Origin of the sequence: Dyella sp. GSA-30, assembly GCF_027924605.1 — a bacterium.
GTDB lineage: Bacteria > Pseudomonadota > Gammaproteobacteria > Xanthomonadales > Rhodanobacteraceae > GSA-30.
In genome coordinates, this window is the sequence record NZ_AP027042.1 from 918,971 (window position 1) to 1,149,656 (window position 230,686).

A 230,686-nucleotide genomic window follows, 5' to 3' on the forward strand; every position below is an offset into this window, starting at 1 on the left:
TATTCGCTCAGGGACGCACGCCCGTCTTTGGACGCTTCTCGCTCGGCGTTGGCGACCCGAACTCACCCGATGGCGTGCCGGGCTTCCACGCCATCGCATTGAGCTTTCAACAGGCCAATGGCGAGATCTGGCGCACCGCGATGGACGACACGCCGATTTTCCCGATCGCTACACCGCAGTCGTTTGTCGATTTTCAGCTGGCCACCGCACCGGACAAGGCCACCGGCAAGCCCGACCCGGCACGCGTGCAGGCCTATATGGCGGCCCATCCGGAAACGCGTGCTTTCGTGAAGTGGCTGCACGACGCGCCGTTCGCGGCGAGTTTCGCGGCCAGTACGTATTACTCGATCAACGCGTTTCGTTTCACCAATAGCGAAGGGCAGACACGCGCCGTGCGCTGGTCGCTCAAGCCCGAGGCGCCGTTTGTCGAGATCGACAAGGCCAAGCTGGCCGACCTCAACAAGATGCAGCCCAACTTTCTGTTCGACGATGCGATTCAACGCCTGAGCCAACAACCGCTGCGCTGGGAACTCATCGTGACGCTTGCCCAACCGGGCGATCCGACCAACGACGCGACCAAGCCATGGCCTGCCGATCGCGAACAGGTCGATGTGGGCACGCTGGTGCTCGACCGCGCGTCGCTCGAAGACAACGGGCCGTGCCGCGATGTCACTTTCGATCCGCTGATCCTCCCGGCTGGCATATCCGCGTCCGATGACCCAGTGCTTGCCGCACGTTCGGCTGCCTATGCACGTTCGTTCACCCGCCGTGCCGGTGAACAGCCCACACCGCCGAGCGCCTTGTCCAAAGACGCGGCCGCACGTTCTGTTCTGGAAGGAGCGCGCTGATGAACACGCCGATCCGTTTCTCGCTTGCCCTGCGCGCCCTGCACTGGCTGATGGCGCTGATGATCCTGGCCATGCTGTTTATCGGCGTCGGCATGATGTCGACCGCCTCCGATGCGCGGCGTTGGCTGTATGAGCTGCACAAGCCGTTGGGCATTCTGATTCTCGTGTTGGCTGCGATCCGTCTGATCGTTCGACTGGTCACCAAGGCGCCGCCTCTACCCGCGGATCTGCCGGCCATTCAGAAGCTCGCCGCGCATGCGTCGCATGTGCTGCTTTATGTGCTGATGTTCGCGCTGCCGCTGATCGGGTGGGCGATGTTGTCGGCCGGCGGCTATCCGATCAGCCTGTTCGGCTCGATCCACCTGCCTCCGATCGTGTCGCAGAGCGCGCCGTTGTATGCGCTACTGCATGCCGTGCACGTGACCTTGGCACTGTCGTTGTTCGGGGTGGTGCTTGCTCATCTGGGAGCGGCTTTGTTGCATGGGCTGATACGCCGGGATGGCGTATTTTCCGCTATGGGCTCGTGGAAGCGGGGGAGATTTTGAGGACTTCTCGACATTATCTACAATTGCTATTAAATAAACGCCCATATCAATGAGCGTTATATTGCATGGCGCGGCGGATTGCTTTATGTAACCACCAAGCTCTTTTGCATAGGCGTCTTTTCGGAGCGAATGTTTCGAGTTTCCCTATCGTATTAAGCAACCGATTCAACACCCGCTCCGACGATTGATGGCTGCGCGACACGGACGGGATTGCAGTACCGAGTGCTTCTTTTCAAATAGAGGGCGAGGTCATGCAAGTCAAAAAAGGGTTTCGTTGCTGCCTGCATGAACGCCCAGGGATGGGCGGCCTTATTGCTGCCGATGCGCTCGACCGAAAATTCCTTGCTCTCGCGTCGCAGCGACTACGACCGATATGTCTCGGATTGCTTGCGGCCGGAATGGGCATGGCCGGCCGGACAGTCGATGCCCAGACGATCAACCTGACGAGTGGCAGCCCAAGGTATGTGCTGACGGGTAACCAGACGGTCTCGGCCGTCACGGTCGGCAACAACGTCAATGGCGTGATTTCCGGGCCCGGCTACACGTTGACGTACACGGGCGCGACAACGGGTTTCATCTTGGGCGGTACATCGGCAACCTCGCGTATGCAGCTCGATATGACCGGGTTGACGAACTTTGTTTTCAACAACCCCACGCAAACGTTCATCGTGAGCGGGCGCAGCAATACCGGAGCCGGCAGTGGAACGCTCTTTCTTGCGCAGGGCAGTAATGCCATTACAACGTCATCATTCAGCGTAGGCAGTGTAGCAAACGGCGCAGGCGGTGCGTTCCAGAATCTCGGTACCGTACGCCTCGGCAAAAGCAACAGCATCAACGCCGACACAATCAATGTGGGTACGGCATCCAGAACCGGTGGCACGCTATCGTTTCAGAGCAGCACCGGGGATGCGACATTGGCATTGCGCGGTGTCGATGGAGCCAGCCCTGTCGCCAACTGGAATATCGGTATCAACGGTACCGGCAACGCGAACACTTCAGGCACCGTCGATCTCAGTGGAGGGACGCTGGATGCGAAAGTGACCAACCTGACGATCGGCGAATCGAGAAGCGGCTCATTTTCAGGTGTTGGCGCCTTGACGCTGGACAAGGGCACGCTGGACGCAACCTCGATCGTGCTCGGATTGCGCGATGGCACAGCCGGAACCGGCTCGGCGTCGGGCACCCTGACTATCAACAATGCGGCCGTCACCACACAGACCCTCACACTCGGCAGCGACGCACGCGCGGCCGGCACGGCGACGGCGACGCTGAATCTAAATGGCGGCGCGCTGCTGGCGCAGACGATCCAACCGGGTGCCGGTGGCGGAACGCGCAACTTCAACTGGAACGGCGGAACTCTCGGTAACTATGCAGAGGGTTCCGATATGACGGTGTCGATACCCACCATCACGTTGGTCGGCAGCGGCAATCAGATCTTTGATGTCGAGGGCGGTGACGCGACCGCCACGGTGAGCTCGGTATTGAGCGGCGCCGGAGGATTTACCAAGACTGGCGCCGGCACGCTAGCCCTGACCGGCGCCAGCACGTACGCAGGCGGTACGACGGTTACCGGTGGCTTGATCAATTTCGCGACGCTCGACAACCTCGGTGCGGGCAACATCACGCTCGATGGGGGTGGGTTGCAATGGGCAGCGGGCAGCACGGTCGATGTTTCCTCGCGATTGAATCCTTTGGGAGCGGGCGGCGCGACATTGGATACTCAGCGCAATGACGTCACGCTTGCCAGTGTGCTGACCGGCCCCGGGCAGCTGATCAAGAACGGGCAAGGTGCATTGACGCTGACGGCCGGCAATACCTACGCGGGTGGCACCACCATCAACGCCGGTCAATTGCAGTTGGGCGATGGCGGAACATCCGGAAGCATTGTCGGTAATGTCGTAGACAATGCTTCGCTGCAGTTCAATCGCTCCGATGCCGTTACTTTCGATGGAACCATTTCAGGCAGCGGTAGCTTGTCTGTCGCAGGTTCGGGTGTCACCGTGTTGACGGGCGACAACACGTTCACCGGCGGAACCACGATTAAGCAAGGCTCCGGCGGGCTGCAGTTGGGTAACGGCGGCAGTACCGGCAGCGTGATCGGCACGATCCTCGATAACGGTTCGCTGAGTATCGATCGCGCCGATTCGCTGACCCTTTCCAGTACGATCTCCGGTAGTGGCTCGCTGGCGCAGACAGGCACGGGCACCACGATTCTCGCCGGCGACAATACCTATACGGGTGGCACCGCGATTAACGCAGGCGTGCTGCAACTGGGCCACGGCGGCACGACCGGCATCGTTATCGGCAATATCACGGACAACGGCACGCTGGCGTTCAACCGCTCCGATGACCTGACCTATTCGAACATCATCAGTGGTACCGGCGGCGTCGACCAACTCGGGCCGGGAACACTGCGTTTCAGCGGCGATCAGACGTATGCCGGGCCGACCAGGATATTGGCGGGGACCCTTGCAATCGACGGTTCGATTCAGTCGAACACGGTAACGGTGGCGCCGGGCGCGACCCTGTCGGGGTTTGGCGTGATCGGCGGCGATGTTCAGAACCAGGGCCGTGTGTGGCCTGGCAATCCCGTCATTGGCGACACTCAGTATGGCTCGTTGACGATACGCGGCAACTACGTCGGCCAGGGTGGTGTGCTTGAACTGAACACATATATGGGAGGCGACGATTCGCCCTCGGACCGATTGATCATTGACGGCGGTGCGGTGACTGGGTCGACGACGGTAATTGCGCACAACACGGCTGCGACGATAGGTGAGACCACCGGTAACGGTGTTCTGGTGGTATCGGCGATCAATGGTGCGACAACAACGACCGACGCGTTCAGGCTCGCCGGCGAGCTGCGTAGCGGCGCACTCGACTATCGCTTGTTCCGTGGTGGTGCCGATGGCAGCAATGTGGACAGCTGGTATCTACGCAACGAGTTCGTCGTTCCACCCGAGCCGCCGGGCCCTCCGGAGGAGGTGCTGCCCATCGATCCGCCGGTCGAACCCGTGTTGCCTCCCGGCGTGTATCCGATCATCGGCCCACAGATCGCCACCTACAGTTCCGTGATGCCGGTGGCGCGCGATCTGGCGCAATTCGAACTGGGGACATTGGACCAACGCATCGGAGACAGCGCGCTGATGGCATCGGAACATGCCGATAGCGATCACGGACCGTCCGTGTGGGCGCGCGTATTTGCCAACAGTTTCAACCACAGCTACCGGTCTTTTGCTGCGCCTCGGGCCGATGGCGACATGTATGGCATCCAGGTCGGTGCCGACCTGTGGCAGGGCGAATGGATATCGGGCCATGCCGATCGGATGGGAGCTTACCTGGCCTACGGTAGTGCCGGCGCGGATGTGCGTGGACTGGTGACCAATGACGAAGCCACCGGCTACGAGATGCAACAGACCGGCACATTGAGGCTCTACGCGACCTCGTTCGGCGCCTATTTCACCCATTACGGTCCAGGCGACTGGTATGTGGACGGCGTGGTGCAGGCGACGAGTTATCGCGGTCGTGCCAATACATCCAATACCAGCCTCGATACCGGGGGTACCGGTTTGCTCGGCTCACTGGAGGCGGGCTATCCGTTTCCGTGGGCCGCGCTCGGTCCAGGTTTCGTGCTCGAACCGCAGATTCAGGTGATCTGGCAAAAGAGCCGTTTCGGTTCTGGCGACGATGGCCTGGGCGAGGTCGCGCTGGGCAGCGCCTATGGCAATACGGGTCGCGTCGGGCTGCGTGGCAAGTGGTCATGGACCACCGCCAGCGGACAACGCTGGCAGCCCTATGTCGCGGTGAACTGGTGGCGCGACTGGGGCGCGCGGGCGACCACCGGCTACGACGATCTGGGCTCGGTGCCGGCGGTTGTTCAGGCGAGTCGTGTCGAATTGTCGGCAGGTGTCACCGCGCGTTTGACGGCGCGTCTGACCGCTTATGCATCAGGCGGCGGCCAGATGGCGGTGGGGCGCACGACGAATACAAAGCGGGACAGTCTGTATGCGAATGCGGGGCTGCGTTGGACCTGGTAGTGATGGCGACGCATCATTCCTCGCCTTGACTACTTCTTCTTTGCGCAATCGCAGCCAATATCCGGCGCCGGTCCACCCTCGGCGATAAACCGGTCGATGCGCTTCTCCAGCACAGGCAACGGCACCGACCCCAGCGCCAGCACCGTGTCGTGGAAATGCCGAATGTCGAACTTCGGCCCAAGATCCTGTTCGGCTTTCTTGCGCAACTCCAGCAATTTCAAGTAACCCAGCTCGTAACTCAACGCCTGTCCGGGCCAACTGATGTAGCGATCGACCTCGTTGGCGATCTCGCGATCGGACAAGGCGGTGTTCTGCGTCATGTAGTCGATCGCTTGCTGGCGCGTCCAGCCAAGGTGATGGATACCGGTATCCACCACCAGGCGGCATGCGCGCCACATCTGGTAAGTGAGATAGCCGAAGCGTTCGTAAGGCGTCTTGTAGATGCCCATCTCGTTGCCGAGATACTCCGAGTACAAACCCCAGCCTTCGCCGTAGGCGGAGATATAGCCATTGCGACGGAAGTCGGGTTGGTCGTGCTGCTCCTGGGCCAGCGCGAGTTGCAGCGAATGGCCTGGCATGGACTCGTGCAAGGTCAGTGCAGGCATGTTGTAGAGCGGGCGCGAGGGCAGGTCGTAAGTGTTGACCAGGTACGTGCTCGCGCCGCCGCGGCCGGAGGTGTAGTAGGGCGCGATATCGTCGGGAACCGGTACGATCGCGAAACGCTGGCGCGGCAGGCGACCGAAGTAGTGGCCCAGTTGCGCATCGACCTGCTTGGCCACCCAGGCGGTGCGCATCAGCAGCTCATCGGGCGTCTTGGCGTAGAACTGCGGATCGGTTCGAAGGAAATGCAGGAAGTCGGCAAAGCTGCCCTTGAAGCCCGTCTCCTGCATGGTCTTGACCATCTCGTCATGCAGCTTGGCGACCAGGTTCAAGCCCACTTCGTGCACCGCGCCAGGCGTGACGTCCAGCGTGGTGTATTCGATGATCTGCTGGCGATACCAGGCCTCGCCGTCCGGCACCTTTTCAGCCGCCAGCGTGGTGCGCGCCTTGGGCACGTACTCGTTGCGGAAGAAGCCGAGCAACTGCGCGTAGGCTGGAATGATCTTGTCGGCGATCAGCGCCCGCGCCTGCTTGCGCAGTTGTTCGGCATCGACGGGCTCGATGTTGTCCGGCAGCTTGAGGAAGGGCTTGTAGAAGCTGCTCTGGGTCGGATCCTTCAGTTCAGCCACCGCGGCGATCGACACGTCGCGACCGTTGAGCACTTCGCGCGGCACGCTGAAACCTCGCGCCAGCCCGTCGCGCATATTGTCGATCTCCTGCGAGAAGTACGCAGGCACCTGGCCGAGCCGATCGAGATAGCTGCGGTAATCCTTGAGGTTATGCAGGTTGTCGCTGTCGAGCTCGTAACCGACGTCGCTCCAGAACGCCGAGTCGCTGTTGAACGGCATCTGCCACTGCTTGAACTGCTGGGCAGCGAGCAGGTTCTGGATCTGTGCGCGATACACCGCGTAGTTGATCTGCTCTTCCGGCGACAGCTGCTTTACATCGATGCCGTCCAGCTGCTTGAGCACCTGCTGCCACTCGTTCTGTCGCTGCACCTGGCTGGCGGCATCGACGCGATCGAGCCGACCGTTGTTGACCTGCGTCTCGCCCGAGGTCTGTACGCCGGCCTGGCCGTTGCGCCATGCCCATTCCTGCGTATAGATCTGACGAAAGCGTGCATCGGTGTCATGCGTGGCATCGGCAAAGGCAGGTGCGGCGAGCGCCAGGGTGAGGGTGAGCCAAAGCGCGCTACGGTGCAGATTCTTCACGATACGGATTCCCCAGGGACGATGCGATCACCACGGTGCGATCACGACAATACGATCAATCATCGCATTATTCCCGGAACAATCCTCTCACTCCATCGCTGTGTATTCGTTCTGCACCGAACGCAGATACGCAGCAAGGTTGCGCCCGTCCTGTTCGACGAAGCGTTCGTCCAGATGGCGGCATTCGGCGATGCGGTCGGGGCGGAAATTACGGAAATCGCTGCGTAGCCGGCACCATGCGCCCAAGGTCCACGCGCCGCCCCAGAACGACAGGCAGAGCGGCTCGATCTCGCGCGAACTGCTGCGACCGCCTTCGTCGCGATACTCCAATTGCAGGACCTGCGAAGTGGCGATGGCCTGATGCAGGCGGTCGATCAGTCCGGCGAAATCCGACGCCTGCTTGCTACGCCAGACCGGCGCGTAGATACGCGTATGCGCGGCGCGCTCGCGCAACTCTGGCGGCAGCACGGCCTCGATTTTCAGCAGCGCGGCCTTGGCCCCTTCGGCCAGCCGTTCGCCGGCGAATGCGCGAACAAAGCGCGTACCGACCACCAGCGATTCGAGCTCGTCGGCGGTAAACATCAGCGGGGGGATGTCCGAGCCCTTGCGCAGCACGTAGCCGACGCCGGCCTCGCCTTCGATCGGCACGCCCGATAGCTGCAGGTCGGCCACGTCGCGGTAGACCGTACGCAGCGAGACGTCGAGCGTCTCGGCGAGCTGCCGCGCCGGCAAGGCGGTGCGGCGCCCGCGTAAGGCGTGAATGATAAGAAAGAGGCGGTCGGCGCGTCGCATGCACGCATCATGACCGATCCGCGGTCGCAGGGCTTGCGACACAGGTCATGGGTACGGGTCGGCCGCCTCGTCATGGCTACAGGTGCCTCGTCTCGGCCGGCGGGTTCTGCCAGTTGTCGTTGCGGCCGTCCGAATAGTGCACGGGCGAGGCTGCCAATTCGGCATCCGACGCATTGTCCAGCGAGGCGACGTGGATCGAGATGAAATCGCCGCCGAGAACCTCCAGATGCCCGCGGCCGAACGCATGTACGCCGCAGTGCTTGCAGAACAGGTGATGCATGCTCTGCGTATTGAACTGGTAATTGCTCAATGCTTCTTCGCCAGTCAGCATGCGAAACGCATCGGGCTTGACGATGGTGCCCCATTGCCTGGTCTTGCCGCAGTACGAGCAGTTGCATTTGCCGGTGCCTGCGGCCAGGTCGAGATCGGTTTCGAAACGGACCGCGCCGCAATGGCAGCTGCCTTGATAAGTCTTGATCATGGATTTCCCTTGGAGCGATGCCGAAACCATCCGGCGGTAAGTGCGAGCAGCAGCATGCGCCGCTGCGGTAGTCGTGTTTCGGATGTGGTGGTCGGCAGCCGGTATTGGCCTTCGACCATCATTCCGCGCAGCTGCATCGGCCGGTAGGCCGTCATCAACGCGCGTTGCCATGTCTTGCTCATGACGCCCTCCTTCAGGCGGCCGCCTGCCCGCTGCCCAACCACGGCGGCGGTACGGCAAGCTTGAACATGCGATACCAATGCTCGCGATCCATCGGGCTGTACAGATCCAGTGCCCGGATCACTTCGCGTCCGAATTCCACGCTACCCAGATGACTGGCGGTGATCACGCCGCCGTCGGCCACGGCCAGTGCGCGATCGTCGTAATCGCCGTGGCCGCGATACTGCGGCACGTGCATGGCGATCTGGCCCGGCCAACTGGCGGTGTGGCGACGCCCTTCGAGCAAGCCCACGCGCGCCAGTGCCAACACGGCGTTGTCGATAGCCGCCAGGGTCACGCCCTGCTCATGCATCCGGGCAATGGCCGCGAGTGCGTTCTCGCTCTGGCGCCGCTCCCACAGATGGCCACCAGGCAGGATCAGCAAGGCCGCGTCATCGGCATCGAGTTGTTCCAGGGTCAGCTCGGGCAACATGCGCAGCCCGCCCATCGACACCACCGGCTGCATCGAGAAACCGACGGTGCGCAACTGCCAATCGCCGGGGCGACGGATCTCGCACAGCGCCAGCGCGGCCTGCCAGTCCGCAAATCCTTCAAAAGCCAAGAAATAAACCGTGTCTCGCATGACCTCTCCCTCCGCTGATGTTGAGATCATGGAGGGGGGCTACTGCCAACGTGTTGTCAGTAGGGAATGTGGAATGTTCCGGCGAGCACCCGGCCCCCTCACCCCAACCCTCTCCCCCGGCGGAGCCAGGAGAGAGGGGGCTGACTGAGGCAGGTCTTCAATCGCGCGCGCTTTTGCTCCCTCTCCCCTGGCTTTGCCGGGGGAAGGGCTGGGGTGAGGGGGCGCTCCTGCGCTCTCGCATCAACTGGCAGCATTCAGCCCCACCAGCGACAATACGCATCCTTCTTCCATCGGGCCGACCATGAAGTCCATTTCCCTCATCCAGTTCCTGATCGAGGAACGCCGCGCCGGTCACATCAATAACGAGCTGTCGTTGCTGATCGAGGTGGTGGCGCGTGCCTGCAAGCGCATTGCGGTAGCGACGAACAAAGGCGCATTGGGCGGTGTACTGGGCAATGCCGGCAGCGACAACGTGCAGGGCGAGGCGCAGAAGAAGCTGGATGTGATCTCCAACGAGATCTTGCTCGAGGCCAATGCCTGGGGTGGCCACCTGGCCGCATGCGCTTCGGAGGAAATGGAGGATCCGCAGCAAATCCCGGACATGTACCCGAAGGGCAATCACCTGTTGCTGTTCGATCCGCTGGACGGTTCGTCGAACATCGACGTCAACATCTCCGTCGGAACGATTTTCTCCGTGCTGCGCTGCCCGGATGGCGTGACCGAGCCGAAGATGGAGCACTTCCTGCAGCCGGGGACGACCCAGCTGGCGGCGGGTTATGTGGTCTATGGCCCAGCGACCTTGCTGGTGCTGACCTTCGGGCACGGCACGCACGAGTTCACGCTGGATCGCGAAGTCGGCAGCTTCATCCTCAGCCGCCGCGATATCCGTATCCCGAACGAGACGGCCGAATTCGCCATCAACATGTCCAACCAGCGCCACTGGGAAGCGCCGATGCAGCGCTATATCGGCGAGCTGCTGGCCGGCAAGGACGGTCCACGCGGCAAGGATTTCAATATGCGCTGGGTGGCCTCGATGGTGGCCGACGTGCACCGTATCGTGACCCGCGGCGGCGTGTTCTTCTATCCGCTGGACGCCAAGATCATGTCCAAGGGCGGCAAGCTGCGCCTGATGTACGAGGCCAACCCGATGGCGTTTATCGTCGAGCAGGCCGGCGGTGCGGCGACCACCGGTCGCGAACGGATCATGGAGCTCCAGCCGCATGGCCTGCACCAGCGCGTGCCGGTATTCCTCGGCTCGAAGCAGGAAGTCGAGGTGGCCACGCACTATCACCAGCAGGCCGACGGCGCCAAGGCGTAATGACCGCCGATTTTATCGAGGTCTATGAAGACGCCCTCAGTGCCGCGCAATGCGCGGCACTGATCGACGCGTTCGAAGCCAGCGGGCAGGCGGTGGACGGACAGGTCGGTGGTGGTGTCTATCCGCAGCTCAAGCGTTCCAGCGATATCACGATCAGCGGCAAACCGGGCTGGCGCGATAACGAAGTCACGTTGAACCTCGCCATGTTGGCGGGACTCACCGCGTACCTGCGCCGCTATCCCTATACCTTGATTGCTCCCCTGATGCTGCAGGTACCGGGTTCGGACGGCCAGCTGCGCCGCCTGCAGGCCGATGACATCGCCAGCATGAGCGATGCCGAGCTGGGTGCGTTGGCACGGCAGGTCTTCATGCCGGGCGATATCAACCTGCAGCGTTACCGTGCCGACCAGGGCGGCTATCCGTACTGGCATTGCGAGTTGTTCCCGCGCCATGCCGACGCGCAGACGTTGCATCGGCACCTGTTGTGGACGATTTACCTCAACGACGCGTTCACCGAAGGCGAAACCGAGTTCCTGCACCAGGATCGCAAGGTGGCGCCGCGTCGCGGCAGCCTGCTGATCGCGCCGGCCGCATTTACCCACACGCATCGCGGTAACCGGCCACGCGGGGGCGACAAATACATCGCCACCAGCTGGATCCTGTTCAAGCGCGCCGAGCAGCTCTACAGCTCTTAACGGCCGGCAACGGGCGCGAATACGCCCGGGTTTTGCCATCTATGCGGAGCGGACCGGCCATTACAATGCCGCGCGCTTCCCCTTTTTCCATGAGTGATCCATGAGTCCTGCCGCTTGCGCACGTCGTTTGATGCCTTTGCTCGCCGTCGCGCTGATCGGCGGCTGCGGCGTGCTCGGCCATAAGAAGCCACCGCCGCCAACCACCGCAGCGGTGGTAACGCCGGTAAAGCTGCGTATCGGCCTGGCGCTGGGCGGCGGTGCCGCAAAAGGCTTTGCGCATATCGGCGTGATCAAGATGCTCGAAGCCAGCGGCATTCATCCGGACGTGGTATCGGGCACCAGCGCCGGTAGTGTGGTCGGTGCGTTGTACGCCAGCGGCATGGATGCATTCCAGCTACAGGAGCAGGCGTTTTCGCTGGACGAATCGAAGGTTCGCGACGTGCGTCTGTTCTCCGGTGGCCTGGTGCAGGGTCAGAAGCTGCAGGACTACGTCAACCAACTGGTCGACAACCGTCCGATGGACAAACTGAAACTGCCCTTCGCCGCGGTATCGACGGAACTGGACACCGGTCAGCGCGTGGTCTTCGTGCGCGGCAATACCGGCCAGGCGGTGCGTGCGTCCAGCAGCATCCCGGGCGTGTTCGAGCCGGCCGTGATCAACGGCAAACGCTATGTCGACGGCGGTGTTTCCAGCCCGGTACCGGTAGATGCGGCACGCCAGCTTGGCGCCGACATCGTGATCGCGGTGGATATCTCGACCAAGGCGGCGGACAACAAACCCGACGGCATGCTCGGCACCATCGGGCAGTCGATCAACATCATGGGCGAGAAGCTCGGTGCGCAGGAGCTGGCGCGCGCCGATGTAGTGATCCGGCCCAAGGTCGGCGGCATCGGTGCGACCGCTTTCGAGCAGAAAGACAGGGCGATCCTGGAAGGCGAGCGTGCCACCCTGGCGGCGATCCCGGCCATCCGCGCCAAGATCGCCGAGCGTGAGGCACTGCAGCATGCAGCGATGCCTGCAACCGCCAAGCCTTGAGTTTCAAGGATTTTTCAGCGGGCATTGCAGATCGTAACTTCCTGGACTTGGATCGAGCCAAACCAAGCTGCTAGCGTGTCGACTTTCGTCCGTCCCACGAGATTCGACCATGCCTCGATCCGCTCGCTTGCTACCGGCGCTGCTGGCCTTTTGTGTCACCAGCGCATTTGCCACGCCCGATGTTCCGGCTGCTGCCAACAACGGCACCGACCCACGCATCAACGACTTGCTGGTTGAGCTTGCCAAGTCGCAGCGCATCGACGAAAGCGAGCTTTCTCCCGATGGCCGCCTGCTGGCCTGGGTTCGCCACAAGGACAAGCACGCCCAGATCGAACTGGCGACGGCGAACGGTAGCGGCGTGCAGCAGATCGGGGTGGGCAACGCGGCGGACTGCAACGGCAGCGCCATTGCCTGGTCGCCGGATGCGCGCCAGTTGGCCTTCATCGCCGACTGCGTCAACAAGTCAACTGACGGCAAGCCCGCCAGCGGCAATGGTCCGAGCAAGCACGACAAAGGCGTCTATGTTGTCGATGCAAACAAAGCCGGCGAGAAGCCACGCCGGCTCGGCACGCTCAACGGTTACGCGCACGCTCTGACCTGGTCGCCGGACGGCAAGAAACTTTCGTTCCTCTACGTTGAAGGCTCGGACCGTCGCGCGAGCGCCACGGCGGCAGCGGATCCCTCGGTCGGCGAGATCGGCGTCGACAATATCGTCGAACAGCGCATCGCGACGCTGCCGGCCGACGGCGGCACGATAGAGCAAGTCACGCCCGTGTCGCTGCACGTCTATGAATACGCCTGGTCGCCCGACAGCAAACGCTTTACCTACACCGCTGCACCGCCGCCCGGCGACAACAACTGGTGGATCTCCAAGCTGTATGTGCAGAACGCGATCCCGGGTACCGCAAACACGGTCGTCGTCGACCCGGCCACCGTCAGCGGCCCGTTGCACGGCTTGCAGATGGCCGTGCCGCGCTTCTCGCCCGATGGCAACCGCATCGCTTTTATCGGTGGCCTGATGAGCGATCAGGGTGCGACCGGCGGCGATATCTACAGCGCCGCCGTAAGTGCCAACGCCACGCCGACCAATCTCACGACCGGCACGCACGTCACACCGGTATGGTTCAGCTGGTCCGGCGCGAATCAGTTGGTAGTGTCGCAGGTCAGCAACGGTCAGAGCGAGGTCGCCGAGTATGCGGTGGCAGGCAGCGCGGCCAAACCGACGCGCACGTTTTTCACCGTGCCCTCCAGTATCGGCAGCGGTGATCTGTCGATGTCGCTCTCGCTAAGCCGCGACAGCAAGCAGGTCGCCTTCGTGCAAAGCGATTACGCGCATCCGGCCGAAGTACACGCCGGCGCACTCGATACGCAGGCGCCGCCGGCCGTGACATCGATCAACGCCGCGCTCAAGCCGTCGTGGGGCAAGGCCGAATCGGTGGAATGGGATAACGAGGGTTTCCACGTACAGGGTTGGCTGCTGTATCCGGCCAACTATGACCCGTCCAAGTCGTATCCGATGATCGTCACCGTGCACGGTGGCCCGTCGAGTGCGGTGATCCCGCGTTGGCCGGGGGTTGGCTTTGGCGGCGCGCCGCTCTCCGCGCTGGGCTACTTTGTCTTCATGCCCAACCCGCGCGGCAGCTATGGCCAGGGCCAGGCCTTCACGCAGGCCAATCGCAAGGATTTCGGCTATGGCGACCTGCGCGACATCCTTGCCGGCGTCGATGCGATCGAAAAGAAGTTGCCGGTTGACGACAAGCGCCTGGGCCTGACCGGTTGGAGCTACGGCGGCTTCATGACGATGTTCTCGGTAACCCAGACGCAGCGCTTCCACGCTGCTGTGGCCGGCGCGGGCATCTCCAACTGGCAGAGCTACTACGGTCAGAATCTGATCGATCAGTGGATGACGCCGTTCTTCGGTGCCTCCGTCTATGACGATCCGAAGGTGTACGCAAAGAGCTCGGCGATCAATTTCATCAAGCAGGCGAAAACCCCGACCCTTATCGTGGTCGGCGAGCGTGATGCCGAATGCCCCGCACCGCAGTCGTTCGAGTTCTGGCATGCGCTGCGTGCGCAGAATGTGCCAACGTCGCTGGTGGTGTACCCGGGCGAGGGCCACGGTTTCGTCAACCCGGCCAACCAGCGCGACGTGTTGCAACGTGCGCTGAGCTGGTTTGGCAAGTATCTACCGCCGACCAACTAACGCTCCCGTGACTCCAAGCGAAGGCCGCTGATTCGTCAGCGGCCTTTTTTGTTGCATTTGCTACAGAAAATTTTGCGTTTCACGCAAGAGGTTACGTATACGCGCCTTGTTACAAACCGTTACATATAGCCGTCCATCATTTGGACGTCCAAATTCACGTGCGTGTTCACCGTTTCAGTTTGTTTCATCAAAACGCAGCGTTCAAATGCCGCCAAAGCACTAGACGATCTCGTTGATGCATGAGCATGATCGCCTGCCTTTGGCTGCAGGCCGAAGTACAACGGATATCCAATGCGACTTCCATAAAGCTGTCCGATGAGATGGCTGGAAGCATGCGCCCTGCAACAAGAGGCATCGCGAAACCACTGGAGTCGAAAAGAGACACAAACGTTGTTGTACGACGCAACATCACAGGGGGACTCGTTATTTCCTTTTGGCATTATCTTTGGGAGAGAGTCATGAAAAACGAGCTTGTGATCGGTGCATCGATTGCCGCTGCTTTAGCCGTACTGCCGAGTCTTGGCCTGGCCACTGACACGGCGACAGCCGCACTTGCGGGTATCAACACTAACGAAGCGCCGCGTGTCACCGCGACCATCGACAATCGCGCGTTGACGGCGGTAGCCAACACCCATCTTGGGCTGGTGGCAAAAACGAAGCCCACGGAGACCGTGGCCGATTCGCTGCCAATGAACCATATGCAACTAGTGCTCAAGCGCAGCGGGCTGCGTGCCAACGCATTGAGCAAATTGATTGCCGACCAGCACGATCCCTCGTCCGCGAAATTTCATCAATGGCTGACGCCGGCACAGTTCGGCCAGACCTTTGGCGTCAGCGATGCCGATATCGCTGCCGTATCGTCCTGGCTCAAATCGCAGGGCTTTACCGTCAACGGTGTCTACCCGAACAAGATGCAGATCGACTTCAGCGGCACGGCCGCCACGGTCAAGCAGGCCTTTCATACCCAAGAGAACCGCTACACCATCAACAATGCGGTGCACATCGCGAATGCCGGCGATATCAGCATCCCAACGGCATTGAATGACGTCATTGTCGGTGTCGCTGGCCTCAATGATATCCATCCCGATCCGCAGCACACGGCACCACAGGTGGCTCAGTTCAATCCGTCGACGCGGATGTTCGCGGTGCCGCAGCAGCCGGGCAAGACCAATTTCGCCAAGTCCTCACTCGCGAAGCTGGGCCCGGATGCCGTACCGTTCACTACCGGCGAACGTGGTTTCGCGCCCTACGATCTGGCCAAGATCTACGGTGTCGACAAACTGCAGAGCAGCGGCATTACCGGCAAGGGCATCACCATTGCGGTGGTCGATGTAGAGTCGATGGTGCCCGGCGATTGGACCAACTTCGTCAGCCAGTTCAATCTGGGCAGCTTCGGCGGAACGTTCTCACAGGTGCAGCCGCAAGCCGATGGCCTTACCAACTGCGTGGATCCGAATATCGCCAGTCCCAACTCCGACTTTACCGAAACGGTACTGGATGCGGAGTGGGCAACCGCGATGGCGCCGGGCGCAAACATCGTGGTGGCTACCTGCGATAGTGGCAACAGCAACAACTTCTTCGGTGGTGTGTTCACCGCGGCGACCAACCTGATCAACGGCACGAGCCGTCCGAACATCATCAGTGCCAGCTACGGCTTTGGCGAAGGTTCGACCGATGCGGCCAGCAAGAGCGCGATCGATCTGATGTGGGCGCAGGCCGATGCCGAAGGCATATCGGTGTTCGTCTCCAGCGGCGATTCCGGCGCCAACCCGAGCTTCAACGGTGGCGTGATCAACGGTGCGGGCATCGATGCCAACTCGCTCGGCACGTCGCCGAATGTCACGACGGTGGGCGGCACCGACACCGCCGACGTACTCGATGGCACGACCAAGAAATACTTCAGCTCGACGATCAATGATGTTTACGGATCGGCGCTTTCATATGTGCCGGAAATTCCGTGGAACCAGTCCTGCGGCAATGACGTGGCGGCCAAGTCGCTCGGCTTCGCCGACTCGATTGCCTTCTGTAAGGAGGCGGTCGTGTTCGATCCGCTCAGCCTCTACACCACCTCCGAAGGCGGCAGTGGCGGCCCATCCTCGGTGGACGCAAAGCCGGTGTGGCAGCGTCTGGTCAAGGGAACGGCAAAGGACCAATCGCGCGACGTGCCGGACGTGGCCTTGTTTGCCGGTTCGTACGGACAACACTCGGCCGTGATCCTGTGCACGGCGGCCGATCCGTGCGCACCCAACTTCACCACCCCCACCGTGCTCGAAGGCGGCACTTCGTTATCGGCACCGATGTTTGCCGGTATCCAGGCCTTGATGGACCAGGGCTTGTCCGAAGCGGGCCTGCCTGCCAATCAGGGCAATGCAGCACCGACCTTGTACGCACTCGCGGCCAAGGAATACGGCGGCCCGACCGGCACGGCGCCGGCCACGCTGGACGGTTGCAGTTCCGATAACGGCACCAAGGGTACGGCCAAGTGCGTCTTCCACAATGTGGTGCGCGGCGGTATCTCCACCCAGTGCTATCAGTTGAATGGCGCGGCCACCCCGACGCCGGATTGCTACTTCTACATCACCAATCCGGAGTTCCTGCTCGGTCCGGGCCAGCTCGGCCTGATGTCGACCGATCCGAGCAAGAAGTACAGCGCCAAGACCGAAGCCTTCGCCGCGCAGCCGGGTTGGAGCTTTGCCACCGGATTGGGTTCGGTGGACGCCAACAACCTGCTCAGCGCGTGGAAGTCGTTTGTTGGTGTGAAGTAAACGCCGTTGTGTCTCAGTCCTCGGCGGCGAAAGCCGCCGAGGATTTCACGCCAATAAACCGAAGGCAGCAAAATAGCTTCAGTATTCATCGTCATCCCGGCCAGCGGGGGATGACGGGTAGGAGATGCATGGTCGAGTTCCCGTAGAATCGAAGCCCTCATTCGACGTAATGAAAGGATCGAGTCGTGGAGGATCTACAGGCATTCGCCCAACAGGTTTTCGACGCCCAGCCGTTCAGCCGCTTTCTCGGCGCACAACTGACGCAGGCTGGACCCGGCACGGCAGAAATAAGTCTCCCGATCGTCGATCATCTCAAGCAGCAACACGGTTTCGTTCACGGCGGCGTCCTGAGCTATCTGGCGGATAACGCAATCACCTTCGCCGGTGGCCTGGCCTTTGGCGGCAACGCGCTGACCTCCGAGTTCAAGATCAACTATCTGAAGCCGGCCCTTGGCTCGGTGCTTGTCGCGCGTGCCCATGCCAAGGCCGTGGGCAAACGCCAGGCCGTATGCCAGTGCGACATATTCGCAGTTCGCGACGGTGAGGAGATCCTGTGCGCGATCGCGCAGGGCACCGTGGTGCCGGCGACAGTAAACCCTTAATCTTAAATACTTTCGTTTTGGCACAAGCCTGCCCATCCCCATGGCATCTGTCGCACCCGAATCTGCAGAAGCGATAACCATTCGTTGCGACGACGGCGTCGTGCTTGGTGGCCACTGGTGGCCGACCGCGACCGCAGTGCCTCTCGGACTGGTCGTCATCAATCCGGCGACTGGCGTGCTGGCTCGTTACTACCATTACTACGCGCGCTTTCTGACCGCGTCGGGTTTCGATGTCCTGACCTACGATTACCGCGGTATTGGCCTGTCGCGTCCCGAGCGACTGCGGGGCAGCGGTTATCGCTGGCGTGATTGGGGGCAACTCGACTTCGATGCGGCGATTCGCTTCGCCAATCAGCGGCGCAGGCAAGGGGCCTTGCTGGTTGTTGGTCACAGTGTCGGCGGTTTTCTTCCGGGCCTGGCGAAAAATGGCCACCTGGTCGAACGCATGCTGACCGTGGGTGCGCAGTATGCGTACTGGCCTGACTACGCAGCGAAGCAGCGAGCCAGGCTGTTCTTCAAATGGCACGTGGTCATGCCTGCGGTTACGGCATTGCTTGGTTATTTTCCGGGCCGCAAGTTCGGCTGGCTGGAAGATCTGCCCGCCGGCGTCGCCAACGAATGGAGCTTCAAAGGCGCGCGTACCGAACGCAGTTACCCCAAGGCCAGCCGGGCCGAGGTACTGGAACGCTTCGCTGCATTTCAGGCGCCCATTCTCGCCGTGGTCGTCAGCGACGATGAACTGGGCACCGTTTCGGCTGTGCGTCGCTCCCTGGGTTACTACGGAGCGGCAGCAAAGACCGAAGTGATGCTGTCGCCCCATGACCTGGGTCAGAAGAGCGTGGGTCACTTCGACCTGTTCCATGCACGGCACACGCAGGGCTTCTGGGCGGACACGCTGCATTGGCTGCGTGACGGGATCAATCCCTGGCCAGGCAAGCCATACGGCTAGCCCGCGGCGCGCTTACGCCATAAGCGCTAAGCACAGGCTTTCCGGAAAGTGGCAAACTCGCCCGAGCCGGACTGGCTCCGAGGGGTTATGGCCGCGATTGCGATCAGCTTGGGCGTCTTTGTGCTGGCCTGGGTCGGCCTGTGGCTGGGCGCGTGGTTGGCGCCACGGTTGCCGCGGGATCACCTGTCCAACGACGCGCGCAACTCGGCGCAGATCGGTATCGGCATGATGTCGACGCTAGCAGCACTGGTACTCGGTTTCATGATTACCTCGGCGCGATCCTCGTTCGATCGCGCAACCGATGATGTCGTCGCCGTATCGACGTCGATCGTGATGGTGGATCGTGCACTCTCGGGCTATGGCGAAGAGGCGCGTCCGGCACGCGATCAGCTGCGCGCCTTTCTGGATCGGGCGACAGGTCGTGTCGCGGGCGACGGCAATGTCAAAGAGGTCATCTTTCGTGTTCCGCTGACCAACCTCAGCTTGCTGACACAATTGCAGCAGTCGATCCTGGCGCTCAAGCCAGCCAATGACGCGCAACGCTGGTTTCAGGCACGCGCGTTGACGTTGAGCAGTGAACTGAGCCGTGAGCGTGTCGTTACCTCCGAACAGAGCGTGCAATCGGTACCCGTACTGTTGCTGGTGGTCGTCGCAGCCTGGGTCTTTCTGATCTTTGTCGGCCTCGGCGCGTTCACCGTACACAACCGTTCGGTGCGCGTCGTGCTCGTCTGTTCCGCATTGGCTTTTGCCGGCTCAGTGTTTTTGATACTGGAATTCGAAACGCCGTACTCGGGCATCATTCGGGTATCTGGCCAGCCTTTGTTAAATGCCGCCGAGGAGCTGGCGAGATAACGCGCCGTCCTGCAAGATAGCAGCGATAGCTTTGAGCAAAGGTTCGCTCGTGTCTGCCGATATCGCCCCGCTTATTTCCCCCGCGCAATTCGAGTTTTCCGCCGGTGGCCTATGGTTGTCGCACTGCAAGGATGGCCCGATGCCGCGCGTCGCGGCCAATGCGTTGATGGCCTTGCTGCAGACCGAGTTGCGGCCATGGGAGCTGCGCTGGCAGAGCGATTTCCTCGATGTGCAACAGAAGCTGCGCAACGCCGGCGCAGCCTTGCTTGGCGTGGCGGCCAAGGATGTGAGCCTGGTGACCTGCACTTCGACCGGACTGGAAGCCATTGCCTATGGCTTTCCCTGGAAGGCCGGTGACGAGGTCGTCATACCGGCGGGTGAGTTTCCGAGTAACCGCCTGCCCTGGCTGGCACTGAACCAACGCGGCGTGCGGTGCACCGAAGTCGACCTGTGGCCGAATCATCGCGTGCCCGATGCCACTATTGAGCCGGAGCATCTCCTGCTCGATGCGATCACGCCGAACACGCGTATCGTGGCGGTGTCATGGGTGCGCTTTCAGGACGGTATCCGCCTGGACCTGGCCAAACTCGGCCACGGTTGCCGCGCGCGCGGCGTGCACCTGGTGGTCGACGGCATTCAGGGGGCCGGTACGATGGTGCCCGATCTCAAGCACGCCAGCGCTTTTGCTACCGGTGGGCACAAGGGGCTGTTGGGCGGGCAGGGGCAGGGCCTGCTGTGGACCGATGCGAACTTTCGTCGGCAGCTTCTGCCGCTGGGCACCTGGCTATCGGCACCCGCCAGCTTTTCCCAGGGCGGCGTCCAGGCGACCCACGAAAACCTCTGGGCCGACGACGGGCGCTATCTCGAAGCGGGCAGCCCGACCATTCTCGGTTGCGGCGCGCTGGCGGCGTCGATCGATTTATTACTGGTCGCCGGCGGCGCGGCCGCCATTCGCGATCATGTCATCAAGCTGCAACTGCGCCTGCTCGACCGGCTCTTGCGATATCCCGCCTGGAGCAACGAAGCGACGCGCCTGAAGCGCCTGGTCGAGGCCCATCGTGTCGGCTCCGTACTTTCGTTTGCGCTGGAACAATCCACGATCGACGCCCTGCTGCAGCGTGGCGAAGCGCAAGGCATCAGCGCGAGCACGCGCGATGGTTATCTGCGCATCGCGTTGCACGGCTGGCACGCGTCGGGCGACATCGATCGGTGCGTCGATTGGCTCACTTCGGGCTGAACGAGCCTTCGGCCATGCTGGCCGTCTGACGCCTCGCGGTATATCGCGGTAGGCTTGCAGCTACCCATCCTGTGACCGAGCGGATCGAAGAACCCATGGTTAACCATCAAGTAGCTTTTCCTGATGATGAAAACGGCGACGTGTTGCGCCAGATGACCGAGCAGGGCGACAACCTGGAGACACCGCGCGAAATCGACTTCTCGGTCATCTTTCCCACCGAAGACGCTGCACTGAAGTTTGCGGTCCTGCTCTTGCGCAACGGCCAGAAAGTGTCGTTCTCCGAATACGAAGAACACGACGAACTGCCGTGGCAGGTCCAGGCCCATCCTTTCATGGTCCCCACCCACGAAAATATTTCCGGTTACGAGGCGTTGCTGGCGGAAGAGGCCGAAGCGTTTGCCGGGCAGAACGATGGCTGGGGATGTGAAATTCAGCAATGAGCGGAACGGCGGTGCGGCAACGTCCAACGAAGCTGCCCGTCGTATCCACAACTCACCCTCGCGCCATGGCGAAGCTCAAGCACGTCGGTCACGAAGTTTCCATGCATTTCTTCGTGCTTGAGCACCAGCGCCGGATAACTCCAGATGCACAGGCGGTTGTCTTCCCCACAGGTGACGAGCGAACCATCGCGCAGAAACCTGATTCGCCGGATGGCAGCATCGTGCGCCTTGAAGAATCCCACCTCCCTTGCGCCTCCCTGATCCATCCGCCAAAGCGTCAGGCCGCCTTTTGCATCGCCCGCCGCCAGGGAACAGGCATTCTCTTGACCGGTCCGACACGAAGCGATGCTCCGCAACGGATGCTTGCAGCGTAACGCGAGGAGACATTCGCGCGTAGCGAGGTCCCAGATTCGTACGCTGCCGTCTTCCGATGCCGTTGCCAACCGGTCATCACCGAGATCCACCATTGCCCAGACCCATCCCTCATGGCCTGTAAATTCCTGCAGGCACTTTCCCTCGTCAGACCATAGGCGGATGGTGTGATCGGCGGCGCCTGTAGCCAGGTTTTCCCCTGGCAAGCGAACCAGCGAAAGTACGGCCGCATCGTGTGCCGTGATGGACCGAATGCAACGCTGCGTCGTGATGTCCCAATAGCGAAGCGTGCGGTCGCGTGAAACCGAGGCGATGACGCCTGCGGCACATTCAGTCAGGCCGAGTACCGACTGGTCATGGCCGATGAGTGTGACACTCGGTTCGCCCTGCGGATGCCAGATACGTATCTTTCCATCGCGTCCTCCGCTCGCAACGCGGCCGTCGCTGAGTTCGGCAAGTGTCCAGATATAGCCCTGATGCAGCGAAGAAGTAGCGTGCTCTTGCACAGAACCGCGCTGAAACAGTAGATCGCTACGTAATACATACTTGGTGCCGGCGGTAACTTCTTCGCCTGCATGCCAGATGTCATGCTCGAAAAGAATCAGACTGCCCATTCGCGGTCGAATACGGGTGATGACGTTCGAAGCTTCTTCGCCGCCGGCTGGTCCTGCCGAATAGAACAAGGTGTCGCCGCCCTCGAAATCATCGCCATCGGTCAGGTAAATCATGAAGGTGAGCATGGAGCGACAATCGACTCCCCGGTGATGCACCCCATCCTGATGAATATGAAACTGCTGCCCGGGTCGATACCGGCAAAGGCGGAAACGCTCATTGATGCTTCTTGGCTTCCAGCCTGCGAGGACATCGTCCGGTAGCAGGCATTCCATGCCGGCAGGGACCAGATGGCCAAGGCGTTCCAGCAATCGCCTGGCAAGTTCCGGATCATTCGAGACTTGCCTGTCGTTGTTTCTATACGAGGGTGGGTAATCCAGCTCGGCGCTGCAGAAGCCCCGGTCCTCGGCGGCATCGATCAGCTCGCTGCATTCGGCGGGCGATAAAAAGCCTGGAATCAATACACAGCGCCCCAGGTCTGGCGGTAGCGGATGTTCGAGCATTCCGTGCCGGTTGCTACCCAAATCGAGGCCGTTTTTCTTATGACTCACTGCGACCATGACCTCACCATTTATTGGTTGATCAACCAAGTTATGACGGACGTTACTCGTTCCAGGGCTGGCAATCAACTATTTCTTGGGTGTATAACCAAATTATAAAAAAGGACCCGCCATGCCTCGCAAACCCAACACCGAGCTTCGCCGGCAGCAAATTGTCGATGGCTTGCTCAAGACCATCGCCACCCAGGGCTATGCAGGAGCTACCGTCCAGGCGATTGCAGCTGCCTCCGGGCTGGCGCCGGGGCTGATCCACTATCACTTCCACGACAAGCGCGAGATCCTGGTCGCGCTGGTAGACCAGCTGGCCGGCTATGCATCGCATCGATTCGAATCCCGCGCCAGCATGGCGACCACCGCCCAGGGGCGACTGCGCGCCTATATCGATGCGCGTCTGGCCTATGGCGCCGATGCCAATCCAGACGCGGTGGCGGCCTGGGTAATGATCGGTGCGGAAGCCATACGCGATCCCGACGTGCGCGAGATCTACCAACGCGCAGTAAGCCAGGAGATCGCGCTGGTCAAGAAACTGCTCAAGGCGCAGCTTGTCGATAGCGGCAAGCGCGTGCGCAAGCTCGATGCCTTTGCAGCCGGCCTGCTGGCTTTCGTGGAAGGTGTGTTTGTACTCGCCAGCAATGCCCGAACTATCGTGCCGACGGGCTTTGCGGCGGACATGGCGAATGAATGGGTTCAGCGGTATATCGCAGCGGAGCCGCCGGCCAATCAGCATGGCAAGCCTGATGGACCGGTTCCTTCTGTACGCAAGACGCGGGGGAGCGCGAAATGAACAAAGCCCTGGCGAAGGATATTGACCATCCGGCGCGTTTTGTCGCTACCGACTTCGCGGCTTGGTCCCGCGCCTGGGCCGGGCTCGGTGTCGCATTCGCGTCCAGGAACGTTTTCGACGAACTGCTAAGCAGCTATGGCGAGGCCCATCGCGCTTATCACACTCGTCAACATCTGGAGGATTGCCTCGTATCATTGGACGAGGTGCGTGAACAGTGCGACCACGCGGATGAAGTCGCCATGGCCCTGTGGTTTCACGATGCCATCTACAAGCCGCGTCGCAGCGACAACGAAGCGGCAAGTGCTGATTGGCTGACACGCGTAGCTCGCGATTCAGGCGTGGTGGAATCTTCAGTCACGCGAATGCATGCTCTGATCATGGCGACACGGCACACGGCGGCTATTGATGAGCATGATGCGAAAGTGCTTGTCGATATTGATCTGTCGATTCTTGGGGCGCCCGCCGAGCGATTCGACGCGTACGAGATGCAAGTGAGGCAAGAATACCGCTGGGTACCTGGCCCCATCTATCGAGCCAAGCGTGCCGACATCCTGCAAGGCTTCATGGATCGGCGCACTATCTACGAGACGCCGCACTTCCGCGCCCGGCTTGAGGAAGCGGCGCGAGAGAATATGCTTCGTTCGATCTCGTTGTTACGGCGTTAGTGGCTGCAGCTATAGATCGCGACATAACGCACGAGCGAGTCGGCGTGCTGGTCAACGCCCTCGGTCACCGGCATCGCCGTATGCGACACGATTTGTTTGAGCTTCGCATCGCCGGCACAGCCGCGTCGCGCTTCCTGTGCGCAAGGAGCATCTGTGGCATGGGTAAGCGTGCACTGGACCGTGACTTGATGCGCTTGGGTGCCGAGGGTCGGTGACTGCGTCGCCTGGGCGGATGCATAGCCCGAAAATCCCAGTACAACCGGCAAGACCAACGTCCATGGGTGACTCATCGTCCTCTCCTGTGACCGGAATAATCCGATGCGCGGGTTTATACCGCAGCCGGATGCTAGCGACGTTACATCGATCGCCGCCGGCTACAACGACCTGATCTGACGGCAATTTCTTTCGCTTCGACCATCTGGGACTACGTCCCTCACGCTCCCGGAGTTACTCTTATGGCCTGGCTGGCCAGTCGGCCAAAAACGGCCAGCCGCTCCCCCATGACACCCTGCAGAGTCCGCGCCATGAGCAATGAAACCGAGATCCCAGGCGTATCCGAGTACGAAGGTCCTGCCGGTGGCTGGGGTGCGCTGCGGGCCGTGGCCAAGGCCATCAGCGGCCAGCTCGCGGTGGGTCGGGAAGCCTTGGCGCTAAGGAAGATGAATCAGCCGGACGGGTTCGATTGCCCTGGCTGCGCCTGGCCCGACCCCAAGCACACCAGTTCTTTCGAGTTCTGCGAGAACGGCGCCAAGGCGGTGTCGTGGGAAGCCACGGCCAAGCGCGTCAAGCCGGAATTCTTTCAGGCCAACACGGTGACATCGTTGTGGCAGTTGAGCGATTACGCACTCGAAGGCCTTGGCCGCCTGACCCATCCGCTGGCCTACGACGCGGGTAGCGACACCTATGTGGCGATCGGCTGGGACGATGCGATGCAACGCATCGGCACTGCGCTACGTGCGCTGCCCGATCCGCGCATGGCCGAGTTCTATACCTCCGGCCGTACCTCGAACGAAGCGGCATTCCTGTATCAGGCGTTTGTGCGCGAGTACGGCTGCAACAACTTCCCCGATTGCTCGAACATGTGCCACGAGGCCACTAGCGTGGGCTTGCCCCAGTCGATCGGCGTCGGCAAGGGCACGGTCACGATCGAGGATTTCGATCATTGCGATGCGGTCTTTTGCATTGGCCACAATCCGGGCACCAACCATCCGCGCATGCTTGCGACCTTGCGCGAGGTCGCCAAGCGCAACGTTCCCATCGTCGCGATCAATCCGTTGCCCGAGCGTGGCCTGGAGCGATTCACCTCGCCGCAAAGCCCGGTCGAGATGATGACGGGCGGCGAGACGCCGTTGGCCACGACGTATTACCAGGTGAGCTGCGGCGGCGATCTGGCGTTTCTCAAGGGCATGATGAAATGGCTGCTGGACGCCGATGCGCAGGACATCGCCGGCGGTGGGCAGGGTCTGCTCGATCGTGCGTTCATTGCGGAGAACACGACCGGCTTCGAGGCGCTGGCCAGCGACCTCCGTGCCACGCAGTGGAGCGATATCGAAAGCAAGAGCGGGCTGTCCCGTGCCGATATCGAGCACGCCGGTTCGATCTACGCGCAGGCCAAGCGCGTCATCATCTGCTACGGCATGGGCATCACCCAGCATCGCCACGGCACGCAGAATGTGCAGCAGCTGGCGAACCTGCTGATGCTGCGAGGCAATCTCGGCCGCGAAGGCGCCGGCATCTGCCCGCTGCGCGGTCATTCCAATGTGCAGGGCGATCGCACGGTCGGCATTACCGAGAAACCCGATGCCGCGCTCATCAAAGGCATGAAGCTCGCGTTCGGTTTCGATACATCGCCGGAACACGGCCACGATGCCGTGGCTGCGGTCAAGGCGATTCGCGACGGTCAGTCCAGAGCGTTGATATGTCTGGGCGGTAACCTTGCGGTGGCGATGCCCGATCCCGACGCTACCTTCGATGCGATGCGCAAGCTCGACCTAGCCGTGCATATCGCCACCAAGCTCAATCGCTCGCATCTGATCCTGGCCAAGGAGTCGATCATCCTGCCGTGCCTGGGCCGCACTGAAATCGATATGCAGGCCGAAGGCGCGCAGTCGGTGACGGTGGAGGATTCCATGTCGATGGTCCACGCCTCGCGCGGCGGCCTCACACCGGCCTCGGAATATCTGCGTTCGGAGCCCTGGATCGTCGCCCAGATGGCCAAGGCGACTCTGCCCGACACACGGGTGGATTGGGATCACCTGATCGCCGATTACGATCGCATCCGTGACAAGATCGAAATCGTGTTTCCGGCCTTTGCCAATTTCAATCAGCGCGTACGCGAGCCGGGCGGCTTCCGTCTGTTTATCGCGGCATCCGAGCGCAAATGGAACACGCCGGACGGCAAGGCGCATTTCCTGGTGGCGCCGGGCATCGAGGAAGACGATGGCCTCGAAGATGGCACGCTGGTGCTGACCACGCTGCGCGCGCACGACCAGTACAACACCACCATTTACAGTCTCAACGATCGTTATCGCGGCATTACCGGTCGCCGCGATGTGATCTTCATGCATGCCGACGACCTCGCCGCGCGCGGCCTCAAACACGGCGATCGCATCGTCGTCGAAACCTCTGCAACCCGGGCCAAGCGTTCGGTGGTTGGCTTTACCGCCGTGTCCTATCCGATCGCCCGCGGCACGGTGGCGATGTATTACCCGGAAGGCAACTGCCTGGTAGGGCTGGACGACCATGACCCCCAATCGGGCACGCCGTCGTACAAGTCCGTTCCGGTGGTCATACGGGAGTGGCGAGAGGCGTCGTGAGGCCGTCAGCGAAAGGCGGGGGTCGCTACGCTCCGAGCGGAATAGCGACCCTGACTCTCAGTCCCTTGCCCAAAGGCGAATCGAGCAGCTCGATCGACGCACGGTGTAGCCAGGCGACGCGTTGCACGATGGACAGCCCCAGGCCATAGCCGTCGCCTCGGCTGGATGCTTCGCGATGAAAGCGCGCGAATACGGCATGGCGGCGTTCCGGCGGAATACCGGGGCCATCGTCGATCACCTCAAGTGTCGTTTCGTGCGCGTTCTGTTCGATCGCCAGTTGAACCTGTCCGCCACGCGGAACATGTCGAATCGCGTTTTCAAGGAGATTGCGCAGCAATGCTGCGAGCGCCGCATCGTAACCTTGCACCAGTACGGGAGACTGTCGTTGCGGCAGGCCCAGCGCGACGCCGCTGCCGGCGATGGAAGGGCCCAGTTCGGCAATGACGTCACTGGCAATTTCGAGCAAGTCGATCGTAGCGGGCTGGTTGGTCGCGACATTGGCTTCGAGCCTCGCCAGCGCAAGCAGTTGTTCGATACGTCGCGAGAGCAGGCGAACGCTGTTTTGCGCACCGGCAATGCTGTCGTAGATCTCGGCCAGGTCCGTCGTTGCCATCGCGCTTTCCAGATTGAGCGTGATGGACGCCGCGGGCGTGCGCAGTTCGTGCGCCACATCGGCGCTGAAGCGTCGCTCGCGTTCCAACGCGTTTTCCTGGCGTTCGATCTGCTCATTGAGCGCGGCAAGCACGGGTTGAAGTTCAAGCGGGGAATGATCGAGGGTGATCGGCTCGCGATTGCCCGGCTCACGTGCAGCCAGCGCCGATGCCAGGCCGGTCAAGGGCTGCAGGCCGCGCTTGACCGCCCAGCCGACCAGCAGTGCAAGCACCGGCAGGCCGAACAAGAAGGGCAGCCCGTGATCGAGCCACAGCGCGTGGACGATTTCCTCGCGTGTGTCGTAGCGATCCGCCACACGGATCACCATGTCATTGGGTTTATCGACAAAGGTAAAGACGCGCCAGATGTGATGGGCTTTTTTCAGGTCGAGAAATTCGGAACGATCCATCGCGGACGACGGCAAGGTCGAAAGATTGGCCGTTCCCAGGAGCAACTGTCCCCGCCCGTTGAAAACCTGAAAGCCGACTTCCGACTCGTCGGTACGCACTTCCCCCAAGCTGCGCAGCGTCGATTTCTTCTGCACCGGAACCAGCAGCGCCTCATTGCCGATCAAGGCGCGAACGCCGGTTCGCTGGACCAACGAGCCGATCGTATGCGCCGCCTGCGCCAGTCGCCCATCGGACAGCTCTTCCATTTCTGCCGTGGTACGGCGAAAGCTGTAGAGCGCGAGCGGAAGCAGCACGAGCACCAGCATGGTCACGATCAACCAGCGCAGCCGTCCACGCAGGCTGGGGTGCCTCATTGCGGTTCTCGTGGAATCATGTAGCCGAAGGCGCGTATGTTCTGGATCGTCTCGAAGCTCAGCTTGCGTCGTAGCGAATGAACGATGACGTCCAGGGCGCTATCACCGACAACCTTGTCGTTGCCGTAAAGCGAACTCTCCAGAAAATCCCGCCGCACCAGTCGGCCGGCACGTTCCATCAGTGCCTGCAGCAACGAGAACTCGCGCCGGGTCAGGTCGACACGCTGGCCACGAAAGGTGACCTCCAGCGTGGCGAGGTCGAGGCATAGCGAGCCCACCTCGATGCGGTTGTCGGCCAGGCCCTGCATGCGGCGGGTGAGCGAACGGATCCGCGCACCCAGTTCGTCCAGATGAAACGGCTTGGTGAGATAGTCGTCGGCGCCTGCGTCGAGCCCATGTACGCGTGCCTGGACGGCGTCGCGTGCGGTAAGGATCAGCACCGGCGTTCGGATACGGGCACGACGCGCCTCGACCAGCACATCCAGGCCATCCTTGCGGGGGAGGCCGAGATCGAGCAGTACAAGGTCGGCGGTTTCGTCGCGCATCGCGGCCACGGCGCCCTCGCCATCGAGCAACCATGTCACCGTATACGAGAGACGCTCAAGAGCCCGGCGTATCGCTGCGCCGAGCTCCTGGTCGTCTTCAATCAGAATGATGTGCACGTGTCACTCCGCCAATGGCTGTCGTTGCATCGTCGGCCGGGTGGGACGCGATGCCACGAGCGATTGTCTTACAGCTTTGTGACAGTCGCGGGTAAGCGCGCAGTTCGGATCCTCATCGGCATCCAATCTAAGGGGTCGAATGAGCGTCGCCGGTCAAACCGGCGGCACGCAGTTCCGCGGCGGCGGCCGCAAGATCATGCTGCATCGCCGGCGAGGTCAGCATCGCGCTGGCCAAGGCCTGGCCGAACATCCGCCCGGCATAGATGTCCTGCAATGTGTGCACGCCCTTGACCACGCGTCGCCAGCCGATGTCCCTGGCGTGCTGCATCAGGGCGTCGCCGTCCTGCGGAAACAACTGTGTCAGCAAGATGGCGTCGACCGTGGCGCGACTGGAATGCCCGCTGGGATAGCCGAAGCTTTTCTTCGAAGCATGCTCGGGATTCATCGCGCAGGCCGAAGCAGGCGGGCAAGGCCGCACGCGCCTCCAATGGTTCTTGGACGTGTCGACAGCTTCCTTGGTCTCGTGCTCGGCTTCCTTGAAAAGCGCCGCCACGTGCGGGAGCTTGTCGGCCTGGAATCCGGGGCCTACCACCGACGCGAACGCGAACGCATCGAACTTCTCTTCCTGTTCTGCCGCATCGAAATCGGCGCTGGAGCGCTGCGCGAAGGCGCGGTCGGTGGTGGCGCGATCGGCCTGGTCTTCCGCGCTGCCCGGTGCACTGGGCGGCGGAAGCATGGCGAGTACCGTATTGACCTGGCTGGCGCTCAGGTAAACCTCGGTCGGATGGGCATCGCGTGCATGAGTAACGGTGCAGGCGAGGGCGGCGATCAGAACGACCGCAAGACGGTTAGGGATCTGTTTCATGATTCGATTCCGGTTGCCTTGTCAGAGTGCCAGCGATACAGAGGCGAACCAGCTGCGGCCCGGCAACACGTAGTACGAGCCGGTGCTTCCGCTGACCGAGTTGATCACCAGGTTGTGCGCGTCGAACAGGTTGTCCACCTGCAGGCGAACCTTGTAGCTCTTGATCACCGAGCCGCTCAGGTTCTGGCCGTAACCCACGCTCATCGCTGCCTGCCAGAAGCCACCCGTCGAAATGGTCGAGGTGACCGACGATGCCTGATCGGGGTTGAAGCTCGAGTTGTAGCCCTTCTGGCTACCGGCATATTTGTCGAACAGCGACGCGAAGAAACCGTCGTTCTCGTACAGCACGCCGATGGCTGCCGTGCGGTCGGGCACATTGGGGATGTCCAGTCGCGAGCCCTTGAAGGTGGCGTCCTGCAACGACCCGTTGGCGAACACGCTGGTGCCGGCGCCGACGTAGTAGGTCATCTCCGCTTCGATGCCCTTGATATAGGCGCCCTTGGCGACGTAATAGACCGCATCGGTGGTGCCTGGGATCGTGGTCGAGAAAGCGTAGTTCTTGAAGTTGATGAAATAGACGTCGGCATCCGCATTGAAGCGATCGGTCTTGTAGACCGAGCCGAACTGGTAGTTCATCGTCTGCTCCGGATGCGCCTTGTTCAACGACGGATCCGGTACGTAGAACTCATTGAGATTGGGCGTCAGAAAGCCCTGCGCAGCCGTCGCATAGATGCTCCAGTCGTCGCGCAGCAGATAGTTGGCGGTCAGATAGCCGAGCGTCTTGTCCCAGGTCTGGCTGTAGCGCAACGGGACCTTGCTGGTCTGGTTGATCGGTGCCTCGATATCGCGGCTGATATCGAGGTATTTCACGCCGGGGGTGATGCTCAGCCCATTGATCGGGTGCCACTCGTACTCGGCATAGAGCTGCCCCGTGTGCAGCTGGTCCTTCATGATGTACTTGTACGGCCCGCTATACACACCCTTGGCATTGAAGCTGCCTTGCAGCGGCTGACCGGCCTTGACGTCGATGGCCTGATCACGGCCATAGTCGACGGCAACGCTGCTGCGCTGATTGTTGGTGTATTCGTACCAGCCGCCCGTGCGGAACTGGCCGTAGTCGTCGGCGTGCACCAGCGCGAAAGTGTCGCCCCAGGCACGGTAATTGTTGATCTTGATATAGCCGCCCATATTGGTCGGCGATGCCTTGGTGCCTACGTACGGGCTTTCGTGGCTGGTGTTGTCGTACGCGTAGGTATAGACCTTGTTGTCCAGCGACCAGGTCTCCGACAGTGCGCTGTGCACACCCAGGTACTCGAGATCGGTCTGCTTGGTCTGAAAGTTGTAGCAGGCGCAGTTGGTGCTGGTCGGATCGTTGTTGAGGCCGAAATTGCGTCCCAGCTGCGCGATCTGCTTCAGCGTCAGCGAACTCAGGTCGGGGTTGTTGAAACGGATGTAGTTGTAGTTGCTGAGAAACGTGATCTCGGTGCCGGTGCCGATCGGCTGTACATACTTGATGTAGCCGGTCTTGCGCGAAGTGTCGCCGTCGGTCTTGGCGGTGTCGGTGCTGATGTACTGGGCGCTGGCGATCAGCTTGCCGCCGCCCAGATCATCCAAGCGGCCCGTGTTGACTTCAAGATGCGTCAGCGAGGTGCCGTAGCTGCCGAAGCTCTGGGTGGGGATGAACGAGAACGAGTCCAGCGGATCCTTCGAACTGAGCGCCACGGTGCCGCCGAAGGTCGCCTCACCGATGGTGCTGGCGCTGCCGGGACCGCGATCGACGAGCACCTGGCCGATCATCTTGGCCGGGAAGTAGCTGCTGGTGTGATGGCTGAAATCGTTGGTATCGCCGAACGGAATGCCGTCGTAGGTGACGTTGTACTGGTTGTCGTTGAAACCGCGAAGGGTCATCTGCTTGGATTCGCCAAGGCCAGGTCCGGCCGGGCTGACATTGGTGACGCCCGGGGCGATCGCTGCGATCGTGGCGTAATCCGCCGTCGGCGCAACATGGTTGCTGATCCAGTCCAGCCCGATCACCGATTGCGGCTGGGTGATGGTCAGGTCGGCCTGGGTCGGTGCCTGGGTCAGCGCCGAATTGCTGACCGCACCCTGCACCTCGATCTCTTCCAGCTGCTTGGGCTGCTTGGTGGTCGCCGCAGCCGGCGCATTCGTCGCTGCCGTGGCCGCGTCGTCGGCGAAGGCGGGAGCGCTCAAGCAAAAGCCGGCCAGCATGGCCAGGGAGAGGGGGGCATGCCATTGCCGAATACCGCGAACTATTGGATGCAGAACAAGGGATTGCGCGCGAACGCGCGAGCGGCGGAAACGGCTTTGCATGGTGGCCTACACGGTGGGTGACGTAAGCCTGTTAGCGTGGGAGGCCCGTTTTACAGTTCTGTTGCACGAGGGTGATGTGGACCGGCGGTTTGCTTAGGCTTGTCTTAGGCGTCCTGTTCGCCCGACCCGTGGGGGCAGGTATGCTCAGGCGAAAACCTGGAAACGGACCTGTGCGCGAGCTATATCCCGAGATCGAACCCTACGCCACTCACCGGCTCGCTGTCGACGAGCTTCACGAGCTCCATATAGAGGAATGCGGCAACCCCGACGGATTGCCCGTGATCTTTCTCCACGGCGGTCCCGGCGTGGGATTGTCTCCTTACCATCGCCGCTTCTTCGATCCTGCGCGTTACCGCATCGTGCTGTTCGATCAACGCGGTGCCGGCAAGTCGACCCCACATGCGGAGCTGCGCAACAACACGACCTGGCATCTGGTTGCGGACATCGAACGCATCCGCGCGCATTTCGGTATCGAACGCTGGGTGGTCTTCGGCGGCTCGTGGGGTTCGACCCTGGCGCTGGCGTACGCGCAGAAGCATCCTGAGCCGGTGATCGGCCTGGTATTGCGCGGGATCTTTCTTGGCCGGCCGGGCGAGCTACGTTGGTTCAATGAACTCGACGGCGGTGCCTCGTGGATCTTTCCCGAGCGTTGGGCACATTACCTCGAACACATTCCGGTCCAGGAGCGCGGCGAGATGGTCGAGGCGTATTGGCGTCGACTCGATAGCCCCGACCACGCAGTACGCCTGGCGGCGGCCAAGGCCTGGAGTTATTGGGAAGGAGGCAGCACGAGTTTGCTGCATGATCCCAACGAGGCCGGCAACTTCGAAGATCCGCAGGTAGCGATAAGCGTCGCAAGGGCCGAGGCGCATTATTTCCGCCATGCGGTTTTTCTGAAACCCGATCAGCTTGTGCGCGACGTCGAACGTATCCGCCATATCCCGGCGACCATCGTCCAAGGACGCTACGACATCATTTGTCCGGTCAAGAGTGCCTATGATCTGGCCACTGCGTGGCCGGAAGCGGACTTTCACATTGTGATGGCGGGCCACAGCGCCGCCGACCCGGCGATTGTCGATGTGCTGGTCAGAGCCACCGATACCCTGGCCGATCGATATAGCTGACCGATATGCCCACCGTACCGGACGAGCGTCTTGCGATCATCTTCACGGCATCTGGATCATGTTAACCCGGTGCGAGACCTGAGGACCGCCTGGTTCTTGCCGCACTTGTCCATCCGATCCCAGGGACTTCATGTTGCGTTGCACGCGCGCTCTGACTGTCACGCTAGTCGCTTTGGCGATAGGCGCTTGCGCGTCACTCCCGACCGATAGCAAACACCCATCCAAGGCATTGCCGCCGGCCACGAAGACACCGACGGGTAGCTACATCCATGAGCAGGTCGACCAGCATCAGGATCTATCCGGATTTCGCCTGTTGACGCTCAATACGAATGCGCTGCTGAGCCGTATCGCACTGGCCGATCACGCGCAGCATTCGATCGACCTGCAGTACTACATTTTCGACAACGACGAGACGGGTCGGCTGGTGGCATTGCATCTCCTGCAAGCGGCCGATCGTGGCGTGCGTGTGCGCCTGCTACTGGACGATATCAATGTCAGCAACGAGGTCGATATGCTGGATGCGCTCGATGCGCATCCGAATATCGAGATACGGCTTTTCAATCCGTTCTCCACGCACAACCCTTCGTTCTTATCCAAGGCAATGCAATTCATGGTCGATGCGCACCGTCTGAATCGGCGCATGCACAACAAGTCGTTTATCGTGGACGGCAATGTGGCCGTGGTCGGTGGGCGCAATATCGGCAACGGCTATTTCGATGCCGGCGATAACACCAACTTTCGCGATCTCGACCTGATCGCCATTGGCCCGGTGGTCAAAGAAGCCTCGCGCACATTCGACGACTACTGGAACTGCGACGCGGCCTATCCACTCAAGGCCTTCCGTGGCAACCATGCCAATCACTACGATCTGGCGAAGCTGCGCACCGATCTTGCGCACGACGCGCGCAAATTCGCGCAATCGGATTACGCCCAGTCGACGCTGGATGAACTGCCCAATGGCCCCTCGGCGGACCATCCTGGTGCCTGGTTCTGGGGTACGGCCGTACTGGTCGCCGACCAGCCGGAAAAAATCGAAACCGATCATGACGAGCCGGCATTGCGCATCGGTCCACGGATCAAGGCCGTCACCGACAGTGCGCAGCAACAGGTGCTGTTGATATCGCCGTACTTTATTCCCGGCGACAACGGCGTGAACTACCTGGGCGATCTGGTTGCGCGAGGCGTGACCGTGAAGGTGCTGACCAATTCGCTCGCATCTACCGATGAGCCCGCCGTACACACAGGCTATTCGCACTATCGCGCGACGCTGCTGCACAAGGGCGTGCTGATCTATGAACTTCGGCCCGCGGCGGGGACGAGCCAAAAGGTGACGGCGCGCGGTACGTCCTCAGGCGTCAGCCTGCATGCGAAGGCCATCGTGGTGGACCGGCGGCAGGTCTTCGTCGGCTCGATGAACATGGACCAGCGCTCCAAGCTGTTGAATACGGAGATGGGAATTATCGTGGACTCACCGGCATTGGCCGAGGCGGTAGCCCAGTTCTTCGATTCCGCGGTACTGCCTGCCAATGCCTATCATGTCGTGCTGCGCAATCCGGATTCACTCCATAGCCATGCCTTGCAATGGCAGGCAAGCGATGGCGATAAGCCGTTGCGCTACAACCACGATCCGGACGCGGCCCTGCAACGCCGCCTTGAGGTAGCCTTGCTCCGGTTGCTGCCGATCGATGGCATGCTCTGAATCGCTGGACGAAAGGAAACACTTGATGCTCGCGCCCGTTACCGCCTCGATACGTCAGCATCGTGGGCTTGTTTGCACAGTCATGGCCATGTGGTTGCTATGGCTGGCCATGTTGACGCCGGCGATCGCCCAGCAGGACATCCCGCATCACGACATCGAACAGCAGAAGATCAACTATCTGATCGCTTCCGTGGAAGGGCTCAAAGACGTGTCCTTCATTCGCAATGGGTCCTCTTACAATGCCGAACAGGCGGCATCGCATATGCGCCTCAAGCTGCGCATGGCCGGAAGCCGGGTAAAGACCGCCGACGATTTCATTGTCTACTGCGCGACCGAATCTTCCGTCACCGGGATCAAATACACGATTCGCTTTCCGGATGGGCACACGATCGAATCGGCAACCTTCCTGCGTGACAAGCTGGCCAGCTTCAAGGCGTCGGACTGAGCTGGCCGGAGGGCGGGGCCTGGCTTGCGTGCGGCACACCACCCACGTTCGACGACACCAGCCCAGGGCTATATACGACGATCAGCAAGCTCAACGTAGAACGCGCTCGATTTACGATCCTGCCGCGCTGTTGCACACTGTCTCCGATGGGGCGTTCCTGGGGGATGGCATGAAGAAATCCAGACTTGAAGCATTCACCGATGGCGTGATCGCCGTCATCATCACCATCATGGTGCTGGAACTGAAGACACCGGCCGAGCCGACCTGGCCTGAGCTATTGAAGTCTTGGCCGGTCTTTCTGAGCTATATCCTCAGTTTTATCTACGTCGGTATCTACTGGAACAACCACCATCACATGTTGCAACTGGTGAAACGCATCAACGGCAAGGCGATGTGGGCCAACCTGTTTTTTCTGTTCAGCCTGTCGCTGCTTCCCTTTGCCACTGCATGGCTCAACGAGGCACACCCGCATCCGGCGCTGGTGCCCACGATCTTCTACGGCTTCATTCTTTTCCTGACCGCCGTATCGTGGGTGCCGCTGTCTCGTTCGTTGATCGAAGCCAATGGTGGCGCCGATTGCGAACTGGCCGAAGCACTCGGCTCGGACTGGAAAGGTAGATCATCGATCGTCATCTATGCGATCGCCATTGTGCTGGCGATCTACAACCCGATCATTTCCTGCGTGCTCTATGCGGTGGTTGCCGCGTTGTGGTTCATTCCCGATCGGCGCATCGAAAGCAGGTTGCTGGATAAGTAGACACCGCAAGAGCAAGGCCGTATGGCACGGCCTTGCTCGCTTGCTCAGCGCTCGTGTCGCTCGTGCGGCTGACCTCCGCCTGGATGACTCGGATGCGGTTGCGGCGCGCCATGAGGGGCACCGCCAGGCCGCGGTTCGCCTTGATGAGCCATGGCCGGTGGGCGCGCCTCTCCGAACGCCTGCGGCCTCGCATGCGGTGACATTTGTGGCTGGCCTGCGTGCGTGGCCTGCATGGCGTGAGCTTGCGTGTTGAAGCGATTCGCGCCGTTGTTCGGCATACCGGGCCGTTGACCGTTGGCGGGATGCGCGAAACCGGCCGAAGGCAATGCGTTGAGACGATTCGGCGCAGTCGCGGCATGGTTCTGCATCGCCATGGCGTGGGCTGCGCTCGCCTGTGGTGCACCGTGTGCAGCGACGACGTCGTGGCCGGCGAAAACACCTGGATGGGCCGTGGCCGCAATTGGCGGTGCGCCATGGTTGAACGATGCGCGCAGCGACTGGTTCTGGCTCGCCAGTTGGCGTTGTTGCATCTGCGCGGCGATCGGTGCGGTATGTTGCTCGTGCGCATAAGCCATTTCTTGCGATGACGGGCGCGTGCTGATGCCGCCATTGCCGCCGTTGTAGCTCACGCGATTGACCGTGACGTTGTTGATCACCGTCTTGTTGTAGACGTTGGTGATGTGCACGTTATTGATCTGGTTGACCGAGCGGTTGTAGTAAAAGCCGCCGTGCCCCCAGTAGCCACCGCCATAGCCGACGCCGGTGTAACCGAAGCCGTAATTGATGCCGCCGTAAAAACCTACGTGGCGGCCCCAGTAACCTGCATGAAAAATGTAGACGCCGCTGGACCAACCCCAATATCCCGGTGTCCACAGTGCACCGACATAGGGTGGCAATATCCAGGTGCCCGGCACCCAGAAGTAACCATCGTCGCCCCAGGCCCAGTAACCCGGCGTCCATATGTAGCCCGGCGCGGGAATCGCCGGCTGCACGTAGACGGGCAACACCGGTGGCGCGGTGGTGATCGTTACGCCAACGAACACGGCCGCTTCCGCCTTCGGCACGACAGAAACGCCGACGATGGCCAGGGCCAACGCAGCTGCGCCATGGCGAACCAGCAGCGTGCGACGAATGGACCGAATATTCCTCAATGCAAAGCTACGCATCGCAAGCCCTCCTGCAGTGAACGACAGGCAACTAAACGCCGCTCGCGATCGCAGGAACTACAGCGTGTGCTCGGCGAAGTTCGACCATGTTCAGCATGCGGAACAGCAATTCAGCCTCGTTGTCAGCTACACGACAGCGTAACCTCCGATCATCTCGCCGCGGGTTGACTCTGCCGCAACGCAGCACGACAATCCGCGCCACCGGACGCTACGTGCGACCGGTTTTCTGTCTGAACAAACCAAGGCATATGGACGTTTACCCTAGTCGCAACGTCGACATCCGCGAGCATCGGGTGCCGGCATTGCATAACAAGCTGATTGTCTGCGGCGACCGCCTGCGGTCGGCTGGCGCTTTCCTGGACTAGGGAAGACCGGCCCACTCCTGACGGTTGCCACAGGCGCCGTTACAAGGAGATGGGCTATGAAGCTCCTTCGCGAAATTCTTCTGCGCCTGCATGTGGCCGGCCCACGTTTGCTGGGCGTTCGACGTGCACGTTCCCAAGCGGTCTTGAAGGTAACGGTGCCCCAACCGTTGAGTGAGGTCGCGATAGCGCCCATCGCGCAGATCAGCCACACCCATTCCAAGCCGCTGCCCTACGCGGTCTCCACCGACGACCGTCGGCAAGCTGCATAGACGCCGCGCGCCGACTGCGCTGCTCGATGCTGCCCCCCGCCCGACCAAAGGAAACAAACGACCTTGGACCCAGACCCTAGCAGCGATCTTATTCCGATTCACCGACCGCACTGACGTTGTTTCCGAGCCATGCCCGGATGCGGCGACCGTTAGCGGTTTGACCGCGGGCGGGTGCGCTCACGGCTCTTGAGCCTCATGCCTCCCCTCTGCTCGCCTTCCCTGTAGCCGCCAGCTGCAGCGGGTGCGTTTGTGCCCGATCCCATCAGGGGAATAACCATGTTGTTTCGCTCAGAAAAAAAACTACTGCGCATTTATTTCATCGTGGCCTTGTCGTTGTCTGTCGCGGCGTGCTCGCACGACACATCCGGCCAGCAGGATCTCGCGCCTGCGGTCATAGCCGAACACGGGCAATGGCGCGTACCTGAAAAGTCTCCGCTGCGTACGCGGCTGAAAGTACAGAGCGTGGTGTTGCGCGACGTCAGCCAGCCGCTGATGGCGCCGGCCATGGTGGAGGCCGATCCGGCTCATACGGTCAATGTGCTTGCTCCGTTGACCGGGCGGGTTGCCGAACTGAAGGTTGCGCTGGGCGATCGTGTATCGCGCGGACAAGTGCTCGCGGTCCTTGTCTCTGGCGACTACGCACAGGCGACCTCCGATAGCACCAAGGCGACCGATGCGCTCGCCCTGGCCAGGAAAGCATTGGAGCGCGCCGAGGCGGTGAAAGAAGCGGGCGGCGCCGCTGAAAAAGACCTGGAAACGGCGCGCAGCGCGTTCGTGCAGGCGCAAGCGGAATACGCGCGCACGCAGACGCGACTGGCATCGCTTGGCGGTGTTTCTATCGGCAAGGGCGACATGCGTCGCATGCAGGTGCTGTCGCCCGCCGATGGCAGCATCACGACGTTGTCGACGGCAGCGGGCTCGTTCGCCAACGATCCGAATGCCGTACTGATGACCGTGACTGATCTGGATCATGTCTGGGTTACCGCGAACGTGGCCGAAAACGAAGCCAGGTTGATCGTGCCGAATCTGCACGCGGGCGTGACGCTGCCGGCATGGCCGGGTCGCGATTTCCACGGCACCGTACAGTCGGTGAGTGCTGTGCTCGATGCCGATTCGCGTCGCGTCAAGGCGCGCATTGTCGTGCCGAACGCGGACGGTGCGCTGAAGCCGAACATGTTCGCCACCGCCACCTTCCAGGTGCCGCAGCCGCAGGCCTTGCTGGTACCGCAGTCGGCCCTGCTGATGAACAACGACAGCGTCACCGTGCTGGTCGAAGTCTCGCCATGGGTATTCGTGCGCCGCGTGGTGGAGCTTGGCCAGGATATCGGCAACGAGGCACGCATCACCAAGGGACTGCAGCCGGGCGACCGTATCGTGGTCGCCGGTGGAGTGCTGATCAATGATTGAGAAGCTCATCAAATGGTGCTTGCACAATCGCACGTTGATGTTCGGTGTGGCGATCCTGGTTGTGATCTACGGCCATTACGCCTGGACGCAACTGGCGATCGAGGCTTATCCGGAACTTAGCGACGTGACCGCGCAGGTCACCACCCAGGTGCCCGGCCTGGCGGCCGAAGAAATCGAACAACAGATCACCACGCCGCTGGAACGCGCGCTCGCCGGCACGCCCGGTCTGGTCTCGATGCGTTCGAGCAGCACGTTCGGCTTGTCGTTGATCACCCTGGTTTTTCGCGATGGTGCGGAAGATTACTGGTCGCGCCAACGCGTCATGGAACGGTTGTCCAATGTCACCTTGCCTGCCGGTGTCACACCATCGCTCGATCCGGTGTCGGGCCCTGCCGGCGAGATCTATCGCTACACGCTCGAATCGGACAGCCAGAACCTGATGCAGCTATCCGAACTGCAGCGCTGGAAAGTGATTCCCGCCCTGCAGCAGGTGCCTGGCGTGGCGAACGTCGATAACTTCGGTGGCTTCACCAAGGAATTCCAGCTCGAAGTCGATCCGCAGAAGCTCTTGCAGTATGGCGTGGGCATGAACGATGTCATCACCGCCCTCAGCACCAACAACACCAATGCCGGCGGTGGCAGGGTGACGCGTGGCGAGCAATCCTATGTGATCCGCGGCGAAGGCTTGATGCGTTCGCTCAAGGATATGGGCGACATCGTCGTGACGCAGCACGATGGCAACCCGATCCGGGTAAGCGACCTGGGCAAGCTGCAGTACGGTCACCAGATTCGCGAAGGCATTCTGGGCAAGGACAACAACCCGGACACCATCGAAGGCATCGTCGACCTGCTCAAGTACGAAAATCCGTCCCTGGTGCTCAAGGACATTCACGCCAAGGTCGAGGAGCTGAACAAACAGCTGGCGCCTTTGAATGTGCGCATCGTGCCGTTCATCGATCGCGATGACCTGGTGCAGGCGACGGTAAGCAAGGTGTCGCATACCGTCATCGAAGGCGTGGTGCTGGTCTGCATCGTGCTGATTCTCTTTCTCGGCAGCCCGCGCAGCGCGATGGTTGCGGCGGTGACCATTCCGTTCGCGCTGGTTACCGTTTTTATTGTCATGCATTTCACCAAGATGCCGGCGAATCTCTTTTCGCTGGGTGCGATCGACTTTGGTGTCATCGTCGACGGCGCCATCGTGGTCACCGAGGCGATCCTGCGCAAGCGCGAAGCGCGGCCGCAATCGATGTTGCACGAGTCGGACATCATGGCGGCGACCAAGCCGGTGGCGCGGTCGATCTTCTTTGCCACGCTGATCATCGTGACGGCGTATGCGCCGCTGCTCGCGTTCGAACATGCCGAAGGCAAGCTGTTCTCGCCGATGGCCCATACGGTCGGCTACGCCCTGCTCGGTGCGTTGCTGTGTTCGCTGACCCTCGTACCCGCACTGGCTTTTCTGGCGCTGCGCAAGCCACGCAAGATGTTTCACAACAAGCCGCTGGAGCGTCTGCAATCGGGTTATCTCAAGTCGCTGGAACAATTGCTGCGCCGGCCGCGAATTTCGTACAGCATCGCAGGCGTTGCACTCATCGCGGTGGCCGTGCTTGGCGTGAGTATCGGACGTGAATTCCTGCCGGACCTGGATGAGGGTTCGTTGTGGGTGCAGGTACAGCTGCCGAACGGCCTGTCGCTGGAAAAAGCCAGCGAGATGGCGAGCGAGTACCGAAAAGTCGTGGGCGAATTTCCCGAGGTGAGTTACGTGGTCACCCAGCTCGGCCGCAACGATACCGGCAGCGATCCCTGGACACCCTCGCATATCGAATCGGGGGTGGGGCTCAAACCTTACGACGCCTGGCCATCGGGTGAAAACAAGGCCGATTTCGTGCGCCGCCTCAACCAGCGCCTGCAGCAGATTCCCGGCATCAGCGTCGGTATCAGCCAGCCGATCATCGATGGCGAGAACGACATGGTCGGTGGCGCGCATAGCCCGCTGGTGCTGCGTATCTATGGCGATGACTTCAAGGAACTCCGGCGGATCGGCAACGAGATCGTCGACGTGCTGCACGATACACGCGGCACCGCCGATGCATCGATCTTTCAGGAAGCGCCTATCCCACAGCTGACGGTCACGGTGAATCGCGAAGCCGCTGCACGGTATGGCATCAACGTGGCCGACATCAATACGCTGATCGAAACCGGCGTGGGCGGTGCACCCATTACGCAGGCCTATGTCGAAGACCGGGTCTACAACGTCACCGCGCGCGTACCGCATCAAGTGGCCGCCGATCCCGATGCATTGGGCCAGCTGGTGGTCACGGCACCTTCCGGCGCGCGCGTACCGTTGGCCATGCTCACCCGAATCTCGTTGCAGACGGGCGAAAGCACGATCGCGCACGAGCAGGGCCATCGCCAGTTGACCATTCGTATCGACAATCGTGGGCGCGCATTGTCCGACTATCTAGCCGACGCGCAGGACAAGATCGGCAAGACGGTCAAATTCGACGCGCAAAAATACCGGCTCGAATGGGCCGGTCAGTTCGAGAACCAGCAGCGTGCACAGGCGCGACTGGTGCTGGTGATGGGCCTTGTACTCGCGGTGATGACGGTGCTTCTGTTTGCCGAGTTCGGCAACTTGCGGCAGGCGCTGCTGGTGCTGGCGGCGGTGCCGCTGGCGACACTGGGCGGTCTGATCTCGCTGCATGTAAAGGGCGAGACACTCAACATCGCAACCGCGGTGGGGTTCATCGCCCTGTTCGGTGTAGCGGTGCAGAACGGCATCATCATGGTGGCGAACTTCAACCGCATGCGCCGCGACGGGCATGGCGTACGCGATGCCGTGTTGCTGGGCGCCAAGGAGCGCTTTCGCCCCGTCCTGATGACGGCGACCGTTGCCAGCGTGGGCATGCTGCCGGCGGCACTGGCCACCGGTATCGGTACCGATGTGCAGCGTGGCCTGGCGACGGTGGTCGTCGGTGGTCTCATCATCGCCACGCTGCTCACACTCTTCATTCTTCCCGCGTTCTATGACGTGCTCGAACGCACGGTCGAGCGTCGCCGACGCCATCCGAACCCGCCGAGGGAGATCTGATCATGCGTTCCTTGCAGACAACAATCATGTGGCTGCTATCGATCGGCGCAAGCAGCATGCTCGCCGGCTGCGCGGTGGGGCCTGACTATCATCGACCCGAGGCGCCCAAGGCGACAGACTATGCTCCTGCGCCGCAGGCAGATGCCACACCGGCCAAACCCGATAGCGGCGGTGACACCCAACGCCTGATCAAGTCGATGGATATACCCGGCCAGTGGTGGACCTTGTTCCGTTCCGCACCCCTGGACGCGCTTATCGACGATGCACTGAAACACAACCCCGACGTCGAAGCGGCGCACGCCGCGCTGCAGGTGGCATGGGAAAACGCTTATGCAGAGCGTGGCGCTTATTTCCCCACCGTCTCTGCTGGGGTCAATCCAACACGCCAGAAGAATGCCAGCGAAGTGGCCAGTGCCCTTTCGTCGAACGCCAATCTCTACACCCTCACTACGGCGCAGGTGAGTGTGTCCTATGCACCCGATCTTTGGGGTGGAACGCGGCGACAGGTCGAGTCGGCGGTCGCACAAGCCAACGCACAGCGCTTTGAACTGGAGGCGACCTATCTCACGCTTACATCGAATCTGGTCAACGCAGCGATCGAGGAAGCCTCGCTGCGCGCGCAGATCGATGCGACGCAGCAGATGATCGATGCGCAAACCAAGGTACTGGATACGTTGCGGCGTCAACAGGTGCTGGGTGACGTGGCTGAGGCATCGGTTGCGGCACAAGTTGCGGTATTGGAGCAAACGCGACAGGCGCTACCGCCGCTTCGAAAGCAGCTGGATCAACAGCGTGACCTGATCGCCGCGTTGAGCGGGCGCATGCCCGATCAGCCGGTCGAAGCGCAGTTCGACCTCGAAAGCCTGCACCTGCCGGCTGAGTTACCACTTAGCCTGCCGGCGGAGCTCGTCGAGCAGCGCCCGGACGTACGCGCCAGCGAGGAGCAACTGCATGCTGCCAGTGCGGCGATCGGTGTGGCGTTGGCCAACCGGCTGCCCAATGTACAGATCAGTGCCAGCCTGGGCAGCGCTTCGGAACAGACCAGCTCACTGTTCACGACAGGCACCGGATTCTGGAGCATCGGGGCCAATCTGACGCAGCCGTTGTTTGACGGTGGTTCCTTGAAACACAAGCAACGCGCGGCCGAGGCGAGTTACCGTCAGGCAGCGGCGCAGTATCGAAGCACGGTGATCTCCGCCGCGCAGAACGTCGCCGATGTGCTTCACGCGATCCAGGCGGATGGCGAAGCACTGGTCGCCGCGGAGCGTGCGGAGCGCGCCGCCATGCGGAGCTTGCAGATAGCCGGCAAGCAACAGGCGCTGGGCGACATCAGCGAGAGCAGCTTGCTTGTCGCCGAGCTGACCTGGCGGCAGGCGAGCCTGGCACTCATCCAGGCCAAGGCTGCGCGTTTCGCCGATACGGCGGCGTTGTTCCAGGCGCTGGGTGGCGGGTGGTGGAATCGCAAGGATGCCTAGCTTTCGGTGACCGGGATACGGCTCGCTGCCCCCTCACCCCAACCCTCTCCCCCGGCAAAGCCAGGGGAGAGGGAGCAAAAGCGCGCAGTGTTGAAGACTTGCCTCAATCAGCCCCCTCTTCCCTGGCTTTGCCGGGGGAGAGGGCTGGGGTGAGGGGGGCTCTTCAAGCCACCCCACAGCCACAAGCCATCGCGAAAACTTTCGCCGTAGCTCCGTGAAGATGTCCAACGGCCATGTGTTATATCTCCGCGACCATCGGGGGAGAGCGAAAGTGGCGATAGAGTGTGGCCGAGGCCCATGCGTGATTCACGCGGGTCGATAGAGCAGAGTGGTTCTCGTATGACTGGCTCCCGGTTCGCCCCCAGGTTGTTGCCGTACCGCCTGCGCCTGGCCATGGTCATGGCTTCGTCGCTGCTGGCCGGATGCGCCGTGGGGCCCGACTTCAAGCGGCCTGCCGCGCCGGAGGTCGATCGATACACGGCCCACCCCATCACCGAAACCGTCGCCAGTGCGAACGTGGCGGGCGGGGAGGCGCAGCGCTTCGCCAGCGGAGCGCAGATTCCCGGGGACTGGTGGACGCTGTTTCACTCTCAGCCGCTCAACGAGCTGATCGAGCAGTCGCTTGCCAACAATCACGACCTCAAAGCGGCACAGGCGGCGTTGTCGGCAGCGAGAGAAAATGTGCTGGCGCAACGCGGTACCTACTACCCGAGCGTGACGGCGAGTTTCTCGGCCACCCGCCAGAAGCAGGCCGGGACCATTGCGCCAACGCCCAGTTCGAATGCCTTTCAGTACAACCTGTTCACGCCGCAGGTCAGCGTTTCCTATGTGCCGGATATCTTCGGCCTGAATCGTCGAACGGTGGAGTCGGCGCAGGCGCAGGAGCAAGCGGTCCGGTTCCAGACGATCGCGACGCAGATCACCTTGAGCACGAACGTCGTAGCCGCAGCCGTGCAGCTCGCCGCCTTGCAGTCGCAAGTGGATGCGACGCGCGAGCTTATCGACCTCAATGCGCACATGGTGAAGATCCTGCGCGATCAAGTCGACAAGGGTTATGCGAGCGGGTTGGATCTGGCCGCACAGGAATCGCAGCTTGAGCAAACCCGTGCGATGCTGCCGCCCTTGCTCAAGCAGTTGGAGCAGCAGCGCGACTTGCTGGCCGTACTGGTCGGCCGCTTTCCGAGCCAGTCGGCGGATCTGTCCTTTGATCTTTCGAGCCTGAAGTTACCGCAGGAGCTTCCGCTGAGCCTGCCTTCGGAGATCGTTGCGCAGCGCCCGGATGTGTTGCAGGCCGAAGCCAATATGCATGCGGCCAGCGCGCAGATCGGTATCGCCATCGCCAATCGCCTGCCCAATATCGTGCTGAGCGCCAACGCCGGCAACACGGCCCTGGCCATGGACCAATTGTTCAACTCGGGCACGGGCTTCTGGGGCGTGGGTGCGGATATCACCGCGCCGATTTTCCAGGGTGGCACGCTATTGCATCAGGAACGCGCCGCCAAGGCGAACTATGTGGCCGCTGCCGAGCAGTATCGCAGCACCGTGATGACCGCGTTCCAGAATGTCGCCGACACCCTGGTGGCGCTCGACCAGGATGCCGCCGGTCTGAAAGCCGCCGCCGCCGCCGCGGATGCCGCCAAACGAACGCTGGATCTATCGCAGCGGCAATGGCAGGCCGGCTATGCGAACTATCTCTCGTTGTTGAGTGCGGAACAGTCCTATCAGCAAGCGCGGATCAGTCTGGTGCAAGCCCAGGCCAGTCGCTATGCCGACACCGCCGCGCTATTTCAAGCGCTTGGTGGCGGATGGTGGAATCGCGCGGATCTAGCCCAGGATAAAAATGGAAAATAAATCGCCCTACGGAGCGCCCTCGTTGAAACGTGGAAGACAACGCCTGCCGATTCCGGCCGCTGCCTTCGCGCTGCTTGTACTGGCGGTTGCCGGCTGCAGCGGCAAAAGCGATGACAGCGCATCGACTGCTTCGGTTACGGCGAGCAACGTGACACTGACACCGGATCAGCGCAAGAACGTCGGTCTGCACACCGTTGTGCGTTCGCGGTTCCAGCGAACGGTGGAAGCCACCGGCTCCGTGGATTTCGATAACGATCACGCCACGGCCGTGCTGGCGCCGATCTCCGGCCCGGTATCGCGGTTGTTGGTCGACATTGGCGACCATGTCAAGAAAGGCGATCCGCTGGCGATCGTGGATTCGCCGGATTTCGCTACCGCCATCAGCACGTATCGCAAGGCGTTGACCACGGCCCACACCGCGCGGCGGCTTGCCAATCTGGAAAAGGATCTGGTCGAGCACCAGGGCGTGGCCAAGCGCGAAGAGGACCAGGCCGAAACCGACGCTGCCAACGCCGACGCCGATCTCGAGGCTGCCCTGCAGGCACTGGTTTCGCTGCACGTCGATCCGCAGACGATCAAGGCGATCGAGCAAGGCCGGCCGATTTCGCACATCGATGGCGTCATCCGCTCGCCGATCGCTGGCACCGTCGTGGACAGGCAGATCGCGCCAGGGCAGCTTCTGCAGGCCGGCACCACGCCCGCCTTTACCGTGGCGGATCTGTCGCGTGTATGGGTGATGGCACAGGTTTCCGCCGCCGATCTTCCGTCGGTGGCCGTTGGCGACATGGCCGATGTCATGCCGGCCGCCGACTCAAAAGGCATCGCCGGCAAGGTCACCAATATCTCGTCGCTTGTGAATCCCGATACGCGCTTGGTGCCAGTACGTGTCGTTGTCGACAACCCGCAAAGCCTGCTGAAAAAGCAGATGTACGTCAGCGTGCGGATTCATTCGCAACAGGAGACGGAAGGTTTGTTGGTCCCGGTATCGGCCATTCTGCGCGACGAAGAGAACCTGCCGTTCGTGTATGTCGTCCAGCGCGACGGCAGCTTTGCGCGACGGTCGGTCAGTGTGGGCTATCGCGTCGGTGACCAGTTCGACATTCCTTCCGGCTTGCAGCCTGGGGAGCAGGTCGTGGTCGATGGCGGCATCTTTGTCCAGTTCATGCAGAACCAATGAGCGATCAGCAGCCATCCAACCTGCCGCCGTCGCGAACGGCGTCAGTCATGAACCGGATCGTCGCCGCGTCGCTGGCGCAACGATTTGTGGTCATCCTCATGATGCTGCTGTTGACGGGTGCCGGTGTGCGCTCGCTCCAGCGATTGCCGGTCGATGCCTACCCCGACCTGTCGCCACCCATCGTGGAAATCATCACGCAATGGCCGGGACATGCCGCCGAAGAAGTCGAGCGGCTGATCACGGTGCCGGTCGAGCGTGGGATGAACGGGGTGCCGAAAACCACCACGACGCGTTCCATTTCGCTCTACGGTTTGTCCGACGTCATTCTCACATTCCAGAATGGCACGGATAACAACTTCGCTCGCCAGGAAGTCTTCAACCGCCTGGGCGACCTGAGTTTGCCGAGCGGCGTAACGCCTTCCGTATCGCCGTTGTCCGCGCCATCGGGCCTGATCTATCGCTACGTACTGCAAAGCACCGATCGTTCGCCAATGGACCTCAAGACGCTCGAGGACTGGACGGTCGAGCCGCAGTATCGATCCGTTGCGGGCGTCGCCGACGACTCCGGATTCGGCGGCGGCACCATGCAGTACCAGGTGTTGCTCGACCAGACCAAGATCGCGGCGGTGGGACTATCCGCGGTCCAGGTCGAGGCCGCGTTGACGGCCAACAATGCCAACGCCGGTGGCGGCTTCTACTCGCAAGGTGGGCAGTTCTACTACGTGCGTGGCGCCGGTCGCATGGAAACGCTCGAAGATATCGGCAACGTGGTGGTGGCAGTGCACGACGGCGTGCCGGTGCTGGTGAAAGACGTTGGCCGCGTAACGATCGGCATCGCGCCTCGCCTCGGCGAGTTCGGCTACGAGAAGCAGGATGATGCGGTCGAAGGCGTGATCCTGTTGCGAACCGGCGAGAAAACCCAGGATGTCTTAAAGCGCGTCGAGGCAAAAACCCGCGAGCTTAATGACCAGATCCTGCCCAAGGACGTCAAGGTTGTACCGTTCTACGACCGCACCGATCTGATCACGCTGACTACCAGGATCGTCGAAGACAATCTGCTGCGCGGCATGTTGTTGGTCGTGGTGATTCTTATCTTTTTTCTCTACGATTTTCGCGCGGGCCTGATCGTCGCCACCACGATTCCGCTGGCGCTGCTTTTCGCCTTTATCTGTCTGGATCTACAGGGTGCTTCGGCCAACCTGCTATCCATTGGCGCGGTGGATTTCGGCATTCTTGTCGATGCCGCGGTCGTCATGGTGGAGAACATCTTCCGCCAGATCGCCGAGCGCAAAGGTACGCCGATCAACGTCAGGGAGATCATCCGCGACGCCGCCGCCGAAGTGGACCGACCGTTGTTCTATGCCGTGGCGGTCATCGTGGTCAGCTTCCTGCCGATCTATGTGTTGTCCGGGCCTTCCGGCACGTTGTTCAAGCCGATGGCGGACACGATGATTTTCGCGTTGGTCGGTTCGCTGGTGGTCACGTTGACCTTGCTGCCCGTGCTTTGCGCCGTATTCATGCGCAAGGGCGTCCGCGAACGGCGTAATCGCGTGTTCGAGGCGATCAAGTCGATCTATATCAAGGGCCTGGATTTCTGTCTGGCGCGCCCCTGGGGTACCGCGGCTGCCTCGGGCATCGTGCTGGTCGTCTCGTTGCTGCTCATCCCGCGCATTGGCGCCGAGTTCATGCCGCAACTGGACGAAGGTGCGTTGTGGGTGCGCGCGACGATGCCTTACACCATCTCGTTCGAAGAGGCGTCGAAGGTGACGCCAAAAGTGCGCGACATATTGCGCTCCTTTCCCGAAGTCACCACCGTCGCGTCGGAACTTGGCCGTCCGGATGACGGCACGGATGCGACCGGCTTTTTCAATGTCGAGTTCTATGTGGGCCTCAAGCCTTATTCGCAATGGACGGGCTCGTACCGCAACAAGGCCGCCTTGATCGAGGCCATCAACCATAAGCTGGAGGCTTTCCCTGGGATCATTTTCAACTACACCCAGCCGGCGGAAGATGCGGTGGACGAAGCGGAAACCGGTCTGAAAAGCGCACTGGCCGTCAAGGTTTTTGGTTCCAACCTCGATACGCTCGAGCAGAAAGGCAAGGCCATCAAACAGCTGCTGGAACACGTGCGCGGCATTCGCGACGTCACGCTGGTACGTGAGCTCGGGCAGCCCAGTCTTACCATCGACATTAATCGCGCCCAGATCGCTCGTTATGGCCTGAACGTCTCCGACATCAATGGCCTGATCCAGACGGCGATTGGCGGCGACGTGGCCACGCAAGTCGTGCAGGGCGAGAAGGAATTCGATCTTGTTGTGCGACTCGATGAGCCGTACCGCAACAACCCCGAAGAAATCCGGAACCTGCTGGTGACCACGCCAGCCGGGCAACAGATACCGCTCAAGGAATTTGCCAATATCCAGGTGACCAACGGCGCGTCATTTATCTATCGCCAGGACAACTCGCGTTACATCGGCGTGCAGTTCTCCGTTGAGGGTCGCGATCTTGCCGGTGCGGTGGAGGACGCCATCCAACAGGTGAACGCCAAGGTGAAGTTGCCGCAGGGCTACCGTCTGGACTGGGGTGGCGAATACACGGAATACACCGCATCGCGGGCGCAGCTGAATATCATTCTGCCACTGACACTCGGCTTGATCTTTTTGTTGCTGTTCACGCTCTACAGCAACTTCAAGTTTCCCTTCATTACCGTGCTTGGCGTGCTGCTGTCCGCGCCGGTGGGTGGCATCGTGGCACTGTGGATCACCGGTACGCCGTTCTCGGTGTCGTCCGGTGTCGGCTTCCTGGCCTTGTTTGGTGTCTCGGTACAGACCGCGGTCGTCTATATTTCCTACGTCAACGAACTTCGCCGCGGCGGCACCCCTCTCACTGACGCCATTCGCGAAGGCGCCATCTTGCGGTTGCGGCCGATCATGATGACGGCACTCGTCGCGGCGCTGGGTTTGCTGCCTGCGGCCCTGGCTACAGGCGTGGGTACGGATACCCAACGACCGTTCGCCCTGGTCATCGTCAGCGGCCTGTTCACGCGCCTCCTGATCAGCGTCTTTCTGATGCCGGTGCTTTACACGCTTGTTGCACGTCCTGATGATCGGTTGGAGGTGTGAGTCGGTTGCTGCGATCGGATGCCTGGCTGTCCTGGGAAGCTGCGGTCGCGACTGAGGCCGCGACCGCGCCACCACAACCGAGGTCGACAGACAGGCTTCAGCCGATCCGCATAGATAGTTCTACATCCTCGCCGAACGGTATGGACATATAGCCGTTGGCCGGCGAGCGTACGTAAGCCAGATAGTCAGGACTGTAATCGGCATTGTCGGCGACGATGAAGGCACCCGGCCTGAGGCGGCTCTCGACCAGGTGCAGAATCTCGGGATAGAGCGCTTTGGCGCCATCGAGCAGCAGCAGGTCGATCGTGTCGGGCAGATCGACGCGCAAGGTTTGCAGTGCATCGCCCTCCCGAATCTCCACCAGATCGATGAGACCGCCAGCCGTCAGATGTTCCCGGGCGCGCACCACTTTGGACGACTCGAACTCGCTGGTGATCAAGCGGCCACCGCCGTTATCCCGTAGAGCCGCGGCAAGGTGCAACGTCGAGATACCGAACGAGGTACCGAACTCGACGATCGTTCGCGCACCGCCACTGCGCGCCAGCATATAGAGCAGCACGCCGGTCTCTCGCGAAACAGCGAGAGGGAGGTCCTTGAGCTGACCGTAAAAGTCGATGTAATCGGTCTTGCTCCGCATCAGCCGCTGATGCTCGTCGGCAGAGAGGGCAGCCAGCGCCGGAATCGTTGCTGGTGATGCGGCATCGGCCTCCTTGAACAAGCGATCCAGCAATGGGGCCAGCGGGGTGGTAGCGAGAGTGGTCATGCAAATCTCCGTTTTGAGGTGCGTCCGTGAACGCGTCGGCATAGAATGCGACGAATTCGTCAGGTTCACTATTCGCATTGTCAGGCTGCCATGACCGATCGCCGAAACCCCCCGATTTCCCCACGAAAACAGCCAAAACAGGCTCGCTCGACCGGGCTTATCGCCATCATTCTGGAAGCGGCTGCTCAGGTTTTGGCGAAGGAAGGCGCGCAGCGCTTCACCACGGCGCGGGTGGCGGAGAAGGCCGGAGTGAGCGTCGGGTCGCTGTATCAGTATTTCCCGAACAAGGCGGCGATTCTCTTTCGATTGCAGAGCGACGAGTGGCGCCAGACGACTGGCTTGCTGCGCGACATCCTCGAGGACGTTCAGCGACCACCGTTGGATCGGCTGCGCATCCTCGTCCACGCCTTCATTCGTTCGGAATGCGAAGAGGCCGAGATGCGGGTAGCGCTAAACGACACCGCGCCGCTCTATCGCGATGCGCCGGAGGCGCAGGCGGCCAAAGCCTCCGGACAGCAAACCATCCAGGCCTTCATGCAAGAGGTATTGCCCGAAGCGTCGGAAGCTACTCGCATACTGGCGGGCGAGCTGATGACGACAACGCTCAGCACGGTGGGAAAGGATTTTTCGGAAAGCCCTCGAACCCCGATCGAGATCGAGGCTTATGCCGACGCCATGGCGGATATGTTTTGCGCGTACCTCGACCAGCTCAGGCGTAGCCCACCCAGCCCCGAAACGTAAAACCGGCATAGAACAGGCTGACATTCGAGAAGCCTGCTTCGCGCAGAATCGCTTCGTCCTGTTCCGGCGTGAGCAAGGTCAGCTGCGTGTCGATCGCCGCGCGTGCAGCCGCTGCCTTGTCGTGATCGATACCGGAGGACACCACGAAGGCGGCGTATCGCGACAGCCAAAGCGCTCGCTCGCCTTCCCCTTGCGGAATACTCAGGTGTGCGACCACGAAGGGCGCGCCAGGCTTCAAGCGGCGATGCACTTCGGCCACGGTTCGTCGTCGTTCTTCGAGCGTCAAGAAGTGCAAGGTCAGTAGACAGGTCGCCGCGTCGAACGGCCCGGTCGGAGCGTCATCGATATAGCCTTGATGCAACGTCGCTCGTGAGGCGAGTGGCCCCAGAACCTGTTCGGCGAGCTTCAGCATCTCGGGAGCAGGGTCGACACCGTCGAAGGTCCAGCCCGGTTGGGCCTGCGCGAAGGCTTTCAACTCCAGCCCGCCGCCGGCGCCCAGAACCAGTACCCGGCCGTCTTCCGGGACGCGCTCGGCAAGCAGCAGCGTCGTCATGCGTTGCATGCCTTCGTAGCCCGGCACGATGCGTGGGGGGCCTTCGGTGTAACGGGCTACGGCTTGCGAATCGGAGAACGGATCCATTCGGCTTGCTCAAGTCGGGGATCGAATAACTTTATCCGGAAACCGAGACGAGCAGCGAGTTGAGCATCGAGTCGAAGCGCAGAAAATTTTGACGATCCTTGCGGCTGCAGATGGCTCTTCACGCTCATATGTCGAGCGTGAAGAGTCTATCTACCCACGTGTGGCGTCGCTCAAGTGCCCGCAGGCACGCATTCCCAGGTAGCGTGACCATTGATCACGCCGACGAATTTTGCCACTTGCCCTGGTGGACATACCGGCGCGTTGGCAAGGCCATGCTGCTGCTCACCTGCATTGCCGATGTCGCCGGCATTCGCAGTGAGCGTCCCAGCGATCAGAACCAGTCCAGCGAAGACCATTTTCATAACGGTGTTCTCCCTTCTTGGCGGGCACAGTTTGATAGAGCAAAGCGGCCAGAGACGTGCCCGTAACTCCGGCATGCACAATGCCGACTGTCACCGTATAGTCCCTTCCAAATCGGCCCGCAACCGAATAACGCCGATGGGCTCTGGCGTTCAGATAATAATGCGACGCACGTATTCTTTTTGAGCACCCTTTCCACAAAGGATGCCTCGAATAACCTCGGTTTTTTCATATCGTCATCCAGGCGTAGGCTGGGGCCCAGTGACTTCGGCTGTTGGTTTTCGCGAGTAAAATTCATCGCTTTTACGAAAACCCAATAATGTCGCCACTGGGTTCCGGCCTACGCCGGAATGACGAGTAGGAGACCATTCGAAGTTCCTTGAAGGCAAGGTGTCGATCCCATGAACACCAGGGCCAGCGTTGTCGGCAGCAAAAAATATCGGCCTTTTTACACCGGTGCGATGCCAGCGTTTGCGACAATCCCATGTACTCTCCAATGCATGTGACCCCTTATCACCTGAGCAACGGTGATCCGGCAGTCAGCGTCGAACGTCGTGGCATTCCGGATCAATCATCATGCATGTCGTAAAAATCAACCCAGGCCGCGAAAAATCCGCGCTGCACCGACATCCCTGGTTATTTTCCGGAGCAATGAATCCGCCGGCAGGTACGCCAGGATCAGGCGAAACGGTCAGGGTGCTGGACACCAACGGTCGCTTTCTGGGCTGGGCGGCATGGAGCGGCGAATCGCAGATACGCCTGCGCTTCTGGAGTTTCGACGAGCGTGAAACCATCGATCGGGATTTTTTCCGGCGGCGCTTGAGTCGCGCGATCGAGCTACGCAGTGGCATGGACCATGCGAGTAACGCCATGCGCCTGGTGAACGGCGAGTCGGATGGGCTTCCCGGCCTGATCGTCGATCGCTATGGCGAGGTGTTGGTGATGCAATTGCTCGCCGCCGGTCCGGAATCCTGGCGCGATGTCCTTTGCGATGAGCTGCAGGCACTCACCGGCGTGCAAGCCATCTACGAGCGCTCCGATGCGGATGTACGAGAACTGGAAGGGTTGCCGCTACGCAGCGGCTTGTTGCGCGGCGAGCTGCCGGCGGTCACGGATATCATCGAACATGGCCTGCGCTATCGCGTCAATGTCGCGGCAGGCCAGAAGACGGGTTTTTATCTTGATCAGCGCGCCAATCGACACCGCATCGGCAGCCTGGCCAACGGCGCGGATGTGCTGAACTGCTTTTGCTACACGGGTGGTTTTTCCCTGGCCGCATTGCGTGGCGGCGCTCGGTCGGTGTTATCGGTGGACAGTTCCGGCGATGCTCTCGACGCCGCGCGCGTCAACCTGAGCTTGAATGATCTGCCCAGCGAACGCGCCACATGGATGGAGGCTGATGTCTTTCAATACTTGCGTCGGCTGCGCGATGAGGGCCGAAGCTACGACTTGATCGTACTGGACCCACCGAAATTTGCCCCGACGGCGCAGCATGTGGAACGCGCCTCACGTGCGTACAAGGACATCAACCTGTGGGCCATGAAATTGTTGCGCACAGGCGGCCACCTCGCCACCTTTACCTGCTCCGGCGGCATGACTGCCGAATTGTTTCAGAAGGTCGTGGCGGGTAGCGCCTGGGACGTGAGAGCCGATATGCGGTTGATCGAGCGATTTACGGCGGATATCGACCATCCCGTATCACTGAATTTTCCCGAAGGCGACTATTTGAAAGGGTTGCTCTTGCGGAAGGTCTAGGGATGTTTCCTGGGCGTAACGTGAAGCCGATAAGTTCCTGAGGCCAGTCATCAACACTATGCAACCTGCTCTCCCGATAAGTGTGTGCGAGGTCCAGACGCCCGACGGCATGGTGGCGTATGTGACCCTGGCTTTGCCGGGCGAAGCGATCAAGAGAGGCCTTGTCACGCAGGAGATCATTGGCCAGCTCTTCGATATGAATCGAGCAGGTGGGCCGTTCGATCCTGACAACTTTGCGCGTAACCGGGCCTTCGTAGACTTCATGCATGGCGTCATTCAGAAGCATGGTCCCGCCGTGCCGAACCTGGTTACTGCAGCAAAAGCCCAAGTGAATGGCTGGGTTCACATCATCGATGGAAGAACTCCCACGCCGCAGGGCCAGGTACCTGCGGAGGATGTCATTGGCGCGTTCCAGGTCAAGCAGGGGGAGATAGTTCCAGGCTCCTATCGGGCCAACCCGAATCATCGAATCCTGTCCCACCATGGATTCTTTCAGCTCGAGCCGATGCTGCAACAGCGATTGCTCGATGAGCTGACGGTTTACATCTGAGGATGTTCAGTTTGCTGCTGTCGACACGTTCGGCCCAGATACTGCTGTCCGATTTCGATTCAACGCGCGCTGTTCGCAGCTTGACGATGTAGCCGGCGCAAAGCCCCCAGCGATTCGACACCGCGTTTTTGCGCCGCAGCGTGACACCTTGCGCTTTCTGGGTCTAATTTGCCCCCAGGGGATTTAGATCGATCCAAGTTGGTGTGATTCAGATCACATCGCGACTGCGATGAGATTGACCGACTTGGACTGGGGGTGGGGAGAGCTTAGGACGTGCGCGTTAGTGCCGCCCTGGATGTCGCTGTTTCCCGCCGGGCAGGTCGAGAGAAATGGGGAGCCGTCACATGAAGCCAGAAGCCGCTCGCAATCCCGTCATGACAGGCGTTCGTGCAGCACGCATGCCCGCGTTCGCGGGAGTTGTTGCCAGCTCGCACCACACGTCTTTGCAGCGCCGTTCTCGCCCTTCGCAGTAGCGCGTCCCTGCGCGTTTAGCCGTTCAACGCTGACCGATCGTGGGCTCGTTGAATGCCAAAAATTTAGATCGATCCAAATTTGAGGGGGAGGAGAGCGTCTACCGCACAAATCGAGCATCTGCTGCATGTGATCAAACGGGGGATCACCGCGCCGACTCCGAAAAACTGGCGCGCACCAAAGTAGGGGATTCAAAAAAATGACTTACCTGCCACACGTGTTTACGCGCAAGCCGTTATATGTCGCGCTTGCCTTGGCGACCATCTCAGGGAGCTGCCTTGGAATACCCTCGATCGCCTTTGCGCAGACCTCCGCGCCCGCGGTGACCTCAACGACAACGCCGCCACAGGCGTCCGATAGCGCAACGGCGAAGAAGGACGACAAGGACAAGAAATCCGATAAGGAGAAAACCGGGAGCGCGGCCAATGCCACCACGCTCGATACGGTCGTCGTCACGAGCTTTCGCCAGTCGATCGACCAGAACATGCAGGACAAGCGCGATTCCAACTCGATCGTCGAGGTGATCAACGCGCAGAACATCGCGCAGTTTCCCGCCAAGAACATTGCCGACGCGCTTGCGCACGTGCCCGGTGTGGTCATCACACGCGAATCGGGCGAAGGCAAGACAGTCAGCATTCGCGGCCTCGCGCCCGAGCTCACGCTGACCGAATTGAACGGCAACTACGTGGCTTCGGCCGATACTTCGGCCGGCCTGACGCGCTCGTTCAACTACACCTTGATGCCGGCCAACATGTTCTCGGACATCAAGCTCTACAAGAGCCTTGAAGCACGCCTGGACGAAGGCGGCATCGGCGGCAACGTCGACCTGCACACGCGTCGCCCATTGGAGATGGCTGCCAACGACGGCTTTGTTTCCGTCAATGCGGCAGGCTCGGACAACAGCAGCAAGATCACGCCGCAGGGCTCGGCGCTGTGGTCGTGGAAGAACAAGGACCAGACCTTCGGCGTCCTCGTCGCGGGCTCGTATCTGAAGCGCCGGGATATCGACTACACGGCCAATGCGTCCAGCTGGCACTGGTGGGACAACAACTGTACCGATCCGACAACGTGTACTCACCAGCCGACCAACGTGCATGGGCAGCAGTACGGCCCCGACGTCGCACCCAACCTGGCTTTGTGGCCGGGAGGCGGTGTGGTCGATCAGTCCGGCAAAGGCTATTCGGGCTACTGGATGCCGCAGCAGTTCGCCACCAGCCGGAATCAGCTGGATCTGAAGTCCAAGGGTGCGCAGGCCACGTTGCAGTTCAAGCCCAGCGACCATTTCCTGTTGACGGGCAACTACTTCCGCTTCCAGCGGCAGCAGACCCAGATCACCAACACCCTGGAGGTTCCCGAGTGGGGACTGCCCAGCAACAACGACTTCACCGACCAGCAAGGCAGGTTGCTCGCTCCCAACGGTCTGACCTTCGATCCGTCGCACACCATCGTCACCGGCGCGAACTACGTCCTCCCGCCCGCCGGCCAGGGTTGTAACTCAACGACGAATCCCGTCACCGGTGCGCAACGACAGGCGGTGGACGTGTGCTCCACCGAAATTCCGTGGCTCAACGGCAACTACTCGGTCGAAAAGGCCACGTCGCAGACTCTCAACCTCGAAGGTGAGTGGGACAACGGCGGCAGCCTCAGCGGATCGTTCAACGTCGGCCGCACCTGGGCGACGGGCGGTCCGTCGATAGAGCTGGGCATGGCTGCCAAGCCGCGCAACTTCGTCAACGGCCAGTGGGTGGACGGTAGCAACGGGGCCGCGTGGACGCTGAACGGCACGCCGACCATCACCGCGTCGCCAAACGTGCTGCAGAACATGCTGGCCGGTCAGGGACAGGTGGATCTTGGTTCCACCGGCTCCAACATGGTCAATACCAGCACCTCGCAGAACTTCGCGCAGCTGGATTTCACCTGGGCCTTCGATAACAGTTGGATGCAATCGCTGCAGTTCGGCGTGAAGTACCGCGACAACCACGCCGAGCAGCAGAACAACGAGCTGCGCTGGTACTGCAAGGGCACCACGTTGCAGTTCCAGACCTGCGATCCGAATGCCGGCCAGCTGCCCGCGGGCTTCCTGCTGCCGAGCTCGCTCGATGGCCACACCGAGGCGTACAACGACAGCACCTTCCCGGCGATCAATTTCCCGGCGTACTACAACTATCTCAACTCCACCTACGACCGGGTGCTGTACAACCATCCCGAAGACAAATCGACGGTCCAGGAAAAGATCTCCGCCGCCTATGTCCAGGCGAACTTCGACACGGGCACGCTACGCGGCAACGTGGGCTTGCGTTTTGTCAGCACGAAGCAAGACCTCACCGTCGCCGATGAGATCACCACCAACAACGCGGTGTACTACCATGATGCGGGCGGCAACATCCTGATCTGTCCGACCACCGGCAAGAACATCGCTGGCGGCCCCTGCGCACCGGGTGACTTCCAATACCTGCCGCGCGAGCAATCGGTGATCCAGACATTCACCAATGCCTCCACCAGCAAGCGTTACAACAAGCTCCTGCCGAGCTTCAACGTTGCCTGGACGCTCCCGAACAACTTCGTGATACGCGCGGCCGGGTCGCAGGCGATGGCCCGCGCCAACTACACCGACCTGGCCCAGTTGGGCAGCCTCACCAACAACACGCAGGACTACTACAACGACCGCAAGCAGTTCGGCGCACCCCTGCCAGGCTGGTACGGCAGCGGCGCCAACGCGGACCTGAAGCCTTTCACCGCCACCCAGTTCGACCTGGCGGGCGAGTGGTACTACGCACCCGAATCGGTCGTCGGCGTGGATGTGTTCCAGAAGAAGGTGAAGAACTTCGTCGTTCCGGTCACCGTCGACAACATCAATGTCGACGTCGGCGGCACGCAGCAGAACTTCATGCAGTACAGCACCAACGCCAACGGCCGCTCCGGCACATCCAAGGGCGTAGAAATCTACACGCAGCACACCTTCCAGATGGGCTTTGGCTACATCGCCAACTACACGCTCAACAAGACCAGCGAAACGCCGGTCACGCTGGGGGATACGGCGGTCGGCAAATCGGAGCTGATCGGCAGCGCCAAGTTCGCGGCGAACCTTTCGTTGTTCTATGAAAAGAATGGTCTCCTGCTGCGCGCGACCAGCAACTGGACGGGTCGGACCATGCAAGGACTGTCGTCGGGTCTTCCGATCTATACGCAGCCCTACCACCAGCTCGACTTGAACGGTGATTACGAGTTCAACAAGCACCTGATGTTGACCGCGTCGGTCATCAACGTGACGAAGTCCACGCCGCGCGAGTATCTGGGTGGCGATACGACGGCACGCCTGTATCAACTCGAATACGCCGGGCGCCAGTACTACGTGGGTGTCACGTACAAGTTCGGAGAGGGCGATTGAACGAGGAAGCGTGGGGTCGGGCCAGACGCCTGACCCCACGATCGGGCTCTTTGCCTTTGCTGCCGCAGGGTAGCGAAGGCACGCTTGTTTCCGCACAGAGAACGCCATGAACTTATCTTTTGCACACGTCGGCCATCGTGCTTCATCGATCCTCAGCCGGCGCGCGGCGCTGTCCATCGTGCTGGCGATTGCCGCGCTGGGAAGCATCGGCGCAAGCGCCGCCCAGAACGGCAATGCACCGCGATCCGCCACACAGTCGGTCGATGAAGCCAATCCACTGGTCGGTACAGCACCGTTGGACCAACAAAAGCTGATCGGCAACGCACCGCCACCGGGCGAGCCGTTGTATTCGGGCATGACATCGCCGGGCGCGAGCCTGCCGCAAAGCGCGACCGAGGCGGCACCGGTCAACATCAATGCCGACCTCAGCTATCCCACGGGCGTGGCCGTAGCGTACGGCTATGCCCGACCGACCATGATCGGATTCACCGGCGGCGGCTCGACCTATGGTGCACGCGCCGCGCCGATGATCATGCCGGTCGTAGGCGACTGGACCATGCCGCCGGACTATGCGCAGTCGTACTACGACAAGGCAAGCGAGAAAGCGTCGCCCGGCTATTACGCGGTCGATCTGGCCACGTTCCACACCCGCGTCGAACTGACCGTGACGCAGTGGACCAGCCTGATGCGCTTCACCTTTCCGGCAAGCCATCGCTCGAACGTTGTCGTCAACCTGCGTCGCGCGGGCGGTAACGTGGAAGTGGTCGGCGATCGCACCATTCGCGGTGTTGCCACCATGGGCGGGCGCAAGGAGTACGACACGGACGGCCCATGGTTCGTTGCCGAGTTCTCGCGACCGTTCGCCAGCTTCGGCACCTTCCATGCCGAACAGGACGAGCGCAATCGAGGGCTCGGTAATGAGGACGTCCAGGCCGATCGGCGCACGGTATCGGGCAACTACGCGGGAGCCTATGTCACTTTCGACACGCAGGCGGGCGAGCAGGTGCTGGTACGGATCGCTCACGGCCACAGTGCCGAAGAAGCCGAGCAACGACTGCGCGCCGCGGGTTCTGATTGGAACTTTGAGCGCACGCACGATCAGGCGCGAACGGCATGGGCGAAGCTGTTCGATCGTGTCGAAGTCGAAGGAGGCACGCCCAAGCAGCGCACGCTGTTCTACTCGACGCTGTATCACGCTTTTGCCAGCCCACGATTGATTGCGCGCAAAGGCGATCGCTTCACCGGTACCGATGGCAAGGTTCAAATCGCCAGCTACGATCGCTATGGCCCCGTGCCTTTCTGGGATACCGGACGCAACCAGATCACGCTGCTGATGTTGCTGGAGCCGAAGGTCGTGCAGGACATCATGCGGTCCGAGCTGGATCGTGCGCGCGCAACCGGCTACATGAATACCTCGTTCCACGGCGACCATGCTGTCTTTCTTTACGACGGCGCGTGGCAGCGTGGCATTTCTTTCGATTACGCCGCTGTCTATGAGTACCTGCGCAAGAACGCGACCGATCCCAACGGGCCACGCGGCTATCTCGCCGAATACATGAAGAACGGTTGGATCGCCGACATCATTCCACCGGGAAATCCCAGTCCGCCGTACGCGGGGGGTAAGGCAGGCGCTGCCACCACGCTCGAATACGCATGGGACGATCACGCGCTCGCCGATGTCGCTCGTCGGCTTGGCAAGACCGAAGACGCCGCGATGTTTCTGCGTCGCGCCGCGAACTATCGCAACGTGTTCGACCCATCGACAGGCTTCATGCGTGGCCGCACCGACGATGGCAAATGGATTTCACCCTTCGATCCAGGCGAGCCCTACTACAACTTCATGATGAAAGAAGCCTCGGGCTGGTCCACGCTCTGGCTGGTGCCGCACGACGTGCAGGGCTTGATGGGATTGCTCGGCGGGCGCGATGCGTTCAACGCCAAGCTCGATGCCTTCTTCTCCACGCCCTACCAGGCTAAGGGCGTCTGCCGCGATTGCACCGGCCTGATTGGGCAATACGTGCAAGGCAACCAGCCGGACCAGCAAGCGGCCTACCTTTATGCATGGAGCGGACAGCCCTGGAAGACACAGGCGCTGACCCGCCGCATTCTCGACGACATGTACGGCAGCGATGCGACCGGTTACGGCTTCCCCGGCATGGACGATCAGGGTTCGACCTCGTCCTGGTATGTGCTGAGCGCGATGGGTTTCTATCCCGTCGATCCTGCCAGCCCTGATTACATTCTTGGCAGCCCGATCTTCGATCGCGTCCGCTTGCATATGGGTAACGGCAAGATCTTCGAGATCGTCGCGCGTAACAACTCGGCCCAGAACATGTATATCCAGTCCGCCACGCTCAACGGCAAGCCATGGAACAAACCGTGGTTCAGCCACGCCGACATCGCGAAGGGTGCCACCTTGGTGCTCACGATGGGGCCCGAGCCAAACAACGCATGGGGCGCTGATCCGCAGGATGCGCCGCGATCCATGTCGGAGAAACAGCCATGAATGCAATCAAGATCGGAATACGGCACGCGAGTGTGTGGATGGGCTTGGCCATGGCCACAAGTATTGCTTCGACGGCCATGGCCGCGTCGAATCAAGCGACTGTCTGGAATGGCAAAGCGGCGCCACTGGCGACACCGTGGACGGCTGAGGTGTCGCCCAGCAACGCGTTACCCGAGTACCCCCGTCCGCAGCTGGCGCGCCCCTCGCTTGAGCATCCGCAATGGATGAATCTCAACGGGCTGTGGCAATACGCATCGAGCGAGGGGCAGGGCACACCGCCGTTTGGCCAGACGCTGAAGGATCAGGTATTGGTGCCCTATCCGATCGAGTCAGTGCTTTCGGGCGTACAAAAGCATTCGGAATTCATGTTCTATCGGCGGGTGGCAGATATCCCGGCTGACTTCACCGCGCACGGGCAACATGTACGACTGAACTTCGGCGCGGTGGGGCAGGACGCCACGGTCTACGTCAACGGCAAGCAGGTAGCGCAGCATAAGGGCGGCTATACGTCCTTCAGTGCGGACATCACGCCGGCACTTCGCGCACAGGGCCCGCAGGAGATCATCGTTGCCGTGCATGCACCGGTGGACGGCGTCAACGTGATGGTCGGCAAGCAACGACTGAAACCTGACGGCATCTTCTACACCGCGGCTTCGGGCATCTGGCAGTCAGTGTGGCTGGAGCCGGTGCCGGCCACCAGCCTGGCGCAACTGAACTTCACACCGGTTCGCAGTCTGGATGCCTTCACCGTCACGTCGAAAGTGGACGGCCAGCATGGTGCAGCCAAGCTGCACGTTACCGCCTATGCGGATGGCAAGGTGGTGGGCGAGGCAAGTGGTTCAGCCGGGCAACCGTTACACCTGGCTATCGCGCATTCGCATCTATGGAGCCCTCAGGACCCTTTCCTGTACGCCTTCAAGACCACGCTCACGCAAGGTGATCAACGCGACGAAGTCACCAGCTATGCTGGCATGCGCAGCATTGCCATCGCGAAGGTAGGTGGGCGCAACCGCATCGTGTTGAACGGCAAACCGACCTTCCTGCTGGCCACGCTGGACCAGGGGTATTGGCCGGACGGTATCTACACCGCGCCCACCGATGCGGCACTCAAGTTCGATATACAGAAGACTAAAGACCTCGGCTTCAACACCATTCGCAAACATATCAAGGTGGAACCGGCGCGTTGGTATTACTGGGCCGACCGTATCGGCCTGATGGTATGGCAGGACATGCCGGCGTTGCCTACGGGAAGCAACGACAAGCTCAGTGATGCCGACAAGGCGACCTTTCGCGCCGACGTCTCGGCCATCGTCGATCAGCTCAAGGGCGAAACCTCGATCATCGGCTGGATTCCGTTCAACGAAGGTTGGGGCCAATGGAGCATTCCCGCTGCTGCCGAATTGGCCACACAGATCAAGCAACTCGACCCCTCGCGTCTGGTCGATGCACGCAGCGGCGCCAACTGCTGCGACACCAAGGGCGATCCGCATGCCGGCGATGTCTACGATGTGCATGAGTACCAGGGTCCCGGTCTACCCAGTCCGGATGCACAGCGTGCCGCCATCGACGGCGAACACGGCGGCCTGACCCTGGGCGTTCCCGACCATGTCTGGCCCAACACGCCGATCAATCCCTATGGGGCGGTGAAGGATCGCGACGCCTTGAACGCAGGCTACGTCGCCAACACCGCCGTGTTGCGCGACAAAGGCGTGGCCAAGGGTATGTCCGGCAGCGTCTACACCCAGATCACCGATGTCGAGGGCGAGCACAACGGCCTGTTCACCTACGACCGCAAGATCGAAAAGGTGGACGAAGCCAAGGTGCGTGCGATCAATGAGGCGACGATACGTGCTGGCGCGCAGCCGTGAGACCTGCGCGTGGCGGGGTGATGAGATGGCTGATCACCCGATAGCACTTCTGCTTGGGACTGCCCGCTCGTGAAGCGGGCAGTCTGGTTGTTAATCAAAGGCCGGCTTCCGTCCTCGAGTCCAGGATCGACAAGTGTTCGCTTCGACTTGAAAATGCGCGCTCATCGCTCAGTATTTGGGGGCTGGTTCCGTTTCGAAGACCAGCTTGGCGTATATAACAACCTTACAAGCCGACCACCAAAAAAATAAAACAAGACTTCGCAGGCTAGTGTGAATTTTTGCCAGGGACTGCGAGGTGTAGTGTGCCTATTGCGCCAGGCATCTTGCGCGGCAACTCTACGGGCCGTGATTGCGTGTGCACTCTCCGACGACGCTTTCTGCTTTTCGTTGCGTCTCTCCGCCAACCGGCGCTGTTGCCGAGTAACCGATTTAGGCATCTATTTTGCCCCGCAATACACGACCACTTTGAGGGTTTCCATCAACACAACAAACTATCAGGCTTCCACTAGCACTAAGGCAGCTTGAACTTGCGAGTGGCACGTGGCGGCCAGAGGGATGTGAATTGGGCGCCGCCTGCCACGCGGAAGGCGGCCGACATGCCGTTCAGAACGCCCAATCCTTCCACAACGTCTTTTGCGCGCCGAAAGGAATGTCGTGGGTCAGATGCGAGCATGAAAAGATTGATCTCTTTTGAACTGACATCGTAGCCCTCCAGTTCGACGGCGTCGCCCAATGCCTCCTTCAACTTGCCTTCAATCACCGTGAGAAAGGCTTCATCGGCCAGAGATTTGCGCCAGAACTTGATGATGAGCTGATAATCCATTCGGCGAGTGTAGCTCCAACCAACCTATTGGGCGGCTCCAGTGGGTATTGCCATATCCACGGGTTCACTGTTGTTCGGGATGCAAAGTCTGCTTGGTTCGTCAGCTTGATGTTTTGGTTTCGCCGCCTTGCATGAGACGGGACGGCCAACCGATACGTACAAGAAGCCCGTCCGGCCCACAGATCCCGACCTCATACAGACCCCACTCGCGGTGTCGCAGCACGCCTCCCGGGCGGATGATCAAATCGTCCACGCGCGCGGCGATAGCATCCACGTCTGGCGTGCGGATGAAAACACCGAACGGGTTGTGCTTCTCCGGAACGGCCCAGGGGCCGGTTCCTGCCTGGGTAAGGTGCACCTCGCAGTCCCAGCCGGTCATGATGATGTAGTTATCGTCGCCGCCCGTGCGGACAAAGCCTAGGCGCTCCCAAAACGGAATAGCGGCCGGCAGATCGTTGCTGGGAACGATGGCGAAGGCACCTACGGTGGCAGGGATGGGCATGCGTCGACTCCGGTGTGGGTAACGTTTAGCTGGTTTGCCCTGGAAGCTTACACACGGATAAGTACCATGTTGAGTATCGACGACTTGTGCCAGGGGCAGTCAAAAAGCCCGAAGCTCGGCAGCCCGCCTGACGTACCACCCGACTTGTCCGCGAACATAAAAGCTTCAACCCCGCCGTGCGGGCAAAAACCGGCTGTTGCGTAGCAGCCCCGCCGAGACCAGCGACACCAGCACCCCGACCGGAAAGATCTCCACGAACGTCATCGACAGGCGGAACATCGGGTTCGCGTACTGGACCTTGAACGTCTCCATGTCGGTAGTCAGCTTCGCCAGCTTCTCGGCACTTGCGCCCTTGGCCTTCTCGGCCGCAATGATCGCCTGCGCATAGGAGGTGGCAAAATCCATATGCGTCATCGCCTGCACGGCTTCCCATGCGGCCACATAGAAAATGCCGGCGATGAAGCTGATGCCCAGCCCGACCCCGAGTCCCTGCCAGAAACCGATGACCCCGCCCCGGTCCACGTCCCGGTGCCGTTTGATCCCGACGAAAACCGCGCTCAGTGCGATAAGCATCGTCGTATAGCCAATCACCATGCCGTATTTCAGCGGCGGCATCCCGGAGAACAGGACAAAGGTGACGAGCTCGAATCCGCCGACGATCAGGCCGGCGATCACGCCATATTTCAGAATGGTGCGTAACACGGTGCTACTCCCCAGTGGTGGATGGAGCCGCCATTGCGCGCGATCCGGCGGTGTCCGGCAATCGCCCGAAAGGATGATTTTGGCCTGTTCACCCCAAATAACCTGGGTCAGGGCACGATCCCAAGCTCGCGCGCCCGGCGAACCGCCTCGGTGCGCCGCTTCGCGCCCAGCTTCTCGAACAGCCGCGCCACATGCGTCTTGACCGTGTTCGGCGAAACGTGAAGGCGTACCGCGATCTCCTTGTTGGAATGGCCAGCCGCCAGTTCGTGCAGTACCTCCAGCTCACGCTCGCTCAGGCCCAGCGCTGCCTGCGCCTTCGGGTTGCCGTCGAAGGTGAGCGCCCCTGGAGCAGCAAAGACCCGTACCCCCAGGACGATACCCAGCACCAGGAAGGCAGCGGCGACCAGGAACAGGTAGATGTCGCCCGAATGCATCCGCGCCAGACGCTGGTAGTCGAGCCACTGCAGGGCGAGCGTCCCCACCGCCAGCAGCGCCCCGTAGCCGACTATCCGCTTCCACATTGCCGCGTCCCCTTGCCCCGTACGGCATCAGTTTAGCGCCGGTCCCCAGCTACCGATCCATATAGCGATCTTCGACATAGGGAATCCTTTTGGGAAAAGAGAGACGGTAAGTACTGATTCCTGCTTGCGTCCAAGCCAAAGCGTGCTTTCTACACGCTATTCAGGTTCAAACTGCTGAAGGCCTTAATCGGCGTTGCGCGAGCCGTTGCTAGTCCGAATGTGATACCCCAGCGTGCCGAGCCCCAAGTGATTCGAGGCATTTGGCTCCTTGGCGGAGGGACTTTTGGTCGAAGCGCACGAATCCGATTTGAGTGTCGCCAGCGAGGTATCGCAAGCGCGCGTGAAGGAAGCGCTGGCAGTCGGTGCTGAAACGTATGAGGGTGAGTTGGAGATGGATTTCCTGGAGCGGCTGTCGCCGCTTGATCGTTGAATTCGGCTAGTGGGTTATCTGTATTCCTGGTGGCCGGATATCTGTTAAAGAACCTCTTTCAAGTGGCCATCCCAGCACAGGCCGGGATAGCGACGAGAGCAGGTTACGGAAGTCTCTGGACGGACCTCATTGCCGTGGAAGGAGCGGTCGCAGCGCGTCAATCAACGCGGTGGTTCCGTAGCAAACCTCGCTGGCATCTGATTCGACATCGACCAAGCCCCCCTTGTTCTGAGCATCGTTGGTTCTGATCAGAAGATCGGCAGTGCTTGCGCTTACGCCCCTCTCAAAGGCTTCCTTCCATTGCGAACGAGGCACGGCCTGGGCGGTGATGGTCCGACCCACCAGTTCGCTCAGTGCGGCCGCCACGTCTTGGGCGCTGTACCGGCGTGGCCCTTCAGCATGCACAATCTCCAGGTTTCTCTCGCTGGCGGGCCGCATCAGGAGACCTGCGGCGATCAGGCCAAGGTCGGGTGCCGCGATCGTGGGGAATACCTTGTCCAGCGGGTCGTGAAAGCTTGGCAGGATGCCCGAGGCCATCGCGACCGGAATGGCGCGTCCCCAATTGTGCATATGCTCCGCCGATCGCAGGATCAGCTTGTGCCCATTGATACGGCCAAGCCGCTCCTCGAATGCATGGAACACGGTGGGCATGCCGATGTCGTCAGCGACATGAGCGCCGTAGTCGGAAATGGCCAGCAGCCTCCCGGGAGTCGCCTGTTCGAGCGCTCCTGCAAGGCTTTCTATCGCCCTGTGCATCTCTCCCTTGATGTCCTGCGCCTGCAGTGCCGCAGGGAGAATGATCTGGACAGCATCCACATCGCCGATTGCGGTGGCGAGCGCCTTGGCATCGCGCAGATCGGCTATGGCGATGTCGCATCCGATTTCGCGTAACCGTGCCACCTTCGCAGCATCACGCACAATGGCCCTGACCGGGACATTTGCTTCACGCAATGCCCTTGCTGTTGCATAACCGACGTTTCCGGCGGCTCCGACAATGGCGAACATATCCGACTCCTCGATTGCGATACGCAAGACTAAGAAATCGGACCACACGCATCGCGCAAATTCGGGCGAATCGTTGTAGTTTCGGTCAGGTTTTGCGGGATGGCCGAATGATCTCGCCCGGCGTCTGACCGAGAATGCGGCGCATCGTCGACGTCATGTGGCTTTGGTGAGCAAAACCGGCAGCGACGGCAATCTCGCTGGCGGGCATGGTCGTTGTGGTCATTAATGCGCGTGCGTACTCGATGCGGCGCCGGATCACGTATTGATGCACGGGTGTTCCGGTGCTGTTGCGAAACAGCGCCTTGAGGCGGGTGACGCTCACGTCGGCGACTTTCGCCAGATCGGTGAGATGAAGTTTCTGATCGAGATTCGTTTCGATAAATTCGACCAGTCGTTTCAGCTGCCGCGTAGACATTCTTAACGTGCGAGAGCCTTCGACACGCAGACCACGGTCGGTCGCGACTTCGATCAGCCGGACTGCCAGCGCAGTTGTCAGAAGATCGATGTAAAGGGGGTCGGAAGGTGCGTTTGCCTCGAGGTCGGCCTTGATAGCCCAGCCGATGGCTTCGATGCGCGTATCGCGAAGCTGAAGCCACGGGAGGAGCTCGATGTTTGCGGCGCCCTTCCCCAGCTCCTGCGCAACCTCATCCAGAAGTGAAGGGCGAAGGCTTAGTCGCAGGATCTGGCAATCGGCGTCATCTTCCCAGCAGCCATCCATTCCCGCAGGAACGAAATCGATGTCGCCCGGCTTCTGCACCCGCCGCATCCGCGTGCCGTCAACGGAACAATCCGCGTTGACGGGCGGACCAAAGTGCATGCCAAGCGTATGCATTTCGCGGCCAGGCACCCTCGATACGCCACGTGGGATATGCAATAGCGCAGCATCGAGTGCTTTCCAAGGTCTCCCGGCGCTCGAACAGAGAATCCGCGGAGAGGACTGTGGGGAGGAAAGTGTCATAGTCGGCGATGCTCGGACCTCAACGTTGGACATAGTGCGACCTCATCTTTCAGGCCGCAACCGTGAGATCCGAGCATTGCCAGTTTGGCTGAATTATTTCGCCGGCGTAGCGATAGCCCCGATCAGATCCTTGCCTTCGCCGCGCACCAGATGCGGATACTTCAAGCCACCGTGGTAATCCACCTTCACGGTCTTATAGTCATCCACGTCCTTCACAAGGAACTCGATCGGCGTGGTGGTTTTCTTCGCATCGGTCACCGCGTCCTTCAGTACCTGCGGCGAGAACTCCTTACCGTTCACGGCCACGATGGTCACGCCCGGCACGAGACCGGCTTTCGCCGCCGCGCCTTCCCACTGTGCGTCGCGCACTTCACCCTTGTCGGAGACCTGGATGCCTAACGAGTAGGCCAGATTGATCGATTTGCGCAGCTTCTCACCCGTCGTCGCGAACTCGGTGGGCTTGTCGTCAAAGGCGAGCTTCCAGCCGCCGCCTTCGATGCCCTTCTCGGGCATGGTGTCGCCGGTGTAGTCCAGGCGTTCGCGCAGGAAGGTCTTCCAGTCATAGGGCTGCACGTCGTTGAGGGTCTTCACCACGTCTTCGAACGTATAGGTCTTGGGCACATAGCTGCCGTTGTCCATGCCATAGAAGGCCTTCGCGAATTCATCCAGCGTGTGCTTGCCGCCGGAGAGGTCGCGGATCTTCGTGTCCACATCCAGCCACAGCATCTGGCCTTCAGGGTAGTAATCGGAGCTGCGGCGCAGGTTCACCCACCCGTTGCTGCCGCGCGAGGAAAGCGGAATGCCATCGGCGGTGTCCTGCAGCGAGCGCCATTGGCGGCCCGTGCGCGCACCCATGTCTGCGGCAATCGACGCCAGCGAATCGCGCCACTGGTCGGCGGTCCAGATGCCTGAGCGCGCGGTCAGCACGCCAGCCCAGTAATCGGTGAGGCCCTCGTACACCCACAGCAGATCGTCCTGCATCGGCTCGGCGAACGTCGGTGTCCACAGGTCGGCCGGGCGGCGGAACTTGCCGTTCCACGAATGGATGTATTCATGCGGCAGCAGCGTGCCCGCAGCGGCATGCACCTTCGGGTCGGTGAGGAAATTGGCGAACAGGCGATCGTCGCTCGACTGGTGATGCTCCAGACCGAAGTGGCCGGTGTGATCGGAGACGACGAGCAGGAAGTCGTAGTGGCCGTAGTGGTGTGCGCCGAACAGCTTGTTCGCCTGTACCACGAGGTTGCGCTGTGGGGCGATCTGCTTGTCGGTGATCTTCACGCTGTCCTCGTCTTCGCCCACGATATCCAGGTGCACGGGCACGGACTGGCCCGGCGCAAGATCGATGCGGTTGAAGTACGGGCCGGCGATCAGCGGCGAATCCACGAAGTTCTCGTAGCTCACCGGCTTGAAGGTGACGGTGTCACCGGACTGCGATGCGGTTTCCAGCGCGGTCGCGAACTTCCAGCCAGCGGGCAGCTTTACCGTCGGCTCGATCGTGATGCGACTGCTGTAGTAGCCGGCCGGGTAGAACGACACTTCGTTGAATTCCAGCGGGATGTAGTGCGGCGTGGCGGCATCGAGATAGTCGAAGCTCAGGTCGAGCTTGTCCACGCCATCGGGCACGTCTACGTGGAACGCGAACATCTCCTTGAGATCGCGGCGCCAGGGGATCTTCTTGCCGTTGGCAGTGACGATCAGGCTGGCTACATTCGACAGCGGGCCATCCGGCCCATGCTCGCCCGGAATCCACTTCGGGTAGTACAGCACCACATGACCCGGCGATACCGGGATGCTCTCGTGCACGTGCAGCAGATGTCGTGCCTGGTCGGTCAGATCCACCGTTACTGCAAGGTTGCCCTTGTAGGGCTGGTCGACGGGAGCGGGGAGGTCCTGCGCGAAGGCTGCAGGAGCGGCGGTGATCAGCGCAATGGCGATGGCGAGCGAGGCACGACGAAGAGCGAGGCGCATGGGAGGGTTCCGGACGGATGAAGCCCCGATGGTGGAGCCGAGCGGCCCGGCGTCGTATATGCCAGAGGTCACGGGGCGTGGCCGGGAATGGTGGTTGGACGGGCAGGACCGGCGGAACATCGGCAAATCCCCGGGTAGCCCGCAGACCAAGGTCTACGACATCAAGGTCGAGAGATTCGTAACCTATTACGTTGGCAAATTCGACTTGCGTTAGTTATCAGGCATCTGCACGTTGTAGCCATCGGATTGTAGTGCGCTCAGATAACCATCTGGCGCAAGCAATTCGTGCATCGGCAGCACTGCGAAGGTCTGCTGATTTCTGTCGAGCGCGTGCTCGGCAATGTCGATCCAGTTCTTCCTCACGCGGCTTTCCATGTCGTTGATGCCAAGCGCCGCAGCGAAGGGCGAGATGTCCAGCGTCGACAAGCAAGAGTCCTGCTGTACTTGCGACAAGATGGAACGGAGCGTGCCGATATCACCGGTCGCCCACGCATTTGCGCGCGACGTCGCCTGGGCGAGGTCCTGGTCCAGTGCATCCAGCACCTGGCCCAGGCAGCGTTGATCATCCATCGATTTGTCGTTCAGCGCGCGGATCGTCTCGCGCGGGTCTTTCAGCAACAGCTGGTACGACGTATTGAAAGCTGTGACTCCATCGTGGGCGGCGGCCTTGTAGACGATGTTCTCCAGTTCGTACTCATCAACCAGCCCGTAATGCTTGAGAGCGGCTTCATAAAGTTCGCGACCCGCCAGAATGGGCCGCATCCGCTCCACGCGAAGACTGTCGCCGAGATATCTGGCTTTCAGCACTAGCCAGTGCCGGTAAAGCTCGGGGGGAAGCACGTCCTGCAAGGTCTTTTGGTCGGGATTTTTTCCAAGCTCCTGTGGTGACGGCATCATGGAGCTGCGATAGAAATTCGTCCGCACACCGATTGCCAGGCTTGGCAACTTCAACACCGCCTGCGAGGCCGCAATACGGTTTTCGACGTCCGCCGATTTCCACTGCATATCCCGGGGCAGCGGCGAGGTAAGGCCGAGTACCCACATGACATGCTTTCCCTTACTCACTTTCCACAGCGCCGGGCCGGGCAGAACGCCGGTCACCACTACCGGCGCCAGCGTTGTCACCGTATTCGATGCGGGCGACGACGTCGATGAAGACTGTGCGGATGCCGTGCTACTCAAGCAGCCGACGAAAGCCGCGACAAACAGAAGAGTGAAGAATCGCCTCACAATCCGAGCGCGGCTATTGCAGATCATATCGACCGCCCATGAGATCCCTCCAACACGGTTCGCTCCCGGTCAATAACGGACGTTACGGATCATAAGAGGCTATATACCAAACTCTCGTACGACCTCGATCTGCCCCACGATATTGTCATTCAGTTCCTCCAGCTCTTCCGCCGGCACCCACCATTCCGTGTGATATGCGCCGCCCACTCGCTGAATTTGATACCTGCTCATGAATGACGTGCGCACGCAAAATTTCGTTACCGCGCCGTAGCCACTGTCGCGGACATTCCATTTCTCCGCAATCTCCGCTGCATATCTTTCATTGGTAACTGGATAAAAAATCGGTTGCTCTGGCAGCCGAGGCGGCCAGCGTCTGAAGTCCGCTCGGCGCAGCAACTCAAGTTCCACGGGGCCAACAGGCCGATACATCACGGTTGTGTCTTCAGATGTCGTCATTAGATCTTTGGCGCCTGATCGTTGTTAGCGTCGACCGATGGTCGCGGCGACCGAGGCGGTCGAAGGCCCCAACTAAGAATGCTGCCACACATGGCGACAGCGAAACCGACCCATCCAACTTGCGGAGTCACTACATCGAACCAGCTAAGCACAATCACGCCGGTTCCTGCGGCCCACAGCCACCATGCCAACTGCTTCTTGCGCATCGCATCTCCTTGATGGTCTGGCTATCTGATGAATGAACGTGCATGTCCGCTTGGGGTCGAAAGCGCATACTTCCAGTCTTGACGCCTAGTAGGTGATCACACACTTCTCCGCACTCACAGCCGCCACGTCAGGCATCGATTGGCCAAATCGCATGATGGTTGTCGTCAATACGCCTGTGGCGCCGAAGATATCCAATCGATATGTCGCTATCGACGGGTGAGGTCCCGGCCTCTCTACCGATACCGCTAGCTGTTTAGCGTCATCCCATAAAGTGGCTTGTTTCCAACCATCACCCGCTTGCGCAATCTCGAAGTCAGCACCGATCCACGTCACAACGATTTTCCCGCTCTTCTTCGAGATAGTCGTGCGGGATGGTCGATGGGTATTCTCAACGTTCAGAGCCATAGGCGGATCATTCAACTCTGGAAAAGCTCTATAGGTTGAACGGACACCATCTGTGCAATCTGCGTTGAAATCTTTTCCGTCGGCCATCGCTTGCCCGTTGAGCAGCCCCAATCCGGCGAAAGCGAACACCCACCTCATGGGTAACCGCAATTCTGTCTGCATCGCATTCTCCCAATGAGTGCCCATCGAAGAGACTCGTTAGAGTTCAAACATGTCCGCTTTGGATTGCGACTTCAGCCGGTCGACGCAACACACTGCTGGCGCTCAGCCAAGCTCCTGCGCGAGTCCGATGAGAAGCCCCTCAGGCCCGCGAATGTAGCAAAGCCGATATATGTCTTGATAACGCACGACTTCGCCCACGAGCTGCGCACCGCGCTTGCGGAGCTTATCGAGCGTTTCGTCGATGTCGTCCACGGTGAACATGACGCGCAGATAGCCCAGCGCATTCACCGGTGCGTTCCGATGATCCGCGACGGTGGCCGGCGTGAGAAAGCGGGAGAGTTCGAGCCGGCTGTGACCATCGGGGGTGCGCATCATGGCAATCTCGACGCGTTGATCGCCCAATCCGGTGACACGTCCGGCCCACTCTCCTTCGATCATGGCCCGCCCTTCAAGCTCGAGGCCGAGCTCGCGAAAGAAATCGATCGCCGCCGCGAGGTCATCGACGACGATGCCGATGTTGTCCATCCGTTTAAGACCCATGTTTCGAATCTATAAGATGGCGCTTGTTCTGACAACGGATGCCGCCGATGGTCATGCCACCGACGGCATACCGAAGCGCGCTTAAGGCATCACGCCCATGTTCGCCAGGCTGGGGTGAAGATCCCGGACCGGGCTTAGGCTTTCCAGCAGCGAACCAAGATGCAGAATCGTGGATTCCGCCAACCATGGCGATACCAGCTGCACACCGATCGGCAAACCATCCTTGCTCGTGCCAAAACGCATCGAGAGGCCCGGTAGGCCCGTAACGCTCAGAGGCGCGGTCGCGTCCATCACGTGCAGGGAAGAGACCGTCTGACCGTTGATGACGAACTCCGCGGCATCGTGAGCGTGCGCTGGCACCGGCGTTACCGGACAGAGCAGCGCATCATAGCGAGCGAAGTATTGAGCGAAGCCATCGCGCATCGTTTCGATCTGCTGCTCGGCGATAACGAAATCTTCGATCGATGTATCGGGAGTGTCGAAGACGCCCTGCACATGCTTGTAGATCAGATCTTCGTGTCCGGCCGTGGCCTTCCTGAAGGCAGGCTTGGTCTCCATGGCCTGAAGCTTCCAAAGAAGCTCAAGCGCATTGATCTGCTCAAGCACGGGGATGCGCACTTCCTCGACGATGACACCCGCGCTCTTGAGCGCCGCCGCCGCCGCCTTGACGGTTGCGGCGACATCGTTGTCGACCGGGCCAAAGCCCGGCTCGACGAGCCAGCCGACGCGGATCGGTCTATTCGGTACAGCGCCAATGCCGGCATCCAAGCTAGGCGAGCAGATGGAGAAACCGTCGGCGCCATCGGGACCGGCCAGGAGCGAATAGGCCAGTGCGATATCGCGAACCGAACGGGCCATCGGGCCGGCATGCCAGAAGCGACGTGGTACGCGCGGCCAGATGCCGGTCATCGGGATGCGTCCGTGCGTTGCCTTGAGACCGAGCACACCGGTCAGGGCCGCCGGGCCACGGACAGAAATAGCGACGTCAGTGGCAAGACCGATCGGCGACATGCCTGCTGCAATGGCCGCCGACTCGCCGCCGCTTGACCCGCCTGGGGTGCGATCGAGGTTCCACGGATTGAGCGTTCGGCCCGAAAGCAGATTGTCGCTTTCGATCCAATAAGAGAATTCAGGAAGGTTGGTCTTGGCCAGAAGAATGCCGCCTGCCTTCTTCATGCGTGCAATGGTGGGGGCATCGGTGTCGGGGACACGGCCCTTGAAGATGGGCGAGCCCAACTGGGTCAGCACGCCTGCTGTATCGAACGAATCCTTCGCCGAGAAGGGCACGCCATGGAGCGGCCCCAACTTATGGCCGGCCAGGACGGCGGCTTCGGCCGCCTTGGCATCCTTCAATGCGTCCTGAGCGACGGTGACGACAGCGTTGATATTCGGGTTGACCGCTTCAATGCGGTCGAGGTGCGCCTGCATAACCTCGACAGGCGAAACTTCCTTGGTACGTATCAGTTCGGCGAGCTTGGTCGCGTCCTGGTAAATGAGTTCGGAGTTCATGGAAGAGGGCTCTCAAAGTGCTGAATAGGGGGCAACAAAGGTTGGTCGCTAGCCTACCTAACATTTGTTAGGGCGGAGAGTAGGCCGCATAATAGGCGTCGTCAACCACTTTTAGCGGGCGGCCGATTTGGTGGTGGCCAAGGCTCTGAGAGGATCGGAGGCGGCATGACGATGCCGTCGCTGTGTACGGCCTGAGTGGCTTGCGTCGATAATGAACAGCCCAAGCCCTGGTTGAACGGACCTGCGGTACGCACGTCAATACAACGAACCTCCGCAGTTTCCGGGGCGACTCGTTTCATGAGGATAGATTCGTGGATAGTCAGACAGGCACAAATTCCAGGGACAGAATCCTGGACGTCGCGACAAAGATCGCGCAGGCGCATGGCTACGGCGGACTGAACCTTCGCACGCTGGCGGAAGAGGTCGGCATCAAGGCCGCCAGCCTCTACCATCACTTCCCGAGCAAGGCCGATCTCGCCACCGCCGTGGCCAAGCGCTACTGGGAAGGCGCGGCAAAAAACTTGGAAATGCTGTCAGCCAAAATGTCGGATCCCGCGGAGCGCTTGCGGCGCTTTCCAGGAACGTTTCGTGCGTCGCTGGAGAGCGACAATCGCATCTGTCTGTGCAGCTTCATGACCGCGGAGTTCGACGATCTGCCTGAGCAGGTCAAGAGAGAGGTCGAAGCGTTCACCGACATCAATGTCGCATGGCTCAGCAAGACGCTTGTAGCCGCGGGAATCGTGAGCAGCAGGGATTCCAAGAAGCGCGCTTATGCCATATTCGCCGCCGTTGCAGGCGCGCAGCTGATGGCGCGCGGCCGTTCCGACATAAAGTTGTTTGATGGGTTGATCAAGAATTATCAGGCGGCCGGGCTCTTGCCCTCGTAAACACCGCGGCCAGGACCCTCTCTGTGAGGGCCCCAATCCGCCCTCGTAGCATCGTGGTGCTACGAGGGCTCGTGCTGCTGCCCTCTACCTCGTTGCCCTAGACGGACCAACCTTCACGATACTCACGACGTAGAAACTCGTTGGCTGCCGGGACATTGGTGATGCGCATGTTCTCCGCGTCGTACTCGATCCGGCCGCCCGCGCGAAGGGATACGACGCCCAGCAGCATGACCTCCGTCAGCCGCGCGGCATACGAGAAGGGCGAGGATGCTTCCGCCTTTCCCTTGCAGGCATCTACCCAGTTCATCTCGTGCGAGGTCTTGATGCGTGCGTACTTCTGGGGAGGTGTGCCCACTGAATCGTGCAACGACTGCGGCAGCAGGCGCGGGTTTGCGCCGTATGTCTCGTGGATCAGCTTGCCCTTGTCGCCGATGTAGAGGACGCCGCCGTCCTTGCTCAGCTGCCCGGCTCCCAACGCTTGCAGCCCGGGCGGCAGCAATGCGCCGTCGTACCAGGTGAGCTTCACCGGCGGCCTGCTGCCGCGAGCCGGGAACTCGTAGTACGTCATTGTCGCCATGGGGTACGACGCGTGATTGAAGGGTGTCGAGACGGTCTCCACGGCTGTCGGAAAACCCAGGTCCAGCGACCAGAACGAAGAATCGATCAGGTGCGCGCCCATGTCGCCGATGGCACCCACACCCCAATCCACCCATCCGCGCCAATTGAACGGGTGATACACCGGGTGGTAGTCGACGACGGGGCCGGGGCCCAGGAAGAGATCCCATGCCAGCCCTTGCGGCATCGGATAGTTGCCGACCATGGCATTGGCGAGCCGATCCATCACTGCGCCTTCGTTCCAGTTCGCGTCGTCCGGCTGCGGCCTGGCTTGCGGACGTGGAATCCCTTGCGGCCAGTAGGCAAGCGGCCGATTGGTCCAGACGTGGACCTCGCTCACATGGCCGATCGCTCCTGCTGCGATGTATTCGTTGATCAAGCGCGCATCGTCGGACGAATGCCCCTGGTTTCCCATCTGCGTGACGATCTTGGGGTTGTCCTTGGCCTTTCTGGCCAGCATGCGGGCTTCGTCAATCGACCAGGTGAGTGGCTTTTGCACGTACACGTGCTTGCCATGGCTCATCGCCGCGCTGGCGATCACCGCATGCAGGTGGTCCGGCGTTGCAATGACCACCGCGTCGATGTCCTTTTGCTGTTCGAGCATCTGGCGGTAGTCGGTATAGCGCTTGATCGAATCAAACTTGTGGGACAGCCGCGTTGTCCGCTCGATATCGTCCTGCAGCTCCCGGCGCTTTGCAGCGTCCTGAATCTTGTCCAGGCGTGCCTGTGCTTGTCCCAGGTCGGCAAACATTCCGTGAAAGGACTTGTCCACATAGCGCCAATCCACATCGCACAGGGCGACGATGTTCTCACAGGCCAAGGCGCGGATGTTGTGCATGCCCATGCCGCCGACGCCGATGCCGGCAATGTTCAATCGATCGCTGGGCGCTGTATGGCCGGGCCCGCCCAGGACATGGCGGGGCACGATCATCAACCCGGTCGCGGCGATGGCGGTGCCGGTGAGAAAATTCCGGCGTGAGATCTTGACGTTATCGCTCGTTTCTTTGGACGCTTCCACTGTGCTGTGGCTTTGCTTGTCTTGCTCTATGTTCGATTCATCCGACATGGGCGCTGCAGTCTCCGTTTGGATATCGATGGGATAGGGAGCAATCCAGACGAAGCCACGTATCCCAAAAGGAAGCTCAAGCTCGTAGATTGCATTCAGATGGGTAGTAGCCAGCTCTACCTTTCGTTGCACCAGGCTGCGATGCAACCCGATACGAGCGTGATGACCGACACGAGATAGCTGTGCTGCTCAAACACAGCCAAGGTAACCACGGACATGATTCCCTCTGCGGCCAGATCAGGGGTAACAATTAAGCATAAGTTGGCCAAAACAGCCACGCTGTGGTTAAGCGCACAATCGTTGGTCGCGAATTAGACGTCCAATTTAGACAGCCAAATTTCGATCGCTACTGAAGCGGGCCGCTCACGGGACTCAGCAGGTAGTCGCCAGGCTTGAATGCTCTTCGCATTCGCTGGGTGGCGAAATCGACGAAGGCGCGAAGTTTTGGCAGCGATTGACTTCGGCTTGGATAGTAAAGGGAAAGACCGGGAACCTCGACACAATACGATTCGAGCACGGCCTGCAGGTCTCCACTTTCGAGATACGACATCACAAGCGAATGCGGTATCTGGAAGAGCCCAACGCCTCTCAGCGCTGAGTGAATGCAGGCCTCGATGTCATTGATCACGAGAGGTCCCTCGACGCCCACCGTGATGCGCTCACCATCGACGACAAATTGCCAATGATCGAGGGCTCGCACGGACTGACGCAGCAGGATGCAACGAAAGCCCTGCAGGTCGTACGGAGACGACGGTCGCCCGTGCTTTTGAAATAACGCAGGAGCGCCAACGACAACGAAGCGCTCCGGTGGCGTCAGCCATACCGCGACCATATCGATCTGGACGAAATTTCCGAGACGTATCCCCGCATCGAAACCTTCTTCGACGATGTCGATCGGACGATCCTCGCCCACCAGGTCGAGTTCGACGTTTGGGTGAGCGTCGAGAAAGTCGGGCAGCAAGCGATTCACCAGCAACGGCAAAACGGGCCTGGGCACGTTGATGCGCAGTCGGCCGGTAATCTCACCGCCCAAACCACTCGCAGCGTCCAAACCGGCCGTGAGCATGTCGATGGCGGGGCGCGCATGGGCGAGCAGGCGTTCACCCGCTTCGGTCAGCCTGACGCTTCGTGTCGTACGGGAGAAGAGTGGCGCGCCAACCCGTTCTTCCAGGCTGCGTATCGCCTGGCTGACGGCGGACGGTGTGATGCCGAGCTGCCGTGCCGCAGCTCGGAAGCCTCGGTGCTCCGCCACGGTCAGAAACATCACAAGCCCGTCCAGATGGGTTCGAGCGATTGTTAAGTTCATCTACACAGCCCGTTCCGAATATGCCTCGTATTCGAATAATAACCCACGGGGTACCGTGGGCTACCGAACTTGATAAAGAAGAACGCTCATGTTTTTAGTTATGGGAATCACGGGAAAAGTTGGCGGCGCAGCGGCCAAGCATCTGCTGGCGCAAGGCAAAGAGGTACGTGCGCTCGTCCGGCATCGTGAAAAAGCGACGAAGTGGGCCGACCAGGGTGTGCAGCTGGTAGAAGGCGACTGGAACGACTCGGCGGCCATCGAGATAGCGCTCAAAGGCGTCGAAGGCGCTTTTGTCATGTTGCCATCCGAATGGGCGCCTTCGCCGGATTACAAAGAAGCGAAGGCCGTGATCGCAAATTACGTCGGTGCGCTTACCCGGGCAGCTCCGCCGCGGGTGGTTGCGCTCTCATCCATGGGGGCAAACCGAACCAGCGGGCTGGGGATGATCACCGCGCTGTCGCTTCTGGAGCAGGCATTTCGCGACCTGACATTGCCGATCGCTTATGTGCGTGCAGGCGGCTTTTTCGAGAACTTCCTTTACGGCCTGCAGGCTGCCCAGGGTGGCACGCTCCCCGTCTACTACAACCCGACCGACCGGAAATCGACCATGGTTGCAACCCATGACGTCGGCGTTGAGATCGCAGCGCTTCTGACCGGACCGGCATGGTTGGGGCATCGGGTTGTCGAGCTCGGTTCGATGGTCAGCGCTGATGACGTGGCGGCGCAACTGGGCGACGTCTTGAAGATCGAGGTCAAAGCGTTTGCCATTCCGCGAGCGGGTTGGCCGGCGGCGTTCGAGCAGTTGGGTATTCCGAAGGGTCAGACCGGGCCGGCCGAAGCCATGTTCGATGCCGTCAACGCAGGTTGGATGGGCCTTGGAGTCGACGGAACAGAGCATGTTCCAGGCACGACATCCGCACGTGATGTCTTTGCGGCGGCCCAGAAGGCCGTTGCGGAATAAGTTCGCCTATACGCCGCTGCGGCTTTCGAAAGCTACTCCGAAAATCGCTTTCCGCTAGCGGCAAACTCATCATCCAAGGTTGGGCACATGTCTAAATTCTCCTGGCGCCGGGTCTTACCTTTCGCGCTTGCCGCTTTCTTCGTCGTGGGTTCGCTCAGCAACATCTTCGCGCCTGGATCCATCTACGAGGAATACCTGAAATGGGGCTACCCAAGCTGGTTCCATTTCGTCACCGGTTCGCTGGAACTCACTGCGGCGGCGCTGCTTTTGCGGGCGCCGAGTCGTCTTTTAGGTTCGGCGCTTGGCTGTGCTGTCATGCTTGCGGCCGTCGCGACCGTCGTCATCCACCACGACTACGGGCATGCTGTGCCGCCACTCGTCGCGGCGGCTTTGTCGCTTCTGGTCGGCTGGATAAGTTGGCGCAAGCAGACAGTGGCCACTAGCCATTGATCGGTGCAAGTGGCATCCGCGCGTATCGGTGGTCTTCAATGCGACTGCCCGGGGCGCCATGCCTTCCACCGCCTAACGCGGCGTTCGGCCTTGTGGGTCGCCGCTTTGAAACGTCGCTGATCCACTTCGGATCATTTCAGTAGAGCGAGCGAGACACGGTCAATACAGTGGCCGCTCACGTCGCGCCAGACGATTGGAAGAACACATGTCTACATTATCCAAGTACGCAAACCGGGCAAAGGCGCCCGGTTGGCTACGAAGCTCGTTGCTTTTTTTCGCCATCGTCGGGCTTTCGCAGCCTATCCTTGCATCTGAACAAACCGATATCTCCATGGCGCCGGAAAAATGGCGAGCGAATGGCGATGTATTGTTCCAGCATGATCAAACCGAGCAGGATATTCTCGTCGTCAACAAGGGTTATGCGGAGCTGAAGAACACCAGCTTCAGCAATGGAACGATTGAATTCGACACGAAATTCGTGGGCGAGCGAATCACCGGCATCACCTTTCGCCAACATGATGACGAAGCGGATGCCTTGTATTTTCGGCCGAGTGCAGACTGTGCTGTCTCCGAGGAATGCATCCAGTACATGCCCACGGCACATCATGTATTCGAATGGGACTTGTATGGACAGTATCAAACGCATGCACCCATTCATTTCGACGGCTGGAACCACATAAAGCTGGTCCTCTCTGGCGCACGCATGAATGTTTTCATCAACGGCGCGCACGCACCGACGCTGGCCGTCGAAACGCTGGTCGGCGGCTTCCCCGATGGCGCGATCCGATTGCATGGGCCTGCATCCTATGCACACCTGAGCATCGCGCCCAATGTCGTCGATGGCTTGCCTGCGGTGGCGCCTGGGGACCCAGCGAAGGATGATCTCCGATACGTACGTCATTGGCTGGCTTCGAGGCCGTTCGTCATGCCCAGCCGCATGGATGGCACGCTTCAGGAAAACACCGGCATCGACCCCGTTTACTCGGCCATGCCAAAACAGACAGCGCCGTGGAAGTCCATCCCGCTCGACCCGGGTGGCCTGGTCAACTTGACGCGATGGTTTGGCGATGCGCAGACAGGGCAGGCCATCACCGGCATCTGGTTGAAGACCACGATCGACGCTGACCACGACCAGATAAAGCACGTAGATATGGGATGGACCAGAGAAGTCTGGGTCTTTGTGAACGGTAAGCTGACGTTCCAAAGCAAGAATCTCTATGGCATCAAGAGCGCGAGCAAAGAGCCTGGCGGACGCCTGTCTCTTACCAATGGATCATTCGACCTGCCGCTAAAAAAGGGCAAGAATCAAATTGTTGTAGCTATCGACGATAACTTTGCCGGTGGCCAGCAGCATTGGGGATGGGGTCTGGAGATGCGGTTGGCAAACAGTGACGGCATTCGTCAGATCGGCGGTGGTGCTCAATAGAGGATCGCTGTGCTTGCGACGACTGCTCGAAGGGCAGTCCTGTGTCGATCCCGCGCACGCTCATTCGTCGTATGCATGAAGGCGGCTACTTCGGCCGCCCCTTCCATGAGGAAACTGCCATGTCCTACATCGATGGTTTCGTGATCCCCGTACCCAACGCCAACCGCGAACAGTTCATCGCGCACGCCCGTACCTTTGACGCCATTTTCGTGGAGTTTGGCGCCATTCGGGTGGTGGAGTGCTGGGGTGATGACGTGCCCGACGGTAAGCTCACCGATTTCCGCCGCGCCGTGCAGGCGACGCAGGATGAATCCGTGGTGTTCTCATGGGTGGAATGGCCCGACAAGGCCACTCGCGATGCCGGCATGGCGAAATTCATGCAAGACCCGCGCATGGCCGCCGCCGCTGACTGTCCTTTTGATGGCAAGCGCATGATCTTCGGCGGCTTCACATCGGTGGTCAGCCTGCCGGACTAGAGCAGCCCGGATTTTGACCGGCAAGGTAGACGTCCATTGGCCAACCTTGCTTCGGGAATTCATAGTTTGGCCGTACCGGCCAAACTGTGGTTCAGCGCGCAACAATCCCCGGTATGAGCACAAGTTTCCATGTCGTTATCGGCACCCAATGATACCCATCGAATGTCGTGCCGAGTACTCATCTCAAGCTGTTGGCACCGTCCCACCGTCGATGGTGTATTCCGTCCCGGAGATGGCGCTGGCGCGAGGCGATACCAGGAAGGCGATCAAGTCCGCTACCTCCTGCGGTTTGGCGGGTCGGCCGAGTGGGATGCCTCCCAGACTCTTCATGATGATTTGCTTTCCGCCCTCGTAGTCCGTGCCGGCTTCGTCGGCCAGGCGCTGAGCCAGACGTACGGCCGCCTCTGTCTCAACCCATCCTGGCGAGACGCGTATCACGCGAACTCCTTTCGGAGTGACTTCCTTGGAGAGGCTTTTGCTGTAAGTCGAAAGCGCCGCCTTTGCCGCAGCGTAGGCAGTTGTCGACTCGGGAAGGGGCAGCGTGTGCTGGATCGACGTGACATGAACTATGACGCCTGACCCCTGCGCCAGCATGAGGGGGAGTAAGGCGCGATCGAGACGAACAGAAGGCATAAGATTGCGATTGAGTGCATCAACCCATTGATCATCATCAAGGGCGGCAAAACCTCCCGGGGGTGCATTGGATCCACCCAGGACATTCACAATGATGTCGATGCCACCCAGTTCCTGGCGAACCGCGTTGATGACGGCATGGCACCCCTCTGCCGTTGTAAGGTCTGCAGCGACGTAGATTGGCCCCGTAGCGGATCGAGGTAGGATTGAGCGTGCCGAGGTCAGAACGTTCGCGCCGGCTTCCAGCAGCGTTGATACGACCGCCGCGCCGACGCCTTTCGTTCCTCCGCTCACCAATACACGTTTGCCTTCAAGGCCGAGATCAAAGTTCATAAGCCGATCTCCAGCGAAGCAATCTTGTCGTCTTGCAATTCAAAGCAATACCGCAGATCGATAGGGCTTCCTTTGAACGTGCCAACCAGACGGCTAGTGACAAGGAATTTGCCATCGATGCTCGCAACTGCGATCGGCTCGCTGGTGTATTCGTACTTGGCCGACGAATTCACCTTCCACTGCTTGATCTCGGCCCGGCCGTTATAGGTATGACGCTCATCCACAACGACGGCGTCTTCGAGAAAGCTCTTAACTAAAGCATCCGCATCATTTCCGCCGTCTGCGGCGAAGTAGGCAACAATAGGTGCAGGAAGGTCGAGCATCATCTGGGTCCTCTTGGTCTGGGGCATGTCGTGCAGGCCCGAGCGATTGCATGGCTCCCCAGAATGGGATTACGGTGGTGGCATCACAAGAACGCACGAAAAGGTAAGGGACTTACCTGAAGGTAAGGAGCATGGCTAAAACATGGTGAAAAAAAACTACACCCAGGAGACTGCAGCCAACGGCGTGGAGCAGGCATTCAAGCTCCTTGAAGGGCGTTGGAAGCTCGTCATCATGTTCCACCTGTTTGGTGGTCGAATCATGCGGTTTTCAGAACTGGAACGAGCGATCCCATCGGTCTCGCAAAAAATGCTGGCCCAGCAGCTTCGACACATGGAAAGTGACGGCCTCGTCCATCGTATCGTCCACCACCAGGTGCCGCCGAAGGTCGAATATGCTCTGACGGCGTGGGGACAGGCATTGTGTCCGGCGCTGGATGCCTTGCTCACCTGGCTGGAAGAACGCCCCCTATCGGAGGGTGCTGACGAGAGCTGATCACCTAGCGGTCTTACCGTCGGAAATTAGCCTGAAATCTCAATTCAAAGGGAAACTGCATGCGTCGTGCACTTGGAAGTTGGCTTCTTGGCGTACTGCTGGTGTGCAGTGTCAGTTATCCATTCAGTACCGCGATGGCCTCGGGCCCGGCGTCCGAGTTGGCTGTTCGAACTTCAGCCGGTGCGCTCGACGGCGTCCCTTACCGAATCGATATACCCAAGAACTGGAACGGCGATCTGGTCGTGCTTATGCACGGCTACGAGCCCAAAGGTGTGCCGCGTCAGAATCCATGGCCTCAAACCGAAGAGGCTCCCGTTTTCCTTTCCCGTGGTTATGCCGTCGCTGCCAGCGCATTCGCCTCCCAGGGTTGGGCCGTGGGAGACGCCTTGGAGAACAGTGAGAAGCTCCGTCAGTTCTTCATCAAGGAGAACCGAGCGCCCCACCATGCTTATGTGGTTGGCTTCTCGTTGGGTGGGCTGGAATCGCTGGCGACCATGGAACGCTATAGCTCCAAATACAGCGGTGCCCTGTCGATGTGCGGCGTAAATGTATCTGCGCCAGATATTGTTGCGCGTGGCGTGGTAACGCCTCTGGTCGCCTTTGATGTGTATTTCCCTGGCGTACTTCCCGATTTGGCGAATCCTGCCTCTCCGGCCATGGTCGATCAAGAACGCATCCAGGAAGCATTGAAAGCCAATCCCACCAGCGCTGCCCGGCTGCAGGATCGATTGCAGGAAACCAGTGCAACGTTGCCGGGGTCGTTAATGCTCGACTACATGGTCTTGCACGAGATAGTGCAGCGTGCAGGTGGTATGCCTGTCGACACGATGAAGACCATCTACACCGAGTTTGCAGATGATGGTGCCTTCAATAAGAAGGTGCATCGGTACAAAGGGGTACCCTCGGCCATGGCGTATCTCGCGAGCAATGCAACGTTGACGGGGAAAATCACGGCACCTGTCGTGCTGCAGAGAAATGCCTTCGACCAGACCGTCCCGTCGCGCTTCGATACTGTTTATCCCGGGCTCGCAAAGGCTGCCGGCAACGCCTCGAAGGTGACGGTGCTACCCCCAGTCGGGGAAGGGCACTGTGCCTTTACGCACGAAGAAATTGGCAAGGCCTTCGATGTTCTGGTCGTGAGGACAAATCAGGCCGGAGGCCGCTAAGGCTGGCCCTAAAATGAGCAAAACGCACGGGACAAACCATGGCAAAGTGTGAAATAGAGGAATTTTATCAGCAAAATCATCTGCTTAATAAAATTCATCTACTCCGGTTTTTCTCATGGTTTGTACGCTACATGCCAACGATGCGAGTACGCATACATGCTGGCGTGTTCACATAACTAGAGCACCTTTGTTCGCATAGTCGGTGCTTGCAGAGCAACGCCGTACCAACGATATGAACTCTCAACCAGGATGATAGATATGCTTTTGTTGGGCATTACGCAATGTTTACTTCGCTTGCCAAAAAGTGAGCCTACCTGACTCGTCTCTCGCTGCACGGATTTCAGTGATCACCTGTGTTGCGAAGCGATCGTAGACTTCCACGACGGAATTGACTTCTAACCACCAGAGCTCGGTATTACGCTGACGATCGGTTGTGAAGATAAAGCCATCGAGGCCACCTGCCTCGTTCTGGATAGGAGTGATCCACCATGCGTGGATGACTTTGTCTGCTAGCTGATGAACATCAACTTTTGTGTCGACCCATACCGCGCTATCCAAGTCTTTAAATAGGTCATCACGTTTGAAGTCCGAGACCTCTCGGGCACGCCTGATTGTGGCCCGAAGCACCTTAGCGCTAGAGCGGGCACATGAATCTGTAACTTTTTTACACTCAATGAGTTTTCTGACGAATAAAAAGCCAACGAAGAGCATTTCTTCTGCTTTCGACAGACTGTCTTCACGCCAGGCCTGATGGGTGTTTCGAGCCTTAAGCGCGTCCGCGAAATGCAAGAGCTTTCTTCGATAAGGAAAGGATTCAAGCATGGGGTAACCGACAAAAACTGGCTGATGAATGGACCAGCAGCGATGGCACATTTGATGCTATCGCGCTGGCGTTGAAATGGATCTTGATGGCCGAGCTCACATAGCTATGAGGCTTCAACTTCAGCTAACGAATACAAGGCAATTTTCTGATGACGGCGGCCACGGTCATCACAGCAGCTAATAAGTGATGTTTTGATGTAATGGCCTTCGTCACGTAACTCTCTGATACGCGCTGCCGGCATCATAATGTTTAGATCACGGCGTGCGGAGATTGTATCGATGGGTTCTTGTTGAAGGCGATTTAAGAGGCGCTGGCGCTGAGCGCTGGTACTGAATTTCATATTCATAGTGTTGCCTCTAGCTCATCGCTACCGGGATGGCAGCGCATGACCTCGGATGAGGTAACGCCTAATTGTGGCCATATTTAGCCGCCTGTTAAGCCCCTTTGCGCCGTACAACCCGGGTTCTACGGTGTAGAGCTCAGGTTTATATACCTTTAAGGTAATCTCTAGCTGTACTAAAAGCGACGCCGAACTGGCGAGATAGTTCATTGGCGGCATCGTCTTTGTTCTTATAGCTCGCTAAGTTCTCCTTATAAGACCTTATCAAGAGCTGACGCTTATGATTGCCAGCCGCATGTCGAACGGTGACTGCTTTAGTAGCTCGCTCCCTAGCATTCCACGCCTGCTCTTCCTTTGCTTGCAGGTAACTTTGACTACCACTGGAGTACGCCATAAGTTCTGCAGCAACGACCATTGCGCGAAAGGCATAGGCCGGCCGTGACGATGCTGCATCTATCAAAACTAGCCCCAACCCAGCAGTCAGTTCTTGGGGTGAAACAGCCGGAGAGATGGCATTACCCGGCCATCGCTGTTGGTAGTCCGGCACACTCGACACACTCGAGTACTCGATCCACATGGTGAAAGTATGAGCATGTGGCCCCATAGAAAGAACCGGATCTGTAGCGTCCCCTCTACAATACGAATCACCATCTCTATAGAGGTCGGAGCGCATCATCCTCTTCGCTGCAGTACGCTCCTTGTTCGTATACTTCCGACGTCCAGCCCCAGCCAGGATGAGTGAACCAGCCCAATAGGCGTCCTTAAATATTGAACGCATTGCTTCAACGCGCGCTAAGCGCAAAACATCTATGCAGCGCTGCCTTCGATCCAGTGGTAATTCGTCACATGATGCCGTACATGACATAAAGATCCTATGAGCTAGATGTACCGCATCCAGGGCGTTGCCGTCACCTGTAACTGCCTTAAGCACGTACGATCCTGCACGAACTGGGACAATGCGGAAGCTCTCAAGATTTCCGGTTGAATCAACGTGTAGCTCCATTGCTCGTTGAAGCGCCTCCAAGTCAGCCTTGGCATAGAGGAGTAAATCCCGGCCGTGAGCACCTTTCTCTTCGTCTGGCAAACCGTCGACAAGCGCCTCCATATCATTCAGCATCACACTCTTCTCCAGAGTTAAACCGACTACTTTTTTTGTTTCATCAAAAAGAAGATGTTACCCGGGTCAGCGATGAGATGGGTGCCGTTATTACTTGGTCATCTCCGAAAAAGCACAGAACTTGCGCGATGCATTGTCTGATGCGGTAAACCAATTGGGCAAACTGCACAAAGTCTTTCAGAGGTTGAAGTCAACCTTGACTTCTTTAACGAACGAATCGAAGTCCAGCGCGTTCGACACTGCCCCTCTATTTGTATCCCGATCTGATCTGAATCCAAGAAAAACGTCTTTCAGCATCGCCCGCGCTTTCTTTGTGTCCCAGCTTGGCAGCTTTCGCCAATCCACAGCCCACCGTCCAACCATCGCCTCGAAGAGTTCATTGTTGGCCGCCTGGACAAGTGTTGTGCAGATGTCGCCCGCTTCCTGCAACGTGGCGTAAGACGGAGCTACCACCATAGATTTTTTGCTCCGAACGAGACCAAGGCGAAGCGCATTCTTTCCCGAAAGAACCAGACCTGAGTGCACAATGCCGTGCCTAATCTCACAAAGCCGGTCGTACTCAGGAAGCATGGCGCTCCACACCCCGTTCTTCTTGATCTGATGTCCAACGAACTTTGCCAGTGTCTCGGACACGTTCTTCGCCGACGAGAACGCAATGAAGTCAAAGGCCGTGCGGCTATGAAGGTCTGCTCCACCCCAAAGAAACGAGCCAAGCTGAACCTTTTCTTCTGCGGCCTTGGTTCGTGCGATTGGGCAAACCCTGAGTATGAAGCCCAAGGTATCCCTGAAGTAGTTCTCTGTCGCTGATATCAATCCCACGTAGAGCAACGCCAAAACCTCGTTCGGGTACGCCAAGAAGTAGGCCGGATCAACCTTCACGAGGATGCCTTCTGTCGCGGCATAGTACCTATCCATGGGCGAACTGGCTGCCCCCGCGGCGCTTGACACATATGCATTCACGTCGGCAATGACAACTGCGCTTCCCGCCCTCGACACCGAATTCTTCCAAGTCATTCGACGAACTCTTCCGCCAATCGGACAATTCGCCCTGCCCAGTAAGGACCAATGCGATCAACGCCGCGCAGTTCACGATGCTCCTTGTCCAGCAGGATGTCCTTTACTTGTCTGATAGACGACTGCTCTTTGATCTTTGCCACGCGGGCCTCCGTCAAGGGAAGGGCTGCAATGTCTTGCGAAATCAACTGCGTGTACGTCGACGATAGAGTCAACTTTGAACCACAATTTGCACAGAACCTAGCATCTCGATTGTTCCGAGGCGCGCCGCATACCGAGCAGGGTGGCAGAGAGAGCTCAAACAGTGTCGCTACGTTCTTCCCCCCGGTTAACGTAGAAGGGCTGACTCTCGTGAACTCGTGCGCGTCTCTTGAAGCAAACGCCGTCACATAATCACCGAGATTGACCGCCTTTTTTCCAAGCAATGCATTAGCGCTGATCAGCGCGCTATAGTGAAGAACATAGATCTCGAAGCGCCCCTTCTCACCTCGACTAACGACGCCTTTTGATATACACAATCCAGCGTACTGAAAAAGACTGAACAGTCGGACAAGCTCAGGGGTCATGTCCGATGCGTTGATTGCAATCGAGACGCTTTGCTTTCCCACGGACTTACTTCGGTTATATTCCTTAACGAGATCAATCGCGTTGGTAAGAACAACCTCGCCATGCTCTATAAAGTTCCGATACGTCGGCACTTTGTCTTTCAGGGATCGAAACAACTTGAGTGTGTTCTGGTAGTGCTGCTTCACTTCCTGCAAAACTGCTCTACGCTTAAACCCTCGAAACGTCTCATCGCCATCATCACTAGAGTCCACGACTGCCTGGAGGATGTTTAGGAACGCGCGTGGGATGCCAAAGGTCGAGTAGCAAAGGAAGTCGAGAACCTCTCGGTCTGCATAAAGGGCCGGATAGATCGACGGAGGAAAGCGGCTTTCAACCACTCTTCGCATGAATTCGATGTAGCCCGGACGATCGGGCTTTACCCAGACATCGATCTCTTCGGCATCATGACCAACGTGAAAGGAAGAAGAGTAAGAGGTTACACCTGGGTACACGGCGGCCTTCGGAGACACTTCTCGACTCTTGATTTGGCGGAAGAAGTCAAAGAAGTCTCGTTGCTGCTCAGCCGAGAACGCATGGGCCGCATCGTCAAGCAACAGTACGCACCGCGCGCGGTTGCACTTGTCAATGACCCGAAGCAAATCAAGCTCAAGTCGATTGATATTTAGATCCAAGCCAGGGATGAGCTCGAACCTAGACATCTCCAGGGCCGCGATTCTTTCCGCAGCGTCAGCTGCGTCAATTGACAAAAAGATACTCTCGCCAAGCTCGCCGATTGTTCTATATAGCCCTTCGTACATCTTTAACAAGATCCACTGGTTGAAGACGTAGGTTCCCTTGTCGCCCGCGGCATACAGTGGCTCGATCACTAGTGAACGCTTGAAGTTCACATACACTGGCAGCACTGCTTGATCTTTCAACAGTTTGTTGTATGCCTTGAGCATTAGCGTTGTCTTACCGCAACCGCGCGGCCCGCTGATCAGCTTTGCGCCGCCTTGCGTAAGCTTCCTGAGAATTGCGGATTCGTCGGGGTGATCCGCGCCCCAATCGATAAACGATTGACGGTCGAGGTACTCCGCTTGTTCAATAAACGCCTCAGGCTGTACGGACATTGATTCGCCTCTCATGACACTAGGCACGACTATATCGAAATCGATGCTCCTTTCGCCTATGGCTGGCCCCAGAGCGGCGAGTCTTTATCCATAGGGGTAAGCACGCCGGAGAACTTCTGAGCGATCATCGCCAACTCCGGCGATCGAACTTACGTCTACTTGCCCTGCATATAGGCCTCAATCGCGCATAAGAAGGATTCAACTCTCTGGTTCGTTGGCACACCATAAGCCACAGGGCTGACCCTCAATGGAGTCTCCCGCGCCCACAAACCGGCCAAACTAAGGGCGAAAGCTCAAACACGTTGGTATGACCGTAAGTTTCTGTTGGCCCGCTAGGATTCGAGACTAGTACAGGGCACCTGTTCGACCATCGCAGATTGAAGTCATGCGGGCATGGTGCGGACTTGATTTTCATCGATCATCCTTGATGGCCGAACATGCGGCACAAACTATGTGGAGATGGATGATCTCGGAGATTTTTCAATAAAATCATCCTATTGAGGGAGGCCCTCCCTTCCTGTTTTTCCCATAGTTTGTGCACGAGGTACTAACTATGCGAACACGCCTAAGCGCCCCTAGGCCATAAGTCCCGGTTGACTTTTCCCAAGTGTATTGTTGTATTAATACACATGGATGCCTCTCTACTCACGATTCAACCCGCCTCGGCCGAGCCGATCTATCGGCAGATTGTCGAGCAGCTTCGGCGGCTGATTGCTGGGGGCCAGATTGCGCCCGGCGAGCTGCTGCCGTCGGTGCGCGATGTGGCGGGGTTCCATGCGATCAATCCGATGACGGTGTCGCGTGCCTATGGCATGGCCGAAAGCGAAGGCCTGCTCGAACGGTTGCGCGGCAAGGGGATGGTCGTGGCGCAAGCGCATCGGTCGACGCAAACCCAGGCGCAACGCCTGGGGCTGCTCGAACCGCAGTTACAGGCGCTGGCGCGACAGACCACCGAACTCGAACTGCCTGCCGAGCCTGTGCTGCGGCGGTTGTCCAAACTGCTGGGGGAATGACATGAACGCCGTACTTCGCGAGACCACGATGGCTGCCCCGTTATCCGTTCAGGGCCTGCACCATGCTTATGAGGGTAGCCCGGTGTTGGCGGGGATCGACCTCGCACTCGAGCCCGGTAGCGTGCTGGGGTTGATCGGTCGCAATGGCGCAGGCAAGTCCACGCTGATCCGCGCCATGGTCGGTTTGCTCGAACCGAGCGAGGGCAAGGCGTTTGTCTTTGGCGAACCGGCCTTGCGCATGTCCGATGCCACTAAGGGGCGCCTGTCCTATGTGCCGCAGCAGCCGGAGGCATTGGCCTGGTTGACGGCCGAGCAGATGCTCGATTACATCGGGCGCTTCTATCCGCGTTGGGATCGTGGCTTCGCCAAGCAGCTGATGCAGCGCTGGCAAATTCCGCAGAATCGCCTGCTGGCCAAGCTTTCGCCCGGCGAACGGCAACGTGTGGAGTTGATTCGCGCGCTGGCGTCGCAGCCCGACCTGCTGGTGCTGGACGAGCCGGCCGCGGCGCTCGACCCGGTGGCGCGCCGCGAACTGTTGCGTGAAGTCGCCGTGCGCGCTGGCGAGTTCGGTACGACCGTGCTGTTCTCCACACACATCGTGTCCGATCTTGAGCGCGTCGCTTCGGACATTGCCTTTGTGCACCAAGGCCGGCTGATTTTGCGCAGCACCGTGGACGATACGAAAGAACGCTTCATGCGCTTGTGGTTGCCGCCTCGTTTGAGTGCGGCGGCACCGGAGGTTGCGCTGAGCCATCGCCAGCACGGGGACGGCAGCATCAGCCTGGTAGTCGAGCGCGACAGCGAAGGTCAGTGGCCGCAGGCGAGTCAGCTGCCGGGTGCACGCATCGATCCGTTGGGGTTGGAAGATCTGTTCGTGGAGATCGCCGAATGAATTTCTCGCTGATACTGAAAGCACCGTGGCGCTCAGCGAGAGCACCGGTGCGCTGGGTGATGTGCAGCTTCTTTGTCCTCTTGCTCATTGCCGCCGCGTGCATATTGATCTTCAACAAGAACAAGGAAGGGGCCATCACCGATGCCATCGGGGCGATCGGCTTCGGCATGGTTTACGTGTGGGCATTCTTTGTCTCGCACATGCTGCTGATGGCGATGGATGCACGCGATCTGCGCATACCGCAATTGCCGACAAACATTGTCGCTAGCCTCGTTCTGTATGCCGCGCTCTGCATCGCGCTGCCCGCGATAGCTCTGAGCTTGCTCGGCGGCCACGCCTTGGCTATCGCCGTTGTGATGGCCTTATGCGTGCTGGGTGGCTTGCTCTTCGCGTGGCTGCCGCGTTATTTCGCCTCGCCGATGGGCTTGCTGCCTGCATTGATGATCGGTGCACGGCGCGTCGTCGACATTCCTGGGCCGTCGCAACCGGAGTTTCTGAGCTGGGCGCTGCCGTTGACTCTGGTGCTCGCGCTCTTGATTGCCTACCGCTGGCGCCAGTTGATGCGTACGCATGGCATGCTTCAGCAAAGCATGCGCAGCCCGATGGTGATGCAGTTCCGTCGTATCGGCGAAAATAGCTGGGGGACGTTTGGTACTGCCTTCAGCAAGGAGACCCTGAGCCAGCAACCGGCGTGGATGCTGGCCAAGGCGGACCTCAGGAAGGTGGGACCGAATGCGCCGCTGCAAACGATACGTGTTGCCCTTGGCGGCTTCTATATGCCCAAGACATGGCGAGGCCTGTTGTTGACAGCCGCGCAGTTCTCCTTCTTGTTGATTATTCTGGCTGCAGTCGTTCTGATGATCGGCCTGGATAGCAAAGTCAGCCTGTCCGGAGCACTAACTCACATTGCGCTGCCACTCGGAGCGTCCTTAGCGATCTACGGCACGGCGCTTATCAGCATCGTTACCATCGCTCGCTTCTCGCAACGCTGGCGCAAGACCAATACCGAGCTGCCGCTGCTGGCCTTGATGCCGGGCCTTGGCGACGCAGCGAAGGTGAAAAGGGAGTTTCTACGGGCTTCGTTGAGTTTGCCGATGCGTTGGCAGATCGGGCTTGCCGTGGCGATGATTGCCGGCGCTCTTTATCTGCATGTCGACGCCGCCATTATCGTATCCATCGCTGCCGCACAGCTGTGCAGCGTGGCTTTGCTGCCGGCCGTGTTGTTACGTGTCATCGGTGGGCGGCCGCCGCAGGCCTGGATGTTTGTGGTGGGAACGCTAATGATGATCGTGCTGCTCAATGCGGGCTGCGTGTTGCCAGTCCTCGCCAAGGACGACTCGCTGCATCCGAATATCGACTATGTCGCGTTGGCCGTTACGGCTGTCTGGGCGGTGATGGGTTTGGTGATGGTGTATCTGGGGCGCACCGGCTGGCGGTCGCTACAGCATCGGCCGCATGCGTTTCTTGCTAATCAAAACTGAAGCTCCTCCTATTCGTCATCCCGGCGCAGGCCGGGATCTACTCCTTAGCGTGGATGCTTGCCATATGTCGTCTGACGAGCGAGGCCTGAGGAATGGATCCCGGCCTGCGCCGGGATGACGAGCGAAAAATGGCGCTCGCACTAAAGCGAGCGGCACCGAGTCAATCAGCCTTTGATAAAGGCCAGCACGTCCTGGTTGAACTGATCGGCCTGCGTCTGCGCCAGGCCATGCGGGCTGCCCTTGTAGATCTTGAAGGTTGCGTCCTTGACGATCTTCGCTGTCTTGGCACCCGCTGCGGCGATCGGCACGATCTGGTCGTCGTCGCCATGAATCACCAGGGTGGGCTTGTCGATCTTCTTCAGGTCGTCGGTGTAATCGACTTCTGAAAATTCATGGATGCAGTCGTACTCGCCCTTGATGCCGCCCTGCATACCCATCAGCCAGAAGGTGTCGCGCAGGCCTTCGTTGATCTTGGCGCCCTCGCGGTTGAATCCGTAGAACGGGATCGACAGGTCGCGGAAGAACTGCGAGCGATCGCCTCCCGTCCCTTTGCGGATGCCGTCGAACACTTCCAGGGGCGTGCCTTCCGGATTGGCGTCGGTCTTTAGCATCAGGGGAGGCACGGCGCCTACCAGTACGACCTTCGCGACACGGCTGGTGCCATGACGCCCAATGTAATGCGCCACTTCGCCACCGCCGGTCGAGTGGCCGATCATGACCAGGTCTTTCAGGTCGAGCTTCTCGATCAGCTCGGCCAGATCGTCGGCGTACTGGTCCATGTTGTTGCCGTCCCAAGGTTGATCGGACGCCCCATGCCCGCGTCGATCATGGGCGATCACCCGATAGCCTTGCTGGCCGAAGAAAAGCATCTGCGCATCCCATGCATCGCCGGCCAGCGGCCAGCCGTGCGAGAACAGAATCGGCTGCCCCTTGCCCCAATCCTTATAGGCGATCCTGGTCCCGTCTTTCGTCGTGATGCTGCTCATCGTTTCGCTCCTTCAAGCTTGCGTGGTGGTGGAGAAAGATGAATTGCGCCCCATGGCCCTACGACCGCCACGCCAGTATTGGGGCACAAGAAAATGACAGGCATAGCAAACACGGCGTTATCGTGTCGTGCAGCGGGGGGCGAACGGAGATAGTCGACGATTCGCCACGCAGAGAACAGCTTAGGCAGTTCGCGAGTCTGTCGTGCGCGATTATGTTGCGACCTGTTGCAGGGATGAAACAGACTGGCTGAAGAACGCTATCTCATTTAAAACAGCTGCCCCTGCGCCGAAGGCTCCCGTGGCGGCACAAAGCGGGATGTATCAAGCTTCAACTCATAGGCCTGGTTGAAACCGTGCTTGCGGCAGGCGACGTCGAAGCGCTTCTTGATCATCTGTGCAAACACGCCTTCACCGCGCATGCGCGTGGCGAAATCCGCTTTGTAATCCTTGCCGCCATGCATCTGCTGGATCAGGCTCATGACGTGCTCGGCGCGCTGGGGGAAATGCAGGGCCAGCCATTCGCGGAACAGGGCTTTCAGTTCATAGGGCAGGCGCACGGTGGTGAAGCCGGCGCGGCGAGCACCGGCAGCCGCGGCTTGTTCCAGCACGGCTTCCATATCACGGTCGTTAAGCGCGGGGATGATCGGCGCCACCAGCACGCCGGTCGGTACACCGGCCTCGGTCAGGGCGGCAATCGTCTTGATACGCCGATGCGGTGCGCTGGCGCGCGGTTCCAGTTTGGCGGCGAGGTGATTGTCCAGCGAGTTGATCGAGACAAGCACGTGGATTAGGTTTTCGCGTGCCATCGATGCGAGGATGTCGATGTCGCGTTCGATCAGCGCGTTCTTGGTGACGATGGTGCAAGGGTGATGGCATTCGGCCAGCACCTCCAGCGCAGCGCGCGTCAGCCGCCAGCGGCGCTCCACCGGTTGATAGGGATCGGTATTGCTGCCGATATTGATTGCGCTGATCTTGTAGCCGGGCTTGGCCAGCTCCAGCCGTAGCACCTCGGCCAGGTTGCTCTTGGCGCGTAGCTTGGTTTCGAAATCGAGCCCGGGCGAGAGATTCAGATAGCTATGCGATGGGCGCGCATAGCAGTAGATGCAGCCGTGCTCGCAGCCGCGGTAGGGATTCAATGCCTGGCTGAAATGGATGTCGGGCGAGTCGTTGTGGCTGATGACGCTGCGCGCGCGCTCTTCAGTCACCTCGGTGCGCGGACGCGGCTGGGTTTCGTCCAGCAGGGCGTGTTGCCAACCATCGTCTTCGACATGGTGGCGGATCGACTCGAAGCGCCCCTCCGGATTGGAGGCGGCGCCCCGGCCTTTGAGGGCGCGAGGAGGCTCGTTCATGGGCTCAGTGTGCGCGCCCGCGGTCTCACCGGCGGAGACATGCCTTGCCCCATCCGAGTTGACGAGATAATAGAAATCATCGACATTACAATATCTTGCGATGGATCGTTCAAGGGAGCAGGGGCGTGAAATTCTGGCTGATACTCGTTGTGCTGGCGGTGCTGATCATCGCGCCAGTCATGTATATGGCCCGCCTCCTGGGCGCCAACAAGGCCGGGCTGGGCTCGGTGGTTTTCGCCATCTTTCTCTGCTCCCTGGTGACCGGGGCGCTTGAGCATCTGCATCTGGCGTCGCCACTCGAATTTATCGTCAGCTTTATTGCGGCAACACTGATCTATCAGTGGATCCTGGCGACGACCTTCAAGAAGGCCGCCATCATCAGCATCGTGTCGACCGCGATCACCACGATAGGCGTCTTGATACTGATGAAGCTGCTGGGTCTCTGACGGCTACGGCAGGGTGCGTGGTGGTCTAATAGCCTGCTCGACGGCACCAGGTCTCCCCATGCACGCACTGATCTTCAACCATTTCGGCGGTCCCGACGTTCTGCATTGGGCCGAGCGGCCCGATCCGGTGCCTGCGCCGCACCAGGCGCTGGTGCGCATGCAGTGCGCGGGGCTGAACTTTGCCGACGTGTACCGGCGCAACGGCAACTATCATTTGAGCGGCCAGGCGCCGTGGATCCTCGGTTACGAAGGCGCCGGCGTTATCGAGCAGGCGGCTGAAGGCGACACTTTGTTCCCGGTCGGCACGCGCGTGGGTTTTGCGGATATGCCGTACGCCAATGCCGAGCTGGTCGCGGTCGATATCGACAAGCTGATTCCCCTGCCGGCGGATATCGATGCCGACACGGCTGCTGCGGTTTTGCTGCAGGGGCTGACAGCGCAGTATCTGGTACGCGACAGCTACAGCGTCAAGGCGGGCGATGTCGCGGTAGTTCACGCGGCGGCCGGCGGCGTGGGTTTGTTGCTGACGCAGATGCTCAAGGCGATGGGCGCGAAAGTCGTGGGTATCGCTTCGTCCACGGTCAAGCGCGAGGCCGTGCTGGCTGCCGGTGCGGTGCTGGCGATTGACTATGCCGAGCTGGTACCGGCAGTCCATACCTTGACCGAAGGTCGCGGTGCGGACGTGGTGTACGACTCGGTTGGGCGCACCTTGGGCGATAGCCTCACGGCAACCCGCATCGGCGGTACCGTGGTGTTCTATGGCATGGCGGCGGGCGATCCCGATCCGGTCGATCCGCGCCTGTTGATGGATCGCTCGCTGACGCTTACCGGCGGCGATCTATGGAACGTGCTGACCAGCGGCTCCATTCGGCGAGAGCGTGCGAACGCGCTGTTCGAGCTGGTGCGCCGGGGCACCGTGCAGCCGCAGATCGCTGCACGTTTTCCGATACGCGACGGCAAGGATGCTCATGCCTTTATCGAGAGCCGGGCGGCCATCGGCAAGGTGCTGCTGACGCTTGCCAGCTGACGCGGAGACAGGCGATTCGCAGGTTTCTGCTTGCCGCACAAATTATTGTCTAGGCAGGGAAAACGCCCTGCCATAGGCCAAATGGCCACGTAAAGAATTTCGATCCAGAGCCGTTAACCCCGCTAAGCGACGACCACTAATGATCCATCCGGACCCTCACGGGGCCCACATGAGAGGTCGAAAGCGTCGCCGTTATAAGTCACGGGGGAAGCCATGGGTATGTTCAACTGGTTCGGCCGCACCACGCTCAACACGCGTGTGTGGATGGTGATGCTGACCGTAGTGGCCGGATTGATCGGGTTGACCGTTATTTCCGGTATCGAGGGTCGCGACGTACAGATGGCGGCGCTTGGCGACAGCCTGCATCAGCAGGTCGAGAGCGCGGTGGCGATCGCGGACGACTATCGCCAGCGTGCCGTCAAGGGCGACATGAGCGATGCGGATGCACGCAAGGCCGCGCTGCGCGAAATTCAGGCGATGCGCTGGGACGGCGGCACCGGCTATGTATTCGCCTTCGATTCGGACGTGAAGCTGCTGATGCATCCGCTGCGCGGCAGCGACATCGGCAAGAGCATTCGCGACGATGCCGATGCCAAGGGTTTTCACCACTACGCCGCCATGATGACCGCGGACCTGAAAGACGGTCATGCGATGACGCGTTATGTGCAGTTGATCCCCACGACGAAGGAACAGAAAGCGAAGATCAGCTACTCACAGTGGTATCAGCCCTGGGATATCCATTTCGCCACGGGTGCCTATTTCGATCAGATCGATGCGGCCTTCCATGCGCAGTTGATCAAGAGTCTGCTGCGCGCGGGCGGCATCGCCTTCGTGGTGGTGCTGATGGTCTGGCTGTCGATGCGCAGCATCAAGGCGACGATCGGCGGCGAGCCTTCGCATGCGGTAAAGATCGCGACGCGTATTGCCGACGGTGACTTGCGTGCCGAAGCCGGCTTGGCGTTCCCGGATGGCAGCCTGCTCGACGCGCTCTATCGCATGCGCGGTCGCCTGGCCGATATCGTGGCCGAGGTGCAGCGCGGTGCCGGCATGGTGACATTGAATTCCCAGCAGCTCGCGCAAGGTAACGATGATCTGTCGCAGCGCACGCAGGAGCAGGCATCGAGCCTGGAAGAAACTGCCGCTTCCATGGAAGAGATGACTGCGACGGTTAAACAGAATGCGGAAAATGCATTGCAAGCCGACCAGCTGACCCGTGCCGCGCGCGAACAGGCCGAGCGCGGTGGTGCAGTGGCCGAAGAGGTCATGCAGGCCATGGCGAATATCGGCGAGTCCAGCCGCAAGATCGCCGACATCGTTGGTCTGATCGACGAGATCGCCTTCCAGACCAATCTGCTGGCGCTCAATGCCGCGGTCGAGGCAGCGCGTGCGGGTGAGCATGGCCGCGGATTTGGTGTCGTGGCGACCGAGGTGCGGCGCCTGGCGCAATCGAGTGGCGCGGCATCGCGTGATATCAAACGATTGATTGCCGAGAGTACCGAGCGCGTCGAAGTGGGCGAGATGCTAGTGGCGCAATCGGCTGAGGCGTTGCAGGCCATTGTCGGCGGTGTGAAACGGGTGACGGATATCGTGGCCGAGATTGCCGCTGCCAGTCAGGAGCAGTCGGCGGGTGTCGATCAGGTCAATATCGCCATCACGCAGATCGACCAGGTGACGCAGGAGAACGCGGCGCTGGTGGAAGAGGCGGCGGCTGCGGCCAAGTCGATGCAGGATCAGGCCGATGCGCTGCACCGGCAGATGGGGTATTTCACCATTGATGGGGATGCGCCTGGCGCCGAGAAAGTGGCAGACGCGAAGCGCACGGTTGAGGTCGGCATGCGTGGTGCGTTTGTGGGTGAGGCCGCCTTGGCCTGACCCGTTTCGCGGCCACTTCTCACCCGTCATTCCGGCGCAGGCCGGAATCTACTCCTCCGCGTTTCCGTTTAAGAAAGGTTGCCTGACAAGCGACAGACTGAGAGGTAGATTCCGGCCTACGCCGGAATGACGATGTTAGGAGAGGTGACGGTTTGTTCACCAAGCAATCGGTTGCTTGTCCCGAAAAAACCGCCCATTCAAATTGCCCTGCTGCGGCGATAGACACGCAGCCCAAACAATACCTTCCGCACCTTCGGCAACCGGTCGGCCACCGCTACCACCCATATCGGTAGCCACCCAGCCGGGACATACCGCATTGACCAGTACGCCGCTGCCCTTGAGCTCGGCGGCAAGCATGCGGGTATAGCCATTGAGCGCAGTCTTGGAAATGCGATACGCAGGACAATTCTCGCCTTCCATCTCGATCGCGCCGCAACTGCTGGAAACATTCACCACGCGGCCGTAGTTATGCCGCTGCATCAACGGCAGCACGGCTTCGGTCACGCGCCATGCGCCGAGCAGGTTGGTGTCCAGCGCACTGCGCACCACGGACAAGTCGGCATTGGAGGCGCGCTTGTCGATATCGAAAAACGCGCCGGCGTTGTTCACCAGGATATCCAGCCGGTGGTAGCTGGTATCGATATGTTTGGCCAGGTTGGCCACGTCATGGTCGGAGGTGACGTCGAGCTTGACCGCAACGACGTCGCCGCCTTCATGGCGCAGCTGGCGGGCGACTTTCTCGCCCGCCGCCAGCGAACGCGAGCCGAGCAGCACGGTGATGCCCTGTGCTGCCAGCTGTCTTACCACTTCCAATCCAAGGCCGCGGTTGCCGCCGCTCACCAGCGCAACGCGCTGGCTTGGCGGCGGTTCATTGGATACGACACTACCGCGCGCGGCCTTGCGCGGCAGGCGGTGCACGGTGGCGTTCATGGTGCAGAGGCCACCTCGGAGCACTTCTCGTCAGCACAGGCTTCCCAACCGCCACCGAGCGACTTGTAGATCGCCACGGCACGCAGGTTGATTGCTGCCTCGCCTTCGGCCAACGCGTCTTCCGCAGTGAGCTGGGTGCGCTCGGCATCCAGCCACTCAAGGAAGTCGGTGGCGCCTTCGGTATAGCGGATCTTTGCCAGCTCGGCCGCGCGACGGCTTTGCTGTGCCTGCTCCATCAGCTTCTGCACGCGCTCGCGTTGCAGGTTGTACGAGGTCAGCGAGTTGTCGACATCCTCGGCAGCCTGCAGCACGGTGCGCTGGTAGTTGGCTAGAGCTTCGTCGGCGCGTGCCTCGCTCGCTTTCACGTTCGAGTTCACCCGCTGCACGTTCAGGCCCGACCAGCTGATGCTCGGGGCCAGCGTCCATGCGCGGGTCGACGGGCTACCGAAATCATTGCTGCGGCCGGACAGAAAGCCGAAGAAACCGCCGAGCGTGATATGCGGAAACCAGTCGGCCTTGGCAACACCGATGCGTGCATTGGCCGCGGCGTACTGACGCTCGGCCACGCGTACATCGGGGCGACGCGACAATACATCGCCGGCTTGGCCGATCGGCAGTGACACGTCGATCGGCTTGAAATTGACCGGCGTAAGATCGACGGCCAGTTCACCCGGGCGTTCGCCAAGCAGCACGGCGAGGCGGAACTCATCAGCGCGGGCCTGCGTCTCCAGCAACGGCAGTTCCGCTTCGACCTGCGCCAGTCGCGCATTGGCGCTGGCGACGTCCTGCTCCGAGCCGGTGCCGACATCGAGGCGAGCGCGGATCAACGTCAACGATTGCTGCTGGTTTTCGATATCGCGCTTGGCGACATCGATACGCAACTGCGTGCCACGCAGGTCGAAGTAATAGCGCGCGACTTCGGCGAACAGCGTGACCTGTGCATCCTGCAGCGAGGCGTCGGCACTTTGCGCCTGTGCCTTGGCGGCCTCGACCGAGCGACGCACACCACCGAACAGATCCAGCTCCCACGATGCGTCGAAGCCGGCCTGATAGGTCTGCACCGGCACGCGTTGCGTGGTGAAGCCCGGTTGCTGGGCGACGCTCTTGCTGTAGTCGACGCCGGTATTGATCGTCGGCCACTGATCGGCCTTGGCGACGCCAAGCTCGGCGCGTGCCTCACGCAAGCGTGCAAGGGCGATCTTCAGGTCCGGCGCATTCTTCGCGGCGCGCTGGATCAGCGTATTCAACGTAGGGTCGTTGAACTGCTCCCACCAGCGGGCCTGGAAGTTCTGCTCGCTCTGTCGTTGCGTATCGACGCCTTGCAGCGCGACCGGCTTTTCCTGCGGTGCGTGATAGTCCGGGCCGACGCTGACACAACCGGCCAGCAAGAGTGCGGAGAACATCGCGGTCATCGTGCCGAGGGTGCGACCGGGCTTGTTGCCCGGTCTTTTCTTGTGGTTATGCATGCTCATCTCAATGTTCCTCCAGCGCCGGTTGCTGTGCGTGCGCAGCCTTGCGCGCGTCCATCTTTTCGGTCCAGCCGCGGATCAGCACATAGAACAGCGGGGTGAAGATCAGGCCGAAGAAGGTCACGCCCAGCATGCCGGCGAACACCGCCACACCCATCGCATGACGCATCTCCGCACCCGCACCATGCGAGGTCACCAGCGGCACCACACCCATGATGAAGGCGATCGAGGTCATCAGGATCGGGCGCAGTCGCAGACGAGCGGCTTCGAGCACGGCCTGCTTGCGATCCAGGCCTTCGAGGAGCTGCGCTTCGCGGGCAAACTCGACGATCAAGATCGCGTTCTTGCACGCCAGGCCCACCAGCACGATCAAACCGATCTGGGTGAAGATGTTGTTGTCGCCACCGGACAGCCACACACCGGAGATCGCGGACAACAGCACCATCGGCACGATCAGGATCACCGCCAGCGGCAAGGTCAGGCTTTCATACAGCGAGGCCAGCACCAGGAACACCAACAACACGCACAAGGGGAACACCAGCACCGCGGTATTGCCGGCAAGGATCTGCTGATAGGTCAGCTCGGTCCATTCGAACGACATGCCGTTGGGTAGGTTGTCGCGGGCCAGCTTTTCCATCGCATCCTGGGCCTGACCGGAGCTGAAGCCCGGTGCGGCGCCACCGCTGATTTCCGCGGTCGGATAGCCGTTGTAGTGCTGCACGCGATCCGGGCCGACCGTCTGCTCCACGCTCACGAACGAGCCGAGCGGGATGGCATCGCCACGTGCGTTGCGCGTCTTCAGCTGCAACAGGTCTTCCGGTTCATGACGGAAGCTCTGGTCGGCCGAAACGTTCACCTGATAGGTGCGGCCGAAGCGGTTGAAGTCGTTGACGTAGAGCGAACCCATGTACGCCTGCATCGTCTGGTACACGTCAGCCAGATCCACACCTTCGGCCTTGGCTTTCTCGCGGTCGATGTTGGCGTTGATCTGCGGCACGCTCACCTGATAGCTGGAGAACAGCCCTGCAAGCGTCGGTGTCTTCTGGCTCTGTGCGATCAGGTTCTGCGTCTGCTTGTACAGCTCCTCGAAACCGGCGTCGGAACGGTCTTCGATCTGCACGCGGAAACCACCGATGGTTCCCAGGCCCTGTACCGGCGGCGGCGGGAAGATCGCGATGTACGCGTCCTGGATACCGGCGAACTTCTGGTTCAGCGCGGCAGCGATCGCAGCGGCCGATTCGGATGGATCACGACGCTCCTCGAACGGCTTGAGCGGGGTGAACACGATGCCCGAGTTGGTGCTGTTGGTGAAACCGTTGATCGACAGGCCCGGGAACGACACCGCATTGGCGACACCCGGCTGCTTGAGTGCGATCTCGCTCATCTTGCGGATCACTTCCTCGGTGCGGTCGAGCGAGGCGGCATCGGGCAGCTGCGCGAACGCGACGAGGTACTGCTTGTCCTGCGGCGGCACGAAACCGGTCGGCACGTGGGCAAAGCCGGCACCGCCCAGGCCTACCAGGCCCAGATAGATCAGCACCGTGATCGTACCGGCACCAAGCACGCGCTTGACGCCGCCGACGTAACGGTTGGCACCGCTGATGAACAAGCGGTTGAACGGACGGAACAGCCAGCCCAGGCCGCGATCCATCAGCAGCGTGAGCTTGTCCTTGGGCGCACCATGGCCGCGCAGCAGGATGGCCGACAGTGCCGGGCTCAACGTCAGCGAGTTGAACGCCGAGATCACCGTGGAGATGGCAATCGTCAGCGCGAACTGACGATAGAACTGGCCGGTCAGGCCGCTGATGAAGGCGGTCGGCACGAACACGGCGCACAGCACCAAGGCGGTCGCGACGATCGGGCCGGTCACTTCCTTCATTGCCTGTCGCGTGGCTTCTTTCGGCTGCATACCGTGTTCGATATGCCGCTCGACGTTTTCCACCACCACGATGGCGTCATCCACCACGATGCCGATGGCCAGCACCAAGCCGAACAGCGACAACGCATTGAGCGAGAAGCCAGCCAGGTACATCACCGCGAACGTACCGATCAACGACACCGGCACGGCAATCAACGGGATGATCGAGGCACGCCAGGTCTGCAGGAACAGGATCACCACCAGCACCACCAGGGCGATGGCTTCGAACAAGGTATGCACCACCGCTTCGATCGAGCCGCGCACGAACACGGTCGGGTCGTAGACGATCTGGTAATCCACGCCCTGCGGGAAATCCTTCTGCAGGAGTGCCATTTCGGCACGCACTTCGTCGGAGATATGAATCGCGTTCGAGCCCGGACGGGCAAAGATCGGAATCGCCACGGCCGGCTGGTTGTCGAGCAGTGCGCGCAGTGCGTACTGATCGGCGCCCAGTTCCACGCGGGCCACGTCACGCAGGTGAGTCACCGCGCCGTTGCCTTCGGTGCGCACGATGATGTTGAGGAAGTCTTCCTCGTTGATCAGGCGGCCCTGCGTATTGATGTTGAGCTGGAACGCGGCCGTGCCGGGGCCGGGCGGAGCATTGAGCGCACCGGCGGCCACCGCGACGTTCTGTTCCTGGATCGCATGCACGATATCGCCGGTGGTCAGGCCGCGCTGGGCCAACTTGTCCGGATTCAGCCATACGCGCATCGAGTACTCGCCGGCACCGAACAACTGCACGTCGCCCACGCCGTCCAGGCGTGCGAGCTGGTCCTTGATATGCAGGCGTGCATAGTTGGACAGGTACAGCATGTTGTAGCGCTTATCGGGCGAGGTCAGATGCACAACCATGGTCAGGTCGGGCGAACTCTTCTGCGTCGTCACACCGAGGCGCTGCACTTCCTGGGGCAGACGGCTGAGCGCCTGCGCCACGCGGTTCTGCACCTGCACCTGCGCGTTGTCCAGGTCGCTACCGAGCGCGAAGGTGACGGTCAACGTCATCTGGCCATCGCTGGTGGACTGCGACGAGGTGTAGAGCATGTTCTCCACGCCGTTGATCTGCTCTTCCAGCGGCGTGGCAACGGTTTCGGCGATGGTCTTGGGGTTGGCGCCAGGGTAGTTGGCACGCACCACCACGGTGGGCGGCACGATCTCGGGGTACTCACTGATCGGCAGCTTGAACATCGCAATGCTGCCGCAGATCAGGATCAGTACGGAAAGGACGCCGGCCAGAATCGGCCTGTCCACGAAAAATTGCGCGATTTTCATCGAATCAGTCCTTGTTCAACGCAGCGACCTTCGGTGCTGCGCCGACATTTGCTAACTGTTTGCTTGGATCGAGGCTGCGGCTATCCATGGCGACCTTGGTCGGCGCGACTTCCACGCCCGGGCGCACATGCTGCAAACCGTTCACCACGACCACGTCGTTGGCGGTCAGGCCGTCGTCGATCACACGCAGACCGTCGAGCAACGGGCCCGTGGTGACACGGCGGTATTCGACCTTCTTGTCCTTGCCCAGCACGTAGACGAACTTGTTGCCCAGATCGGTCGCCACGGCGCGGTCGTCGATCAGCGCACGCTCGTGCGCACTGCCGCTACGCAACTGCAGGCGAACGAACAGACCCGGCGTGTAACGCGTGTCGTTGTTGTCGAATACTGCACGCAAACGGATCGTGCCTGAGCCTGCGCGCAGTTCGTTGTCGACAAAGTCGATGCGGCCCGCATGCGGGAAACCGCTTTCGTTCGCCAACGCCATCGTCACCTGCGGCGCGACGCCTTTCTCGCGACGGATCTGGTCGAGCTTGAGGTAGCTGTTCTCGTCCACGTCGAAGTAGGCATAGATCGGGTTGACGCTCACCACGCGAGTCAGCACGTCGGTGCTGGTTACCAGATTGCCGGCGGTGATCAGGGCATTACTGACGCGGCCGTCGATCGGCGCGCGCACCTGGGTGAAATCCAGGTTGAGCTTGGCCGCGGCGAGTGCAGCGGTGGTGGCTGCCACTTGCGAGCGGGCACTCTGAGCGGCGGTCGACAAGCGGTCGGCTTCTTCCTTGGCCACGGCATGCTGGTCGAGCAGGCGCTGGCCGCGGTCCGCATTGGCCTGAGCCAATACCTGTTCGGCACGGGCCTGGGCGAGGTTGGCGTTCAAGCGGTCGACTTCGGCCTGGTAGGGGCGTGGGTCGATCTGGAACAGCAACTGGCCCTTCTTGACCGAGGCGCCTTCGGTGAAATGGATCGAATCCACATAACCGCTGACCCGGGGGCGCAGCTCGATGGTGTCGATCGCCTGCAGGCGGCCGGTGAATTCGCCCGAGTCGTCTACGTTACGGACCAGCACCTGGGCCACGGTGACGGGCGGCGGCCCACCGGCGGCGGCTTGCGCATGCGGGTTGTCGTGCCCATTTAAGAGGGCATAGCTGCCAATGACCGCCACGGCGGCAACACTGGCCAAGATCCAACGCTTCTTCATCGTGCGCTCCAGGTAATTATTAGACCGGCGAGTACATCGCCGTGAGGCGCGGAAGAATAGGCGCACTGAGCGGTACAGAAAATCCGTTTCTTGTGCAAAGCAATAGTGACTGACAGTCACGAATAGGGTAAAAAGACTGGCTATGGAAGACTTTTCCGCAATCTCCGCCTTCGTTCGCGTGGTTGAGGCCAAGAGCTTCGCCGCCGCCGCCGTCCAGCTGGGCATGACGCCTTCGGGTGTCAGCCGGGCTGTCTCACGCCTGGAAGAGCGCCTCGGTGCCCGGCTGCTTTTTCGATCGACCCGCGCCTTGCGGTTGACCGACGATGGCGCCGCGTTCCACGCACGTTGCAAGGAGATCCTCGCCGATCTGGCCGAGGCGACCGAGGCGTTGAACTACAACAACCGCAAGCCGACTGGCCGTTTGCGGGTCGGTTTATCGCTGGCGGTGGGGCGGGCGGCGATCATTCCGCGCCTGCGTGAATTCGAGGAGCGCTATCCCGATATCCGTCTTGAGCTATCGATGACCGATAACCCGGCCGACCTGATCCAGGAAGGCATCGATTGCGCGATCCGGGTCGGTCAGCTGGAGGATTCCAGCCTGATCGCCCGCAAGATCGGCTATCTGCGCAACGTGGTCGTCGCTTCGCCGGATTACCTGGAGAAGTTCGGCGCGCCGCATAGCATCGACGACCTTAAAAACCATCGCACGATCAACTACATCTATCCCAACGGCCGCCCGCGCCAGTGGCAGTTCGACACCCCCAGCGGGCAGGTCGAGGTGGATATCGACGCGCACATGCTTATTAATGACGGCGAATCGGTGATCCAGGCCGTCGCCGCGGGCCTGGGCATTACCCAGACCCCGCACATGCTGGCCTGCTGCTACCTCGATCGCGGCATGCTCCAGCTGGTCATGACCGACACGATGTCCACCGGCAAGCCGGTCTGGATCGTCTACCCGCAGAAGAAACATCTATCGGCGCGCGTGCAGGCGTTTATCGAATGGGTACGTGAATTGTTCGATCGCACCAACGAGCCGGGCTTCATGAAGCGCCCGGCGGCGATGACGATGGAAAAGATCGAAGAGCAGCGGTTGAGCGCCTGAGGAGCGCGGATTTCCTCAGCTCGCTTCGCCCGGTGCCTCGTCAGGAGTCGCCGGGCGGCCAAGAATCCAATGCGCGATATGGCGCGGCCTGCAGATAAAGAACAAGGCGATGGCGATCCGCAATAAATCCAGCGCGATCGTAATTTTGTCCTTGCCGTCCAGTGTCGCCAGGGCGGATTCGTCCGCATAGGAAGCGCGTGCCACCGCGGTCAGCCAGAACTCGACAAACGGCAACACGGCGTTCTTGAGCCACCACAGTCCCATGAGTACGCAGCCCACGACGACCAGGTCGGCCATGGAAAGGCGCGTCGCGCTGTGTTGCTTGGCCAGGTCGAATGTCAACAACCCCGCGATCGGGCGGCTCAGTATCCAGAGAATGATGCCGATGCTGACCGCCACCCCGATGATCGACAGACTGACCAAGGACGACTGATTGAAGTTTCCGCCTAGCTGTCGAAGGCTCTCGATCGTGCCAAAAAGCTGAAAGGCACTCACGCAAAACCAGATAGCGAAAAGCCGTAGCGCCAACGTGGTGATGTATCTCGCGTCCATTCTTGTCTCCCCTGTTCAACGGTCATCATAAGCGTCGGGGTGTGGTGCTTCCAGTGGACGATGCGTCGCGACGGAGGTTTTCGGCCATCGACCCCGGCCTTCATAATTCTTCATTTCCCCATCAGGCACTTCATTGAACGTCCTGCTGTGCTGGCGCCACCCCGACTGGAGCCTGCACATGCCATCGAAGCGCCTGCTTGCCACGCTGTTCACCCTTGCCGCCATGCCGCTTTGCGCCGCGGACTACCATCCCCCCGCGGCCGCCAATGATGGCTGGTCCTCCACTGATGCTCGCGCCGCCCACTGGGACATCAGCCGTTTTGCCGCCCTGGAATCGAAGCTCGCCGATGGCAGCTTCAAGGGCATCACCAGTGTGGTCGTAGTCAGCGACAACAAGTTGGTCTATGAGGGCTACTTCAACGGCAGCAACGCCGACCAGCTCAACGACATCCGCTCGGCCAGCAAGAGCATCACCGCGTGGCTGGTGGGCGCCGCGATCGAGCGGAAGCTGATCCCCGATGTCCAGGCCAAGATATATGGCTACTTTCCGGACAAGCAGCCCTGGCAGCATCCCGATCCGCGCAAGCAGGCGATCACGCTGGAAGACCTGCTCACCATGAGCTCGCTATGGGAATGCGATGACGAAAATCAGTTTTCGTCCGGCAACGAAGAACGCATGTACGTGACCGAGGATTGGCTGCAGTTCGCGCTCGACCTGCCCATCAAGGGCTTTGCGCCCTGGATGACCAAGCCGGCGGACAGTCCGCATGGCCGGTCCTTCTCCTATTGCACTGCTGGTGCCTTTGTTGCCGGTGCGGTGGTGGAGCACGTGACGCACAAGTCCCTTTCGGCGTTCGCCGCCGAGGTGCTGGAAAAGCCGCTGGGCATTACAAGCGTTCATTGGAATGTCTCGCCGCTGGGCGTTGGCATGGGCGGCGGCGGTACGCGCTACCGAAGCCGCGACCTGGCCAAGCTCGGCGAGTTGGCTCTGGACGAAGGGCGTTGGAAAGGGCAGCAGGTGATCTCGTCAGCATGGGTGCATCAGATGCTGAGCGTGCATGCGCAAGCGCGCGACGATGCCGATTACGGTTACCTGTGGTGGTGCTTCCGCTTCAAGGTAAACGGCAAGGAGCAACCGGTATGGGCGATGTCCGGCAACGGCGGCAATTACGTGTTTGTGATGCCGTCGCAACGGCTCGTCACGGTGGTGACCGGCACGGCGTACAACCAGCGCTATGCACACCCGCAGTCGCAGGAGATTTTTCGCGATTATGTGTTGAAGGCGTTGCCTGGTGCGACTGACTGAAGAGATCCAGAGCGCCCGCCTAGTTTTTGTAGGAGCGACTTCAGTCGCGACTCACGGTTACGTCACGACCTGTCGCGACTGAAGTCGCTCCTACAAGGATCTCACCATTGCGCCTCCTATCCGTGATTCCGGCGCAGGCCGGAATCCATTCCTCAACGTGGACGCTTGCCATATGTCATCTGACAAGCGAGGACTGAGGGATGGATCCCGGCCTTCGCCGGGATGACGACAGACACTGAGGTTCCTTCAGTTGCTCGACTCGCAACCCACGAGACCATCAATAAACTCCGCGACAAGCCCAGCCGCTTTTCCGGGCGCGGCCTGCAACAGAAAATGCGGCGCATCCACATCGACCACGCGCGCCTCCGGCTTGATGCTCTTTATAAGCTCCGCAGCACCAGCAGGCACGACATGGTCATGCGCGGCACGCAAATACAAAACAGGCACATCGATCGCCGCGAGTTCACGTGTCACATCCACCGACACCACCGCCCGAAGCCGAGCGCGCAAGGCATCCGGAGTAACCTTGCCGAGCGCTTCGAGAAATGCGCGACGCAAACGCGAAGTGGAATAGCCGCCAAGCAGAGCGACGCTTGCGCAACGTGCAGCGATAGCGCCCGTTGGCAATGCGCCGATAAGAAAATGCAACGCTCCAAGCCGAGGGCGCGGATTACGCGCAAACGTACAGCTGAGGATCAGTCCTTTGAGTCCGGGCGGATGAGAGGCGGCGATGGACATGGCCACCGGGCCGGAAAACGATTCACCGAGCAGGACAAATGGCCCATCAGGAGGAAGCGACATCCTCATCGCCGTCTCAAGCTCGGTATAGCCCAAGGCTCCGGACCTGGGGTAGTCGACAACCTTGACCGGATATCGTTGCCCCATCGCATCGAGAAACGGCTTGAAGAGCTCACCGGTTCCATCCATCCCGGGAAGCAGCACCAAGGTCATCGATGTGCTCACCGGAGAACTAATCGCCCAATCCTCGACCGATAAACCGACCTAACGGCTTTGATGCAGCCGTGACTATGATTCCCACAGCGATATAGCCCATGTTGCCGATGAGAGTATGCGTGGGATAGTGCTGGACCTCGATGCCGATCAAAGCCTCGGCGCCGTATACGGACCAGACAAAACCTAAAAATATAGTCCAGCAGACGCCGACAAGGCGCAGAATGAAAACCGCTGTCTTCTGATAGGCGTTCAAGTGTTTTCCTTCTCCTTGCATGGATTCCTGCGACGGCTCATCGACCGGTCGATGATGTAGGCAAGTCTATGGCTCCTCGAACCACATCTACAAACGGGAGCGTCAGCAGCTTGTTACCTGTCCGGCGAAGATTATGCTGATGCGACCGTGTTCGCTTTTGGTCTGCAACCAGTTGCTCATGTCGTAACCGCCTTGGCATGGCCCCGGAACCTTGCCCTGATAGTCGAATTGCCGCCACTTGCCTTGTCGATGAGAGGGTGCACCAAGGGCGCGCTCTACATCTCGATCTGTCGTTCCAATCCATATCGGAGCATTCAACGAAATCGGCTGTAGCTTTGCCGGCAGGGAGGGGCAGTCTTCGGTGGGCTTTGCATTCGTCATGCGTTCCGCCGCAATCAGGGTAACGGCGTGCTCGGGGCCTCCCATCTCGCCATACGAGGCAATCCAGATTCGATAACCGACATCTGCGGCAGTGTGGCTGTAGCAGAGCCAGTAAATGCTCTCACTCGCATCGCCTTGGTGATCAATGGTGCCGATCGATGCGGCATCACGCACATCTGCGAGTGTTGTTTTTTCGAATTCGACGGAAAGCTTGCCGAGTGCGATGCCCCTGGTCGGCGGTGACTTCATGGAGGCGGCCCAATGGACATCCTGAAATGGAAGATGGGGTGGCGGTGTACTTGCCAGCACCGTTCCCGTCACGCTCCAAATCGCAACCGCGATCAGCAAGCTGGTTATGGGGCGGCAAACGTTCCGCGTCGAACGAATAGATTTCGTTTGTCCTTCCATAGTCGGCTACCTAAGGTTGATGGCTTCCCAGCTCCGACGGCCGCCAATCCGCCGCAAGCACCTGCGCATGCTGCGTGGCGATGCGTTGGCTGATGGCATCGATGGCTGCGGCGTATGCCGGTTCACCGGTCATCGGCTGAAACAAGGGCGATGTCTGCAAATAGGCGCGATCGACGTAGCCGGTCTGCACGGCGGCGGACAAAGTTTCCATCGCCTCTTTGTGCTGACCGCGCGCCCACTCCAACAACACCAGCTCCAGCCGATCGGACGGATAGCCAACGCCCGCCGGTTGCGAGCGCATCGCCGCGATGCGCTCGTCCAGCCATGCCGTTGAAGGCGGCTGTTCGGCATAAAGTGCAGCCAATGTCGTGGGGAGGCTCATCTGCGGACGCAGTTGCACCGCCTTGGCGAAAGCGGTTTCAGCGCCACCGCGGTCACCGCGCAGCAGGGCCAGCTCGCCTGCGAGTTGGTACAGCCCGACATGGGGCGTGTTGCGTGCCATCGCCTGATCGAGCGCTATGCCGGCGTCGACAAAGCGTCCCTGCAAAAACAAATGCTGTGGCCAGGCGATATTGGAAAACACGCTGTCGGGATTGAGCTCGAAGCTGCGGCGAAAGCGCTTTTCGGCTGCGTCGTGAAAACCAAGAAGGTCCAATTCACGCGCGATCTGTACATCGCGAAAGCGCACCTTTGCACCATCGCCATGCATGTCCAAGTTGGCATGCAAGGCGTCTACCAGGCGTCCTTGTTCCTGATAGAGGTAGGCAACGGACGCCCGCGTAGCATCGTCATCCGGATTGAGTACCAGGGCATGCTCATAAGCGGCAATCGCCGATGCCATTTCTCCGCGGCAGTCATAGGCATAAGCCAGCACCGACCAGGCTTCTGCCTGTCGCGGATTCGCCCTGGTTACTGCTTCGGCCAGCTGTTGCGCACGAGTGGTCCATTCATAAGGAAAGTTATAGAGACAAACGCGTGCGCTATAGGCGCGGCTGAGACCGATCTGCGCCGCCGTGTACGTCGGTCTCAGTGCCAATGCCTGGGTGTACAGCGCGATGGCGCGTTCGTTGTTGTCACGCTGGCCGATGCCGGCGTAGTAGGCCGCGCGTTGCAATAGTTCTTGCGCCGCTGTGGCGGGCTTGGGCGGCGGTGCCGGGCGAAGTATCAGTCCGAGCACGCCCAGCACAGCAATGGCCACGATGGTCACTGCGATCGCGATCAGGGCACGCCGCCGTCGTGTCGGCGAAACCGATGGTGCGGGTTCGCTGTCGACCAGCGGTTGCTCGCACAACTGGTAACCCTGGCCGCGTACCGAGCGGAGGTATCGTGGTTGTCGGCCATCGTCGCCCAGTGATTGGCGCAACAGCTTGACCCGTTGCGTCACCGTTTCCTCGCCCACCACGGCCGGCGACCAGACGCCTTCGATCAGGGCATCGAAGGAGACGACATCGGTGCCGCGTGTTAGCAGGAAGGCGAGTAATCGAAAGCTCAAGCCTTGAACGTCAAGCGTGTCGCCACCGCGTTCCACGCGCTGCCGTGCGAGGTCGATGGAAAGATCGAGCAGTCGGTAGCGTTGCGGGGCTTGCATGGGCGGCCATCCGGGCGACATCGCTATGGTATGCGCTCCGATGGTGGCGTGGGTGGCTGCCCTGGCGTTATTGCTTTGTCTTAGGGAGCGCGCGGCTGCACATCGTCGATCGTGGCCAGCGCATCGATAAAGCGCCAGTGAAACGAGCCGGGACCTTCCGCATCACGTGCGGCGCATTCGCCTGCCTGCTTGAACAGTGCAAGCGTCGTCGCTGCCGCTTCGAACGGCTGTCCGGGCAACACGGCCAGCATCGCACCCATCACGCAGGTCTGCGTGCAGCCCATGGCGGTCACGCGCGGCATCCAGGGCGAGCCGCCGGCAAAGCGCAGGCTGCGCTCGCCATCGGTAAGAAAGTCGACCTCGCCGGTGACGGCGACGACGGTGCCTTGCTCGCGCGCAAAGCGCATGGCGCCAGCTTCGGCCGCTTCCACTGCGTCGCGACTGTCCACGCCCTGCGCGCGACTGACGCTGCCACTCAAGGCGAGCATCTCGGAGGCATTGCCGCGTATCACGGCCGGGCGATGTTCGAGCAGACGCATGACGGCCTGGCGTCGGAACGCCGTGGCCTGATGCGCCACCGGATCGAGCACCCATGGCTTGCCGGCTTGTCGTGCGGACGCTGTGGCGGCCAGCATGCCGGCCAGCCAGTCCGACGAGAGGGTGCCGATGTTCACGGTCAACGCGTCGGCGAAGGCAGCAAATTCACCGGCTTCTTCTTCGGCATGCACCATCGCCGGCGAGGCACCGATGGCCAGCATCGCGTTGGCGGCCATGTTCATTGCCACGAAGTTGGTGATGCACTGCACGAGCGGCGCGCGTTCGCGCACCGTGCGCAGCGCGGTGGCCATGGTTGCCAGCGGATAGGACATCTCGCTCATGGAACGACTCAGGCGCCGCGCATGAACAGCAGCAATGCCAGGCCCAGCACGATGCGGTACACCGCAAATGCGGTGAAACGATGGCTGCGGATATAGCCGAGCAACCACTTCACCGCGATAAAGGCCACGATGGCCGAGACGATGAAGCCGACGATCAGCGCGGTCCAGTCCTCGTGCGCAACGCCGTCATGCTTGACCACTTTGAGCAGCTCGTAGCCGGTAGCGGCGTACATGGTCGGGATACCGACCAGGAAGGCGAACTCGGTGGCGGCCGCGCGATTGCTGGTGCCGACAAGCATGGCAGTGAAGATCGTCGCGCCCGAACGCGAGGTGCCCGGGAATACGCCGGCCACCATCTGCGCGACACCGACCAGGATCGCGACCGGCCAGGTCACGGCCTTGCGATCGACCTGCCGCGCGGCGATCTGCTCGGCGGCGATCATCCAGAAACCACCGATCAGTAGCGCCCAGGCAATGGGGGTAATCGTCTCAGGCAGCTTGAAGCCGTAATGAGTCACGATCAGGCCAAGCACCGCGGTGATCGCGAAGGCGACGATCAGCTTCATCAGGTAGTCGCGGTTGTCGCGGTCGCCCAGTTGCGTGAACAGCTGCCAGATGCGCTTCCAGTAGATGAACGTCACGGCGAGGATCGCGCCAGCCTGGATGCCGACATTGAACAGGTCCGAGCGTTCGCCCAGGCCGAGCTTCTCGGCGATCAGCAGATGGCCCGTGCTGGAAATGGGCAGGAATTCGGTAATGCCCTCGATGATGCCGAGCAGGATGACGTTGATCAGGTCGCTCACTGTGCTGCAACTCCGTTATGCGATAAGACTGGCGGGCTTGCGCCCGACACGAAGCGGCATAGCTTACGTGGTCTATATGGCGCGAGGCTGGCAGAAGAAGGGTTGTGATCGGCAACTGTTCATTGCTCTGATATGGTGCAATGATCGCTCCAATCTGGTGCCTACGGATGCCTGAGATAGGCCGTCACCATGCTTTAACTGTCTGATTCAAAAGCGCTACACTGCCTGGCACAGCTGTTGCTAAAACGTTGCATCTTTTCCCGCTTATCAGCCCCCGAGGTCCGTCCATGTCCGCTCAGAAAGTGCTCGACCTGATCCAGGAACACGAGGTCGAGTTTGTCGACCTGCGTTTTGCCGACATGCTCGGCAAGCATCATCACGTCAGCTTCCCGGCCCACGCCATCGACGAGTCGACGTTCGAAGACGGCAAGATGTTCGACGGTTCGTCGATCTCGGGCTGGAAGGGCATCAACGAGTCGGACATGGTCCTGCTGCCCGATCCGGATACCGCCTACCTCGATCCGTTCAGCGCGCACACCCAGCTTGTGCTGCATTGCGACGTGCTCGAGCCGAGCACCATGCAGGCCTATGGCCGCGACCCGCGCTCGATCGCCAAGCGCGCCGAAGCCTATATGAAGTCCACCGGCATCGCCGACACCGCCTTCTTCGGCCCGGAACCCGAGTTCTTCATCTTCGACTCGGTGCGCTGGCAGAACGACATGGGCCGCGTGTTCTATGAAATCGGCTCCGAAGAAGCCGCCTGGTCGTCGCGCTACAAGTACGACAACAACAACACCGGCCACCGCCCGGGCGTGAAGGGCGGCTACTTCCCGGTCAGCCCGGTCGACTCGCTGGGTGACCTGCGCGCCGACATGTGCAAGGTGCTCGAGTCGCTGGGCCAGGTGGTGGAAGTGCACCACCACGAAGTGGCCAATGCCGGCCAGTGCGAAATCGGCGTGCGCTTCAACACGCTGGTGCAGAAGGCCGACGAGTTGATGACGATGAAGTACGTCATCAAGAACGTCGCCCACCAGAACGGCAAGACCGTCACCTTCATGCCCAAGCCGATCGTCGGCGACAACGGCAGCGGCATGCACGTGCACCAGTCGTTGTCCAAGGACGGCACCAACCTGTTCGCGGGCGACCTGTACGGCGGCCTGTCGCAGACGGCGCTGTGGTACATCGGCGGCATCTTCAAGCATGCCAAGGCGATCAACGCGTTCGCCAACTCCACCACCAACAGCTACAAGCGCCTGGTGCCGGGTTTCGAAGCGCCGGTGATGCTCGCCTACTCGGCACGCAACCGTTCGGCCAGCTGCCGCATTCCGTTCGTGTCGAGCCCGAAGGGCCGTCGCATCGAAGTGCGCTTCCCCGATCCGATGCAGTCGGGCTATCTGACCTTCACCGCGCTGATGATGGCCGGCCTCGACGGCATCATCAACAAGATCGACCCGGGTGCGCCGGCCGACAAGGATCTCTACGATCTGCCGCCCGAAGAAGAGAAGAACATCCCGCAGGTCTGCTCCAGCCTCGACGCCGCGCTCGAAGCGCTGGACAAGGACCGCGACTTCCTCAAGGCCGGCGGCGTGTTCACCGACGACTTCATCGACGCGTACATCGCGCTGAAGATGCAGGAAGTGACCCGCTATCGCGCCAGCACGCATCCGCTGGAATTCCAGATGTATTACGCGATCTGATTGTTCGCAAGCTTGACGCAAGGACGGGCGCTTCGGCGCCCGTTCTCGTTTTTTACCGCCCGTTTGGTAGCCGTGTGCGGGCGGGCATTGCAACTTGCGCCGACAGAAGATGAAATGAACCCATCTGGCTTATCGGCCGCCGTCCGCATCGACAGATTCAAGATGACGCGCTCAGAACACTATGCTTCTTCCGCCCATTTCCTGGGTGTCGTCGCCAGCTCCGTAGCTCAGGCCAGATCGCTGGAAGAGCTGGTGCGGCCGTTGCTGGAATTGTTGCAGACCGTCACGGGACTCGAATCGACGTATCTGACGACGATCGATGAAGCCAGCGGCGTGCAGCACATTCTCTTTGCTCGCAATACGCATCGCCTGGAGATTCCCGAAGGCTTGTCGGTGCCTTGGGAAGCAACGTTGTGCAAGCGCGCCCTGGAAGAAGGGCGTCCTTATACCGACGACGTAGCCAACTGCTGGCCCGACTCCGGCCCGGCGCGCGAACTGGGCATCGCCACGTATGCGAGCACGCCGGTACGAACGGGCGATGGCGAGCTCTACGGTACGTTGTGCGCTGCCAGTGACGAACGCAAACCACTGGCCGATGGTGCGGAACAGGTGCTTGTCATGTTTTCGCGCCTCATCAGTGAACAGATCGAGCGCGAACGTCTCGTGCAAGCGTTGCAGAACGCCAACGATACGCTTGCCGTCAGCGCGTTGACCGATGCCACGACGCATTTGCCGAACCGTCGCGCGCTGATGAGCGAAATGAATCGCCGGCTGGATACGACTCGCGCGAACGGCCAAGCTCTGCTTATCGCTTTTATCGACCTCGATCACTTCAAGGCGATCAACGACCAGTACGGGCACGACGTGGGCGATCGTTTTCTCGCTGCCATCGCCGGCCGTTTGCAGGGCGCGTTGCGCGAGGGAGACTTCGCCTGCCGCCTGGGCGGCGATGAATTCGTGGTACTGGCCAGTCCACGTCGCGAGGATGCGCAGAACATGGCCAGGCTGTTGCGCGACCGATTGCAGCAGGCCACTACCGGTCATTTCGGCTTAGATGGGCGCGGGATCGACTATGCCGGGCCAAGTATCGGCGTCGTTGTCGCCGAACAGGACGATGTCGATCCCGACCTGCTGCTCTCTCAGGCCGACGCGGCGATGTACGCCGCCAAGCGGGCGCGCAAGGAAGCCATGCGCCAGCATTGATAGCGCGTTCTGAGCGGAGTAGCTGTCCTAACGACGTCCCGCCGCCAAAGGCGTCGCATCCAGATCCTGAAGCAGCTTGCCGAACTCCATCGCTGCTGCTGTTTTGCCACCAGTACTCCATAGCAAAGTGAAGTCGGCATCCGAAAGCGGCGGCAGGCCGTAGCTGCCGTCGACGATGCGCATGCCCGGCTCCACGTCATCGCGCGTCATGATGGTGATAGCCAGTCCGGAGAGCACCGCCGCGCGAATGCCTTGCTGGCTTTGCGATGTGAAAACGACATGCCATTCGACCGCCTTGCCATCCAGTGCAGCCAATCCGACCTGTCGGTTGATGCACGGTGCCGGGAAGAAGGCGAACGGTAGTGAGGCACCGGGCGGGACATCGAACGAATCGGCGGCCACCCAGACAAATTGCGTTCGCCGCAGCGCGGTTCCTTCGTCGCTGTCCGGTGGCGTCATCACCACCGCGAGATCGAGCTCGCCCGCCTTGATCATCGGCAACAAGTCCAGATTCATGCCGACGCTGACATCGAGCCGCACGGAAGGAAACGCGCGGCTGAACTTGCAAAGCAAGGTGGGCAGGCGGTCGCCCATGAAGTTCTCGAGCACACCGAAACGCACCACGCCGGAGATAGGCGACGGCCGGAACCGCTGCGCCATGCTGTCGAAGGTATGCAGGATGCTTTGCGCATAGCGCAGGAAATCTTCGCCGTCCTCGCTCAGCGTCAATGCGCGCGTCGTGCGAAACAGCAACTGCCGCCCGACCTGTTCTTCCAGCTTGCGGATCTGGTGGCTCACGGCCGACTGCGTCAGGTTGAGGCGCTGCGCCGCACGGGTAAAGCCGCCGGTTTCCTTGACGGCGACGAAGGCGCGCAAGAGGGCGGGGTCGAAGTCCATGGCGGGCTATAAATGATGGGTTCTAATGAATAGCACAAAATTAAATCATTTCCATCATGCTTCGGGCGCGCCGACAATCGCCTTCCCCGTCCCTCCGGTGAAGCCCATGGCCCGTAGAAACGCCGTCGCTCTGGTAGCCATCTGCCTGGCTGCGCTCATGTTCGGCCTGGAGATCTCCAGTGTCCCGGTGATCCTGCCGCACGTGGAAAACGTGCTGCACACCGATTTCAGCAGCGCGCAGTGGATCATGAACGCGTACACCATCGCCTGCACCACCGTGCTGATGGCCGCAGGCACCCTGGCCGACCGCTATGGCCGCAAGCGCCTGCTGCTTATCAGCGTGCTGCTGTTTGGGGCGACGTCGTGGATATGCGGTCTGGCGCCGAATGCATCCGTGCTGATCATCAGCCGGTTTTTGCAGGGCATGAGCGGTGGCGCGATGGTGATCTGCCAGATCGCTGCCTTGTCGCATCAGTTCCAGGAAGGTCCTTCGCGCAGCAAGGCGTTTGGCGCCTGGGGCATCATTTTCGGCGTCGGGCTGGGTTTCGGACCGATCATCGGTGGCGCCATCGTCGCTTTGTCGAACTGGACCTGGGTGTTCCTGATCCAGGTGCCGCTGGCGGCGATAACCACACTGCTCATTGCCGGCAGCGTGGACGAGTCGAGCGATCCGCAGGCCAAGGCGTTGGATCTGCCCGGCATTGTCACGCTGTCGCTGGCGGTATTCGGCCTGACGTTCTTTATCACCCAGGGACCCAGCCTGGGTTTCGCCAGCAGTATCGCTATCGTAAGCATCGTCGTTGCCGTCTTGAGCTTCCTCGCATTTCTCTACGCGGAAAAGCGCAACGCGCATCCGATGTTCGACTTCTCGGTGTTCCGCATCCGCGCATTCTCCGGTGCGCTCTACGGCTCCATGGGCATGAACTTCAGCTTCTGGCCGTTCATGATCTACCTGCCGATCTACTTTCAAAGCGCCCTGGGCTACGGCGCTATTGCCGCCGGCACATCGCTCCTGGCGTACACGTTGCCGACATTGGTGATTCCTCCGTTAGCCGAGCGCCTTGCGCTGCGTTATCAACCACGCATCGTTATTCCAGCGGGGCTTTTCACGATCGGTCTCGGCTTCATGCTGATGAAGCTGGGTAGCGGTGTGGATCACGCCAGTTGGCTGAGCCTGCTGCCAGGTTGCGTGCTGGCGGGAGTCGGTCTTGGTCTGACCAATACGCCGGTGACCAACACGACCACGGCCGCCGTACCAACAGCGCGAGCAGGTATGGCGTCGGGCATCGATATGAGCGCGCGGTTGATCACCTTGGCGATCAATATCGCGCTCATGGGTTTCGTGCTGCTGGAGGGGATTCTCTCCCACCTGCGGGGCGTCGCGGATGCCTCCATCGACACATCACAATGGCATGACGTGGCCGCGAAGATCGCCGCAGGCAATCTGCTGCCGGGCGCTCAAGCCATCTCCACCGAGATCGCGCACGCCGCACTGGTGCACGGCTTTGGCTGGGTGATGCTTTATGGCGGATGGGGCGCGTGGCTGTTGGCCGCCGCAAGCTTTGTCACTTTCGGTCAGACGAAAGAACCGGCACACGTATCGATCGCTTGCACATCGAAGCCGGGCTGATACTCGTTACATCGCCCCGTGCGCAGTGGAAAGCTCGAACACCGCCGCTGAAAGAATCTCCTTCGACAAGGCCGGATCGTCGACCGCACGCGAAAGCACCAGCGCCCCCATCATCTGCGAGAACGAGGCCAGCGCCTTGCGCCTGCGCACGGCGCGGGTGCGCCCGGGTAGCAGGGCGGTGAGTTTGTCGACGAGCGATTCCACGCCGTGCTCGAAGGTCTTGCGTATGGTGCTGTTCTGACGCGCAGCATCCGCACCGAGCGCGGCAATGCTGCAACCTTTGCCGCTGGCATCGCGATGGGCTTCGGACAAATACATCTCCAGCAACCTTGTCAGCGCGGCATGGGCGCTATCACCGTCGCCGATGGTGTGGTCCCAATAGCCAGCGCCGCGCGCCAGCGCTTTTTGGCTGGCCTGATCGATCAGATCGTCTTTCGATTCGAAGTGACGATAAAAACCGCCATGCGTCATGCCGGCGGCTTTCATGATGTCGGCAATGCCGATGCCATCGAAGCCTTTCTCGCGAAACAAGGTGCCGGCCACATCGAGGATGCGCTCGCGATTCTCGGCAAACTGTTCGCGGCTGACTTTCATGGCGGACTCCGGACGGGTATGTATCAACAGATTATATGACGGGTATCATCATTAAAAAGTCGATGCCGTTCTTGTCCGCCGCTAAGCCTCGCCTCGTTCCCGCATGACCTTGCCGAAATGCAGCGCAGCGAAACAACCCAGGGCAACACCGCCGACGAGCATCGCGATGAAGTCCGCATTCCAGCCGTAGCTGATCGAAGCGTATTGCAGCAGCACCAGGCCAGCGACGAGGTTGAATGCGCCCCACAGGAAATTGACGATCGGGCGGGAAAAGCCGACACCGTGCGGTTTGGCAAATGGCGACGGAAAGCCCTTGCCCTGCAGGCCCGCCACCAGGTGCGGCAGGCTGTTGCACAGGAAAGCGCCGGCGAAGAACGAAGCAACGATGTGCATGATGTGCACCGATTCGAAGATCAGGACAGGCGGCCAATGGCCGTCGAAGGAAGTCAGGCGTAATATGCGAGGGTACACTCGCAAAACGGATTGTTGAGGATGCCCTCGCAAAAGTCAAATGCCCCAGCGGCCGAGGCCGCTCGCCCCGCCAAGCGCGAGCGCGGCCGTCTGCGCGTCGCAGCCATCCTGGAGGCGGGAGCACAGGTGTTCGCCGAGAAGGGCTATGAGGCGGCAACGATGACCGAGATCGCCGCCCGGGCGGAGACTGCTATCGGTTCGCTGTATCGCTTCTTTCCGTCCAAGGAATCGCTGGCCGATGCCTTGCTGGAGAGTTACGCCGACCTAGCCGTGGCCAGCCTGACGACCATGCAGTCACAAGCCGCGACATGGACATCGCGACAGCTGGCCGATGCGCTCGTCGACTTTGTTCTCGCATTGCAGAACAAACGCCAGTTCGTACTTGCCTTGCTCGACGCGCGTGCAGGCGATCGACGCCTGTTGTTTCGCGCGTCGATGCGTGCGGGCATTGCGGCGATCCTGCGATCAGCGATGCCGAGCCTGACCAGCGCGAAGGCTGAGACGATGGCGCCCGTGCTTATCGAAGTGCTGAAATCCGTGGCCGCCTTGTCGAGTACGGAGCGGAAATCCTCGCAGCGTTGGCTCGGCGAGCTACGCGACCTGGTGCAGGCATATCTGGACCAGGCGGCAGTGGAGAGGTAGTTCAACGTATGCGATGGGTGGTTCAAAGCATCGACGCAGCGTCGACGATAAAGTGCGCGAGAATGTTTATCCATAGATTGCGCCGCCACAGATAGAGCAGGGTGAGCGCGATACCGCCGATGCCAGCTATGGCCAGGTGCTCCCAGCCCCAGGTAGGCACATGGTCGAACATGAATATCGCGCACGAAACACTGGCGGCGATCTTGCGGCTGCCGGTCAGTTCGCGCAGGCGCTCCATCGCGTAGCCGCGAAACAGCACTTCTTCCGACACCGCCGCACGTACCGTGGAAATCAACCGCCACCAGAGCGGCGTGGCGGCGAGCTGGTTCATGCCTTGCGACAGATCCCAGTGCAGCAACGGGCAGATCAGGTAATACACGCACGCCAATACGGCGAGTATGGCGATGCCGGCGCCGATGCCGATCGCGATATCGCGAGCTCCGGGGCGCCGAAAGCCGATCGAGGAGAGTGGCCGGCGTTCCACGCGGACGACGTAAACCAGCATGCCGGCGATGTAGATCCACCAGATGGCTTCGTTGGTGATCAGGTGGCGCACATTGGCGAATTCGTCGATCCACAGCGAGAACGGCAGGCTGACGATGCCTAGCGCAAGCAGCAGGCCAAGCCCTATCTGCCAGCGCGAGCGTGCCGGCAGCGCACCCGGCAGGGTAGTGGTGGTCATGCACAATTCCTCAAGTCGCATCAGCCGTGCTGTAGGCCTTGTTGGCGATACGCAGAAATTCGCGTAATGCCTTGGTAGTGCGTGCGCGATCGCCGGTCTGCAGCACCTCCAGAAACAGGCCGTCGAACACGGCGCCGCACAAGGTCGCCAGCGCCGCGCGATGCGGCGTGGACGGGAGCGTGCGCTCGATATGCTTCTGCCAATCGAGCGCATTGCGCTGCAGGTACTGCGCATACGTCGCCGGATTCTGGATGGCCAGAATCTGCAGCTCGTAGAGCAGCTTCAGATAAGGGAAGTTGCGCTCGTGCAGTGCCCATTGCCAGACCCGCTCCAACAAAGGTGTATCGCCACGCGCCGGCTGCTCGGCCAGTGCGGCGAGCGAATCGTGCAGATGCCGCTGCATGGCGTCGAGCACTTCGGTCAACAGCCCCTCCTTGGAGCCGAAGTGATAGATAAGCAGCCGCGCGCTGGTTCCGACGTCTTCGGCCAACGGCCGCAACGACAGTTCCGACAGCCCGTTCTGCAGCAAATGGGCTATGACGGCGTAGAGGAGTTCCTGCTTTTTATCGCGCATGAAACGATCGTTACATGTAACGATCGTTTCAGTCAAGCGCCCGTTTTCGCTCACCTGCGAACCCCTCCCTACTCGTCATCCCGGCGCAGGCCGGGACCCAGTGGCTTCGGTCTCCGGTTTTCGCGATAGAGCAGATGCTTATTGGCTCTCGCGATAATCGATCGCAAAGCCACTGGATCCCGGCCTGCGCCGGGATGACGATAGAAGAAACCGAGGTGGATGGAATGACCTCAGACCGCCGGTAATATCAAGACGCGAAGGAGCTCCCGTCATGTATTACCTCGACAATCTCATCCTCAACACGGACAGCTACAAGGCCAGCCACTGGCTGCAATACCCGCCTGGCACCGAGAAGACCTTCTTCTATGTCGAATCGCGCGGCGGCCAGTACGACAGCACGGTATTCTTCGGTTTGCAGGCGATCCTCAAGGAATACCTGAGCCGCACGGTGACTCACGACGATGTGGACGAAGCCTGCGATTTCTCCGCCGCCCATGGCGAGCCATTCAACGAAGCCGGCTGGCGCCGTATTGTCGATGTCCATGGCGGCAAGCTGCCCCTGCGTATTCGCGCGGTGCCCGAAGGCAGTGTGGTGCCGACGCATCAGGCGCTGGTGACGATCGAGTCGACCGACAACGAGGCGTTCTGGCTGCCTAGCTACCTGGAAACGCTACTGCTGCGCTTGTGGTACCCGGTAACCGTGGCAACCGTGAGCTGGCAGGTGAAGCAGATCATCAAGGGTTTCCTTGACCGGACCAGCGATGAGCCGGAAGCACAGTTGCCCTTCAAACTGCACGATTTCGGTGCGCGCGGTGTCTCCAGCCTGGAGTCGGCCGCGCTCGGTGGCATGGCACACCTGGTGAACTTTAAGGGCACGGATACCGTGTCTGGCGTGCTGGCTGCGCGACGCTACTATCACGAGGACATGGCCGGCTATTCGATTCCTGCAGCCGAACACAGCACGATCACCAGTTGGGGACGCGAGAACGAGGTCGAGGCGTATCGCAACATGCTTGCGCAGTTCGCCAAGCCAGGCAGCCTGGTCGCGGTGGTGTCAGACAGCTACGACATCTATCGCGCCATCAGCGAACACTGGGGTAAGACCTTGCGCGACGAGGTGATCGCCTCGGGCACCACGCTGGTCGTGCGCCCGGACTCGGGCGAGCCGGTCGAGGTGGTGCACAAGTGCATGACCCTGCTGGACGAAGCCTTCGGCAGTACGGTCAACGCCAGGGGCTACAAACTTCTCAAGCATGTGCGTCTGATCCAGGGTGACGGCGTCAATCCGACCAGTATTCGGGCGATCCTCGAGCGCATCACGGAGGCCGGCTACGCTGCCGACAACATTGCCTTCGGCATGGGCGGTGCGCTGCTGCAGCATATGAATCGCGACACCCAGAAATTCGCGCTGAAGTGTTCGGCCGCCCGCATCGACGGTCAGTGGGTCGACGTGTTCAAGGCGCCGGTCACCGATAGCGGCAAGACATCGCAGCGCGGCCGCCTCACCTTGCTGCGTCACCGCGAACACGGCACATACAAGACCGTGGCCGTACCCACGAATATCGATGACATCGATGAGCTGCCCTTACCGGCGGGTTGGGAACACGCCCTGGAAACCGTCTGGGAAAACGGCGAGCTGGTGCGCGATTGGCATTTCTCGGAAGTACGTACACGCAGCCAGCTGAGCAACCTGTCCTAATGGCTGTATTCGTGAACCTCTTCACATGTGAAGGCGAGCTCGTCCACATTTCGCGCACATCCGAACCCCCACGCTGACGTGCATATAGGCGCCTTTACATGGGGCGGCATCCAGTTTGCGCCGCCCACGTCTGCTCCGCCCATGCGTGAAGGGGTTTCCCATTGGCATAAAGCTTGCGTTCTGCCTGTTCCACACACATCACCTCCCGCGGTCTTTAGGCGGGACAGCGATCTGGAAGGGGCATGCAGACGGTTAACTGGAAACGCGCGCGGATAGCACTGGCCATCGTGCTGACGCTATACGGCATAAGTGACGCAGTTGGGGCCCAGGCGGGTGCCGACCGCGACAGTCTGCTTGCGCGTGCGCGCGCCGAACGCGATGCCGGTCATCGGCTGGAGGCTCTGTCGATTTGCCAGGACGTCCTGGCTCGCTGGCCGAACGACCGCGACGCGCGCGAGCTGAATGTGCGGCTGTTGTCGGATATCGGTGCGTCCATGCGCGCCCGCGAACTGGCGGTCCAGCTTGACCCGCCTCTGACTCCCCGCGACAGGGCCGACCTTCAGGCCGATGCCGCTTCGCGTGAAATCCGCTGGGCGAACGGTGAGCCGGCCGATCCGGGCCAACCCTATGCCGAAGCCGACCAGGCAGTGACCGAGGTGCGCCAGCTGGCTGACGATCCGGCGCAACCGGAAGAGGTGCGCCATCGTGCGCGCCTGGACTTGCTGGTCGCACTCGATCAAGCCGGTCGGCCGGATGAAGCCCTGGCCGTCTATGCACCCATGAAGCAGGCCAATCTGGCGCTGCCCGCCTATGTCGAGCGCGCCGTCGCCGACGCCATGTTGCAGAAACATCGTCCGCGCGAAGCCGCCGCCCTCTATGAGGACAGCATTCGCCAGGATCCGGGCCCGTACGACAGTGGCGAAACCGACCCGCGCATCGGCCTGATGTACGCCTATCTGGATGAAGGCGAAACCAGCAAAGCGTATGCTGTTATCGACAAACTGGCTGCGGACGAGCCGCAATGGCTACACGTTGCCGGCATCCGCGCGGGGATCCAGAACCCGCGCAAGGTCGATGCCGATCTGAACGCCGCGACCTTGCGCGAGTACGTCGGCATACCCGGTGAAGCCTACGATCGACTGAGTGCGCTCAGTGCCGAGGCGCCAGCCAATGCGCAACTACGCCGCGAGTTGGGTCTGGCCGAGCTGGCGCGTGGCTGGCCGCGTCGGGCCGAACAAACCCTGGCGATCGCCGGCACGCTGGACGAACGCGATGTCGGTGCGGACCTGGGCGAAGCCGAGGCGCATCGTGCCTTGAACGAATACGGCGATGTCGACGCGGATATCGCCCAGGCCCAGGCGCAGGCCGGCCGCAGCGGCCGCGTCATCAATGCGGCCGAGGCATGGGAGCGCCAGCGCGGCTGGCAGTTCGATATTTCGCACGACCAGGGCCGCGGCAGCTCGCCGGATTTTGGCGACCACGATCAGGAAACTCTGGCCACGCTGGCCAGCCCGTTGATCGACGATCACTGGCGGGTACTCGCCTTGGCGCGCATCGATTCGGCGGCGTTGCCCGAAGGCGATGTGCGCCGCGATCGGCTCGGCATCGGCCTGCGTGGTTACGCACGTGGGCTGGAGGTCTATGTACAGGCGCTGCCCTCAGTCGACAACTATGTCGGTCGCACCGCACTGGAAGCCGGCGCCAATTGGGCGATCAGCGATCATTGGTCGGTCGCCGCCGACTGGAGCAGCGCCGGTGCCGATGTGCCGCTGCGTGCGCAGTACTACGGCATCACCGGCAAGACGCTCAATACCTCGTTGCAATGGCGACGCGATGAACTGACCTCGGCCAAGCTCACGCTGTATCGCGGCCGCTTCACCGACGACAACTTGCGCAAGGGTTGGGACTTCACCTTTCTGCAGCGTCTGTACACCGCGCCTAACCTTACGTTCGACGGTGGTGTGGAAGTCGGCGGTTCGCGCAACAGCGAAACCGATCGGCCGTATTTCAACCCGCCAAGCGATCGCTCCTATGCGCTGACTGGCCGTTTCGAGAACCTGTTCAGTCAGTACTACGCACGCACCTGGACGCAGCGTTTCGATGTATCGGTGGGCCGCTACAACGAACGTGGCTATGCGTCGGACTGGATGTTCAGCGCGCGCTACGGTCAGTATTTTCAGCCACGGCTTGGCCTGCGTTTCGGCTGGGGGCTCGCCTGGCACAACCAACCGTACGATGGACGGCGCGAATCACGCGTCGTGCTCGACCTGTCGATGCATTGGGGGGAATGACCGATGCGTCGCCTGCTGCTCACATTCGTGTTGTCGATGATCACTTCGGTAGCGATGGCTGCGGCGTCCGCGCCGGCTCATCCGACGCTGATCGTGCTTGCCTATCACGATGTTCGCGACGACGTCGGTACGCTGGCCGATCGCGATCCCGACGCCACCAGTACCGATCATCTGATTTCGCACTTCGACTGGCTCAAGGCCAACGGTTATCACGTTGTCAGCCTGCAGGACGTGCTCGATGCCGAGCAGGGCGTGCGTCCGCTGCCCAAGGATGCGGTGCTGCTGACCTTCGACGATGGCCTGGAAAGTTTCTACACCCGCGTCTATCCGCTGCTGCGTGCCTATGACTATCCGGCCGTGGCGGCGCTGGTCGGCTCGTGGATCGATCTGCCGGCCGGCAAGAAGATGGCCTATAACAGTGGCGACTGTACTCGCGAATGCTTCCTTACCTGGGATCAGGTGCGGCAGATGCAGCAGTCGGGGCTGGTCGAATACGCCTCGCACACCTGGGGCTTGCACGAAGGTATCCAGGGCAACCCGCAAGGCAACTCGATGCCGGCCGCAGTCACGCTGCGCAACGATCCCAAGGCAGGCTACGAAAGCGAAGAGGCCTATACCGCCCGCATCCGTGCCGACCTGCGCCATAGCGCCGATGAGATCGCCGAGCACACCGGCACACGTCCGCGCGCGATCGTGTGGCCCTATGGCGCATACACACGCGTCGCGACCAAGGTGGCCGCGGAAGAAGGCATGCCGGTGTCGATGAGCCTGGGCGACACACTGCCGACCCTGCAGGCCGGCCGTACCATTCCGCGCCTGCTGGTCAGCGGCAACATCACCGCCAATCGTCTGGGCTGGTTGCTGCGCCATCAATCGCGCATCGATCCGGTGCGGGCGGTACAGGTCGATCTCGACTATGTCTACGACCCCGATCCGGCACAGCAGGAGCGCAATCTTTCCGCGCTGCTCGATCGCATCAAGCGACTGCATCCCAGCCAGGTGTGGCTGCAGGCCTATGCCGATCCGACCGGCAGCGGCGTGGCCGAGTCGGTGTACTTTCCCAATCGCCACCTGCCGATGCGCGCCGATCTTTTCTCGCGTGTGGCATGGCAACTACGCACACGTGCCGGGGTACGTGTCTACGCATGGCTGCCGGTATTGGCATTCCGCTTTCCGGATGCCAGGGACTTGCCCGCGCTCGGCGTCGGCGACGGTGATGTATTCCGGCTGGCGCCGTGGGATCCACGCGTGCAGCAGATGATCGGCGATGTCTACGAAGACCTCGCCCGGCATGCCGACGAAGCGGGCCTGTTGTTCTCGGACGACGCGATCCTGCGCGATAGCGACAACCTTGGCCCTTGGGCGAACAAGTCACCCGCCGAGAAAACCGCGGCGCTGGTGGATTTCACGCACGCGCTGACCGAACGCGTGAAGCGTTGGCGGCCGCAGGTACGCACGGTGCGCAATATCTTTGCGCGCCCCATTCTCGATCCGCGCGGCGAAGCGTGGTTCGCGCAAAGCCTTCCGGCGTTCCTCTCCGGCTATGACATGACCGCGGTGATGGCGATGCCGCAGCTGGACAAACAACCCGATACCGATAGCTGGTATCGCGCATTGATTGCGCGTGTGGCGGCTACGCCGGACGCGCTGGAACACACCTTGTTCGAGCTGGCTACCTACGACTGGCAGACCCGGCAACCGGTACCCGATCAGGTGCTGATCGATCGCACCCGGTTATTACAGGCAGCCGGCGCGCGCCATATCGGCTACTACCCGGACGACTTCATCAAGGACCATCCCAAGCGCGAAGCGATTCGTCCGTCGATATCAATCTCCGACTATCCGTACCCGGAGAAATGACCATGAACGGAAGCATCCAGCACGCTCTGCTTGAATTCGCCTTCTTCTATCCGTTGATCATGTCGCTGATCTGGATGAGCGGTGGCGTGATTTATTTCCTGCGCTGGGAACGCAAGGAGCCTTTGCGCATCAAGCCGCCGGCCATGGGTTCCTACCCCATGGTGTCGCTGATCGTGCCTTGCCACAACGAGGGCGAACAGGTGCGAGAGACGATCGCGCATCTGGCCGGGCAGATCTATCCCAACTTCGAGATCATCGCGGTCAACGACGGCTCCACCGACGATACCGGCGAACAGCTCGACCAGTTGATGGATGAATACCCGAAGCTGCGCGTGCTTCACCTGGCCAGCAATCAGGGCAAGGCGATGGGGCTGCGCGCGGCGGCGCTGGCCTCGAACGCGGATTTCCTGGTCTGCGTCGATGGCGACGCCTTGCTCGACAGCTATGCCACCCAGTGGCTGGTGATGCATATGCTGGAAAGCCCGCGCGTGGCGGCGGTCACCGGCAACCCGCGCATTCGCAACCGCTCCACCTTGCTCGGCAAGCTGCAGGTCGGCGAGTTCTCTTCCATTATCGGCTTGATCAAGCGCGCCCAACGCGTGTACGGGCGCATCTTTACCATCTCGGGCGTGATCGCCGGTTTTCGAAAGAGTGCACTGCACGACATCGGTTACTGGAACACCGATATGGTGACCGAAGATATCGACGTCAGTTGGCGCTTGCAGATGCGCCACTGGGAAATCCGTTACGAACCCAACGCGCTCTGCTGGATCCTGATGCCGGAGACGCTGCGTGGTCTGTGGAAGCAGCGCCTGCGCTGGGCGCAAGGCGGTTCGGAAGTATTGCTGCGTTATGGACCGAGCCTGATGCGCTGGCGCCAGCGGCGCATGTGGCTGGTGGCCACCGAATACCTGATGAGCCTGTTGTGGTCGTATGACATGGCGCTGATCGTCACGCTATGGGTGCTCGGTCACTTCATGACGCTGCCGCCGTCCTTGCGCGTGGATACCCTGTTGCCCGAATGGCATGGCGTCGTGCTCGGCGTGATCTGCCTGTTGCAGTTCCTGATCAGCCTGCTGGTCGACCGCCGCTACGAAACACGCATCGGCCGCAACTACTACTGGATGATCTGGTACCCGCTGGTCTACTGGATGCTCAACACGGCGACTTCCATCGTGGCGTTGCCCAAGGCCTTGCTCAAGCGCAAGGGCACGCGCGCCGTCTGGGTCAGCCCCGATCGAGGTGTTCGATGAAAGCCGAAGCCATCGTCATTCAACGCCCGGAGCGGCAGCGCCCGGTGCAACGCGTACTATTCGGTTTCATCACGGTGATTGCCTGGGTGATCTGGGCATCGCTATGGCTGCCGCTGCTGACCGCGCTGGCCTGGGCGATCGGGCTGGGCGATATCTATGTACAGCTCAATCTCGGCCATCCACTGCAAAGCGGCGGTGACCTGGACATCGTGCTTTATGCGGCCGTGATCTGCGTGGTGATCTTCTGCTCGTGGTCCGCCTATAACCATCTGCGTTTTTCCGGCAAGCAGAAGCGCCGCGGCAATAACCCGGTGAGCACGGCCGAGACGGCCAAGGCGATCGGCGCATCGCTGGATACGGCGCTGATCATGCAGGCTCAGCGGCGTTCGGTCGTGCAGTTCACCGAGGACGGCTTCATGTCGGTGACGAGAACCCCCCTCGCCCCAGCCCTCTCCTCCGGCAAGCCAGGGGAGAGGGAGCAAAGCGCGCAAGGTTGAACTGTTACCTCAGTCGGCTCCCTCTCCCCTGGCTATGCCGGGGGAGAGGGTTGGGGTGAGGGGGGCTCTTGCTCCACCCTCAAAACATCAGATCTCGATCTGCGCCCGCTGCTGTTGCCGCTTCAAGGTAATCATCAGCACCACGCCCAGCAACAACGCCACGATCAGAAAGATCGCGAGACCAAAATCCCCGCCCTCGATCCCCGTAGCCAAGACCTGGCTGCCATCGTGTTGAATCTGCGCAGCCTCCATACCGGTGTAATGCATACCGCTGACCGCCACGCCCATGATCAACGCGCTGGCCAGCATGGGCAGCGTCCCACGCATCTTGAATGCCAGCCACAGGGCAGCAATCGAGGCGATCACCGCGATGCCGACCGAGATCGCAACGATGTTCATGTCGTAGTGAATCGTTGCAGGCATCTGCATAGCCGCCATGCCGGTGTAATGCATGCCCGCCACGCCGACACCCATCAACAAACCGCCACCGACAAGTTTCAACGAGGTAAAAACGCCATTGCCGACGATCGCCAGCCCGGCCATGCACGAACCGATGGCGATGACGGCCGAAAGCGCGGTAAGGCCGACGTCATAAGACACCGCCATCGGCATCTTGCAGGCGAGCATGGCGATGAAATGCATCGCCCAGATCGCCCCGCCACCCATCGCCGCGCCGGCGGCAAGAACGGCTTTGTTGCGCGCACTTCCTGTAGGCGCTGCGGGAATGGCAATGGCCAACTGCAGTGCGGTGAACGAGCCGAGCACTGAGACGACGTAAGACAACGCGGCAAGCAGCGGATCGAGTTCGCAGTGAATCATGTGTTCGTTCATAGGTCCCCCTGAAGACCTGGTGATATCGCGTACGGTCAGTCGACCGGCGTAAACGTAAACGTGCATCGCGCCGCGCCGAGGTTGCGGCAGGCGGTTTCTTCGACGTCGACCTTGCCCAGATGGCCTGGCTCGTTGAGCAAGCCTTCGAGACAACCTCGCAGAAAGTGGCAGCTGGTGCCGTGATGCAGGCCAGTACCGCAGAACGGACTGTCCTTGACCACAAGCGTGCCATCGACGAGCTCGCACGAGCGTAAGCTGCGCATCGCCGGCAAAGCGATCTGCTTGACCGAATCGGCAAGATTCATGCGCGCGCCCAGCGCGTAGTCCCGCTTGAACATCCATGCGCCCAGTCGCGTACCCGCGTAGCGGGAGGCCTCATCGAGATACTCGGGTGAGATCTCGCGTTCGAAACCCACCACCAGCGGCAGCACTTTCGGGAAATGGCGCGCGAGCTCGGGCAGCAAGGCCTCGACTTCACGGATATATGCATCGTCGGCTCGCGCCGCTTGCCTGGGCTTTTGCACGGGAGCCACCGGTGGCGCAATCGCCTTGCCACCGAGCATCGACGATTCGAAGCTTTGCGCCAGCGGATGCGCACTCAGGCGTTCGCTCAACGTAGAAAGATTTCGCTCCGGCCCACGCACCGCCAGCGTCAGCAACACGCCTTCATCGGTGTGTGCCGTACGCGGACGCAACAGCGTGTAGCCGCAATTCATGACGATGCGCCCGAGTTCGAGCAACAGGCCTTCGCGACGCTCGGCAGTAATCCTGAATTCGACGTCGATCATGGCGTGTTATCTCCATGAGCCGACGCGCACGCGACACGGATCGCCCACGGCGACCGTTTGATTCCATAACGCATGTGCTGTTTCCCCTGTCTTCTTCCGACGAGCCGCAGGCGCGCCAAGTACGGTCCGGCCTTTGCAGGTGCCGTCGCTTGCGGTACATCGATCCCTATGCCGCTTGTTTTGTTGCTTGAGAGGATTGTAGCTGTATACAAGTACAAATATGCAAAAAAGTGAAGCGTGTCACATTTTATTTTTGTTATATCTGATCGTAAGAGTTGCAGGGAATGCAGTATCGACAGATCGAGCAAAGCCATTGCACCACTCCGGCGCATTGCCCATTATTGGGGCATGGATCTCGCAACCTGGCGCAACTGGGCAGAACAGATGACCACGGGCCTGGCCCTGGTCGACGCGCAGCTGCGGGTGGAGTGGATCAATCCGGCGCTGGCGGAGCTGCTCGATATCGGTCCGCGCAGTGCCGTCGGCCAGCCGCTTGGCTTGTTGTTGCGCGAACCGTCCTGGCTGGATCACGCCGAGCGGGTGCTGGCCGAACAGGGCGGGATGCAGTTGCGCGGGGTGGCGCTGGTTTCCGCGCGTGGCAGCGAAGCGCTGGCCGATCTGAGCCTGCAGCCGCTCGGTCCCGAACGTGTATCGGTCGAAGTGCATGCGCTGGCGCCGGTAGCGGCAACGGCATCGCCTTTGTCAGCGACCCTGCGCGGCTTTGCGCATGAGGTGAAGAATCCGCTCGCCGGTTTGCGCGGTGCCGCACAGCTACTGCATCGGCGTGTTCACGACGAGGACCTGCAATCGTTGGCGGGGCTGGTAATTGCCGAAGCAGATCGGTTGACGGTGCTTGCCAACCGTCTGTTGAATCACGATGGTGCGCCGCATCTCGCGCCGGTCAATATCCACGAACGGCTGGAACGGCTGAGCGATCTGCTGCAAGCCGAGCCGACGCCGATCCGTTTGCGCCACGATTACGATCCCAGCCTGCCCGACGTGGTCGGCGATGCCGATCGCATCCAGCAGCTGTTGTTGAACCTGGCGCGCAACGCGATCGAAGCCGGTGCAACCACGCTCGGTCTGCGCACGCGCGTCGAACACGGCATTCGCCTGAGCGAACGTACCTTGCGCACTGCGCTGCGCGTCGATGTGATCGACGATGGCCCAGGGATTCCACTGGCGCTGCGCGACACCTTGTTTGAGCCACTGGTCTCCGGCCGTAGCGACGGCAGTGGATTGGGGTTGGCACTGTCGCGCGAAATTGCCCGCGATCATGGCGGCGAACTGCGCGTTGTCAGCCGCCCGGGCGAAACCGTGTTCAGTCTTTATCTACCGCTGGAGCGTACGCATGACTGACCGCGTATCAGGATGGACATGATGAGCAACGATATCTGGATCGCCGACGACGACCGCGGCGTGCGCTTTGTGCTCGCCGAAGCACTGCGCGATGCCGGGCACAGCGTGCGCGAATTCAGCGATGTGGCTTCGGTACGCGCAGCGCTCGGCGAGTCGCGCCCTGCGTTGTTGATTACCGATGTCCGTATGCCGGGCGAAGACGGCCTGGGCTTACTGGCCTCGTTGCAGACGCAAGGCATCGGGCCGGTCATCGTGATGAGCGCGTTTACCGATGTGGCGACGACGGCGGCCGCCTATCGCGCCGGTGCGGTGGACTATCTGGCCAAGCCGTTCGATCTGGATCAGGCGGTGGTTGCCGTACAACGTGCACTGGCGCAGACGCCGCTGTTGCCGGTGGTGGCGCAAGAGCCGGTGCCAGCGCATGCGCTGCTTGGCGAAAGCGCGGCGATGCGCGAAGTGTTTCGCCTGATCGGCCGCATTGCCGCCAGTGACTTGAATGTGTTGATCACCGGCGAAACCGGTACCGGCAAGGAACTGGTGGCGCGTGCATTGCACGAAGAGAGTGCGCGGCGCGATCGCCCTTTCGTCGCGCTCAACACCGCGGCGATTCCCAGCGAGTTGCTGGAGAGCGAGCTGTTCGGGCACGAAGCCGGTGCATTTACCGGCGCGGCGCGACGTCATGCCGGCCGGTTCGAACAGGCCGAGGGCGGCACGCTGTTTCTCGATGAAATCGGCGATATGCCCCTGGCTTTGCAGACTCGCTTGCTGCGGGTGCTGGCCGGCGGTGAGTTCTATCGTGTCGGCGGGCGCGAGCTGATCCGCTGCAATGTGCGCATTGTTGCGGCCACGCATCAGGACCTGGATGCGCGCGTATCGGCAGGCCAGTTTCGCGCGGACCTGAAGCATCGTCTTGATGTGGTGCGCATCACGCTGCCGACCTTGCGTTCGCGTCGCAGCGATATCCCGTTGCTGGCGCGCCACTTTATCCAGGTGGCGGCCAAGCAGCTGGGCCTGCCGCCCAAGCGTTTTTCGCGCGCGGCACTGAAAGCGATCGAGCAGCGTGATTTTCCGGGCAATGTGCGCGAGCTGGAAAATCTCTGCCGTCGCCTCGCGGTCATCGCGCCGGGCTCGGAGATACTGCCGGCCGATCTTGCCGATTCGACGGCGCCCATCCGCAACGACTGGACCGATGGTCTGCGCGATTGGGTCGAACAGGCACTGGCCGCAGGCGAACACGATATCCATGGCCGTGCGCGCGAAGCCCTGGACAAGACCTTGCTGGAAGCGGCCCTGGCCGCGCATGACGGGCATCGCCAGCATGCGGCCGCCGCGCTCGGCGTCGGTCGCAACACACTCACTCGCAAACTCGGCGCGTCGCGTACGCGTCGTTCGTAAGGAACCTATGTCATGAGCAAGATCATCGTCCGCGCCGCCACGCGCGCCGATCAGGCCCATATCGCTGCGTGGAATGCGGCGATGGCCTGGGAAACCGAAGCGAAGCGGCTGGATCCGGAGACCTTGGAACGCGGTGTGCTGGCGATCTTCGACGAACCGCGCCGCGGGTTTTATCTGGTTGCCGAGCATGAAGGCCGGCCGGTGGGTTGCCTTATGGTGACCTATGAATGGAGCGACTGGCGCTGCGGGGATTTCTGGTGGATTCAGAGTGTGTATGTGGTCGAGTCCGCGCGCCGGCTAGGGGTGTTTCGTGCGCTTTATGAGGACGTCGCCAGGCGCGCGAAAGCGGCGCATGCGGTTGGTTTGCGGTTGTATGTGGAGACCGAGAACGAGCGGGCGCAGGCGACGTATGACGGGCTGGGTATGAAGCGCTGCCATTACTTCATGTACGAAACGGAATTTCCGTTGCAATCGTAACCGTGGGTCGCGACTGAAGTCGCTCCTACAAGCTAGCGATGCTTTCCCAAGTTTGTAGGAGCGACTTCAGTCGCGACCGCACGCCACATCAGTGCAGCGGCGTCGCCGGCGCACCAAGCCGTCCTTGTGCATCCAGCACCACGCGCCCCAACGCATGCAGGTCGGCAGCGGTTCCGTAGCGCTCCGCCAACAAGGTCGCCAACGCACCCAGCGACTGCGAAGCCAGCGGGTAACCATGTGCCAGCGCGCGCGCCGCACCACCCTCACCGCGTTGGGCAACGGTCAGTGCCACCACGCCCAGGCCCGGGGCTTCGTGCACAAACAGGGCGGGCGGGTCGAAACCCGGGTCGACCTCGGCCAGATGCTCGATCAAACCGCCTTCGATCGCTTCGACGTTGTTGCCTTCAAGCCGCAGCGGCACGCCATGCGCATCGAGCAGGGCGGCGTACTGGCGCAGCTCGAACACGATGCCGGCCAGATCATGGGCGCGCTGTGCGGACTCCGAAGTCTGGCTCCGCAACCACGCATCGGGTGACTGCGCGTGGACTTTGCCCTCGGCGTAGCGCAGCGGCAGGCCGCGGGCGCTCATCGTCGATTCTTCGCGATACGGCGTGAGCAGCGCGGCTTCGAGCAGGATCCACAGCGGCGCCAGATTCACGTGCTCGTACTGCACGCAGGTCAGCGCCAGGACATCGTTACGGCTGAAATAGCGCACATGTTCCAGCGGGATGCCGAGCTGGCGGATCAAGGCGTCGCTGGTGCGCTGGCCCGCCTCGCCGCGACCGACCAGTTCCACTTCGAGCTGCTCGCTCAGCGACTCGGCCAGGGCCTCGGGCACCAGCAGGCTCAGCGGCAGGAAGCGCATCGGGCCATCGGCGTAGGTGAGGTCCGGTTCCAGCGGCTGCGCCGGCATGCGGCCTTCGTGGCTACCGAAGGCCACCACGTTTTCCAGATGGCCGCGCGGCACGCGCCGTGCCAGCTCGTCCAGCGTGGCCCATACCGGAAAGCCCGGGCGCAGCAGCTCCGCCGCATCGAACAAGGCACCGGCCAGGGCAAGTCGCGCCTGGGCCACTTGAGGCACCAGCTTGTGGAGATCCTCGGCCACATGCGCAGCCAGTTCGGCAGCCTCGTCGCGGCTCAGGCTGAGGCGCGCGGGTGTTTCGCCGGTCGATATCTCGACCGCCAGCACGATGGGCAGGGCAACCAGCGTTTGCGCTTCCAAGGAGGTTTCCGAACGGTAAAGAACCAGAATTCTAACATCTGTGCGTTTTGGGCTTCCGCCGCGCGCCTTAGCGGGTTAGCCTTAACGATCAGCAACGCTTCGTCGGACCGCTCCGTACATGGAAAACACGCAAAAGCGCGTCGGTGTGATCGGTGGTGTACGCATTCCGTTCTGCCGCAATAACACGGCCTATGCCGATGTCGGAAATTTCGGCATGTCGGTCAAGGTGTTGGGTGCCCTGGTCGAACGTTTCGGCCTGCATGGCGTCGAGTTGGGTGAGGTCGCGATGGGGGCGGTGATCAAGCACTCCTCCGAGTGGAACCTGGCCCGCGAGGCGCTGCTTTCCTCGGGACTGGCCCCGACCACGCCCGGTATCACCACCGCGCGCGCCTGCGGCACCTCGTTGGACAACGCCATCATCATCGCCAACAAGATCGCCGCCGGGCAGATCGAGGCCGGCATTGCCGGTGGCTCGGACACCACCAGCGACGTACCGATCGTTTTCAGCGAACGCCTGCGCAAGCGCCTGTTGGCGCTCAACCGTGCCAAGTCCTTCCAGGACAAGCTGCGCGCCGCCACGCGCGGGTTTTCGTTCAAGGAGTTGAAGCCGTCCTTCCCGGGCGTGGCCGAGCCGCGTACCGGCAAGTCGATGGGTGACCATTGCGAGCTGATGGCGCGCGAATGGCACATCAGCCGCCAGGCGCAGGACCAGCTGGCGCTCGACAGCCATCACAAGCTGGCGGCGGCCTATGACGCCGGCTTCTTCGAGGACCTGGTGGTCCCGTTTCGCGGCCTGAAGCGCGACGGCTTTCTGCGTCCCGATTCGACCATGGAAAAATTGGCCACGCTGCGCCCCGCGTTCGACAAGAGTTCGGGCCAGGGCACGCTCACGGCCGGCAATTCCACCGGCTTGTCCGATGGTGCCGCGGCCGTTCTGCTCGGCTCCGAAGCCTGGGCGTCGTCGCGCGGCCTGAAGATTCAGGCCTACCTGCGCGATGCCGAGGTCGCGGCGGTCGATTTCGTGCATGGCGAGGGCCTGCTGATGGCGCCGACCATCGCCGTGCCGCGCATGCTCAAGCGCCACGGACTGAGCCTGCAGGACTTCGACTTCTACGAAATCCACGAGGCCTTCGCCGCGCAGATGCTGTGCACGCTGCGCGCCTGGGAATCGGCCGATTACTGCAAGAACCGTCTGGGCCTGGACGCGCCGCTCGGTTCGATCGATCCGGCCAAGCTCAACGTGTATGGCTCCAGCCTGGCCGTCGGCCATCCGTTCGCCGCTACCGGCGCACGCATCGTCGCCACCCTGGCCAAGATGTTGGAGCAGAAGGGCTCGGGGCGGGGGCTGATTTCGATTTGTACCGCCGGCGGGATGGGCGTGACGGCGATTCTCGAGCGGTAACGACTCAGAGCACGCCCTGCACGCCCGCACCGAATGCCGTAATCACCCGCGTATAGATCAACTTTCCCGATAGCGCGACATCGGGAAAGTCGCCCACCGGTTCATAGCAGGCGAAGAACCCCGGGTCGCTGGGGCGCATCGGCGTACATCCCGCCTTGAGGTCGTAGCTGGTGGCGTAGCGATAGGGCCACAGATCGAACAGCGGCAGGCTCTCGGAGATATCGCTCATGAACTCGTTGATCTCGCCCAATACGGGAATGGTCGGTTTGCGCGGCGCGATCACCCATGCATTTTCCGGCCGCGTATTGCTCATGATGTCGCTGCGCAGCTGGTCGGCGAAACGGCGGTCATAGACGATCACGCCGGCTTCGGTGTTGTAGTGGTCCGAGCGTGGGTCGAAGTTGTGCGAGCCGACCATGGCGAAATTGTCGTCGACCACGATGGACTTGGCATGCAGGCCGAAGCGGCGGCCTTCGCTGGAGATCGGCGCGGGACGGTTGCTGCGTGCACTGCCGAGCAGGGCGCGGCTTTCGGTGTTGCGGATCAGCGCAGAGCGTCGACGGCTCCCGCTTTTGCCGCTGCCGGTTTGTTGTTCTGGCGGTAACGCACCATCGTCGCTGCTGGCATCGGCGTTGGCTTCGACGGCGCTCTCGGCGTGCGGCTTCATTTCGTAGATTTCGAAACCGTAGCTCTTCAGATAGGGCTTGCGGTGCTTGTACGACAACGCATAAACGGCAAAGGCATCGGTCGACGCGAGCGAATTGGTCGATACCACGATGCGTGGCGGTGACGCGCTTTCGTGCAGGCGCTTGAAGATATTCTGCGCACGCTTACTCATGACCAGATACGGCGTCTGCAGCACCACCTCGTGTTGCGCGCCGCTGACCAGGCGCATGACGCGCGCGGTAAATTCTCGCGCATCGCGCTTTTGCGGTTGCTGGGTCTTGGCCGGCAGGTCACTGAAGTACTCCACCTGTCCGGTGCGCAGGCTGTCGGCGAGAATATTGTCTTCGATCCAGTCGTTGTCGCCAGCCTCGTCCAGCACGCGTGCCACTCGCGAGGGATGCTCGTAGTGCGGCGTGGGCCAGGTGACGGGGCCGGGGGTGTCGAGAATGCGCCGGTTGACGTCGCGCAGTTGGGTCAGCGGCTTGGAACGCTTGTGTTGCCAGAACATGTCGAAACTCTGCGCCATAGCCTTGGCGGCGGCACCGCCAACCAGCACGTCGCGGTCGAGGTAGTTGAAGTCGTTGTCCCAGTTGAAATAGCGGTCCTGATAATTGCGTCCACCGGTGATGCCGATGCTGCCGTCGATCAGGATCAGCTTGTTGTGCATGCGCTGGTTGAACTTGAGAAAGCAGCACACGATGCTGGCGGCAAATTCCCACGGCGGCGTCTGCGCCTTGTGGAAGGTCGGGTTGTACATGCGTACTTCGAAATCGCTGTGCACACGGGCGAGGCGGCTGAGCAGGTCCAGGTCGTTGAACGAGGACAGCTGGTCGGCCAGGATGCGGACCTTGACCCCGCGCCGAGCGGCCTTGACCAGTTCATCCAGCACCAGCTGGCCCGCATCGTCCTGGTCCCAGATATAGGTCTGTATATCGATCGATTGCCTGGCGCCGCGAATCAGGTTGAGGCGCGCCACCATCGCCGGTTCGCTATCGCCGAGCAGGGCGACCACGTTCATGGGCTGGGCGTCGGTGGACTCGGCCATCGCGGCCTGAGCGGCATCCAGCAGCGACGACGGCGCGGCGCAATGATCGGGACGATCGCAGGAAACGGTGCGGTCGACATCGGCGGTGACGATCGCGTTGGCCTTGATCACGCGCGCACGCGACAAACTACAGCCCGATAGCAGGCTGATGGCGGCAAGCAGGGCGAAGAAAAAAAGGTGACGCTGTCGCATGGGCGTCATGATAGAGGCTTTGCTCATGAAACCCGCGCGGGGGCTATGAGCTTTCCCGATCGAGTTCGATCAGTAACCCAAGGTCGACCCGGTCCGATACGGCGGTGCGATGGCCGCTCATGTTGAAGTCGCTGCGCTGGATGCTGCCGCGCAGTTCGATGGCGCAGCTGTGTTCGGAGTCGAGCTTGCAGTGCGCGGGCAACATCTGAAACACCGCTGGCTGGGTAATCCCGCGCAAGGTCAGCCAGCCATTGAGGTCGCCGCCTTCTTCAAGCTTGCTGACCGCGACGGGTGCGGAGACGAAGCGAATGGTCGGGTAATGCTCGGCATCGAAAAACTCCGGTGCCAGTACCCAGCGGCGAAAACGGTCCGAACCCATCTGCACGCTGTTGACGTCGATGCGCGCATCCACGGTGGCGACGTCGCGTTGGGTATTGAGGGTGACTTCTCCGCCGATCTGGTCGAAGCGGCCCGAGACCTGGCGCACCCAGAGTAATCGCACGCCGAATTCCGCGTGCGAACGTTGGCTGTCGATACGGAAATCCGCGGCCTGCACCCTGGATGCCGCACCAGTGCAGAGCACACCCGCCAGCATCAGGCTACGAAGGAGAGTGCCTTGACGTGTTACGGCGACCAGAAGGCGTCCAGTCGGGCACTGCCCGGCTCGAGCGATCCATGCAGATGCAATACGGCCAGGCCGGCCGGCGGCATACCGCGAAATTCGTCGGAACGTCCTTCCACAAGCAGGGCTACCAAGCGTTCGATACCGGGATTGTGGCCGACCAGCATGACAGTTCCCGCATCGTCGTGCTGGTCGAGCAGCGCGAGCAACTCGCCCGGCGTGGCGTCGTAGATTTCGTCGGCAATTTGCGACTCGGGTGCGTTGCTCATGGCCGCCAGGGCCAGCGTGGCGGTGGCGCGGGTGCGTTCGGAAGGCGAGCACAGCACGCGGTCGGGTTTGACGCCATGCGACAACAGCCAGGCACCGGCTGCCTTGGCTTCCTGTTCGCCACGGCCGCTCAATCGTCGCCCTTGATCTTCGCCGCCGGTTTTGGCCGGCTGGGCTTCGGCGTGACGCAACAGGATCAGTTCGTGCATAAGCTAACTCCGTGACCGGCAACCGCTGCCGGATGATTTTTATTGTTGGCGTTTGATCCAGCGCAGGATCGGCTTCCAGTCTTCCTGGTGGCCGCGTACCTGCTCGGAGTTGTAGTCGAAGATGCCTTTGCCTAGTGCGGTGAGCAACACGTAGGCCTGGCTGTCGCGCAACTGCGCAACGACCGGAAAGGGCGATTGTTCCTTGAGCTGCTCGACCGCGTCCTGGCTGGCACGGGTCCACGGCTTGAGCCGGTTGGCGATCAACCCGACCGGCAGCTTGCCGCGCTTGATACGGCTGATTTCCTTCAGGTGCGCGAGGAAGTCGAGCGTGGCGTCCAGATCGAACGGCGAGGGCAAGACCGGCACCAGCAGCACGCTGGCGTGCTCGATATACGGCTCCAGTTCGCGCTCGTGCGAGCCGGCGGGCGTGTCGATCAGTACGCGCTGGGTATCTTCGGGGAGCTTTTCGACCGCTTTGCGGCTGCCTTCGACGCCTAATACGCCGGGTACGTTCTCCGGCCTGCGTGCGGCCCAACGGAAGCTGGACTGTTGGCGATCCACATCGACGATAGCCGTGTGCTTGCCGTCCTGAGCCCAGTGCGAGGCCAGCTGGGTGACCAGCGTGCTCTTGCCGCAACCACCCTTGCTGCTTGCCACCAGCACGTTAAGCATGCGCCGCTCCGCCTTCTGGAAGGTTAGGGGGAAGGGTACACAGGCTTGACCGAATGGGGAACGGGCAAGTTTGCCCGGCGAGTGTGCGGCGGACGGCGTTTTCGGTATGCGGCTATGTGCGGGCTGCGTTACAAATCATTACTCACGTCACTGGATGACCAGCTTCGCTGTTGTAAAGCGCTCCCGGCTTGCGCCGGGATGACGATTTAGGAGCGGGTTTGGGCTTACCGGACGTTTCCTACTCGTCATCCCGGCGCAGGCCGGGACCCAGTGGCGTCAGTGGTGACGTAGCACCGGATCGCTGCACGGCAAACCCGCTCTAGTGCGTAGAGCCGGCCGGCGCCGGAGCCGCCGCATCTTCTTTCGGCGCCTCCAACGGAATCGAATAGTCGCGCAGCGCCGCCAGCACGATGCTCATTTCGGTGCCGCCGTTGCGGGCCAGCGCCAGCAAATGCTGCGACATGGCCTTGTCGGTCGGTGCCCGGGTCGAGAGCTGGGAGAAGTTCTGTACCTGCCAGATCAGGTTGCGGCGCTGGCGCTTGGCATCGGCCTGCTGGGCGTCGTCGCCACTCAGCACTTCGCGGATATGCAGTCCGAGCGAGCGGGCCAGCGGGCTGGAGCCCCACTCGAGGGTGCGGCCCAGCTTGAGACAGTCCTGCTTGAGGGCGTCATCGTTGGCGGCGCCTTCGCACAGCTTGGCCGTGGCCTGCAGGCCCGGCTGCGGCTGGGTGCTGATGACGCTATAGACGATCAGCATCTGGACCCCGTTGGGGCCGGCCGACATCGCCGAATCGACCGTATCGGCCGGGGGCGGCAGGACGCTGACCACGTCGGCGATGGCCTTGAGGCTGGCGCCGGTGTAATCGTCGTAAAGCTTGGCGGCGGCTGCCTTGGCCAGGTCGGCCCGCGCTTCCTTGTCCTTGCCGTCGTGCTGGTCGATGCCAAGCTGCAGCATCCAGACGGCCGCATTGTCCGCGGCCTGTTCACGCAGCTTGGCGACCGCATCGGCGTTCGGGCAGGCATCACCCTTGGCGTCGCAATCGCTCAGCCGGACCCAGCTCACCGCCGCGCTGGCGCCGTCGGCGGCTGCCGCGCGGTCGATCAGGGTGTGGAAATCGTTGTACTTGGGCTGGCTGGGCAGGGGGCGCGCCAGCAACGCGGCACCCAGCAAGGGTGCGGCATCGGCCCGGGGAGCCACTACGCTGACCAGGTCGCGCTGAAAAGCGATCATGGCCTGGGCATGGGCCGTAGCCTGCTTTTTGTCCGTTTTGTCCGGCGATTTTGCCGCCAGAGCGGGCAAAGCCAGCAGCGCACAGGCCAGGGTCAGGGCCAGAGGGCGCAGTCCACGCATAGGGTTCTCCATGAAATCGGGCTGTCACAAAGGCGCCAGCATAGCCGGCCAGAATTGAGGATGTTCTGAACGGGATCTCCCTCAACCCCGGTCATCCTTAAGCTCGCCTGATTCAAGGGTCGATCGACAGCGAACGTCGGCGATCAGGCTTGTTAGCATGGCCCTTTCGCGAGGCTCCCGGGCCCGCCGCAGCTGCAGGAGACAAAAAGTGGATCAGCTTTCCATGTTCGCCGACGGGCGAGCGCCCTGGTTCGTCGGTTGGGGGACCCTGGCATTGCTCAACGCCGGTCTGGCACAAGGCAAGAACCGCAGCGGGTTAATCTGGTTTCTGTTGTCGATTTTCTTCGGCCCACTGGCGACGTTGGCATTGGTGTTGATGCCGAAGGTGAGGCCGACGCTTTTCTAAAGAAGTCCGGCCGCTACGCGGTCTGTCAATGGACAACGGTAAACGGAAAAAGCCAGCCGGGTGAGGGCTGGCTCTTCCTGTTTGCCATTGACGGTGAGTAAAGCGAGCGACTTTACGCTCTGGCTCAATCGCCCAACTGCTCGCGCATGAACTCCGGCTGCGCCAGTGCGCCGCGGTGAATATCCGCGTTGTAATAACGGGTCGGGAAGTTCTTGCTGGCGGCGCCGCGCTCGCGGAAGCCGGAAAGATCGCCGCCCTTGCGTGCCATCGTGCAGCTCCACCAGCCGGTGGGGTAGCACGGCTGCGGGAACGGCAGCGTCTTGACCGCATTGAAGCCGGCGGTGCGCATCGCCGCGCGCATCGACTTGATCAGTTCGATGTGGGCGATCGGCGATTCGCTCTGCTGCACCAGGATGCCGCCGTGGCGCAGGGCCTTGTGGCAGCTACTGTAAAAAGCCGCGTTGAACAGGCCTTCGGCCGGGCCCACCGGGTCGGTCGAGTCGACGATGATCAGGTCGAGCGAATCGGGTTCGGCCTCGGCCATGTACTTGATGCCGTCGATAAACAGCAGCTCGGCGCGCGGGTCGTTGTTGGCTTCGCACAGTTCCGGGAAATACTGCTCGGCCAGACGCGTCACGCGCTCGTCGATCTCCACCTGCACGGCGTGCTCGACTTCCTCGTGCTTCAGCACCTCGCGCAGCGTGCCGCAATCGCCGCCGCCGATCACCACCACGCGCTTGGCGCGGGCATGCGTGAACAGCGCCGGGTGGGTCATCATCTCGTGATAGAGAAAGTTATCGCGGCTGGTCAGCATGACGCAGCCGTCGATCACCATCAGGTTGCCCCAGTCGGTGGTCTGATAGATCTCGATGGTTTGAAACGCGGTCTTCTCCGCATGAAGCAGCTTCTCCACGCGATAACCGATGGAAGAGCCGGAAGCCTGATGGGCTTCGGTGAACCAGCTGAGCTGCGACATGACAAGGAGTCCTGGCGTACGGTAAAGGAACGGTAAAGAACGACTATTGTAGCGGGAAAGGTGGCCCGCACGCGCCGCCGTGAAGAGCGCCGCAGCCACATTGTCACGCTTGGCCTATTACAATAGCGGTTCGGCCGCCCCGCGAACCCCGCTCGTCGGCCGGACAAGCCCATCGGCCCCGCGGCGTGCGAGGCTTCCGGTCGAGGGCTCGTTGTTCCGTCAAGGCTCGCCGCTGCGACGTCATCGTCCGTTGGTACAAGGAGATCTCAGTCTTATGGCGAACCCCTGGAATTCCGCCGCATCCCGTCACACCTATGCGATCGCCCATTGGGGCGACGGCTACGTCGACGTCAACGATGCCGGCCACATTGTCATGCGCCCGCGCGGCGCCAACGGCCCGTCCCTGTCGCTGCCGGCCATCGTCGAGCGCGCGCGTGCCGAGGGCCTGCGGCTGCCGTTGATGGTCCGCTTCCCGGACATCCTGGCCGACCGCCTGGCCCGGCTCAAGAACGCTTTTGCCAAGGCAATCGACGAATGGAGTTATTCGGGCGGCTATACGGCCGTCTATCCGATCAAGGTCAACCAGCAGCGCGGCGTCGCCGGCGAGCTGGTGGCCGCTGGTACCGAAGGCTTCGGCCTGGAAGCCGGTTCCAAGCCCGAGCTGATGGCTGTACTGGCGATGGCCCGGCCGGGCAGCATCGTGATCTGCAATGGTTACAAGGACCGCGAATACATTCGTCTCGCGCTGATCGGCCGCAAGCTCGGCCTGCGCGTGCATATCGTGATCGAAAAGCTTTCCGAGCTCGAACACGTGCTCAGCGAGGCCAAGGCGCTGGCGGTCGAGCCCCTGCTCGGCGTGCGCGTGCGCCTGGCCACGCTCGGCGCCGGCAAGTGGCAGAACACCGGCGGCGACAAGGGCAAGTTCGGTCTGTCGCCCAGCCAGGTGCTGACTTTGATCGAGCGGCTCGACCGTGCCGGTCTCACCCATACGCTGAAGCTGCAGCATTTTCATATGGGTTCGCAGATGTCCAACGTGCGCGACATCGCCGCGGGCATGCGCGAGGCGAGCCGTTATTTTGTGGAGCTGCGTCGCAAGGGCATTCCGCTGGAGATTGTCGACGTCGGCGGTGGCCTGGGCGTCGATTACGAAGGCTCACGTTCGCGCAGCAGCAACTCGATCAACTATTCGCTGGAGCAATACGCCGCGACCATCGTGCAGGCGCTGGCCGAAGTGTGTGCCGAAGAAGGTCTGGACGCGCCGCACATCATCACCGAGGCCGGCCGCGCGATGACCGCGCATCACGCGGTGTTGATCGCCAACGTGACCGAGGTGGAAGAAGTCTCCGCCGGCAAGATCGAGCCGCCGCACGCCGACGAGCCGGCCGTCTTGCGTCGCCTGCGCGAAACTTACGGCGAGCTCGATCAACGGCCGACGCTGGAGCTGTTTCACGAAGCGCAGCATCACCTTGCCGAAGGCCAGTCGCTGTATGCGCTCGGTCAGTTGTCGCTGGACGACCGTGCCCACCTGGACGATCTCTACTACGCCATCGTCAATGCGGTACGCCTGCGCCTGTTGCCGGCCGAGCGTGCCCATCGCCAGGCGCTGGACGAACTCGACGAGAAGCTGGTCGACAAGTACTTCCTGAATTTCTCGGTGTTCGAGTCGGTGCCGGACATCTGGGCGATCGAACAGATCTTCCCGATCGCCCCGATCGCGCGGCTGGACGAAGAGCCGACCCGGCGTGGTGTGATCGTCGACCTGACCTGCGATTCGGACGGCCGCATCGATCACTATGTGGATGCCGAAGGCGTGGACGTGAGCTTGCCGTTGCATGCACTGCGCGATGGCGAAAGCTATCAGCTGGGCATCTTCATGGTCGGCGCGTATCAGGAAACCCTGGGCGACATCCATAACCTGTTTGGCGATACCGATGCGGTGAACGTGCGCGTCGACGGCGATTCGTACGTATTTGCGCATAAGCGCAGCGGCGATACCACCGACCTGATGCTCGACTATGTCGGCTACGATCTGGAAGCCATGCGCAGCAGCTATCGCGAACGGATCGCGACGGCCGGCGTGCAGGGCGAGGCGGCCGACAAGTTATATGCCACATTGAATCAGGGCCTGACGGGCTACACGTATCTTTCCGATAAAGCCGACTGACTCGCGTCCGCCGGCCCGCTTCTCCCCCCAAGCTTACGAAGGAGTGTTTATGGCGAGTCTCGAAGGTAAAGTCGCGTTGATTACCGGCGCAGCCAGCGGTCTGGGCAAGGCCATTGCCGAGCTTTATGCCAAGAATGGCGCGGCCGTGGCGATTGCCGATATCAATCAGCAGGCGGCCGATGCGACGGCTGCGGAAATCGTCGCTGCCGGCGGCAAGGCGATCGGCATCGCGATGGACGTCACCGACGAGGCGGCGGTCAATGCGGGTACCGAGAAGGTGGTTGCTGCATTCGGCCACCTGGATATCCTGATTTCCAACGCCGGCGTGCAGATCATCAACCCGATCGACCAGTTCGCCTTCGCCGATTGGAAGAAGATGCTCGCGATCCACCTCGATGGCGGCTTTCTGACCACCAAGGCGGCGCTCAAGCACATGTACAAGGATGACCGTGGTGGTGTGGTCATCTATATGGGTTCGGTGCACTCGCATGAAGCATCCAAGCTCAAGTCCGCCTATGTCACCGCCAAGCATGGCCTGCTGGGCCTGGCCCGCACGCTGGCCAAAGAAGGCGCGGCCCACAATGTGCGCTCGCATGTGATCTGCCCGGGCTTTGTTCGCACGCCGCTGGTGGAGAAGCAGATTCCCGAGCAGGCGAAGGAACTGGGGATCAGCGAAGACGAGGTGATCAAGAACGTGATGCTCAAGGACACCGTCGATGGCGTCTTCACCACGGTCGAAGACATTGCCGAGACGGCGTTGTACCTGGCCGCTTTCCCATCCGCTGCGCTGACCGGTCAGTCGATCGTGGTCAGCCACGGCTGGTACATGCAGTAACGCCATGAGCCACGATAAGAGTAGCCAACTGCGCGCTTCAGTCGCAGCAGCAGTGGGCGACTCGGTCGCCCGCAACTATGGCACCGTCGCCCTGGTTCTCCAGGGCGGCGGCGCGCTCGGCGCTTACCAGGCCGGCGTATATCAGGCGCTGGAAGAAGCCGCGCTGCGGCCCAACTGGATCGCCGGCATTTCCATCGGCGCGTTGAACGCGGCGATCATCGCGGGCAATCCGCCGGAAAAGCGCGTTGAGAAGCTCAACGAATTCTGGCGCTCGATCTGCCAGACGCCATTGCCGTCGGTGCCGTCGTTATCGTCCTCCCCGTTCGATCCGGCTAACTGGCCATTGCCGTGGCAGAACGGCATGAGTGCGATGGCCGCGTGGCGCACGCTGATCGAGGGGCAGCTCGGTTTCTTCGTGCCGCGTCTGCCGCCGCCATTCCTGCAAAGCCACAAATCGCCGGCCACGACCAGCTGGTACGACACCGCACCGCTGCGCGCCACACTGGAGCGCCTGGCCGATTTCGATCGCATCAACGATCCGCGCGAGATGCGCGTGTCGGTGGGTGCGGTCAATGTGCGCACCGGCAACTTCGCGTATTTCGAGAACACCCACGGCAAGCTTCGGCCCGAGCATTTCATGGCATCGGGTGCCCTGCCGCCTGGATTCCCCGCCGTGGAAATCGACGGCGAGTTCTATTGGGACGGCGGCATGGTCTCCAATACGCCACTCTACAAGGTGCTGGCCGAGCGCCCTTGTCACGACGCGCTGGTGTTCCAGGTCGACCTGTGGAATGCACAAGGCGAATTGCCGCGCGATATGAGCGGCGTGGCCGAGCGCTCGAAAGAGATTCAGTACTCCAGCCGCACGCGCATGATTACCGAGTACATGAAGATGGATCAGGAGCAGCGACGCATGCTGCACGACCTGATGGCGCTGGTGCCGCCGGAGATGCACAACAAGCCGGCCTACAAGCGTGCCGAGCAACGTGCCAGCGGTGCCGTGACCAATCTGATCCACCTGATCTATCGCAACAAGCCGTACGAAGGGCACTACAAGGATTACGAGTTCAGCGCGGCGACGATGCATGAGCATTGGGAAAGCGGTGTGGCGGATATGCAAAGCACGCTCGCCCATCCGCATTGGCTGGATATCCCCGATACCGAGCATCCGTTCGTGACGCATGATGCGCATCGGTCCGAATCCGTCTAAGACCTAAGTTTCCATCGTCATCCCGGCGAAGGCCGGGATCCAGTGGCTTCGATTCCCGGCTTTCGCGATAACCGACCACAAAGTCACTGGGTCCCGGCCTTCGCCGGGATGACGAGTAGGAAGGAGTGTTTAGAAGTCTGTTTTCCTGGCGCGGTTTCCCCACGCGCGCTTTAGAATGGACTTCTTCCCTTCCATCCCCGACCTCCCGGAATCCCCATGACCCTCAAAGCAGCCTTTATCGGACTCGGCGCCATGGGTGCGCCGATGGCAGGCCATCTGAAGGACAAAGGCCTGCTGCACGCGGTGTCCAACCGTACGCATGCCAAGGCAGTGGCGCTGGCCGAAAAGCTCGGCGTCAGCGCGCCCGAGTCGCTGGCCGAGCTGGCGGCTGCATGCGATGTCATCGCGCTATGCGTGACCGCCGACGCCGATGTCCTGAACACCATCGATCAACTGCTGCCGGGCCTCAAGCCAGGCAGCATCGTGATCGATCACTCCACCGTATCGCCCGACACCGCAAAAAAAGCCGCGGCCAAACTGCGCGAAGCTGGCGCGCATTTCATCGATGCACCGGTCTCCGGCGGCGTCGAAGGCGCGAAGAACGGCAAGTTGTCGGTGATGGTCGGTGGCGATGCTGCCGATCTCGAACGCGCGCGTCCCGTACTCGAAGCCTATGCCTTGCGCATCACCCACCTGGGCGATGTCGGCGCCGGTCAGGCCACCAAGGCGGTGAACCAGGTCGTCGTCGCCGGTATCGCGCAAGCGGTTTGCGAAGGCCTGGCCCTGGGTGAAGCACTTGGCCTCGATCCCGAACGCCTGATTCCCACGCTGGGTGCTGGCGCCGCCGGCAACTGGTTCCTGGAGAAGCGTGGCGCCACCATGTTGCGCAACGAGTTCTCCGTTGGCTTCAAGCTGGCCTTGCTGCACAAGGACCTGGAAATCGTGCGCGGTATCGCCGAGCAGGCGGGCACCAATCGCAACGTCATCGAGCGCTCATTGGCCGACTACGCGCAGCTGATGAGCCAGGGTTATGGCGACGACGATATCTCGGGATTGATCCGGTTGAAGCGCAGGAGCTGATCAGGCGATCAAGCTTTGTCCTGAAGTGGCTCGGGGCGTGTCGAGATGGGCGGAAGCCCGGCCAGGCGCGAAAACAACGCTCCGACGGCGAAGCCCTTCAGGCCGCCCATTCCGATACCCAGGAGCACGGAGCTTAGCCAGTCCTGCCCGAAGACAAGGATAGACAAAAGCGTGTACAGGCATGCGCCGACCATGGCGCCGGCCATGCACATCCCCACGCCGGATGCATGTTGATTGCGGCGAGCGGAGCGGAAGATCGGATAGCCAAACAGCCAGGTTGGCACGAGGGTAAGCGCGAACTCCCATACATAGAGCAAGGCCAGGTCGCCTGCTCGCAACCAACGTTCGTGGTCGGGCAGGAACCATCCTGCCTCCAGGATGATCGCGCTTAGAAGCGGGGCGGCCAGCGGAGCCAGCAGGCCGGCAGCGATCACTTGCCATCTGGTGCGTCTGCCCTCGTTCGACATCTGTCGGAGTTCCGTGTCCATGGTGGCGATCAGCGGGGTGAACGCACGGATGCTGACACAAAAAAAGGCGCCCTGAGGCGCCTTTTCCGAAGTGCGGTAGGGCAGGCCTACTTGCCTTCTTTCAACGCAATCGCATTGATACCGGCCGAACGCAAACGCTGTTGCGCCGATTCCAGCTCGGTGGCGGAGCGGAACGGTCCGAGGCGTACGCGGTTGTAAGCCTGGCCATTGACGTTGACCGTGGCGACATTGGCGATGAAACCCTGCAGCGCGAGTTTGGCCTTCAGGCTCTCTGCGTCGGCGGCGTTCGGAAAGGCACCGACCTGCAGCAGATAGCCGTTACCACCGCTGGCGGCGGCCGGTTGCGTGGCTGCAGCGGGAGCGGCCGTAATGGTCTGCGTTTCGGCGGCGGGTGCATTGGCCGGCGGCTTCTGCTGCGCAGCAGCCTGCTGCTGAGCCGCGGCGGCGGCTTGCTGGGCGGCCTGCTGTTTCTGCTGCTGTTCGGCCTTGGCCTGGGCGCTGATCACCGCGTCCGGAATGCGGACTTCTTTCTCCGACAGCACCGAATAGAAATCGTATTGCGGCTTCTTCGGTGCGCTGGCATCGGCGGCGGGCGGCGGTTCGGCTCCGGCATCGCCGCCGCGCTGCGCTGTGGCCTGCGGGTTGGGCTGCGGGACATCGGCCGACTTGCCGCCCATGGGCAGGTGCCCACGCGCAAGGAACATCAGCACCACGCCGATCAGGATGCCAATGATTGCCCAACCCCAGCCCGGCATACCGCCACTGTTGTTGCGCACGGCCTGCCGGCCTTTACCCTTGCGTGCTGCCATTTACATCTTCTCCGGGGCACTGAGTCCCAGCAATTCCAAACCGTTACGGATGACCTGGCGCGTGGCGACGGCGAGCGTGATGCGCGCATTGCGCAGCTGGGCGTCGTCCACGATCCATTTGTGCTCGTGATAGTAACTGTGCAGGGCGCCGGCGAGCTCGCGCAGATATTGCGCGATCAGGTGCGGTTCCAGATTGGTTGCCGCCGCCTCGACGATTTCCGGGTAGCGCGACAGTTCGGTCAGCAGGATCTGCTCGTGCTCGCTGTCGAGCCCAGCCAGCTGTTCGATGCCCGCCTGCGTATCAACGGCGGGCAGGCCGCGCTCGGCCAGTTCTTCCAGCACGCGGCAGACGCGCGCATGGGCGTACTGGATGTAGTAGACCGGGTTGTCGTTGGTCTGCGAACGCGCAAGGTCGATATCGAACACCAGCTGCGAGTCGGCCTTGCGCGCGATCAGGAAGTACCGGGTTGCATCGCGACCGGCTTCCTCGATCAGGTCGCGCAGGGTGACGTAGCTGCCGGCGCGCTTGGAAATCTTCACTTCCTCGCCGCCGCGCATCACCGTCACCATCTGGTGCAGCACGTATTCCGGCCAGCCCTTGGGGATGCCGCAATCGAGCGCCTGCAAGCCGGCACGTACACGTGCGAGGCTGCCGTGATGGTCCGACCCCAGCTCGGTGATCGCGCGCTCATAGCCACGCTGCCACTTGCTGAGGTGGTAGGCCACGTCCGGCACGAAATAGGTATAGGTGCCGTCGGACTTGCGCATCACGCGGTCTTTGTCGTCGCCGAAATCGGTCGAACGCAGCCACAGCGCGCCGCCTTCCTCGTAGGTGTGGTTGTGGGCGATCAGCTCGCGCACCGTTTCATCCACCTTGCCGTCGCTGTACAGCGAGGACTCGAGGAAATAGGTATCGAAGCTGACGCCGAACGCCTTCAGGTCCAGATCCTGCTCGTGGCGCAGCGAGGCCACCGCGAACTGGCGGATCGCATCGAGGTTTTCGACGTCCTTGGCGCCGACGACCGCGTGGCCGTCGGCGACGACCGTCTCGCCGGCCAGATAGGCACGTGCCACGTCGGCGATGTAGTCGCCGCGATAGCCATCTTCGGGCCAGCCGGGCTGGTCGGGGGCGATGCCACGCGCACGGGCCTGGGTGGAAATCGCCAGATTGTTAATCTGCACGCCCGCGTCGTTGTAATAGAACTCGCGCTTGAGCTGCCAGCCGGTCGCTTCGAGTACGCGGCCCAGGCAATCGCCGATCGCCGCCGCGCGGCCATGGCCGACATGCAGCGGGCCGGTCGGGTTGGCCGACACGTATTCGACACCGACAGTCTTGCCGGCGCCGGTCTGGCTCCGGCCGTAAGCGGCGCCTTCCTTGAAGATGCGCTCGGCGATCACCGCCGCCATGCCGGCGCCGAGGTAGAAATTGATAAAGCCGGGGCCGGCAATCTCGACCCGATCGACGCGCAACTGCTGCATCAATTCGGGCGAGAGCGCCTCGACCAGCTTCTGGGCCACTTCGCGCGGCTTGGCGCCGGCCGGCTTGGCCAGCAACATGGCTGCATTCGCCGCGAAGTCGCCGTGATCCCGGTTGCGCGTGCGCTCGATCACGAAGGCGGGTACTTCGAGCTCGGCGGGCAGGGTGGAGTTGGTCTGCAGGGTACGGATGGCCTGCAGCAGCAGTTCGCGCAGCTGTTCTTTCACGGTAAGGGATCGGCTTTCGATGGAACCGGCAATCCTAGCAGACCGGGGCCTTTCGCTTACGCCCCATGCGCTGGCGCATGCGGGGCCGTTTGTATCCATAAAACGGGGGATAGTGCTGTGGATAACTCTGTGGGGAAGATTGGCGTGTGACAGCCTTTTGCTGGGGTGCAAAACGCCGAAACCTGCATGAAATGAAAAAAAAGTATTTAAATCAATCTATTAGAGCGCCAACCTCATGTAGCCGAAATGTCCTGCCCGGAAAGCGCCGCCACACGGCTTATGTGCATAAGTATTTGGCTCGGGCATAAGTCACGTATCGTCATACTCCGCGTCACTTGCCTGTCATGGCCTGATGGGAAACTTCTCCGCGTACTCCACCGACACCCTCCCCGTCGGACCGGAGTATTGAGAAACCGTACCTCTCAATCCTCCCCAAAAAACGGTTCTAACGGCGCGGACCCTTCCGCGCCGTTGTTTTTTCTACCGATCCCGTCGTTTTGGCCATCGCGGCTATTGACATGTGTGCATACACACATTAAATTGCGTGGCATGAACTCGTCCAGCCGCGCCAACATGTGTAATTGCTTCGCCTCCCGGCAGGCGGCGCGTTATCTGACGCGCCTGTACGAGCGGCATCTGGCGCCGGTGGAGTTGACCAGCACGCAATTCACCATCCTGCTGCTGCTGGATGAGGAGCCGGGGATTCCGATGCGCGAACTGTCCGAAGCGATGGTGATGGATCGCACCAGTCTGGTGCGCGCGCTCAAGCCGATACAACGCGACGGCTTGATCGAGATCGCCGCCAGTCCGAAGGACGCCCGTCAGAACGTCATGTCGCTCACCGCGGCGGGTCGCCAGCGGCTCGAGCAGGCGCTGCCGTTGTGGCAACAGGCGCAACACGAATTCGAGGGCGAGTTCGGTCTTGAGCCCGCTGAGGAAACCCGCAAGCTGCTTTTGAAAATCGGCCAACCCGGCTGAGGCATTTTTTGCGCACATATGTGCATACACACACTTTGGAGAGCATCATGAGCACCACCACCAACCATCTAGGTACCGCACTCATCACCGGCGCGTCGTCAGGTATCGGCGCGGTCTACGCCGACCGGCTTGCCCGTCGCGGCTATGACCTGATTCTGGTCGCCCGTAATCAGGACCGCCTGCAACAACTCGCCACCCGGCTGCATGCGCAGACCGGCCGCAGCGTGAAAACGGTGGCTGCCGATCTCACCGCTGCCGGTGATCTGGCCAAGGTCGAAGCCTTGCTGCGCGACGATACGTCGATCTCGATGCTGGTCAACAATGCCGGCGTCGGCGCGACGGCACCGTTGCTGCAGGCGGACATCGGCAAGATGGAAGAGATGTTGAACCTCAACGTGAATGTGCTGACGCGATTGACCCATGCCGTCGCTCCGGCCTTCGTCGCGCGTAAGCAGGGCGCCATCATCAATATCGCCTCGATCGTTGCGGTCGCACCGGAGTTGCTCAACGGCGTGTACGGAGCCAGCAAGGCGTATGTGCTTGCCTTCAGCCAGTCGCTTAAGCATGAGTTGGGCGATAAGGGTGTGCGTGTACAAGCGGTGCTGCCTGGCGCCACCGCAACGGAATTCTGGGGCATCGCCGGCATGCCGGTAGAACATCTGCCCACGGCCATCGTGATGTCGGCCGAAGATATGGTCGATGCGGCGCTGGCGGGTTTTGACCAGGGTGAGTTCGCGACGATTCCGTCGTTGCCGCAGGCAGCCGACTGGCAGACGTTCGAGGGCGCGCGCCTAGCGCTCGGCCCGAACCTGTCGCACACCAAGCCGGCGCAGCGTTACGGTGTGAACTGAGTTGCAGTTTGCGATAAGCGTCTTGCCACATCGCCCCGGTATGTCGCCGGGGCAATGTGAGTAAGGTGGTTTGTATTTTCGAGGGTTTTAAATGCCGCACATTCACTGGCGTGGCCTGAAAACCTGGTGCTAGAGTTTTCCTCCGCATCCTTAGATCCGGGTGCATCAGGGGGCGCCATGTTCAAGGCCGGAGGCAGCAGCGGCGGCAGTGGAAGCGGAAGCGGCGGTGGTGGCGGCAACGATAGAAAGCGCCCCGCCGGGCCTTTGCCGAAGACCGCCACGGATCCGAATAAGAAGGCAAGGGATAGGACTGCTACCAGTCCAGGGTCGTCGCTGCATCATCCGCCATCAGCCACTTCGTCATCGACACACGGCACGGCCGCGCCTTTGTTCCATTCACCACACGTTGCGATCGCCACGCCGATCACGATAGTGGGGCATCCGGCAAGTAGTGGTGGCGGATCATCGAGTCTGACTTCATCGAGTCTGACGTCATCAAGTGTGTTCTCCGCGCCGCCAAAGCATGCATCGCCAGGCGGCATGGGAAGCGCAAGCACGCTATCTCCGGCACTTGCCACGTCAGGCAGCGGATCCTTGGGATCGACCAGTTCGCACACGAGCGCATTTTCCAGCTTGCCATCGACCTCACCACTGTCGCCCCCGGTAAGCACGCACACGGCGCCGAGTGGTACCGGCACCAGCATGTCGTCGGCATCGGCTGCTGGCCGGCGAATGTCCAGCCGAGTGAGCTCGAGGGCCAGGGCTAAAAGCGAAGCACTCAGTAAAGAGGCTGCCGCCCTTGGTCTTACCTCCACCGGAACAGCCAAGGATGTCACAACGCATTTCTTGAAGCCGCTTGCCGCGGGCAGCGATGGGCGCCTTTACACGGGGCCCGAAGCACGTAGAGATATCAATGCCGATATCAAGTCGACACGGAAAACCTTCGCCGATCTCAAATCGTCAAATATCCCGGCACTAGCCCAGGTCATGCGCACCGAGGCGCAGAAGCGCGGCGCTTCGATGCAGAGGCTTTCCACGCGTTCGGCGGCAGATAGTTTCACCAGCGGCGAAGATCACACCTACACCGAGAACACCGGGGCTTCGCATGCCGGCACGCGCACGGCAAGCGACACGCCGCGACCGCAGAGTCCGAAGCCGGAAAGCACCGGCACGGCATTGAAGCCGGAAATCCGCAGCGAGAACGCACACCAGAATCCCTTTCAGTTCACCGGCCTGCCCGGCAACACGGTCAATGTGCCGACGCAAGCCAATCAGGTGGCCGATACGAACATGGAACGTTTCGTCGCCAAGCGGCCAGGCGGATTCATCTATCGCCACGACACGCCAACCCACTCGACGCTGTGGGCCGCTCGCCCGACCAAGGACGGCACCGGCTGGAAAACGCAGAACGTGACTTATCAGCGGCGTCTGGATTCAGCGGCTTCATCGTCTTCGGCCACCAGTTCCTCTTCATCGGCGGCGTCGAGCACATCCACCACGTCTACTACTACGGCATCTACTACGCCCCCAGGGACGCATCCCCCACCCGGAAAGGGCGGAAAGTAGGCGCCGTCAGGCGCGACACCTGCGCCATTCAAGGTGCGGAAGTCGAATGGAAAGTCGGTGCGATTTCCTCGTGGTAATGAATGCCGTTGGCCGGATCGACCAGCAAGGTTTGCGTCATGACGCCCGGCCGGTTTTTATCGTGCCAGGTGGCTAATGCGGAATTGCGGTTGCCGTGCAGGTCGATCACCTTGTGCCAGGTATCGCCGCCCTCGGGAGGCGTTGGGAAACGCTTGGGCGGGAGAATGATGGCGTCGCCCGGGGCCACCCATAGATCGGCGAGTGCGATCTCGTTTGCATAGGGACGCCAGCGCGCGACGCTGATCACCAACGGCACGTCGTCCATTGAAAAGAACACATGCGGAAAGTCGTGATATTCCAGGTCGGTTGGGTTGAAGGTGATCAGCCGCCGCGTATGCGGTAATGAGCGGTAAGGCGACCAGTGTCCGGCCCATTTGCCGTATTGGTAGGTAGCGCAAACAAGCGGTCCGCAGCCGGACGGAATCAGCGCTTCATCGTCCATGTGTACGCAATCGCCGGGCCTCAGCAAGGTCATGCCAAAGGCGCGCACGCTATCGTGTGTTGCCGCCAGCGGCGCGTAACGGACTTCCTTCGCGCCGAAGTCGAACTCGGTGATCTCGTAGCCGGCCGGCACGTGCTCAGGCCACGCGCGTATGTTCGCGTACTTCTGTCCCAGGTCGAGCGTGGCGTCTTCGGGCAACACTTCGATCAGGTTGCCCCGGCGTTCTTCATCGAAAGCGGCTCGGCCATGGTGGTTGCGTAGATAAGGCGTTTTGTTGAAGTCGATAACGCCGGTCTTGCTCAGTTCTCTGATGAAGAGCACATCGTCAAATACATCGTTTGTATCCATTGCATCCCCCCGGTTGCAGAACGTACGCAAGCTTGGCTTATAACACGCGAACGAGTGAGTGCCGTCTCAGATGAGGCCACGCTCCGCCATCGACACGGGCTCGCCCGAGCCAATCACCAGGTGATCGAGTACGCGTACGCCAACGACATCGAGTACGTCGCGTAGTTGCTGGGTGATCGCACGATCAGCAGCGCTAGGCTCGGCGACCCCGGAAGGATGGTTGTGCGCCAGGATCACGGCGCACGCATTGTGTTCCAGGCAGGCTCGGACTACTTCGCGTGGATGCACGCTGGCGCTATCGACGGTGCCGCGGAATAGCTCTTCGAAGGCGATGACGCGATGATGGTTGTCCAGATAGAGGCATGCGAAGACTTCATGCGGGAGATGACGCAGGCGTGCGCTCAGATACTCGCCGCTGTCGCGTGGGTTACTCAGCGTTGGCAGTGCCATCAGTTGTTCGCCCATGGCGCGGCGAGCGAGTTCGAAGGCGGCCAGTAGTCGTGCACGCTTGGCTGGGCCGATGCCCGAAACCTTCGACAGCGATGTTCCATCCGACAGTAAGCGATGCAGGCCGCCACTGGCGATGATCAGCTCGCGGCCGAGGCTGATGGCGTCTTTGCCGCGTGAGCCGTGACCGATCAGGGTGGCGATCAGCTCGGCGTCGGAAAGCGCGGATGGACCGCGTTGCAATAGCCTTTCTCGCGGTCGTTCCAATGTGGGCCAGTTACGGATGCTCATGGGGAGAGTGCTCATGAGGAGAGCTTGCCGTTCCCGATGCCGGCATATCAGTGGGAATGATCGTTGAAGCACTCGGGCGTTCGCCGGGAATGCGTCTAGTCATTTGCCTGGTGTGATCGTCAGCGTCGATGACGTCGACCATGTGAATACGGCGGATGGGTCAGGCTTCCGCCGACTCTCAGGATGGCCGACAAGACTATGAATTTCTCACGTCGTATCGCCCTGATCGCGTTTATTGTCGCGCTCCTGGTCATTCTGGCTTTGGGCTTTTATCGCGCTGCAATGCATGAAGAGGCGCGGCCAGCGACGGCACCTGCAGGGTCGGCATCGGCCCAACAGCCGAATTAGTCAGTCACCCGGCTGCGCTTTGTGACGCGAATTGCGTCGACACCCAATCGATAAATACGCGGACGCGTGGCGACAGCTGACGGCTATGTGGATAGAGCACGTAGACGGGCGACGGCGAGGGCGGAAAGTCGCGCAGGATCTCGACCAGCTCGCCACGTGCGAGCGCGTCGCCAAGTCGATAGCGCGGTACCTGGATCAGGCCCAGCCCGAGTTTGGCGATGGCGACATTGGTCTCGGCGCCGGTGACGGAGACGGTGGCGGGCAGGGTGATTTCGCGTAGCTGTCCATTGACGGTGAATTCGAGCGCCAACAGACCGCCGGTGGCCGAGGACGCGAAGGCGACCATGCGGTGTCCATCGAGCTCATCCGGGGTTCGGGGCGTACCGTAGCGTTGCAGGTAGGCAGGACTGGCGAAGGTGCCTTCCTCCAGTGTGGCGATGTGCCTGCCCACCATGCTGCTATCCGGCGGCTTGCCTACACGCAGGACACAATCCACACCTTCGCGCACCAGATCGACCAAGCGATCGCCTTCGCCAATGTGTAGCTGGATATCCGGATAGCGATCCAGAAAATCTGGCAAACCGGGCAATACGAAGTGTCGGGCCAGGGTGCCATGCAGATCCACGCGCAGCATGCCGCTAGGTTTTGCGCCGCTGAATGCGGCCTCGGCTTCTTCGATATCCGCCAGGATGGAAAGGCAGCGGCGGTAATAGGCCTCGCCATCCAGCGTCGGGCTCACCTGGCGCGTCGTGCGTTGAAGCAGGCGCACGCCCAATCGCGCCTCCATTTGCTTGACCCCTTCGGTAACGGTCGAACGGGGCAGGTCCAGATCCTGGGCCGCCAGGGTGAAGCTTCGGCGCTCGACGATCCGGGCGAACAGGCGCATGGCGTCGAATCGGTCCACGATATTGTTCCCGTTATCCGAATAATGTTATCGGATTAAACCCGATTATCCCCAACCAAGAAAAGTCCAAAGTACGCCTCACCGACACACCGGTCGGATCTTTCCCTCCCGAGGAGTACGCCATGAACAAGCAGAACAACCAGATCGCCATTGTTACCGGAGCCTCGCGCGGCATCGGCGCCGCGATTGCCCAGCGGCTGGCCCAGGACGGCTTTACCGTCGTCGTCAATTACGCCGGCAACGCCGAACCGGCCGAAGCGGTGGCCCGCAAGATCGAAGCCGCCGGCGGGCGGGCTCTGACGGCTCAGGCTGACGTGAGCCATCCGGCCGCAGTGAAGCGCATGTTCGATGCCGCGGAAACGGCCTTTGGCGGCGTCGATGTGCTGGTGAACAACGCCGGCGTGATGGGTCTGGCCACGCTGGCCGATTCCAGCGACGAGCTGTTCGACCGCCTGATCAACGTCAACCTGAAAGGCAGCTTCAACACCATGCGCGAGGCCGCCAAGCGCCTGCGCAACGGCGGCCGGGTGATCAATTTTTCCACCAGCGTGGTTGGTGTCTATCAGCCTACCTACGGCATCTACGCCGCCACCAAGGGCGCGGTGGAAGCGATGACCCGGGTGATGGCGCGTGAAATGCGTGGTCGCCAGATCAGCGTGAACGCGGTAGCGCCCGGCCCGACAGCAACCGATTTGTTCCTGGACGGCAAGTCGGACGAGCTGGTGCAGCAGCTGGCCAAGCTCAACCCGCTCGAGCGCCTGGGCTCACCGGAAGACATCGCCAAGACCGTGTCCTTCCTGGCCGGCCCCGAGGGCGGGTGGATCAACGGCCAGGTACTACGCGCCAACGGCGGCATGGTCTGAACCTTCCTTTGTCTGCGACATGGCGCCTTGGCGCCGCTCATCCCCTCTACAACTAATTTGCTTTGGAGAACTCATCATGAAATACGTGATCATTGTTACCGGCGCATCGAGTGGTTTTGGCTTGATGACTGCCAAGGCGCTGGCGCATGCCGGTCATACAGTCTATGCAAGCATGCGTGACGTCGCGGGAAAGAATGCGGCCCAGGTCGCCAGCATCGCCGACTACGCTAAGACGAACGGCGTCGATCTGCGCACCGTCGAACTGGATGTGCAGTCCGAGCCATCGGCCGCTGCCGCGATCACCACGGTTGTGCGAGCCCATGGCCATTTGGACGTCGTGGTGCACAACGCCGGACACATGTCGTACGGCCCAGCCGAGGCCTTTGCGCCTGAGCAATTCGCGCAGCTTTACGACATCAACGTGCTGGGCACACAGCGCGTCAATCGTGCCGCCCTTCCGCAGCTGCGCAAGCAGGGCCGTGGCTTGCTGGTGTGGGTGTCCTCCAGCAGCTCGCGTGGCGGTACACCGCCGTACCTCGCGCCTTATTTCGCCGCCAAGGCAGGCATGGACGCGTTGGCGGTGAGCTACGCCGGTGAGCTGGCGCGCTGGGGCATCGAGACGTCGATCGTGGTGCCGGGCGCGTTCACCAAGGGCACCAATCACTTCGCCCATTCGGGTAGCCCGGCCGACAAGCAGCGCGCCGAGGAATATGCCAATGGCCCGACTGCGGATTTCTCCGAAGTGGCTTTCAAGGGCCTGGCCGACCTCGAGCCAGCCGATGCCGATCCGCAGGCTGTCGCCGATGCCATTGTCGAGGTAGTGGACAAGCCGTTCGGCAAGCGCCCGTTCCGTGTGCATATCGATCCGTCCGAGGATGGTGCGGAGATCGTCAACGGTGTGGCCGACCGCGTGCGTGCCGAGCTGTTGCGCCGGATCGGGCTGGAAGACATCCTCAAACCGCGTGTGATCGGTTAAGCGATCGCAGCATCCAGGTGGCCGATCAGCCCGAGTGCATCAGCTCGGGCTGATCGGTTGTGCGGCGCGGATGAGCCATCACTCCTGTGTCGCCGCCGATGAAACCACGCGTGTGCCGCTGCCCAGTTCGATGGCGTAGCTCAACGCCAGCCGCGCGAACTTGGCCGTGTGTGTAGCGTTGCCACCACTCTTTTCGAGCGTGTCGTTGGCCGTATGTATGGACGGATTGGCCTGATCGAAGCGTGCCTCGAATGGGAGCGAAGCCGCGTAGCCGTACCTGTTCCAGCTTGCATGATCGGAACATCCATAGCCGCAACGCGACGTGCCGATCTGTAGATCGGGCTGATAGGTGGTGATCAACCGGCGCAGGAAATCATTCTGCATGCGGTCGGTATAGTCCTCGTAGATATAAATGTCGCCCGATGAACCCTTGTAGTTGGTCATGTCCAACTGCAGCGCGCCGAGAACATCGATACCGTCGTTGCGGTAGCGTTGGGCGATCTCGCCCGAACCCACCAGGCCGACCTCCTCGGCGGCATAAGCCATGAATTGCAGGGTGCGCTTGGGCCGGTAGTTGTTCTGCAGCAGTACGCGGACAACCTCGGAAAGGCTGGCGATACCCGACGCATTGTCATCGGCACCGGGTGCTTTCAGCGCGTTCGATGTGCTATCGAGATGGCCGCCCAGCACGATGATCTCGTCCGGCTTTTCGCTACCCGTCATGGTGAGCACCACGGATTTCTGCGGCGTTCTGGCGTGCGTGACCTGAGCCACCTTCACGTCGGCGCGGTTGCCGGCCCAGGACTGCCATAAGTCCCTGATGGCCAGGGAAGCCTGCGCGCCGGTCTCGGATCGGTGCCGACGGTCCTGGTATCGGCTTAGCTGCTCGATGACCTGGATCAGCCGGGTTTCGTCGATCTGCCCGATCAAGCCGCGCACGGTTTCGTGCTGGTCGATGTCGTAGCCGGGCCGGCGTTCGACTGCCTGAACGGACAAGGCGTCCTCGAGCGAGGAGTGCACGATAAACCCCGCACCATGCCGGGACTCGCTACGAAGTTGTTCGGCGAGAGTATCGAGTTGATCGTATTCGACCAGGAGCGCGAGCGAATCATGCGGGCTGCCTTTTTGCACAGACAAGCGTTGCCCGAAGCGCAGGTCTTCGGTGAGGCTGGCATCTTGTGCGAGCGAGATCCAGACCAGTTCGGGCGGCTCGGCGGCGTGGACTGTCGTCACGAGGCAAAGCAGGGCGGCTGCCAGGGCAGCTTTCTTCTTGGACATGGCTGACTTCCTTGTCTTGGGTTACGACGGTGACCAGGGCGGAATGAGGCTGGCAAAAGGTAAGTGCGAAAGCCCGGCTGGGCTCGTTCAAAGCATGCCTGGCGTGGATCGCCCTTGAGAGAGGCGGCCGAAGGCGAATCCTGTAAGCTATTACTGTTTTAAATCATCGGCCTGTAGCTATGAGTATTGCCCAACGTCGCATCCTGTTAGCCGTCACCGGAGGCATCGCTGCCTACAAGGCGTGTGAACTGGTGCGACGCTTGCGCGATCTGGACGCTCACGTACGCGTCGTGATGACCGAAGGTGCCACGCATTTCGTCACCGCGACCACGTTCCAGGCGTTGTCCGGCGAGCCGGTACGCATCAGCTTGTGGGACGAGCATGGCGAAGCGGCCATGGGGCATATCGAGCTGGCGAAATGGGCCGAGCGCATTCTGATTGCGCCGGCATCGGCCGATACCATCGCGCGCCTGGCGAACGGCTTCGCCAATGACCTGCTCAGTACCGTCTGCCTGGCCAGCGCCGCGCCGGTTTATGTGGCGCCAGCGATGAATCAGCAGATGTGGGCGCACCCGGCGGTGCAGGCGAACATGGAGACCTTGCGTCGGCGCGGCGTCATCCAGCTCGGCCCCGATTCCGGCGACCAGGCCTGCGGCGACATCGGTTCGGGCCGTATGCTCGAAGCGCTGGAGCTGCGCGAGGCGATGGTGGCGTCCTTTGTCGACGAGCGCCTGCGTGACCTGAAAGTCGTCGTTACCGCCGGCCCGACCTATGAAGATATCGACCCGGTGCGTTTTATCGGCAACCGCAGCTCCGGCAAGATGGGCTTTGCCGTGGCCGAAGCGGCCGCTTATGCCGGCGCCGAGGTCACCTTGATCGCCGGTCCCGTCGGCCTGGCCACACCGCCGCGCGTGGCGCGACGCATCGACGTGCGCAGTGCCGCGCAGATGCACGATGCAGTGCTCGAAGCCACGGCACAGGCCGACATCTATATCGGCGCCGCCGCGGTGGGCGACTACCGCCCGGCCACGGTCGCCGGGCAGAAACTGAAGAAGCGCGACGGCAAAGGCCTGACGCTGGAGCTCAGCGAAAACCCCGACATCCTGGCCGACCTTTCCCAGCGCAGCCCCAAACCGTTCCTGCTTGGCTTTGCCGCCGAGACGCACGACGTTGCGGTGTACGCGCAGGACAAGCTGAAGCGCAAGGGTCTGGACATGATCGCCGCCAACCAGGTGGGCGGTGGGCTTGGTTTCGAAGCGGAAGACAATGCCTTGAGCCTGTTCTGGCCCGGTGGTGAAGAAGCCTTGCCGCGAGCATCCAAGCGCACGCTGGCGCAGCAGTTGATCGTGAAGCTTGCCGAGCGGTATCGCGCGCAGCGCGGGTGATCCGCCGGAATCCCGAAAAATCACCTGAGCTTGTAGGAGCGACTTCAGTCGCGACCGTGCAGCGCGAGGTAAGGCCGGTCGCGACTGAAGTCGCTCCTACAAGCTAGTTGGGTTTGGAGTCCAATTGAGAGAGGGCTCCCGCAAATGCGCCAACCACACCGTATTGCTGCAAAGCCGCATCATCCCAGGCTGCCCCACTTCTGCATCAAGCACTGTGGCGATACAGAGACACTACGCCTCCAGCACAACCAGCCGCAGCCGAGCCAAACCCGGCTAGGTCAATGATTGGCCGACAGTTTCACCCGTGACGTGAGAAGTGGCACAGCCCCTGCTATCTCCCTGATGCAACCGATGTTGCACCGGCACGCGCCGTGCGTTGCCGATGGCACGTAAGCCTTCAGCATCCGGGGAGAGTCCATCCATGTTCAAACCATCCGTACGTTTCTGGCGACCTGCGATACACGTTGCCTGTCTGGCTCTGCTGCTGCCGGGTATCGCCGCAGCCAACGAGCAGTTGGACAAGCTGTCGCAAGATCACAACCAGTGGGTCATACCGGCGGGCAATTACGCAGGGCATCGCTATAGCGGTCTGAATCAGATCACGCCCGACAACGTCAAGAATCTGCATGTCGCCTGGACTATGTCGACCGGCTCGCTGCGCGGCCACGAAGGCCAGCCGCTGGTAGTCGGCGACACGATGTTCTTCGAAAGCTCGTTTCCCAATTACGTATATGCGGTGTCGCTCAAGGAGCCGGGCCGCATTCTGTGGAAGTTCGCGCCGCAGCAGGACAAGTTCGCGCCTTCCGTGGCGTGCTGCGATGTCGTCAATCGCGGCGTGGCCTATAGCAATGGCGTCATCTACGCCAATGCACTCGACGGTTTTCTCTATGCACTGAACGCCAAGGACGGCAGCGTGAAGTGGAAGGTCCAGAACGCCGATCCCAAGCTGGGTCAGACGCAGACCATGGCGCCACTGGTGATCAAGAACGTGGTCATTACCGGCGTATCGGGCGCGGAATACGGCGTGCATGGTTATGTCACCGCGAACGATGCGGCGACCGGCAAGCAGGTCTGGCGTGCGTTCAGCACCGGACCCGACGACCAGCTGTTGTTCGACCCGAACAAGACCATCGACGGCGCCACCGGCAAACCGGTCGGCAAGGATTCCAGCCTGTCGTCGTGGCAAGGCGAACAATGGAAGCTCGGCGGTGGCACTACCTGGGGCTGGTACACCTACGATCCGAAGTTGAACCTGCTCTATTACGGCACCGGTAACCCCGGCACCTGGAACCCGACGCAACGTCCGGGCGACAACAAATACTCGATGTCGATCATCGCGCGTAATCCGGAAACGGGTAAGGCGGCGTGGGTGTTCCAGATGACGCCGCACGATGGCTGGGACTACGACGGCGTCAACGAAAATATTCTCACCGATAGTACGGTCGACGGGAAAAGCATTCCGACGCTGACGCATTTCGATCGCAACGGCTTTGCTTACGTGCTGGACCGTCGCTCCGGAAAACTGGTGTCGGCAAAGAAGTTCGACGCGGTGGTGAACTGGGCCGATCACATCGACATGGCCACCGGCAAACCCGTGCTCAACCCGGCGATGATGACCAAGGAGGGCGAGAACGTAAAAGGCATTTGCCCGTCGTCGCAAGGCAGCAAGGACCAGCAGCCGGCCGCCTACGATCCGAATACCAAGCTGTTCTACGTGCCGACCAATCACGTGTGCATGGATTACCAGGCATTCAACGTGAAGTACAAAGCCGGTTTCCCGTACGTCGGTGCGCTGGTGAATATGTATCCGGCCAATCACGGCGACGTCGGCGGGCGCTTTATCGCCTTCGACCCGGTCAGCGGTCAGACCAAGTGGGCTATCGACGATCGCTTCCAGGATTGGGGCGGCGCGTTGACCACCGGCGGCGGGTTGGTGTTCTACGGCACGTTGACGGGTGAATTCCGCGCCGTCGATATCAAGAGCGGCAAGGTGTTGTGGAAGTTCAAGGCACCGTCGGGAATCATCGGCAATCCGATCACTTATACGTACGAAGGTAAGCAGTACGTAGCGATCCTCAGCGGCGTCGGTGGCTGGGCGGCGATCGGTCTGGCCGAGAATCTCACCAAGGCGACTGAAGGTCTGGGCGCGGTCGGTGCGACCGCAAGCCTGAGCGACTACACCAACCTCGGCGGCACCTTGCTGGTGTTCGCACTCGACTGATCGAACGGACGTCCGCGGCGCATTGATGGCGCCGCGGATGCGTTCTGGCGTCTTCATCGCATAGGACCTCATGCCATGAGCAAGCTGTACACGTTGACCGCCACTTGTCTGTTGATCGCTCTCGCTGGCGCCGTGCCCGCCCATGCGGCGGGCACGCTGAAAGTCTGCGCAGATCCCGACTATCTGCCTTACTCCAATCGTGCCGGCCAGGGTTTCGAAAACGCGGTCGCCGAAACGGTCGCCAAGGCCATGGGCGCGAAGCTCGAATACGTCTGGGCCGACATGCGCGGGCACGGCGGCTTTCCCGAGTATCTCTCGCGCAATCTCGATAGCGGCAAATGCGACGTGGTGATGAGCATGCCTTACGGCAACGACGAGGAGCTCACCACCGATCCCTACTACGTGTCCTCCTATGTCTTTGTGTTCAAGAAGGACAAGGGCTACACCATCGAGAACATGAACTCGCCCGACCTGCGCAAGCTCAAGCTGGGCTTCGAAGGCGACACGCCGGTAGAGGCTGGCTTGCAGTTGCGCGGCCTGGTGACGTCGGCCAAATCGTTCGATATCAGCGGCTCCTCCGGCGAGTCGCCGCGTAGCACGCTCGATGCGGTACAGACCGGACAGATCGACGTGATGATCACCTGGCAACCGGCCGTCGGTGCATTTCTACACGACTATCCCGAGCTGACCACGGTGGCCTTGCCCAACACGCGCGCCACCGGCTCGCCTGAAATGTATTCCTTCCCGATGTCGATGGCTGTGCGCAAAGGCGACGACGCGTTGCGCAACAAGCTCAATAACGTCATCAAGCAACAGAAGTCCGCCTTGACCGGCGTGCTGCACCAGCATGGCGTGCAGCTGTTCGGCGATGGCGATAGTGCATCGGCCAGTCAGATGGCCAATCTGTAAGGAGGCGTCATGCGTAGAAACGTATCGGAGCGGGTTTTGACGGGTTTGTGGCGGGTCGCGATGTCGGCGTCGCTATGTTTCATCACGATGCCGCTATGGGCCGCCACCGCTCCGGATACGAGCAAGGGCGCAACCGTAGTCAAGGGCAGCGATTGCCTGTCCTGCCACGCGATAGATCACAAGGTGGTGGGTCCGGCGTACCAGGACATTGCGAAGAAATACGCCTCACAGCAACCGCAGATCGTCGCCACCTTGATGAAGAAGGTAAAGGAAGGCGGCAGCGGCGTATGGGGTCAGATACCGATGACGCCGCATCCGCAGTTGAGCGATGCCGATCTGCATGCCGCGGTGGACTATGTGTTGTCGCAGACTGGCAGTGGTGCGCCAGCGAAGAGTGCGGCAGCGGCCGGTGCAGCGCACACCTACAAAACCGCTGGCGGCCAGTCGGTCACGACCGATTTTCAGGTCTATCTCAATGACAAGCCGCCCAAGGTCACCGACGATGTCTTCAAAGGTTACGAAAACTACAACTCATATTGCTTCCGTTGCCACGGTGGCGACGCGGTTGGCGGTGATCTCGCGCCGGACCTGCGCAACTCGCTGAAGATGGGTATGACCTGGGACACCTTTCTCAGCACGGCGATGGCCGGTCGGCCCGAGAAAGGCATGCCTTCCTGGGCGGGCTTTTTTGAAGAGAACGATTTGCGCGCCATCTACGACTACGTCAAGGCGCGTCAGCTGGATCTGGTGCAACCCGGACGCCCGCCATCGAGCCAGGACTGATCACGAGGACATGTCATGAAGTCACGCGCAGCCGTCGCTTTTGCAGCGGGCAAACCTTTATCGATCGAAGAAGTGGATGTGGCCGGCCCGAAAGCCGGCGAAGTGCTGGTGCGCATCGTCGCCACCGGCGTCTGCCACACCGATGCCTTTACCTTGTCCGGGGCCGACCCGGAGGGTGAGTTTCCGGTCATCCTGGGACACGAGGGCGGTGGTGTGGTGGAAGAAGTCGGCCCGGGCGTGACAACACTTAAACCTGGCGACCACGTGATTCCGCTCTACACGCCCGAATGCGGCGAGTGCGAGTACTGCCGTTCGAAGAAAACCAATCTCTGCGTAAAGATCCGCGCCACGCAGGGCAAGGGCCTGATGCCCGATGGCACCTCGCGCTTTTCGTTGAACGGCAAGCCGCTGTTGCACTACATGGGCTGCAGCACCTTCAGCAATTACACCGTGCTGCCGGAAATCGCGCTGGCGAAGATCAACAAGGCCGCGCCGCTGGAGAAGGTATGCCTGCTCGGTTGCGGCATCACCACGGGCATCGGTGCAGTGCTCAATACGGCAAAGGTGGAGCCGGGTTCGTCCGTGGCGGTGTTTGGCCTGGGCGGCATCGGTCTTTCCGTCGTGCAGGGTGCGGTCATGGCCAAGGCCGGGCGCATCGTGGTGATCGACACCAACCCGGACAAGTTCGAGATGGCCAAGCAGATGGGCGCCACCGACTGCATCAATCCGAAGGCCTATCCAGATACCCCGATCCAGCAGGTCATCGTCGAACTGACCGGTGGCGTGGATTACTCATTCGAGTGCATCGGCAATGTCAACGTGATGCGTGCTGCCCTCGAATGCTGTCATCGCGGCTGGGGCGAGTCGATCATCATCGGCGTGGCCGGCGCCGGGCAGGAGATCAGCACGCGACCGTTCCAGCTGGTGACCGGGCGGGTGTGGCGTGGCACGGCATTTGGTGGCGTGAAAGGCCGCAGCCAGCTGCCGGGTTATGTCGACCGTTACATGTCCGGCGAGATCAAGATCGATCCCTTCATCACCTACACACTCGGATTGGACGAGATCAATCATGCCTTCGACCTGATGCACGAAGGCAAGAGCATTCGTTCGGTCATCGTCTATTGAATCTCCACCGTATGCTGAGGAGCACATCATGACTGTTGCCATTCACCCATCGGTCGACAAAGGCGTCAAGCCGGGCGCCGAGAATTTCTCCGGCGGCACGCTGGTTTGTCATTGCAAGGACAAGCCGGTCAAGGTCAGCGTCGGCACGCAGTCGGCGCACAACCATGTATGCGGCTGCACGAAATGCTGGAAGCCGGATGGCTCGCTGTTTGCGATGATAGCGGTGGTGCCGCGCGAACAGGTCGAGGTGACCCAGAACGCGGACAAGCTGAAGATTGTCGACGAGAAAGCGGCGATCCAGCGGCATGCCTGCACGGGTTGCGGCGTGCACATGTATGGACGCATCGAGAACAAGGGCCATCCGTTCTATGGGCTGGATTTCATCCACACCGAGCTTTCGTCCGAAACCGGCTGGTCGGCGCCGGGATTCGCTGCGTTCGTGTCGTCGATCATCGAATCGGGTGCCGATCCGAATAACCAGGACGCCGTACGCGCGCGTTTGAACGAACTGGGCCTGCCGCCGTACGACTGTCTGTCGCCGCCATTGATGGACTTCATGGCAACCAAGATCGCTCAGGCATCGAGTGTGCTGAAGGCTTGAACCTTGGGTGGCGTTGGGGTGGCTCCGATCGCAGCTGAACGCGATCGGAGCCGTTTGCGCGATGAAGTGGAGGGCATATGGCTGGATGGCGCATTCGAGGCGGTGGTGCGCCATGGGCGATCCTGCTGTTCGCGTGCCATCTGCATGCTGCCGATGCACCATCGATTGTTACCAATCTTGCGCCGATCATTGTTGTGCCGACACCGTTACCGGGCATGGGCATTGATGCGGCCGCCTTGCCATACGCCGTGCAGAGCCTTCGCTATGATGTGCAGCGCGATGTCGCCGGTGCCAATCTCGTCGGCGTCATGAACAATCGCCTGACCGGCGTGAACATCAATGACGTTCAGGGCAGCCCGTTCCAGGTCGACGTCACTTTTCATGGCTTTCGCGCTTCGCCGACACTGGGCGCGGCCCAAGGCATCTCGGTGTATCTCGATGGCGTGCGTGTCAATGAGCCCTTCGGCGATATTGTGAGCTGGGACATGATTCCGGAATTTGCGCTGGAGTCGATCACCTTGCTGCCTGGCGCCAACCCGGTGTTCGGTCCCAATACACTCGGTGGCGCGCTGGTGCTGACGACCAAGTCGGGACTGACATCGCCGGGTTTCGATGCGGATGTTTCCTATGGTAGCTACGCGCGCCGCCGGACCGACCTGTCGTATGGCATCAGCAATGCACAGGGCTGGCATCTCTTCGTTGCCGGGACATACTTCGACGAGAACGGCTGGCGCCGCGATTCGCCGGGCATCATGCGCAATGGCTTCTTGAAGTTCGGTCGACATACGGCAGCCGACGATTGGGACATCGAAGTGATGCATGGCAGCAGCCGGCTGGTCGGCAACGGCCTGCTGCCCGGCACGCGTTACGATGATGGCGCCCAGGTATTCGAGCCCGGCTTGTACCAACGGGACCGTCGTGCGATCTATACCGCACCCGATGTAACACACACGCAAGCCACCCAGCTGACGACGCACTACACGCATCGCTTCGGTGCGGACACGCAACTGACCGCCTTGCTCTATACGAGACATACGCGGCGCGACACGGTCAACGGCGACATCAACGACGACTACGACGATTTCATCGACGCCTGCGGCGCCGGCTACGGCGCCGATGGCGAGCCGCTGGACGGCGATTGCGATGTCTCCCGTGCCCAGGCCGATGCGCTGGCTACCGGCGTGCTCAACAGTACCTATACACGCCAGCAGGGACAGGGCGGTGGCCTGAGCTTCAGCACACACGTGGGCGATCACCAACTCGCGTTCGGGACCACGTTCGATCGCAGCAGCGTGAGCTACGCGCAGTACACGCAAGACGCTATGCTGGATGAGGGCAGTCGCGACACGATCGTCGATCCTTCCGCGCCGGTGGAATTCTTCTCCGGTGTCAACGGCACCAGTCGCTCGTGGGGTGTCTACGCCACCGATACCTGGGCGCTGACCGATACCACGCATGTGACCGGCTCCTTGCGCTGGAACGATCTGCGTTTGTTGAGCGTGCTGTCCAGTGCGGACGATGGCGTACAGCCCGGTCAGCGCAATACCTATCGCAAGCTCAATCCGTCGTTGGGCGTGACCCAGGCGCTAGGATCGTGGGTGATGTTCGCCAACGCGTCGCAAAGCAACCGCGCACCGTCGGTGATCGAACTGGGCTGTGCCGATCCGACCGAGCCCTGTCGCCTGCCCACGGGGCTGCAGGCCGATCCGCCACTGCGTCAGGTCGTATCGCGTGCGTGGCAGCTGGGTGCGCGCTGGAAGAACGATGGCGGTTTAAATGCTAGCGCTTCATTGTTCCGCACAGACAACCGCGACGACATCCTGTTTTTGCGCGCACCCAATACGCAGCAGGGCTACTTCGCCAACGTCGGGCGTACGCGTTATCAGGGGGCGGACCTGGACGTTGGCGGCCAGCAAGGCGCGTGGTCCTGGCACCTGGGCTACAACCTGCTGCTGGCTACGTATCAATCGTATGGCCAATTGCTTGCTGGCGAACGCACGATCGACACACGGCCGGGAACCCGAATTGCAGGCCTGCCGAGACACAGTGCGAAATTCACCGTGGACTGGAATGCCACTTCGCGCCTGACGCTGGGCGCGGATCTGTTGGCTTTCTCCGGCAGCGTCAGCAATGGCAACGAAGACGGACGTATCAGCGACGATGATCCCGATGTGCGCGCCAACTGGGGCACCCGCGGCTATGCCCTGGTCAATCTGCGAGCGGTCTTTGCGTTGAGCGATGCCTTGCAGTTCTACGCGCGCGTGGACAATGCATTCGACCGTCGTTATGAGACCTATGGCGCGGTAGCCGACGATGCCTTGCCGGACGGGCACCTGATCCGGCCACAGGTGGCGCCAGGCGAGGAGATGTCGACCTTGTTCGTGGCGCCTGGTGCGCCGCGGTTGTTTACGGTTGGGGTGCGCTTGCATTTCTAAGAAACGTTGTGCGTGCAGCTTCACCAAATGTTGAAGCTCCGCCTCCTACTCGTCATCCCGGCGTAGGCCGGGATCCACTCCTCAAGGTGGATGCTTGCGATACGTTGTCTGACGAGCGAGGACCGAGGAGTGGATCCCGGCCTACGCCGGGATGACGGCTAGGAGGTAATTCGGATTCCCGGATCTTGTTTCTACAATTCAATCCGGCAACACAATCCCATGCTTGTGCAGCTTGCGATACAACGTATTGCGACTGATCCCCAATGCGCTGGCAGTACGACTGATATTCCAGTGCATCTGTTCGAGCTCACGCAGCAAGGCCTCGCGTTCGGCGGTGCGCAACGGCGCATCGCCATTGCCCGCGACAGATGTGGCGGCAGGTTCGGCAGCGCTGTAACCGGTGATTTCCTGCGGCAGGTTGCATGGCCGAATCACGCTATCGGAGCAAAGCGCCGCGGCAGTGCGCAGCGTATTGCGTAGCTGGCGGATATTGCCCGGCCACGTGTAATTGAGCAGCAAGCGCAGCGCATCGTCACACAGCCTTGGTCGCGCCAGCCCTTGCGACTCCTCCGCCAGCAGCGTGTCTATCAGATCCAGTTTATCCGTGCGCTCCCGCAGCGCCGGCAATTGCAGCGTGATGCCATTGAGTCGGTAATACAGGTCTTCGCGAAACTCGCCCGCCTGTACCATCTTCTGCAGATCCTGATGGGTGGCGCTGATGACGTGCAGATCGACCGGAATCGCGCGTTCGCCACCCAAAGGCATGACTTCATGCTCCTCCAGCACGCGCAGCAGACGTGTCTGCAGACGCAACGGCATATCGCCAATTTCATCGAGAAACAGCGTCCCGCCACTGGACTGGCGGATCTTGCCCAGATGGCCATCGCGCGAGGCATCGGTAAACGCGCCACGGGTGTAGCCGAACAGCTCGCTTTCGATCAGCGGCTCGGGAATGGCCGCGCAGTTGACCGCGATAAACGGCTTGTCCGCCCAGCTGCTGGCCAGGTGCAGCGCCTTGGCAAAGGCTTCCTTGCCGGTACCGGTTGCGCCCTGCAGCAAGAGCGGTACGCGGCGGCCGAACAACTGGCGGCCGCAATTCATATTGTGCTGCATGCGCGTATCGCCGCCGACGTGCTGGCGTGTCGATGTCGGGCTCGCCGCGGGTGCCGATAGCGTCACACCGTTGGTGATCACCGAAGGCGGCCGCACCATCGCGAAGAAGCGGCGGCCGTAGGCGGCGTCGCGCACCGGCCACAGCGTCGCCGCGTCGGCGAAGGCGCGTTTTTCCAGGGTGTTGAAGTCGAATGGGAAGATCCGCTCCAGCGACTGCCCGACCAGTTTGTCGCGCGACATACCCAGCTGGGTCAGCGCGCTTTCGTTGACCGCCCGCACGACGCCGCTGCTGTCCACGGCTAGCAGGGCTTCGTGCAACAGACCGACGAACTCGGGTCGGCTGTGAAAACGCAGGATCCATTTGTCACGGCATTCGGCGAGGAAATGGCAGCGTGAAATAAGGTTGGCCGACATGGCGACCAAGGCCATCGTATGGCGCTGGATCAGACGTGTGTCGGCGGCATTGACGGTAGACGCGTCCAGCACGCCCAGCACTTCGCCCTGCGTATCGAGCACCGGCGCGCCGGAGCACGACAGATCCATGTTGAAGTGGCGAAAGTGCTCTTCGCGATAGACGGTGACCGGCCCGCCTTCGGCAATGCACGTGCCCAGGCCGTTAGTGCCCTCGTAACGCTCGCTCCATACAGCGCCGACGCGCAAGCCGGCGCCGCGAAATTCGCGCTTGAGCGACGGATCGGTGATGGCGCCCAGAATGGCCGCTTCGGCATCGCACAGAATGACCGCATAACCCGAGCCGGCAATCTGTTCGTAAAGATTTTCCATCTCCGCCCGCGCCACATTCAGCAGCTCCCCAAAACGCTGCTGGCGTTCGCTGATCGAGGCGGCATCGAGTACGGGCGTGTCGCGTGCCGCGTCGGCGTCTATGCCGTATTCCTCGATGCAGCGCAGCCAGGATTTGGCGACATGTGGCGCGACGTTTACGTCGCCCAGCCGCTCACGCAGCATGCTGTCGATGCGGGTCGAGGAGGTGTTGGACAACACACTGCGCATATGTTGCTCCATGGATGCGAAGGTGATCCACGGCATCGAAGCGTCTTGAAGTCAGGATGCAGGCGGTGCAGCTGTGACGCCATCCGTGATACCCGTTGACGAGGATGGTCCTTAACCGGTCACGGAGCAAACCGCAGTGCAGCATATGGCGCGGTGTGTCACCGGCGCTGTCTCGGAACAGCAACAGCGTTCACGGAAATTGCACATCGGGAACGTGTTTTTTTGCGCCATTTCGGTGGCTTGAACTTGGCGCGCCTCTTGCCTGCATTAACGCATCGAAAGAACGCACCGAAAGCTTCCACACCACCTTGAGTAGCGCGGAGGGCGACTATGGCGGAGGTTCGGGTGGCGCAGCGGCTGGCCAATCCGGCCGACGTCGTGTGGGCGCTGATCGGCGATTTCGGCGGTCTGCACCGCTGGCATCCGCTGGTCCACGGATTGGACCTGTCCTGGGAGGGGCGCATCCGCACCTTGCACTACGCCGACGGCAGCCGCGCGGTGGAGCGACTGGAAACACGCAGCGATGCGAGCCGTCGTTACGTCTACGCGCTGGTCGACGGCGCCCTGCCGATGCTCGATTGCCGCGCAACGTTGCAGGTCAGTGCGCGCAAGCAGGGGTGCACGGTGATCTGGTCGAGCGTGTTCGAACCCGCCGGGGCCACCGAATCGGTCATCGAAGACGCCTTGCGGCATCTTTATATGGAAGGCCTGGCGGCGCTCGCTGCCGCCCTCGATGGCTGACAGGACCGGAGGTTTCCGTACAATCCTTCAATCTGGCGCCGCCCTGGCGCGTTCTCGGAAGGATAGGGATTGAACATCGCGCCTAGCATCGAACTGCGCATTCTCGACGAACGTCTGCGCACCTGGGGTCTGCCCACCTATCAAAGCGACCAGGCCGCCGGTATCGATCTGTTCGCCTGTATCGACGAGCCATTGGTATTGGCCCCCCAGGCTCCCTCGGTGCTGATTCCTACCGGGCTGGCCATGCATATGAATACCCACGAGTTCTGCGCCCTGGTGCTGCCGCGCTCGGGCCTGGGGCACAAGCGCGGCCTGGTGATGGGCAACGGCACCGGGGTGATCGATGCCGATTACATGGCCGAATGCTTTGTCAGTGTGTGGAACCGGAACCCACCGCGCAGTGGCGCCGGGGGCGAGGATGCGAGCATTACCATTCAGCCGGGGGATCGTATCGCTCAAATGTTGTTCGTGCCGATCGTGCGCCCGGCGTTTACGGTCGTGGAATCGTTCTCGACGTCGAGTCAGCGGGGGCTGGGCGGCTTCGGATCCACGGGCGTGAGCTAATCTTGCGCGTGCGGGTGCGTTCGCAACAGTAAAACAGGTCGGCGAGCCGGCTAATCAAAGGGGAGAGGCATGGCGAAAACCACGGTAAGCAGACGGATGCGCGCGCCCAATGTCCACTTGCGCGGTTTGCTGCCGTTGGCGGCAGGCACGCTGTTGATCCTGCTCGGCCTTTTCTGCGCCTGGCAGACCTGGCTGATCGCCGACGAGGACGGCGCCAAGGAGCGCCTGCATGCGGCGCAGAACGAGGCGGTACAGAGCCTGCAGGGCGAAATCGCGATCGAGCGCGGCAAGATCCAGCAAGCGCTGACCGGTATCGATCCGTCCGTCGAGCACGATTTGCTGATTTCGCAGCTGCATCAGGCATTGCCGCAGGCCACGCAGATCGAAATCTATTCCGGCAGCCTCGACGAAGTCGTGCACGCCGATTATCGCCAGTTCGGCTACGGCAAGGCCGCTCAGTTGCTGGCCGCGCAAACGGCCGACGGCCAGACCTTGATGCAGACCGTGTCCGACGGCGCCGCGCGTCAGCTCACCCTGGTGTTGCCGCTGGGAGCGCCGATCAAGCCGCGCGCATGGGTATGGCTGGCCTTTCCTTTCTCGGGGCTGCAACAGCGCTTCGAGTCCATTCGGGTGCCAGACGGCAGGCTGGAGCTTCATCAGGAAGATGACCGCATCGACCGCTCCTTATTGGCAAGCGGAGCGCGCAGCGGGGAACGCGAAGTGCTCGGCAAGCCCGTGCCTGGGAGTGCCTTCAGCGTGGTTGCCGCGGCACCGCAAGCTTATGTCGTCTTGCCGCGCTCGGCGCTGCTTTCCGGGTTGCTGGCGCTGTTGGGCATCGGTGGCGGTGGTTTCCTGCTGTGGTGGCGTAACCGCCCGGAACCGGAAATAGCGCCAGAAGAGCCAGAAGAGTTGCCTTTGCCCCCCGTGGTCGAAAACAAGCCCGAATCGCCCAGGCCGGCTGCTCGCCCCGCGCCCAAGGCGCCGCCTGCGCCGGCAGCGGTGGATCCGACGATTTTCCGCGCCTACGACGTGCGCGGCGTAGTCGGTAAATCGTTGACCCGCGAAGTGGCGCGCCTGCTCGGTCAGTCGATCGGCACGGTGATGCGCGAGAAAGGCCTGCGTGAAATCGTGGTGGGCCGCGACGGTCGCCTGTCCGGCCCGGAACTGGCCGGTGCCCTGGCCGACGGCTTGCGTGAAGCGGGTATCGACGTGATCGATATCGGTGCCGTACCGACACCGGTGGTCTACTACGCCGCTTACCGTTTCAATACCGGCAGCGGCGTGGCGGTGACCGGCAGCCACAATCCGCCGGACTACAACGGCTTCAAGATCGTGGTCGGCGGCGAGACGCTGTCCGAAGGCGCGATCCAGGATCTGTATCAGCGCATTGCCGGCAACCGGCTCGAGAGCGGCGGGCAGGGCGGCATCCGTCATATCGACGTGGTACCGGACTATATCGAGCGCATTACGTCGGACGTCCAGGCCGAGCGTAACCTCAAGATCGTCGTCGACTGCGGCAACGGCATCCCCGGCGCGGTGGCGCCGCAGGTGCTCGAAGGCATCGGTTGCGACGTGATCCAGCTCTATTGCGACGTCGACGGCAGCTTCCCGAACCATCACCCGGACCCGTCCGATCCGCACAATCTGGAAGATCTGATTCTTGCGGTGAAACAGACCGGTGCCGATCTGGGCATTGCCTTCGACGGCGACGGCGATCGTCTGGGCGTGGTGACACGGGAAGGCGAGATCATCTTCCCGGATCGCACGCTGATGTTGTTCGCGCGCGATGTGCTGTCGCGCCAGCCGGGTGCGACGGTCATCTATGACGTCAAGTGCACCGGCCATCTGCGCGGCCAGATTCTCGACGCCGGCGGCAGTCCGTTGATGTGGCGCACCGGGCACTCGCTGATCAAGGCCAAGATGCGCGAGACCCATGCGGAACTTGCCGGCGAGATGAGCGGCCATTTCTTCTTCAAGGAGCGCTGGTACGGTTTCGACGACGGTATCTATGCTGCCGCGCGTCTGCTGGAAATCCTTGCTGGCGACCTGGAAGAGCGCACGCCCGAAGCGATCTTCGCGACGCTGCCCAAGGGTGTGTCCACGCCCGAGCTGAAGATCGAGATGGCCGAAGGCGAGCATTACAAGTTCATGGACAAATTCCGTCAGACCGCCACCTTCGGCGACGCCACGCTGACCACCATCGATGGCGTGCGCGCGGACTGGCCGGATGGTTGGGGTCTGGTACGTGCGTCCAACACCACGCCGATCCTGGTGTTGCGTTTCGATGCGGACAGCCCGGCGGCACTGAAGCGAATCCAGAATGTCTATCGTGAGCAACTGCTCGCGGTGAACAAGGATTTGAAGTTGCCGTTCTGAGCATAAAGCCGATAGTGGTATCCAGAGGTACCACTATCGGCTCAAGTACGTGCCCCTGTCGGCGATCCCTCGCTGGCGTCGCGGCGATAACTTATTCGCCGCGGTCTTTTTCCGCGGCGGCCTTTACCTGGCGGTAGTGCGCCATCTGTTCGGCCATCTTGGTTTCGGCGGCATCGCGCGTGGTCTCCTGCTTGAGCAGGACATCGCGTTGGCCGGCGACCACATTGCGTTGCTTGGCGATGCTGTCGTTGAGCGATTTGGGCACGGGCTGCTTGGCACGCTCGGCTTCGCCCGCGCGTGCCAGCAGATCGGTCAGCGCTTTTTCCTGACTATGCAAATTGATCTTGGTGGTGTTGATCTGCTGGTCGATGGTGTCAAGGTTTTGCTTCAGCGAGCCTTGATAGGCTGCCTCCGAGCTGTACGCGGCGAGCATCTGGCTGTCGCTGCGCGCCTGGTCGTCGGCCGCTTGTTTCGCAGCGGCGTTCTGCGCTGCGATTTTCTGTGCGGCCGCGCGTTCCTGCGGATTGAGTTGGCGATCGACGTGCCCGACCGTCAGCCCGCGGTCGTTGACGATGTCATAGCCGTATTTCATCGCATCCGCGCTGAGGCTGTCGCTGTAATGCGGCAGGCCTTGCGCGTCGGTCCAGCGATAGCGATAGGCGCTCTGGTTCTGTTTTTGCTGAGCGAGCACCGGCGCGCTGACCACGGCGGCGGCAATCGTGATGGCGGCAAAGATCGTTCGCATGCGTGTCCCCTTGGATCGCAGCCAGTATAGCCACGGGGACGAAGGCCGACCTACCTCGTTACTGGCGGTCGGCCGTGGCTTGTGACGCGGTTCAAATCAGCCGGTGACGCCGTAGCGCTCGCGATAGGCCATCAGGCGCACATGCTCGGCCGCCAGTTCAGGGCGCTCGCCGGCATAGGCCAGGACATTGTCCAGGCCGGTAATGGCGATCACCGGAATACCGAATTCGGCGGTAACTTCCTGTGCGGCGGACAGTTCGCCCTGGCCGCGTTCCTGCCGGTCCAGCGCGATCAGCACGCCGGCGGGTGTGGCGCCTTGGGCGCGGATCAAGGCAAGCGACTCGCGCACCGCGGTGCCGGCGGTCATCACATCGTCGACGATCAGGACGCGACCCTTCAGTGGCGCGCCGACCAGGACGCCGCCTTCGCCATGATCCTTGGCCTCCTTGCGGTTATAGGCCCAGGGCAGGTCTTTCTGATGGCCGTCGGCCAGCGCGATGGCCGTGGCCGCTGCCAGGGCAATGCCCTTGTATGCCGGACCGAACAACATGTCGAACGCCACGCCGGAATTGACCGCGGCCGCCGCGTAGGAGCGGCCCAGCTGGGCCAGCGCCGCACCCGAATCGATGCGCCCCATATTGAAGAAATACGGGCTCTGGCGGCCTGATTTGAGCGTAAATTCGCCAAAGCGCAGCACATCGCGCTGCAAGGTGAGTTCGATGAAGTCGCGCTGGTAGTCGTGCACGGGTGGTCTCGCCGGAAGTGGAGTAGTCAGATGCGTAGTTTACGCACTAGCAGGTGTTGCGGCCCGGATCGCCCACCCAGATGCAGTTCGCCGGTATCGACAAAGCCCGCGCGCAGGTACAACGCCAAGGCCGCCGCATTGCGGCAATTGACGGTAAGAACCAACGCCTCGATCGCAGGGTGCCGCGTTTCCACGTCGCCGATCACTGCGGTCATCACGGCACGGCCCCAGCCACGGCCTTGCCAATCCCGGTCGATAAAGAACGAACGCAGGCCCAAGGCGGGATAGTCCATATCGTGCCCGGCAATGCTGCGCACGCTTTCTTCGAGCCGGTAGAAGCCGATCGGCTCGTCTCCCAGCAGGATCGCCATGGGCTCGCTGCCTTCGCATAAAAGGGAATCGGCCAAGGTCACGGCAACCGGGCTGACGAATTCGTCCTGATCCGGCCGTACGCGCAGCTTCAGGAGCTCGGCGTGCAAAGGCGGTTCGGCGAGCATCACGCGGATGGCAGGGGGGCTGGACATGGTTGGTATGATGACGCATTCCTTTGTGATTGCAGGAGAGCGTGCATGCGCATCATCAGCCTCAACGCCAACGGCATCCGTTCGGCCGGCACCAAGGGCGTGTTCGAGTGGTTGCGCAAGCAGAAGGCCGACGTGGTCTGCCTGCAGGAAACCAAGGCGCAGGAAGACCAGCTCAGCGATCCGATGTTCCGGCCCGATGGACATCATTGTTTCTATCGTGATGCGAGCAGCAAGAAGGGCTACAGCGGCGTGGCGATCTACGCCAAACGCGAGCCGGACGAAGTGCGTACCTCGCTGGGCTGGGAGCCGTTCGACAGCGAAGGGCGCTATATCGAGGCGCGCTTCGGCAATCTCAGCGTGGTATCGCTTTACGTCCCTTCCGGTTCGTCCGGCGACGAACGCCAGCAGTTCAAGTTCAAGGTGATGGAATGGATCACGCCAATCTTCGACGAATGGCTCAAGAGTGGCCGTGACTACGTGATCTGCGGCGACTGGAACATCGTCCACACCAAGAACGACATCAAGAACTGGAGTTCCAACCAGAAGAACTCCGGCTGTCTTCCGGAAGAGCGCGCGTGGCTGGATCTGCTGTTCCAGCAGCGCGGCTGGGTCGACAGCTTCCGTGCGATCAAGCCGGACGCGGTCGAATACACCTGGTGGTCCAATCGTGGCCAGGCGCGTGCGAACAACGTGGGTTGGCGTATCGACTACCAGGTGGTGACGCCTTCCTTGCGCGATCGCCTGAAGTCCTGCTCGATCTACCGCGACGAACGTTTCTCCGACCACGCGCCCTATATCGTCGACTATGCCGACTGAGCCGGCTGCGAAGCCCAGCAAGCCTTCGATCTGGCAGGCCTTTACCCAGCCATCGGCGTGGACGATGGCGTTCCTCGGGTTTTCCTCGGGCCTGCCGTTCCTGCTGGTCGCCGGCACGCTGGCGTACTGGTTGAAAGAAAACGGCATCGTGCTCAAGGACATCACGATGATCGCCAGCGCCGGCATGACATACGCGTTCAAGTTCGTCTGGGCGCCGTTGCTCGATCATTGGCGGTTGCCGGGTTTTGCGCGCCTGGGACAGCGGCGCGGCTGGCTATTGTTCGCGCAGTTGTGCGTTACCGCCGGCCTGATCGCGATGGCCTTGCTTACGCCGGCCCAGCTTCCGCTCTTTGTTGCCGCCACCCTGGTCGTGGCGTTCTTCGGCGCCACGCAGGACATCGCGGTGGATGCGTACCGTATCGAGATCGCGCCGCTGGAGGCGCAGGGCGCGCTGGTAGCAACGTATTCGCTCGGCTATCGCATCGCCCTGATCGTGGCCGGCGCGCTTGCCCTGATCGCGGCCGATCACTTGCCCTGGCGCGTGGTCTATCTAGGCATGGCGGTGGCGATGCTGATTCCGATCGCCACGACCCTGCTCGCGCGCGAGCCCGAGGTCCTGCGCACCGCGCCACGCAGCTGGGGCGAGGCGATGCGCGAGAGCATCGTCGACCCGTTTGCCGATTTCTTTCGCCGATACGGCTGGGTCCTGGCCCTGGTCACGCTGGCTTTCATCCTGTTGTTCAAGATTCCCGAGCAGGCCACCATCGGCGGCGTCATGAGCCCGTTCTATCGGGATATGGGTTTCGACAAGACCCAGATCGCCACCGTGACCAAGATCTACGGCATCTGGATCGGGATCGTCGGCACGTTTATCGGCGGCGCGGCGGTGGCTCGCTGGGGCGCATGGCGTCCGCTGGGCGCGGCGATCGTCCTGGCCGGTGCCAGTAACCTCTTGTATCTGTTCCTGATTGCCCATCCCGGCAATATCGTGGTGCTGACCCTGGTGATCTCCGGGGAAAACCTCACCCTGGGCGTGCTCGGGCCGCCGACCGTGGCCTTCCTGTCGTCGCTGGTCAACAAGCAGCACACGGCCACCCAGTACGCGTTGTTGAGCTCGATGGTCAATTTGCCCGGGAAACTGCTTGGCTTTTTCGCTGGCGGCATCGCCATGGCCACCGGCTACGGCATGTTTTTCATCATTACCGTGCTATCGCTGCTGCCGGCCGGCGCCCTGTTTCTTTATTTGTGGCCGCGTTACGACGACAAGCTCAAAACCGGCTAAAGGGCGCTTGCATACCCCACGCCCACCTGTGCCACCATGTTGCTCACAGGGGCCCAGTCAGTTACGCGGGGCAGAGTCGTGCCGGATCTCACCATACGCCACATCGACAGCCTGATGGCCGACCGCATCAAGCAGCTGGCCAAGGAGCGTCAGTGGTCGATCAATGACGTGGTGCTGCACGCGCTGCGGCATGGCCTTGGTATGGCCGTGGCCGGCAATGTGTTTGCCGAGACGATGCTCGATCCGGGCGACCTGACTATCTTGAGCGGGCAATGGGATGCGGAAGAGAAAGCCGCGTTTCAGGAGGCCGTGCAGGCGTTGTCGGTGGCGCCTTCGAGTACGTTGGCGGAGAAGTAGTCGCCGCCGGAAGCCCCCCTCACCCCAGCCCTCTCCCCTGGCTCTGCCGTGGGAGAGGGCTGGGGTGAGGGGGCAAACGCTCGCAGGAAACTCCTTATTCCATCAACCCCGCGGCGCCAAATACACAGCCCCCAACACCCGAGCCCCACGCGCCCCGGTAACCGCCGGCAAATTCCCCGGCAATCCCAACAATCGCTGCCGAGCCAGCCAGGCAAACGCCGTGGCCTCCAGATAATCCGGATCGACACCGAAAGCAGCCGTGCTTTGCAGCACGCAGGGCGACAGCAGTTCGGCAAGCCGCCGCATCAGCGCGCCGTTGTGCACGCCGCCGCCGCAAGCCAGTACATCCACCGCATCGAGCGCATAGCGTTTGATCGCATCGGCGACACTACGCGCGGAAAGCTCCAGCAAGGTGGCCTGGACATCGGCTACCGACAAACCGGCGACGTGTGCATGCGCGTCCAGCCAGGTCAGATGAAAATGCTCGCGCCCCGTGCTCTTGGGTGGCGGCAATGCGAAATACGGATCGGCCAGCAACGCATCGAGCAAGGCAGCGTCCACCTGCCCGGTTGCCGCGAACGCACCATCCTGATCGAATGCCGCGCCGCGATGACGCAGATGCCAGGCGTCCATCAAGCCGTTCGCCGGCCCGGTGTCGAAGCCGAACACGTCACCGTGCGCACCGAGCACGGTGATATTCGCGATACCGCCCAGATTGAGCACCACCCGGCATTGCCCCGGCATCGACAACAACATCGCGTGCACGGCAGGCAACAAGGGCGCGCCCTGGCCACCCGCGGCGACATCGGCACGGCGGAAATCAGCGACCACATCGATGCCGCAGCGCTCGGCGATCACCGAGGCGTCGCCTACCTGCAGGGTAAATGGCTGCGCGCCGCTCGGGCGGTGGCGCAAGGTCTGGCCATGCGAGCCGATGGCCCGTACGGTCACCACGTCCGCGCCGCTTTGTCCGAGCACCGCCAGCGCGGCATGCGCGAACTGCTGCCCGATAGCGACATCGAGTCGTCCATAGGCATCCAGATCCAGCCGCTCTTCATCCTGCGCCACGCGCAGAATGCGTTCGCGCAGATCGTCAGGCCAGGGATGGGTGAGTGCGGCGACAAGCTGCGGGCGATCGTTTTCGAAGCGAACCAGCGCGGCGTCGATACCGTCCGCGCTGGTGCCGGAGATCAGCCCAAGATAGAGCGATGAAGCGTCATCCACGTGCGGGGCTTAGTCGTCGTTGCGCGACGAGCTGCCGACGCGGGCCATCTTCATGTTGGCGTCGAGTGTCTTCAGGCGAGCCAGCTGCGGCTGCACGACCTGCGCCTTGAACTTCGCCAGCTGTACACCGCTCATCGGCTCGGGCTTGGGCAAGGTGACCGATTGTGGGTCGCGCTGCTCGTTGTTGATACGGAATTCGTAATGCAGATGCGGGCCGGTGGCCAGGCCGGTCATGCCGACAAAGCCGATCACTGCACCCTGGGTCACGCGTTGGCCGACTTTCTCGTTGGCGAACTTCGACATGTGACCGTAGGCGGTGCTGATGCTGCCGTTGTGCTGGATGATCACGAAGTTGCCGTAACCGTTCATCCAGCCCTTGAACTTGATCACGCCATCGCCCGCGGCGTGGATCGGCGTGCCGGTCGGTGCGGCATAGTCCACGCCCTTGTGCGCGCGCATCTTGCCCAGAATCGGGTGGAAACGCGCGGCGCTGAAGGTGGAGGAGATACGCGTGAAGTCGACCGGAATACGCAGGAAAGACTTCTGGATCGGGCGGCCGTCTTCGCTGAACCAGCCGTAGTTGCCGTCGTCCTTCTTGAAGCGATACGCAGTGTAGCGCTTGCCCTGGTTGACGAATTCGGCTGCGACGATGTCGCCTTCGTGCAGATAGGCGCCGTCGCGATACACGTCGTCGTAGACCAGGGTAAAGCTGTCGCCTTCGCGCAGGTCCTGCACGAAGTCGATGTCGTATTTAAAGAGTTCGGCGAGCTTGAGCACCATGGCGTTGCTCATACCGGCCTTGGAGCCGGCGGCGAACAGCGAGCTGTCGATCACGCCGTGGGCGATGTGTTCGCGACGCTCCACTTCGCGCGTCTGCGCGACCATCGTGGGCTTGGCACCATCGAAACGGACCGTTGCGCGGCTGCTTTCGTCCTTGTCGAAACGAATGCCCCTGAGGCTACCGTCGCTACCGAGCAGGAAGTCGAATTCCTGGCCGGGCTTGATATTGTGCAGCGCCTTGGCATCGCCGGCCTGGTCCACCACGTGCTGCAGGTCGGTCAGGCTAAGACCCTGGCTCTGGAAGATGTCGGACAGGGTCTGGCCCGGCTGCACCTGCACGATGTGCCAGTCTTCGACGGTCGGAGTCTGATGCACCACCGTATCGGCCTTGGGCAGGGCCAACGGCAGCAGGGAATGGGCGGCCGGAACGGCCGGCGGACGCATCGCACTCGCCCATGCGGGAATGATGAAACCGGAAAGCGCGGTAATCAGCACGGCCGTCCCGGCGAGGACCCAGCGCTCACGATGCCAATGGATCGGCTCTTCGCTGTGGTGACCAAAAGACCAATGCGAGACACGTTCGTAAAAGTGAGAGTGACGGCGCTGCGCCTTGCGACGAATGGCTTCTTTTCGCGCCGCGCGCGCGATCTTGCTGCCCTCACCCATGCCCTGTATGCCCCGCGGTACAAATTATGTAATGGCGCGTACCATAACGGCCCTGTGCAAACGACGTCAACGCCTTTTCGATCAAGGGTTTGCGCTATGTTTTGGGTTAACGCACAATTAACCCTATTCACCTTTGTGATCGTGCCGGCGCCCGCCGGCGCGCCGCGTTACATATAGAGGACACCATGAACGAGCTCGACCAGGCGCTGGCCACGATTGCGCGCGGCGCGGACGAAATCATCAAGCAGGAAGAACTGGTCGAGAGGCTCAAGCGTGGCCGGCCGTTGCGGATCAAGGCGGGCTTCGACCCGACGGCGCCGGATCTGCACCTGGGCCACACCGTGCTGCTCAACAAGATGCGCCAGTTCCAGGACCTGGGCCACCAGGTCATTTTCCTGATCGGCGACTTCACCGGCATGATCGGCGATCCGACCGGCAAGAACGTCACCCGCAAGCCGCTCACCCGCGAGGACGTCCTGGCCAATGCCGAGACCTATGCCGAGCAGGTCTTCAAGGTGCTGGACCGGGACAAGACCGAACTGCGCTTCAACTCGGAGTGGTTCGGCAAGATGACCGCCGCCGACATGATCAAGCTGGCCGCCCAGCACACCGTGGCGCGCATGCTCGAGCGCGACGATTTCGCCAAGCGCTACGCCGCGCAGCAGCCGATCGCGATCCATGAGTTCCTCTATCCATTGGTGCAGGGCTACGACTCGGTCGCGCTCGAGTGCGACGTCGAGCTCGGCGGTACCGACCAGAAGTTCAACCTGCTGATGGGTCGCGCGCTGCAGGAGCACCACGGCCAGCCGCCGCAGATCGTACTGACCATGCCGCTGCTCGAAGGCCTCGATGGCGTCAACAAGATGTCCAAGTCGCTGGGCAACTACATCGGCATCAACGAGCCGGCGATCGATATCGTCACCAAGACGATGAAGATCGGCGACGAGCTCATGTGGCGCTGGTTCGAGCTGCTCAGCTTCGATGTGTCGCTGGAGGAAATGGCCCGGATGAAGCAGGACATCGCCAGCGGCGCGCTCAACCCGCGCGACGCCAAGATGCGCCTGGCGCGCGAGCTGGCCACGCGTTTCCACGATGCGGCCGCGGCGGAGCAGGCGATTGCCGGCTGGAATGCGGTGGTGCGCGGGGAGGGCGATACCAGTCTGTTGCCGCTTACCGAAGTATCCGTGCCCGCTGAAGGCTTGCGTCTGGCCGCGCTGTTGAAGGCTGCGGGTCTGGCGTCGAGCAACAGCGAAGCCAATCAGAAGATCAAAGAGCGCGCCGTGCGCATCAATGCAGAAGTGGTCGAAGACGCGCAGCGCATATTCGTGCCCGGTTTCGAAGCGGTGCTGCAGGTTGGCAAGCGCAACTTTGCGCGCGTGTTGCTCAAGTAAGTAGCACTGATCCATGGAGTGCGCGACGTGTGTGTCGCGCGCTTCGATGCTTGTGTCTTGCGAGAACAAGCGCTTAGCGAAGCAAGTGAAAAAAATTCGAGAAATTTTCGAAAAATCGCTTGTCAAAAATGGGGCCCCTCCCTATTATTCGCCTCCCGCCGCAGCATCCCCTGCAACGGCAACTCCCCCGCTGAAATTCATCTTCTTCAGGGTGTTGACGGACAGGAAAAACGATGTAATATGGGCGGCTCACTCGGGACGAAATGTTCCGAAGCGGATCGAGAAATCGGACGCAAGTGGTTGAGATCTTTGACAGTGTGCGCAGGTGACTTGTGTGGGCGTCTTGCGTTGGGCGGAAAATCTGTCCAACAAATGCAAGCGTCTAACCTAAGAGTCAATTCAAAAGCTTGACGTTTATGGTTAGGACTAACGCTTCAGAAAGATAGATGGTTTCGGCCATCGAAAACTTAAGTGAAGAGTTTGATCCTGGCTCAGATTGAACGCTGGCGGCATGCCTAACACATGCAAGTCGAACGGCAGCACAGCAGTAGCAATACTGTGGGTGGCGAGTGGCGGACGGGTGAGTAATGCATCGGGACCTGCCCAGACGTGGGGGATAACGTAGGGAAACTTACGCTAATACCGCATACGTCCTACGGGAGAAAGCGGGGGATCGAAAGACCTCGCGCGGTTGGATGGACCGATGTTCGATTAGCTAGTTGGTGAGGTAATGGCTCACCAAGGCGACGATCGATAGCTGGTCTGAGAGGATGATCAGCCACACTGGGACTGAGACACGGCCCAGACTCCTACGGGAGGCAGCAGTGGGGAATATTGGACAATGGGCGCAAGCCTGATCCAGCAATGCCGCGTGTGTGAAGAAGGCCTTCGGGTTGTAAAGCACTTTTATCAGGAGCGAAATACCACGGGTTAATACCCTATGGGGCTGACGGTACCTGAGGAATAAGCACCGGCTAACTTCGTGCCAGCAGCCGCGGTAATACGAAGGGTGCAAGCGTTAATCGGAATTACTGGGCGTAAAGGGTGCGTAGGCGGTTCGTTAAGTCTGTTGTGAAATCCCCGGGCTCAACCTGGGAATGGCAATGGATACTGGCGAGCTAGAGTGTGATAGAGGATGGTGGAATTCCCGGTGTAGCGGTGAAATGCGTAGAGATCGGGAGGAACATCAGTGGCGAAGGCGGCCATCTGGATCAACACTGACGCTGAAGCACGAAAGCGTGGGGAGCAAACAGGATTAGATACCCTGGTAGTCCACGCCCTAAACGATGCGAACTGGATGTTGGTCTCAACTCGGAGATCAGTGTCGAAGCTAACGCGTTAAGTTCGCCGCCTGGGGAGTACGGTCGCAAGACTGAAACTCAAAGGAATTGACGGGGGCCCGCACAAGCGGTGGAGTATGTGGTTTAATTCGATGCAACGCGAAGAACCTTACCTGGCCTTGACATGTCTGGAATCCTGCAGAGATGCGGGAGTGCCTTCGGGAATCAGAACACAGGTGCTGCATGGCTGTCGTCAGCTCGTGTCGTGAGATGTTGGGTTAAGTCCCGCAACGAGCGCAACCCTTGTCCTTAGTTGCCAGCACGTAATGGTGGGAACTCTAAGGAGACTGCCGGTGACAAACCGGAGGAAGGTGGGGATGACGTCAAGTCATCATGGCCCTTACGGCCAGGGCTACACACGTACTACAATGGTCGGTACAGAGGGTTGCAATACCGCGAGGTGGAGCTAATCCCAGAAAGCCGATCCCAGTCCGGATTGGAGTCTGCAACTCGACTCCATGAAGTCGGAATCGCTAGTAATCGCAGATCAGCTATGCTGCGGTGAATACGTTCCCGGGCCTTGTACACACCGCCCGTCACACCATGGGAGTGAGTTGCTCCAGAAGCCGTTAGTCTAACCGCAAGGGGGACGACGACCACGGAGTGGTTCATGACTGGGGTGAAGTCGTAACAAGGTAGCCGTATCGGAAGGTGCGGCTGGATCACCTCCTTTCAAGAAACGACAGACGTCCAACGTCAAGACGTCCACACAAGACACCTGCACATCCAAACCGCGCGATAGAGCGCGAGGCCTATAAGGCCGAGAAGCTTTATGGGTCTGTAGCTCAGGTGGTTAGAGCGCACCCCTGATAAGGGTGAGGCCGGTGGTTCGAGTCCACCTAGACCCACCATTATTGGGAAGGACCCTTAGTTCATGGGGCCATAGCTCAGCTGGGAGAGCACCTGCTTTGCAAGCAGGGGGTCGTCAGTTCGATCCTGACTGGCTCCACCAGTTCGAAAGCGATCTGAAGCGATTTGGATGTGTAGCGCACACAAAAGATTTATTGAAACGTATCGGCGTTGAGGCCGATGTCGTGTTCTTTGAAAATGTAAACGAGTGACAAGCGTCTTGGTTCGAAACCGAATCGAGATGTGTCGTTGAGGCAAGTAAAGCGAAATGCGATTGGCATTAATCCTGAGGCGACTTGGGGTTATATGGTCAAGCGAATTAAGCGTATACGGTGGATGCCTTGGCGGTCAGAGGCGATGAAGGACGTGGCAGCCTGCGAAAAGTATCGGGGAGCTGGCAACAAGCTTTGATCCGGTAATGTCCGAATGGGGAAACCCACTCCGTAAGGAGTATCCATGAGTGAATACATAGCTCATGGAAGCGAACTCAGGGAACTGAAATATCTAAGTACCTGAAGGAAAAGAAATCAACCGAGATTCCGTCAGTAGCGACGAGCGAACGCGGACTAGCCCAAAAGTGCACAGTGTTTTAGTCGAATGGTGTGGAAAAGCCAGCCGTAGCGGGTGATAGCCCCGTAGGCGAAAGGGCACCGTGCATGAAATTGAGTAAGGCGAGGCACGTGAAACCTTGTCTGAACATGGGGGGACCATCCTCCAAGGCTAAATACTCCTGACCGACCGATAGCGAACAAGTACCGTGAGGGAAAGGCGAAAAGAACCCCGGAGAGGGGAGTGAAATAGACCCTGAAACCGTATACGTACAAGCAGTGGAAGCCCGCAAGGGTGACTGCGTACCTTTTGTATAATGGGTCAGCGACTTACTGTCAGTGGCAAGCTTAACCGTATAGGGGAGGCGAAGGGAAACCGAGTCTGAATAGGGCGCATAGTCTCTGGCAGTAGACCCGAAACCGAGTGATCTATCCTTGGCCAGGTTGAAGGTGCGGTAACACGCACTGGAGGACCGAACCCACATCTGTTGCAATAGATGGGGATGAGCTGAGGATAGGAGTGAAAGGCTAAACAAACTCGGAGATAGCTGGTTCTCCTCGAAAGCTATTTAGGTAGCGCCTCGTATGAATCTTCCTGGGGGTAGAGCACTGTTATGGCTAGCGGGCCATCGCGGCTTAGTAAACCATGGCAAACTCCGAATACCAGGACAGAATGTACGGGAGACACACGGCGGGTGCTAACGTCCGTCGTGAAAAGGGAAACAACCCAGACCCGCAGCTAAGGTCCCAAAGTTATAGCTAAGTGGAAAACGATGTGGAAAGGCATAGACAGCCAGGAGGTTGGCTTAGAAGCAGCCACCCTTTAAAGAAAGCGTAATAGCTCACTGGTCGAGTCGGTCTGCGCGGAAGATTTAACGGGGCTAAGCTATACACCGAAGCTCGGGGTGCACACTATGTGTGCGCGGTAGAGGAGCGTTCCGTAAGCCTGTGAAGGTGGATTGTAAAGTCTGCTGGAGGTATCGGAAGTGCGAATGCTGACATGAGTAACGATAATGGGGGTGAAAAGCCCCCACGCCGAAAGCCCAAGGTTTCCTCGCGCAACGTTCATCGGCGCAGGGTGAGTCGGCCCCTAAGGCGAGGCAGAAATGCGTAGTCGATGGGAAGCTGGTTAATATTCCAGCACTTGTCTGTAGTGCGATGTGGGGACGGAGAAAGTTAGGTCTACCAGGCGTTGGTTGTCCTGGGGAAAGGCGGTAGGCATGCATCTTAGGCAAATCCGGGATGCTTTATGCCGAGCACCGAGACGAGTCCATTAGGACGAAGTGACTGATACTACGCTTCCAGGAAAAGCCACTAAGCTTCAGCTACAGAGAAACCGTACCGTAAACCGACACTGGTAGGCAGGGTGAGAATCCCAAGGCGCTTGAGAGAACTCGGGTGAAGGAACTAGGCAAAATGGCACCGTAACTTCGGGAGAAGGTGCGCCCTTTTTGGTGGCTACATGCGTAGCTGAGCTGAGAAGGGTCGCAGTAACCTGGCCGCTGCGACTGTTTATCAAAAACACAGCACTCTGCAAACACGAAAGTGGACGTATAGGGTGTGACGCCTGCCCGGTGCTGGAAGGTTAATTGATGGGGTCAGCCGCAAGGCGAAGCTCTTGATCGAAGCCCCAGTAAACGGCGGCCGTAACTATAACGGTCCTAAGGTAGCGAAATTCCTTGTCGGGTAAGTTCCGACCTGCACGAATGGCGTAACGACAGCGGCGCTGTCTCCACCCGAGACTCAGTGAAATTGAAATCGCTGTGAAGATGCAGCGTTCCCGCGGCAAGACGGAAAGACCCCGTGAACCTTTACTATAGCTTTACACTGAACGTTGAGTTCTTCTGTGTAGGATAGGTGGGAGGCTACGAAACCGAGACGCCAGTTTCGGTGGAGCCATCCTTGAAATACCACCCTGAAGTGCTTGACGTTCTAACCTAGGTCCGTAATCCGGATCAGGGACCGTGTATGGTGGGTAGTTTGACTGGGGCGGTCTCCTCCTAAAGAGTAACGGAGGAGCACGAAGGTACGCTCAGCGCGGTCGGACATCGCGCACTGTGTGCAAAGGCATAAGCGTGCTTGACTGCGAGATCGACGGATCAAGCAGGTACGAAAGTAGGTCTTAGTGATCCGGTGGTTCTGTATGGAAGGGCCATCGCTCAACGGATAAAAGGTACTCCGGGGATAACAGGCTGATACCGCCCAAGAGTTCATATCGACGGCGGTGTTTGGCACCTCGATGTCGGCTCATCACATCCTGGGGCTGTAGCCGGTCCCAAGGGTATGGCTGTTCGCCATTTAAAGTGGTACGCGAGCTGGGTTCAGAACGTCGTGAGACAGTTCGGTCCCTATCTGTCGTGGGCGTTGGAGATTTGAGGGGGGCTGCTCCTAGTACGAGAGGACCGGAGTGGACGTTCCGCTGGTGTTCGGGTTGTCATGCCCATGGCATTGCCCGGTAGCTACGAACGGAAGTGATAACCGCTGAAAGCATCTAAGCGGGAAGCACGCCCCAAGATGAGATCTCCCGAGAGCTCGACTCTCCTTAAGGCACCATCAAGACTAGGTGGTTGATAGGCACGGTGTGGAAGTGCAGCAATGCATTGAGCTTACGTGTACTAATGAGCCGTGAGGCTTGACCATATAACCCCAAGACGCTTCGTAACACGAAGCCTCAACGAAACATCTCAATTCACCAGACGCTTGTCACTCGTTTACACCTCATTGGATCTGGCGCTTAAAGCGCTGATCCAACCCTTTCCCTGGCGGCTATAGCGCTGTGGTCCCACCCGATCCCATCCCGAACTCGGAAGTGAAACGCAGCTGCGCCGATGGTAGTGTGGCATTGCCCATGCAAGAGTAGGTCACCGCCAGGGGCTTTATACTGAGAAACCCGCATCAATCGATGCGGGTTTTTCTTTTGTTGCGGTTCGGGTCGCAGACCCGCACTGCAACAGGTCACCGCCAGGGGCTTTATTTAAAAACCCGTCTCGTTATCGAGGCGGGTTTTTCTTTGTTGCTGTGCAAGTCGAAGACCTGCATCGCAACATCGACCTTCCCCACTCGTCATCCCGGCGAAGGCCGGGACCCAGTGACTTTGTGATCGGTTATCGCAAGAGCCAACACGCATCGGCTCGATCGCGACAACCAGAAACCGACGTCACTGGATCCCGGCCTGCGCCGGGATGACGACTCGGGGAGGCTGAGGCTACTCGGGGTTCCCTTCCCGACCACGCGCTCCCGTCGCGACTGAAGTCGCTCCTACAAACTCAGGCAGGCACGGCTAGCTTGTAGGAGCGACTTCAGTCGCGACCGCACCCTCCCAACATTACCGCGCACCCGGCCATCGACGAATGCCCAAAGGCAACCGTCAACAAAAGCCCTCTACCCGCGTTCCCGGAGACAGTCGGTCATCAGGCGATACGCATGGCACGCGCCCCACTCTTCTCCCTCTTCATAGTCACGCTACTGCTGATCAATGGCGCCCACGCGGACACGCACCCAACCGACCTGGTTTGGCACGAGTGCGCGAATGGAACGTGGATCAACGTGAGGATGAAACTCGACGGAAATCCCCTCTACAGCGAACAAATACAGCTTTGCCATCAGCCTTTGGCGAGTTTTAAGCAGGCCTCCCCACCAAGTGAACCGGCCATCCATTTCTACGATCCGACCCGAAGCGCTTTCGGTGAGCCGCGGGGCACGCTGATGCGAGGGGATATCTGGGAAGCAGAAAATCAGCGCGACTCCATGCTGCTGCGAATCACGTTTACCGGCCCGGACAATCGCTTATGGTTCAACGGGACGCATAGGATCGACCCCTTCAAAGTCAGCGAAACCCGCCTCGGTAATCGCCTGACCATCAAGACCTATCCCACGCCGACGGCACATTTCAATGGCACGCATGTGGAACTGGACCCAGACCCGGAGCAATAAGCCCTTTCCACCCCCGCCCACACGACGGTTTCCCCTATGATGCGACTGCCCTGTCCATCCTGCGGAGTACCTCCCCGTGTTCGTCCATGTCGAAACTCGCCGGCGCGTCCGGCCGCAATGGGCGACGGTCTTGCTGGTCATCGTATGCGTGGTGAGCTTCGTCATGTTCGCGTTGATGCCCGGGCCACAACGGGTGTCGATGTGGCTCGAATGGGGCACCGTACCCGCTAACGTGTTCGACGCCAAAGAACCGATCCTGCAGCAGTTGCATGATCCGTCCTTGCTGCGTTTGATCACCGCATTGTTTATCCACCTGGCGTGGTTGCACCTGCTCGGTAACCTGCTCTTCCTGGTGATTTTCGGCCTCCCCGCCGAAAGAGCGCTGGGTTCGATGCGTTTCCTGGCCCTGTTCCTTATCGGCGGCGCGATCGCCAACCTGGTCGGCGCCCTGTCCCTGGCGGGTGTGCGCTCACCGATCATTGGCTGCAGCGGCGCGGTATCGGCCATCCTTGGCGCATACATCGCATTGTTTCCGCGAACTCGCCTCGGCCTCGTGCTGCCGCTGGGCCTGTATCTCGAATTCGTACGTATCCCGGCCTTTCTGCTGATCGGCATCTGGGTGCTGTTGCAGCTGCTCTTCAGCTATGCCGGTCCCAGCTACGGCCTGGTCGTGTGGTGGACGCATATTGCCGGCTTTCTCTTCGGCATCGTCTTCGCGCTGCTGTGCAAGCCTGCCATCGCTCGACGGCTGCGCGGTTAAAATGGCCACCATGCGTACAAAGAAACTCTACAAGGTGACCTTCCTGCACCTGGGCAAATGCTACGAGCTCTACGCTCGTCACTTGGCATCAAGCGGGCTATGGGGCTTTACTGAAGTCGGCGAACTGGTGTTCGAGCCGGCGGGCGAAGGCATCGTCGTCGACCCCACCGAAGAACGACTGCGCGAGGAGTTCCAGGACACGCGCGTACTGCATCTGCCGATGCAATCGGTCGTGCGCATCGAGGAAGTCGAGCGCAAAGGCCCGCTAGCCATTCGCGATGCCAGCGATGGTCAGAAAGTGGTTACGCCGTTTCCGATGCCGCCAAGACGCTGACGATGGCCGCGCAACGATCAGCGCTGCGCAGCTAATCCATGATGCCGCGCGAACTGCCGCAGTAACCGACGCGCGATCGGCGTCGCTGCAACCTGCCTGAAGGTATGGTGCGGATCGAAACCTTCGCGATGCATATCGTTGCGCTTGCGATGGATATAAGCGCGCATTACATCGGCGTTGAACTCCGGATGGAACTGAACACTCAACGCGTTCGACCCGTAGCGCAGCAGGTGGTTCGGATCGCGGTCGCTGCGCAATAGCGACTGCGAACCCTTAGGCGCTTCCAGCACGGACTGCTCGTGCGTGGCGTGTGCGCGAAACTGCGCAGGGAGCGCGGCAGCAAGCGGATCCTGGGTCACGTCGCCAACGGCTTCAAGCGATACCGTACCGATCTCGCGGCCGCCGGGCAAGTAGTCGACACGGCCGCCCAGTGCATGCGCCATCAACTGATGACCGTAGCAGACGCCGAACATTGGCAGCTCGACATCCATCGCATCGCGAATCCATCCGGCGGTCTGTTCGCTCCACGGCAGACGTTCGGTCACCATGGACGCCGAGCCGGTAATCAACGCGCCGGCGACATCCTTGGGCGGCGGCAGCTGCTCGCCGGCCTCGACGTCGACAACGCGGACGTGTTGCGGCGCCAGCTGCGCGCCAACACGGAACCAATGCGGGAAGTCGCCAAAGCGTGCACGAATGGTGTCGGGCGCGCGGCCGGTACGGATGATCAAAACGGGCTTCATGGATGGTGTCTGTCTATTAAAGGTGTAGCGGTTACTTCGTCTCGTCGATTTCCGTCTCGATCGGCGGCAGAACGGTGAGTACTTCCTGCACCGTGGTCACGCCGCGCGCGACCTGGGCCGCGGCGGAAATGCGCAAAGGTTGCATGCCGCTGCTTAACGCGGCGCCACCCAGCTTGGCCAGATCGAGCTGCGGTGTAATCAACCCGCGCAGGCGCGTGGACATGGGCATCATTTCATACACGCCGGTGCGTCCCATGAAACCCGTATGACGGCATTCCAGGCAGCCGAGCGGTTTGAACACTTTCTCCGGCACCGGCAAATCCCAGCCATGCGTGAGCGCGACCCATTCGTGCGGATCCTGCGTGGTTTCCTGCTTGCAGTGCGGGCACAGCGTACGCACCAGGCGCTGCGCCACCACGCCGGTCAGGGTCGACTGGATCAGGTAATGCGGCACGCCAAGATCGAGCAGTCGCGTCACCGCGCTGGGCGCGTCGTTGGTGTGCAGCGTGGACAACACAAGGTGGCCGGTCAGCGAAGCCTGCACCGCCATCTGCGCGGTCTCCAGGTCGCGAATCTCGCCGACCATGATGATGTCCGGGTCCTGGCGCAACAAGGTGCGCACACCGGCGGCGAAGTCGAGATCGATCGCCGGCTGCACCTGCATCTGGTTGAACTCGGGACTGACCATTTCGATCGGGTCTTCCACCGTGCAGACATTGATCGACGGCGTGGCCAGATGCTTCAAGGTCGAGTACAGCGTGGTGGTCTTGCCCGAGCCGGTCGGACCGGTGACCAGCACGATGCCATGCGGGCGTTCGACCATGCCGCGCCAGATCGCGTCCTCGGTCGGCGAAAAGCCGAGCTGGGAGAAATCCTTGGCGACGATGTCCGGGTCGAAGATACGCATCACCATCTTCTCGCCGAACGCGGTCGGCATGGACGAGATACGCAGTTCGACTTCGCGGCCGGCCGACGAGCGCGTCTTGATGCGACCGTCCTGCGGGCGGCGCTTTTCGGCCACGTCCAGGCGCGAAAGAATCTTGATGCGCGCCGTCACCGCGGTCATCACCGGCGGCGGTAACTCGAACACCTTGTGCATGATGCCGTCGATGCGGAAACGCAACTTGCCGGCATCGCGCCGCGGTTCCAGATGAATATCGGACGCGCGCTGCTCGAACGCGTATTGCAGCAACCAGTCGACGATATGCACGACGTGGCGATCGTCCGCGCCGACTTCGCCGCTCTTGCCCAGCTCCACCAGCTGTTCGAAGTTGAGAATCGCCGACGAGTCATAGCCGCCCGCCGCGTTCTTGGCGTCCTGCGCCATCTGGATCGAGCGTTGGACACCATAGAACTCTTGCAGGTAGCGGTTGATATCCAGCGGATTGGCGACGACGCGCGATACTTCGCGCCGGAGCATGTGCGAAAGATCGGTGGCCCAGGCTGCGTCGAACGGTTCGCAGGTAGCGAAGGTCACCTCGCCCAAGGCCGCCGCCACGGGGAGGATCTTGTGGCGTATCGCGTAGGCGTGGCTTACCACCTGGGTTACGGCAGCCACGTTGATCTTCATCGGGTCGATCTTCATGTACGGCAGATCGGCCTGGGCCGCCAGCCATTCGGTCAGTGCCTCGGCGCTCAGCGGTCGGCCCGGTTCGCGCAGATTCGGCAACTTCGCATTGGCGATGATCACCAGCGGGTGCAGCTCGACCGTGCTGCGGCCCGAGCGCGAGCCCATGCGGACGTTCTTCGCATCGTCGCCGGAGATATGCCCGGTGACCACCAGGGCGGCCAGCATCTCGTCCAGCGACAACCTGCCTCGGCGACCGAGCAGGGAAGGCGATTGCGGTGCTGTGGCCATTGAAAAAACCCCTGACGCCGCCAAAGCTCAGGCGACCGTAGAAAACCCTAACGACGTGAATTTGACCTCAAGGCTATACTAACCCGCTTTATTCCAGGTCACGGAAAACCATGTCCGCACGTACTTTCCAGGATGTGATCCAGACCCTCAACCGCTACTGGGCGGCGCAGGGTTGCGTGCTGCTGCAGCCGCTCGATACCGAGGTCGGCGCAGGAACGTTCCATCCAGCCACTTTTCTGCGCGCGCTCGGCCCCGAGCCCTGGGCGGCCGCCTATGTTCAGCCGTCGCGCCGCCCGACGGATGGCCGCTACGGCGAAAACCCCAACCGCCTGCAGCATTACTACCAGTATCAGGTGGTGATGAAGCCGAACCCCGAAAACATCCTCGAGCTGTACATCGGCTCGCTGAAGGAGCTGGGCCTGGACCCGCTCGTCCATGACCTGCGTTTCGTCGAGGACAACTGGGAATCGCCCACGCTGGGCGCCTGGGGCCTGGGTTGGGAGGTCTGGCTCAACGGCATGGAAGTCACCCAGTTCACCTATTTCCAGCAGGCCGGTGGCCTGGAATGCCGCCCGGTAACGGGCGAGATCACCTATGGTCTCGAGCGCCTGGCGATGTACCTGCAGAACGTGGACAACGTCTACGACCTGATCTGGACGGAAAGCCCGCACGGCACGGTGACCTACGGCGACGTGTTCCATCAGAACGAGGTCGAGCAGAGCACCTACAACTTCGAGCACGCCAATGTGCCCGAGCTGCTGCGTTGGTTCGACGTTTGCGAAGGCGAGGCGAACAAGCTGATCGCCGCCGGTCTGCCGTTGCCTGCCTATGAGCAGGTGATGAAGGCAAGCCACACGTTCAACCTGCTCGACGCGCGCCGCGCGATCAGCGTGACCGAGCGCCAGCGCTACATCCTGCGTGTACGTACATTGTCGCGTGCGGTTGCCGAAACCTACGTCGCACAGCGCGAAAAGCTCGGTTTCCCCGGCCTCAAGAACAAGAAGGAGCAGGCTGCATGAGCGCCGCCAAGTCGTTACTGATCGAGCTGGGTACGGAAGAACTACCGCCCAAGGCGCTCGATGAACTGGCCGCTGCTTTCCTGCGTGGCATCTGCGATGGCCTGTCCAAGCGCGGTGTCGATGCGGCCCTGGACAGCGCGGTGGTGTACGCCTCCCCGCGTCGTCTGGCGGTGCATATTCCCGCGGTGGCCGAATCGGCGGCGCAACAGGTGATCGTGCGTCGCGGTCCTGCACTGACCGCGGGTCGCGATGCCGAGGGCAAGCCTACCAAGGCCCTGTTGGGGTTCGCTCAATCGTGTGGCGTCGACGTCGAGCAACTGGGCGAAGAGCGCACCGACAAGGGCGCCTGGTTTGCTTACCGCGACATGTCGCCGGTGCGATTCCTGAAAGATCTGCTTGCGGAGATCGTCGACGAGACGCTCAAGGGCCTGCCGATCCCGAAGCCGATGCGCTGGGCCGATCACGACTACAGCTTCGTGCGCCCGGCGCATTGGCTGGTGATGCTGCATGGCTCGGACATCATCGATGGCGAAGTACTGGGCTTGAAGAGCGGCCGTCAGTCGCGCGGCCATCGCTTCATGCATCCGCAGCCGGTGCATATCGCCGACGCCGACGGCTGGCTCGACCATATGCGAGCGGCCAAGGTGCTGGCCGACCCGCGCGAGCGTCGCCAGCGCATCGAGGCTGAAATCGCCCGTGCCGCGAAAGAAACCGGTGGCGTGCCGCGCCTGGACGCCGCCCTGCTGGACGAAATCGCCAACCTCACCGAATGGCCGGCGGCGATCGCCTGCACGTTCGAGCGGGACTTTCTCGCCGTGCCCCCCGAGGCACTGGTGACGACGATGGAAACCAACCAGAAGTTCGTGCCGGTGTTCGATGCCGACGGCAAGCTCACCGAGCATTTCATCGGCATCGCCAATATCGACAGCAAGCAGCCGAGCGAGATTCGCAAGGGCTACGAGCGCGTCATACGTCCGCGCTTCGCCGACGCGAAGTTCTTCTGGGACGAAGATCTGAAGACCCCATTGGCCGGCTACCAGGATGCGTTGAAGAACGTGACCTATCAGCAGGCGCTGGGCAGCCTGTGGGACAAGAGCATCCGCGTTGCCGAGCTTGCGCGCGTCATCGCCAACCGCGTCGGTGTCGACGCCGGTCAGGCGACTCGTGCCGCCGCGCTGAGCAAATGCGACCTGCTTACCCGCATGGTCGGCGAGTTTCCCGAGCTGCAGGGTGTGATGGGCCGTTACTACGCCGCGCATCACGGCGAACCGGCCGAGGTGGCCGATGCGCTCGACAGCTACTACCAGCCGCGCTTCGCCGGCGATGCCGTCGCCTCGGGCAAGGTCGGCCAGGTGCTGGCCGTGGCCGAGCGCCTGGATACGCTCACGGGCATTTTCGCCGTCGGCATGAAGCCCAGCGGCAACAAGGATCCGTTTGCCCTGCGCCGCGCCGCGCTGGGCCTGGCACGTACGCTGATCGAAGGCAGGATCGAGCTCGACCTGCCGGGCACACTGCGTGAGGCTCTGGAACTGCTACCCGAAGCCGCCCTGGCCGCCGGCATCAAGCCGGGCAAGGACGGCAAGGCAGCGCCGCTCGATGCAGGCAAGCGCCGCGCCGAATTGGCCGGCGAGCTGTATGACTTCGTACTCGAGCGTTTGCGCGGCTACTACGCCGAACAGGGTTTTGGCGGCGAGCAGTTCGAAGCCGTGCTCGCGGTGCGACCGGCCAGCCTGGCCGATTTCGATCGTCGCCTGCGCGCGGTAGCCGACTTCGGCCGCCGCCCGGAAGCGGCCAGCCTTGCTGCCGCCAACAAGCGCGTTGCCAACATCCTGCGCAAGCAGGCCGAGGAAGCCGGAGCGCCGCCGATCGGCAGTTCGGTCGACCCGAAGTATTTCGAGTTCGACGCCGAACGTGCGTTGGCCGATGCGCTGGTGTCTGCCACCGCCGACACCGCCGCTCCGCTGGAAGCGGGCGACTACGCCGCCGTGCTGACTCGTCTGGCCCAGCTTCAGGCGCCGGTCGATGCGTTCTTCGACGATGTGCTGGTCAATGCCGAAGACCCGGCCGTACGCGCCAATCGCCTGGCCTTGCTCGGGCAGCTGAAGGCGCAGTTTGCGGCGATCGCGGATATTTCCCGGTTGTAAGGTCCGGCTGCGCGTGCAGCCAGAGACCTATAGAAAAAGCCCGCCAGGTTGCGGGCTTTTTCTTTTGTCCCCTTTGTCGGGGACTGTGACCGGACAAAACGAAATCAGGCTGCCGAACGATTCCGGCGAATGCGATCACCCAGACGGTGATTGAACGCCACCATCGCCGTGGCATCCACGTCGCCGTTAGGGCCGAGGATGTCGTAAAGCTCGGCCAGCATGTCGGCGTTTTCGGCCAAGGTCAGGCGGCTTTCGGCCAGGTCGAGTTCGGACTGCAGAATGCGCAGCGCGGTATTGAGACGGGTCGGGTCCATGGCGACGCCGCTGGCCTGCAGCGTGTCGGCTGCGGTCCGCAGCTTGGAACGGTGCCGCTGGGACAGCGAGCTTTCCGTGCCGGACAATTCCTCGCCTTGCGCAAGCGCCTCGGTCTGGATCGTGCCTTCACCGGCCACCAGCCACACCAGCGAAATGCCGAGGGTCTTGGCGAGGGTCACGCAACGGGCACGGGACGGATCAGTGTTGCCGTCGCGCCAACTACGCACAACGCCTTCGGAGAACCCGCACATTCGTGCGATTTCCGTGACGCTGCCAACGCGCTGGATCAGCACTTTTATACGATCAGCAAAGGTGCCGGAGGGGGCTTCGACGAGGTGCGTAGTTTTTTGCGTGTTCATCGCAATTTCCAACCAACGTGGACGAGGGGAATTTCGCTCCTGCTTTCACCGCTTAACTTCCATGTGTCCAAAGCTTTAACGGATTTCAGCGAACTCAAGCCCCAGGCATCTGTGCCGAAAACTATAGGGTCGAGCGGGGCACGCTGTAGTCCAACCGGTCGTTTTAGCCGACAGGTCGCAATGAATAACGACCGAGTTTGGGTTTGGTTTACCCGCTGCATACACAGACAAATGAAATTTATTTCACGTAAGATTTTGCTCCTACCTCGTCTCAGTAGGTGTGATACGGGTAACATGAGCGCGTACTGGGTCACGAAAACCTCAGCCAAACGCTCGTTTGGTACGGATGGCACTGGTTTTGTTGACTTTTCCACAGGGGTTCTTTGGGCTATGCTTGAAGCTTCCCCCGTGAAAATCTATGGCACGTCTAGACGTGGCGCGGGTTTTCGCGTTTTGGTTCATCGATAGATTGAGGTCCCTCAATGCGCAGGATCGTTTGGTCGCTGATGTCGGTTGCAGCCCTGGCGCTGGCCGGTTGCAATTCTTCTTCGGATACGTCGTCGTCGCAGCCGGCGGCGGAAAACGCCCCTGCAGCGGGTGACAACACAGCAGCTGCCCCCAAGGCCAATACGGTGTCCGGCACCGTGGCCTTGTCCGGCGACGTGCAGCTTTCGCCGAATGCGAAGCTCGAAATCAGCCTGGTCGACGTGTCGACCGAAGGTGGTGCCACCTCGCTGGCGAGCAAGACGATTTCGCCGGTGCCGAGCATGCCGCAGTCGTTCGAGCTGACCTTCAACGCCACGGATATCGTCCCGGCCAATGGCTATAACGTGCAGGCCGTGCTGACCGATGGCGATCACAAATACGCCCCGGCCTTGCAGTCGCCCGTGTTGACCAAGGGTGCGCCCAGCCAGGTGACGATCACCCTGGCACCGGTGCAGACCGCTGGCGACAAGGAGTTTGCCGCGTTCAAGGACGTGCAGGCACACATCGGCGGCATGAAGATCACCAACGGCACCAAGCTCGACAAAGATGTGTCGCGCGGTTGGCAGGTGTTCCGCGAAGGCGGCAACGTGAAGTTCATTCGCGAACAGGTCGACTACGGCGACAAGGGCTTCACCAGCACCGACTACGCCTATAAGGATGGAAAGCCGTGGGTGGTCGTGCAGCAGAAGAAGTCCAGCAAGGACGCCAAGCCGTCGTCCACCGACCGCGCTGCATGGGGTCAGGATGGTTCGCTGTTGCTGAAGCAGCACGAAGCCGGCAGCAAGACCGATACGCTCAGTGACGACGATGCCGCCAGCTTGCAGAAGCAGGCGCAGTCGATCCTGAATCTGGCGACGGGCGGCAAGGGCAAGTAATCGCTGCTGCGAGCTGGACGAAAAAACGCCCGCGAAAGCGGGCGTTTTTTTGTGCCTGCGTTGGACAAAGCCGGCGACTGGGTCGCCGGCTTTGTCGTAGATCAGAACCCGATCTTCATCCCGATATTCAAGCTGTTGTACTTCTGGCTGCTGTCCTTGAAGCGACCGCTGTAACCCACCCAGGCGCTGACGCTTTCGGAGAACTTGGCGTTCAGGCCGACATCGGCGGTGCCCCAGCTCTTGTCCGGCGTATAGCCGAGCAGCGAGAAGGTACCCGGCATGCTGACCAGGCCGGCGGTCACTTCGCGCTGATCTGCCTTGGTGTCGTGGTTCCAGGCCAGTTCGGCGTACGGCGACCAGGCGATGCTGCCCGAGCCGAAGCTGCCCTGCAGACGCCAGCCCAGGGTCGAGATCAGCGAGTCGCGGTGTTGGCTGCCGAAGCTCATCGCAGTGCTGTCGTCGCCGCTTTCGGTATAGCCGTCGAGCTTCACCGTCTGCCAGTCGAGGTTGGCGAACGGGCCGGTGCGGATGTTGTTGAAGGTGAACCAGTAGCCACCGGTGAAACCGCCGCCCAGGCGCGAACCATCGTCCTTGCCGGTTTCGCCACGAAGATTCGTGCCCAACTGGATGCGGCGGTCGATGTCGGAGAAGTTGGATTGCGCGAAGTTGACGTAGCCGCCGACATAGGCGCCGCCGGCATACCAGGTGGCGTAGCCGATACCGCTGATGTCCTGCAGCTTGTAGCCGCCGCCACCGGTGAAATCGCTATTGTGCTGACCGATGCCCATCGCCACGCCGATCGAGAAATTCTCGTTGAGCTTGGCGTCGGCGCCCAGGGTCAGGTCGACGTTGTTGGACGTGGTCTTGGGCGAGCTGTCGCTGCCGTCGAAACGCTGGTGCGAGTAATCGACGTTGGCGAAGAAGCGCGTGCCGGAACCGGCTTCGTCCGCCTGCATCTGATTGCGGATCGCGCGGTTCTGCGCCTGGTTGGCTGCCAAGGGCGCTTCGCCCAGCAGAGAGATCTGGCCCGGTGCACGCAGCAACGAGGTCACGTACTGGCCCAGCAGCGCGTGTGCCGCGGTGGTCGGATGCACGCCATCGGCGAACAGGTAGGTCTGGTTGGCACCCGCAGCGTAGGTGTAGGGCAGGCCCGAGCCGGCCGGACCACACTGCACCGAACTGGAGCCGGCGCCGCAGGCCGGCTGGGTGACGTTGGTGAAGCCATAGGCGGACGGATTGGCGATCACTTCGTTAAGCAGCGCGAAGGTGTTCACCGGAATCACGTTGAGGCCGTTGTTGCTCAGCTGCGAAATGCCCGCATTGAGCACGCCGTTGAACGCCAGCGACAACTGTGTGCCACCGGCCTGCGCCGCCGGACCACCGGCGATGCTTTCCGGCGTCTTGCCGATATCGGGCAGGCTATAGACGACGACGTACTTGGCGCCGGCGGCCTGCAACTGACCGAGCAGCTTCACCTCGGTCGTGGCGGCGGCCACGGTGCCGGCGGCCAGCACGTTCGGATCGGTCGACGTGGCGGTCAGGAAGAAGATGTCGTTGGCGCCGCCCCACACCTGGTAAAGCGCACGCGAGTCGGCCTTGCCGCCAGTCGCGCCCAGATACATCTGCAACTGCTGCGGAATGGTCGGGATCGGGCCGGCCGCGGAGTTGTTGTTGAGGCCCGCACCGCCGAAGGCGAAATCGGTGCCGCCCAGCAGCGAAGGCGTGACCGGCAGGCCGAGGTTCGCCGCAACGATTTCTGCGGTGGTCACACCCGGGTTGGTGGTGAAGCGCAGCGGCGGCTGGATCTGCGGCGCAGTGGCCAGCGAGATATTGCCTGCATCGCTCAAGCTGTCGCCGAAGACGACCACCTTGTCGAACTGGCCCGCCGAAGCGGCGGAACTGAAAAGCAGCGCGGCGGTAATGGCGCCGGCCAGATAACGAGTACGAGGCATGTGCAACGCTCCTTGCTAGGGCTTTGTTATAGGTTTGTTACGGTAATGCATATCCGTACTGACGCGCATGCTGCGCTGCGGCGTAAGCACGGGATTGCAAATCGTTGATTCGAGCGGATTTCCCCACGACGGCCGGATGATGGAGCTGATCCGGCCGCCGGTTTAGTACGATTTTGCGTTTTAAAACGACCGTTTAGCGCTTCATCGCACGCGACAGCGCGTCGGCAAAGGCGCTATTGGCCGGCGCTGGAGCTGCTGCCGGCTTGGAGCCGCCGCCACCGCCGCCGGGACGACCGCCACCGCGCTGATCGCGTTGACCGCCGCGCGCGTTGTCGTTGCCGCCTGCCGGCTTACCGCCGCGTGTCTGCTGGCCTGGCTCGTCGTCAAGGCGCATCGACAGGCCGATGCGCTGGCGTGGCAGGTCGACCTCCATCACCTTGACCTTGACGATGTCGCCCGCCTTCACCGCATCGCGCGGATCCTTGACGAAGGTGTGCGACAGCGCCGATACGTGCACCAGGCCGTCCTGATGCACGCCGATGTCGACGAACGCGCCGAAGGCGGCGACGTTGGTGACGCGGCCTTCGAGAATCATGCCCGGACGCAGGTCCTTGAGATCCTCGACGCCCTCGGCAAAGCTCGGCGCGACAAACTCCGGACGCGGATCGCGACCGGGCTTTTCCAGTTCCTTGAGGATGTCGCGCACGGTCGGTACACCGAAACGCTCATCGGTGAACTGCTCCGGCTTGAGGCCGCGCAGGAAGCTGGTGTCGCCAATGATGTTGCGAACTTCACGGCCGCATTGGGCGATGATGCGCTCCACCACCGGATAGGCTTCCGGGTGCACTGCGCTGGCGTCGAGCGGGTTGTCGCCATGGGCCACACGCAGGAAGCCGGCGCACTGCTCGTACGCTTTGTCGCCCAGGCGCGGCACCTTGAGCAGTGCCTGGCGGTTGGCGAAGGGACCGTTCGCGTCGCGGTACTTCACCACGTTTTCCGCCACCGACGCCGACAGGCCGGCAACGCGCGACAGCAAGGCCGCCGAGGCGGTATTCGCATCGACACCGACCGCGTTCACGCAATCTTCGACGCTGGCGTCGAGGTTGCGCGCCAGCTTTACCTGGTTCACGTCGTGCTGGTACTGGCCCACGCCGATCGCCTTGGGTTCGATCTTCACCAGTTCGGCCAGCGGATCCTGCAGGCGCCGTGCGATCGATACCGCACCACGCAGGCTCACATCGAGCTCGGGGAATTCCTTGGCAGCGGCTTCCGATGCCGAATACACAGAGGCGCCCGCTTCGCTGACCACGATCTTGGCCAGCTTGAGGTCGGCGTGCTTCTTCATCAGCTCGCCGGCGAGCTTGTCGGTTTCGCGCGAGGCGGTGCCGTTGCCGATGGCGATCAGGTTGACTCCATGCTGCTTGCTGAGCACGGCCAGGCGTGCGATCGACTGGTCCCACTGCCGGCGCGGTTCGTGCGGATAAATCGTGTCGGTGGCCAGCAATTTGCCGGTGGCGTCGACGATGGCGACCTTGACGCCGGTGCGGATGCCCGGGTCCAGGCCCATCACCGTCTTGGCGCCGGCCGGTGCGGCCAGCAACAGGTCTTTCAAATTTTCGCCGAATACCCGGATGGCTTCGTCTTCGGCACCTTCGCGGACGCGGCCGAACAGGTCGAGCGTGAGATGCAGATGCAATTTGACACGCCAGGTCAGGCGCACGGTTTCACGCAGCCACGCATCGGCGGAGCGGCCGCGATCGAAGATGCCCGCATGCGCGGCGACACGGCTTTCGCCCTCGGCATGGCCTTGTTCGGACTCGAGCGCGGGAGCGAGTTCCAGCTCGATCACGCCTTCATTGCGTGCGCGCATCAGTGCGAGCAGGCGATGCGACGGAATCTTGCCGATCGGTTCGACGTGATCGAAATAGTCGCGGAACTTCGCGCCTTCATTCTCCTTGCCTTCGACCACCTTGGCGCGGATCTGGCCCTTGTCCCACAGCCAGTCGCGCAGCTCGCCGACCAGGTGGGCATCTTCGGCGATCGATTCCATCAGGATGGCGCGCGCGCCATCGAGCGCCGCACGCACATCGGCAACGCCTTTCTCCGCGTCCACATAGCCTTCGGCCAGCGTCTCGGGCGATTGCGTGGGGTCTTCGCGCAATGTCGTCGCCAGCGGCTCCAGGCCGGCCTCGCGTGCGATCTGCGCCTTGGTGCGACGCTTGGGCTTGTAGGGCAGATACAAATCTTCCAGACGCGCCTTGGTGTCGGCGTCGAGGATGTCTTTCTTCAACGCATCGCTCAGCTTGCCCTGTTCCTCGACGCTGGCCAGGATCGCGCTACGGCGATCTTCCAGTTCGCGCAGGTAACGCAGGCGCTCTTCGAGCAGGCGCAGCTGCGTGTCGTCCAGCCCGCCGGTGGCCTCTTTGCGATAGCGAGCGATGAAGGGCACGGTGGCGCCACCGTCGAGCAAATCCACCGCGGCCTGCACTTGTTCGGGCTTGGCGGCGATGTCCTGGGCAATGCGTTGTTCGATGCTGAGCATGAGTCTGTAAACATTCCTTGAGGGGCTGCACCGGCGTGGAAACGCGAGGTCTCCAGGTCGGGTCTGACATCATACAAGGTCGCCCGCCATGACGGCCTTGCAGTGCGGCATCAGACCGTCGATGCTTGGCGCCGTCGCATGGCGCCATGTCCGTGCGGCCAAAGCATAAACATGGCGTCAGGGGGAAAACATGATCAAGATGATCCGCGCATGGGCGGTGTTTGCGCTCGTGCTGATGCTTGGCGGCTGCCAGTCTAGTTTGATGACCAAGAGCGGCAGCAAGGCCGCGACCGTGGCTCCGGCTGTCGTGGAACAGGCCACCGTGGTGTTTATGCGGCCTTCCGTCATGGGCGGGGCGATTCAGTCCTCAGTGTATGACGTGACCGGTGGCCAGACACGGTTCGGCGGTATTGTTTCGTCCAAGACCGCCGTGCAAATGCATGTGCCGGCGGGCGATCACCTGTTTATGGTGATCGGCGAAAATGCTGATTTCATGAATGCCACGCTCGATCCGGGCAAGACGTATTACGTCTGGGTGCGCCCGCGCATGGGCGTATGGAAAGCGCGCTTTTCGCTGATCCCGCTCCACAACGATGCGAGCGCCAAATACAACCTGCAGTCGAAGGACTTTGCCGACTGGAAGCGCGACAGCGAGCTGGTCGACAAGACACCTGCCGCCGACGCCTGGTACGAGTCGCATAAGAGCGACATCGAATCCAAGCGCGTCGACTACATGAAAAAGTGGGACAAGATGGATGCCGAAAACAAGGCCGAGCTGACCTTGCATGCGAGCGACGGCGTGTGACGCTGGACGGATGAAAAAAAGCGCGCCGGATCAACGGCGCGCTTTTTTTTTGGGATCGACGGGCGAGGTCAGGCGTTGAAAGAATCGTTGCGCGTCGTATTCGATGCGGCAGCTTTCTGGCGATTGGCACGGCCATTCAAGACCAGGGTATTGGCCATGATGTCGTGCAAGCCCTGGCTGCGGCGTGTCCAGGCCACCATCAGGAAACCGATGCACAGGATCAACGCGCTGATGAACTTGCCCAGATAACGGCCGAGCGCTCGCGGAAAGCCGATGCGTTGCCCATCCAGATCGGTCACCCGGATGCCCATCGCCAGCTTGCCGACCGTGGCTTGCCAGGCCGAGCTTTCGCAGAACGCGAAGTAGAGCAGCGTGACCACGCTGATCGCCAGCATGGCCGGTGTCATGGCGGAGTAGTAGGTCATCAACGACTGGACCATCTGTTGAGGGTCGTCGCGATTGGCCATCTGCGCCTGACGCAGCGCCTCACCCGCCACATCGCCACCCATGAGCTTCTGGATCAGCATATTGGGGATATAAAGCACGATGCTGTCGATGATGTACGCGACCAGGCGCTTCCAGAACCCGGCGTAATCTTCGAGCTCGTTGATCGTCGCAGCCTGCGAAAGCGGTGGCGCGGCATACGGCGAAGATTGCATCGGCGGCGGTGCTGCCGAGGGCCGCTCGTCGGGAAACAGCACCGACAGCGGTTGCCAATCGGCCAAGCCTTCGTACCAGCCCAGATCATCGCGCGACACCTGGCCGCTACGCAGCCACTGGCGCACATCGCCTTCCTTATACGGGCCGTGGCGCTCGCCATCGCGTCCGATCCAGACTTCCATCGTGAGACTCCGCAGACTGGGATGAAAGTGGGGATGATGCCATGGCTGGCGGGGGGCGAGGGAAGTGGGTTAGGAGTGAGTGGAGAGGAGTGAGGAGTAAGTGAGAGCGTTGCTGTCACGCCTTGCTTGGCTCAGGCGGCGTCCCGTCTCTTCAGGTGCACCAGCAGGAGCGAGATGGCTGCGGGTGTCACGCCGCTGATCCGTGCCGCCTGCCCGATGGTGGCGGGTTGGGTCCGCTTGAGTTTCAGCAGGACCTCGGCCGAAAGCCCGCGTACCTTGTCGTAATCGAAGCTGCCGGGGATGGCGGTATGTTCGTGCCGGCGCTGACGCTCGATCTCTTCGCGCTGGCGCTCCAGGTAACCGGCGTACTTGGTCTGTACTTCCACCTGCGCGGCGACATCTTCCTGGGCTACGGGAGGCCCCAGCTCAGTCACGGTCATCAGGCGAACGTAATCGAGTTCGGGACGGCGCAGCAGGTCGAGTGCGTTGGTTTCGCGGCTGACGGCGATGCCGAGCTGGCGCTCGATCGCCGCGCCAAGCGCGTTGCTCGGCGCGGCCCAGATGCCGCCAAGGCGCTGGGTTTCGCGTTCGACCGCTTCGCGCTTGGCGCGCAAGGCGTCGAAACGCTCTTGCGGCACCACGCCCAATGCGTGTCCCGTTTCGGTCAGGCGCAGGTCCGCATTGTCTTCGCGCAGATGCAGGCGATATTCGGCGCGCGAGGTGAACATGCGATACGGCTCGATGGTGCCGTTGCTGGTGAGGTCGTCGATCAGCACGCCGATGTAGGCCTCGTCGCGCCGCGGATACCAGGGCGCCTTGCCTTGTGTGGCCAGCGCGGCATTCAGGCCGGCGATCAAGCCCTGCGCGCCGGCCTCCTCGTAGCCAGTGGTGCCGTTGATCTGGCCGGCGAAATACAGGCCAGGAACGGCCTTGGTTTCCAGCCAGGGCTGCAGGCCGCGCGGATCGAAGTAGTCGTATTCGATGGCATAGCCGGGCCGCGTGATGTGCGCGCGCTCGAAACCCTTGATCGAATGCACCAGATCGAGCTGTACGTCATAGGGCAACGAGGTGGAAATGCCGTTCGGATAGATCTCGAACGTATCCAGGCCCTCGGGCTCGATGAAGATTTGATGCGACGACTTCTCCGCGAAACGCACCACCTTGTCTTCGATCGAGGGGCAGTAACGCGGACCGATGCCTTCGATCTGGCCGGTATAGAGCGGCGAGCGGTCGAGGGCGCCACGGATGATGTCGTGGGTGCGCTCGGTGGTGTGGGTGATCCAGCAGCTGACCTGGCGTGGATGTTCGTCGCGCGAGCCGAGGTAGGAGAACACCGGTGCCGGATTGTCGCCGGGCTGTTCGTCCAGGCCGGTGAAGTCGATGCTGCGCAGGTCGATACGCGGCGGCGTGCCGGTCTTCAGGCGTTCGGCGGCCACCGGCAGTTCGCGCAGCTTGGTCGCGAGCGTGCTGGCGGGCGGGTCGCCGGCGCGGCCACCGGCGTACTGCGCCTGGCCGATGTGAATCTTGCCGGCGAGAAAGGTGCCGGCAGTCAGGACCACGCTGCGGGCGCGGAAGGACAGCCCCATCTGCGTGACGACACCGACGACCCGGCCGCCTTCCAGGATCAGGTCGTCGACTGCCTGCTGGAACAGCTCCAGGTTCGGCTGGGTTTCGACGATGTGGCGGATCGCTGCCTTATACAGGGCGCGGTCGGCCTGGCAGCGCGTGGCGCGCACGGCCGGCCCCTTGGAGGCATTGAGCGTGCGCCACTGGATGCCGGCGCGATCGGCCGCCCGGGCCATGGCGCCCCCCAGGGCATCGATTTCCTTGACCAGATGCCCCTTGCCGATGCCGCCGATGGCCGGGTTGCAGCTCATCTGGCCGATCGTCTCGATGTTGTGGCTGAGCAGGAGCGTGCGCGCACCGCATCGCGCCGCGGCCAGCGCGGCTTCGGTACCGGCGTGACCACCGCCGATAACGATGACGTCGTAATGGGTCGGGTGCAGCATCATGGCAAGCGCTCTAAAAGTGCCCTGGCAGAGCAAAAATTGACGAAACAGGACGCCATTTTACCCCGAACCCGTAAGAGATCTCGCCCAGATGCCTTGGCATGGAAGCTGCTTTATCCATTTCGCACTTTTCCCGGGCAGAAGCTGCGCGGAAACGCGCGCCGAGATCGAACGGACAGGGGTTCGATTGCGTGCTGGGAGAGGAAGCAAGACGGCGTCCTTCGGGACGCCGTCGGTTTTTGTAGGGCAGAAAAGCAGAAAGGCCGCTATTTAGCGGCCTTTCTGCTTTGTTAGATCTGACGCCTGGCGGTCTCAGGAACAGGGGGAATCCAGGATGACCGTGTTGCCAGGCGTCAGAAACCGAAAAATCTGCCGGGGATCGGCGCACAAAAACCGCTCCGCGTGATGCGGATATTTACCCTCTGAGCGTGAACATGGGGTGACTAAAACGCTAATTTGTGCCGGTTGGGGGCAAGACGTGACGCATTACGTCAGTTTGCGCAGCCTCACTCAGGAAAGCGTGATTTACATCACATTCTGGCATGGGCGTTGCATTCGTCCCCTTACAAGACAAGTTCTAGGGGGACGTGCCATGGAGTACTCGCTGGATTTGCAGCCTGTTTATACGCATCACGATCTGCTGATCGAGATGGGACGTGTGGAAATGGCGATGGACCGTTTGCAGGCGCGTAGCGCGCAGGAAAACCTTTCCTTGCGCCCGCGACTGGAGACCCGCATGAAGCAGCTGCGCCACGCCTTGGAAGAATTGCCGGTCTGAATGACCGGCCCCGCGTAACAGCCGAAACCTGTTTGACTTACGCCCGGGTGTAGCCGTCTTCGGACGCGCTGCACTCGGGCGATTTTTTTGGGAGTGGCTTCGGGCGAATCCCGAACAACCTCAACGTTTCCTATCGTCATCCCGGCGCAGGCCGGGACCCAGTGACTTCGGTTTTCAGTTTTCGCGATAGAGCGGATTGTTGTTGGCTCTCGAGACAACCGACAACAAAGCCACTGGGTCCCGGCCTGCGCCGGGATGACGGCTAGGGAAGGCTTTTCAGGGCTCCCTCAATCACCCAGCATGCTGCGCACGATCTCACCAAGATTGCGCGACAGCGTCCCTTCTTCGGCCAAACCAGCGATAGCCGCGCGCGCCGCGTCGCGCCGCACAGGCTCCAGCCGCCGCCAGCCATTGAGTACCGTGGCCAGACGGGCAGCGACCTGCGGATTGAGCGCATCGAGTTCGCGCAGGCGTTCGGCCAGATAGCGATAGCCCGCACCATCGGCGCGATGAAAGCCGCTGGGATTGCCGCGTGCCCAGCTACCGAGCAGCGCGTTGACGCGGTTGGGGTTCTTCAACGTAAAGGCGGGGTCGTTGGCCAGCGACTGGACTCGCTCGAGCACGGCATCGCCGGGCAGTTGTGCCTGTACGGCAAACCACTTGTCCATAGCGAGCGGATCGCCGGCATGATGCTGGCGGAAACGAGCCAGCGCATCGGCAGCCTGCGGCGCCTGGCTGCGCACCAGCACCGACAGTGCGGCGAGGCGGTCGGTCATCGTGGGCGCGTGTGCGCACTGCGCGGCCGCAGCGATCAGCGCATGGTTGTTATCGACCAACGACCACAGATCGAGCACGCGTTTCTTCAGGCGGCGCTGCGCCTGACTGGCGGCGTCGAGGTTGCGATTGGTCTGTGCTGCCAGCGTGTCGTAGCGCCGTTGCAGTTCAGAGGTGCCGAGGCGTTCGGCAAGTCGGCGTTGCAGTGCCTGGCGGGTCGCATGAATACGCGAGGGATCGATATCGTGCTCGCGCTCGGCCAGCTCGATTTCGCCCGGCGGCGTCAGCAGGTCGGCGAGCAGGGCGTCATCGAGGCCGCCGCGCTCGAACAGATCGGCCAGCGCGTCGCACCATGCCTGTACCGCGACGTCGTCCCCGTTGTCACGAAGCGCGTCGTACGCGCGTGCGGCCAGTTGCTGCCCGGCCTCCCAGCGGTTGAAACCGTCGACGTCGTGGCGCAGCAACAAGGCCAGCTCGGCCGGCGAGTAATCGCATTCCAGGATCGCCGGGGCGGAGAAGCCACGCAGTAGCGACGGCACCGGTGCCGCGTCGACATGTTGGAAAACGAACGATTGCTCCGCCCGATCCAGCACAACGACGCGCTCGGTAGCGCCGTCTTCGCTATCGCCAAGGTGTAGCGCAAGCATGGCGCCGTCCTGACCGAACAGGGCCAGCTTCACCGGTATCGGCAGGGCCGACTTCTGCGCCTGCCCTGGTGTCGGTGCGGTGTGCTGTTTCAAGACCAGGGTGTAGCTGCGTGCGTTTGCGTCGTAGCGGCCATGGGCCTTGATGCGTGGCGTACCGGCCTGGCCGTACCAGGCCAGATAGGGCGTGAGATCGATATGGTTGGCTTCGCCCAACGCGCCGAGGAAGTCCTCCAGGGTCGCGGCGCGGCCGTCGTTTCGCGCGAAATACAGATCCATGCCGCGGCGGAAGCCGTCCTTGCCGAGTTTGCCGGCAAGCATGCGCACCAGTTCGGAGCCCTTCTCGTAGACCGTCGCGGTATAGAAGTTGTTGATCTCCTGATACTGCGCAGGGCGCACCGGATGCGCCAGCGGACCGGCGTCTTCGGGAAACTGCGCGCGACGCAGCAGGGCGACATCCTCGATGCGTTTGAGCGCCGCCGAGTTCATGTCCGCCGAGAACTGCTGCTCGCGGAACACGGTCAAGCCCTCCTTGAGACTCAACTGGAACCAGTCGCGACAGGTGACGCGGTTACCGCTCCAGTTGTGGAAGTACTCGTGCGCCACCACGGCTTCGACGGCGCGGTACTCGTCGTCGGTCGTGCTGTCAGGGTCGGCCAACAGATACTTCGCGTTGAAAATATTGAGGCCCTTGTTCTCCATCGCACCCATGTTGAAGTCGTGCGTGGCCACGACATGGAAGACATCCAGATCGTAGTTGCGGCCATAGGCCTGCTCGTCCCAGCGCATCGAGCGTTCCAGCGCATCCATGGCGTAATGGCAGCGTTCGATGGCGTCTGCTTCGGCCCATATCACCAGCGTGACCGCGCGGCTGTCGGCGGTCGTGTAGTCGCGCTCGATCTTCTCGAGGCGCCCGGCGACCAGGGCGAACAGATAGCTGGGCTTGGGATGCGGGTCGACAAAGCGCGCCCAATGACGACCGCCCTCCAGCTCGCCGGCGCCATCGGGATTGCCGCCGGCAAGCAGTACCGGAAAGCGCGCGCGGTCGGCGCGCAGCGTGACCGTATAGCTGGCCAGTACGTCAGGCCGATCCGGGAAATACGTGATGTGGCGAAACCCTTCGGCCTCGCATTGGGTCAGCAGAAAACCGGTGTCACGCGTGCCGGAGAGGTACAGGCCTTCCAGCGCGGTATTGTTCGCCGGGTCCAGACGCACGCGCGTTTCGAGCACGCTGCCGTCCTCGGCGCCATCGACCTCGAGCATCTGGTCCGCATAGCGATAGGCCGAGGGATCCAGGGCCTTGCCGTCGAGGGCGATCGAAAGCAGCTCCAGGCCTTCGCCATCCAAGCGCAGTGACGAGGTGGCGTCACCGCGCCTAAGCGTCAGGCGCGAAAGCACCTCGGTGCGGTCGATGGCCAGATCGAACTCCAGTTCGACGCGTTCTACCCGCCATGCGGGCGCTTGGTATTGGCTGAGCAGGATCGGCGACGTGGGGCTATCGGGGCGTGCATTCATGGGGGATTCGAAACGGGAACGAGTAGGTCAGGCTAACATGCGGTGCTTTGGTGCCAGGAACAAGGCTATGACTGCTTTCAGCATCGCGCGAGATCGTTTGGGACTCCATGAAATCGCCATCCTGGGCGACCCGGAGCGGCAACGGCAGGTACGCATCGTCAGCCGCGGCGCGGCGGTTATCGGCATCGAGATCGCGCATGAGGGCAGTACGTTCCAGCTGGCCGACGGCTATCGCGACCTGGCGGAAGTGGAGCAGCGCCCGGGTTCGCGCTATGCCGTGATGGCGCCGTTCGCCAACCGCATCAAGGACGCCCTCTACCGCTTCGACGGGCAGACCTACGATCTTGCGCCCGGCGCCGAGGGCGGCAAGCGGGAGTCTCGCCACGGCTTCTTGCGCGATCAGGAATTTACGCTCGAGCGCCTGGACGCCGATGCCACCGGCGCGCACGCCGTTTTCGTCAATCGCAGCATCCGTCCGGGTGTGCATGCGGGCTATCCGTTCGCCATCGATGTCAGCGTGCATTACGTCCTCAATGCGAGTGGGCTCGAAGTAGTGGCCAGCATGCGTAACGTCGGCGAACAGGCCGCGCCGTGCTTCTTCGGCTGGCATCCGTATTTTCGTGTCGCCGATGGCGCAGTCGACGCCTGGGAGCTGCAGGTGCCGGCCAGTCTGCTGATACGTACCGATGCGAACTTCATCCCGCTACCGGGCGACGAAGCATATGCCGCGCTGGAAGACGAGCCGGCGATGGATTTTCGCAAGTGGCGTCGCATCGGTACGACCGAACTCAATCATGGTTATGCCGGTTTGCATGCGGATGCCGATGGCCGCGCGCGCACCCGCGTACGCGATCCGAACACCGGGTTGACGGTGGCGATGTGGCAGACCCGCGGCATCGTACTCGCTTTCACCGCCGACACCGTGCCGCGCGATGCACGTCGCGCGATCGCGCTTGAGCCGATGGAGAGCATGTCCGACGCATTCAATCGCGAGGACTGCGCCGCGGCCATCCGTCTGGAACCCGGTGCAGAACGCCTCTTCCATTGCGGCATCGAGATCGAGAACCAGCACGCATGAGTCAGCATCTGCCCACCTTCGCGCAGATTCGCGATGCCGCCGCACGCATTGCCCCGCATGCCACCGTGACCCCGGTCCTGCGCAGTGCGGTACTCGAGAAGCTGGCCGGCGCCGAGCTGCACTTCAAATGCGAAAACCTGCAGCGCGGCGGTGCCTTCAAGTTTCGCGGCGCATGTAATGCCGTGTGGTCGCTCGATGAAGCCAAGGCTGCGCGCGGCGTAGTGACCCATTCTTCCGGCAATCACGGCAATGCCCTGGCCATGGCGGCAGCGACGCGCGGCATCCCCGCGCACGTCGTCGTTCCCGAAGGCGCGGTGCGCGCCAAGCTGGAGGCGATCGTTCGTGCGGGCGCGATCCTGCATCGATGTGAAGCGACCCAGGCAGCGCGTGAGGCGACTGCGGCGCACATTCAAGAAGAGACCGGTGCCGAACTGGTGCATCCGTATGCCGATGCGCGTGTCATGGCCGGACAGGGAACGCTGGTACTGGAGCTGATGCAACAGGTCGGCGGTCTCGATGCGTTGATCACGCCGGTGGGTGGTGGTGGCCTGGCTTCCGGTTGCGCGATTGCAGCGCATGGCCTTCGTCCCGGGCTGTCCCTCTATGCGGCCGAACCGGAAGGCGCCGACGATACTGCCCGTTCGCTGGCGCAGGGCCGACGCGTTGAGCCGTTCGTGCCACACACCTTGTGCGATGGATTGCGCACGCTGGTGGGCGCGCCCAACTTCGAGGCTCTGCGTTCGCATGGCGTCGAGGTGGTAACCGTCAGCGACGCCGAAACGGTGGCCGCGATGAAGCTTCTGTGGGCCGAGCTCAAGCTGATCGTCGAAGTATCCAGCGCTACCGTGCTTGCCGCGGTGCTCAAGCAGCGCGAACGTTTTGCCGGACGACGCATCGGCTTGGTGTTGACGGGCGGCAATGTCGATCTGAGCGACCTGCCCTGGTAGCAATCAAAACTTGCGCTGGGCATTCGACCCATCGCGTACACAAAGCATTCACGTCTTCAGACGCGCACGCATGCATACATGCATGCGTGGCGTGCGCTTCTTTGAGGTCAATCACACTTTTCCGGCGATGAATCAATCATTGTTTCGCACTACAACTTACTGCACCAGCATCGACTACAGGGGGGCCTAATGATCGAGCTGGAGATGCAGATCCTGTCCGATCGTCGGGAGGGTCTGCTGGTCGAACTGGGTCGTCTGGTTGTATCGAACGGCTTCAGCCTCATCCGACAACGCCTTGCACAAGACAGCCGCGGCGCGTGGCTGACATTGATCGTGCGTGGCCCGGCGGAACGCCAGCTGGTGCTCGAAGAGGCATTGGCCACGCATAGTCGCGTGCTGAGCTTCGAGGCGTCGCTGGCCGGAGAAGGCACGGGTGCTGCCATCGCCCAGGCTGCACCCATGTCGGCCATCCCCGCATCGCACGTTGCGCCGGCAGCTGCGCCGCCAGTCGCGGCAGCTGCTGCTGCCTTGCCCGATGTGCGTCAGGTGGAGAACGTGCTGCCGCAGATGGCGCACGACTATCCGCGGATTTTCCCGTGGCTGGTCACGCTGGAAAACGCGGTTTCCGACGATGCGCGCGAGCCGTCCCTGCTGCTCGCGGGTCGACGTACCGGCGCCTGGGTCTACAAGCGCGACTACGCACTGGGTGCCAAGTTGCCGCTGGGCGATGCCGTCAAGCGTATTGCGCTGCCGGCGCTACGCGGGCTGGCTACGGTCGAGCAGCACGGCGATCAATTGCATATTCGCAACAGCGCGATCTGCTCGCCGCGCGGGCGGTCGGGCTGCAAGTTCTTCAGCGGTTATCTGGAAGGTCTGCTCGGCGACGCGATGACAGCGGGCACGGTATTCGTGCGCAACCTGCATTGTCGCAGCCATGGGGCCGCCGATTGCGTGCTGGAGATTTCCCACTGAAACGTTCGGATCGGCATATTCAAATCAAGGAGAGTCACCATGCATGATCATCAGAACTACAACTGGTTGCTTGTCGCGCTGTCCTACGTCGTCTCGGTACTCGGTTCGTTCACCGCGTTGCAGCTGGCGGTGATGATTCCGGTCGCACAAACCGGCAAGCAACGCACCGCGGCCGTCCTTGCTGCCGGCGCGGCGATGGGCATCGGTGCTATCTGGGCCATGCACTTTATCGCCATGCTTGCTTGCGATATGGGCATGCAGGTCACCTACGATCTGCCGCGCACCGCGCTATCGGCGGTGATCGCCTTCGCAGCCTGCTCGGCAGGTTTGTGGGTTGCCGGCACCGGCGTTTTCAGTGGTGCCAAACTGGTGCTTGGTGGCGTCTGCATGGGGTTGGGCGTGGCCGGCATGCATTACCTGGGCATGGCCGCGATGATGATGGCCGGGGACATGTCCTATGACATGGATCTGGTCGCCGCCTCCATCGCCATCGCCGTGATCGCGTCCATTGCAGCCTTGTGGTTGGCGTTCCACATGCGTGGCCCGGCGCAGATGATCGGTAGCGCGCTGGTGATGGGTGTGGCCGTCTGCGGCATGCACTACACGGGCATGGCGGCCATGCACATGGAAGACAACGGCGGGCAGGTGCCGGAAAACTTCGCCCATGGCCTGCAGGGCGGCAATCTGGGCATGACGATCTTCGGCGTGGTGGTCGCACTGCTGGTAATCGTGCTGGCGGTCAATCACCTGCGTCAGCGTCGTCGCGCGGCGATTTCCATCTAGCGCGGTCTCTATCGGAGGGGCGAATAGCGAGGGCGCACGGCGGTGTGCGCGCAACAACGGTACGGGGATCCCTGTCTACCGGTACTGGCGCAAGTCGCGAACTAAGCCTCGGCGCCCTCGCTATTCGCCCCTTCGTTACGCCGACCGTCTCTGGCGCTATGCTGCCGCCTTCTTCAGGAGGACGATATGGCGCCCATTACTCGCTGTGCCTGGGCCAGCGGCGAACTCGACATCATGCGCGACTACCACGATACCGAGTGGGGTGTGCCGCTGCATGACGACCGCCTGCTGTTCGAATTTCTTTGCCTGGAAGGTGCACAGGCAGGCCTCTCCTGGCGCACGGTGTTGGTCAAGCGCGAGAACTACCGCCGCGCGTTCCATAACTTCGAGATCGCCAAGGTCGCGACGATGAAGGACCGCGAGCTGGAGAAGCTGTTGCTCGATCCCGGTCTGGTGCGCAATCGCCTGAAGATCTATTCCGCACGGGATAACGCGAAAGCCGCGCTGGAGGCGATCGACGAGTTCGGCAGCCTGGATGCGTATCTCTGGGCTTTCGTGGGCGGCAAGACGATCCGCAACCGCTGGAGCGGTATGGGCGATGTGCCGGCCAGCACGCCGGTATCGGATGCGATGAGCAAGGCATTGAAGAAGCGTGGTTTCCGATTCGTCGGAACTACGATCTGCTACGCATTCATGCAGGCGACCGGCATGGTCAACGACCATGTGAAGTCGTGCTTTCGTTATAAAGCGGGTGGGTGAGCCGCTCGCAGCCATCGCGGTGAGGTGGAAGAGTCGTACGCGCTCTTCCACCTGACTGCGAAATCCAGACGGCCGGCTTAGCCGCCCGCGCAGAACCCATTCGGATAGCTCGACGAACGATAGGCATAGATCCATGCCGTCTTCGTCGTCGAGTTGGCCAGGTTCCAGCTGCCCAGGCTGCTGATGGCCTGCATTAGAACCTGTGAGCGCTGTAGTACCGGCGTGGTGAAATAGGTGTCGCTATCGGCGTCGACGCGGTAGGACAGCTCGACCAGCGACGGCGTGGTGCTGTTGCCGATGTACCAGATGGTCAAGGTGAAATCGGCATCGGAGTTACCGATGTCCGAACTCGGGCCGTCGTATTCCTGCTGCGTTATCACCAGGCCGTTGACCGGCACCAGCGCCTGCGAGCTGTACGACGACAGCACGCTGGCGCCGGAGAACTGCGAGATCAGCGCGCTGACGCTGGCCGGTGCGCCGCTGCTGGCCGGGTCTTGCTCGGTCGAGTGCGAGTACACCAGCTTGTCCGGGCTGACGTCGGTCTCGAGCTTGCTGCTCTTGTTCTTGCCGGTGCCGGTGACATCGGTGTAGTACGACAGCTCTTCGTCCGGATGGCCGAACTTGAACTCGATGTCCTTGTCGTCGCCCGTGCGGTAGCGCACCGAGTAGCCGTTGTTGCGCACGACGCAGGTGCTCGCGGTGTCGTAGTAGCTGATCTGGTCGTGATTACCAGCCGAGAAGCTGCCGCTGATGGTCTTGTCGAAGTTGAGCTGGGTCAGGCGCGTCTTCAGCGCGGACAGCAGCGAGCTGGCGGCGCTGGACGGATTACTGGCGAACAGGCTCGGATCGAGCAGAACCTTGTATTCCTTGCTGTCGACCGAGACAGGTGCGTTGGCATGACCGGCAACGCTGACCAGCATGCCGGCGGCCATCAAGGAGCAAGCGAGCGACTTTTTCATGTGCGAGTGTGCCTTATGTGGTGGGTAACAACCGGTTGCCCACACCGGTCGAATCAAGGACGTGCGCGTTGTTGCATGCTGGGCAAAGTGAGCCGGTAAACGAGAAGCATGTTGTCGTTGTCGAACGACGAGTCGCAGTGCTGGCCTTCCATCACGCAACGACGTGCGATGAAATCGTTGTCGTTGCCGACGAACAGGAAGTAGTCCTGCGGTGCGGATGGATCGAGCACGGGCACCAGATCCATCGCTTCCCATTTCTCCGACAGCGTGAGCGGCTGGTTTTTCGGCTGCGTGTCGACATTGAGGCCGAACCGAGACAACTGTGATCGATTCAGCAGATTGACCAGCTCATGCAAGGACACGGGTTTGATGCCCGCTTTGAGTTCGACACCGTCGGGTGAGCGCAGTACCGACGTGACGCCGGTTTCGTAGGCGCTGCCGACGAGATTGGTGGCGTCGAGCGTGTCCACAAGCAAGACGCTCTTGTAGACGATCGGCTTGTCGTTATCCGTACCCAGACCATTGCCGTCGCGCGATAGCATCAGGAACTGATGTTCGTTCAGTGCACGAATTTCGCTTTGCGCGGCTGTCTTGTTGGCAGCCTTGCCATCGCCGCGGTCGTTATAGGCTGGCAATTGCATCACATAGTGCCCGATCGGATGGGTCGGCACCGGATCATGGCTGACGTCGTAGACAAGCACGCGTGTATTGATGCGCCCGGCCGCGTCGCCGTGCGCGCTGTCCTGGATCAGTGCGCTTTGCAGCGCGACGAACAAACGCGTTCCATCGGGCGAGAGCGACATGCCCTCGACACCCTGGTTGTTGCGGCGTCCCGTTTGTGGCGGATTGAGCGAACCGAAATCGATATGGCCATTGGTGCGCGGTAAGACAGCGGGCGGTGGAACGATCACGCCCTGCAGTCGGCCCTTTGCATCGAAGTAGTACACGTGCGCAGCGTATTCGTCGCCGATATAGAAATGGCCGTCGCGCGTGAACTGCAGCGACTCCGCGTCGATGGACACCTTGCCCGCGCCGGTGCCGTTGTGCGGAGCGGGCAGCAGAATGCCCTTCTCGGTGATCGTGCCATCGGCCGGATCGGCCCCGGTAAAACGGTGGCCGAGGAAATCCGTCAGTACCAGGCCGCCATCGGGCTTGATGCGGACCTGTTGCTGAGACCGCATATCGGCCGGCAGGTCTTTCCCGGTGTAAGGCGTGAATTCGATGCGAAAGCGATGCAGGCGTGCGGCGTAGTCGTAGAACAGACCTTCGCCCGGATCGTTACGGCCGCGATCGGGAAGCGTCCACAGCACGGCCGTATAGCGGTCGCCGGTTCGCTTCCAGCTTCCCGGTACGATCGCCAGGGATGAAAACGAACCCAGGGTGTCGCCAAGAAAATCCACCGTGCCCGCGGAAAGGCGCCCGGTCCCGACCAGGCCGTGGTTGACCGAGCTGCGACCTTCCAGGGTTATCGATTGCGGTGCATCGCCATCGACGACATGCGGCGTAAGAATATCCGTTGCGCCAAGCGAGACGGTCGAGCACGACAATAGCGCGGCCAACAGACAGCGAGTCATGTGTTTCATGCGAAGCGATCCCATGAACGACGCGGTATCTTCGCCACGATAGCCTTCGCCGGCATGACGAAAAAAAGAGGCGCCATCAAGGCGCCTCGAAAGCCCCAAGCGCTAGAAACGGATATCCAGCGTGCCGAAGGTCTGGATGGGTGCCGATGCGTGGAACACATAGATCGTGCCCTTCGGATCGGTCGGTGCGAATACGCTGTTGTCAAAGTTTGCCGCGTAGCGTTTGTTGGTCAGGTTGGTGACATTCAGCAGGATGCGTACGTCCTTGGCAAAAGCCATCGCACCGAAGTCGTAACCGGCGGCCAGATCGAACGTGGTGAAACCGCCGAAGCCCTGATCATTGGTGTACGTGTAGTAACGCTTGCCGGTGTACTTGCCGCGCAACGTCGCGAACCAGGGGCCGTAGGTGTACGTGGCCTCGCTGGCGAACAGCTTGGTCGGCGTATCGACCTGGATCTTGCCCTTGGTTGGCTCCAACACACCAGCCTGCACGTAGTCGCTGGCATAGGTCGAGCGGTTGTACGAGGCGGAGTTGTACCAGCTGAAGTGGCTCGAGGGCGTCCACAGGAAAGTCAGCTCGACGCCGTGGCTGTCTACGCCACCCACGTTATAGAACTTGTTGCCGCAGCCCGGGCCGACCGGCTGGCGCGAATCGCAGGGGTTGTACTGCAGCAGGCGGTTGTCGAAGCGAACCTTGTAGATCGCCGCCGAGGCCTGGAAGTCGCTCTGCACGATACGGTAGCCGCCTTCGAGCGTGCGCGATTCTTCCGGCTGCAGCGTTTGCTGGGCATTCCAGGTCGCCTGACTGACGGCCTGCGGACCGAGTTTGAAGCCGCCCTGGAACATGGCGATGTTCTCGGCGTAGCTGGCGAAGACTTCCTGGCCGTCGCTGATCTTGTAGTGCGCACCCAGGCCCGGCAGGAACGCGCGGCTGGCGGACAGATTGCCGGTGGCGAACTGGGCGCTGGAATTGGCCGCGATCGGTTTCACCGCGATGCCCGGCAGCGCGGTCGCATCGGAGGTCACGTGCGGGCTCTTCACGCCGAAGTCGATCGACAGTTTGTCGTCCAGCAGCTTGATGGTGTCTTGCAGGTACGCCTGACGTGTCTGCCACACAGTGCGCTGATCGAACGTCCCCACGTCAGGCTGGCCGGTCTGAAAGCTGCTGATGTCCCGCGGACCGGTCACGTCGGTGAAGTTGTAGCGCGAGGCGCTCGAAACATTGTGCTCGTACCAGACACCGCCTTCGATATGGTTGATGCCGATATCCCAACCGGCGTTGAAGATCGCGCCGGTGCGGTTGATCGTATAAAGCGTCTCGCGAATGATCAGCGGGAGTTGCTCAGGCGTACCGGGGTTGGAGAAGCTGCCGCTGTTCCAGTTGTTGCCCGAACCGGCATCCTCATGGTGATACACCTGCGCATGCAGGGTCACCGTATCGGACGGAAAGAAATCGCCGGCAAGGTAATACAGATCGTCGCTACGCAGGATCTGGCCACCGGTGAAGGCGCCGTCGGCATCCTGGTCCGGGCCGCTCTTGTCGCACAGCTTGGCGTTGAAGCTACCGCTGTTGCAGTAGGCACGGCTCAGCGCCTTCTGGAAGTTTGGCGCGTAACCGCCCCAGTTCCAGCCCAGGCCGCGAGCCAGTTCGTCCTTGGAGAGATAGAAGTCATCGGCCTGTGAGGTGCGCGACGTATCGGCGAAGGCGGTAATGCGGCCACCGTCGAACTGGTACACCGCCTTGCCGTTGAACTGCTTGGTGGTCGACTTGTTGTAGGCAGTCTGGTCGTTCCACAGGTCCGACGTCGTGCGCGAACCGGACAGGTACATCGAGAAGCCGTGGTACTCGCCCGTGTCAAAGCGGGCGAAGGTGCGACGATTCATGTCGCTGCCAAAGGTTTGGTTGATCCGTCCGCCCATCTGCTTGGACGGATCGCTCGACGTATAAGCGATGGTGCCGCCCAGATCGCTCGTCGAAGGCGTGCCCAGGTTGCCGATACCTTCGGCGATTTCGGCGCCACCCATGTTCTCCGAGATCAACGCGCGGTTGATGCTCAGACCGTTGTAGTTGTTGTAGGCACTGTCGCCCAGCGGCATGCCGTCGAGCGTGTAACCCAGGCGCGTGGAGTTGAAACCGCGCAGGCTCAGCGTCATCGACTGTTCGTTGGCGCCGAGTGCATCGATCGACTGCGCATTCACGCCGGGCAGGATGTTGAGCACCTTCTGCAGGCTGGTGCCGGGTGGCAGCGTGTCCTGGTTCTTGGTCTGGATACGCTGTACCTGACGCGATTCGCCGCTACCGACGACCGAGATGGCGTCGAGATTCTTGGCTTGATCGGCAGTGGGTTGCGTACTCGTATCGGTAGCGCTCGTATCGGTATCGTTCGGATGATTGTCCGTTGCCCGGACAGCCGTCGACAGCGCCAGGCCCAAGGCCACGGCGAGAACAGTCTTCTGCAGCACGCAAATCCCCTTCCTAAAAATTGGCGATACGTCGAACCGGCCACCGGTTCCGACGCGCTGGCTTCAAGAAGCCGGGGATGCTGTCATCTGCTAATGAAATTTTTATGACTGTGATAAGACGATGACAATCTTGCGCGAGACCTTCGCCTCGCAGGCAAGGCGGCATCTACGTTTAGACGTCCATGAAAAATTTTTCACGAACGCGCGTTAGCGCCGCCGCGATCCACGCAGACTGTCGATCGAGAAGCTGGCGATTTCGCCGCCGCCGGGACCGCGGCGGGATTGGCCGTGCGGCGGACCCCAGGCGTGGGCGGTAACGACTTCCCACGTTGCGGGAATGCGGCCGTCGCGGCGCATGGTGTCGTACGCGGCCAGCATCTGCTGGTAGTGCTTCTTGCCCATCAGGCCGCGTTCGCGCGTGGTATCGGCATTGGTGGCGCCAAGACCTTGCAGCTCCTTGAGCAGCATGCGCGGCTCGCTGTAGGTCAGCGTGAAGCGGTCTACATCCAGCACCGGATCGCGCAGCCCGGCAGCGATCATCGCGTCGCCCAGATCGTGCATATCGAGGAAGCGGCTCACATGCGGTTGCTGATCCGCCTGCGCCCAGGCGGCGCGTAATTCCTTCAGGGTATCGGGACCGAACGTGGAAAACACCAGCATGCCGCCCGGCTTGAGCACGCGCACGCATTCGCCGAACAAGGCCTGCAGATCGTCGATCCACTGGAAGCACAGGTTGGAATGCAGCACGTCGACGCTGTGGTCGGGGAAGGGGAGTGCCGTAGCCTCCGCATTCACTCGCACAAAGGGCTTGAGCCAGCTCATATGCTGTTTGGCCGCGCGCAACATCGGCAGAGCGAGATCGACCGCGATGACTTGCGACTTGGCGTAACGCTTCTTCAGCATGGCGCTGCCGCGGCCGGTGCCGGCGCCGACGTCAAGAACGCGCTCGGCCTCGCCCAGATAAAAATCCAGGCGCTCGTTCAACAGCTTCTGTACTTCCTGTTGCAAGGCATCGTGCTGTTCGTACGTCGCCGCGGCACGGCCGAAGCTGCGGCGCACCTTGGCCCGATCGACGTGGAAATCGTCACTCACCGTAAGACTCCAGCAGCGGGTTCAGTGCCGCGACCACGGCATCGGCATGGCCGAAAAACGGCGCATGTCCGGCATGATCGATCTGCGTGAAGCGCCCGCCGGCGTGCTCGGCGGACCACTGCATGGCGACGGACGAAGCCAGGCGATCGAGCCGGCCGCCGATCCAGGCATTGGGTTGCGATAGCGTGGCGATGTCTTCGCGCAGGTCGGTGACGTCGAGAATGCGGATGCCTTCCTGCAGGATGCGCAGGTCGGGCTCGCCGCGTTCGAACACCAGCGAGCGCAGGTGGCGCAACTCGCCGCGCGGATCCTTGCTGCCAATCGCCTCCAACGCCAGGAAGCGTTCGATGGTGGCGTGATAATCGGTTTCCAGATCGGTAGCCAATTGGCGCACCAGTGCCGGCTCGCTGCCGTACGGCCAGTCGGCACTGCGCGAAAACTTCGGCGTCGAACCGATCACGCCCAATGCGCGCACGCTTTGTGGCAGATCCAGTGCGGCCTGCTGCGCAATCAGGCCGCCGAGCGACCAGCCGACCCATACCGCTGGCGGCGTGGCTTCGGCGATGGCGGCAGCACAGGCATGCGGCTCCAGCGGCAGCACGCTGTCGCGCGAATAGCCATGGCCGGGAAGATCCACCACATAAAGCGTGCACCGTTCACGCAGCGCGGTTACCAGCGTCTCGAACACGCCGCCATGCATCGCCCAGCCATGCAGCAGCACCAGCGGAATCGGACCGCTGCCTTGGCGATCGATATACAGATTCATGCGTCGTCGCTTTTTTTGTCGAGCGGTGCGGGCGCCAGTTGCGGATCGACCGCACCGCGCTCATCGAATACGAAACAGTCGCCGCGCCAGTGCGCGCCGTCGGTTTCCTCGAAATATTTCAGAATCCCGCCTTCGAGCTGGTAGACGTGATCCATGCCGATGTCCTGCATATGCAGCACCGCCTTTTCGCAACGGATACCGCCCGTGCAGTACGACACCACCGTCTTGCCGGCATAGCGCTCGCGGTCGGCGGCGATGGCGCCAGGAAAGCCGGTGAAGCTGCTCAGGCGATAGTCGATGGCTTGCTCGAACAGGCCGACATCGGTTTCGTAATCGTTGCGCGTGTCCAGCAGCACCACGTCGCGGCCTTCATCGTCACGGCCGCTGTCCAGCCAGCGGCGCAGCGTTTGCGGCGTCACGGAAGGCGCGCGCGCGTTTTCCGGGCGAATCGCCGGCATGCGCATCGTGATGATTTCCTTCTTGAGGCGTACGCGCATACGGCCGAATGGAATCTCGTCGGAGACCGACTCCTTCGGTGTCAGTCCAGCGAAGCGGGAATCTTCGCGCAGCCAGTCCATGAAACCGTCCACCGCCTCGCGCGGGCCGGCCAGGAACAGGTTGATCCCCTCCGGCGCCAGCAGGATGGTGCCCTTGAGCGCCAACAGGTCGCAGCGTTCGAGCAGGCGCTCGCGCAGCGCCGGGAGGTCGTCCAGGCTGACGAAGCGATAAGCGGAGAGGTTGACGATCGACATGCGGGGATACGGCGGATAAGGAGCGCAATTATAAGGGCTGAGGTTCAAGAGCGCCCCCTCACCCCAACCCTCTCCCCCGGCAGAGCCAGGGGAGAGGGAGCAAGAGCGCGCAAGATTGAAGATTTGCCTCAGTCAGCCCCCTCTCCCCTGGCTTTGCCGGGGGAGAGGGCTGGGGTGAGGGGGCCGCGAAGCGAAGCGAGCCAACGCCTCCAACAAACGGTCCACATGTTCATCCGCGTGAGCCGCCGATAACGTAATCCGCAAACGCGCCTTGCCTCGCGGCACCGTAGGCGGCCGAATGGCGGTAACCATGAAACCCTCCGCCTCCAGGACTCGCGCGGCCTCCAGTGCCGTTGCCGCCTCACCCAACAGCAGCGGTTGAATGGCCGTCATCGAAGGTAGCAAGGACAAGCCAAGCTGCGCCGCGCCTGCCCGAAAACGAGCGATCAGGCTCCCAAGCCGTTCGCGCCGCCAGGATTCCCGTCGCGCCACCTGCACCGCCGTCAACGTCGCCGCAGCGAGCGCGGGCGGTGTGGCAGTGGTGTAGATATAGGGGCGGGCGGTTTGCAGCAGGCCGTCGATCAAGGACGCCGAGCCAGCGACAAAGGCACCATAGCAGCCGAGCGCCTTGCCCAGGGTCGCCATCAATACCGGCACCTGCTGCTGACCGAGTCCGGCAGCTTCGACGCTGCCTGCCCCGTCTTTGCCGAGTACGCCTAGACCATGCGCGTCGTCGACCATCAGCGTCGCGTTTTGGGCCTCACATAGCGTAGCCAGTTCGCTCAGCGGAGCGATGTCGCCATCCATGCTGAAGACGCCATCGGTTGCCAGCAACGCGGGAACGTCGCCAGCTGTCGCCAGTTGTCGTGAGGCGCTGGCTACATCGGCATGCACATAGCGCGCGAGCGTGGCTCCGCTCAGGCTGGCGCCATCGAGCAGGCACGCATGATTGAGCTTGTCCTGCACGCACAGGTCGCCGTCGCGCAGCAGCGCTTGCAAGGTGCCCAGGTTCGCCATGTAGCCGGAGGAAAACAACAGCGCGCGTTCGCGCCCGGTCCATTCGGCCAAGACCTGTTCCAGCGCCGCGTGTTCCGCGCGATGCCCACAGATCAGATGGGCTGAGCCGCTGCCTGCGCTGTTGGCTCGACGCAGCTGTGCAACCACGTCCGGATGCTGCGAAAGACCGAGATAGTCGTTACTGCAAAACGACAGCAATCGTTTGTTTCCGACCCATACCCACGGGCCTTCCACGCGATCGATCGTGCGCAGACGACGCGTGAGTTGGTCATGCTCGCGTGCGGCAGTGCGTTCGGCGAGGCGTGTGAGCAGGTCGTTACGCATGAAGAGGTTCAGGGAGCGGTATCAGCCGCGCCCTGACTGGCTTACGCAGCGCAATGCTCAAGAATGTCCGCGTGTACCGTCTCGGACGTCTCCACGATTTCCATCGGATGCAGATCCAGCCGCGCAAACAGCTGGCGATCGTGTTCGACATCCGGATTGCCGGTGGTCAGCAACTTCTCGCCGTAGAAAATCGAGTTGGCACCGGCGAAGAAACACAGGGCCTGCGTGGCGTCGTCCATATCCTGGCGCCCCGCCGACAGGCGCACCATCGAGGTGGGCATCATGATGCGGGCGACGGCGATCGTGCGTACGAACTCGAACGGATCGAGCGCCTGCGTACCGTCCAGCGGCGTGCCCTTGACCTGCACAAGCTGATTGATCGGCACCGACTCGGGATGCTCAGGCAGATTCGCCAGGGTCTGCAGCAGGCCGGCGCGCTGGCTCGGCGTTTCGCCCATGCCGACGATGCCGCCACAACAGGTCTTCAGGCCGGCTTCGCGCACGTGTTCAAGCGTATCGAGGCGGTCCTGGTATCGGCGCGTATGGATGATCTCGCCATAGAACTCCGGCGCGGTATCCAGGTTGTGGTTGTAGTAGTCCAGTCCGGCGGCCTTGAGTGTTTCGGCCTGCGGGCCATTGAGCATGCCCAGCGTGGCGCAGGTTTCCAGACCCAGAGCCTTCACAGCGGAGACGATTTCGGCAACTTTGACGACATCGCGGTCCTTCGGGCTGCGCCACGCGGCGCCCATGCAGAAACGACTGGCGCCGGCGTCTTTCGCCGCCTGTGCGCGCGCCACCACGGACTCGACGCTCATCAGCTTCTGCGCCTGCACACCCGTGTCGTAACGCGCTGCCTGCGGGCAGTACGCGCAGTCTTCGGGGCAACCGCCGGTCTTGATCGACAGCAAGGTGGACACCTGCACGGCGTTCGGGTCGTGGTGCTCGCGGTGCACCGAATGCGCCCGATGCAGCAATTCGTTGAACGGCAGCGCGAACAGCGCGGCGACTTCGTCGCGGGTCCAGTCGTGGCGAACGGCGGCTTCGACCATGGGCTTGCTACTCCGGGGATACGGGAAGCGCGACAGTCTGACAGGGAGGGCTTTCATGTCAACTGAGTAGTGAGTCATGTAGTTGACGAAGATCATTTACTCTTTGTAATACATGGGCTTAATCGTGTCCCTGGCGAGCTTTGAAGCCGTAGCCGTTATGATGGCCTTCTATCGAGCCCAAGGAGATCGAGCGATGAGTGCAGGACAAGGCAGCACCGGCAACGTGCTTGCGGCCATCTGCAGTTTTTTCATTCCCGGCCTGGGGCAACTGGTCCAGGGACGCCTGTTGAAGGCTTTCATCATGTTTGTACTGGCCGGCATCCTGTGGATCTTCTGGCTGGGCTGGATCATCCATCTGTGGTCGATTCTCGACGCGGCGCTGTTCAAGCCGCAGGGCTGAACCCAAGGGGGCAAGCGCATGGATGCGCCAATATGGTGGAAGAAACTCTCGCGGTTGGGCCTGCCCTGGCGCTGCCAGCTTTGCGGCGCTCCCGGTGCCGACGGCATCGACCTTTGCGACGGTTGCATCGCCGATCTGCCTCGAAACACGAGCTGTTGCGCGCGCTGCGCCTTGCCGCTGGCATCGCCGATTGCGCTCTGCGGCGCATGCCAGCGTAGACCGCCGCCGTGGGATGCAGCCTGGTCCCCGTTCGTTTATGGCTGGCCGCTCGATCGGCTGGAGGCGCGCTTCAAGTTCGGCGGCGATCTTGCCTGCGGCCGCAGCCTGGCAAGGCTGTGGCGCGATATGCCCATGCCGCTTGATCGGCCTGAATTGATCCTGCCGGTGCCACTGCATCGTCAACGTCTGCGGGAGCGCGGCTACAACCAGGCACTGGAGCTGGCCAGGCCCCTGGCGCGTGCGTTGTCCGTGCCGCTGCGCCATGACGTACTGCTGCGCAACCGCGCCAGTGCGCCGCAAACCGAACTCGATGCACGGGCACGACAACGCAACGTGCGTAAAGCGTTTGCGTTGAAACCTGCAGCGGCGCTGCCAGCGCATGTCGTCATCGTCGACGACGTCATGACTACCGGTGCCACGTTGGCCGAATGCGCGCGCACGGTGAAGCGCGCCGGAGTGGCACGTGTGGATGTCTGGGCGTTGGCACGAGCACCGGCACGGCGTGGCTGACCCCTGTCTGCGGACAGGCATCAGCCTCGCGCTATTATCCTGGATCGAGTCAGCGCTCTGTCGCGTGATCAGGAAGGGATCATGAAAACTATCGGCATCATCGGCGGCATGAGCTGGGAATCGTCGGCGGCGTATTACCGCCTGATCAATCAGCACGCCAAGTCACGTCTGGGCGGACACCACAATGCGCGCTCGTTGATGGTGACGGTGGACTTTGCGCCGATCGAAGCCGCGCAGCGTGCCGGCGATTGGGATGGTCTGGGCTATCAGCTCGCTGCGGCTGCGTCACAGCTCGAACGCGGCGGAGCCCATATCGTGCTGTTGGCGACCAATACCATGCATCGTGTGCATGAGGCGATCGAGAAGGCGATTGCTGTTCCTTTCCTGCACATCGCCGATCCGACCGGCACCGCCCTGCAGGTCGCTGGTGTCGAGAAAGTGGCGCTGCTCGGTACGCGCTATACGATGGAGCAGGATTTCTATATCGGTCGTCTGCAAAACAAGTTCGGTCTGGACGTTCTGGTTCCCGATGAAGCGCAGCGTGGCGACGTGCATCGCATCATCTACGACGAGCTCTGCCATGGCGATATTCGCGCCGCCTCACGCGATGTCTATCGAGGCATCATCGATGTCCTGGCGGCACGAGGTGCGCAGGCGGTCATTCTCGGCTGCACCGAAATCGGGCTGCTGATCCAGCCCGAAGATGCGGTGCTGCCCTTGTTCGACACCGCCGCATTGCATGCGCAGGCGGCGGTCGACTGGTCGATCGATACGAAATAGGGTTCAGCCCGGCCAGGCCGAGCCGCGGATCACGCTGCAGAAATTGCCGCGCACGAAGCGGGCATCCTTGTCGGCCAGCACGTCGGCCTTCACGTTGCCGAAGGTCGTTTCCGGCTTGTGATGGATGCCGTCGTAGAAGGTCTGGATGATGTCTTCCTTGAAGTGCTCGCTGCGTGGGTGCGCATGCACGACTGCCTCGCGCTCGGCGTCGCTGTAGTCGGGGTAGGTAAGCCCCAGCACATCCATTTCGACACCTGCGGTCACCAACGCGATGACCGGGTGCATGTGCTGCGGAATGCCCGGCGTGGTGTGCAATGCAATTGCCGTCCACACCGTATCGATATCGTTCTGCGCGATACCGTGCCGGCGCAGAAAATCGCGCGCCGCATTGGCGCCGTCGACTTCGAAGCGCTCGTTGCTGCTGCTGTGCTTCGCGGTCAGGCCCATGTCGTGAAACATGGCGCCGGTATAGAGCAGTTCGGGGTCGAACGAGAGGCCGCGATGTTTGCCTGCCAGGGCGCCGAAGTAGTACACGCGGCTGGAATGGTGGAAAAGCAGTGGCGACTCGGTATCGCGCACAAGCTCGGTCACTTCGCGCGCCAGCGCGCTGTCGGGGATGCGAATGCCGTCGATGGAAAGGCTCATGGCCTGGCTCCGGTTGGGGTGTAACGACAGGCTAGAACCCTGCTATCGTGTCCTCAATCGACGTGGCACGTCGAATTCTGCCATTTACGTGCCGGGACAGCCGCAGGAGCCGTGATGACTCATAAGCCGCGTGTGATCGCCATGCTGGCCACGCCAGGCGTGCAGTTGCTCGACGTGGCCGGTCCGCTGGATGTCTTTGCCGAGGCCAACGTGCAGGCCGGCCTCGCACTTTATGAGCCGCGGGTCGTCGCCACGCGAGCGGGTGAGTTGCGTAGCTCATCGGGCGTGCGGCTGGCGCCCGATAGCGTGCTCGGCCGGGGCGACGACCAACGTTTCGATACCTTGCTGGTGGCCGGTTCGCCGCATGCCGATCAGGAGCAATTTACACCGCCAACGCTGGAATGGCTGCGCCGCCATGCGCGCATCGCGCGCCGTTACGGCTCGGTATGCAGTGGTGCGTTCATGCTGGCCGCGGCCGGCTTGCTGGAGCGCCGCCGTGTCACCACGCATTGGGCGGTTGCCGAACGGCTGGCAAGCGAGTATCCGGGGACTCAGGTCGATGTCGATGCGATTTTCGTGCGCGACGGCAAGCTGCGCACCGCTGCCGGCGTCACCGCGGGCCTGGACATGGCCTTGGCGCTGGTCGAGGAAGACCACGGGCACGAACTGGCGACCGCGGTGGCCGCGCAACTGGTGATGTTCTTTCGCCGGCCAGGTGGGCAGCTATCGTTTAGCCGCCACGGAGAGGCCGTGCCG

The 230,686-nt window shown here is 61.3% G+C and carries 198 protein-coding genes, 2 tRNA genes and 3 rRNA genes (2 of these 203 cut by a window edge); 109 read left to right on the top strand and 94 right to left on the bottom strand.

Going from position 1 to position 230,686, the window contains the following annotated elements:
• The 3 genes from QMG46_RS04110 to QMG46_RS04120 form a co-directional block, all read left to right on the top strand.
• Window positions 1-848 carry the 3' portion of a catalase family peroxidase gene (locus QMG46_RS04110; RefSeq protein ID WP_281851208.1) on the top strand. The gene continues 262 nt to the left of window position 1, outside the view, so only the last 848 of its 1,110 coding nucleotides appear in the window; its start codon lies beyond the left edge, outside the window; the stop codon is at window positions 846-848.
• On the top strand, window positions 848-1,393 hold the full coding sequence (locus QMG46_RS04115; protein ID WP_281851209.1) for a cytochrome b: 546 nt from the start codon (window positions 848-850) through the stop codon (window positions 1,391-1,393). Before QMG46_RS04110 ends, QMG46_RS04115 begins: the two co-directional genes overlap by 1 nt.
• Window positions 1,394-1,797: 404 nt before the next feature.
• Window positions 1,798-5,430, top strand: coding sequence for an autotransporter outer membrane beta-barrel domain-containing protein (locus QMG46_RS04120; protein WP_281851210.1), 3,633 nt, complete (start codon window positions 1,798-1,800; stop codon window positions 5,428-5,430).
• 29 nt (window positions 5,431-5,459) lie between these two features.
• On the opposite strand, the gene QMG46_RS04125 is transcribed toward QMG46_RS04120, so the two are convergent.
• The 5 genes from QMG46_RS04125 to QMG46_RS04145 form a co-directional block, all read right to left on the bottom strand.
• On the bottom strand, window positions 5,460-7,199 hold the full coding sequence (locus QMG46_RS04125; protein WP_281852802.1) for a DUF885 domain-containing protein: 1,740 nt from the start codon (window positions 7,197-7,199) through the stop codon (window positions 5,460-5,462).
• Between the two features lie 129 nt (window positions 7,200-7,328).
• The gene (locus QMG46_RS04130) at window positions 7,329-8,033 is read right to left on the bottom strand and encodes a helix-turn-helix transcriptional regulator (RefSeq protein WP_281851211.1); all 705 of its coding nucleotides are present in this window, start codon (window positions 8,031-8,033) and stop codon (window positions 7,329-7,331) included.
• A 76-nt stretch (window positions 8,034-8,109) separates the two neighbouring features.
• A complete protein-coding gene (locus tag QMG46_RS04135; protein ID WP_281851212.1) occupies window positions 8,110-8,514 on the bottom strand; it encodes a GFA family protein in 405 nt (134 codons plus the stop codon).
• Entirely contained in the window at window positions 8,511-8,696 is a 186-nt protein-coding gene (locus QMG46_RS04140; RefSeq protein WP_281851213.1) for a hypothetical protein, read from the bottom strand. Before QMG46_RS04140 ends, QMG46_RS04135 begins: the two co-directional genes overlap by 4 nt.
• Window positions 8,697-8,707: 11 nt before the next feature.
• Window positions 8,708-9,316, bottom strand: a complete 609-nt coding sequence (locus tag QMG46_RS04145) for a DJ-1/PfpI family protein (RefSeq protein ID WP_281851214.1) — start codon at window positions 9,314-9,316, stop codon at window positions 8,708-8,710.
• Window positions 9,317-9,617: 301 nt separating this feature from the next.
• Here QMG46_RS04145 and QMG46_RS04150 point away from each other — a divergent pair, with 301 nt between their 5' ends.
• From QMG46_RS04150 to QMG46_RS04195, 10 genes are all read left to right on the top strand, one after another.
• Window positions 9,618-10,634 carry a class 1 fructose-bisphosphatase gene (locus QMG46_RS04150; RefSeq protein ID WP_281851215.1) on the top strand — a complete coding sequence of 339 codons (1,017 nt, stop codon included), beginning with the start codon at window positions 9,618-9,620 and terminating at the stop codon, window positions 10,632-10,634.
• Window positions 10,634-11,329: a 2OG-Fe(II) oxygenase gene (locus tag QMG46_RS04155; protein ID WP_281851216.1), complete on the top strand. Its 696-nt coding sequence runs from the start codon at window positions 10,634-10,636 to the stop codon at window positions 11,327-11,329. The genes QMG46_RS04150 and QMG46_RS04155 overlap by 1 nt, the downstream gene beginning before the upstream one ends.
• Before the next feature lie 100 nt (window positions 11,330-11,429).
• The gene (locus QMG46_RS04160) at window positions 11,430-12,365 is read left to right on the top strand and encodes a patatin-like phospholipase family protein (protein ID WP_281851217.1); all 936 of its coding nucleotides are present in this window, start codon (window positions 11,430-11,432) and stop codon (window positions 12,363-12,365) included.
• Window positions 12,366-12,474: 109 nt separating this feature from the next.
• Window positions 12,475-14,568 (top strand): S9 family peptidase, encoded by a 2,094-nt coding sequence (locus QMG46_RS04165; protein WP_281851219.1) that lies wholly within the window; start codon window positions 12,475-12,477, stop codon window positions 14,566-14,568.
• 458 nt (window positions 14,569-15,026) lie between these two features.
• A complete protein-coding gene (locus QMG46_RS04170; RefSeq protein WP_281851220.1) occupies window positions 15,027-17,333 on the top strand; it encodes a S53 family peptidase in 2,307 nt (768 codons plus the stop codon).
• A gap of 185 nt (window positions 17,334-17,518) precedes the next feature.
• Window positions 17,519-17,935 (top strand): PaaI family thioesterase, encoded by a 417-nt coding sequence (locus QMG46_RS04175; protein ID WP_281851221.1) that lies wholly within the window; start codon window positions 17,519-17,521, stop codon window positions 17,933-17,935.
• Window positions 17,936-17,975: 40 nt separating this feature from the next.
• On the top strand, window positions 17,976-18,884 hold the full coding sequence (locus QMG46_RS04180; protein WP_281851222.1) for an alpha/beta hydrolase family protein: 909 nt from the start codon (window positions 17,976-17,978) through the stop codon (window positions 18,882-18,884).
• A gap of 87 nt (window positions 18,885-18,971) precedes the next feature.
• A complete protein-coding gene (locus tag QMG46_RS04185) occupies window positions 18,972-19,736 on the top strand; it encodes a bestrophin-like domain (protein WP_281851223.1) in 765 nt (254 codons plus the stop codon).
• Between the two features lie 49 nt (window positions 19,737-19,785).
• Window positions 19,786-20,973, top strand: a complete 1,188-nt coding sequence (locus QMG46_RS04190) for an aminotransferase class V-fold PLP-dependent enzyme (protein WP_281851224.1) — start codon at window positions 19,786-19,788, stop codon at window positions 20,971-20,973.
• 95 nt (window positions 20,974-21,068) lie between these two features.
• The gene (locus tag QMG46_RS04195; RefSeq protein ID WP_281851225.1) at window positions 21,069-21,413 is read left to right on the top strand and encodes a ribonuclease E inhibitor RraB; all 345 of its coding nucleotides are present in this window, start codon (window positions 21,069-21,071) and stop codon (window positions 21,411-21,413) included.
• Here the strand turns inward: QMG46_RS04195 and QMG46_RS04200 are convergent.
• Complete coding sequence (locus QMG46_RS04200) at window positions 21,404-22,957, bottom strand: 2OG-Fe(II) oxygenase (RefSeq protein ID WP_281851226.1); 1,554 nt, start codon at window positions 22,955-22,957, stop codon at window positions 21,404-21,406. The two genes, QMG46_RS04195 and QMG46_RS04200, sit on opposite strands and share 10 nt — an antisense overlap.
• A 112-nt stretch (window positions 22,958-23,069) precedes the next feature.
• Here QMG46_RS04200 and QMG46_RS04205 point away from each other — a divergent pair, with 112 nt between their 5' ends.
• Window positions 23,070-23,741 (top strand): TetR/AcrR family transcriptional regulator, encoded by a 672-nt coding sequence (locus QMG46_RS04205; protein WP_281851227.1) that lies wholly within the window; start codon window positions 23,070-23,072, stop codon window positions 23,739-23,741.
• Window positions 23,738-24,406 carry an HD domain-containing protein gene (locus QMG46_RS04210; RefSeq protein ID WP_281851228.1) on the top strand — a complete coding sequence of 223 codons (669 nt, stop codon included), beginning with the start codon at window positions 23,738-23,740 and terminating at the stop codon, window positions 24,404-24,406. Before QMG46_RS04205 ends, QMG46_RS04210 begins: the two co-directional genes overlap by 4 nt.
• Here QMG46_RS04210 and QMG46_RS04215 read toward each other — a convergent pair.
• Window positions 24,403-24,696 carry a hypothetical protein gene (locus tag QMG46_RS04215; RefSeq protein WP_281851230.1) on the bottom strand — a complete coding sequence of 98 codons (294 nt, stop codon included), beginning with the start codon at window positions 24,694-24,696 and terminating at the stop codon, window positions 24,403-24,405. The genes QMG46_RS04210 and QMG46_RS04215 overlap by 4 nt on opposite strands.
• Window positions 24,697-24,930: 234 nt before the next feature.
• Here QMG46_RS04215 and QMG46_RS04220 point away from each other — a divergent pair, with 234 nt between their 5' ends.
• The gene (locus QMG46_RS04220) at window positions 24,931-27,222 is read left to right on the top strand and encodes an FdhF/YdeP family oxidoreductase (RefSeq protein ID WP_281851231.1); all 2,292 of its coding nucleotides are present in this window, start codon (window positions 24,931-24,933) and stop codon (window positions 27,220-27,222) included.
• A gap of 25 nt (window positions 27,223-27,247) precedes the next feature.
• Here QMG46_RS04220 and QMG46_RS04225 read toward each other — a convergent pair whose 3' ends face one another.
• The 4 genes from QMG46_RS04225 to QMG46_RS04240 all read right to left on the bottom strand — a co-directional run bounded on the left by QMG46_RS04225 (window position 27,248) and on the right by QMG46_RS04240 (window position 32,374).
• Window positions 27,248-28,636, bottom strand: a complete 1,389-nt coding sequence (locus QMG46_RS04225) for an ATP-binding protein (protein WP_281851233.1) — start codon at window positions 28,634-28,636, stop codon at window positions 27,248-27,250.
• A complete protein-coding gene (locus tag QMG46_RS04230; RefSeq protein ID WP_281851234.1) occupies window positions 28,633-29,298 on the bottom strand; it encodes a response regulator in 666 nt (221 codons plus the stop codon). The genes QMG46_RS04225 and QMG46_RS04230 overlap by 4 nt, the downstream gene beginning before the upstream one ends.
• Window positions 29,299-29,425: 127 nt before the next feature.
• Complete coding sequence (locus QMG46_RS04235) at window positions 29,426-30,163, bottom strand: phosphatase PAP2 family protein (protein ID WP_281851235.1); 738 nt, start codon at window positions 30,161-30,163, stop codon at window positions 29,426-29,428.
• Window positions 30,164-30,184: 21 nt separating this feature from the next.
• The gene (locus tag QMG46_RS04240) at window positions 30,185-32,374 is read right to left on the bottom strand and encodes a TonB-dependent receptor (protein WP_281851236.1); all 2,190 of its coding nucleotides are present in this window, start codon (window positions 32,372-32,374) and stop codon (window positions 30,185-30,187) included.
• Window positions 32,375-32,664: 290 nt separating this feature from the next.
• Between QMG46_RS04240 and pip the strand changes: the two genes are divergently transcribed.
• The 4 genes from pip to QMG46_RS04260 all read left to right on the top strand — a co-directional run bounded on the left by pip (window position 32,665) and on the right by QMG46_RS04260 (window position 36,519).
• Window positions 32,665-33,618 carry a prolyl aminopeptidase gene (gene pip, locus QMG46_RS04245; protein ID WP_281851237.1) on the top strand — a complete coding sequence of 318 codons (954 nt, stop codon included), beginning with the start codon at window positions 32,665-32,667 and terminating at the stop codon, window positions 33,616-33,618.
• Between the two features lie 130 nt (window positions 33,619-33,748).
• Window positions 33,749-35,317, top strand: a complete 1,569-nt coding sequence (locus QMG46_RS04250; protein ID WP_281851238.1) for a phospholipase D family protein — start codon at window positions 33,749-33,751, stop codon at window positions 35,315-35,317.
• A 25-nt stretch (window positions 35,318-35,342) separates the two neighbouring features.
• Complete coding sequence (locus QMG46_RS04255) at window positions 35,343-35,762, top strand: DUF5329 family protein (protein WP_281851239.1); 420 nt, start codon at window positions 35,343-35,345, stop codon at window positions 35,760-35,762.
• Window positions 35,763-35,931: 169 nt separating this feature from the next.
• On the top strand, window positions 35,932-36,519 hold the full coding sequence (locus QMG46_RS04260; RefSeq protein ID WP_281851240.1) for a TMEM175 family protein: 588 nt from the start codon (window positions 35,932-35,934) through the stop codon (window positions 36,517-36,519).
• A 44-nt stretch (window positions 36,520-36,563) separates the two neighbouring features.
• Here the strand turns inward: QMG46_RS04260 and QMG46_RS04265 are convergent, their stop codons facing one another.
• Window positions 36,564-37,685, bottom strand: coding sequence for a YXWGXW repeat-containing protein (locus QMG46_RS04265; protein WP_281851241.1), 1,122 nt, complete (start codon window positions 37,683-37,685; stop codon window positions 36,564-36,566).
• A gap of 421 nt (window positions 37,686-38,106) precedes the next feature.
• On the opposite strand from QMG46_RS04265, the gene QMG46_RS04270 reads away from it, so the two are divergent.
• From QMG46_RS04270 to QMG46_RS04300, 7 genes are all read left to right on the top strand, one after another.
• The gene (locus QMG46_RS04270; protein ID WP_281851242.1) at window positions 38,107-38,319 is read left to right on the top strand and encodes a hypothetical protein; all 213 of its coding nucleotides are present in this window, start codon (window positions 38,107-38,109) and stop codon (window positions 38,317-38,319) included.
• Window positions 38,320-38,595: 276 nt separating this feature from the next.
• Window positions 38,596-39,726 carry an efflux RND transporter periplasmic adaptor subunit gene (locus QMG46_RS04275; RefSeq protein ID WP_281851243.1) on the top strand — a complete coding sequence of 377 codons (1,131 nt, stop codon included), beginning with the start codon at window positions 38,596-38,598 and terminating at the stop codon, window positions 39,724-39,726.
• Window positions 39,719-42,814: an efflux RND transporter permease subunit gene (locus tag QMG46_RS04280; RefSeq protein WP_281851244.1), complete on the top strand. Its 3,096-nt coding sequence runs from the start codon at window positions 39,719-39,721 to the stop codon at window positions 42,812-42,814. The genes QMG46_RS04275 and QMG46_RS04280 overlap by 8 nt, the downstream gene beginning before the upstream one ends.
• A gap of 2 nt (window positions 42,815-42,816) precedes the next feature.
• Window positions 42,817-44,289: an efflux transporter outer membrane subunit gene (locus QMG46_RS04285; protein ID WP_281851245.1), complete on the top strand. Its 1,473-nt coding sequence runs from the start codon at window positions 42,817-42,819 to the stop codon at window positions 44,287-44,289.
• Window positions 44,290-44,628: 339 nt separating this feature from the next.
• Window positions 44,629-46,140 (top strand): efflux transporter outer membrane subunit, encoded by a 1,512-nt coding sequence (locus tag QMG46_RS04290; protein ID WP_281851247.1) that lies wholly within the window; start codon window positions 44,629-44,631, stop codon window positions 46,138-46,140.
• A gap of 22 nt (window positions 46,141-46,162) precedes the next feature.
• Window positions 46,163-47,317 (top strand): efflux RND transporter periplasmic adaptor subunit, encoded by a 1,155-nt coding sequence (locus QMG46_RS04295; protein WP_281851248.1) that lies wholly within the window; start codon window positions 46,163-46,165, stop codon window positions 47,315-47,317.
• Between the two features lie 47 nt (window positions 47,318-47,364).
• Window positions 47,365-50,439, top strand: coding sequence for an efflux RND transporter permease subunit (locus QMG46_RS04300; protein WP_281851249.1), 3,075 nt, complete (start codon window positions 47,365-47,367; stop codon window positions 50,437-50,439).
• Between the two features lie 97 nt (window positions 50,440-50,536).
• Here QMG46_RS04300 and QMG46_RS04305 read toward each other — a convergent pair whose 3' ends face one another.
• On the bottom strand, window positions 50,537-51,202 hold the full coding sequence (locus tag QMG46_RS04305; RefSeq protein WP_281851250.1) for an O-methyltransferase: 666 nt from the start codon (window positions 51,200-51,202) through the stop codon (window positions 50,537-50,539).
• Between the two features lie 90 nt (window positions 51,203-51,292).
• Here QMG46_RS04305 and QMG46_RS04310 point away from each other — a divergent pair, with 90 nt between their 5' ends.
• Window positions 51,293-51,943, top strand: coding sequence for a TetR/AcrR family transcriptional regulator (locus QMG46_RS04310; protein ID WP_281851251.1), 651 nt, complete (start codon window positions 51,293-51,295; stop codon window positions 51,941-51,943).
• On the opposite strand, the gene QMG46_RS04315 is transcribed toward QMG46_RS04310, so the two are convergent.
• Window positions 51,912-52,583 carry a class I SAM-dependent methyltransferase gene (locus tag QMG46_RS04315; RefSeq protein WP_281851252.1) on the bottom strand — a complete coding sequence of 224 codons (672 nt, stop codon included), beginning with the start codon at window positions 52,581-52,583 and terminating at the stop codon, window positions 51,912-51,914. The two genes, QMG46_RS04310 and QMG46_RS04315, sit on opposite strands and share 32 nt — an antisense overlap.
• 170 nt (window positions 52,584-52,753) lie before the next feature.
• Window positions 52,754-52,945 carry a hypothetical protein gene (locus QMG46_RS04320; protein WP_281851253.1) on the bottom strand — a complete coding sequence of 64 codons (192 nt, stop codon included), beginning with the start codon at window positions 52,943-52,945 and terminating at the stop codon, window positions 52,754-52,756.
• Between the two features lie 574 nt (window positions 52,946-53,519).
• Here QMG46_RS04320 and QMG46_RS04325 point away from each other — a divergent pair.
• The 5 genes from QMG46_RS04325 to QMG46_RS04345 all read left to right on the top strand — a co-directional run bounded on the left by QMG46_RS04325 (window position 53,520) and on the right by QMG46_RS04345 (window position 63,481).
• Window positions 53,520-54,698 carry a class I SAM-dependent rRNA methyltransferase gene (locus tag QMG46_RS04325; RefSeq protein WP_281851254.1) on the top strand — a complete coding sequence of 393 codons (1,179 nt, stop codon included), beginning with the start codon at window positions 53,520-53,522 and terminating at the stop codon, window positions 54,696-54,698.
• A 121-nt stretch (window positions 54,699-54,819) separates the two neighbouring features.
• On the top strand, window positions 54,820-55,248 hold the full coding sequence (locus tag QMG46_RS04330; protein WP_281851255.1) for a hypothetical protein: 429 nt from the start codon (window positions 54,820-54,822) through the stop codon (window positions 55,246-55,248).
• Window positions 55,249-55,918: 670 nt separating this feature from the next.
• On the top strand, window positions 55,919-59,107 hold the full coding sequence (locus tag QMG46_RS04335) for a TonB-dependent receptor (protein WP_281851256.1): 3,189 nt from the start codon (window positions 55,919-55,921) through the stop codon (window positions 59,105-59,107).
• 106 nt (window positions 59,108-59,213) lie between these two features.
• Entirely contained in the window at window positions 59,214-61,613 is a 2,400-nt protein-coding gene (locus tag QMG46_RS04340; RefSeq protein WP_281851257.1) for a GH92 family glycosyl hydrolase, read from the top strand.
• A gap of 50 nt (window positions 61,614-61,663) precedes the next feature.
• Window positions 61,664-63,481 (top strand): glycoside hydrolase family 2 protein, encoded by a 1,818-nt coding sequence (locus QMG46_RS04345; protein ID WP_281851258.1) that lies wholly within the window; start codon window positions 61,664-61,666, stop codon window positions 63,479-63,481.
• 511 nt (window positions 63,482-63,992) lie between these two features.
• On the opposite strand, the gene QMG46_RS04350 is transcribed toward QMG46_RS04345, so the two are convergent.
• The 4 genes from QMG46_RS04350 to QMG46_RS04365 all read right to left on the bottom strand — a co-directional run bounded on the left by QMG46_RS04350 (window position 63,993) and on the right by QMG46_RS04365 (window position 66,029).
• Window positions 63,993-64,304, bottom strand: coding sequence for a hypothetical protein (locus tag QMG46_RS04350; RefSeq protein WP_281851259.1), 312 nt, complete (start codon window positions 64,302-64,304; stop codon window positions 63,993-63,995).
• 100 nt (window positions 64,305-64,404) lie between these two features.
• A complete protein-coding gene (locus tag QMG46_RS04355; protein ID WP_281851260.1) occupies window positions 64,405-64,806 on the bottom strand; it encodes a VOC family protein in 402 nt (133 codons plus the stop codon).
• Between the two features lie 165 nt (window positions 64,807-64,971).
• Complete coding sequence (locus tag QMG46_RS04360) at window positions 64,972-65,508, bottom strand: DUF4199 domain-containing protein (RefSeq protein WP_281851261.1); 537 nt, start codon at window positions 65,506-65,508, stop codon at window positions 64,972-64,974.
• Window positions 65,509-65,615: 107 nt separating this feature from the next.
• Window positions 65,616-66,029: a helix-turn-helix transcriptional regulator gene (locus QMG46_RS04365; protein WP_281851262.1), complete on the bottom strand. Its 414-nt coding sequence runs from the start codon at window positions 66,027-66,029 to the stop codon at window positions 65,616-65,618.
• A gap of 283 nt (window positions 66,030-66,312) precedes the next feature.
• Here QMG46_RS04365 and QMG46_RS04370 point away from each other — a divergent pair, with 283 nt between their 5' ends.
• Window positions 66,313-66,459 (top strand): hypothetical protein, encoded by a 147-nt coding sequence (locus tag QMG46_RS04370; RefSeq protein WP_281851263.1) that lies wholly within the window; start codon window positions 66,313-66,315, stop codon window positions 66,457-66,459.
• A 126-nt stretch (window positions 66,460-66,585) separates the two neighbouring features.
• Here the strand turns inward: QMG46_RS04370 and QMG46_RS04375 are convergent, their stop codons facing one another.
• The 8 genes from QMG46_RS04375 to QMG46_RS04410 all read right to left on the bottom strand — a co-directional run bounded on the left by QMG46_RS04375 (window position 66,586) and on the right by QMG46_RS04410 (window position 74,899).
• Window positions 66,586-67,464, bottom strand: coding sequence for an NmrA family NAD(P)-binding protein (locus tag QMG46_RS04375; RefSeq protein WP_281851264.1), 879 nt, complete (start codon window positions 67,462-67,464; stop codon window positions 66,586-66,588).
• Window positions 67,465-67,549: 85 nt separating this feature from the next.
• Window positions 67,550-68,296, bottom strand: coding sequence for a helix-turn-helix transcriptional regulator (locus QMG46_RS04380; RefSeq protein ID WP_281851265.1), 747 nt, complete (start codon window positions 68,294-68,296; stop codon window positions 67,550-67,552).
• Window positions 68,297-68,515: 219 nt separating this feature from the next.
• A complete protein-coding gene (locus QMG46_RS04385; RefSeq protein WP_281851266.1) occupies window positions 68,516-70,390 on the bottom strand; it encodes a M61 family metallopeptidase in 1,875 nt (624 codons plus the stop codon).
• 210 nt (window positions 70,391-70,600) lie between these two features.
• On the bottom strand, window positions 70,601-71,515 hold the full coding sequence (locus QMG46_RS04390) for a TraB/GumN family protein (RefSeq protein ID WP_281851267.1): 915 nt from the start codon (window positions 71,513-71,515) through the stop codon (window positions 70,601-70,603).
• Between the two features lie 204 nt (window positions 71,516-71,719).
• Window positions 71,720-72,076: an ADP-ribosylation/crystallin J1 gene (locus QMG46_RS04395; RefSeq protein ID WP_281851268.1), complete on the bottom strand. Its 357-nt coding sequence runs from the start codon at window positions 72,074-72,076 to the stop codon at window positions 71,720-71,722.
• 291 nt (window positions 72,077-72,367) lie between these two features.
• Window positions 72,368-72,850 carry a hypothetical protein gene (locus tag QMG46_RS04400; protein ID WP_281851269.1) on the bottom strand — a complete coding sequence of 161 codons (483 nt, stop codon included), beginning with the start codon at window positions 72,848-72,850 and terminating at the stop codon, window positions 72,368-72,370.
• A 102-nt stretch (window positions 72,851-72,952) separates the two neighbouring features.
• Window positions 72,953-73,375 (bottom strand): VOC family protein, encoded by a 423-nt coding sequence (locus QMG46_RS04405; protein WP_281851270.1) that lies wholly within the window; start codon window positions 73,373-73,375, stop codon window positions 72,953-72,955.
• 96 nt (window positions 73,376-73,471) lie between these two features.
• Entirely contained in the window at window positions 73,472-74,899 is a 1,428-nt protein-coding gene (locus tag QMG46_RS04410) for an amidase (protein ID WP_281851271.1), read from the bottom strand.
• Between the two features lie 311 nt (window positions 74,900-75,210).
• Between QMG46_RS04410 and QMG46_RS04415 the strand changes: the two genes are divergently transcribed.
• The gene (locus tag QMG46_RS04415; protein ID WP_281851272.1) at window positions 75,211-75,786 is read left to right on the top strand and encodes a TetR/AcrR family transcriptional regulator; all 576 of its coding nucleotides are present in this window, start codon (window positions 75,211-75,213) and stop codon (window positions 75,784-75,786) included.
• 97 nt (window positions 75,787-75,883) lie between these two features.
• On the opposite strand, the gene QMG46_RS04420 is transcribed toward QMG46_RS04415, so the two are convergent.
• Complete coding sequence (locus QMG46_RS04420) at window positions 75,884-77,467, bottom strand: Gfo/Idh/MocA family protein (protein ID WP_281851273.1); 1,584 nt, start codon at window positions 77,465-77,467, stop codon at window positions 75,884-75,886.
• 346 nt (window positions 77,468-77,813) lie between these two features.
• Window positions 77,814-78,731 (bottom strand): LysR family transcriptional regulator, encoded by a 918-nt coding sequence (locus tag QMG46_RS04425; RefSeq protein WP_281852803.1) that lies wholly within the window; start codon window positions 78,729-78,731, stop codon window positions 77,814-77,816.
• A gap of 130 nt (window positions 78,732-78,861) precedes the next feature.
• Here QMG46_RS04425 and QMG46_RS04430 point away from each other — a divergent pair, with 130 nt between their 5' ends.
• The 4 genes from QMG46_RS04430 (at window position 78,862) to QMG46_RS04445 (ending at window position 82,086) form a co-directional block, all read left to right on the top strand.
• On the top strand, window positions 78,862-79,734 hold the full coding sequence (locus tag QMG46_RS04430; protein WP_281851274.1) for an NmrA family NAD(P)-binding protein: 873 nt from the start codon (window positions 78,862-78,864) through the stop codon (window positions 79,732-79,734).
• 87 nt (window positions 79,735-79,821) lie between these two features.
• A complete protein-coding gene (locus QMG46_RS04435) occupies window positions 79,822-80,184 on the top strand; it encodes a DoxX family protein (RefSeq protein WP_281851275.1) in 363 nt (120 codons plus the stop codon).
• Between the two features lie 205 nt (window positions 80,185-80,389).
• Window positions 80,390-81,610 carry a hypothetical protein gene (locus QMG46_RS04440; protein ID WP_281851276.1) on the top strand — a complete coding sequence of 407 codons (1,221 nt, stop codon included), beginning with the start codon at window positions 80,390-80,392 and terminating at the stop codon, window positions 81,608-81,610.
• Window positions 81,611-81,729: 119 nt separating this feature from the next.
• Window positions 81,730-82,086: a DUF1428 domain-containing protein gene (locus QMG46_RS04445; RefSeq protein ID WP_281851277.1), complete on the top strand. Its 357-nt coding sequence runs from the start codon at window positions 81,730-81,732 to the stop codon at window positions 82,084-82,086.
• Between the two features lie 183 nt (window positions 82,087-82,269).
• Here the strand turns inward: QMG46_RS04445 and QMG46_RS04450 are convergent, their stop codons facing one another.
• Together QMG46_RS04450 and QMG46_RS04455 are read right to left on the bottom strand one after the other, a co-directional pair.
• A complete protein-coding gene (locus QMG46_RS04450) occupies window positions 82,270-83,052 on the bottom strand; it encodes an SDR family oxidoreductase (protein ID WP_281851278.1) in 783 nt (260 codons plus the stop codon).
• Window positions 83,049-83,378 carry a nuclear transport factor 2 family protein gene (locus tag QMG46_RS04455; protein ID WP_281851279.1) on the bottom strand — a complete coding sequence of 110 codons (330 nt, stop codon included), beginning with the start codon at window positions 83,376-83,378 and terminating at the stop codon, window positions 83,049-83,051. Before QMG46_RS04455 ends, QMG46_RS04450 begins: the two co-directional genes overlap by 4 nt.
• 139 nt (window positions 83,379-83,517) lie before the next feature.
• Here QMG46_RS04455 and QMG46_RS04460 point away from each other — a divergent pair, with 139 nt between their 5' ends.
• Window positions 83,518-83,868: a winged helix-turn-helix transcriptional regulator gene (locus QMG46_RS04460; RefSeq protein ID WP_281851280.1), complete on the top strand. Its 351-nt coding sequence runs from the start codon at window positions 83,518-83,520 to the stop codon at window positions 83,866-83,868.
• A 59-nt stretch (window positions 83,869-83,927) separates the two neighbouring features.
• On the top strand, window positions 83,928-85,034 hold the full coding sequence (locus QMG46_RS04465; protein ID WP_281851281.1) for an alpha/beta hydrolase family protein: 1,107 nt from the start codon (window positions 83,928-83,930) through the stop codon (window positions 85,032-85,034).
• A gap of 285 nt (window positions 85,035-85,319) precedes the next feature.
• Here QMG46_RS04465 and QMG46_RS04470 read toward each other — a convergent pair whose 3' ends face one another.
• From QMG46_RS04470 to QMG46_RS04490, 5 genes are all read right to left on the bottom strand, one after another.
• On the bottom strand, window positions 85,320-85,856 hold the full coding sequence (locus tag QMG46_RS04470) for a hypothetical protein (protein ID WP_281851282.1): 537 nt from the start codon (window positions 85,854-85,856) through the stop codon (window positions 85,320-85,322).
• Between the two features lie 104 nt (window positions 85,857-85,960).
• Window positions 85,961-86,203: a helix-turn-helix domain-containing protein gene (locus tag QMG46_RS04475; RefSeq protein ID WP_281851283.1), complete on the bottom strand. Its 243-nt coding sequence runs from the start codon at window positions 86,201-86,203 to the stop codon at window positions 85,961-85,963.
• Window positions 86,204-86,342: 139 nt separating this feature from the next.
• A complete protein-coding gene (locus tag QMG46_RS04480) occupies window positions 86,343-87,317 on the bottom strand; it encodes a hypothetical protein (protein WP_281851284.1) in 975 nt (324 codons plus the stop codon).
• Between the two features lie 174 nt (window positions 87,318-87,491).
• Entirely contained in the window at window positions 87,492-88,328 is an 837-nt protein-coding gene (locus QMG46_RS04485) for a hypothetical protein (protein ID WP_281851285.1), read from the bottom strand.
• Window positions 88,325-90,004 (bottom strand): AAA family ATPase, encoded by a 1,680-nt coding sequence (locus tag QMG46_RS04490; RefSeq protein WP_281851286.1) that lies wholly within the window; start codon window positions 90,002-90,004, stop codon window positions 88,325-88,327. The genes QMG46_RS04485 and QMG46_RS04490 overlap by 4 nt, the downstream gene beginning before the upstream one ends.
• 629 nt (window positions 90,005-90,633) lie before the next feature.
• Between QMG46_RS04490 and QMG46_RS04495 the strand changes: the two genes are divergently transcribed.
• The 3 genes from QMG46_RS04495 to QMG46_RS04505 are packed head-to-tail and all read left to right on the top strand — an operon-like array spanning window position 90,634 to window position 93,390.
• Window positions 90,634-91,017, top strand: a complete 384-nt coding sequence (locus QMG46_RS04495; protein WP_281851287.1) for a GntR family transcriptional regulator — start codon at window positions 90,634-90,636, stop codon at window positions 91,015-91,017.
• A 1-nt stretch (window position 91,018) separates the two neighbouring features.
• Window positions 91,019-91,909: an ABC transporter ATP-binding protein gene (locus QMG46_RS04500; RefSeq protein WP_281851288.1), complete on the top strand. Its 891-nt coding sequence runs from the start codon at window positions 91,019-91,021 to the stop codon at window positions 91,907-91,909.
• Window positions 91,906-93,390 (top strand): hypothetical protein, encoded by a 1,485-nt coding sequence (locus QMG46_RS04505; RefSeq protein WP_281851289.1) that lies wholly within the window; start codon window positions 91,906-91,908, stop codon window positions 93,388-93,390. Before QMG46_RS04500 ends, QMG46_RS04505 begins: the two co-directional genes overlap by 4 nt.
• 164 nt (window positions 93,391-93,554) lie before the next feature.
• On the opposite strand, the gene QMG46_RS04510 is transcribed toward QMG46_RS04505, so the two are convergent.
• Entirely contained in the window at window positions 93,555-94,376 is an 822-nt protein-coding gene (locus QMG46_RS04510; RefSeq protein WP_281851290.1) for an alpha/beta fold hydrolase, read from the bottom strand.
• A 266-nt stretch (window positions 94,377-94,642) separates the two neighbouring features.
• The gene (locus QMG46_RS04515) at window positions 94,643-95,725 is read right to left on the bottom strand and encodes a PA0069 family radical SAM protein (RefSeq protein ID WP_281851291.1); all 1,083 of its coding nucleotides are present in this window, start codon (window positions 95,723-95,725) and stop codon (window positions 94,643-94,645) included.
• 125 nt (window positions 95,726-95,850) lie between these two features.
• Here QMG46_RS04515 and QMG46_RS04520 point away from each other — a divergent pair, with 125 nt between their 5' ends.
• From QMG46_RS04520 to QMG46_RS04530, 3 genes are all read left to right on the top strand, one after another.
• The gene (locus tag QMG46_RS04520; RefSeq protein WP_281851292.1) at window positions 95,851-96,171 is read left to right on the top strand and encodes a hypothetical protein; all 321 of its coding nucleotides are present in this window, start codon (window positions 95,851-95,853) and stop codon (window positions 96,169-96,171) included.
• Between the two features lie 58 nt (window positions 96,172-96,229).
• Window positions 96,230-97,198, top strand: coding sequence for a quinone oxidoreductase family protein (locus tag QMG46_RS04525; RefSeq protein ID WP_281851293.1), 969 nt, complete (start codon window positions 96,230-96,232; stop codon window positions 97,196-97,198).
• Window positions 97,199-97,411: 213 nt separating this feature from the next.
• Window positions 97,412-99,070: a methyl-accepting chemotaxis protein gene (locus tag QMG46_RS04530; protein ID WP_281851294.1), complete on the top strand. Its 1,659-nt coding sequence runs from the start codon at window positions 97,412-97,414 to the stop codon at window positions 99,068-99,070.
• A gap of 156 nt (window positions 99,071-99,226) precedes the next feature.
• Here the strand turns inward: QMG46_RS04530 and QMG46_RS04535 are convergent, their stop codons facing one another.
• From QMG46_RS04535 to QMG46_RS04550, 4 genes are read right to left on the bottom strand one after another with little or no spacing between them, the layout of a single operon-like run.
• Window positions 99,227-100,000: an SDR family oxidoreductase gene (locus tag QMG46_RS04535; protein WP_281851295.1), complete on the bottom strand. Its 774-nt coding sequence runs from the start codon at window positions 99,998-100,000 to the stop codon at window positions 99,227-99,229.
• Complete coding sequence (locus QMG46_RS04540; RefSeq protein ID WP_281852804.1) at window positions 99,997-101,466, bottom strand: efflux transporter outer membrane subunit; 1,470 nt, start codon at window positions 101,464-101,466, stop codon at window positions 99,997-99,999. Before QMG46_RS04540 ends, QMG46_RS04535 begins: the two co-directional genes overlap by 4 nt.
• Window positions 101,467-101,473: 7 nt before the next feature.
• On the bottom strand, window positions 101,474-104,656 hold the full coding sequence (locus QMG46_RS04545; protein WP_281851296.1) for an efflux RND transporter permease subunit: 3,183 nt from the start codon (window positions 104,654-104,656) through the stop codon (window positions 101,474-101,476).
• Between the two features lie 4 nt (window positions 104,657-104,660).
• Complete coding sequence (locus QMG46_RS04550; RefSeq protein WP_281851297.1) at window positions 104,661-105,857, bottom strand: efflux RND transporter periplasmic adaptor subunit; 1,197 nt, start codon at window positions 105,855-105,857, stop codon at window positions 104,661-104,663.
• A 142-nt stretch (window positions 105,858-105,999) separates the two neighbouring features.
• Between QMG46_RS04550 and QMG46_RS04555 the strand changes: the two genes are divergently transcribed.
• A complete protein-coding gene (locus QMG46_RS04555) occupies window positions 106,000-106,962 on the top strand; it encodes a LysR family transcriptional regulator (RefSeq protein WP_281851298.1) in 963 nt (320 codons plus the stop codon).
• 15 nt (window positions 106,963-106,977) lie between these two features.
• Here QMG46_RS04555 and QMG46_RS04560 read toward each other — a convergent pair whose 3' ends face one another.
• On the bottom strand, window positions 106,978-107,514 hold the full coding sequence (locus QMG46_RS04560) for a hypothetical protein (RefSeq protein WP_281851299.1): 537 nt from the start codon (window positions 107,512-107,514) through the stop codon (window positions 106,978-106,980).
• Between the two features lie 178 nt (window positions 107,515-107,692).
• Here QMG46_RS04560 and QMG46_RS04565 point away from each other — a divergent pair, with 178 nt between their 5' ends.
• Entirely contained in the window at window positions 107,693-108,820 is a 1,128-nt protein-coding gene (locus QMG46_RS04565) for a serine hydrolase domain-containing protein (protein ID WP_281851300.1), read from the top strand.
• Between the two features lie 246 nt (window positions 108,821-109,066).
• On the opposite strand, the gene QMG46_RS04570 is transcribed toward QMG46_RS04565, so the two are convergent.
• The 6 genes from QMG46_RS04570 to QMG46_RS04595 form a co-directional block, all read right to left on the bottom strand.
• Entirely contained in the window at window positions 109,067-109,771 is a 705-nt protein-coding gene (locus tag QMG46_RS04570; RefSeq protein ID WP_281851301.1) for an alpha/beta fold hydrolase, read from the bottom strand.
• A gap of 19 nt (window positions 109,772-109,790) precedes the next feature.
• Window positions 109,791-110,027 (bottom strand): hypothetical protein, encoded by a 237-nt coding sequence (locus QMG46_RS04575; protein WP_281851302.1) that lies wholly within the window; start codon window positions 110,025-110,027, stop codon window positions 109,791-109,793.
• A 102-nt stretch (window positions 110,028-110,129) separates the two neighbouring features.
• Window positions 110,130-110,816 carry a hypothetical protein gene (locus tag QMG46_RS04580; RefSeq protein ID WP_281851303.1) on the bottom strand — a complete coding sequence of 229 codons (687 nt, stop codon included), beginning with the start codon at window positions 110,814-110,816 and terminating at the stop codon, window positions 110,130-110,132.
• A 10-nt stretch (window positions 110,817-110,826) separates the two neighbouring features.
• The gene (locus tag QMG46_RS04585; RefSeq protein ID WP_281851304.1) at window positions 110,827-112,404 is read right to left on the bottom strand and encodes a winged helix-turn-helix transcriptional regulator; all 1,578 of its coding nucleotides are present in this window, start codon (window positions 112,402-112,404) and stop codon (window positions 110,827-110,829) included.
• 80 nt (window positions 112,405-112,484) lie between these two features.
• The gene (thiM, locus tag QMG46_RS04590; protein WP_281851305.1) at window positions 112,485-113,282 is read right to left on the bottom strand and encodes a hydroxyethylthiazole kinase; all 798 of its coding nucleotides are present in this window, start codon (window positions 113,280-113,282) and stop codon (window positions 112,485-112,487) included.
• A gap of 8 nt (window positions 113,283-113,290) precedes the next feature.
• Entirely contained in the window at window positions 113,291-114,085 is a 795-nt protein-coding gene (locus QMG46_RS04595) for an undecaprenyl-diphosphate phosphatase (protein ID WP_281851306.1), read from the bottom strand.
• Between the two features lie 287 nt (window positions 114,086-114,372).
• On the opposite strand from QMG46_RS04595, the gene glnA reads away from it, so the two are divergent.
• Window positions 114,373-115,782: a type I glutamate--ammonia ligase gene (gene glnA / locus QMG46_RS04600; protein WP_281851307.1), complete on the top strand. Its 1,410-nt coding sequence runs from the start codon at window positions 114,373-114,375 to the stop codon at window positions 115,780-115,782.
• 162 nt (window positions 115,783-115,944) lie between these two features.
• A complete protein-coding gene (locus QMG46_RS04605) occupies window positions 115,945-116,985 on the top strand; it encodes a GGDEF domain-containing protein (protein WP_281851308.1) in 1,041 nt (346 codons plus the stop codon).
• Between the two features lie 27 nt (window positions 116,986-117,012).
• Here QMG46_RS04605 and QMG46_RS04610 read toward each other — a convergent pair whose 3' ends face one another.
• Complete coding sequence (locus tag QMG46_RS04610) at window positions 117,013-117,882, bottom strand: LysR family transcriptional regulator (RefSeq protein WP_281851309.1); 870 nt, start codon at window positions 117,880-117,882, stop codon at window positions 117,013-117,015.
• Window positions 117,883-117,988: 106 nt separating this feature from the next.
• Here QMG46_RS04610 and QMG46_RS04615 point away from each other — a divergent pair, with 106 nt between their 5' ends.
• Window positions 117,989-119,512 carry an MFS transporter gene (locus QMG46_RS04615; protein WP_281851310.1) on the top strand — a complete coding sequence of 508 codons (1,524 nt, stop codon included), beginning with the start codon at window positions 117,989-117,991 and terminating at the stop codon, window positions 119,510-119,512.
• Between the two features lie 6 nt (window positions 119,513-119,518).
• On the opposite strand, the gene QMG46_RS04620 is transcribed toward QMG46_RS04615, so the two are convergent.
• Window positions 119,519-120,106: a TetR/AcrR family transcriptional regulator gene (locus QMG46_RS04620; RefSeq protein ID WP_281851311.1), complete on the bottom strand. Its 588-nt coding sequence runs from the start codon at window positions 120,104-120,106 to the stop codon at window positions 119,519-119,521.
• Between the two features lie 81 nt (window positions 120,107-120,187).
• A complete protein-coding gene (locus QMG46_RS04625; RefSeq protein WP_281851312.1) occupies window positions 120,188-120,499 on the bottom strand; it encodes a hypothetical protein in 312 nt (103 codons plus the stop codon).
• Between the two features lie 99 nt (window positions 120,500-120,598).
• Between QMG46_RS04625 and QMG46_RS04630 the strand changes: the two genes are divergently transcribed.
• Window positions 120,599-121,219, top strand: coding sequence for a TetR/AcrR family transcriptional regulator (locus tag QMG46_RS04630; RefSeq protein ID WP_281851313.1), 621 nt, complete (start codon window positions 120,599-120,601; stop codon window positions 121,217-121,219).
• Window positions 121,220-121,241: 22 nt separating this feature from the next.
• On the opposite strand, the gene QMG46_RS04635 is transcribed toward QMG46_RS04630, so the two are convergent.
• Window positions 121,242-121,901, bottom strand: coding sequence for a CPBP family intramembrane glutamic endopeptidase (locus QMG46_RS04635; RefSeq protein ID WP_281851314.1), 660 nt, complete (start codon window positions 121,899-121,901; stop codon window positions 121,242-121,244).
• A 10-nt stretch (window positions 121,902-121,911) separates the two neighbouring features.
• Window positions 121,912-122,475 (bottom strand): TetR family transcriptional regulator, encoded by a 564-nt coding sequence (locus QMG46_RS04640; RefSeq protein WP_281851315.1) that lies wholly within the window; start codon window positions 122,473-122,475, stop codon window positions 121,912-121,914.
• Window positions 122,476-122,746: 271 nt separating this feature from the next.
• Here QMG46_RS04640 and QMG46_RS04645 point away from each other — a divergent pair, with 271 nt between their 5' ends.
• The 5 genes from QMG46_RS04645 to pgaD all read left to right on the top strand — a co-directional run bounded on the left by QMG46_RS04645 (window position 122,747) and on the right by pgaD (window position 130,075).
• On the top strand, window positions 122,747-124,174 hold the full coding sequence (locus QMG46_RS04645) for a nicotinate phosphoribosyltransferase (RefSeq protein WP_281851316.1): 1,428 nt from the start codon (window positions 122,747-122,749) through the stop codon (window positions 124,172-124,174).
• A 242-nt stretch (window positions 124,175-124,416) separates the two neighbouring features.
• Window positions 124,417-126,465: a poly-beta-1,6 N-acetyl-D-glucosamine export porin PgaA gene (pgaA, locus tag QMG46_RS04650; RefSeq protein WP_281851317.1), complete on the top strand. Its 2,049-nt coding sequence runs from the start codon at window positions 124,417-124,419 to the stop codon at window positions 126,463-126,465.
• 3 nt (window positions 126,466-126,468) lie between these two features.
• Window positions 126,469-128,325, top strand: coding sequence for a poly-beta-1,6-N-acetyl-D-glucosamine N-deacetylase PgaB (gene pgaB, locus QMG46_RS04655; protein WP_281851318.1), 1,857 nt, complete (start codon window positions 126,469-126,471; stop codon window positions 128,323-128,325).
• A 2-nt stretch (window positions 128,326-128,327) separates the two neighbouring features.
• Window positions 128,328-129,578, top strand: a complete 1,251-nt coding sequence (gene pgaC, locus QMG46_RS04660; RefSeq protein ID WP_281851319.1) for a poly-beta-1,6-N-acetyl-D-glucosamine synthase — start codon at window positions 128,328-128,330, stop codon at window positions 129,576-129,578.
• On the top strand, window positions 129,575-130,075 hold the full coding sequence (gene pgaD / locus QMG46_RS04665) for a poly-beta-1,6-N-acetyl-D-glucosamine biosynthesis protein PgaD (RefSeq protein ID WP_281851320.1): 501 nt from the start codon (window positions 129,575-129,577) through the stop codon (window positions 130,073-130,075). Before pgaC ends, pgaD begins: the two co-directional genes overlap by 4 nt.
• A gap of 87 nt (window positions 130,076-130,162) precedes the next feature.
• On the opposite strand, the gene QMG46_RS04670 is transcribed toward pgaD, so the two are convergent.
• Both QMG46_RS04670 and QMG46_RS04675 read right to left on the bottom strand, forming a co-directional pair.
• Window positions 130,163-130,906, bottom strand: a complete 744-nt coding sequence (locus tag QMG46_RS04670) for an MHYT domain-containing protein (protein ID WP_281851321.1) — start codon at window positions 130,904-130,906, stop codon at window positions 130,163-130,165.
• 35 nt (window positions 130,907-130,941) lie between these two features.
• A complete protein-coding gene (locus QMG46_RS04675) occupies window positions 130,942-131,694 on the bottom strand; it encodes a 4-vinyl reductase (RefSeq protein WP_281851322.1) in 753 nt (250 codons plus the stop codon).
• Between the two features lie 348 nt (window positions 131,695-132,042).
• On the opposite strand from QMG46_RS04675, the gene QMG46_RS04680 reads away from it, so the two are divergent.
• From QMG46_RS04680 to QMG46_RS04690, 3 genes are read left to right on the top strand one after another with little or no spacing between them, the layout of a single operon-like run.
• A complete protein-coding gene (locus tag QMG46_RS04680; protein ID WP_281851324.1) occupies window positions 132,043-133,053 on the top strand; it encodes a two-component system sensor histidine kinase NtrB in 1,011 nt (336 codons plus the stop codon).
• Between the two features lie 21 nt (window positions 133,054-133,074).
• Entirely contained in the window at window positions 133,075-134,448 is a 1,374-nt protein-coding gene (ntrC, locus tag QMG46_RS04685) for a nitrogen regulation protein NR(I) (RefSeq protein ID WP_281851325.1), read from the top strand.
• Window positions 134,449-134,460: 12 nt separating this feature from the next.
• A complete protein-coding gene (locus QMG46_RS04690; protein ID WP_281851326.1) occupies window positions 134,461-134,925 on the top strand; it encodes a GNAT family N-acetyltransferase in 465 nt (154 codons plus the stop codon).
• 88 nt (window positions 134,926-135,013) lie between these two features.
• On the opposite strand, the gene QMG46_RS04695 is transcribed toward QMG46_RS04690, so the two are convergent.
• A complete protein-coding gene (locus QMG46_RS04695; RefSeq protein ID WP_281851327.1) occupies window positions 135,014-136,147 on the bottom strand; it encodes a hypothetical protein in 1,134 nt (377 codons plus the stop codon).
• A gap of 118 nt (window positions 136,148-136,265) precedes the next feature.
• Between QMG46_RS04695 and QMG46_RS04700 the strand changes: the two genes are divergently transcribed.
• A complete protein-coding gene (locus tag QMG46_RS04700; protein WP_281851328.1) occupies window positions 136,266-137,549 on the top strand; it encodes an acetyl-CoA C-acetyltransferase in 1,284 nt (427 codons plus the stop codon).
• Between the two features lie 4 nt (window positions 137,550-137,553).
• Here QMG46_RS04700 and QMG46_RS04705 read toward each other — a convergent pair whose 3' ends face one another.
• From QMG46_RS04705 to QMG46_RS04725, 5 genes are all read right to left on the bottom strand, one after another.
• Complete coding sequence (locus QMG46_RS04705; RefSeq protein ID WP_281851329.1) at window positions 137,554-139,479, bottom strand: phospholipase D-like domain-containing protein; 1,926 nt, start codon at window positions 139,477-139,479, stop codon at window positions 137,554-137,556.
• A 16-nt stretch (window positions 139,480-139,495) separates the two neighbouring features.
• The gene (locus QMG46_RS04710) at window positions 139,496-139,954 is read right to left on the bottom strand and encodes a YceI family protein (RefSeq protein WP_281851330.1); all 459 of its coding nucleotides are present in this window, start codon (window positions 139,952-139,954) and stop codon (window positions 139,496-139,498) included.
• A 122-nt stretch (window positions 139,955-140,076) separates the two neighbouring features.
• The gene (locus QMG46_RS04715; protein WP_281851331.1) at window positions 140,077-140,550 is read right to left on the bottom strand and encodes a SixA phosphatase family protein; all 474 of its coding nucleotides are present in this window, start codon (window positions 140,548-140,550) and stop codon (window positions 140,077-140,079) included.
• A 39-nt stretch (window positions 140,551-140,589) separates the two neighbouring features.
• On the bottom strand, window positions 140,590-141,222 hold the full coding sequence (locus QMG46_RS04720) for a nucleotide-binding protein (RefSeq protein ID WP_281851332.1): 633 nt from the start codon (window positions 141,220-141,222) through the stop codon (window positions 140,590-140,592).
• A gap of 319 nt (window positions 141,223-141,541) precedes the next feature.
• The gene (locus QMG46_RS04725) at window positions 141,542-142,573 is read right to left on the bottom strand and encodes a hypothetical protein (RefSeq protein ID WP_281851333.1); all 1,032 of its coding nucleotides are present in this window, start codon (window positions 142,571-142,573) and stop codon (window positions 141,542-141,544) included.
• 208 nt (window positions 142,574-142,781) lie between these two features.
• Between QMG46_RS04725 and QMG46_RS04730 the strand changes: the two genes are divergently transcribed.
• Window positions 142,782-142,979, top strand: a complete 198-nt coding sequence (locus tag QMG46_RS04730) for an antitermination protein NusB (RefSeq protein ID WP_281851334.1) — start codon at window positions 142,782-142,784, stop codon at window positions 142,977-142,979.
• 124 nt (window positions 142,980-143,103) lie between these two features.
• Here the strand turns inward: QMG46_RS04730 and speE are convergent, their stop codons facing one another.
• Entirely contained in the window at window positions 143,104-143,955 is an 852-nt protein-coding gene (gene speE / locus QMG46_RS04735) for a polyamine aminopropyltransferase (RefSeq protein ID WP_281851335.1), read from the bottom strand.
• Between the two features lie 274 nt (window positions 143,956-144,229).
• On the opposite strand from speE, the gene speA reads away from it, so the two are divergent.
• The 4 genes from speA to QMG46_RS04755 all read left to right on the top strand — a co-directional run bounded on the left by speA (window position 144,230) and on the right by QMG46_RS04755 (window position 149,244).
• A complete protein-coding gene (gene speA, locus QMG46_RS04740) occupies window positions 144,230-146,119 on the top strand; it encodes a biosynthetic arginine decarboxylase (protein ID WP_281851337.1) in 1,890 nt (629 codons plus the stop codon).
• Between the two features lie 49 nt (window positions 146,120-146,168).
• Complete coding sequence (locus tag QMG46_RS04745) at window positions 146,169-146,954, top strand: 3-hydroxybutyrate dehydrogenase (RefSeq protein ID WP_281851338.1); 786 nt, start codon at window positions 146,169-146,171, stop codon at window positions 146,952-146,954.
• Between the two features lie 4 nt (window positions 146,955-146,958).
• Entirely contained in the window at window positions 146,959-148,164 is a 1,206-nt protein-coding gene (locus tag QMG46_RS04750) for a DUF3734 domain-containing protein (RefSeq protein ID WP_281851340.1), read from the top strand.
• A gap of 216 nt (window positions 148,165-148,380) precedes the next feature.
• Window positions 148,381-149,244: an NAD(P)-dependent oxidoreductase gene (locus tag QMG46_RS04755; protein ID WP_281851341.1), complete on the top strand. Its 864-nt coding sequence runs from the start codon at window positions 148,381-148,383 to the stop codon at window positions 149,242-149,244.
• Between the two features lie 8 nt (window positions 149,245-149,252).
• On the opposite strand, the gene QMG46_RS04760 is transcribed toward QMG46_RS04755, so the two are convergent.
• The 3 genes from QMG46_RS04760 to argS form a co-directional block, all read right to left on the bottom strand.
• Entirely contained in the window at window positions 149,253-149,711 is a 459-nt protein-coding gene (locus tag QMG46_RS04760; RefSeq protein ID WP_281851342.1) for a hypothetical protein, read from the bottom strand.
• 107 nt (window positions 149,712-149,818) lie between these two features.
• Window positions 149,819-150,541 carry an SPOR domain-containing protein gene (locus QMG46_RS04765; protein ID WP_281851344.1) on the bottom strand — a complete coding sequence of 241 codons (723 nt, stop codon included), beginning with the start codon at window positions 150,539-150,541 and terminating at the stop codon, window positions 149,819-149,821.
• Complete coding sequence (gene argS, locus QMG46_RS04770) at window positions 150,542-152,245, bottom strand: arginine--tRNA ligase (RefSeq protein ID WP_281851345.1); 1,704 nt, start codon at window positions 152,243-152,245, stop codon at window positions 150,542-150,544.
• Window positions 152,246-152,794: 549 nt separating this feature from the next.
• Here argS and QMG46_RS04775 point away from each other — a divergent pair.
• Both QMG46_RS04775 and QMG46_RS04780 read left to right on the top strand, forming a co-directional pair.
• Complete coding sequence (locus QMG46_RS04775) at window positions 152,795-153,223, top strand: MarR family winged helix-turn-helix transcriptional regulator (RefSeq protein WP_281851346.1); 429 nt, start codon at window positions 152,795-152,797, stop codon at window positions 153,221-153,223.
• Between the two features lie 47 nt (window positions 153,224-153,270).
• The gene (locus QMG46_RS04780) at window positions 153,271-154,074 is read left to right on the top strand and encodes an SDR family NAD(P)-dependent oxidoreductase (protein WP_281851347.1); all 804 of its coding nucleotides are present in this window, start codon (window positions 153,271-153,273) and stop codon (window positions 154,072-154,074) included.
• A gap of 338 nt (window positions 154,075-154,412) precedes the next feature.
• On the opposite strand, the gene QMG46_RS04785 is transcribed toward QMG46_RS04780, so the two are convergent.
• Window positions 154,413-154,910 (bottom strand): hypothetical protein, encoded by a 498-nt coding sequence (locus QMG46_RS04785; RefSeq protein ID WP_281851348.1) that lies wholly within the window; start codon window positions 154,908-154,910, stop codon window positions 154,413-154,415.
• Between the two features lie 10 nt (window positions 154,911-154,920).
• Between QMG46_RS04785 and QMG46_RS04790 the strand changes: the two genes are divergently transcribed.
• The gene (locus QMG46_RS04790; RefSeq protein ID WP_281851349.1) at window positions 154,921-155,640 is read left to right on the top strand and encodes a hypothetical protein; all 720 of its coding nucleotides are present in this window, start codon (window positions 154,921-154,923) and stop codon (window positions 155,638-155,640) included.
• Window positions 155,641-155,668: 28 nt separating this feature from the next.
• Here the strand turns inward: QMG46_RS04790 and QMG46_RS04795 are convergent, their stop codons facing one another.
• Window positions 155,669-156,508: a hypothetical protein gene (locus QMG46_RS04795; protein WP_281851350.1), complete on the bottom strand. Its 840-nt coding sequence runs from the start codon at window positions 156,506-156,508 to the stop codon at window positions 155,669-155,671.
• 66 nt (window positions 156,509-156,574) lie between these two features.
• Window positions 156,575-157,246, bottom strand: coding sequence for a RadC family protein (gene radC / locus QMG46_RS04800; RefSeq protein ID WP_281851351.1), 672 nt, complete (start codon window positions 157,244-157,246; stop codon window positions 156,575-156,577).
• 198 nt (window positions 157,247-157,444) lie between these two features.
• Between radC and QMG46_RS04805 the strand changes: the two genes are divergently transcribed.
• The gene (locus QMG46_RS04805; protein ID WP_281851352.1) at window positions 157,445-157,594 is read left to right on the top strand and encodes a hypothetical protein; all 150 of its coding nucleotides are present in this window, start codon (window positions 157,445-157,447) and stop codon (window positions 157,592-157,594) included.
• A 4-nt stretch (window positions 157,595-157,598) separates the two neighbouring features.
• On the opposite strand, the gene QMG46_RS04810 is transcribed toward QMG46_RS04805, so the two are convergent.
• Entirely contained in the window at window positions 157,599-158,498 is a 900-nt protein-coding gene (locus tag QMG46_RS04810) for a LysR family transcriptional regulator (protein ID WP_281851353.1), read from the bottom strand.
• 122 nt (window positions 158,499-158,620) lie between these two features.
• Here QMG46_RS04810 and QMG46_RS04815 point away from each other — a divergent pair, with 122 nt between their 5' ends.
• Together QMG46_RS04815 and QMG46_RS04820 are read left to right on the top strand one after the other, a co-directional pair.
• Window positions 158,621-159,361 carry an SDR family oxidoreductase gene (locus QMG46_RS04815; RefSeq protein WP_281851354.1) on the top strand — a complete coding sequence of 247 codons (741 nt, stop codon included), beginning with the start codon at window positions 158,621-158,623 and terminating at the stop codon, window positions 159,359-159,361.
• Between the two features lie 76 nt (window positions 159,362-159,437).
• Window positions 159,438-160,337, top strand: a complete 900-nt coding sequence (locus tag QMG46_RS04820; RefSeq protein WP_281851355.1) for an SDR family oxidoreductase — start codon at window positions 159,438-159,440, stop codon at window positions 160,335-160,337.
• 78 nt (window positions 160,338-160,415) lie between these two features.
• Here the strand turns inward: QMG46_RS04820 and QMG46_RS04825 are convergent, their stop codons facing one another.
• Entirely contained in the window at window positions 160,416-161,615 is a 1,200-nt protein-coding gene (locus tag QMG46_RS04825) for a M20/M25/M40 family metallo-hydrolase (RefSeq protein ID WP_281851356.1), read from the bottom strand.
• Between the two features lie 179 nt (window positions 161,616-161,794).
• On the opposite strand from QMG46_RS04825, the gene coaBC reads away from it, so the two are divergent.
• The 7 genes from coaBC (at window position 161,795) to QMG46_RS04860 (ending at window position 171,074) form a co-directional block, all read left to right on the top strand.
• Entirely contained in the window at window positions 161,795-163,000 is a 1,206-nt protein-coding gene (gene coaBC, locus QMG46_RS04830; RefSeq protein ID WP_281851357.1) for a bifunctional phosphopantothenoylcysteine decarboxylase/phosphopantothenate--cysteine ligase CoaBC, read from the top strand.
• A 421-nt stretch (window positions 163,001-163,421) separates the two neighbouring features.
• Window positions 163,422-165,221 carry a methanol/ethanol family PQQ-dependent dehydrogenase gene (locus tag QMG46_RS04835; protein ID WP_281851358.1) on the top strand — a complete coding sequence of 600 codons (1,800 nt, stop codon included), beginning with the start codon at window positions 163,422-163,424 and terminating at the stop codon, window positions 165,219-165,221.
• Between the two features lie 75 nt (window positions 165,222-165,296).
• On the top strand, window positions 165,297-166,130 hold the full coding sequence (locus tag QMG46_RS04840) for a transporter substrate-binding domain-containing protein (protein WP_281851360.1): 834 nt from the start codon (window positions 165,297-165,299) through the stop codon (window positions 166,128-166,130).
• A 9-nt stretch (window positions 166,131-166,139) separates the two neighbouring features.
• Window positions 166,140-166,913, top strand: a complete 774-nt coding sequence (locus QMG46_RS04845; protein WP_281851361.1) for a c-type cytochrome — start codon at window positions 166,140-166,142, stop codon at window positions 166,911-166,913.
• Window positions 166,914-166,928: 15 nt separating this feature from the next.
• Window positions 166,929-168,038: an S-(hydroxymethyl)glutathione dehydrogenase/class III alcohol dehydrogenase gene (locus tag QMG46_RS04850; RefSeq protein WP_281851362.1), complete on the top strand. Its 1,110-nt coding sequence runs from the start codon at window positions 166,929-166,931 to the stop codon at window positions 168,036-168,038.
• Between the two features lie 25 nt (window positions 168,039-168,063).
• Complete coding sequence (gfa, locus tag QMG46_RS04855) at window positions 168,064-168,639, top strand: S-(hydroxymethyl)glutathione synthase (RefSeq protein WP_281852805.1); 576 nt, start codon at window positions 168,064-168,066, stop codon at window positions 168,637-168,639.
• Between the two features lie 77 nt (window positions 168,640-168,716).
• The gene (locus QMG46_RS04860) at window positions 168,717-171,074 is read left to right on the top strand and encodes a TonB-dependent receptor (RefSeq protein ID WP_281851363.1); all 2,358 of its coding nucleotides are present in this window, start codon (window positions 168,717-168,719) and stop codon (window positions 171,072-171,074) included.
• 198 nt (window positions 171,075-171,272) lie between these two features.
• On the opposite strand, the gene QMG46_RS04865 is transcribed toward QMG46_RS04860, so the two are convergent.
• Window positions 171,273-173,198, bottom strand: coding sequence for a sigma-54-dependent Fis family transcriptional regulator (locus QMG46_RS04865; protein ID WP_281851364.1), 1,926 nt, complete (start codon window positions 173,196-173,198; stop codon window positions 171,273-171,275).
• A 330-nt stretch (window positions 173,199-173,528) separates the two neighbouring features.
• Here QMG46_RS04865 and QMG46_RS04870 point away from each other — a divergent pair, with 330 nt between their 5' ends.
• From QMG46_RS04870 to QMG46_RS04880, 3 genes are all read left to right on the top strand, one after another.
• On the top strand, window positions 173,529-173,939 hold the full coding sequence (locus QMG46_RS04870) for an SRPBCC family protein (protein WP_281851365.1): 411 nt from the start codon (window positions 173,529-173,531) through the stop codon (window positions 173,937-173,939).
• A gap of 75 nt (window positions 173,940-174,014) precedes the next feature.
• On the top strand, window positions 174,015-174,503 hold the full coding sequence (dut, locus tag QMG46_RS04875) for a dUTP diphosphatase (RefSeq protein ID WP_281852806.1): 489 nt from the start codon (window positions 174,015-174,017) through the stop codon (window positions 174,501-174,503).
• A 69-nt stretch (window positions 174,504-174,572) separates the two neighbouring features.
• On the top strand, window positions 174,573-176,879 hold the full coding sequence (locus tag QMG46_RS04880) for a phosphomannomutase/phosphoglucomutase (RefSeq protein WP_281851366.1): 2,307 nt from the start codon (window positions 174,573-174,575) through the stop codon (window positions 176,877-176,879).
• A 91-nt stretch (window positions 176,880-176,970) separates the two neighbouring features.
• Here the strand turns inward: QMG46_RS04880 and QMG46_RS04885 are convergent, their stop codons facing one another.
• From QMG46_RS04885 to QMG46_RS04895, 3 genes are all read right to left on the bottom strand, one after another.
• Window positions 176,971-177,624 (bottom strand): DUF4124 domain-containing protein, encoded by a 654-nt coding sequence (locus QMG46_RS04885; protein WP_281851367.1) that lies wholly within the window; start codon window positions 177,622-177,624, stop codon window positions 176,971-176,973.
• Between the two features lie 96 nt (window positions 177,625-177,720).
• Window positions 177,721-178,368 carry an orotate phosphoribosyltransferase gene (gene pyrE / locus QMG46_RS04890; protein WP_281851368.1) on the bottom strand — a complete coding sequence of 216 codons (648 nt, stop codon included), beginning with the start codon at window positions 178,366-178,368 and terminating at the stop codon, window positions 177,721-177,723.
• Window positions 178,369-178,394: 26 nt separating this feature from the next.
• Window positions 178,395-178,892 (bottom strand): GNAT family N-acetyltransferase, encoded by a 498-nt coding sequence (locus QMG46_RS04895; protein ID WP_281851369.1) that lies wholly within the window; start codon window positions 178,890-178,892, stop codon window positions 178,395-178,397.
• A gap of 45 nt (window positions 178,893-178,937) precedes the next feature.
• Between QMG46_RS04895 and QMG46_RS04900 the strand changes: the two genes are divergently transcribed.
• The 3 genes from QMG46_RS04900 (at window position 178,938) to QMG46_RS04910 (ending at window position 181,347) form a co-directional block, all read left to right on the top strand.
• On the top strand, window positions 178,938-179,708 hold the full coding sequence (locus tag QMG46_RS04900) for an exodeoxyribonuclease III (RefSeq protein WP_281851370.1): 771 nt from the start codon (window positions 178,938-178,940) through the stop codon (window positions 179,706-179,708).
• Between the two features lie 64 nt (window positions 179,709-179,772).
• Window positions 179,773-180,990 carry an AmpG family muropeptide MFS transporter gene (locus QMG46_RS04905; protein WP_281852807.1) on the top strand — a complete coding sequence of 406 codons (1,218 nt, stop codon included), beginning with the start codon at window positions 179,773-179,775 and terminating at the stop codon, window positions 180,988-180,990.
• A 78-nt stretch (window positions 180,991-181,068) separates the two neighbouring features.
• Entirely contained in the window at window positions 181,069-181,347 is a 279-nt protein-coding gene (locus tag QMG46_RS04910) for a hypothetical protein (protein ID WP_281851371.1), read from the top strand.
• A 102-nt stretch (window positions 181,348-181,449) separates the two neighbouring features.
• Here the strand turns inward: QMG46_RS04910 and QMG46_RS04915 are convergent, their stop codons facing one another.
• Together QMG46_RS04915 and QMG46_RS04920 are read right to left on the bottom strand one after the other, a co-directional pair.
• On the bottom strand, window positions 181,450-182,571 hold the full coding sequence (locus QMG46_RS04915; protein ID WP_281851372.1) for an anhydro-N-acetylmuramic acid kinase: 1,122 nt from the start codon (window positions 182,569-182,571) through the stop codon (window positions 181,450-181,452).
• 9 nt (window positions 182,572-182,580) lie between these two features.
• Window positions 182,581-184,017 (bottom strand): OapA family protein, encoded by a 1,437-nt coding sequence (locus QMG46_RS04920; RefSeq protein ID WP_281851373.1) that lies wholly within the window; start codon window positions 184,015-184,017, stop codon window positions 182,581-182,583.
• A gap of 185 nt (window positions 184,018-184,202) precedes the next feature.
• On the opposite strand from QMG46_RS04920, the gene tyrS reads away from it, so the two are divergent.
• The 9 genes from tyrS (at window position 184,203) to QMG46_RS04965 (ending at window position 193,172) form a co-directional block, all read left to right on the top strand.
• Complete coding sequence (gene tyrS / locus QMG46_RS04925) at window positions 184,203-185,408, top strand: tyrosine--tRNA ligase (RefSeq protein ID WP_281851374.1); 1,206 nt, start codon at window positions 184,203-184,205, stop codon at window positions 185,406-185,408.
• Between the two features lie 468 nt (window positions 185,409-185,876).
• Window positions 185,877-187,421: ribosomal RNA gene (locus QMG46_RS04930) — 16S ribosomal RNA — on the top strand.
• Between the two features lie 101 nt (window positions 187,422-187,522).
• Window positions 187,523-187,599, top strand: a tRNA-Ile gene (locus tag QMG46_RS04935).
• A 25-nt stretch (window positions 187,600-187,624) separates the two neighbouring features.
• Window positions 187,625-187,700: transfer RNA gene (locus QMG46_RS04940), tRNA-Ala, on the top strand.
• A 205-nt stretch (window positions 187,701-187,905) separates the two neighbouring features.
• Window positions 187,906-190,785, top strand: a 23S ribosomal RNA gene (locus tag QMG46_RS04945).
• A 118-nt stretch (window positions 190,786-190,903) separates the two neighbouring features.
• Window positions 190,904-191,018: ribosomal RNA gene (gene rrf / locus QMG46_RS04950) — 5S ribosomal RNA — on the top strand.
• Together the 16S, 23S and 5S rRNA genes with 2 tRNA genes alongside form the textbook arrangement of a ribosomal RNA operon.
• Before the next feature lie 550 nt (window positions 191,019-191,568).
• Window positions 191,569-192,078, top strand: a complete 510-nt coding sequence (locus tag QMG46_RS04955; RefSeq protein WP_281851375.1) for a hypothetical protein — start codon at window positions 191,569-191,571, stop codon at window positions 192,076-192,078.
• 76 nt (window positions 192,079-192,154) lie between these two features.
• Window positions 192,155-192,838 carry a rhomboid family intramembrane serine protease gene (locus QMG46_RS04960; RefSeq protein WP_281851376.1) on the top strand — a complete coding sequence of 228 codons (684 nt, stop codon included), beginning with the start codon at window positions 192,155-192,157 and terminating at the stop codon, window positions 192,836-192,838.
• Window positions 192,839-192,848: 10 nt separating this feature from the next.
• The gene (locus QMG46_RS04965) at window positions 192,849-193,172 is read left to right on the top strand and encodes a DUF1820 family protein (protein ID WP_281851377.1); all 324 of its coding nucleotides are present in this window, start codon (window positions 192,849-192,851) and stop codon (window positions 193,170-193,172) included.
• 17 nt (window positions 193,173-193,189) lie between these two features.
• Here the strand turns inward: QMG46_RS04965 and QMG46_RS04970 are convergent, their stop codons facing one another.
• Together QMG46_RS04970 and QMG46_RS04975 are read right to left on the bottom strand one after the other, a co-directional pair.
• Window positions 193,190-193,915: a glutamine amidotransferase gene (locus QMG46_RS04970; protein ID WP_281851378.1), complete on the bottom strand. Its 726-nt coding sequence runs from the start codon at window positions 193,913-193,915 to the stop codon at window positions 193,190-193,192.
• Window positions 193,916-193,946: 31 nt separating this feature from the next.
• On the bottom strand, window positions 193,947-195,773 hold the full coding sequence (locus tag QMG46_RS04975) for a type IV pilus assembly ATPase TfpB (protein ID WP_281851379.1): 1,827 nt from the start codon (window positions 195,771-195,773) through the stop codon (window positions 193,947-193,949).
• Between the two features lie 110 nt (window positions 195,774-195,883).
• Here QMG46_RS04975 and glyQ point away from each other — a divergent pair, with 110 nt between their 5' ends.
• Both glyQ and glyS read left to right on the top strand, forming a co-directional pair.
• Complete coding sequence (glyQ, locus tag QMG46_RS04980; RefSeq protein WP_281851380.1) at window positions 195,884-196,792, top strand: glycine--tRNA ligase subunit alpha; 909 nt, start codon at window positions 195,884-195,886, stop codon at window positions 196,790-196,792.
• Window positions 196,789-198,936: a glycine--tRNA ligase subunit beta gene (gene glyS / locus QMG46_RS04985; RefSeq protein ID WP_281851381.1), complete on the top strand. Its 2,148-nt coding sequence runs from the start codon at window positions 196,789-196,791 to the stop codon at window positions 198,934-198,936. The genes glyQ and glyS overlap by 4 nt, the downstream gene beginning before the upstream one ends.
• Window positions 198,937-199,040: 104 nt before the next feature.
• Here glyS and QMG46_RS04990 read toward each other — a convergent pair whose 3' ends face one another.
• Window positions 199,041-199,610 carry a helix-turn-helix domain-containing protein gene (locus tag QMG46_RS04990; RefSeq protein WP_281851382.1) on the bottom strand — a complete coding sequence of 190 codons (570 nt, stop codon included), beginning with the start codon at window positions 199,608-199,610 and terminating at the stop codon, window positions 199,041-199,043.
• A gap of 482 nt (window positions 199,611-200,092) precedes the next feature.
• Between QMG46_RS04990 and QMG46_RS04995 the strand changes: the two genes are divergently transcribed.
• Complete coding sequence (locus tag QMG46_RS04995) at window positions 200,093-200,971, top strand: YbaY family lipoprotein (RefSeq protein WP_281851383.1); 879 nt, start codon at window positions 200,093-200,095, stop codon at window positions 200,969-200,971.
• Window positions 200,972-201,072: 101 nt separating this feature from the next.
• Here the strand turns inward: QMG46_RS04995 and QMG46_RS05000 are convergent, their stop codons facing one another.
• Together QMG46_RS05000 and QMG46_RS05005 are read right to left on the bottom strand one after the other, a co-directional pair.
• The gene (locus QMG46_RS05000; RefSeq protein WP_281851384.1) at window positions 201,073-202,923 is read right to left on the bottom strand and encodes an autotransporter outer membrane beta-barrel domain-containing protein; all 1,851 of its coding nucleotides are present in this window, start codon (window positions 202,921-202,923) and stop codon (window positions 201,073-201,075) included.
• Window positions 202,924-203,116: 193 nt separating this feature from the next.
• Complete coding sequence (locus QMG46_RS05005) at window positions 203,117-205,465, bottom strand: Tex family protein (RefSeq protein ID WP_281851385.1); 2,349 nt, start codon at window positions 205,463-205,465, stop codon at window positions 203,117-203,119.
• Window positions 205,466-205,655: 190 nt separating this feature from the next.
• On the opposite strand from QMG46_RS05005, the gene QMG46_RS05010 reads away from it, so the two are divergent.
• On the top strand, window positions 205,656-206,270 hold the full coding sequence (locus tag QMG46_RS05010) for a hypothetical protein (RefSeq protein WP_281851386.1): 615 nt from the start codon (window positions 205,656-205,658) through the stop codon (window positions 206,268-206,270).
• Window positions 206,271-206,338: 68 nt separating this feature from the next.
• On the opposite strand, the gene QMG46_RS05015 is transcribed toward QMG46_RS05010, so the two are convergent.
• A complete protein-coding gene (locus QMG46_RS05015) occupies window positions 206,339-207,112 on the bottom strand; it encodes an RDD family protein (RefSeq protein WP_281851387.1) in 774 nt (257 codons plus the stop codon).
• Window positions 207,113-207,243: 131 nt separating this feature from the next.
• Window positions 207,244-209,121, bottom strand: a complete 1,878-nt coding sequence (mnmG, locus tag QMG46_RS05020; protein WP_281852808.1) for a tRNA uridine-5-carboxymethylaminomethyl(34) synthesis enzyme MnmG — start codon at window positions 209,119-209,121, stop codon at window positions 207,244-207,246.
• A 592-nt stretch (window positions 209,122-209,713) separates the two neighbouring features.
• On the opposite strand from mnmG, the gene QMG46_RS05025 reads away from it, so the two are divergent.
• The gene (locus QMG46_RS05025) at window positions 209,714-209,899 is read left to right on the top strand and encodes a hypothetical protein (protein WP_281851388.1); all 186 of its coding nucleotides are present in this window, start codon (window positions 209,714-209,716) and stop codon (window positions 209,897-209,899) included.
• A 287-nt stretch (window positions 209,900-210,186) separates the two neighbouring features.
• On the opposite strand, the gene pepN is transcribed toward QMG46_RS05025, so the two are convergent.
• The gene (gene pepN / locus QMG46_RS05030) at window positions 210,187-212,832 is read right to left on the bottom strand and encodes an aminopeptidase N (RefSeq protein ID WP_281851389.1); all 2,646 of its coding nucleotides are present in this window, start codon (window positions 212,830-212,832) and stop codon (window positions 210,187-210,189) included.
• A gap of 67 nt (window positions 212,833-212,899) precedes the next feature.
• Here pepN and QMG46_RS05035 point away from each other — a divergent pair, with 67 nt between their 5' ends.
• The 5 genes from QMG46_RS05035 to QMG46_RS05055 all read left to right on the top strand — a co-directional run bounded on the left by QMG46_RS05035 (window position 212,900) and on the right by QMG46_RS05055 (window position 217,371).
• Window positions 212,900-213,910, top strand: a complete 1,011-nt coding sequence (locus QMG46_RS05035; protein ID WP_281851390.1) for an aldose 1-epimerase — start codon at window positions 212,900-212,902, stop codon at window positions 213,908-213,910.
• Entirely contained in the window at window positions 213,907-214,857 is a 951-nt protein-coding gene (locus QMG46_RS05040) for a pyridoxal-phosphate dependent enzyme (RefSeq protein WP_281851391.1), read from the top strand. Before QMG46_RS05035 ends, QMG46_RS05040 begins: the two co-directional genes overlap by 4 nt.
• Before the next feature lie 189 nt (window positions 214,858-215,046).
• Window positions 215,047-215,829 carry a hypothetical protein gene (locus QMG46_RS05045; RefSeq protein WP_281851392.1) on the top strand — a complete coding sequence of 261 codons (783 nt, stop codon included), beginning with the start codon at window positions 215,047-215,049 and terminating at the stop codon, window positions 215,827-215,829.
• Window positions 215,830-215,868: 39 nt separating this feature from the next.
• Window positions 215,869-216,612, top strand: a complete 744-nt coding sequence (locus QMG46_RS05050) for an MHYT domain-containing protein (protein WP_281851393.1) — start codon at window positions 215,869-215,871, stop codon at window positions 216,610-216,612.
• A 186-nt stretch (window positions 216,613-216,798) separates the two neighbouring features.
• Window positions 216,799-217,371, top strand: a complete 573-nt coding sequence (locus QMG46_RS05055; protein ID WP_281851394.1) for a DNA-3-methyladenine glycosylase I — start codon at window positions 216,799-216,801, stop codon at window positions 217,369-217,371.
• Between the two features lie 77 nt (window positions 217,372-217,448).
• Here the strand turns inward: QMG46_RS05055 and QMG46_RS05060 are convergent, their stop codons facing one another.
• From QMG46_RS05060 to bioB, 8 genes are all read right to left on the bottom strand, one after another.
• Window positions 217,449-218,330 (bottom strand): hypothetical protein, encoded by an 882-nt coding sequence (locus tag QMG46_RS05060; protein WP_281851395.1) that lies wholly within the window; start codon window positions 218,328-218,330, stop codon window positions 217,449-217,451.
• Window positions 218,331-218,383: 53 nt separating this feature from the next.
• A complete protein-coding gene (locus QMG46_RS05065; protein WP_281851396.1) occupies window positions 218,384-219,913 on the bottom strand; it encodes an esterase-like activity of phytase family protein in 1,530 nt (509 codons plus the stop codon).
• A 102-nt stretch (window positions 219,914-220,015) separates the two neighbouring features.
• Window positions 220,016-222,376 carry a TonB-dependent receptor gene (locus tag QMG46_RS05070; RefSeq protein WP_281851397.1) on the bottom strand — a complete coding sequence of 787 codons (2,361 nt, stop codon included), beginning with the start codon at window positions 222,374-222,376 and terminating at the stop codon, window positions 220,016-220,018.
• Window positions 222,377-222,583: 207 nt separating this feature from the next.
• Window positions 222,584-223,468: a malonyl-ACP O-methyltransferase BioC gene (gene bioC, locus QMG46_RS05075; protein ID WP_281851398.1), complete on the bottom strand. Its 885-nt coding sequence runs from the start codon at window positions 223,466-223,468 to the stop codon at window positions 222,584-222,586.
• Window positions 223,461-224,234, bottom strand: coding sequence for a pimeloyl-ACP methyl ester esterase BioH (bioH, locus tag QMG46_RS05080; protein WP_281851399.1), 774 nt, complete (start codon window positions 224,232-224,234; stop codon window positions 223,461-223,463). The genes bioC and bioH overlap by 8 nt, the downstream gene beginning before the upstream one ends.
• On the bottom strand, window positions 224,231-224,986 hold the full coding sequence (locus QMG46_RS05085; RefSeq protein WP_281851400.1) for a sulfurtransferase: 756 nt from the start codon (window positions 224,984-224,986) through the stop codon (window positions 224,231-224,233). Before QMG46_RS05085 ends, bioH begins: the two co-directional genes overlap by 4 nt.
• A 132-nt stretch (window positions 224,987-225,118) precedes the next feature.
• Entirely contained in the window at window positions 225,119-226,327 is a 1,209-nt protein-coding gene (bioF, locus tag QMG46_RS05090; RefSeq protein ID WP_281851401.1) for an 8-amino-7-oxononanoate synthase, read from the bottom strand.
• A gap of 41 nt (window positions 226,328-226,368) precedes the next feature.
• Window positions 226,369-227,376 carry a biotin synthase BioB gene (gene bioB, locus QMG46_RS05095; RefSeq protein WP_281851402.1) on the bottom strand — a complete coding sequence of 336 codons (1,008 nt, stop codon included), beginning with the start codon at window positions 227,374-227,376 and terminating at the stop codon, window positions 226,369-226,371.
• A 193-nt stretch (window positions 227,377-227,569) separates the two neighbouring features.
• On the opposite strand from bioB, the gene QMG46_RS05100 reads away from it, so the two are divergent.
• From QMG46_RS05100 to QMG46_RS05110, 3 genes are all read left to right on the top strand, one after another.
• On the top strand, window positions 227,570-227,776 hold the full coding sequence (locus QMG46_RS05100) for a hypothetical protein (RefSeq protein ID WP_281851403.1): 207 nt from the start codon (window positions 227,570-227,572) through the stop codon (window positions 227,774-227,776).
• A gap of 18 nt (window positions 227,777-227,794) precedes the next feature.
• Entirely contained in the window at window positions 227,795-228,505 is a 711-nt protein-coding gene (locus QMG46_RS05105; RefSeq protein WP_281851404.1) for a ComF family protein, read from the top strand.
• Between the two features lie 81 nt (window positions 228,506-228,586).
• Window positions 228,587-229,285: an aspartate/glutamate racemase family protein gene (locus tag QMG46_RS05110; protein WP_281851405.1), complete on the top strand. Its 699-nt coding sequence runs from the start codon at window positions 228,587-228,589 to the stop codon at window positions 229,283-229,285.
• Window positions 229,286-229,288: 3 nt separating this feature from the next.
• Here QMG46_RS05110 and QMG46_RS05115 read toward each other — a convergent pair whose 3' ends face one another.
• Complete coding sequence (locus tag QMG46_RS05115; protein WP_281851406.1) at window positions 229,289-229,930, bottom strand: HD domain-containing protein; 642 nt, start codon at window positions 229,928-229,930, stop codon at window positions 229,289-229,291.
• Window positions 229,931-230,044: 114 nt separating this feature from the next.
• On the opposite strand from QMG46_RS05115, the gene QMG46_RS05120 reads away from it, so the two are divergent.
• Window positions 230,045-230,686, top strand: partial view of a GlxA family transcriptional regulator gene (locus tag QMG46_RS05120; RefSeq protein ID WP_281851407.1) — the 5' portion only. Its footprint extends 327 nt past the window's final position; the window shows 642 of its 969 coding nt (coding positions 1-642); the start codon lies at window positions 230,045-230,047; its stop codon lies beyond the right edge, outside the window.

Excerpts from the sequence above, each read along its gene's own strand:
- QMG46_RS05010 (WP_281851386.1), top strand. The coding sequence starts at position 205,656 with ATGATCAAGATGATCCGCGCATGGGCGGTGTTTGCGCTCGTGCTGATG.
- QMG46_RS04495 (WP_281851287.1), top strand. The coding sequence starts at position 90,634 with ATGGATGCCTCTCTACTCACGATTCAACCCGCCTCGGCCGAGCCGATC.
- QMG46_RS04845 (WP_281851361.1), top strand. The coding sequence starts at position 166,140 with ATGCGTAGAAACGTATCGGAGCGGGTTTTGACGGGTTTGTGGCGGGTC.
- QMG46_RS05025 (WP_281851388.1), top strand. The coding sequence starts at position 209,714 with ATGGAGTACTCGCTGGATTTGCAGCCTGTTTATACGCATCACGATCTG.
- QMG46_RS04885 (WP_281851367.1), bottom strand. The coding sequence starts at position 177,624 with ATGCGAACGATCTTTGCCGCCATCACGATTGCCGCCGCCGTGGTCAGC.
- QMG46_RS04715 (WP_281851331.1), bottom strand. The coding sequence starts at position 140,550 with ATGCACGAACTGATCCTGTTGCGTCACGCCGAAGCCCAGCCGGCCAAA.
- QMG46_RS04765 (WP_281851344.1), bottom strand. The coding sequence starts at position 150,541 with ATGGCAGCACGCAAGGGTAAAGGCCGGCAGGCCGTGCGCAACAACAGT.
- QMG46_RS04475 (WP_281851283.1), bottom strand. The coding sequence starts at position 86,203 with ATGAATATGAAATTCAGTACCAGCGCTCAGCGCCAGCGCCTCTTAAAT.
- QMG46_RS04290 (WP_281851247.1), top strand. The coding sequence starts at position 44,629 with ATGACTGGCTCCCGGTTCGCCCCCAGGTTGTTGCCGTACCGCCTGCGC.
- QMG46_RS04365 (WP_281851262.1), bottom strand. The coding sequence starts at position 66,029 with ATGTGGAAGCGGATAGTCGGCTACGGGGCGCTGCTGGCGGTGGGGACG.
- QMG46_RS04155 (WP_281851216.1), top strand. The coding sequence starts at position 10,634 with ATGACCGCCGATTTTATCGAGGTCTATGAAGACGCCCTCAGTGCCGCG.
- QMG46_RS04580 (WP_281851303.1), bottom strand. The coding sequence starts at position 110,816 with ATGGAAGGACAAACGAAATCTATTCGTTCGACGCGGAACGTTTGCCGC.
- QMG46_RS05060 (WP_281851395.1), bottom strand. The coding sequence starts at position 218,330 with ATGAAAAAGTCGCTCGCTTGCTCCTTGATGGCCGCCGGCATGCTGGTC.
- QMG46_RS04275 (WP_281851243.1), top strand. The coding sequence starts at position 38,596 with ATGTTGTTTCGCTCAGAAAAAAAACTACTGCGCATTTATTTCATCGTG.
- QMG46_RS04635 (WP_281851314.1), bottom strand. The coding sequence starts at position 121,901 with ATGACCACCACTACCCTGCCGGGTGCGCTGCCGGCACGCTCGCGCTGG.
- QMG46_RS04750 (WP_281851340.1), top strand. The coding sequence starts at position 146,959 with ATGAGCCACGATAAGAGTAGCCAACTGCGCGCTTCAGTCGCAGCAGCA.
- speE (WP_281851335.1), bottom strand. The coding sequence starts at position 143,955 with ATGTCGCAGCTCAGCTGGTTCACCGAAGCCCATCAGGCTTCCGGCTCT.
- QMG46_RS05105 (WP_281851404.1), top strand. The coding sequence starts at position 227,795 with ATGGATGCGCCAATATGGTGGAAGAAACTCTCGCGGTTGGGCCTGCCC.
- QMG46_RS04605 (WP_281851308.1), top strand. The coding sequence starts at position 115,945 with ATGACGCGCTCAGAACACTATGCTTCTTCCGCCCATTTCCTGGGTGTC.
- tyrS (WP_281851374.1), top strand. The coding sequence starts at position 184,203 with ATGAACGAGCTCGACCAGGCGCTGGCCACGATTGCGCGCGGCGCGGAC.
- QMG46_RS04135 (WP_281851212.1), bottom strand. The coding sequence starts at position 8,514 with ATGATCAAGACTTATCAAGGCAGCTGCCATTGCGGCGCGGTCCGTTTC.
- QMG46_RS04820 (WP_281851355.1), top strand. The coding sequence starts at position 159,438 with ATGAAATACGTGATCATTGTTACCGGCGCATCGAGTGGTTTTGGCTTG.
- QMG46_RS04680 (WP_281851324.1), top strand. The coding sequence starts at position 132,043 with ATGGATCTCGCAACCTGGCGCAACTGGGCAGAACAGATGACCACGGGC.
- pgaB (WP_281851318.1), top strand. The coding sequence starts at position 126,469 with ATGCGTCGCCTGCTGCTCACATTCGTGTTGTCGATGATCACTTCGGTA.
- QMG46_RS04965 (WP_281851377.1), top strand. The coding sequence starts at position 192,849 with ATGCGTACAAAGAAACTCTACAAGGTGACCTTCCTGCACCTGGGCAAA.
- QMG46_RS04260 (WP_281851240.1), top strand. The coding sequence starts at position 35,932 with ATGAAGAAATCCAGACTTGAAGCATTCACCGATGGCGTGATCGCCGTC.
- QMG46_RS04205 (WP_281851227.1), top strand. The coding sequence starts at position 23,070 with ATGCCTCGCAAACCCAACACCGAGCTTCGCCGGCAGCAAATTGTCGAT.
- QMG46_RS04355 (WP_281851260.1), bottom strand. The coding sequence starts at position 64,806 with ATGCCCATCCCTGCCACCGTAGGTGCCTTCGCCATCGTTCCCAGCAAC.
- QMG46_RS04160 (WP_281851217.1), top strand. The coding sequence starts at position 11,430 with ATGAGTCCTGCCGCTTGCGCACGTCGTTTGATGCCTTTGCTCGCCGTC.
- QMG46_RS04400 (WP_281851269.1), bottom strand. The coding sequence starts at position 72,850 with ATGCAGACAGAATTGCGGTTACCCATGAGGTGGGTGTTCGCTTTCGCC.
- QMG46_RS04310 (WP_281851251.1), top strand. The coding sequence starts at position 51,293 with ATGACCGATCGCCGAAACCCCCCGATTTCCCCACGAAAACAGCCAAAA.
- QMG46_RS05005 (WP_281851385.1), bottom strand. The coding sequence starts at position 205,465 with ATGCTCAGCATCGAACAACGCATTGCCCAGGACATCGCCGCCAAGCCC.
- QMG46_RS04490 (WP_281851286.1), bottom strand. The coding sequence starts at position 90,004 with ATGTCCGTACAGCCTGAGGCGTTTATTGAACAAGCGGAGTACCTCGAC.
- QMG46_RS04255 (WP_281851239.1), top strand. The coding sequence starts at position 35,343 with ATGCTCGCGCCCGTTACCGCCTCGATACGTCAGCATCGTGGGCTTGTT.
- QMG46_RS04745 (WP_281851338.1), top strand. The coding sequence starts at position 146,169 with ATGGCGAGTCTCGAAGGTAAAGTCGCGTTGATTACCGGCGCAGCCAGC.
- QMG46_RS04755 (WP_281851341.1), top strand. The coding sequence starts at position 148,381 with ATGACCCTCAAAGCAGCCTTTATCGGACTCGGCGCCATGGGTGCGCCG.
- QMG46_RS04165 (WP_281851219.1), top strand. The coding sequence starts at position 12,475 with ATGCCTCGATCCGCTCGCTTGCTACCGGCGCTGCTGGCCTTTTGTGTC.
- QMG46_RS04675 (WP_281851322.1), bottom strand. The coding sequence starts at position 131,694 with ATGATCGACGTCGAATTCAGGATTACTGCCGAGCGTCGCGAAGGCCTG.
- QMG46_RS04425 (WP_281852803.1), bottom strand. The coding sequence starts at position 78,731 with ATGTTTCTGACCGTGGCGGAGCACCGAGGCTTCCGAGCTGCGGCACGG.
- QMG46_RS04375 (WP_281851264.1), bottom strand. The coding sequence starts at position 67,464 with ATGTTCGCCATTGTCGGAGCCGCCGGAAACGTCGGTTATGCAACAGCA.
- coaBC (WP_281851357.1), top strand. The coding sequence starts at position 161,795 with ATGAGTATTGCCCAACGTCGCATCCTGTTAGCCGTCACCGGAGGCATC.
- QMG46_RS04815 (WP_281851354.1), top strand. The coding sequence starts at position 158,621 with ATGAACAAGCAGAACAACCAGATCGCCATTGTTACCGGAGCCTCGCGC.
- QMG46_RS04565 (WP_281851300.1), top strand. The coding sequence starts at position 107,693 with ATGCCATCGAAGCGCCTGCTTGCCACGCTGTTCACCCTTGCCGCCATG.
- QMG46_RS05045 (WP_281851392.1), top strand. The coding sequence starts at position 215,047 with ATGATCGAGCTGGAGATGCAGATCCTGTCCGATCGTCGGGAGGGTCTG.
- QMG46_RS04185 (WP_281851223.1), top strand. The coding sequence starts at position 18,972 with ATGGCCGCGATTGCGATCAGCTTGGGCGTCTTTGTGCTGGCCTGGGTC.
- mnmG (WP_281852808.1), bottom strand. The coding sequence starts at position 209,121 with ATGCTGCACCCGACCCATTACGACGTCATCGTTATCGGCGGTGGTCAC.
- QMG46_RS04445 (WP_281851277.1), top strand. The coding sequence starts at position 81,730 with ATGTCCTACATCGATGGTTTCGTGATCCCCGTACCCAACGCCAACCGC.
- QMG46_RS04450 (WP_281851278.1), bottom strand. The coding sequence starts at position 83,052 with ATGAACTTTGATCTCGGCCTTGAAGGCAAACGTGTATTGGTGAGCGGA.
- QMG46_RS04795 (WP_281851350.1), bottom strand. The coding sequence starts at position 156,508 with ATGGATACAAACGATGTATTTGACGATGTGCTCTTCATCAGAGAACTG.
- QMG46_RS04345 (WP_281851258.1), top strand. The coding sequence starts at position 61,664 with ATGGCCACAAGTATTGCTTCGACGGCCATGGCCGCGTCGAATCAAGCG.
- QMG46_RS04900 (WP_281851370.1), top strand. The coding sequence starts at position 178,938 with ATGCGCATCATCAGCCTCAACGCCAACGGCATCCGTTCGGCCGGCACC.
- QMG46_RS04200 (WP_281851226.1), bottom strand. The coding sequence starts at position 22,957 with ATGGTCGCAGTGAGTCATAAGAAAAACGGCCTCGATTTGGGTAGCAAC.
- bioH (WP_281851399.1), bottom strand. The coding sequence starts at position 224,234 with ATGAATCTGTATATCGATCGCCAAGGCAGCGGTCCGATTCCGCTGGTG.
- QMG46_RS04690 (WP_281851326.1), top strand. The coding sequence starts at position 134,461 with ATGAGCAAGATCATCGTCCGCGCCGCCACGCGCGCCGATCAGGCCCAT.
- speA (WP_281851337.1), top strand. The coding sequence starts at position 144,230 with ATGGCGAACCCCTGGAATTCCGCCGCATCCCGTCACACCTATGCGATC.
- QMG46_RS04340 (WP_281851257.1), top strand. The coding sequence starts at position 59,214 with ATGAACTTATCTTTTGCACACGTCGGCCATCGTGCTTCATCGATCCTC.
- QMG46_RS04115 (WP_281851209.1), top strand. The coding sequence starts at position 848 with ATGAACACGCCGATCCGTTTCTCGCTTGCCCTGCGCGCCCTGCACTGG.
- QMG46_RS04510 (WP_281851290.1), bottom strand. The coding sequence starts at position 94,376 with ATGAGCAGCATCACGACGAAAGACGGGACCAGGATCGCCTATAAGGAT.
- QMG46_RS04265 (WP_281851241.1), bottom strand. The coding sequence starts at position 37,685 with ATGCGTAGCTTTGCATTGAGGAATATTCGGTCCATTCGTCGCACGCTG.
- QMG46_RS04995 (WP_281851383.1), top strand. The coding sequence starts at position 200,093 with ATGCGCAGGATCGTTTGGTCGCTGATGTCGGTTGCAGCCCTGGCGCTG.
- QMG46_RS04395 (WP_281851268.1), bottom strand. The coding sequence starts at position 72,076 with ATGACGACATCTGAAGACACAACCGTGATGTATCGGCCTGTTGGCCCC.
- QMG46_RS04850 (WP_281851362.1), top strand. The coding sequence starts at position 166,929 with ATGAAGTCACGCGCAGCCGTCGCTTTTGCAGCGGGCAAACCTTTATCG.
- QMG46_RS04645 (WP_281851316.1), top strand. The coding sequence starts at position 122,747 with ATGTATTACCTCGACAATCTCATCCTCAACACGGACAGCTACAAGGCC.
- QMG46_RS04775 (WP_281851346.1), top strand. The coding sequence starts at position 152,795 with ATGAACTCGTCCAGCCGCGCCAACATGTGTAATTGCTTCGCCTCCCGG.
- QMG46_RS04990 (WP_281851382.1), bottom strand. The coding sequence starts at position 199,610 with ATGAACACGCAAAAAACTACGCACCTCGTCGAAGCCCCCTCCGGCACC.
- QMG46_RS04535 (WP_281851295.1), bottom strand. The coding sequence starts at position 100,000 with ATGAACGCCACCGTGCACCGCCTGCCGCGCAAGGCCGCGCGCGGTAGT.
- QMG46_RS04620 (WP_281851311.1), bottom strand. The coding sequence starts at position 120,106 with ATGAAAGTCAGCCGCGAACAGTTTGCCGAGAATCGCGAGCGCATCCTC.
- QMG46_RS04505 (WP_281851289.1), top strand. The coding sequence starts at position 91,906 with ATGAATTTCTCGCTGATACTGAAAGCACCGTGGCGCTCAGCGAGAGCA.
- QMG46_RS04725 (WP_281851333.1), bottom strand. The coding sequence starts at position 142,573 with ATGCGTGGACTGCGCCCTCTGGCCCTGACCCTGGCCTGTGCGCTGCTG.
- QMG46_RS04410 (WP_281851271.1), bottom strand. The coding sequence starts at position 74,899 with ATGAACTCCGAACTCATTTACCAGGACGCGACCAAGCTCGCCGAACTG.
- QMG46_RS04280 (WP_281851244.1), top strand. The coding sequence starts at position 39,719 with ATGATTGAGAAGCTCATCAAATGGTGCTTGCACAATCGCACGTTGATG.
- bioF (WP_281851401.1), bottom strand. The coding sequence starts at position 226,327 with ATGCGTAACGACCTGCTCACACGCCTCGCCGAACGCACTGCCGCACGC.
- QMG46_RS04760 (WP_281851342.1), bottom strand. The coding sequence starts at position 149,711 with ATGTCGAACGAGGGCAGACGCACCAGATGGCAAGTGATCGCTGCCGGC.
- QMG46_RS04120 (WP_281851210.1), top strand. The coding sequence starts at position 1,798 with ATGGCCGGCCGGACAGTCGATGCCCAGACGATCAACCTGACGAGTGGC.
- QMG46_RS04780 (WP_281851347.1), top strand. The coding sequence starts at position 153,271 with ATGAGCACCACCACCAACCATCTAGGTACCGCACTCATCACCGGCGCG.
- QMG46_RS05050 (WP_281851393.1), top strand. The coding sequence starts at position 215,869 with ATGCATGATCATCAGAACTACAACTGGTTGCTTGTCGCGCTGTCCTAC.
- QMG46_RS04610 (WP_281851309.1), bottom strand. The coding sequence starts at position 117,882 with ATGGACTTCGACCCCGCCCTCTTGCGCGCCTTCGTCGCCGTCAAGGAA.
- radC (WP_281851351.1), bottom strand. The coding sequence starts at position 157,246 with ATGAGCATCCGTAACTGGCCCACATTGGAACGACCGCGAGAAAGGCTA.
- QMG46_RS04225 (WP_281851233.1), bottom strand. The coding sequence starts at position 28,636 with ATGAGGCACCCCAGCCTGCGTGGACGGCTGCGCTGGTTGATCGTGACC.
- QMG46_RS04325 (WP_281851254.1), top strand. The coding sequence starts at position 53,520 with ATGCATGTCGTAAAAATCAACCCAGGCCGCGAAAAATCCGCGCTGCAC.
- QMG46_RS04210 (WP_281851228.1), top strand. The coding sequence starts at position 23,738 with ATGAACAAAGCCCTGGCGAAGGATATTGACCATCCGGCGCGTTTTGTC.
- QMG46_RS04195 (WP_281851225.1), top strand. The coding sequence starts at position 21,069 with ATGGTTAACCATCAAGTAGCTTTTCCTGATGATGAAAACGGCGACGTG.
- QMG46_RS04300 (WP_281851249.1), top strand. The coding sequence starts at position 47,365 with ATGAACCGGATCGTCGCCGCGTCGCTGGCGCAACGATTTGTGGTCATC.
- QMG46_RS04215 (WP_281851230.1), bottom strand. The coding sequence starts at position 24,696 with ATGAGTCACCCATGGACGTTGGTCTTGCCGGTTGTACTGGGATTTTCG.
- QMG46_RS04895 (WP_281851369.1), bottom strand. The coding sequence starts at position 178,892 with ATGTCCAGCCCCCCTGCCATCCGCGTGATGCTCGCCGAACCGCCTTTG.
- thiM (WP_281851305.1), bottom strand. The coding sequence starts at position 113,282 with ATGAGCGAGATGTCCTATCCGCTGGCAACCATGGCCACCGCGCTGCGC.
- glyS (WP_281851381.1), top strand. The coding sequence starts at position 196,789 with ATGAGCGCCGCCAAGTCGTTACTGATCGAGCTGGGTACGGAAGAACTA.
- QMG46_RS04285 (WP_281851245.1), top strand. The coding sequence starts at position 42,817 with ATGCGTTCCTTGCAGACAACAATCATGTGGCTGCTATCGATCGGCGCA.
- QMG46_RS04905 (WP_281852807.1), top strand. The coding sequence starts at position 179,773 with ATGGCGTTCCTCGGGTTTTCCTCGGGCCTGCCGTTCCTGCTGGTCGCC.
- QMG46_RS04500 (WP_281851288.1), top strand. The coding sequence starts at position 91,019 with ATGAACGCCGTACTTCGCGAGACCACGATGGCTGCCCCGTTATCCGTT.
- QMG46_RS04585 (WP_281851304.1), bottom strand. The coding sequence starts at position 112,404 with ATGCAAGCCCCGCAACGCTACCGACTGCTCGATCTTTCCATCGACCTC.
- QMG46_RS04335 (WP_281851256.1), top strand. The coding sequence starts at position 55,919 with ATGACTTACCTGCCACACGTGTTTACGCGCAAGCCGTTATATGTCGCG.
- QMG46_RS04700 (WP_281851328.1), top strand. The coding sequence starts at position 136,266 with ATGGAAAACACGCAAAAGCGCGTCGGTGTGATCGGTGGTGTACGCATT.
- QMG46_RS04140 (WP_281851213.1), bottom strand. The coding sequence starts at position 8,696 with ATGAGCAAGACATGGCAACGCGCGTTGATGACGGCCTACCGGCCGATG.
- QMG46_RS05000 (WP_281851384.1), bottom strand. The coding sequence starts at position 202,923 with ATGCCTCGTACTCGTTATCTGGCCGGCGCCATTACCGCCGCGCTGCTT.
- QMG46_RS04560 (WP_281851299.1), bottom strand. The coding sequence starts at position 107,514 with ATGGACGCGAGATACATCACCACGTTGGCGCTACGGCTTTTCGCTATC.
- QMG46_RS04455 (WP_281851279.1), bottom strand. The coding sequence starts at position 83,378 with ATGATGCTCGACCTTCCTGCACCTATTGTTGCCTACTTCGCCGCAGAC.
- QMG46_RS04385 (WP_281851266.1), bottom strand. The coding sequence starts at position 70,390 with ATGCGCCTCGCTCTTCGTCGTGCCTCGCTCGCCATCGCCATTGCGCTG.
- QMG46_RS04970 (WP_281851378.1), bottom strand. The coding sequence starts at position 193,915 with ATGAAGCCCGTTTTGATCATCCGTACCGGCCGCGCGCCCGACACCATT.
- bioB (WP_281851402.1), bottom strand. The coding sequence starts at position 227,376 with ATGGTCGAAGCCGCCGTTCGCCACGACTGGACCCGCGACGAAGTCGCC.
- QMG46_RS04525 (WP_281851293.1), top strand. The coding sequence starts at position 96,230 with ATGCACGCACTGATCTTCAACCATTTCGGCGGTCCCGACGTTCTGCAT.
- QMG46_RS05110 (WP_281851405.1), top strand. The coding sequence starts at position 228,587 with ATGAAAACTATCGGCATCATCGGCGGCATGAGCTGGGAATCGTCGGCG.
- QMG46_RS04705 (WP_281851329.1), bottom strand. The coding sequence starts at position 139,479 with ATGAGCAAAGCCTCTATCATGACGCCCATGCGACAGCGTCACCTTTTT.
- QMG46_RS04615 (WP_281851310.1), top strand. The coding sequence starts at position 117,989 with ATGGCCCGTAGAAACGCCGTCGCTCTGGTAGCCATCTGCCTGGCTGCG.
- QMG46_RS04435 (WP_281851275.1), top strand. The coding sequence starts at position 79,822 with ATGTCTAAATTCTCCTGGCGCCGGGTCTTACCTTTCGCGCTTGCCGCT.
- QMG46_RS05085 (WP_281851400.1), bottom strand. The coding sequence starts at position 224,986 with ATGTCGATCGTCAACCTCTCCGCTTATCGCTTCGTCAGCCTGGACGAC.
- pgaD (WP_281851320.1), top strand. The coding sequence starts at position 129,575 with ATGAAAGCCGAAGCCATCGTCATTCAACGCCCGGAGCGGCAGCGCCCG.
- QMG46_RS04530 (WP_281851294.1), top strand. The coding sequence starts at position 97,412 with ATGGGTATGTTCAACTGGTTCGGCCGCACCACGCTCAACACGCGTGTG.
- QMG46_RS04420 (WP_281851273.1), bottom strand. The coding sequence starts at position 77,467 with ATGTCGGATGAATCGAACATAGAGCAAGACAAGCAAAGCCACAGCACA.
- QMG46_RS04145 (WP_281851214.1), bottom strand. The coding sequence starts at position 9,316 with ATGCGAGACACGGTTTATTTCTTGGCTTTTGAAGGATTTGCGGACTGG.
- QMG46_RS04485 (WP_281851285.1), bottom strand. The coding sequence starts at position 88,328 with ATGACTTGGAAGAATTCGGTGTCGAGGGCGGGAAGCGCAGTTGTCATT.
- QMG46_RS04250 (WP_281851238.1), top strand. The coding sequence starts at position 33,749 with ATGTTGCGTTGCACGCGCGCTCTGACTGTCACGCTAGTCGCTTTGGCG.
- QMG46_RS05035 (WP_281851390.1), top strand. The coding sequence starts at position 212,900 with ATGACTGCTTTCAGCATCGCGCGAGATCGTTTGGGACTCCATGAAATC.
- QMG46_RS04270 (WP_281851242.1), top strand. The coding sequence starts at position 38,107 with ATGAAGCTCCTTCGCGAAATTCTTCTGCGCCTGCATGTGGCCGGCCCA.
- QMG46_RS04465 (WP_281851281.1), top strand. The coding sequence starts at position 83,928 with ATGCGTCGTGCACTTGGAAGTTGGCTTCTTGGCGTACTGCTGGTGTGC.
- QMG46_RS04865 (WP_281851364.1), bottom strand. The coding sequence starts at position 173,198 with ATGCGCAGTGTGTTGTCCAACACCTCCTCGACCCGCATCGACAGCATG.
- QMG46_RS04720 (WP_281851332.1), bottom strand. The coding sequence starts at position 141,222 with ATGCTTAACGTGCTGGTGGCAAGCAGCAAGGGTGGTTGCGGCAAGAGC.
- QMG46_RS04625 (WP_281851312.1), bottom strand. The coding sequence starts at position 120,499 with ATGCACATCGTTGCTTCGTTCTTCGCCGGCGCTTTCCTGTGCAACAGC.
- QMG46_RS04555 (WP_281851298.1), top strand. The coding sequence starts at position 106,000 with ATGGAAGACTTTTCCGCAATCTCCGCCTTCGTTCGCGTGGTTGAGGCC.
- QMG46_RS04860 (WP_281851363.1), top strand. The coding sequence starts at position 168,717 with ATGGCTGGATGGCGCATTCGAGGCGGTGGTGCGCCATGGGCGATCCTG.
- QMG46_RS04630 (WP_281851313.1), top strand. The coding sequence starts at position 120,599 with ATGCCCTCGCAAAAGTCAAATGCCCCAGCGGCCGAGGCCGCTCGCCCC.
- glnA (WP_281851307.1), top strand. The coding sequence starts at position 114,373 with ATGTCCGCTCAGAAAGTGCTCGACCTGATCCAGGAACACGAGGTCGAG.
- QMG46_RS04470 (WP_281851282.1), bottom strand. The coding sequence starts at position 85,856 with ATGCTTGAATCCTTTCCTTATCGAAGAAAGCTCTTGCATTTCGCGGAC.
- QMG46_RS05100 (WP_281851403.1), top strand. The coding sequence starts at position 227,570 with ATGAGTGCAGGACAAGGCAGCACCGGCAACGTGCTTGCGGCCATCTGC.
- pepN (WP_281851389.1), bottom strand. The coding sequence starts at position 212,832 with ATGAATGCACGCCCCGATAGCCCCACGTCGCCGATCCTGCTCAGCCAA.
- QMG46_RS04460 (WP_281851280.1), top strand. The coding sequence starts at position 83,518 with ATGGTGAAAAAAAACTACACCCAGGAGACTGCAGCCAACGGCGTGGAG.
- QMG46_RS04150 (WP_281851215.1), top strand. The coding sequence starts at position 9,618 with ATGAAGTCCATTTCCCTCATCCAGTTCCTGATCGAGGAACGCCGCGCC.
- QMG46_RS04670 (WP_281851321.1), bottom strand. The coding sequence starts at position 130,906 with ATGAACGAACACATGATTCACTGCGAACTCGATCCGCTGCTTGCCGCG.
- QMG46_RS04220 (WP_281851231.1), top strand. The coding sequence starts at position 24,931 with ATGAGCAATGAAACCGAGATCCCAGGCGTATCCGAGTACGAAGGTCCT.
- glyQ (WP_281851380.1), top strand. The coding sequence starts at position 195,884 with ATGTCCGCACGTACTTTCCAGGATGTGATCCAGACCCTCAACCGCTAC.
- QMG46_RS04570 (WP_281851301.1), bottom strand. The coding sequence starts at position 109,771 with ATGACCTTGGTGCTGCTTCCCGGGATGGATGGAACCGGTGAGCTCTTC.
- QMG46_RS04975 (WP_281851379.1), bottom strand. The coding sequence starts at position 195,773 with ATGGCCACAGCACCGCAATCGCCTTCCCTGCTCGGTCGCCGAGGCAGG.
- QMG46_RS05065 (WP_281851396.1), bottom strand. The coding sequence starts at position 219,913 with ATGAAACACATGACTCGCTGTCTGTTGGCCGCGCTATTGTCGTGCTCG.
- QMG46_RS04130 (WP_281851211.1), bottom strand. The coding sequence starts at position 8,033 with ATGCGACGCGCCGACCGCCTCTTTCTTATCATTCACGCCTTACGCGGG.
- QMG46_RS04350 (WP_281851259.1), bottom strand. The coding sequence starts at position 64,304 with ATGGATTATCAGCTCATCATCAAGTTCTGGCGCAAATCTCTGGCCGAT.
- QMG46_RS04880 (WP_281851366.1), top strand. The coding sequence starts at position 174,573 with ATGGCGAAAACCACGGTAAGCAGACGGATGCGCGCGCCCAATGTCCAC.
- QMG46_RS04955 (WP_281851375.1), top strand. The coding sequence starts at position 191,569 with ATGGCACGCGCCCCACTCTTCTCCCTCTTCATAGTCACGCTACTGCTG.
- QMG46_RS04170 (WP_281851220.1), top strand. The coding sequence starts at position 15,027 with ATGAAAAACGAGCTTGTGATCGGTGCATCGATTGCCGCTGCTTTAGCC.
- QMG46_RS04430 (WP_281851274.1), top strand. The coding sequence starts at position 78,862 with ATGTTTTTAGTTATGGGAATCACGGGAAAAGTTGGCGGCGCAGCGGCC.
- QMG46_RS04305 (WP_281851250.1), bottom strand. The coding sequence starts at position 51,202 with ATGACCACTCTCGCTACCACCCCGCTGGCCCCATTGCTGGATCGCTTG.
- QMG46_RS05015 (WP_281851387.1), bottom strand. The coding sequence starts at position 207,112 with ATGGAAGTCTGGATCGGACGCGATGGCGAGCGCCACGGCCCGTATAAG.
- QMG46_RS04320 (WP_281851253.1), bottom strand. The coding sequence starts at position 52,945 with ATGAAAATGGTCTTCGCTGGACTGGTTCTGATCGCTGGGACGCTCACT.
- QMG46_RS04315 (WP_281851252.1), bottom strand. The coding sequence starts at position 52,583 with ATGGATCCGTTCTCCGATTCGCAAGCCGTAGCCCGTTACACCGAAGGC.
- QMG46_RS04550 (WP_281851297.1), bottom strand. The coding sequence starts at position 105,857 with ATGAAGAAGCGTTGGATCTTGGCCAGTGTTGCCGCCGTGGCGGTCATT.
- QMG46_RS04180 (WP_281851222.1), top strand. The coding sequence starts at position 17,976 with ATGGCATCTGTCGCACCCGAATCTGCAGAAGCGATAACCATTCGTTGC.
- QMG46_RS04380 (WP_281851265.1), bottom strand. The coding sequence starts at position 68,296 with ATGCATACGCTTGGCATGCACTTTGGTCCGCCCGTCAACGCGGATTGT.
- QMG46_RS04540 (WP_281852804.1), bottom strand. The coding sequence starts at position 101,466 with ATGCATAACCACAAGAAAAGACCGGGCAACAAGCCCGGTCGCACCCTC.
- QMG46_RS04440 (WP_281851276.1), top strand. The coding sequence starts at position 80,390 with ATGTCTACATTATCCAAGTACGCAAACCGGGCAAAGGCGCCCGGTTGG.
- QMG46_RS05055 (WP_281851394.1), top strand. The coding sequence starts at position 216,799 with ATGGCGCCCATTACTCGCTGTGCCTGGGCCAGCGGCGAACTCGACATC.
- QMG46_RS04515 (WP_281851291.1), bottom strand. The coding sequence starts at position 95,725 with ATGAACGAGCCTCCTCGCGCCCTCAAAGGCCGGGGCGCCGCCTCCAAT.
- QMG46_RS05115 (WP_281851406.1), bottom strand. The coding sequence starts at position 229,930 with ATGAGCCTTTCCATCGACGGCATTCGCATCCCCGACAGCGCGCTGGCG.
- QMG46_RS04835 (WP_281851358.1), top strand. The coding sequence starts at position 163,422 with ATGTTCAAACCATCCGTACGTTTCTGGCGACCTGCGATACACGTTGCC.
- QMG46_RS04870 (WP_281851365.1), top strand. The coding sequence starts at position 173,529 with ATGGCGGAGGTTCGGGTGGCGCAGCGGCTGGCCAATCCGGCCGACGTC.
- QMG46_RS04840 (WP_281851360.1), top strand. The coding sequence starts at position 165,297 with ATGAGCAAGCTGTACACGTTGACCGCCACTTGTCTGTTGATCGCTCTC.
- QMG46_RS05040 (WP_281851391.1), top strand. The coding sequence starts at position 213,907 with ATGAGTCAGCATCTGCCCACCTTCGCGCAGATTCGCGATGCCGCCGCA.
- QMG46_RS04825 (WP_281851356.1), bottom strand. The coding sequence starts at position 161,615 with ATGTCCAAGAAGAAAGCTGCCCTGGCAGCCGCCCTGCTTTGCCTCGTG.
- QMG46_RS04405 (WP_281851270.1), bottom strand. The coding sequence starts at position 73,375 with ATGGACAACATCGGCATCGTCGTCGATGACCTCGCGGCGGCGATCGAT.
- pgaA (WP_281851317.1), top strand. The coding sequence starts at position 124,417 with ATGCAGACGGTTAACTGGAAACGCGCGCGGATAGCACTGGCCATCGTG.
- QMG46_RS04235 (WP_281851235.1), bottom strand. The coding sequence starts at position 30,163 with ATGAAACAGATCCCTAACCGTCTTGCGGTCGTTCTGATCGCCGCCCTC.
- QMG46_RS04805 (WP_281851352.1), top strand. The coding sequence starts at position 157,445 with ATGAATTTCTCACGTCGTATCGCCCTGATCGCGTTTATTGTCGCGCTC.
- QMG46_RS04640 (WP_281851315.1), bottom strand. The coding sequence starts at position 122,475 with ATGCGCGATAAAAAGCAGGAACTCCTCTACGCCGTCATAGCCCATTTG.
- QMG46_RS04545 (WP_281851296.1), bottom strand. The coding sequence starts at position 104,656 with ATGAAAATCGCGCAATTTTTCGTGGACAGGCCGATTCTGGCCGGCGTC.
- pgaC (WP_281851319.1), top strand. The coding sequence starts at position 128,328 with ATGAACGGAAGCATCCAGCACGCTCTGCTTGAATTCGCCTTCTTCTAT.
- ntrC (WP_281851325.1), top strand. The coding sequence starts at position 133,075 with ATGAGCAACGATATCTGGATCGCCGACGACGACCGCGGCGTGCGCTTT.
- QMG46_RS04920 (WP_281851373.1), bottom strand. The coding sequence starts at position 184,017 with ATGGGTGAGGGCAGCAAGATCGCGCGCGCGGCGCGAAAAGAAGCCATT.